The following is a 227,021-nucleotide window of genomic DNA, read 5'->3' on the forward strand; positions in this document are numbered from 1 at the left end:
GAGCGCAGCGTGATGCGCCGGATCTCCTGGCCGTCGGGCAGGGTCGTGACAGCGTCTGCGGTCACAGAAGAACCCTCGGCTCTGGCAGGCCTGGCAGGTCATGGCGCACCAGATAGGTCAGCCCCTGCCCCGCATCCGGATCGGCGATATTTTCCAGCGCGGTGGTGACCAGCATCTGCCCGCGATCCCCGAAGGCCGGGCAAGAACAATGCCTGCCGCCGACCTCGAACCGATGCGTCTGCTGCCCAGCCGCGTCAAAGCGCAGAACCGCGCCCTGCCCCCAGAAGGCACAGCAAAAGCCGCCCTCGGCATCCATCACCGCGCCATCGGCGCCGGAATCCCACGCGCTGACATCCAGAAAAACCTGTCGTTCGCCGGCCGGCCAGCCCTCGGCGTCCAAGGGTTGACGCCAGACAAGGCCCCGCGCCGTGTCGCCGAAATGCGCCCATCTTCCGTCGGGCGAAAAGCAGATCGAGTTCGGGATCGAGACCGCGTCAAACAGCTTGCGCAATTGCCCCCTGTAATAGCGATAGATCGCCCCCGCCCCGTCCTGCGCGGATTTGCCCATCGTGCCGAACCAGAAGCCGCCCTGCCGATCCGCCCTGCCGTCATTTGATCGGGTCGCGTGCTGATCCGCCTCGACCGCGATCAGATCGGTCAGCTTGCCCGTTGTCAGATCCAGCAGCGCCAGCCCGGTTTCCGTCGCGACCATCAGCCGGTCACGATCCACCCATCCCGCGGCCGAGACCATCCTGTCAAAGCGCCATTCCAGCGCCCCCATGCCGTCGCGCGACAACAGGCGGCGGCCCAGAATGTCGAACCAGAAGAATTGCTGCCGTTCAGGATGCCACAGCGCGCCCTCGCCCAGTTCACATGCGCGGTCGTCGAAAACTGTGGCTGACATGGCCTCTTCTCCGCTGCTGCGCCGCCTGCAGGGCGACGTCAGGAATGTCGTTGTCGCGGATAAAGCCCTGCCGCGCGCTGCGCAAAGACGGGCCATGTCCACTTTGCGCCACGGGCGCTGCTTGCCATGACAGACCATTCCCTCTGCCGCAGGTCAAGGCATGGTCCGACCTTGCGTCAACTTTCCTGCGCAGCCCTGTGACTTGCAGCGCGCGCATGGCTTCGCTAGATCACGCTCCCTCTTGCCCCCAACAGCGAAGCCCGCCATGTCACCGACGCTTGCCATTGATTTCGGAACATCGAATTCCGCCGCCGCGATGATCGACAATGGCGAATTGCGGCGGATCCCGATTTCGGCGCATGGCGATACGCTGCCAACGGCGGTGTTCTTTCCCGAGGATCGCGGCCCGATGATGATCGGCGAAGAGGCCGTGGCCGCCCTGATCGCACGGGATGAGGGACGCTTCATGCGGGCGTTGAAAAGCATCCTCGGCACCACGCTGTTTCACGAAAGCCGCTTGATCGCGGGCAAGCGGCGCACGATGGCCCAGATCGTGACCCAGTTTCTGATCTCCGTCAAAACCAATGCTGAACAGACCACCGGATATCGCTTCTCTGCGGTGCTGTCGGGGCGGCCCGTGCATTTCCATTCCGCCGATCCAACCCGCGATCAGAAGGCGCAAGAGGATCTGCGCCACTGCTATCATCAGGCGGGCTTCGACCGGGTCGATTTCCTTTATGAGCCAGAGGCCGCCGCCCTTGCCAGCCATGCGCCGGGCCAGGGTGGCCAGTTGGGGCTGATCGTCGATATCGGCGGCGGCACATCAGATTTCACGCTGTTTCGCAGCCGGGGCGACAGGGTCGATATCCTGTCCAGCCACGGCATCCGGCTGGGTGGGACGGATTTCGATCATGCCATCTCGCTTAGCCATGTCATGCCGCTGCTGGGTCAGGGCGGAGAATTGCGCCGCAGCATGGGTCAGGGCCTGCTGCCGGTGCCGAATGCGCTGTATTCGGAACTGGCGAACTGGGCCAAGATCCCGTTTCTCTATACCCGCGACACCTTGCGCAGGATCGAGGATATGCAGCGCCACGCGGTTGAGCCCGAAAAGATCGGCAGGCTGCATCACGTGATCGAGGAAGAGCTGGGCCATCAGCTGGCCTTCGCCGTCGAAAAGGGCAAGATCGCCGCCAACGGTCCGGCACAAGAGGCCGCGATCCGGCTTGACTTCATCCAGCGCGATCTTGACGCGCCCATCACCGCGCGATCCATGGACGCGGCGCTGGCCGATTTCCGCGCCCGGCTGGGTCAGGCGATCGAGGAGACGCTGACGGCTGCCGACATCCGCCCGGATCAGATCGACGCCGCCGTGCTGGTCGGGGGCTCCAGCCTGATGAACATGGTCGCAGCCGAGGTGCAGGACCGATGCCCCGCCGCGCAGTTGCGATATTCCGACGCCTTTACCGCCGTCGTGGACGGGCTGGCGCTGGCCACGCAAGGGCGGAGCTGAACGGAAAAGGCAACCAATACAGCCACACCGCGTTGGGCAAGGGGCGACACCTTATCATCACGAGACGGAATTCATGACGGATCTGACTTTCCAACCCGGTCGAAACTGCTGGCGCGTTGCACATGCCGACCGGTTTTCTGTCATCGTGGACGGCAAGGATTATTTCCGTACCTTGCGTGAATCGCTGCTGAAGGCGCGGCGCTTCGTCATTCTGGTCGGCTGGGATTTCGACTTCGAGATCGAGATGCTGCCCGGCGAAAGCGATGATGAGGGCAATGCGCCCGATGGCTTTCCCAATGCCATCGGACCATTTTTTGACGCGCTGGTGACGCGGCGCGAGGGGCTGGACATCTATCTGCTGAAATGGAGCGGCGGCGCCCTGATCGCCCCGGCCCGCACCGTGCCCACGATCCAGATCAAGCTGATGTCGCCCGATCAGCTTCATCTGGGATTTGACGGTCGCCACCCCATCGGCGCCTGCCACCATCAGAAAATCGTGGTGATCGACGATTCACTGGCCTTTTGCGGCGGGATCGACGTGACCGAAGGCCGTTGGGACACTCGCGCGCATGGATCCTACAACCCCTTGCGCGTCAAGAAGGATGGCGAGGTTGCCCAGCCCTGGCATGACAGCACGACGCTGATGTCGGGCGATGCGGCCTCGGCCCTCAGCGAGCTGTGCCGAAGCCGCTGGCAGCGCGCCATGGATGAACCGATTGGCGAGGAATTCTCGCCCGGTCACGATATCTGGCCCAAGGGGATCGAGCCCGATTTCACCGATATCGAGGTCGCCATCGCCCGCACCGCACCGCCCGAGCGTCATCACGAGGCGGTCAATGAGATCGAGACGCTTTATCTGGACAGCATCGCCGCTGCGACGGACTGCATCTATCTGGAATCGCAATATTTCGCCGCCGATGGTATCGCGGATGCGATTCGCGCGCGCCTGCAGGAGCCCGATGGGCCAGAGGTGGTCATCATCAATCCCAATGCCGCGCAGGGCATGGTCGAGGATGAGGCCATGCATGTCACCCGCAGCCGCCTGATCGAGGATCTGGAAGCCCATGACCCGCATGGCCGCTTTACCATCCTCTATCCCGTGAATGAGACGGGACAGGATATCTATGTCCATTCCAAGACCAGCATCATCGACGACGCGTTTCTGCGCATCGGGTCCAGCAATATCGACCGCCGCTCGATGGGGTTCGATACGGAAAGCGATGTCGCGCTGATCGCCCGGCGCGATCAGCACAGGCAGCGCATTACCGAGATCCGCAACGGGCTGCTGGCCGAACATCTGGCCGTGTCGCCGGAACAGGTGGTCAGCGCCATCGACAGCCATGGCAGCGTGATCGGCGCCATCAGGGCGCTGAACGACCGGCAAGGCCGGGGTTTGCGCCCGATCACCCCGCGCAAGGAAACCATGCTGGGCAAGTTCCTGTCAGATACACGCCTGTTCGACCCTCGCTATCGCAGCAGCGCGCAGGCAAGGATCGGGATCACCTCTCGTCACGTGGTCTATGGTGCGGTGGCGCTGGCGGCGGGTGTGATGCTGTGGCGGCGCTATCGCCGCAAGCGCGACTGACCGCCGGTCGCATCATCCATAGCTGCGCGCCATGGCCGACAGCGGCAGCGGACGGATCTTGTCGGCGTGGCCTGCGGTGCCAAAAGCCTCAAAGCGGGCCTTGCAGACCTCTGCCATCATCTCCATCGCCGGTTTCAGATATTTGCGCGGATCGAACTCCGCCGGATCGCGGACCAGAGTGCGCCGGATCGCGGCGGTCATGGCCAGCCGGTTGTCGGTGTCGATATTCACCTTGCGCACGCCCGACCTGATGCCGCGCTGGATCTCTTCGACGGGGACGCCCCATGTCGGGCGGATATCGCCGCCATGGCTGTTGATGATCGCCTGCAAATCCTCGGGCACGGAAGAGGATCCATGCATCACCAGATGGGTGTCGGGGATCCGGGCGTGGATCGCCTCGATCACATGCATGGCCAGGATATCGCCATCGGGTTTGCGACTGAATTTATAGGCGCCGTGGCTTGTGCCCATCGCCACCGCCAGCGCATCCACCCCGGTATCGGCGACAAAGCGCGCGGCCTCGTCCGGGTCGGTCAGCAGCTGATGCTCGGCCAGCTTTTCGGTCGCGCCGTGGCCGTCCTCCTGATCGCCCATTCCGGTTTCCAGACTGCCCAGCACGCCCAGTTCCCCCTCGACCGAGACGCCGCAGGCATGGGCCATCCCGACCACCTGCGCGGTGATATCGCGGTTATAGGCATAATCGGCGGGCGTCGTGCCATCGGCTTTCAGGCTGCCATCCATCATCACGCTGGTAAAACCGTTCTGAATGGCGGTGGCGCAGGTCGCCAGCCCGTTGCCATGATCCAGATGCATGCAGACCGGAATATCGGGAAAGGCCCGCGCAAAGCCCGAAATCAGCCCCGCCAGCACCAGATCATTGGCATAGGCGCGCGCGCCCCGGCTGGCTTGCAGGATCACCGGCGAATGCGTCGCCTGCGCGGCTGTCATCACGGCCAGCCCCTGCTCCATATTGTTGATATTGAAGGCGGGCACGGCATAGCTGTTCTCGGCCGCGTGGTCGAGAGGCTGGCGCAGCGTGATCATGGCCATGGGTTAGGATCCTTTGTCAGCAGAGAGATAGCGCAGGATGTTTTCGACCTCGTCCCGCGCACCAAAGATAAGGGGCGACATCTGATGCAGGCCGCCCGGCGCGATATCCAGAACAGGCGTGGAGCCATCGGTGGCGATGCCGCCCGCCTGTTCGATCAGAAAAGCCATCGGCGCGCATTCATACAGCAGGCGCAGGCGGCCATTCTCATATCCCGGCCGACTGTCGGCGGGATACAGGAAAACACCCCCCTGCAGCAGGATCCGGTGCAGATCGCCCACGGCGGCGGCCAGCCAGCGCATGTTCGGATCGCGCTGAAACGGGCCATCCCTGCCCGCCAGAAGATCGTGCAGCCAATCCTGCAGGCCCTGCGCCCAGAACCGCTGGTTCGAGGCGTTATAGGCAAAGACCGATGCCGTCGGCTGCAGCGTCACATCCTCGCGGATCAGCCGAAAATCCCCGGCCTCGGCATCATAGGTGGCAATCGTCACGCCATCACCCAGCGAATAGCCGAAATCCAGCGAGTGCCCGAAAGAGGCATAGCCCGCCGCGACAATCGCCCGACCCGTGCGCATGAAGCCCTCGGGCGCGGCGGGCAGGATGCTGAACAGCATGCCCAGGGGCGCGCCGATCCCGATGCTGCCAGAGCCGTCGATCGGGTCCATCGCCACATCATAGGCGCCATCGGGGTTCAGGTGGACGACCTGCTCCATCTCTTCGGACAGGACCTGCCGCACGCCGGCCTTGCGCAGGGCGGCGACGACGTGGTGATGGGCGGCGACATCCAGCGCCTTTTGCTTATCGCCGCTGTCATTGACGCCGACGATGGCATCGGGGTCGCTGTGCAACCGCCCCGCTGCCAGCCGTTGGGCCAGATCGGGCATCGCACCGGCCATCGCCAGAACAATGGATGCCGGGCCATCGCCGGTCAGCAGATCACGCAGCAGGGCGCCTTTGGCCGGACCATCGGCGGGCAGCTTCAGCATGGCTCAGCCCTTGTTATATTTGGCATCGACCTGATCGATGGCATTCACATTGCCTGCCGACCGGCCTGCGGCGTCGAAATTCATCGTCTCGGCCAGCCAGGCATCGGCGATGGCCTTGGCCAGTTCGGACCCGATGACGCGCGCGCCCATGGTGATGATCTGCGCATTGTTCGACAGCGCCGCGCGTTCCGCCGAATAGGTGTCATGGGTCAGCGCCGCGCGAATGCCCGGCACCTTGTTGGCCGAGATGCAGACCCCGATCCCGGTGCCGCAGACCAGAATGGCACGGTCATAGGTGCCTGCCAGAACCTCGGATGCGACGCGGTCCGACAGATCGGCATAGAACGCATCCGGACCGGCATCGGTGCGGCTGATCTCGGCCACGTCATGCTTGTCCTTCAGATGATCGGCCAGAACCTTGGCCAGACCTTCGCCCGCGCTGTCGCCTGCAATTGCCAGTTTCATATCATTCTCCTTCAGATCTTCGCGGCGCATTTCGCCAGAATGTTAAGATACCCCTCCACCTGCCAGGCCGAGCGGCCGATGAACAACCCGTCGATATGCGGGCATTGGATCAGCTCTTCGCAATTCCCGGGATTGACCGAGCCGCCATAGAGGCAGGGGATCTTGCGGCCCAGAACCTCTTGCGCGACCTGGATGATCTCGCGCTGGCGATCATCGGCGTAATCCGAGGTGGCGGGAATCCCGTTCACGCCAATCGCCCAGACCGGCTCATAGGCCAGCAGGATGGGCGCGGATTTCTGATCCTCGCGCAGCTTGCCAAGCGCGCCGCGCACCTGCGCTGCCAGCACCTCTTGCGCGCGACCGGATTCGCGCTCGGCCAGGGTTTCGCCGATGCAGATCAGCGGGATCAGCCCGTGGCGCACGGCGGCTTCGGTCTTGAGGCCGACCGTCTCATCGGTTTCACCGAAATATTCGCGCCGTTCCGAATGGCCCAGTTCGACGATATCCAAGTGGCAATCCGTCAGCATGGCCGGGCTGATTTCGCCGGTCCAGGCACCGGCATCGTCCCAATGCATGTTCTGCGCCCCGACCTTGACCGAGGTTTCGGCCAATATCTGTTTCACCTGCCGGACAGCGGTAAAGGGCGGGATCACGAAACGCTGGATACGCGGATCGCGTGCCGCATCTGCAGCGGCCAGCGCGGTCGCAAATTCCTGCGCTTCGGCCAGCGTCTTGTTCATCTTCCAACTGGTTCCGATCCAGATATCGGGCATGTTCTTAATCCTTGGCAATGGTCAGCCGCCGCCCTGCCCGCCGCATCGCGGCACTGACATCGGGGCCGGGTTCGGCATCGGTGATCACGGTTTCGAACTGGCTCAGATCGGCCAGCAGGTTCAGGGCAGAGCGGCCGAAACGCTGATGGTTGACCAGCAGAACCGAGCGGTTTGCCGCCGCCATCATCGCCTGCTTGGCCCGCACCACCGCATCATCCATGTGAAAGGCCTGCATGCCCGACACGGCGGGGGTCGAGATGAAGGCCAGATCGGCGCGCAGCCGTGACAGGGCCTGTTCGGTGACGACACCGAAAAAGCCGTTGAATTTCGGACTATAGCTGCCGCCAAGCGCGATCAGCGTGATCCGGGGCGCGTCTTTCAGCCGGTCGACCACCGCAAGATTGTTGGTAATCACCGTCAAGGGCGGCTTCTCCGCCAGCCGCGTACCCAGAAGCGCCGCCATGGACCCGTCATTGACCATCACCGTCATCCCCGGCTCGACCAGGGCCAGCGCGGCGCGGGCCATGCGGGCCTTGGCATCGCCATCCTGCAACTCGCGGATGCGGAAATCGCTTTCGAACTGCGTCCCGGCCTCGATGGTGGCGCCGCCCCGCACCTTCCGCAGCAGGCCGGTCTGTTCCAGATCGTCCAGATCGCGATGGATGGTCATCTTGGAAACCGCAAAACGCTCGGCCAGATCGTCCAGATCGACCGCCCGCGCCTCGACCAGCGCGTCCATGATGGCCTGCCTGCGCTCTTCGCGTTTCACGACTCACTCTCCGGTAAGGAACATCGGCAACTTAACACCAGTTTTCATTATCACAACATATATTTTGTGATTTTGTGATTTTATCTTGTGATCTCTGGTTGTGGTTTTCCGCAGGACGCAGTATCCGGGGGCAAACCCGGAGGACCGCATATGCCCCTAGATTCGCCCAAAGACCCGAAGATCGCCGAAAAGGCAGCCCTCGACCCCGAAAACTTCGCCCTGGCCAATGCCATTCGCGCGCTGTCGATCGACGCGGTGAACGCGGCGAATTCGGGCCATCCGGGCGCGCCGATGGGCATGGCCGACGCGGCTGCCGTGCTGTTTGGCAAGCATCTGAAATTCGACGCCAAGAACCCCGACTGGCCGGATCGCGACCGTTTTGTGCTGTCCAATGGCCACGCCTCGATGCTGCTTTACAGCGTGCTGCACCTGACCGGCTATGAGGACATGACGCTGGAGCAGGTCAGGAATTTCCGGCAATGGGGCTCGATCACGGCGGGTCACCCCGAATATGGCCATGCCAAGGGGATCGAGACCACCACCGGCCCGCTGGGTCAGGGTCTGGCCACGGCGGTCGGCATGGCGCTTGCGGAAAAGCGGCTGGCGCAGGAATTCGGCGATGATGTGGTCGATCACCGCACCTATGTGTTCGTCGGCGACGGCTGCCTGCAGGAAGGCATCGGGCAAGAGGCGGCAAGCCTTGCGGGCCATCTGGGTCTGGGCAAGATGATCGTGCTGTATGACGACAACTCGATCACCATCGACGGCCCCACCTCGGTCAGCTTCTCGGAAGATATTCCGGCTCGCTTCCGCGCGCTTGGCTGGCATGTCCAGTCCTGCGACGGCCATGACGGCAAGGCGCTGGATCAGGCCATTGCAGCCGCCAAGGCGGAAACCGACAAGCCCTCGCTGATCGCGATGAAGACGGTGATCGGCTTCGGCTCGCCCAACAAGGCGGGGACCTATTCGGTGCACGGCTCGCCCCTGGGCAAGGACGAGGCCGCCCTGACGAGAGAGGCGATTGGCTGGACCCACGCCCCCTTCGACATCCCCGAAGAACTGCTGGCGAAATGGCGCGCCATCGGCCAGCGCGGCCAGGAAGAGCGCGAGGCCTGGGAACAGCGTTTCGCCGCAAAGCCCGCCGATGAACGGGCAGAGTTCGAACGCCGTCTGGCCCGCCGTCTGCCGGGCGATTACGATGCGGTCGTCAAGGCCGCGCGCGACAAGCTGTTCGCCGACCCCAAGAAAGCCGCGACCCGCAAGGCCAGCCAGATGGCGCTGGAGCCGCTGACGGCGGCGCTGCCCGAAATGATCGGCGGTTCTGCCGATCTGACCGGCTCGAACCTGACCCGCGTTCCGGCCGTGGACAGCCAGTTCACCCGCGATCAGGCCGGGCGCTATATCGGCTATGGCGTGCGTGAATTCGGCATGGCGGCGGCCATGAACGGGATCAGCCTGCATGGCGGTTTTATCCCCTATGGCGGCACGTTCCTGGTATTCTCGGACTATGCGCGCAACGCCATCCGCCTGTCCGCGCTGATGGGTCTGGGCACGGTCTATGTCATGACCCATGACAGCATCGGCCTGGGCGAAGACGGCCCGACGCACCAGCCCATCGAACATCTGGCCAGCCTGCGCGCGATCCCGAACCTGACCGTGCTGCGCCCCGCAGACACGGTCGAGACGCTGGAAGCGTGGGACATCGCCATCCGTAATCGCGAGGTGCCTTCGCTGCTGGCGCTGTCGCGTCAGGACGTGCCGCAGCTTCGTCTTGAGGCCGGCGACGAGAACCTGACCGCCAAGGGCGCCTATGTGATCCGCCAGTTCGGCGAGGGCCGCGACGTGACCCTGATCGCCACCGGCACCGAAGTTGCGCTGGCCGTCGAAGCCGCCGAGGCGCTGCATGCGGACGGTCTGAACGTCGCCGTCGTCTCGATGCCATCATGGGAGCTGTTCGACGCCCAGCCCGAGGCTTACCGCGCCGAAACGCTGGGCAACGCCCCGCGCATCGCCGTCGAGGCAGCGGGCAAGTTCGGCTGGACCCGCTATGTCGCCAGCGAGGATGACGTGATCGGCATGGACGGCTTCGGCGCCTCGGCCCCGATCGACCGGCTGTATCAGGAATTCGGCATCACCAAGGACGCCATCATGGCCCGCGCCAAGGCCCTGACGGGCAAGTAAGCGTCCCCCCGCGATTACAGAAATGCCCCCTGCGAGGATTTGCGGGGGGCATTTTGCATTTCGGGATCTGCGCGTTGGACGACAGGGGTATAGCTGCGCCTTCAGACCTCCTGAACCTCATCGCCTCTCCGACGCTGCGCCGTACGCAGCATGAAAGGCAGCATCGAGCAGGCAAGCGGCAACCCGATAAAGACGGGATGAATGCCAAAGGGCTGGCCCAATAGCTGCCAGAGACTTGCCGCGCCAAGCCCCAGCCACATCGAAGCCACGGCGAATTTCGGGTCCAGATCGTCAAACAGCAATGCCGCCATGGCAGGCACAAGAAGCCCGCAGACCAGCATGGCGCTGCCAAGGATCCAGATCGCCACCAGATTTGGCGCATAAAGCGCAAGCGCGACAGAGATGATGGACATCAGGATCACGGCATGACGGCTCATTTGCAGCAGCTTGTGGTCATCCGTAATCTTGAACACCGGCTTCAGAATATCGTTCGAGATCGACGAAGCCCCGGCGATAAAGAAGGAATCCGCGCAAGAGACAACTGTTGCAAGCAGCACAAGGATCATCAGCGCCACAAGGGCAAAGGGCAGGGTCTCGTTCAACACGGCATAGTAGATGAGATCGGGGTTTTCGATATCGATGCCAAGCCCAAGCCGCGCCATCGCACCGGTCAGGACCGCCGCGCCACCGATTGCCATCGTGAAGACCACGGCTACGACGTAACCGCTATGGGCTGTGCGCGCACTGTCAGCAGCCCAGAAGCGTTGCCACAGATCCTGACGCACCAGTTGGTAGCCACCGATGGTCATCAGATAGACGAACAGATCCGCCGCACTGATATTGAAGATGCTGAGGAAATCGGGATGTTCCTGCAGGTAAGGGCTTTTCATCAGGCCAGCCACGCCGCCGGACTGGACGAAGACAACGGCCATCAGGAAGAACACACCGACTGTCTGCAACGCCCCAAGGATGGCGTCGGACCAGATGACGGCGACAAGCCCGCCCAGCCACGTTTTTGCTGTCAGCAGCAGCCAAGTGATGATGATGGCGACGAACAGATCAAGGCCGAAGACAAGCTGCAGCACGGTTCCGATGGCGACAAACTGCATCCCGGTGATCGCCGCATAGGCGCACAGGATGCTGATGACCGTGGGCAGACGTGCGGCGGTACCATAGCGGCGTACCATGAAATCGGCGATGGTCACCATATTATACCGCTCTCCCCACGCGCGGATGCGTGACAGGAAGAAGACAAGCAGGATGATCCCGCTGACGGTAATCGCGCCGGGCAGCCAGATCTGCCCAACGCCCGAGGTAAAGCCGCTGGACATGAACCCAAGCAGTGTCGAGCCACCGACCGCCGTGCCCACAAGCGTGCAGATCAGCGGAAAAAGCGAGGTCGAGCGCCCGGCGACGTTGTAATCGTCATAGGTGTGGATCCTGCGATAGAAAAACCACGACAGACCCATCAGCCCGATGGCGGTGGCGATCACGATAAGGGAAAGGATGATTTTCTCTGAGTCGTCGAACATGGCCTCGGCTTTCTTCTGAAATGTGAAGAGAATTCGAATAGGAACGGTGAACGACGATCAGCCTAGGCATCGCCGGATCGGTGTCAAACGAGGGGCCTGGAAAGCTCACAAATATTGGCCGTCAGGGGCGCCGCCGAAGATCTGGGCTCCCGCTGTCGGCTATCTTTGCGGGAAGATGCACAAGACGCCGTTGATCGGCATCGGGCCGACATCGGCGCGGATGGCGGTATCGCGGATCTTGGCGGCGACGCATCCGCCGCAACGCGCCCTACCCCGCCAGAACCCGCGCCGTTACCTCATCCGTGATCAGGCCCGACAACCGGCCGCTTTTCAGCACGGCGCGCAAGCCCTCGATCTTGCCGGGGCCGCCCGCGATGACGACGATGCGGCTTTCGGTGGGGCCGTCCAGCGGGGCAGAGAGCGTGCGGGCCGAGAGGGTGGTTTCCAGCACATTGCCCTCGGCATCGAAGAAATGGCCCATCATCTCACCAACCGCGCCGCCAGCGATGATCTCTTCGATCTCATGCGGCTCGATCATGCCGGATTCGACCAGTTGGGCGCTGGCATCTGCGGCACCAAGCCCGACCAGTTTCAGCGTCGCGCCATAGGACAGGTCCAGAATCTCTCGCACCCCAGGCTGGGCCATCAGCACCGCCAGATCCTGCTCGGAATTGGCAAAGAACGGCACCGGCAGCACGAAGGCCTGCGCGCCGGTCTTTTCGGCCAGCGTATGCATTACGTCATGCGGGTTGGCCGAATAGTTCCGCGTCAGGCCGCCAAGCACCGACACGAAGCGTTGCCCCTTGCCGTCAAAGCGCGGCAGTTGATGCACCGCCGCGGCCAGCGTGCGGCCGTGACCAAGCCCGATCACCTCATGCTCACCCCGCTCGATCTCGCGGCGCAGGAAGTTGGCGCCCGCCAGCCCAAGCGCGCGCAGCGGCACGTCGACCTCACCCAGATCCGGGGCGACCTCGCAATAATCCAGCCCAAAGCGTTGGCAGATGCTGTCCTCAAGTTGGACGCATTCGACGATATCGCCATCGATCGAGACCTTGACCGCGCCTTCGGCCACGGCCCGCGCGATCAGGCGGTGCGCCTTGACCGAGGGCAGGCCCAGCCGCTTGGCCACCGCCGTCTGTGTCAGCCCACCGGCGTAATGCAGCCAGGCCGCACGGATGGCCAGACTGTGATCGGGATCGCCTTTGCCATAACGTGCCATCAGCCTGCAGCCTCCATCAGTTGCATCAGATCCTGCACATCCAAGGCCGCCGGATTTGCCTTCATCGACGAAGAGCTTGCCGCAGCTTCCGCCGCAGCGATCCGGACCGTGCGGTCGATCCCAAGCGCGGTCAGCCCGGGCAGGCCCGCCTGCCGCGACCAGTCGGCCAGCAGATCCGCCGCCTGCGCCAGATCGGCCTGTGGCTGCCCGAAGGCCGCCCCGATCCAGCCGCCGACCTGATCCATCCTGTCGCGCAGCATCGGATCGGTGACCTTGGCGCGGTTCGCCTTCAGCGCATGTGGCAGCAGCGCGCCGCAAATCGCGCCATGCGCCGCGCCGGTCAGTCCACCCAAGGGGCCGGCCAGACCATGCACCGCGCCCAGACCGGCATTGGCCAGTGCCATGCCACCACAAAGGCTGACCCAGGCCATTTCGTCCCGCGCCGCCGCATCCTCGGCCCGCATCAGCACGGGCAGCGCGGCCAGCCCGCGCGGAGTGGCATCGCGGCACAGCGCGTCGGTCAGCGGGTTGGTGCGGGTGCAGATATAGGGCTCGATCACCTGCGTGATGGCGTCCAACCCCGAGGCCAACGTGATCGCGGGCGGGCAGTGATCGGTCAGGGCCGGATCGACGATCGCCAGATCCGGCAACATGCGCGCATCGCGCAGGCTGACCTTGCGGCGATGCTCTGGCACGGCGATCACGGCATTGCGGGTGACCTCTGCCCCCGTACCTGCCGTCGTTGGCAGGGCGACACAGGGCAAGGGCGCCCGATCCAGCGGCAGGCCCTGCCCTACGACCTCAAGATAGGTCATCCCATCGCGGGGTGCGGGCACCAGAGCTGCGATGGCCTTGCCCGCATCGATGACGGCACCGCCGCCGATGGCGACGACCACCTGCGCGCCCATGTCGCGCGCCTGCGCCACACCGGCTTCGATCAGCGCCAGATCGGGCTCGGCGGGCACCGGAAATTCCGTCACCGTGCAGCCCAGATCGACCAGCGCCGCCGTCAGCCATGCGCTGCGCGCCGAACTGCGGCCGTGAAGCAGGAAAACATGCTGACCAAATGCCGAGATCCGCGCCGCCGCATCTTTCGCCTGGCCCCGGCCAAACAGGATCTGGGTGGCGGTGGCAAAGGCGAAGGGTGGCGTCATCGGGTCATCCGATCAAATATTCAGCTTATGTCTACCGGTATCGATATATGGCGCCCAAAATGCAATACTCTCCGCGATATGGGGGATCACCATCCGGTCGTCAGGCTCTCTTTCCTTGAAGCTGAGCTCAAGACAGATCTCGTTATCCACCGCCCCACCCTCGGCCAGCGCCCTGAGCAAGGGGTCGGGCTGGATCCGTCCCCGGGCGTTGTAATCAGCAGTAAAAGGGCGATGGCCGCCCTTATCCAGCAGCGATTGCTTGATATGAATGATCGGAGACAGGCGCGGCACCGCGCCCGCCCAGGCATAGGGATCAAAATCACTGGGGTTGTCCGAGCTGATATCGCCATGGTCGATATCGGCCATCATCCACATCGGCACCGCCAGATCGGCGGCATTCAGCCGATCCTGAAGGGCCAGACAGGCGCTGATCGTCTCACCGAATTCGCGGCCCACGCTCATCGGTTCCCAGAAGACGTAATCCAGACCGGCACCCTTGGCATGTTCGGCCACCTCGGCCCAGCAGTCGATGGCGATGCGGATCAGATCCTCGCGGCGCTGCGGATCGTCGTAATCGCGATAGGTCAGGATGGCGAATTGCGTGCCGACCGACCTGCCGCCCAGATCGGCGATGATATCGGCAAAGGTCTTGAACCAGTCGATGTAATAGCGGCGCACCTCTGCATCGGGATGGCCGAAATGGTTCAGCCGCCCATAAGGGCCGGTCATGCCGCTTGTCACCCGAACGCCGGTGCGCGCCAGCGCCGCGCCCATCTGGCGGGTCAGGCGGCGGATCACATGGGATTGCCAGCTGGGATTGATGAATTCATGGGTCAGTTGCAAATCGCGGATCCGCAGATCGCGGGCGACCGTGTCGATCAGGTCGTCCGGATCGGCAAAGCGATTGACCAGCGGATTGGTGTTCAGCGAAAGCGTCAGCGCCATCCTCAGGCCCCCCGCGTCAGATCGGACGCATTGAACCAATCGGTGAAGTCCTGCTGTTCTTGGCTGGTCAGATGCAGCAGGTGCTTGGTCCGGCGCCACAGGATATCCTCGGGCGTTTGCGCCCATTCCTTCGCCACCAGATAGCGGGCCTCTGCCTCGTAAAGCTGGCCGCCGAAATGGCGCCCCAGATCCGCCACCCCGATGGCGCTGCCGACCAGATCGTTGGTGCGCGCGCCATAAAGCCGCGCGTAATGATGGACCAGCTTGCGCGGCATCCAGGGGTAAAGCTCTCGCATCAATTCGACATAGGATTCGTAATCGGCATTGGCCATTTCGCCGCCGGGCAGGGTCGCGTCTTCGGTCCAGTCGGGGCCCATATCCGGAAAGACCTGCCGCAACCGCTGCATGCCGCGTTCGGCCAGTTCGCGGAAGGTGGTGATCTTGCCGCCAAAGACATTCATCAAGGGCGCGCCATCGCCCATATCCAGATCAAAGACATAATCCCGCGTCACGGCGGACGGATTGCCCTGCCCGTCATCGAACAGCGCCCGCACACCCGAAAAGCTGTGCAGGACATCGTCGCGCCGCAGCTTTTCCTTGAAATACCGGTTCACGACACCCAGCAGATAGTCGATTTCCGACGCATCCGCCGTGACATCGCCGGCAGACCCGTCATAGGCGATATCGGTCGTCCCGATCAGCGCCATGTCGCCCTCATAAGGGTTGATGAAGATCACCCGCTTGTCGTGGTTCTGCACCAGATAGGCGTGATCGCCGGACCAGAATTTCGGCACGATGATATGGCTGCCTTTGACCAGACGGACATTTCGGGCGCTTTGCGCCTCGGCGACATTGTCGATCACATCGCGCACCCATGGCCCGGCGCAATTGGCGATGCAGCGGGCGCGGAAGCTGCGGATCTCTCCGGTCCTGTCGTCCCGCGTCCTGATAGTCCAGGCGCCGCCCTCTCGCCGGGCCGAGATGCAGGGCGTGCGGGTCAAAACCTCGGCCCCGCGCTCGGCCGCATCGACGGCGTTCAGCACGACCAGCCGGGCGTCATCGACCCAGCAATCGGAATATTCGAAGCCCTTGAAATAGCGATCCAGCAGCGGCGCCCCCTGCGGGTCGCGGCGCAGATCCAGCGTGCGCGTGCCCGGCAGGCGCTTTCGCCCGCCCAGATTGTCATAGAGAAACAGCCCCAGCCGGATCAGCCATGCCGGGCGATCCTGCGGCGAATGCGGCAGAACGAAGCGCATCGGCCAGATGATATGCGGCGCGGCGCGCAACAGCACCTCGCGTTCGATCAGCGCCTCGCGCACCAGCCGGAATTCGTAATATTCCAGATAGCGCAGCCCGCCATGGACCAGCTTGCCCGAACGCGACGAGGTGCCCTGCGCCAGATCGTCCTTTTCGCACAGCACCACGCGCAGCCCGCGACCGGCCGCATCCCGCGCCAGCCCGGCGCCATTGATGCCGCCACCGATGACGAAAAGATCGATCATGTCGTTATCGCCTGTCATATCATTCTCCTGTCGGTGCGCGTGTCGATTTCAGGGCAGCCCAGGCCGGGCTCAGCGCCTGTCGCGATGTCTGAAATGCGGGGAAAAGCCTGTCATAGGCGGCCACAAGCTGCGGATCGGGCGGCTCTGCCTCGCCCAGCAGGGGCGTGACCCATTCGGCGATACAGCTTTCCATGTCGGGATAGGCGCCGATGGCCACGGCGGCCATCATCGCGGCACCTGCCGCCCCGGCCTCATCCCGATGCGTGACCCGGCCCGGCGCGTTCAGCGATGCCGACAGGATGCCGCGCAACGCGGATGAGCGTGCGGCCCCCCCGGTCAGGCGCAATTCCGACGGCAGCCGACCCATGGCGGCATAGCAATCGCGCATCGCCATGCCCAGACCTTCGGCCACGGCCCGCATCAGGTCGGGGAACCGGTGATGCTGGGCCAGCCCGACAAAGCCCGCCCGCGCATCGGCATTGACAAAGGGCCCACGCTCGCCCGCCTCGGAAATATAGGGATGATAGACGATCTGTCCCGGCGGGCTTTGCGCCAGCCAGTCGTCGATACGCGCCACCAGATCGCGCGGCGTCGCGGTATGGCCAAGATCCGACATGATCCCGGCGGCAAGGCCAAGCGCCCAGTCGATGTTCAGGGTGGCCGCCATATTCGTCTGAACCTGCGTGACGATGCCGGGAATGGGCAGGCAGATGACATAGCCGGTGCCCGCGCTGTTCAGATGCACGTCCCCGGCGGCCACCGCACGCAGATGCACCCCGGTCGAGCCCACGGTCGAACAGGCCACATCCCCCGCCCCGCCATAGACACCGGCGCCAAGCGCGGTCATCACCATATCGACATAGCCCAGACTGACCGGCGTTCCGGCCAGCAGGCCGGTCTGCTCCGCAGCGCCGACAGTCAAGGGATGGGTGATCTGGCTGCCATCGACAATCGGCGGCAGCAGTTTCCGGCGATGTGTCAGGCCTAGCGCCGCGATCACCCCGTCGTCATAGCTGCGCGTGCGGAAATCACCAAAGGTAAAGCTGGCTTCCGAGGGATCGGTGGCGCGGATGCCGGTCAGGTTCAGATACAGCCAGTCCTTGCAATGCAGCGCGACCTCTGCCCCGTCCAGAAGCTCGGGGCATTGCGCGTCCATATGCGCCATCTGACTGCCCTGCTGGCAGGTATTCAGCCCGGTGCCCGTGGCCTCGAATCGGGCGCGGTCGGCCTGCCGGGCCGTCAGCCGAGCGACGGTGGGGGCCGCGCGGGCATCCAGCCACAGCCAGGCATCGCAGACCGGTCCGTCACGCCCCACCAGCCAGGTGCCATCGCCCTGCGCCGTGACCGAGATCGCCGCCGTCCGCCGTGGCAGATCCGCGACCCTCTGGCCCAGCCCCCGCAGCGCCAGCGCGCAATCGTCCCATGTCTGCTGCAGCGATTGCGTCACCGCCCCGTCCTGCCCGGCGTGATAGCGGTTCGGCACCGAAGAGGCCGCAAGCTGCCGCCCGCCCAGATCGAATGCCACGGCCTTGATGACCGAAGTGCCGGCGTCGATGCCGATCAGGATATCCGCTTCAGTCATGGGCAACCTCTGACCTTGTGGAACGTGGATTCTTGCAGACGACAGATATGCGCAGATACCCCCCGGATGCGATAGCTCGGCAGGCGCGCCCCGCCGATATTCATTTGTGCTTATACCAGAGAAATCCGGAAATGAATGTATTTTTTTACGGACACAGTAATTTTTTTCAGTTAGCATTCTGGAAAGGGATGGCCCACCGGAGAGGACCGGGGGGGGCATTTCAGGGACAGGGGCGCCGCAAGCCACGACTGACTCGCCCCGAGAGGAGGAGTTCCGGATAAATGACTGAGAAGACATATTTTTGCAGCAGTTCCACCGGCGTGAAACCGACCGGGAATCACCCCGCGAATCCGGCACGGGCTAGGCGGTCGAAACTGATTCGGGCTAGGCTTGGTCCAGCGTCCCCGTCGTTTTCAGCCTGATCCATCCTGCGCCGATCCACGTTACACAACCCTATCGGAAGGCCGCCCATGACCCAGAATTCTGCCGCGACCCCGCAACAGCCCCCCGCACCCAAGGCCCCTGCCCCGTCCCGACGCGGGCTTTATGTCGGCCTGGGGCTGGCGGCGCTTGTTCTGGCCGGGATCGCCCTTGATACCACCGTCGTTCGCATCGGATCGGATGCCGATGTTCGTGCGCAGGCCTTTTCCGCAGACAGCTATGGCACCGCCGAATTCCCGCGCATTCAGGCTTTCCTGACGGAAAAGGCCGTCGATGCCGTGACGCTGGCCAGCGAGGTCATGGCCGACAAGAATGCCGCGATCGAGGCTTATGGCACCGCCGCCTCGACCGGGGCGATCATGCCGGTCAGCCTGACCGGGATCGCCGGGGAACCGCGCTCTGGCATCTATCCGCTGACGGTCGAAGGTGTGCCGGAAGAGATCACCATCCGCGTCCAGACCGGCCCCGCGATCAACGGCACCGAGCTGCGCGACGCGCCCGGCGATATCGCCTTTGGGCAGTTCAAGAACCAGATCGAATATCAGGATGCCGGATCCGGCATCAATCGCGCGATGAAAGCGGCGGTTCTGGACGATCTGGACACCGCGAACCTGACCGGCAAAACGGTCGAGATCACCGGCGCCTTTCGCATGATCAACCCCAAGAACTGGCTGATCACCCCGGCCCGCATGGTGGTGAAATGACCATGGCCGCTGATGCACCGCAAAATTCCGAAGTCGTCATGTCGGCGCGCAATGTGGCCAAATCCTATGGCCAGGTCCATGCGCTGAAGGGCGTGAATTTCGACATCCATCGCGGGCAGGTCACCACCCTGTTCGGCGAAAACGGCGCGGGCAAATCCACGCTGATGAAGATCCTGTCAGGCGTTATCCAGCCGACCAGTGGCCAGATGATCCTCGACGGTCAGCCGGTCAGTTTCGCCAATGCCAATGAGGCGCGCGACCGGGGCATCTCGATCATCCACCAGGAGCTGAGCCTGGCACCGAACCTGTCCGTGCGCGACAATATCTTCATGGGCCGCGAGATCATCGGCCCGGCAGGCGTCGATTTCGCCGAGGAAGAGCGTCAGGTCCGCGCCCTGATGGCCGAGCTGGAAGAGGATATCGACCCGCTGACCCCGGTCGAGGATCTGCGCCTTGGTCAGCAGCAGATCGTGGAAATCGCCCGCGCCCTGTCGGTGGACAGCCGCATCCTGATCATGGACGAACCCACCAGCGCGCTTTCGGCCAGCGAGGTCGAGGTGCTGTTCAAGGTGATCCGCGACCTGAATGCCAAGGGCGTCAGCATCGTCTATATCTCGCATCATCTGGAAGAGGCGCTGACCATCACCAATCATGCGGTCGTGCTGCGCGATGGCAATATGACCGCCTATGCCCCCCGGTCCCAGATCGATCTGGAATGGATCGTGCGCAATATGGTCGGCGACAATTACGACCTCGGCTCGCCCCCGGACAGCGACAAGGGCGATGTGGCCCTGTCGATCCGCAATCTTTCGGTGCCCGATCAGACCGGACAGGATCTGGTGCGCGACCTGTCGCTGGACATCCGCGCCGGAGAGATCGTCTGCATATACGGGCTGATGGGCGCGGGACGGACCGAATTGCTGGAAACCTGCGCCGGGCGCCTGCGCCAAAGCAGCGGCCAGATCGTGCTGGAAGGGAAAGAGGTCTCGGACCTGTCGATTGCGCAGCGGATCGCGCGCGGGCTGGCGCTGGTGCCCGAAGATCGCCAGCGCGACGGTCTGGTCCAGACCATGACCGTGGGTCAGAACCTGTCGCTGGCCTCGATCGCCAGCTTTACCCGTGGCATCTTCACGCAGCGCAGCGCCGAACAGAAGCTGATCGACGACACCATCCGCGACGTGACCATCAAGACCGATGGCGGCGGCGCGGCCATCGGATCGCTGTCCGGGGGCAACCAGCAGAAGGTGGTGATCGGCAAGATCCTGGCGACGAAACCGCGCGTGATCATGCTGGACGAGCCGTCCCGGGGCATCGATATCGGCGCCAAGGCCGAGGTGTTCCGACTGCTGGCCGAAGGCGCGCGCGACGGCCTGGCCGTCATCTATTCGACCTCTGAGGTCAGCGAATGCCTGTCCATCGCGCATCGCATCATCGTCATGCACAAGGGCCATATCTCGGCCGAATTCGATTCCAGCGTCTCGAAGGAAAAGATCATGGCCGCCTCGGGCGAATCCGTGGCTGCCTGAGACAAGAGCAAGGAAGAACCATGTCGGATACCGCATCCACCACCGCCGCTGGCAAAAGCCGCAACTTCAGCATCGGTCGCCTGCTGCTGGAAGGCCGCGCCTTCTTCGCGCTGATCGCGATCATTGCCGTTTTCTCGTTCCTGTCGCCGAATTATTTCACCGTCAGCAACTTTCTGATCATGTCCAGCCAGGTCGCGATCTATGGCATCCTGTCCATCGGCATGCTGCTGGTGATCCTGAATGGCGGGATCGACCTGTCGGTCGGGTCGATCCTGGCGCTGTCGGGCGTCTGTGCGGGCGCGATGATGCAGGGGATCACGCTGGATTTCGCGGGGGTCATCCTCTACCCGCCGGTCTGGGCGGTGGTCATCCTGACGCTGCTGGTCGGCGCGGCTGTGGGCGCGCTGAACGGCGTGCTGATCGCCTTTTTCAAGGTGCCGCCCTTCGTGGCCACGCTGGGCGTGATGTATGTCGCGCGCGGGGTCGCGCTGCTGATGACCAACGGTCTGACCTATAACAACCTGCGCGGCAGCGAGGATCTGGGCAATACCGGCTTCGCCTGGCTGGGCTTCAACCGCCTGTGGGGCGTGCCGATTTCGGTCATCGTGCTGGCGGTGATCGCGATCCTGACCGGGCTGATGCTGTCGCGTTCGGCCTTCGGGCGCTGGCTTTACGCCTCGGGCGGGAATGAGCGCGCGGCGGATCTGTCGGGCGTGCCGGTGCGCCGCGTCAAGATCACCGTCTATACGCTGTCGGGGATGCTGTCGGCGGTGGCGGGGCTGGTGCTGGCCTCGCAGCTGACCTCGGCCGGGCCGACGGCGGGCATGACCTACGAACTGACGGCCATCGCCGCCGTGGTCATCGGCGGGGCCGCCCTGACCGGCGGGCGCGGCAATGTGCGCGGCACGATGCTGGGCGCCTTCGTGATCGGCTTTCTGTCAGCGGGCCTCGTCATCATCGGCGTGTCCTCTTACTGGCAGACGGTCTTCACCGGCGCGGTAATCGTGCTGGCCGTGCTGCTGAACTCTTTGCAATATGGCGGCGGCAGCCGCCGGGGATAGCGCGTTACGACATTCCCCGCCGGGCCACAGGCAACGGGGCCCGGCGGATCCTGTGCCACTCACGGCAGATCAACCAACCCAAGGGAGAGAGACTTATGCTGAAAATGACGCGCCGCATGTTACTGGCCGCCGCAGCCTCGGTGCCGCTGCTGGCCAGTGCCGCCTCGGCCGAGGGGCTGATGACGATCATCGTCAACGACCCCGCCAACCCCTATTGGTTCACCGAGGGCGAGGTCGCCAAGGCCACCGCCGAAGAGCTGGGCTATACCGCCAATGTCGCGGCCCATCGCGGTGACACCAATACCGAAAGCACGCTGATCGACACGGCGATCACCAATAAATCCGCCGCCATCATTCTGGATCCCGCCAATGCCGATGGCTCGATCGGGGCGGTACAGAAGGCCGTCGATGCGGGCATCCCGGTGTTTCTGATCAATGCAGAGATCAACCAGGAAGGTCTGGCCAAGGCGCAGCTTGTGTCCAACAACGCGCAGGGCGCGGCCCTTGGCGCGCAGGCCTGGGTCGAGGCCGTGGGCGACAGCGGCAATTACGTGGAACTGTTCGGCGCCCCGCCCGATAACAACGCCCAGACACGCTCGAACGGGTTCGAGACGGTGCTGAGCCAATATCCCGACCTGAACAAGGCCGGGCAAGAGGTCGCCAATTGGGACCGCACGCAGGGCTATCAGAAGATGCAATCGCTGCTGCAGGCCAATCCCGACATCATCGGCGTGATCTCGGGCAATGACGAAATGGCGCTTGGCGCCATCGCGGCGCTGAAGGAATCCGGCAATCTGGAGCAGATCAAGGTCGGCGGCTTCGACGGCTCGCCCGACGCGGTCGAGGCGGTGAAGGCCGGTGAGATGCAATATACCGTGCTGCAGCCCGTCGCAATCTTTTCCGAGGCTGCGGTCCGTCAGGCCGATAATTTCATCAAGACCGGCGAAACCGGCGTCGATCAGGAGAAGCAGCTTTTCGACTGCCTGCTTATCACCGCCGACAATGCCGACAACTACACCTCGGCCTTCGTGCTGGAACAGTAACCACGCAAAAGGGCGCCCACGCGGCGCCCTTTTCAAATATCCTTCTGGCCGATTTGCAATCGGCAGATCAGGCCGCGTCGGCGCGGTCGTCTGCTGCCAGTTGCGCGTCCAGTTCAAGGACCTGGCGGACGGCTTCGGCAGCCTCGGCACCTTTTTTCACGAAATGCTCGCGGAAGAAGCCTGCCACGACCTCTTCTTCGCGATAGTGATGCGGCGTCAGCGAGACCGAGAAGCAGGGCACGCCGGTGTCCAGCCCGACATTCATCAGGCCCGTAACCACGGCACCCGCGACGAAATCGTGGCGGTAGATGCCGCCATCCACGACCAGCGCGGCGGCAACCACGGCGTCATATTTGCCGGTCTGAGCCAGCTTTTTGGCCAGCAAGGGCATTTCGAACGCGCCCGGCACGTCGAAGGCATCGACAGCCGCGCCCGGGATCAGCTTCGGGACTTCTGCCATGAAACCATCATAAGCGCGGTCCACGGTGTCGGAATGCCAGCGCGCTTTGATGAAGGCGATACGAGGGGTTTTATTGGTCATCTTACAGGAACCTTCCGTTAACGTCGTCAGGTCCCAGAGCACGAGCCTTGGCCGCCCCTTGGGATGGATGCGGCCTCGGTTCTCTTTCATCCGGACTATACCGTCGGCCCCGGAGTTCCACCGGATCTGCTGACCCCTTCCGTTGGAAGGGCGCTCGCGGGCTATCACCGCCGGTGGGGAATTTCACCCCGCCCTGAGAACATGACATAGATAGCATTCCCCGGGGCCAAGTCAAAGGGCCTCTTGGCATTTTACCGCAACGGAACACCCGTTACGCCACAACCAAGCTCTGTCGCAGAACAGGCCGAGGCGGTGCCCCGGCCTGTTTGCCGCCCTGATCCTATAGATCGTTGCCGCGCCGGATCATGTTCGATCCGGTCCGGCGGCGGCGCGCCAGGCCAGTGGCAGCACGACCGCCGCCAGCGCGATCTTGAACGCCGCGCCCGGCAGGAAGGGATAGAGGCCGAATTCCAGGATCGGCTTGTCCCAGCCCAGCACCGCGCCCAACCACAGGACGCCGATGCCCAGAATCATGGCCGTGCCCAGAGCCATGGCGGCAAAGGTCGTCGCCAGATTGCGGCCCCATCCTCGCTGCGCCAGCCAGCCGACCAGCGCGGCCGACAGCACGAAGCCCAGCAGATAGCCCCCGGTCGGCCCCACCATATAGGCCAGACCGATGCCCTTTTCGGGCGTCCCGGCAAAGACGGGCAGACCCGCCACGCCCTCGGCCAGATACAGCAGCACGGTCGCCGCCCCAAGCCGCCAGCCATAGGCCATGCCGATCACCAGCACCACGAAGGTCTGCATGGTCATGGGCACGGGATAGAATGGCACCTGCAGCTTGGCCGAGGCCCAAAGCGCAAGGCTGCCCGCAATGGCCAGGATCACCTTGCGCGGCAGGGCCTGATCGCCACGCCACAGCCGGTCGGCCAGCGTCGCAGAATGAGTTGCTCGTATCGTCATGGTCCGTTCCTTCCAGATAGCTGATGACAGTCAGGCCAGCGCGGCGCGCACGCGATCCAGCATGGCGGCGCGATCCTTGCGGGCGTCCAGCGCGGTCTGCATGTCGACCTTGACAAAGCGCGTCGGCGTATTGGGGGGCAGTTGCCCGATCAGATCCATATCGGCCGAAATCACCGTGCCCAGCATGAAATATCCTCCGCCCGACACCGCGTCGCGATGCAGGACGATCGGCTCGGTCCCGCTGGGCACCTGAATAGAGCCGTAGGGATAGCAGGCATCGGTGATATTGGACGGATCCGACCCGGCACCGAAGGGCGGCTCTCGATCCACGAATTCCAGCGGCGATCCGCCCTGGAAACGATAGCCCATGCGATCCGCCTCGGATGCGACCTTCCATGTCTCGTCAAAGAAGGTCCTGCCCGCCGCTTCGGTGATGCGATGCCAATAAAGACCGGGCACCACCCGCAGTTCTGCCGGACTGCCGGGGCTGCGGCGCAGAGCCGCGTGCAGGCTGCGGCCTTCGTCCACTCTACGTCTTGCCGCGCCTATGGGCAGCACATCGCCCGCCTGAACCGCGCGGCCCTCGACACCGCCCAGCGCCCCGATGGCATAGGTCGAGCGACTGCCCAGCGTGGGCGGCGTGTCGATCCCGCCCGAGATGGCGATATAGGCCCGCGCCCCCGATTTCAGATAGTCGAAGGACAGCACCTGACCGGCCTTCACCCTGATCGCGCTCCAGCTTTCCTTCACCTCGCCATCGATCTTGGGCGGCAGGTCGCCGCCGGTCACGGCGATCACCGCATCTTCGCTGAATTCCAGTGTCGGTCCCATGAAGACACATTCCAGACAGGCCGCACCTTCGTCATTGCCGACCAGAAGATTGGCGCTGCGCAGGGCAAAGCGGTCCATCGCGCCACCCATGGGAATGCCAAGATGATAGTAACCGGGGCGTCCCAGATCCTGAACAGTGGTCGCGAAACCCGCTGATACGACATTAACCGGCATAGAGAGCCTCCATCAGCTTGGCATTGGTGCCGTCGATATCCCTGTTGAAATCATCCAGCGAGAATTGCACGTCGCGGATGCGCGGCTGATAGGTATTCGCCTCGACCTCGGACAGGCAGCGGTCATATTCGGCGCGGTCGACGGGTTTCCATTTCACGATATCGCCGGGTTTGAAGAAGACCATGAAATCGCTGAGATAGCTGGTCCTTTGTGTCGGGTCATAGATCGGCATGGGCGTCACCCCGAACATCTGATAGCCGCCTGCCCCGCGCACCGAATAGACGCAGGAAAAGCAGCCACCATAGCCCACCGTCAGCCTGGGCGTATCGGTGCGCGGGCGCAGGTATTTCGGCACCTGAATCTGCCGGTCGCGGTCGACCATCTGATAGAGGAACGGCAGACCCGACACGAAGCCCACCATCGACACGAACCAGGGCGCGCCCGAATGCGCGGCGATGAAATCCTGCACGCTGTCATAGCCGTTGATCCGCGCCGCATATTCGATATCGGTCGCCTCCGGATCCTGATGCCGCTCGCGAAAGCGCATCAGCGTTTCATGCGTCCAGGGGTCCTGATAATAGACCGGGATCTCGATAATCCGGGTGTTCAGAACCGGATCGGCCTGCGCGGCGGTTTCCTCGATCTGTTGCAGCCTTGTCATCAGATCGTCGGGGTGGATCACATCCGGGTCGAACTTGATCTGGAAAGAGGCATTCGCGGGACAGATCTCGGTGATCCCGTCAATGCCCGCCTCGCGGATGGCATTGGTCATCGAAAGGGTCTTGAAGAATGCCTCCAGCGACATTTCCTCGCTGACCTCGACAAAGATATGTTCGTCCGCACCAAAGGTGAATCTCGATGTCATGCGGCATTCCCTTTCTTGTCTGTCAGGGTTGCAGAATGGCTGTCCAGCCAGGGTTCAAGCCATTTGGTGTGCAGCTTGCCTGCCTGAACCTCTGGATCTTCGGCCAGCGCCAGAAACAGCGGCGCGGTCGTCTTCAGCCCGTCAAGGCGAAGCTCGGTCGCGGCGCGTTTCAGCCGGGTGATCGCCGCGTCGCGACTGTCGGCATGGACGATCAGCTTGCCCAGAAGGGAATCGTAGAAAGGCGGGATCTGATAGCCCTGATACAGCATGTGATCGAAGCGGACCCCCGGCCCGCCGGGCAGGCGCATATCGCCGACCACGCCCGGAAAGGGCATGAAGTTATTCGACGGGTCCTCGGCATTGATGCGCACCTCGATCGCGTGACCGGACACTGTGATGTCATCCTGTGACACCGACAGGGCCGCGCCGCCCGCGATGCGGATCATTTCGGCGACCAGATCAATGCCGGTGATCGCCTCGGTCACCGGATGTTCGACCTGAATGCGGGTGTTCATCTCGATGAAATAGAAATCGCCGGTCTGGTCGTCATAGAGATATTCGACCGTGCCCGCGCCGCGATAGCCCACCGATTTCGCCAGTGCCACGGCCGAGGCGCACAGCGCATCCCGCACCGACGCGGAAAGGGCCGAGGACGGCGCCTCTTCCCACACCTTCTGCCGACGACGTTGCAGCGAACATTCGCGTTCAAAGCAATGCACGACATTTCTGCCGTCGCCCAGCATTTGCACCTCGATATGGCGGGCGCGTTCGATCAGCTTTTCCAGATACAGACCGCCATCGCCAAAGGCGGCCTTCGCCTCGGCCGCGGCCTGCGGGGCCAGCTTGGCGAAATCCGCAGCGTTGTCAGCCACGCGGATGCCGCGACCGCCACCGCCTGCCGTGGCCTTGATCATTACCGGAAAGCCGATCTGCGCGGCCAGTTCGGCAGCCGCCTGCAGATCATCAACCACGCCATCGCTGCCGGGCACGGTGGGGACATTCGCCGCCTGCGCCGCCTTGCGGGCCGAGGCCTTGTCGCCCATCGCGCGGATCATGTCGCCGGTCGGCCCGACAAAGGCGATGCCCGCAGCTGCGACCGCATCCGCGAATGCGGCATTCTCGGCCAGGAAGCCATAGCCCGGATGGATGCCATCCGCGCCTGTGTCGCGCGCGGCCTGCAAGACGGCCTCGGCGTTCAGATAGGATTTCGCAGCGGCGGGCGGTCCAATCTCGACCGCCTCATCCGCCATCTCGACGGCCAGCGAATTCGCGTCGGCGGCGCTGTAGACCTGCACCGTGCGGATGCCCAATTCGCGGGCGGCGCGATTGATCCGCACCGCGATCTCGCCGCGATTGGCGATCAGAAGTTTGGTCATAGCCATCGGCCCGCCCACCTAGATCTCAAGCTCGGCCAGCGGCTGGCCGGGCATGATGGCGTCCTCATCCTCGACCAGAAAGGCGGTGATGGTGCCCGCCTGATCCGCCGTCACCTCGGTGAAGCTTTTCATCACCTCGACCAGACCGATTACGTCGCCCGCTGCGACGGTATCGCCGACCTCCTTGTAATTGGGCTGATCCGGGGCTGGCTTTCGGTAAAAGACGCCGGGCAAGGGTGATCGGATTTCTGCTTTAGCCATGGGTCGCTCCTGTGATGTCGGTTTGGGTCGCCGTGGGATCGGCCAGATAATCGGCCAGCGCCGCGCGAACGGATTGCGCGATGGCCAGCACATTCGGCGTGTCGGAATGAATGCAGATCGTTTCGACGCGCACCGGGTTTTCGACGCCTCCGGGGCTTAGCACCGTGCCGTCACGCACGGCGCGCAGGGCCTTTTGGGCCACGGCGTCGGGGTCCAGCTTCGGATGCTGGCGTGTGATCAGCAATCTGCCCTGATCGTCGTAATCCAGATCGGCAAAGAATTCCGGCGTGAACTGCAGCCCACGCGCGGTATAGATTTCCTCGTGCAAGGTGCCGCTGAGACCGAAGATCGGCACCCCAAGATGCTGGGTCGCATCGCAGATCGCATGGGCGATATGGTCCTGACGCGCGGCCATCCCGTATAACGCGCCATGCGGTTTGACATGGCCGAGCCGCAGCCCGGCGATGGACAGGAATTCTTTCAGCGCACCGATCTGATAGATGACGATATTGGCCATCTCGGCGCGGTCGATCTTCATCTCTCGCCGTCCGAAGCCGGGCAGGTCGGGCAGCGAGACATGGGCGCCGATGCTGACCCCGTGGCGCTTGGCCAGTTCGACCGTCTGGCGCATGTGATTGGGGTCGGATCCGTGAAAGCCGCAGGCGATGTTGGCCTGGGTGATATAGGGCATGATCGCCTCGTCATCCCCCATCGTGTAGAGGCTGAAGCTTTCGCCCATGTCGCAGTTGATGTTGACGGCCATTTCGGCATCTCCTTGAACGGTCTCAGTCTTTGAGCGTGGCGACATAGCGAAGGCGGATCTGGTCGGCGATCACGGCAAGGATCAGCAGCGCCCCCAGAACGACCGTCTGCAGATAGGATTCGATCCGCGCCAGGTTCATGCCGTTTTCGACCAGCCCGATGAACAGCGCCCCCAGGATCACGCTTTCCAGCCGCCCCACCCCGCCGCGCAGGCTGACCCCCGCGATGACACAGGCCGCAATCGATTGCAGCGGCATGGAAGAGCCGATATTCGCCTCGCCCGTATCCAGACGCGCGGTCAGCAGCATCCCCGCGACGGCTGCCAGCGCGGCGCACAGCACATAGGTCCAGAACAGGGTGGCGCGGGTATTGATGCCCGACAGCGCGGCGGCCTTGGCATTGCCGCCAACGGCATAGAAATAGCGGCCAAAGGGCGTGCGATACAGGACCACATAAAGCAGCAGCGCGATCAGCCCGGCGACATAGATCGGCGTCGGCACGCCCAGCCAGGTACCAAAGCCGAAGATATCGCCAAAGGCCTGCGGCATGCCATAGACCGGCACGCCTCCGGTCAGGAACAGCGCGATCCCGAAGCCCACCGAGGTCATGCCCAGCGACATCATGAAGGGCGAGACGCCAAAGAACGCCACGCCGATGCCGTTGCAGAGCCCGATCAGCGTGCCTGCGGCGATGCCTGCAAGGCAGCCGATGGCGATGGCCAGACCCGCAGCCTCGGGCATGGCGGCATAGGTCGCGGCCATGGTCAGCGCCCCCACGACCGAGGTGACGGCCAGCGTGGTCCCGACCGACAGATCGAAACCGCCGGTCAGCAAGGCCAGCATCTGCCCCATGGACACGATAGTCAGGTACACCGATTGCCGCAGCACGTTCATCAGGTTCTTCGCCGTCAGGAAATTCTCGGACATCATCGCGAAGACCAGAACGGCAATGGCCAGCAGGAAAGGCAGGATGCCCAGCCTGACGAACAGGCGCTTTGGCAGATCGGTCAGGGCGCGATCCGGGCGCGGGATGGCTTTTGCGGGGCTCGTCATTATGCGGCGTCCCTTTCGAAAAAGTTGGAGAGCAGGTTTTCCTCGGTGATCTGATCGCCGGTCAGCTCTGCCTGAACGCGACCCTGATGAAAGACATAGGCCCGGTTCGACAGGTTCAGGATTTCGGGCAGATCGGACGAGATCAGCAGGATCGCAGCCCCCTTGGCGCATAGTTCGGCGATGAAGTCGTAAATCGCCGCGCGGGTGCCGACATCGACGCCGACCGTGGGTTCATCAAAGACAATCAGGTCGAAATCGCGGGTCAGGCTACGGGCCAGCATCAGCTTTTGCTGGTTGCCGCCGGAAAACTGGCCCGCATCACGCTCGATCCGGCATGGTGACAGGTTCAGCCGTCTGGCCAGATCGCCCGCGATGCGCGCCTCTGCCTTGCGGTCCAGAAAGGCGCCGTTGCGAAAGGGCGAAATATCCAGCGAGGCGAGCGAGATATTTTCCCGCGCAGGCCGCAGCAGCATCAACCCGTCGCCATGCCGGTCAGAGGTCAGATACAAAAAGCCACGCCGCAGCATGTCACGGGTGCGGGGTCTGTCGATCCGCTGACCCTTGAAGCTGATCGACCCGCTGTCGATGCCAAGCGCACCAAAGCAGGCACGGGCGAATTTCGATTTGCCCGATCCGACAAGCCCGGCGAGGCCCACGATCTCGCCCCGGCGCAGGGCGACAGACGCGCCCTTCACCGCCCCGCCTGCCGTGCGAAGATCCTGCACATCCAGAACGATCTCACCGGGTCGGAAGGTCAGCTTGGGAAAGATCTGGCCGACGACCCGTCCGGTCATCAGGCTGACCAGCTCCTCCTCGGAGGTGGTTCGGGCGTCCACCGTATCGATGAACCGGCCATCGCGCAGCACGGTGATGCGATCCGCGATCTGCCGGATTTCCGCCATGCGATGCGTGATATAGATGATGCCGACGCCACGGGCCTTCAGCCGCGCGACCAGACGGAAAAGCTGTTGGGTTTCGTGATGGGTCAGCGAGGCTGTCGGCTCATCCAGGATCAGGACCGAGGGTTCGGTTCTGAAGGCCTTGGCGATCTCGACCATCTGCTGTTCCGCCCGCGTCAGGCGGTCAATGCGCGCCATCGGGTCCAGATGGAACTCCAGCGCGTCAAGAATTTCCTGCGCCTTGCGGCGCTGCGATTTCGGTTGCAAGAGGCCGCGCCTGACCGGCTCGGCCCCCAGAAAGATATTCTCGGCCACGGTCATCTGCGGGATCAGCGAGAATTCCTGAAACACCGCAGAGATGCCCAATTCGCGGGCCTGATGCACGCTGTTCAGCGCGACCGGGCTGCCATCGAACAGGATGCGGCCAGCCGTGGGCGAATTCGCCCCGGCCAGCAACGAAATCATGGTTGATTTCCCGGCCCCGTTTTCGCCGAAGAGCACATGCACCTCGCCAGCGCGCAGATCGAAATTCACATCGTCCAGCGCGCGAATGCCCGGATAATCCCTGGTCAGGCCGACGGTCTGCAACAGCGGATAAGGATGTTTCTGACCCGCGACCGCTGCCGATTTCGGGCGCGGGCCGACCCCGTATTGCCCGGACATCATTCCACCTGAAAGACGGGCTTGAAACCGTCCGGCGCCAGGGTCGAGGTCGGATCGAAACCTTCGACATTTTCGCCGGTGACCACGAACAGCGCCGGGCCGACATGTTTCAGCAGATCCTCTCCTTCCAGGGCACGGACCGCCTGATCGACAGCGATGCGGCCCTGAACGGCGGTGGAGTCCGTCGGCGCGCCAAGGATCTGACCGCGCCTGATCCCCTGATAGACGCCGGGCGTGAAATAATAGGCGGCGACCTTGATCTGGTCGGTCAGCCCCTGCGCGCGCAGGATCGGGACTGCGGCTTCGGCCGTCACGGCGGTGCCGACGATATAATCCAGATCGGGATTTGCGGCGATGGTGTCCTCGACCAGCTTCGCCTGAACCTCTTTGCCGGTATCGCCGTATTTCGTCTCGACCAGTTCGATCGCGCTGCCCTGAATCGCCTCGGCAAAGCCTGCATTTCCGGCCTCGACCCAGCCTGCACCGGCGGGACCGGGGAACCAGGCGACCTTGACGGGATCGCTCCCGGCGGGATGCAGCCCGGCCAGGTAGTCGCCGGTCTTGGCGCCCATTTCGCCAAAGGATACCAGCGATTTGGCCGTCAGCGCGGGCGAGGAAATCCCGTTGATCACATCAATGACCGGGATGTCGCGGGACCGGACCTCTTCGACCACATTGTTCAGCCCATCCAGCGAGATCGCCCCGATGATCACCGCATCCGCGCCGGCGGCCACGCAATCCTCGATCTGCGAAATCTGCTTGTTCAGCTCGGTATATCCGCCGGCCTCGACGACCTGCATCCTGACGCCCAGACGCTTGGCCTCTTCGGTCACGCCGTAATCGACGCCCAGCCAATAGGCATCCTTCATATGCGGAAAGGACACGCAGATATCCCAGGCCTGAGAGGCCTTTTCCAACGGCGTGTAATCGGCGTCGCGGCGCGGGCTGTCCATGTCGAAGGCAGGCTGCCAGACCTGCACCGGATAGGGATACCAGCCTTCTGCGGTGGCGGCGGCGACCGGCAGCGCCGCAAGGGCCGCTGTCATCGTCAGCCGAAACATGGCCTTGTTCATTGTCTTCCTCCCTTGGGTGCCCACGTTCCGGGGCGTGACGCTTGCTGCGCCTTTCAGGCAACGGCGAAGGCCCGCCGCAGCACCTTTGAGAGTGAGAGCGGATGACATTATTGTAAAATTCAAATATTTTCTATGTGATATCGCTTTATAAGATATGATCGCCTGAACGCCGGGCGGGCTTTTCGCCCGAAAACCGGACGAACAGTCAGCGGAGCACGCGAAAGGGCGGAATAACTGCAGACGAGAGCAGCTAAAAACAGATAAGGGATATCCGAAAAACAGATGGAGCCGACATTCCGCCAGATTCGCTATTTCATCGCCGCAGCCAATGCGGGCCAGCTTTCCAAGGCCGCGATGGAGATCAATGTCTCGCAATCGGTGATCACCACGGCGATCAAATCGCTGGAAGAGATGGTCGGCACGCCGCTGTTCGACCGCCATTCCGGCGGCGTCAGGCTGACCTATGAGGGCAATCTGTTCCTGGATCACGCCCGCCATATCGTCGAATCCGTGGAAGAGGCGATCCGCAGTCCGCGCCGGATCAGGGATGATATTCGCGGCACGATCAATCTGGCGATGTCCTATACGGTCGCGGGCTATTTCCTGCCCAGCTATCTGGCCCGCTTCGCCCGGGCCTTCCCACAGGTGCAGATCAACCTGTCCGAAACCGACCGCGCCAATATCGAAGAGGGGTTGGTGACCGGGCGCTTTGATCTGGCCGTGATGCTGACCTCGAACCTCGTGAACCATGAAGAGCTGTCGCATGACGTGCTGATCCGCAATCGTCGGCGCCTGTGGGTGAATGCGCATCACAAATTCCTGACGCGGCCCTCGGTCTCGCTGCAGGATATCGCGACCGAGCCCTATATCATGCTGACCGTGGATGAGGCCAGCAACACTGCCCAGCGATACTGGAACCGCACGCCTTACCGGCCCAATGTCACGTTCAGAACCTCCTCGGTCGAGGCGGTGCGCAGCATGGTCGCGAACGGAATGGGGATCTGTATCCTGTCGGATCTGGTCAGCAGGCCGTGGTCGCTTGAGGGGCGGCGGGTCGAGCGTCTGGACGTGACCGAGACCATTCCCACCATGGATGTCGGGCTGGTCTGGGCACATGCCCGGACGCAATCACCCGCGACAAGGGCCTTTGTCGAATTCATGCAACTGGCCATCAGCGTGAACGACCATCAGGCCTCTGTCCATTCCAGTCTTGACTGACAGGCCCCTGCCCTCTGGCAGCTAAAGTCAAATTCTCATCGCGCGGACACAATTTTCGCGCCCGGTTTCATGTCAGTTTCGCCGCAGTGACCCCGAACGGGGATCGGCGCGACATTCGGCCTTGCACGCCCGTCGCCCGGATTGTGGCAACGGGAGGACGCCATGTTCACAAGCACCATGACACAGGCATCGCCTGCATCCTGCGCAAACTGCGCCGCCTGCCCAGGACCGCGATCGGCGGACGGGCGCGGCGCCGGTCGCAGACCCGGCTGTCACTGACGCGCTGCAACGGGGCCGAAGCCGCAGGGACAGGGCGGCGGACCCACCACATCTATCACCGACATCAGAACAAGCCCCAACCGGGGCGGGAGGAACACATGAACAAACCCTGGCTCGACACCTATGGCGACAGCATTCCGGCGACCATCGACGCGGATATCTACCCCTCGGTTACGGCGCTGTTTCAGCGCGCGGTCAGTGATTACGGCGATTTGCCCGCCTTTGAATGTTTCGGCCAGCGGATGACCTATGCCCAGATCGACCGGCAGGCGACGGCCTTTGCCGCCTGGTTGCAGGGTAAGCTGGGCATTCGTCGCGGCGATCGCGTGGCGCTGATGTGCCCCAATATCTTTGCCTTCCCGATCGTCATGCACGGGATCATCCGGGCCGGTGCCGCGCAGGTAAATGTGAACCCGCTTTATACCCCGCGGGAACTGGCCCATCAGCTGACCGATGCGGGCGCCGAGACCATCGTGATCTTTGGCGGCTCGACCCCGGTTCTGGCCGAGATCATCGACCAGACGCCCGTGCGCAATGTCATCACCGTGGATCTGGGCGACGGGGCCGGGCTGGCGATCCCCTCACCCCAGGTCGATGCGCGGCTGGACGGCGCGGTGGCGTTGGCCGATGCGCTGCGCGAAGGCGCCGATCTGCCCTTCGCCCCCGTCAAACTGAAGGGCGATGACATCTTGTTCTTCCAATATACCGGCGGCACCACCGGCCTGTCCAAAGGCGCGGTGCTGACCCATCGCAACCTTGTCGCCAATACCGAGCAGTTCAAGGCGATGCTGCCCGAGGCGCAGGTCCCTTCCAGCGAGGTCGTGGTACTGGCCCTGCCGCTGTATCACATCTTTGGCCTGATGATGATGGTGGCCTATTCCGCGCTTGGCGCGCGCATGGTGCTGATCCCCAATCCGCGTGACATGGACGCCTTTGTGGATGCGATCAAGGATACGAAATTCTCGGTCCTGCCGGGGGTAAACACGCTGTTTCAGGCGCTGACGGCGCATCCGCGTGCAAGCCAGATCGACCTGTCGAATTACAAGGTCGCCATCGGTGGCGGTGCCGCCGTGATCGAAGCCACCTCGCGGAAATGGCACGCGCTGACCGGCTCGCATATCAAGGAAGGCTATGGCCTGTCCGAAACCTCGCCGGTGCTGTGCCTGAACACGATGGCGATCACCGACTTCACCGGCACATGCGGCCTGCCCGTCCCCTCGACCGAGATCCGCCTGCTGGACGATGACGGCAATCCCGTGCCGATGGGCGAAGCCGGCGAAATCTGCGCACGCGGCCCGCAGGTCATGCGCGGCTATTGGAATAATGATGAGGCCAACAGCGCCGCCTTTACGGCGAACCGCTTCTTTCGCACCGGCGATGTCGGGGTGTTCACGCCGGAAGGCTTCGTCAAGATCGTGGATCGCAAGAAGGATATGGTGATCGTGTCCGGCTTCAACGTCTATCCCAACGAGATCGAGGCCACCGTGACCGCCTGCGACGGCATCGTCGAATGCGCCTGCATCGGTGTACCCGACGACAAGACCGGCGAAGCGCTGCGCGTCTATGCCGTCCGCAGCCAGGACAGCGCGCCCTCGGAGCAGGATGTCATCGCGCATTGCCGCAAACATCTGACCGGATACAAGGTGCCAAAACAGATCGTCTTTATCGAGGCGCTGCCGAAATCGAATGTCGGCAAGATCCTGCGCCGCGAATTGCGCAAGGACGCCTGAACGGCCCTTTCGATACATCCATGTCACGGGCCGCGATACCGCGGCCCGCGCCCCCTATCACGAAACGAGGCAACCCATGTCTGGAAGCAATATCAATCATGTGACCGTGCTTGGCGGCGGCGTTCTTGGCGGGCAGATCGCCTGGCACAGCGCCTTCAAGGGCAAGACCGTCAGCGTCTTCGACCCCTCGCCCGAGGCGCTGCGGAAATGCCGGGACGCCCATCGCAGCTATGCCGAGATCTACACGCGCGATCTGGGCGCCAGCGCGGCCGATATCGCTGCCACACACGACCGCGTGACCTATCGCGGCGATCTGGCCAGCGCCGTCGCCCAGGCCGATCTGGTGATCGAGGCCGTTCCCGAAGTGCCCGGGATCAAGAAGAAAGCCTATACCGATATGGCGCCGCTGCTGCCCGCGCATACGATCATCGCGACGAATTCCTCGACCCTGCTGCCCAGCGATTTCGCCGAGGATACCCGCCGCCCCGACAGATATTGCGCGCTGCATTTCGCCAATCTGATCTGGACCTATAATGTCGCGGAATTCATGGCCCATCCGGGCACCTCGGCCGAGACGCTTAAAAAAATCGCGCTCTTTGCGATCGAGATCGGACAGGTGCCGGTTGCCACGCAGAAAGAGGTGAACGGCTATGTGCTGAACGGCTGGTTCGTGCCGCTGCTGACCTCGGGCCTGTCGCTGGTGGTCAATGGGGTCGCCACGCCCGAGGATGTCGACCGGACCTTCATGATCTACAATCGCGGCTGCGGCGTCGGGCCCTGCGGCTTTATCGACATGGTCGGGATCAAGACCGCCTATGACGTCTCGGCCTATTGGGGCGAGGTCGCGGGCGATCAGCAGATGAAGGACAATGCCGCCTATCTGAAAGAGCGTTTTCTGGACAAGGGGCTGCAGGGGATGATGGGCGGTCAGGGCTTTTACAGCTATCCCAACCCGGCCTATGCCGATCCCGGCTTCCTGGCGGTTCCCGACGCGACCGTGGTGCCGGATCTGGTGCGCCGCGCGCTGCTGACCTGATCGGTCGCGGTATCAGGCAGGCGCGCTGTCGCGCAGCGCCTGCCTGCGATAGGCCAGCGGTCCGGCCCCGTGCCAGCGCTGAAAGGCGCGACTGAAGATGCTTTGATCCGAATAGCCAAGCGCCAGCGAGATTTCGGACAGGGGCAGCCGCGTTTGCGTGACCAGCGCCTTGGCCCGCGCCTTGCGCCAGTCATCCACCAGATCGCGAAAGCTCAGCCCCTCATGTTTCAACCGCCGCTGCAGGCTGCGCGGTTCCAGCCGCAGGCTGTTGGCAACGCTGTCCAGCGTGCAGACATCCAGCTCCATCTGCCGCGCGATCTCGTGGCGCACGTCATCGCTGAACCGGCCCGAAGCCTCTTGCCGCGCGGTCAGCAGATAGCGTTCGATGATCGCATGATAGGCCGCATCGCTGTGTTCCAGCGGCCGGTCCAGCGTGGCGCGGTCGAAATAGATCGCATTGCGTTCCGCCCCGAAGCGGATCGGACAGCCGAAATAACGCTCGGCCGCGGCCTGCACATCGCCCGCATCATGGCGAAAGCTGACCTCGATCAGATCGACCTTCTGCTCTCCTGCCTGCTCCAGCACATTGCGCGCGACGCCGATCGCCAGCAGCATGTATTGACGCGTCCCGGCGGCGGATGGCTGCATCTCGACCCCGATGGATGCGACATCGCCCTGTTCGTCCAGCGTCGCCGACAGCGCATTGCTGTGGATCAGCAGATTGCGGGTGATCGCCTGCATCGCGCTGCGCAGATCGCGCTCCATCTTGGTGACCAGCGCCACCGGACCAAGCACCTCAAGATGCTGGAACGGCGCCAGACGAAGGCCGAAATCCGGCATCTGCCAGCTTGCCGCGCAATGTTCGAACAGCGCGCAGATATCGTCAAAGGCAATCCGCTCATCGGGCTTGTTGAACAGCGCCATCGGCAGGCCCACCGCCTGCATTGCCGCGCTGACATCCTTGCCGGCCTGCGCGGCGACCTCGCGCGTGCCGACCAATGTGCTGGCGCGATTGAAATAGCTAGCCACCTGTTCCCCTCCCCGTGTCGCCTCAAGCCAAATTACCGCAATTTCGGATCAAGAGAAGCATTCATCCTATCGGCATGGTGTCGGCAGGCATTCATTGTCCGGGAGGAGAGGTCATGAAATACCCTTGGAAAAAAGGCGCCCCGAAAGTTGCATTCGTCACCGGAGGCGGCAGCGGACTGGGGCGCGAATTCGCAAAATTGCTGCTTGGGGAAGGCAGCAGCGTCGCCCTGTTCGATCTGCGCGTCAGCGATGAGGTCCTGGCCGAGATGCGCGCCCTGACCAGCGGCGACCAGAAGGTTCAGGCCTTTGCCGTCGATATCACCGATGCGGCCGCGGTGAACGCCGCCGTATCCGACGCGGCCCGGCAATTCGGCGCGCCCGATCTGGCGATCAACTGCGCGGGCATCGCAATCAACCGCCCCTTCGAAAGCCTCACCGGGCCCGAGTTCGAGAAGGTGATCGCCGTCAACCTGTTCGGTTCGCGCAATTTCGCCGCCGCCGTTCTGCCGCAGATGCGCGCGGGCGGGCATCTGGCCTTCGTCGCCTCGCTTGCGGGCAAGACCGGCAGCTTCGGCTATGCCGCGTATAGCGCCTCGAAATTCGCGGTGATCGGACTGGCCGAGACGCTGCGCATCGAAGAGAAACTGCGCGGGGTCGAGATTTCGGTCCTCTGTCCGGGCGAGATCGACACCCCGCTGGTCACCGAAGAGGCCAAGACCATTCACCCGATCGCCCGCGCGATCAAGGATACCGGCGGCACGCTGCAGGTCGGCCCGGCCTGCGACGCGATGATGCGCGATCTGGCCCGTGGCAAGTTCACAATCATTCCGGGGTTCCAGTCGAAGATGACCAATTTCGTGGCAACGCGCTTTCCCGGCCTGCTGCGCGCGGTGATCGATTCCAAGGCCCGCAAGGTTGCCCGCTCGATCGCGCCCGACCGCTATACCCAGCCGCGCGGCGCTGACGGGCAAAGTCAAATTCCGGTCAGCCAGAGCCAAACCTGACACCGGCCCGACTGCTATACCTGAACCCATCACGGCGACCAGGAGGGGACGCCGATTTACAGGAGGAATACGCAAATGTCGCTTGATCTGACATCCACGCAAGACCGTCTGCTGACGCTGAACATCAAGGATGGCGAGGTGCTGAACACCCTGCCCGGCGTTCACGTCACCCCGATGTATCTGGATCGCGAAAAGGGCATCTGGGTGCTCTATGCCCGCTTCGAGCCCGGCACCCGCCTGCCCCGCCACTACCATTCCGGCGTGGTCCATTTCTTCACCACCAAAGGCTCCTGGGCCTATGTCGAACATCCCGAGGATGTCCAGACCGAAGGCAGCTACCTGTTCGAACCCGCAGGTTCCCACCACACCTTCGAATCGAAGGAAGGGACCGAAGGCTTCATGCTGGTCGAGGGCGCGAATGTGAACCTGAACGAGGACGGCTCGCTGATGTTCATCATGGATGCCGGCTGGATCGAGGACGCGGTCAAGCAGGTCGCCCAGGAAACCGGCCAGACCGTGCCGCGCTACATCCGCCCGGGCGCCGTCAATCAGGGCTAAGGTCCGTACTGACCCATAAACCGGCGCGGCAGAACACATCGTTCCGCCGCGCCGTTTTTTACGGTCCGCGCATTCCACTGCCACCCCTGCGACCGCGATCCGGAAATCCGCCATATCGCAATCCGGCCCTGTGAGATATGCGCAGGCATCACATGGATAGACGAACCGGACGAAGGGATTCGAGGCATGTCGCTAACCGCGCGCGCCAGAGCAGATGTATGAGCTGTGTGCCACAAATTGAGTGTAAAGATCCGCGACACCTGCAGCCCGAGGGTCGAGAAACAGACCTGCTCACAGAAGCCTAAGCTTCACCCACGCTAGAGAGCGGGAGTTTCGGGCCTCTTGATCGCGGCAACTCGGCCAGATCCAGGCCCTTGCCGAGCTATCGCTTTCGCCGATGGCAAAGGCTGATCAACGAACGTGATCCGCCTGATTTGCTTCAGGCCGCCGCCGCCCGCGACGTCAGCACTAACTTCACGCCACTTCGGCGCGATATCTTTGGGCAGCAGCATCGCTTCCGTCCTGCGGCTTTCAGATATTACAGCGGGCGGACGCCGGAATGATCATTTAACCACTGTGCAGCCCCGACTTGCGTGCTAGCTTACCCGTGCCTCCTGCAGCGCGATACAGGCCAACCAAAAGGTATTTCAAATGAGTGGACTATGGCAGGTTCTGTTGCTGTCCCTGTTACCCGGGCTTGGGAATTTCATCGGCGGACTTGCAGCGGAATTCGGGCCGAATTCGCCGCGCGCGCTGAATCGGGCGCTGCATGCGGCATCCGGGATCGTGATCGCGATCGTTGCGGTCGAACTGATGCCCGAAGCGGTTGCCGTGCTGGACGGCTGGTGGATCGCAGCGGGATTTGCGGCCGGCGCCATGGCCTATATTCTGATCGACAGATTCGTCGAAAGCCTTCAGGAAAAAGACGAAGGCACGACGTCGTCGCGAATGTGGATGATCTATGTTGCGGTCGCGGTGGATCTGGCCAGCGATGGCTTGATGCTGGGATCGGGCGCGGCGCTATCCTGGGGGTTGGCGCTGACGCTGGCTCTGGGGCAGGTGCTGGCCGATCTGCCCGAAGGCTATGCCGTCATTGCCAATTTCCGGGCCAAGGGCGTCCCACGTGCGCGTCGGATCTGGTTGTCGGCCTCTTTCATCCTGTTTTCGGTGGGCGCGGCGCTGCTGTCTTATCTGCTGCTGCGCGACGCCCCAGAAACAGTCAAGATGCTGGCGCTGACATTCGTCGCGGGACTGCTGACCGTCGCCGCCGTCGAAGAGATGCTGGGCGAGGCGCATGAGGCGGAAGAGGACAGCAAAGTCTCGGTCATTGCCTTCGCCGGTGGCTTTGTCCTCTTCACCCTTGTGTCAGCCGGGATCGAAGCCGTGATCGGCGCGGGTTAGACCCGGACGAAACGGTAGCCCAGTTCCGGGCCGTCCTTGCCGCCATAGGCCAGCAATGAGACGACCAGGCCAAAGGGTTCCATATAGCGCGAGCTCCGCAACTTGCCCAGATCGACCGGGTTGAAGCCGACATCGCGGATCAGCGCGGCAACGCGTTCTTTGGCCGCGCGGTTATCGCCGCAATAGATCAGGTCGGGCGGGGTCTGATCCTTGCCCCTGGCCTCGAAGAGGGGAAACAGGATTTCTCCGGGAATGGTGTTGAAGGCACCCACCACCTGCGCACCCGGTGCCTTTTCCGCCAAGGCTTCAGGGCCGGAACTCGTATGGCCAAGAACCAGATGGCTGTTATCCTCGCTCATCGCCAGCGAACAGGTCAGAACGACCTTGCCGGACAGATCGCCCGCCTGCGCAAGAACATCGTCGATGCGCGACCAATGCACGGCGATCAGCACTACGTCTGCATCCGCCACAGCCTGGGCGGGGGTTCCGCTCCGGGCCGTGGGACCGGCTTCTTGCGCCAGCTTTTCAAGCTTCTCCTGACTGCGGGCATAGCTGAAAGTGACCTCATGGCCGCAGCGGGACCAGATCGTCCCCAGCCTGCCGCCCATTCCGCCCGCGCCCAATATTCCAATACGCATCTTGCAGTCTCCAGAATTTACATGAAGGCGGGCTTGTCGCCCTCGGTGCCCGGTTTGTGCAGGCCGATATTGCCGCCGATATCCCTGGCGGGATCTTCCAGCAGCGTCAGGATGTAGGCGGCGACGCTTTTGCGCGATACCTCTGTACCCTTGAAGGGTTCATTTCGGGTGGTGGTCTCGTATTCCACCTCGTCCCTGTCGGTCAGCCAGGCCGGGCGCAGGATGGTGTAATCCAGATCGGTTGCCTCGATCAGATCGGCCGCGCGGCGGAAGGGCGGAAGATAGGCGCCGATCTCGCGGCGGTTCCAGTCACCGAACTTGCCCGGCACCTCATCATAGATGCCCAGCGAGGTGACGAAGATCAGACGCTTCACGCCCGCCGCGTTCATCGCGTCCAGCACAGCTTGCGCCAGGATGTCCATCTCGCCGGTGAGGTTGGCATAGACGATATCCTGCCCCTGCATCGCCTCGGTCAGGCGGGCAGTGTCGGTCACGTCGCCCTCGACGATCTTCATGCCCGTGGTGTCGAGATCCGAAATCCGCGCGGCATTCCGCAGATAAAGCGTCGTGCGCATGTCATGCCGACCGGCAAGATCCGCGACAACATGGCGGGCGATGGCGCCGCTGGCGCCGATAACAAGAACATTGGTCATGTCGGGAACTCCTGTGACCCCGTGGGGTGAGCACTGGATCACTCAGGTTAGGGGAAAGCCCCCGGCGGCGAGCCTGCCGGGGGACGCCGGATCATTCAGTGGTGAGGTGCTGTTTCAGGAAGGGCAGCATCTGCTCCATGGCGAGGGCGACCGGTTCGTCCTTGTCATAGATATCGTAATGCGACCAATCCTCCAGCTCGACCAGCCGACGGTCCTTCGACGCGGTGGCGCGGCCATAGGCCTCCATCCCGTCGCGATAGGCGCCAAACGCACCGACCTTGCGCCCGACCACCACCATCATGGGTTGGGTCATCAGCATCTCGGTAAAGGCGAAGGCGTCCCAGGCCAGCGTATTCTGCGCATGGCTGAACAGCATCCGGGTTGCGCCGCCGGGTTCCTGGCCGCGCGGGGTCTTGTAGTAATCCGTGGCCTCTGCCACATCGCGGTCGGTCAGGCCGGCCTCGCGGGCGGCTTCGGGGCTGGCGGGCAGAAGTTCGTTGACCTGCAGGTCACCGCCGCGGGCTTCGGCCGTGCGCTGCGCGGCCATCGCGTCCAACGCCCCAAGCGGGTCGTGATTGCTGAAGCCTTCGCGGAACAGGCGGCCGATATTGACCGGCGTGATTCCCACCACCGCCTTGATGCGCTTTTCGGTCAGCGTCGCGTTCAGGATATAGCCGCCACCGCCGCAGATGCCGATGGCCCCGATCCGGTCCGCATCGACATAGGGCAGCGTCACCGCATAGTCGATGACGTGGCTGACATCCTCGACCCGCTGCGTGGGATCTTCGACCCAACGCGGCTCACCACCCGAAGCGCCCTGATAGCTGGCATCAAAGGCGATGACGACGAACCCCTGCTCGGCCAGCGCCTTGCCATATACCGCGCTGGAGGTCTGTTCCTTGCAACTGCCAAAGGGGTGGACGCTGATGATGGTCGGGTATTTCTTTGCCGGATCGAAACCCGGCGGGGTCAGGATCAGGGCGGCGATATCCCAGGCCATGTCCCTGTTACGAAAGCTCACACGTTCCATAGAGTTTTGCCTTTTATGGGAAAGAGGGCTGCCCGGACAGCCATTGGCGGCCGGGCAGATGGGGCGCTCAAGCGCCCAGATTTTTCTGAAAGAAGGGCGCCAACTGACCGATGGCCTCGTTGATCTGAGGCTCGCCATCATACATCTGCATGTGGTTCGCGCCTTCGATGACGTGGAATGTCTTGTCGGTGCTGGCGGCGCGGGCATAAAGGTCATCGCTCATCCACTTGCTGCCGGCTTCCGAACCCGCAATCACCAGCAAGGGCTGCGTCAGATAGGCCTCTGCCTTGTGAAAGGCGTCATAAGGGATGATCTGGTCGAGGCTGCGGGCCGTCATGTAGCCGGGGGCCGTCGGGTATTCCGCGCGGGGCGTATGGTAATATTCCCAGGCCTGACGCAGTTCTTCATTCGGGGCGTCCGCCTCGTTCATCGGCGCAAGGGGGAAGCGTGCGGGATCGCCACCTTGGGCATCTGCGCTGCGGGCATCGGCGCCCATCTGGATGACGGCGCGGGCATCCTCGTCGGCAATATCACCCTCCCAACCGTTGCGGAACATCTGGCCGATATTGACGGCGCTGACCGTACCCACGGCCTTGATACGCGGATCGTTGATCGCCGCATTGGCCGTATAACCGCCGCCCGCGCAAATCCCCATGGCGCCGATCCGGTCCGTATCGACATAGGGCAGCGTGGTCAGGTGATCCAGCACGGCGCTGACATCTTCGGTGCTGACATGCGGGTTTTCCTGCTGCCGCGGCAGGCCACCGGATTCGCCCTGATAAGAGCGGTCGAAGGCGATGGTGACAAAACCGTTCTCTGCCAGTTTCTTCGCATAGGTGCCGGCGGTCTGCTCCTTCACGCCGCCGCCGGGATGGCTGACGATCACCGCCGGATAGGTTTTCGATTCATCGAAACCTTCGGGAAGATTGATCACCGCCGACATGTCGATCGTGGGGTTGTTGCTGTTCTTGAAGCTGATCTTGTTGGACATTTCAGTCTCCTTCTCTCGTTAAACGTGCAATTCAGCCAGCCGATTTGGCCCTGTCGAACCTATATGGAGCATGGCTCAGGAAGTTATAATGCGCTAAAACTGCATGCATCTATTAATGAGGTGATAAATGCAGCGCGAGGACATGGCCGACCTGACCGCCTTCGTGACCGTGGCGCAAGAGCGGAACTTTACCCGTGCCGCCGCCAAGCTTGGCATTTCGCAATCCGCGCTGAGCCAGATCATTCGCCGGCTGGAGGAACGGCTGCAATTGCGCCTGCTGTCGCGCACAACGCGCAGCGTCGCGCCCACCGAAGTAGGTGAGCGGCTTTTTCAAACGCTTGACCCGATGATGCGCGAGATCGAAGAGAGCCTTGGCCTGCTGGGCCAGTTACGCGACCATCCTTCCGGCAAGATCCGGATCACGACGGTCGAGCATGCCGCACGGGCCTTTATCCTTCCTGCCATGCGCAAACTGCTGCACGAGAACCCCGATATCACGGTCGAACTGATCGTGGATTACGGACTGGCCGATATCGTCGGTGATCGCTTCGATGCAGGGGTCCGGCTGGGCGCCGATGTTGCGAAAGACATGATCGCGGTCAGAATTTCGCCCGACATCCCGATGTCGATTGTCGGTGCGCCCGCCTATTTCGCGGATCGTCCTATCCCCATGGTCCCGCAGGATCTGGTTTCGCATCGCGCGGTCAATCTGCACCTGCCGACATCTGACACGGTGAACGCCTGGCGGCTGACCGACGACGGTCAAGAGACCCGCGTCCGGGTTGAAAGCGCGATGATCTTCAACACGATAGACCTGATCCTCGATGCGGTTCTGGATGGGCACGGATTGGGCTATCTGCCAAGCGATCAGGTTGGGCACCATATTGAGAAAGGCCGACTTGTCGCCGCCTTGCCAGAACACCTGCCACCGCTGCCCGGCTACCATCTCTATTACGCCAACCGACGCAACGCCTCACCCGCGTTCAGGCTGTTCGTCGAGGCCCTGCGGTGGCGGGGGTGAAAGCACTCGGGGCTGATCAGCAGCACCCACGTTGCACCAAGCCGATCCCGCCCGACGCCGAAATGCACAAAAGACGGCATTTGATCGAAAACTGCTTTTGCAAGCTCAAAGTGTTCAAGCGCAGCGCCATGGGTGCCCGCCACACCAACCAGAGCTTTGAAGCCATGATCTATATCGCAGCCGCCATTATCATTTCACGATGATGTCCAACAGGCCTTGATCCACGCCCCCCTGGTGATCGCTTCGGCCAGCTAAAATCGGCTCGACATATCCGGTTGGTCATGAACTATGGCAATGCGATTCCAGCAAGCTCTGCGAGATCGGTATCCGGCAGTATCGCGCCGCGCCCCGCTATCACCTTGCCTGCTACCTGATGGCCGCGACGGGCCGCGTTTGCAAGATCAGCGGGCGCGCTGAGCCAGCGGGACAGGAAGCCCGCGTTAAAACTATCGCCCGCCGCCGTCGTATCGATGGGCGAGACCGCGTCGCCGACCGGCACCTCAGACCCGCCCGCGCTGTTGACGATCAGGCAGGGATCTGGGCCCATCTTCATCACCACGGTTCCTGCACCGCTGTCACGATTGCGTTGCGCTGCAGCTTCAGGCGTCTTGTCGCCCCAAAGCAGAACCTCATCCTCATAGGTCATCAGTGCCAGATCGGTCAGTGACATTATATTTGCATGGGCGAGCCGAGCCTCGATCAGATCCTGCTGCCAGAGCCTTGGGCGAAAATTCCCGTCAAAAACGATCCGGCACCCCCGGTCCCGCGCCATGTCAAGAAAGCCGAACAGCTCCGCCAGTGCGGCCCTGAGAACCCAGAGCGTGATCCCGCTCAGATAGATCGTTTGCCCCTGAACAGCCTTCCCCAGACGCGTCAGGTCAAGGCCGCTCAGCATGGAACGCGCGACCGAGCTGTCACGCCAGTAATGGAAGCTCCGCTCTCCTTGCGCATCGGTGCTGATCGAATAGAGCCCGGTCGAACCGGGCATGGTGGCAAGGAAGTCCCGACCAACCCCGTGATGCCGCAACTGGCGCAGGATCAGGGCACCGAACGGGTCATCGCCCACCGCGCTGACAAATTCCGTCGCGACGCCCAGATGCGCCAGATAGACGGCCGTATTGAACACATCGCCGCCCACGGCGACCTGCGGCGCGGCGTCTGCGGGCATCGAGATTTCGCCCATCGCCTCGCCCAGACAGAAGATCCGGTCCGTGCTCATCGTGCCAGCCATCCGCCATCGACATTGAGCACGGCGCCCGTGATGTAGCGCGCGGCAGGCGAGCAGAGAAAGGCCGCCGTGCCGCCGATATCCTCGGGCCGACCCCAGCGGCCGGCCGGGATGCGTTCAAGAATTTGCCGCGACCGTTCGGGATCTTCGCGCAGCGCCTCGGTATTGTTGGTGGCGATATATCCCGGGGCGATGGCGTTGACCGTGATACCGTGTGGCGCCCATTCATTCGCCAACAGCTTGGTGATGCCCGCTATGCCATGCTTGCTGGCGGTATAGCCCGGCACGCGAATGCCGCCCTGAAAGCTGAGGAGCGAGGCGATATTGAGGATCGCGCCCTGGCGGCCCGCGCCGATCAGTTCGCGGCCGAAGGCCTGGCATGTAAAGAACACGGCTTTCAGGTTCACATCGACCACCGCGTCCCAGTCGGCCTCGGAATGGCTGACGGCATCCTCGCGCCGGATGATCCCGGCATTGTTGACCAGCAGCGAATAATCCGCGCCCGCAAAAATATCACGCGCTGCCAGAGGGTCCGCGAAATCGATCTGCAAATCATCGGCCTCGCCGCCCGCGGCCCTGATCATGGAGATGGTGTCATGGCAGGGCCGCCGCCCCGCGCAGGTGACAGAGGCGCCCTGCCCGGCCAGCGCGACGGCGATGGCCTGACCGATCCCGGTATTCGCGCCCGTGACCAAAGCGCGTTGCCCCTGCAGTGAAAACGGTCCGGCCATCAGCGCATGTCCCTGGGCTGGATGAATTCCATGTCGGTATAATCGACATTATCACCCGCCATTGCCCAGATGAAGGTGTATTCGCCGATGCCCGCCCCGGAATGGACCGACCAGGGCGGTGAGATCGCGCCCTCTTCATTGGCAATGAAGAGGTGGCGGGTTTCCTGCGGCTCACCCATCAGGTGCAGAACGCGCGCCTCATCGCTCATCCCCCAGTAAAGATAAGCCTCCATTCGCCGGTCGTGGACATGGCTTGGGATCGTGTTCCAGACCGAACCGTCCTCAAGCGAGGTATAGCCAAGGATCAGTTGGCAGCTTTCCATGACCTGCGGGTGGATGAACTGCTTGATCGTGCGCTTGTTCGAACTCGCGGCGTCGCCCATCTTGACCTCCTTGCACTCCGCAAGGGTCACCAATCGCGAGGGATAGGTCTGATGCGCCGGACAAGAGGTGATGTAGAAGCGGCCATCGCCTGAAAAAGTGACGGCCCCGCTGTCCTTGCCAAGATACAGCACGTCGCCGCGGTTCATGGCATAGCGCTGTCCGTCCGCCTCGACCGTTCCGGCCGCGCCGATATTGACGATGCCCATTTCGCGCCGGTCCAGAAAAGAAGGTGTCTTGGTCTCTTCCACCATATCCAGCACCAGATCCGATCCGGCAGGCACCGCGCCGCCCATGACGAAACGGTCGTAATGCGTATAGATCAGCCGGATCTCACCCGCCGCGAACAGGTCCCGGGCCAGGAAGCTTGCCCGAAGAGAAGCGGTATCCATCGATTTGGCGTGATCGGGGTGGATGGCGTGACGGGTTTCGACGGTCAGCATTTGAACTCCTTGGAAATGACAGCCGGGCATGGACGCACGGCCGGTTCTTGATGGGCTATGGTCAAAGACCGAAATGGCGCGGCAGCGACATGGTCAGCGAAGGGAAATAGGTCACGACCAGCAGCAGGGCGAAAAGAAGCATGTAGAACGGCCCCAGCGCGCGGATACAGGTCTCGACCTTGACGCGGGCCACACCGGCCCCCACGAAAAGCCCGGTGCCGACCGGCGGCGTGATCGTCCCGATTGCCAGGTTGAAGATCATGATCACCCCGAAATGCACCGGGTCATAGCCGACCTTTTGCGCAATCGGCAGCAGGATCGGGGTGAAGATCAGGATTGCCGGCCCCATATCCATGAAGCAGCCGACGAACAGCAGCACCAGGTTGATGATCAGCATGACGATGATCGGGTTTTCCGAAATCGCCAGGATCAGCGACGTGACCGCCGCCGGGATGCCGGTAAAGGCCATTGCAAAGCTTAGCGCGGCAGAGGCCGCCAGCAACAGCATGATGGTGCCGGTGATCAGGACCGTCTCCATCAGGAATTTCGGCAATGCGCTGATCGGCATCGTGCGGTGGATCACAAAGGCCAGCAGCAGCGTGTAGATGACCGCGATGCCCGAGGCCTCGACCGCGGTGACGACGCCCAGCATGATGCCGCCGATGATGAAGACGATCAGCATCAGGCTGGGCAGCGCGCGGCCGATCACGCGCATCGCCTCGGCGGGGCCGACGCGGTCGGCGACCGGCCAGCCCCGGCGGCGGGCGACAATGGCGGTGACGATCATCATGCCCAGCCCCCAGAAGCCGCCCGCGACCGCGCCGGCCAGAAACAGCGCGGCAATCGAGGCACCGCCCGCCACCAGCGAATAGATGATGAAGGCGGTCGACGGCGGGATCAGCATTCCGGTCGGCGCCGAGGCGATATTCACCGCCGCCGCAAAGCCCGGCTCATAGCCTTCGCGCTTTTGCATCGGAACCATCACACCCCCGATCGAGGTCGAAGCCGCGATGGCCGAGCCCGAGATCGAGCCGAAGAGCATGTTTCCCGCGATATTGGTCTGCGCCAGCGATCCGGGCACGCGCCCCGCGATCAGCTTGGCGAAATCGACCAGCCGGATGGCGATGCCGCCGGAATTCATGATCACGCCCGACAGGATGAAAAACGGCACCGCCAGCAGCGAAAAGCTGTCAAGGCTGGCCAGCATCTTCTGGGACGAGGTGAACAGCGCCATATCGAAGGGCACCACCAGCAGCACGGCGGCGATGGCCGCTGCGGTGATCGCCAGTGCCAGCGGGATGCCAAGCAATGTCAGCGTGCCAAAGACCAGCATCAGGATCAGGCTTGCGGGACCGGCCATGGATTACTCTCCCATCATCTCGGGTTGCTCTTCGGGATCGACGTGATGCGTGCGGCCCTGGCTCAGATCCGCCAGGTTCAGCAGGCTGTAGAGGATCATCAGCGCACCGCTGACCGGCAGCGACAGATAGACCCAGCTCATCGGGATCTGCATGACGGCACTGGTCTGGCGCGACGCGATGGTCACGCCCTTCCAGCCGCCCCAGACCAGCACCACACCGGCAAACAGCATGAAGGCCAGCGCAATCACCGCATCCAGCCGCAGCTTGCCGCGATGCGACAGCCGGTCGCGCAGGATATCGACGCTAAGATGGCTGCCCTGCCCGACCGCATAGGCCGCGCCCAGCAGGGACATCCAGATCACGCCATAGCGCAGGATTTCCTCGGTCGAAGAGGATGGCGCGTTCATCGCATAGCGACTGAAGACCTGCCAGACCAGCACCACGACCAGCGCGGCAAGCAGCGTGCAGCAGACCAGCCCCAGAAGCAGGTCCAGTCCACGGCGCACCCGCTGCATCACTGCGCCCCTGCGGCGCGGATCTGCTCGACAACGGCCTTCTTGTCTGCGTCAAGCTCGTCATACATGGGGGCGACCGCCTCGCGGAACGGGGCCGCATCGACCTCGTAGAAATTCACGCCCATCTCGGCTGCGGCGGCCTTTTCACTCTCGATCGAGGCATCCCACAGCGATTTGTGGAATTCGGTCGATTCCTTCGCCGCTTCCAGCACGGCGGCGCGGTTTTCCTCGGACAGCCGGTCCAGCGACATGGTGCCGATCAGCAGGATATCGGGAATGCGGGTATGCGCGTCATAGCTGTAATGCTTGGCCACCTCGCCATGACGGGCGATGGTCAGGGCGCTTTCATTATTCTCGGCCCCGTCCAGGATGCCCTGCTGCAGCGAGGTATAGACCTCGGCCTGGCCCATCGCGACGGGGGTGGCGCCCAGCAGTTCGGTCATGCGGATCGCGGTCGGGCTTTGCAGCACGCGGATTTTCAGGCCCTTCAGATCTTCCAGAGATTTCACCGGAACCTTGGTGGTATAGAAATTGCGCGCGCCCGAATTGTAATAGGCCAGCCCGACAACGCCCTGGTCGCGCGTCGATTCGTAAACCGGCTGCATGATCGAGGCATCGTCCAGCGCCTTGTAGTAATGGTCCTGATCGTTGAACAGATAGGGCATGGCAAAGATGCCATAAACCGGGCCGAAGCTTTCCATCAGCCCGGCCGAGACCTTGGTGATGTCCAGCGCGCCGCCCTGCAGCATCTCGACCATCTCGCGCTCTCCGCCAAGCTGGCTGTCGGGAAAGAACTGGACAGTGACATCGCCACCGGTCTTTTCCTCGACCAGTTCGCCGAATTTATGCATCGCCTCGACCGTGGGGGCCGCATTCTGTGCATAGCCGAAGCGCAGCGTTTCTGCCGAAGCCGCGCCTGCGGACAGGATCAGTGCAAGGGCTGTCAGGGTTTTCATCGGTCGGTTCATCGGTTTTTCCTCCTCCAGAATGAACATACGCGTCAGATGTAGCCGCGCAGGTATTCGGCCAGTGCAAACATCGCCATCGCCTGCCCGTAGGGCATCGAGGTCAGCTTGATCTGACGATAGTAATCCAGGTCCTGGCCCATGGCCGTGCCAAAGGACACGTTCAGCAATTCGCCCTCCGGGCTGATATTTTCGATCACAGCCTTGATGGCGCGCTCGGCCACGGGGGCATAATCGGCGGGCAGGTAGCGCTTGCGCACGCCTTTCAGCAGGCCATAGGCAAATCCGGCGGTGGCAGAGGCCTCAAGATAGCTGTCGGGATCGTCCAGCAGCGTGTGCCACAGCCCGCTTGCATCCTGCGTCTCGCGCAGCGCCGCCGCCTGACGGGACAGAAGCGACAGCAGATGCCGGCGCAGCGGATCCTGCGGGGCAAGATCAAGCAGTTCCACGAATTCGGGGATGGCGATGGTTATCCAGCTGTTGCCGCGCGCCCAAAGCGCATTGGCGAAGTTGTGGTTGCCATCAAAGCTCCAGCCGTGGAACCACAGCCCGGTTGCATCATCGGCCAGATACTGAGCATGTATCAGGAACTGATACTTCGCCTCTTCGACAAAATCCGGGCGGTTCAGCAGCAGCCCGATCTTGGCCAGGGGCAGCACGCTCATCATCAGCGTGTCATCCCACATCTGCTGATCGTTCACGTTGTTATAGACGATGTGCTGCAGGCCGCCTTCACGCGTCCGCGGCATGTCCTGCATCACCCATTCCGCCCAATCCTCAAGATAGGGCCGCCACATCGGGTTGCGATCGCGTTCGTAAAGATGGGCAAGGGTCAGGAAGGGCGCGACCGTGTTGACGTTCTTGGTCGGCACTCCCTCGGCCAGCCGCTCATCGAACCAGTCGCGGATGATGCCAATCGCCTTGTCGCTGCCGGTCAGCTCCCAATATTTCAAAAGCCCGTAAAGGCCGATCCCGTGGGTCCATTCCCAACCGGCCCAGCCCTTGGTGTCGATCACCCGGCCATCATCCAGCCGCAACAGGAATTCACCCGTTTCGTCTTTGATATCGACGAGATTGTCGGCCAGCCGCTCGATCAGCGCGGAAATATCATTGCGCGCGAAGGCCCGGTCTTTTTGCCGAAGTAGCGGGTGCATTCAGTCTCTCCTGATCGATTGAATTTGGAATAGCGTTCCGAAAAATAGGGAACCATACTCCGCTTCATAAATCAACGCAAAACTTGGTCGGCGGTGGCGCGGCTAGAAATCTGATCAAAGCACTGAAATATATAAGTATATCGAGATATCGAAGCTGTTCTTGACTTCTGTGAACAAAATTTTCAGAATGGAGTTCCAAAAATTTAAGAATGAAAAATGACTCAGAAGCCTCAAAAATCGGAAAATGCGGCAGCGGTGCTGAAAGTTTTCGCCGTGCTCGAATCGCTGGTCGAGGACAGGCGCGCCAGCCTGGCCGATATCGCGCAACGCGCCATGACCTCGAAGACGACAGCGCACCGCCTTTTGCAAACCATGGTCGATCTTGGCTATGTCGAGCAAGAGACCGATACCGAAAAATACGGCCTGACGCTGAAACTTTTCGGTCTTGGCGCGCGCATCCTGCGCGGGCAAGAGGATCTGCTGCGCGTCTGCGACCGCGAGATGGGGAAATTGTCGCGCGCGATCGGGGAATCGATCAATCTTGGGGTGATGGATAATTTCGACCAGCGCGTCGCCTATATCCACAAATACGACTCGGCCTATAACCTGTCGATGCAATCCACGCTGGGCGCACGTAATCCGCTGCATTCGACATCGCTGGGCAAGGCCTTGCTGGCCTTTCGCGATGATGAAGAGATCCGAGAGCGCTTTGCGAAGATGGATTTCGTCAAGCTGGCCCCCGCCACGATCACCGAGCCTGAAACGCTGTTCGCACAGCTGATCGAGACGCGCGCGCGCGGCTATGCCGAAGAAGTCGAGGAAAGCGAGGCGGGCGTGCGCTGCATGGCGGTGCCGGTTCTGGACCATACCGGAAAATCGGTTGCGGCAATCAGCATGGCCTTTCCGCTGTTCCGCTTTGATGAAGCACGAAAACCCGAATATGTTCAGCGGCTTACCGATGCCGGAAAGACGGCCTCTCTTGCGCTTGGCTATCCCGGCTGACCCGCCGCGATCACCGCCGCGCGCCATTGCCTGGCATAATCGCGCAGCGCAGCGCCCTGTTCAGAGGGGCTATGCCGCAGCGTCTTGGGCGCCCCTGATCCGGGCAGGCACAGCAAAGCGGCGCCCGCCGATGTCCCCGTCGCCGAGATTGCCGTCTCAACGCCGTCGGGGCGAAGCGCCGCCAGCATATCGATAAAATCGGAATTGCGCGCGAAAGGCCCCTCGATGATGGTCGGGCCGCGCGCGCCGATCAGCCCAAGGCAGGTTTCGGTCATCAGGGCCAGATACCATGACAGCGCCACAAGGCGTTGCCCCTCGGTCTGGGGCCGGGTGGTCCAGCGCATTTCGCGCCCCTGAAACGGGCCAGATCCCGGTTCGATGGCCGGAAGGATCATCATGGCCTTTTTCAGCACCTCGTCGCGATCCCTTTCATCTGGCTGGGCCGTGCTGCCGGCGCGGATCAGTTCGTATTCCCGGCCACCCATGAACCGGGCCGAGGGCACAGGCTGTCCAAGCGCATTCACATTCACCAACACATCGCGCCTGGCATCAAGCTTTTGCGGTGCCGCGCCCACCGCCATGGCCACGACCCAAGTTCCGGTCGAGACCGCCGTAAACGGTGCCTGCCGCCCAAGAACATAGGGGTAAAGCGAAGCGTTGCTGTCATGGATCCCCACAGCCACGGGCGTCGCCGCCGGTAGTCCAGTTTCCGCAGCCAGATCCTGACGCAATGTGCCCAGCACATCATTCGATCGCCGCGCCGCCGGGATCATCCCGCCAAGGCCCATACGATCGACCAGCGAGGATAGCCTGCCATTCCACGGGTCCCAAAGATCGGTGTGACAACCAAGCGAGGTGACATCGCTTGCCAGCTGGCCCGTCAAGCGCCAGCCCCAATATTGCGGGTAGGTCACGATATGCCCAAGCCCACCGGAAAGGTCGGGATGCGTTTCCAGAATCCAGTGCAGTTGCGCCCCCAGATTCAACCCGGCAGGCAGCCGTGGCGATCCGGTCTCTTCGAAAGGTGGGCGCAGCGCGTCATAGCGACGATGCAGCATGTCGGGGCCGTGATGTTCGTAATCAAGCATCGGCACCGCCAGCCTTGCCGATCTGTCAAGCAGAACGGCGGCCGCGCCGTGGGTGGTCACCGAAATCGCGTCAACCCCGTGATCACGGTTGAATTGCGTCAGGTTGGCCAGAAAGAACTGCCAGTGCCCCTCCAGATCGGCATGCGGCCATGGCGGGCCCACAAGCGGACGGTTGGGACGCGTGACCACGGCAATTTCGGTCAGGCTCTCTCCATCGACCAGGGCAAGTTTTGCGTTGGTCTTGCCGATATCTATGACGGCGATATGTGTCATGGCAGGTGAAACATCGGGATCAGGGGCACCGCGACCGGCTCGTTATCCTCATGCGTCACCATGAGATCGGCCATATGCGCCCACCATTTGCGCATCACCGGATGATCCGGCAGCGCATCCAGCCCATGATCGTCGCGACGCCACATCACGCCGAAAAGGGCGTTCGTTTCAGGGTCGAGGTGGATCGAATAATCCTCGACCCCGGCCTGACGCAGCAGCGCCGCCAGTTCGGGCCAGATCGCATCGTGGCGGCGCCGGTATTCATCAGCCGCACCGGGATTAAGCATCATGCGAAACGCGTATTTCTGCATCACCGCCTCCTCAGCATGAACCAAAGGCGCGGCAAGGCGATCACGCCAATCAGCAGCGCGCCCACGATGATCGACATCACGATCCCCGGCACATTCAGAAGGCCCAGTCCGAAGGTGACCAGCCCCATGACAAATGCAGCCAGAACAACGCCCGGAATCGACCCGGCGCCGCCCAGAATGCTGACCCCGCCCAGCACCACGATGGTCACGACCTCAAGTTCGAAACCGGTGGCGATGGATGGCCGGGTCGATCCAAGGCGAGAGGTCAGGCAGATCGCGGCAATGCCGCTGAGAAGACCGGTCAGCAGGAACAGGATGAACTTCACCCGCTCGACCCGGATGCCCGAAAAGCGCGCGGCAGTCGCGTTATTGCCAATCGCATAGACGGCACGCCCGAAATTGGTGCGGTGCAGCAGCACGCCGAAAATCAGCGCGGCAATCGCGAAGATCACCAGTTCAACGGTGATGACCCAGAACACGTAACCCTGACCGAACCAGGCGAAGCTGGGCGGATAGCCGGTAAAGGCACCATCGCCCAGCACGATATAGCTGATCCCGCGAAACAGGCTCATCGTGCCGATGGTGACGACGATTGAAGGCAGGCCAAACCGCGCCACCAGAATGCCGTTGAACGCCCCGCATGCCAGACCCGTGCCAAGCCCAAGAAGCACGATCACGAAGGTCGAAGCCCCCTCGGTCATGGCCACCCCCATCACGGTCGAGGCCAGCGCAATGATGGCACCCACCGACAGGTCGATTTCGCCCGCGATGATCAGCATCGCCATGGCAAAGGCGATCATGGCCTTTTCCGTAAAGTTGAATGTCGCGTCGCTAAGGTTCCACGGATCAAGGAAATAGGGTGAGGCAAGGCTGTTCAGGATGAAGATCGCGACAGCCACGATCAGCAGCAGCGCCTCCCAGCTTTTCAGCAGCCGTGCGCCCGGACGCGTCAGCCGGTCGGGGATCTGCCGTCCCGTCGCCCGCATCGGGGTTTCTTCGGTGGTGCTCATGCCTGCTCCTCCGCTTGTCTCAGGATGATGCGGCCAGACTCTCGTTGGCTGGCGGCATGGACGGCAATCGCGATCAGGATGGCCGCACCCGAAATCGCCATCTGCCAGAAGGGTGAGATCCCGACGACCGGCAGGGCGTTCTTGATGATGCCAAGGAACAGCGCGCCCATCACTGCGCCCGCCACAGTGCCCGAACCACCGGTCAGCGCGATGCCCCCGATCACGCAGGCGGCGACAACGTCAAGTTCGAAGCCAGCCGCGATATCGACATAGGCCACGGCATAGCGCGCAACCCAAAGATAGCCCGTCAATCCTGCCAATGCGCCGGCGATGACAAAGGCCGCAAATTGCGTGCGCCCGACCGAGATCCCGGTATAGACCGCCGCATGCGGGTTCCCACCCACGGCATAAAAGGCGCGGCCAAGGGGGGTGCGGCTCAGCAGGACCGCCACGCCCAGAATGGCCAGAATGGCGATCCAGGCCATCACCGGCAGACCAAGGATCATGGCTCGGGGAAAGGCCTTGAAGGCATCGCTCATCTGATGGGCATTGATCCATGCGCCGCCGGTCAGCAGAAAGATCGTGCCGCGATAGATCGTCATCGTACCCAGCGTGACAACGATCGAGGGGATCGCCAGCTTCCAGACCAGAAGGCCGTTGACTGCGCCAAGGGCAGCGCCCAGCGCAACGACAGTCGGCAGGATCACCGGCAGGGGGATCCCGGCGCCATCCAACAGCGCCGCGACCATTCCGCACAGCGCCAGATTTGCCGCCACCGAAAGGTCGATACATCTGGTCAGGATCACGATCATCTGCCCCAGCGCAAGAAGGATCAGCGGCGAGGTGTCGGTGAACACCTTGGCCAGATTGCGCGGCGTGACGAAGCCCGGAAATCGGGCCGCAATCGCGATCAGCAGGGCCAGTATGGCGAAGGCCAGGATCAGTTCGCGGGATCTGAGCAGGCTCATGCGGCGACCCCTTCGATCCCGACGGCGGCACGCACCAGATGCTCGGGCGTCATCCTGTCCCGGTCGAACTGGCCGACGATACGCCCTTCACGCATCACGATCACGCGGTCGGACATGCCCAGCACCTCGGGGATCTCGCTTGAGACCATGATGACGGCAAGGCCCTGCGCGGCAAGTTCAGACATGAAATCATAGACCGCGGCCTTTGATCCGATGTCGATCCCCTTGGTCGGCTCATCAAGAATGATGATCCGCGGGCGCGTGGCCAGCCATTTGGCGATGACCACTTTCTGCTGATTGCCGCCCGACAATTGGCCGATTTCCTGATCCAGACTCGCGGCGCGCAGATCAAGCCGCTGGGTATAGTCGCGGGCCAGCGCAAATTCCTCTGCCTGTCGCAGGAAACCGGAACGGCTGGTCCGGGCCAGTGATGGCAGCGTCACGTTCTGATAGATGGGCAGCCCCTTGACGGTGCCTTGCCGCCCGCGATCCTCGGGAACATAGACGATACCGGCATCCACGGCCTGCGCGGTCGAGCGGATGACCTTCACATCATCGCCAATCCGTGTCGCGCCCCGTGATGGCTGCGTGATGCCAAACAGCGCCTGCATCAGCTCTGACCGGCCAGCGCCGACCAGCCCGTAGAACCCCAGGATCTCACCTTCGTGCAATGTGAAGTTTATGTCATCGAACTCGGTCGGATGCGCATAGCCTGCCACGGTCAGCACCGGCCCGCCAATCGTCGCCGGGCGCTTGGGATAGATCTGATCGACCGAGCGGCCGACCATCAGCTGAACCAGCTCTGCCTCATTCGTCGCGGCGATCTGACCCTCATCGACGAATTGACCATCGCGGAACACCGTCCAGCGATCGGCAATGCGGAAAATCTCGTCGAATTTATGGCTGATGAACAGGATCGCCTTGCCCTGCGCCTTCAGCTTTTCAACCAGTTCGTAAAGTTCGGCGATTTCCTTATGGGACAGCGCCGCCGTCGGCTCATCCATGATCACGACACGCGCATCGATCGACAGGGCGCGCGCAATCGCGACAAGGTGCTTGCTGGCGATCCCCAGATCGTGAAGCTTTGCGCCCGGATCAAGATCGGCGCCGATGCTTTGCAGGATTTCTGACGCGCGGCGGCGCATCGCGCGACGGTCGATGAGGCCAAAGGACCCGCGCGGCGCATGGCCGATGAAGATATTCTCGGCCACCGTCAACTCGTCGAAAAGAACCGTTTCCTGATGGATCGCGGTTACACCCGCCTGCCCCGCCACCTGCGCGGTTGGCAAGGCGACCTCGATGCCGTCAATCAGGATCTGCCCCTCTTCGGGCTGATAGATCCCGGTCAGAACCTTGACGATAGTGGATTTTCCCGCGCCGTTTTCCCCGATCAGCGCGGTGACCTGACCCGGATAGAGATCCAGCAGCACGCCATCAAGCGCGCGCACACCGGGAAATGTCTTGACGATGCCGCGCAGCGACAGCACGGGGGCTGCGCCATCCTGCGGCACAAGATCGGCCTGCATATGACGTTTCCTTCGACAGATAAAAGATGGTCCGCGCCTGGCGCACGCGGACCGGAACTTGCCGGTTTCAGAAGACCGAGCTGAACTCGTCCACGTTGCTTGCGTCATAGACGAAGGGGTCGGCCATGGCGGCCTCGGTATTGTCGTCCAGAACCACCTCGCCCATGCGGCCGATGGGAATGGTCGCGCCCGGCTCGGCCGTCGCGTCGCCCTTGGCAAGGTGATATGCGATCATCGTGGCGGAATAGCCCAGATCGATCGGGTTCCAGATCGCGAAGGATTGCGAAGCCCCGGATTTGACATGACCCGCCATTTCCGAGGGCAGGCCAAGGCCCGTCACATTCACCTCTCCGATCTTGCCGGCATCGGTGACAGCCTGCGCGGCGGCCACGATCCCGACCGAGGTCGGCGCGATGATGGCCCTGAGATCGGGATAGGTCTGGATAAGGCCCTGCGTCTCACGATAGGATTTGTCGGCAAGATCATCGCCATAGACAGTGCCGACGATCTCGACATCGGGATAATCGCCCGCCACCTTGTTCATCTCTTCGATCCATGTGTTCTGGTTCGTCGATGTGGTCGTCGCCGACAGCACGGCGACCTGGCCGCCCTCGGCTGGCAGGTGGTCGGCGGCAAGCTTGATGATCATATTGCCGATCAGCGGCGCAGAAGACGGGTTCAGTTGCATCTGGCGACCCTCGGCCGCGACGCCCGAATCCCAACTGATCACGGTAATGCCGCGATCCATGGCTTTCTTGAGTGTCGGCACCAGCGCATCGGTATCATTGGCGCTGACCGCGATTGCATCGACACGCTGGGCGATCAGGCTGTTGATAACCTCGATCTGGCCCTCGGCGGTGGTGTCGGTCGGTCCGGTATAGATGATTTCGACATTGCCAAGTTCGGCCGCAGCTTCTTCTGCACCTTTATTGGCGGCCTCGAAAAAGCCGATCCCAAGTGCCTTCACGACCAGCGCGATACGCATGTCGTCCTGGGCCTGCGCGTTCCCCGCCATCATGGCGGATGCCAGTGCAACGCTGGTCAGTATGTTCGTCAGTTTACTCATCTGTTCCTCCCTTTGATCCGCAAAGCGCTACCGCTCTGCGCTTTTCTTTCGGTCGGTCGCGGCCACCTCGGCCACGATCAGCCTGATTTCGGCGGCCTCCAGCATCTGGGCGACATGATCCTCGATCCCGTCATCGGTGATGACGGTGTGAATGCGGCTCAGCGGGCACAGCAGCAGGCTGGATCGCTGACCGAATTTCGAGCTGTCGGCCAGAACCACCAGTTCATCCGCCTGATCTATCAGCTTCTGCTCGGCCTGAATCAGAAGCGGGTCACCTTCCATGAGGCCAAGGGGACCAAGCCCACGACAGCCCATGAACATCCGGCTGGCGCAGAAATGATCGCTGCCATCGGCATCGAAGGGCGACAGGATGATATTCTGTTCGCGATAGATGGCGCCGGCCGGCAGCAGGACCGTATTCTTGGATTGCTTCAGCAGATGCTCGGCAATGGGAAAGCTGTTGGTAAAGACCTGCATCCGCTTGGCCGTCAGCGGGTGGACCATCTGGAAGGTGGTGGTGCCGCCATTGATGATGATGGCATCGCCGTCCTGACACAGATCGACAGCGGCGCGCGCGATTGCGCGCTTCTGCGCGATGTTGATCGTTTCATTAAAGGCAAAGGGTCGTGCGTTGATGCCGACAAATTGAGGCGGTGAAATCGCCTCTGCGCCACCACGAACGCGGCGCAGCTTCTTGGCCATGTGCAAATGAGCGATATCCCGGCGCACTGTGGCCTCGGACGCGCCGGTCAGGTCACATAAATCGCTGACGGTGACCACCGGCCTTTCCTGAACGGCCGACAGAATGATGCGGTGACGCTCGGTTTCCAACATAAGATTCTCTCCCTTGCCTGGCAGCTTCTCAAAGTTAAGACGCATAGTCAATCATAAACAATCAAAATTTGCATTTATTGATCGGTTTAAGATTGCATTTGATCGTTTTTGATTGACTTTAGCCCTGATGATGTCGTATCGGCAGTCTCAGCACAGGCATTCGCCGCGATCCAGGGAGGCATCCATGACTATCAATCACACCGGCAATCGGCTGGAAAACCTTTGGGACGACACCGAAGCCGCATCGATGAGCGAATCGGAAAAGCTGCTCTATCGCTCGAATCTGCTGGGATCGGACAAGCGGGTGACCAATTATGGCGGGGGCAACACCTCTGCGAAGGTCACGGAGACCGACCCGCTGACCGGCGAACCGGTTGAGGTGCTTTGGGTAAAGGGCTCGGGTGGCGATATCGGATCAATCAGGATCGATGGCTTCTCGACGCTTTACATGGACAAGCTGCACGCGTTGAAGGGGAAATATCGCGGCGTCGAACACGAGGATGAGATGGTCGCCTACCTGCCCCATTGCACCTTCGGGCTGAACCCGCGCGCGGCGTCAATCGACACGCCGCTTCATGCCTATGTGCCGCGCAAACATGTCGATCACGTCCATTCGGATGCCATCATCGCGATTGCCGCCTCGGTCAACTCGCGGGAATTGACGCAAGAGATCTTTGGCGATGAAATCGGCTGGCTGCCGTGGAAAAAACCCGGATACGAGCTGGGTCTGTGGCTTGAAAAGCTTGCGCGTGAAAATCCGCAGATGCGCGGGGCCGTTCTGGAAAGCCACGGGCTTTTCACATGGGCCGACGATGCCAGGGATTGCTACCTGACCACGCTTGAAATCATCAACAAGGCGGCCGCATGGCTAGAGCGGAAATCCAGCGGCAAAGCAGCCTTTGGCGGCCAGAAAAGCCCGACGCTGAACCCCGAAGAGCGCCGAAACATCGCGGCCCGGCTGATGCCGGTCATCCGCGGCCTGATTTCGAAAGATCGCCACAAGGTCGGCCATTTCGATGATCAGGATGCGGTGCTGGAATTTGTCGGCTCGGCCATGCTGGACGATCTTGCGCCCCTTGGCACGTCTTGCCCCGATCACTTTCTGCGCACGAAGATCAGGCCCCTTGTCATCGATTTCGACCCGGCCGATCCCGATCTGGATGCGGTGATTGCAGGCCTTCCCGACGCCGTCGCCGCCTATCGCGATGATTACGCGGCCTATTACGAGCGCTGCAAACATGATGACAGCCCGGCCCTTCGCGACCCGAATGCCGTGGTTTATCTGGTGCCGGGCGTCGGCATGATCACATTCGCGCTGGACAAGGCCACGGCCCGAATCTCGGGCGAGTTCTACGTCAACGCCATCAATGTGATGCGCGGCGCCTCGACCGTCAGCACCTATCAGGGCCTGCCCGAGCAGGAAGCCTTCGATATCGAATACTGGCTGTTGGAAGAGGCCAAGTTGCAGCGCATGCCCAAGCCGAAATCGCTTGCGGGGCGCGTCGCGCTGGTGACGGGTGGCGCGGGCGGGATTGGCGCCGCAACCGCCGAACGCTTCCTGCGCGAAGGCGCCTGCGTCATGCTGGCCGATATTGATGCGGATGCGCTGACCTCGGTCAAAACCGGCTTGGACGCGCAATTCGGTGCGGATGTGGTGCGAACGGTGCTGATGAATGTCACCGACGAAGATCAGGTCATCGCCGCCTTTGACGATCTGGCTGTCGAATTCGGCGGCAACGACATTCTGGTCTCGAATGCCGGTATTGCCTCTTCCGCACCGCTGGAAGAGACTACGCTGGCCCTATGGAACAAGAACATGGACATCCTGTCCACCGGCTATTTCCTGGTCAGCCGCGAGGCGTTCAAGACCTTTCGCAAGCAGGATATCGGCGGCGCCGTGATCTTCGTGGCATCGAAGAACGGGCTTGCGGCAAGCCCCAATGCCTCGGCCTACTGCACGGCCAAGGCGGCCGAGATCCATCTGGCCCGCTGCCTTGCGCTGGAGGGCGCCGAGGCAGGTATCCGCGTCAATGTGGTCAATCCCGACGCCGTTCTGCGCGGCTCGCGGATCTGGTCGGGTGACTGGCTTGACCAGCGTGCCTCGACCTACAAGACCGACAAGGACGGGCTGGAAGAGATGTATCGTCAACGATCAATGCTGAAACGCTCGGTACTCCCCGAGGACATCGCCGAAGGCGCCTATTTCTTCGCAAGCGATCTGTCCGCGAAATCGACCGGCAACATTCTTAACGTGGACGCAGGCAACGTCCAGGCCTTCACGAGGTAAGCCATGATCAATGCACAGATTATCGAGGCGGAAAACGCCGCTCGCACGGCCGATCTCAGCGCGGATTACGACGCCCTTGGCAGCCGGCTGGCACGCCGGGGTATCGACATCGAGGCGCTGACAGCGCGCGCGATGGCCTTTGGCGTGGCCGTGCCAAGTTGGGGCACCGGAACGGGCGGCACCCGCTTTGCGCGCTTTCCCGGTGAGGGAGAGCCAAACGGCATCATGGACAAGCTGGACGATTGCGCCGTCATTCACCAACTGACCGATGCCACCCCCAGCGTCAGCCTGCACATCCCCTGGGACAAGGCCGATCCCGCCTTGCTGCGCGAAAAGGCCGAGGAAACCGGACTGGCCTTCGACGCGATGAACTCGAATACGTTTCAGGATCAGCCCGGTCAGGCCCTCAGCTACAAATTCGGATCACTGTCGCATGCTGACAGCGCGACCCGTGAACAGGCCGTCGCGCATAACCTTGAATGTATCGAGATCGGGCGGCAGATCGGATCAAAGGCATTGACAGTCTGGATCGGCGACGGCTCGAACTTTCCCGGCCAGACCTCACTGTCGAAACAATTCGATCGCTATCTGGAGTCCATGCACCGGATCTATGCCGGTCTTCCCGATGACTGGCGGATTTTCAGCGAGCACAAGATCTACGAACCCGCGTTTTACTCCACCGTGGTTCAGGACTGGGGAAGCAGCCTGATGATCGCGCAGGAACTGGGCGAAAAGGCGCAATGTCTTGTCGATCTGGGCCATCACGCGCCCAATGTGAACATCGAGATGATCGTGGCGCGGTTGATCCGCGCGGGCAAACTGGGCGGCTTTCATTTCAATGACAGCAAATATGGTGATGACGATCTGGATAGCGGCACGATAGAGCCCTTCCGCCTGTTCCTTGTCTTCAACGAGCTTGTCGAGCTTGAGGGCACAGCCGGCCTGGATCTGGCGCATATGATCGATCAAAGCCACAATGTCACCGACCCGATAGAAAGCCTGATCATCTCTGCCTGCGAGATCCAGCGCGCCTTTGTTCAGGCCTCGCTGGTGGATCGCATCGCGCTGGAAGGTTATCAGCGTGAAAGCGACGCGCTCATGGCCGCGGCCACCTTGCGGGCGGCATTCCGGACCGATGTCGAACCGATCCTGGCCATGGCGCGCCTTCGCGCGAACGCGGCAATTGACCCGGTGGCGACCTATCGCGCTTCGGCCTATCGTGCCGAGGTCGCGGAAAAGCGCCCGAAATCATCAGGCGCGGGCGGCGGGATCGTCTAGCTGATTAGTCCCATTGTGCAGCGGTTTACTGATCTGCGGCCATCGAAGAATGCACCATGGGACTAAACACCTAATCGTCTAAAACAAAATAAAATTGCTGATAAAGGGATTTTGACTGAAACGGTAAGTTGGCCTATTGTCCGATCAGACGAATGAAGCTTGAGACGATCCGTAGCGGTCTGTGGCTGCAAGTGCGTATCATATCGGCCCACGCTCGCTGATATGTGGTCCCATCAGCACATCTGCCACCGTATTGCTACCACTCGCCTGAACGCTGGTATGAGCAACCCTTTTTGCGGAGTTGGGTGACGAGTTCGGTTTTGTCCTATCGCCTCTGGAAAAGCTGCGCCTGTGTAGAACAGCGCGGCCCCGGGACGACGGTGCTGCTTTGACCTGTCGCACTTCGCCTGAATGACGGACCCAAAGCATGGCGACCTATAACGGCAATGGCGCGAACAACTCTTATACCGGTGGCGCTGATGGCGATACGGTCTCGGGCGGCTTTGGCAATGACACGCTGTCCGGCAATGGCGGCGCGGATACGATCTATGGCGAAGCGAATATCAATCCGCTGATCGCGAGGGGCACGGATAGCGGTGTCAGCGGCACCCAGACCTATGTCAACAATTCGACCGATACGGTCTATATCTACAGCGTCTATGTCGGTGGCAGCATTATCCTGCAGCATGTCCTGCAGCCCGGCGAAACCTGGAGCGAGAGCGTCCCGCTGAATGGCGGTCGGGTGATCGGGAATGTCGACCGCACGGAATATTACTCGGTCGCCAAGCAGCCGGGGACGGCGGCCGGAACCTATACGATCAGTTCCGCGAATGACCGGTTGCTGGGGGGTGCCGGGAATGACTCGCTCTATGGTCAGGTCGGCGACGATTATATCGATGGCGGCGCGGATGATGACCTGATCCAGGGCGGGACCGGCAACGATACCATCCTGGGTGGAAGCGGAAACGACAATCTCAGCGGAGGCGACGGGGCGGATTCGATCGTTGGCGGCACGGGCAATGACGAGATCTCTGGCGGTAACGGCAATGATACCATCTATGGCGATGAAGGCACCGATAATATCCGTGCAGGCTCGGGCGCCGACCTGGTCCGGGGGGGCAGCGAAAACGACGTCATCATCGGCGAAGGCGGCAATGACACCATCTATGGCGACGGTGGCGCCGACACGCTGGACGGAAGCCTTGGCGACGATCTGATCTATGGCGGCGCCGATAACGACTCTATCTCCGGCGGGGCGGGCGCTGATACGCTGATGGGTGAAGCCGGCAATGACACCATTTCCGGCGGCGGCGGCGATGACAGCATTCTGGGCGGCGATAACGACGACAGGCTGATCGGCGATTCCGGCAATGACACGCTTGAGGGCGGCAGCGGAAATGACGTGCTCGAAGGCGGTCTGGGTAACGACAATCTGATCGGCGGCGACGGCGACGACACGATCTATGGCAATAATGATGCCAACACGCCCGGCGACGCGGATATCCAGATCACGGCTGGTAGCGTCAAGACCAACGACACCACCTTCACCAATATCGACAATGGCACCACGCCGATCAATCCGACCTATTGGAATACGGTTACGGTCGACGGGAATCCCTTTGTCATCACGGCTGTGCAGGCCGTTAACGGCTATATGTCGATCTATCGCCTGAATGACGATGGATCGCTGACAAAAACCGACTGGATGACGTTCAAGAACAACAATACCAGCGGCACATTGACCACAGGTTCGGGCGGCAGTTCGACCATCACCGAAAATGTCCGCGCCTATGGCAGCGCGACGAATTTCCAAAATATCGAGGTCATCAACGGCAAGACCACGATCTTTCTGACCTCGCAAAACGGCTCAGGCGTGACCGCTTGGGAACTCGGCTCGGGCGGAACGCTTACCTTGAAAGGTGCGCTGCAATATGGCGGCAGCCAAGAGTATCAGGATGGCGGCCTGACCAATGATCACGAAGTCTATGTCGCCGATAACGGCACCGTCTATCTTTACGCGTCGCGGTTCCAGAACTCGTATATCTCGCGTCAGATCTATGACCCGGTCACCGGCAAGATCACCGAGGATACGACCTTCAATGTCCCGACCGCCAGCGGTCCGGCCGGGATGTCGACGGTCACGATCGATAATGTCGATTACATGGCAGTCGCCTATCGCAACGGCATCCAGCTGTTCGAGATCGACCCGACGACGGGTGCGCTGACCCCAAGGGACACGGTTGTCGCGACGACCGAAACCACATTGCACAGCGACGCCGATGTCTATGTCAAGCCGGATGGAGCGACCTATCTGGCCTATTCGAACTCCAATGCCGAAGAGGTCGCGCTGTACCGGCTTGATCCCGGCGGCAAGCTTGTTCAGACCGACGCGCTTGTCGGGCAAGGGGACTATGCCACCAACCTCAGCGAGGTGAACTATATCAATGGTGAGCCGATCGTCATCGTGACCGATCTCAGCGGCGACAATACCCGGCTGTTTTCGATCAGTGACGACGGCACCTTCACGCTGGAAACCGAAATCCCCGGAATGACGGCAACCACCAACCCGCCGATCATCGTTCAGGCAAAAGATGGCAGCTACCATCTTGTCAATGCCGGTACGGGTCAGACCGTCAAGCTGGACTTCCTGCAAGGCGCCAGCGACGACAATGATGCGATCGATGGCGGCATCGGCAATGACGTCATCTTCGCACAGGATGGCGATGACACCGTCTTTGGCGGCGCGGGAAACGACACGCTCGACGGCGGCTCTGGCGATGATCTGATCGATGGCGGCGCGGGGGCCGACGTCAATACCGGGGGTGAGGGTTTCGATACCTTTGTCGCAGGCGATGGCGATCTGATCACCGATTTCAATACCGGCGCCGGTCAGAATTTTACCAATGGCAACATTCAGGCAAATACCGGTCAGGACGACAACGATTTCGTCGATCTGAGCGGTTATTACAACCAGGCCAATCTGGACGCCTATAATGCGGCCGCTCTTGAAGCGGGGGAAAAGACCTATTTCAACCCGCTGTCCTGGATGCGTGCGGATCAGGATGCCGATGGCGTGCTGAACCAGGCCGGGATCACGATGAAGATCCAGAAGGACGGAGTTGCCGTTGCCGGTTCCGACCTGACCTGGGACAATACAAATGTCGTCTGCTTCGGCGCCGATGCGCTGATCCAGACCCCCGCGGGCGAGGTCGCGGCCGGCGACCTGTCCGTGGGCGATCAGGTCCAGACGCGCGACGCGGGGCCACAGACAATCCGCTGGATCGGCTCTCGCAAGCTTGACGCGGCAATGCTGGAGGCCCATCCGAACCTGCGCCCGATCCGCATCACGGCAGGCGCGCTTGGCAATGGTCTGCCCAGATCCGACCTGATCGTTTCCCCTCAGCACCGGATCCTCGTCCGTTCGAAGATCGCCCAGAAGATGTTCGGCACGCATGAGGTTCTGGTCCCCGCGCGCCAGCTTTGCGAGATCGAGGGTATCGACCTGGCAGAGGATCTGCACGAAGTCACCTATGTCCATTTCCTCTTCGACGCGCATCAGATCGTGTTGTCCAATGGCGCGGAATCAGAATCCCTGTTCACCGGGGCCCAGGCACTGAAATCGGTCGGCCCCGCCGCCCGCAATGAGATCTTCGCAATCTTCCCCGAACTTGCACGACCGGACCACCATCCCCTCGCCGCCCGCGAACTGGTCTCGGGCCGCCTGGCCCGCAAACTGGCCGTGCGACACATGAAGAACCACAGACCTCTGGTTCAGTGAATCGCCATACACATCGACTTGGCCTTGATGATGTGACCGCCCCCTGACGGCGTCTGTGTGTCAAGATGGGTCGATAAAGGCATCGATCTGCTACCTGAGATCAACGGGCAGGTACTAGTTTTCCAGCAAGATGCGGTTCTTCAAGGTCTGGTGCCATCGCTCGATCTTGCCTTGGGTTTGCGGATGATATGGGGAGCCGAGCACATGATCCATCTGCCGGTCTTCGAGACAATCTGAGCTTGGGACACTGACTTATAGCATCCGACGCAAAACCTGAATCTGAATGGATTTCCTTAAGGGCTAATCTGTGATTCAACTTGTCTGGGAGGATGGATCATGTCAGCACCTTTGCCGAATGCGCTTCGGGCGCGGTTTCAGAGATTGATTGAAGAAGGGTTGAGCGGGCGGGCGGCGGCGTTGCGCCTGAAGCTTTCATCTGCCACCGGGGCGCGTTGGGGCCTTGCGATCCGACGAAGGGGACACGCATGCGCTTCCCCGCAAGGTCAGCCTCGGGGCAAGGGGAAGCTTAATCCTCATCGCTCGTTTCTCATCGAACTGATCAATCAGGACGGCGACATGACCATGCCCGAACTGGCCGGTGCGCTGGCGGATGCTACCGGTGTTCAGGCGCACCCGGATGCGATTGGACGGTTCCTGCGCAAGCTCGGCTTCACGTACAAAAAAAGTCGTTGGTCGCAACCGAGCGGCGGCGCGCACAGGTAAGGCAACAACGCCAGGACTGGATCAAGCATCGCCTGCCAGCCGTCGCGGCCCGACCGGATCGCGTTGTCTTTATTGACGAAACCGCCGTCAAAACCAACTTGACCCGCCAGCGAGGCTGGTCTCGGCGGGACGAGCGGCTGGTGATGGAGGCGCCCTTTGGATCATGGGGTACGCAGACATTCATCGCGGGTCTGGGCGCAGGAACGCTGATCGCCGCGTGGGTCCCGGATCAGTGCATGCAAGTCGCTGGTCTCATCCTGCACAAACGCCGTCATACGAGCGAGGTGAGACATGCCGACCGGAAACACATGGCCGTGCTCATAAAGGAGCGCCCGCAACGCATTCACATCTGCGGTCCGCTGATGCACCAGGCGTTCCCGAGCACGGAAAACGGCCGCGCAAGACTGTTGCTCGACTGTCTTGGGCTCCACGAAACGCATCTCAGGCTGGCGTGCCGCAATGACAATCGCCTCAGCATCGGCCGCATCATTTTTTTGCCGCTTCACGAAGGGGTGCACGTATTGCGGTGCGATAAGCTTTACCTCGTGTCCAAGCGCTTCCATCTCGCGGGCCCAAAAATGTGCACTGCCGCACGCCTCGAAAATTACCATGCTGGGCTCTTGCTGCGCCATGAACGCGGGGAATTGCTTCCGCGTCAGCTTCTTGCGGAACTGGACCTCCCCCGTCCGAAGCGCAGCATGAACCTGGAAAACTGCCTGTGCCAGATCGACCCCGATCATCATATTCTTCATATCGCCATCCTCCCCTGCTCGTGGCGTTGAACACCACGGCCTTGGCACATTGCGATGCCATCTAGGGAGGGCGGCAACCACTCCATCTGACCTGACCGGCCGAGATGAATAACCGGATCGGGCGGCCCTCCGCGTCGGTGACGGCGTGCAGCTTGGTGTTCCGTTCTTGGGCGAAACTGTCCACTGGACTGTTTCTTCTTCCCTCGAACCCCTTGGTCCGGCCTATCTGGCGAGCGCGCCCCCCTTTTTGACCGCCAGGCTCGATGACGTGCGGTGGGCTTTCAAATAAGTCGCGTCCATCATGATCGTCTGATGCTCAGTTCCTTCGGCTGCCAATCCCATCAGGATCCGGGCGAAGACACCGTTATCGCTCCAGCGCTTCCAGCGGTTGTAGAGAGTCTTGGCCGGGCCGTATGCCTTGGGCGCATCGCACCATCGCAAACCATTACGATTGATGAAGATTATGCCGCTCAACACAGGCCGGTCGTCAACGCGCGGCTTGCCGTGGGACTTCGGGAAATAGGGCTTCAGATGCTCCATCTGCGCGTATGTCAGCCAGAAAAGCTTGCTCATGGATCAGGTCTCCTTGAAGAGCCTGAATCTCGCAAGCAACCCGAAATCAATGGGTCTGGAGCCTAGGGGTTCATTTCCGCTTTCCCTTGGGATTTCAGAGTTGCACGACCCGATCAGGACAGCTATGCAGTTGCCAAGGCACCCGTAGCTCAGCTGGATAGAGCGCTGCCCTCCGAAGGCAGAGGCCAGAGGTTCGAATCCTCTCGGGTGCACCACTTTACATTTGAGAGCACTCGGCTCGAATATCTTAAATATTTCAGACACTTCTAGCGTTCGAAAGCCGCTTTCGCGATCATAGGCGACCGGGCTGGTAAAGGCGAGTCTGAGCACCATCCTCTTGAGCTCAAGATTGCCATTTCTGTAGACATTATAAGGGCTTGCCAGAAATCACCATGGAGAGTTCGAAAATCTCTTCGAAGCTGCACTTTGGTTTGCTTGATTGAGACTGTTTTTCGGCCAGCAGCAGCTTATCCGTTTCCAGTTTTTCAACCCGGCTTTCGATGGCTTTGGTCACGGTTGCGCTTTGTGAGTCGATCATCTTATCGACCAGTCCGTCAATTTGCTTTTGCGTGGCTTTAAGCTGTCTGGCTATATAGGCTTTCTGGTCCACTTGCTGATCAAGCCGCATTCCCCAAGCGTGTTTCAGCATCGAGGTGGTGATATCGACAAGATTGCGGCTGGGCTGCATCGCACGCAGCATCTCTTCAAACGGCGCTTCGATGGCGTCACGCTTGATCGACTTGCGATACACGGCGCAGTCTTTTGACTGGCACCAGAGTGAACCGCACTAGGTTTGCCGGAGTGACCTGCCCCTGAACTTTCATCCAGCCGCGACCGGAGCCCGGTTAGTGTTTACGCCAATTGGCGCAGGTTGAGCAATCGCCCGACGCGCGGAGCTTTCATCTCGCGCAGCGGGGCGGGCGATTGCGGCGGTCAGGGTCCGCGCGTAGTCAGCCGGGGTCTGGTAGTCCAAGGCCGAGTGCGGGCGTTCGGTGTTGTAGTCGGCAGCCCAGGCGGCGATCACGATACGGGCATGGGCCAGGTTGCGGAACATGGTCTCGTTGAGCAGCTCGTCCCGCATCCGCCCGTTGAAACTTTCCACAAATCCGTTCTGCATCGGCTTGCCCGGGGCGATGTAATGCCACTCAATGTCGCGATCGGCGGCAAAGGTTAAGATCGCGTTACTGGTCAGTTCGGTGCCGTTGTCAGAGACGATCATCCCGGGCTTTCCGCGGCGTTCGATCAGGGCGGCCAGTTCTCGCGCCACGCGCCGCCCCGAGATTGAGGTGTCCGGGATCGCCGCCAAACATTCCCGGGTCACGTCATCGACGATGTTCAGCACCCGGAATCTTCGCCCGCAATCGAACTGGTCATGGACGAAATCCAGCGACCAGCGTGCATTGGGCCGCGCCTCGACCAGGATAGGGGCCCGTGTTCCGACCGCCTTGCGCCGCGCCTTCCGCTTGCGCACCGTCAGCCCTTCTTCGCGGTAGAGCCGATAGATCCGATTGATCCCCGAGGGCTCGCCCTCGCGGCGCAGCAATACGAACAAGCGCCGGTAACCGAACCGCCGGCGCTCGTTGGCCAAGTCCCGCAACCGACCGCGTAACGCCGTATCCGGCGCGCGTCGGGATCGATAGCGGATCATCGTTCGATCCGCGCCGACGATGTGACAGGCCCGCCGTTCCGAGAGGCCATGCTCGGCCCGAAGATACGCAACGGCTTCACGCTTCACGGCGGGCCCTACCACTTTTTTGCAACCAGGTCCTTCATCGCCGCCAGATCCAGCATCTGCTCGGCCAGCAGCTTCTTCAGCTTGGCGTTCTCATCCTCGAGCCCCTTCAGCCGCTTCGCCTCCGACACCGTCATGCCGCCAAACTTGGCCTTCCAGTTGTAGAAGGTGCCTTCCGACATGCCGTGCTTCCGGCACAGGTCAGCGCACTTCGCGCCTGCCTCATGCTCTGCCAGGATGCCGATGATCTGTTCGTCCGTGAATCTCGTTCGCTTCATTGTCCGTCCTCAAGTTGGGCCGGACTCTAATCGCATCTGGAGGAAAAATCCCGGGGCAGGTCAGGAGGCTGATTTCGGTTAGTTACGCGGCCATGTCTTTGGTTTCCGGAGCCGCGTAGAAGCTGGCCTCTGCCTCGACTGGTGGGATGTTCCCGACGGGCTCGAGAAGACGGCGGTTATTGAACCAGTCGACCCATTCCAGCGCGGCGTATTCGACGGCATAGAAGCTACGCCATGGGCCGCGGCGTTGAATGACTTCAGCTTTGAAGAGGCCGTTTATGGTCTCGGCGAGAGCATTGTCATAGCTGTCCCCGACACTGCCGACCGACGGTTCGATGCCTGTGTCAGCGAGGCGCTCGGTGTATCAAATGGACACGTATTGCGAGCCACGATCGCCGTGGTGAACCAGCCCATGGCTTTCGTCGTTCTCCGATCATGGACAGCCTGCTCGAGTGCATCGAGCACAAAGCCGGTCTGGGCCGAGGTGCTGACCCGCCAACCGACGATCCTGCGGGCATAGGCATCGATGACGAAAGCGACATAGACGAAGCCCTTCCAGGTGGCGACATAGGTGAAATCTCTGACCCAGATTCATCTTCTCAGCCATCTCGCTGAGAATGCCTGCGCGCTTGCCGCTATCGACTTCCGCCTTCTGGACCCAGTCGCTCAGCGTGTTCGGCGAGCAGCCGATCTTCGCGGTAATCGACTTGATCGCTCGCCAGCGAGAGCCCTGCTGTCCCGCGCCGTCTAGGAACATCCGAGCGACGCGCTCGCGCACTTCAGGAGAAAACTTGTTCGTGGTCTTGCTCATGATGCTCCATCCTACTCAGGAGTTGGAGCCTCCGGCAAACCCGGTGCGTTTCATGGACCCGACAGGAAGCCATGTTTCAAGGATTTGATCAGGTTTGGAGCATAGGTATCAGAAGTCGAACGAGAAGGTGCGGACGACGCCCAGGCGCAGGGTGGGTTGATATTCGTCCTGGACCACCGGCGAGTCGGCGGAATCGCCGATGAGCTTCGCATATTCGATTTCACCCAGAAGCGAGACCTTCTCGGTCACCGCATAGCGCATTTCGAAGGCGATGGCGGCGGTGTTCAGGCCGCTGCCCGGGGTGTAGGCCGGGCGGCCGGCGCGGGCCTCGTCCGGGGTCACGCCGAAATAGGTGTTGTTGTATTCGCTGTTGCCATAGCCGAGGCCGACGCTGGACCACAGGGACACCCGGTCACTCAGATCGGTGCGATAGCGGGCGCCGACCTCACCCACGGTGCCCTCATGCCCGTCAAAGCCGCGGCGCAATGCGGCGAAGGCGCGGAAAGGGCCCGCGCCATAGCTGACGCCCAGACCCAGCTCATAGGCCCGGTCGATATCCTTCATCCCGGCCAGATCGTCGTAATCTGCGGAATTGCGCTCTCCCACGGTGTTGAAAGAGGGCGAGATTGCAAAGCCGTCGCGGTCAGGGCTGCCGGGTTCGCCGAAACCGGCATTCCGCCAGATCAGCCATGCGCCTGCATCCGCCTCATCCGAGCCTGGGAATTCGGGACCGATGCTGGCGCCGAGGCCCAGATCGACCGAGAAAGTCCGCCCGGTAAAGCCGAAATCCTGCGCGGATGCGGTCGTGGCAGCGGTTGCAGCGATAAGGGCCAGAGCGAGCTTCATGGGGTAAATCCGGTAGGTGGGCAACTTTCCCTGTCCTTAGGGCCGAATCGTGGAGGCAGACAAGCCTTCAGCGCGCGCCCGGACGACAGGAAGGCAGGGCGGCGCATTTGCGCAACAGATCAGCGCTGTTCGGCTGCCTCCAGTGCCTCGACCGCCTCTTCCCACAGCTGTTCTGCGCGGGCCATGGCGCCCGTGGCCTCGGCATGTTTGCGGCCCCATTTCTGCGCTTCGACCGGGTTCTGATAGATCTCGGGATCGGCCAGCTTCCTGTCCAGCTTTTTCAGCATGTCGGCCAGTTTCTCGACCCGCTCTTCGGCCTTGCGCAATTCCGAGCGCATCAGCTGCAATTCATCGCGGCTGGCGCGGCGCGGCGGCTTTGGCGCGGGCGGCGGCTTGGGTTTGACGGGCTCATCCCCGGCCAGAAGAAAGCGGCGGTAATCGTCCAGATCGCCCTCATAGGCCGATACCGCGCCATCCTTGACCAGCCACAGCCGATCCGCCACCAGCCCCAGCAGATGCATGTCATGGCTGACCAGAACCACGGCGCCGGTATAATCGTTCAGCGCCTCGGACAGGGCCTCGCGGCTTTCGATATCCAGGTGGTTTGTCGGCTCGTCCAGCACCAGCAGATGCGGCGCGTCGATGGTGGCGATCAGCAGCGACAGGCGCGCCTTCTGTCCGCCCGACAGTTGCCCGACGCGGGTTTCGGCCTGCGCCTCCATCAGGCCGAAGCCCGCCAGACGCGCGCGCAGACGCGCGGGTGCCTCATCCGGGCGCAGGCGGCGGATATGATCCAGCGGGGTTTCGTTCAGCGACAGTTCATCCACCTGATGCTGGGCGAAGTAACCCACGCGCAGTTTCGAGGACCGGGTGATGCTGCCCTCCATCGCGGGCAGGCGTTCGGCCAGCAGCTTCGACAGCGTCGATTTGCCCTGCCCGTTCCGACCCAGCAGGGCGATCCGGTCATCCTGATCGATCCGCAGGCTTAGCCGGCGCAGGACCGCGCGGTCGTCATAGCCGACGGCCACGCCCTCCATCGCGATGATCGGCGGGGACAGTTCTTCGGGTTGGGGAAAGCTGAAGCGGTGGAACTTTGCCTCTTCGGGCGCGGTGATGGGCTGCATCTTTTCCAGCATCTTGACCCGGGCCTGCGCCTGACGGGCCTTGCTGGCCTTGGCCCGGAACCGGTCCACGAAGCTTTGCAGATGATCGCGGCGCGCCTGCTGCTTCTTGGCTTCGGCGGCTTGCAGGGCACGCTTTTCCGCGCGGATGCGGGTAAAGCCGTCATAGCCGCCGGTATACAGCGTCAGCTGACGGTTCTCGACATGCAGGATGTGGCCGACCGCGCGGTTCAGCAGGCCGCGATCATGGCTGATGATGATGACGGTATGCGGATAGCGCGCCAGATAGGTTTCCAGCCACAGCGCGCCTTCCAGATCCAGATAGTTCGTCGGTTCGTCCAGCAGCAGCAGATCGGGCTGCGCAAAAAGCACCCCGGCCAGCGCCACGCGCATGCGCCATCCGCCGGAAAAATCGCTGGTCGGGCGGCCCTGATCGGCGGTCGAAAAGCCCAGCCCGTCAAGGATCGAGGCCGCGCGGGCCTCGGCCGACCAGGCGTCGATATCGGTCAGCCGGGTCTGGATCTCGGCAATGCGATGGGCGTCGGTGGCGCTGTCGGCCTCGACCAGCAGGGCGGCACGCTCTTTGTCTTCGGCCAGCACCGTGTCCAGAACCGAGATCGCCGTGCCCGGCGCTTCCTGCGCGACGCCGCCGATCCGTGCCCGCGACGGCAGGCCGATCTCGCCCCCGTCAAGGGACAGCTCTCCGCGGATCAGGCGGAAAAGCGTCGTCTTGCCCGCGCCATTGGGGCCGACAAGGCCGACCTTGTGCCCATCGGGAATGGTGGCCGAGGCGCCTTCGAACAGCGGCCGACCCTGAATAGAGTAAGAGATATCGTCAATTCGCAGCATTCCTGCCGCATGGCCCATGGCGCGCGGGCCGTCAATGGGGTGTTGCCGCGCCGCGCCAAATCGGCAAGGCTGGCGCGACCCCGGCAGGCAAGGCGGATCGCGGTGAATTTCCTGAGCAATCAGCAGGCGCGGCGCCTGTTTCTGGACCGGCATCTGCTGTTGCGCCCCGGCACGGGCAACGGAAAAACCGGCGATCTGGCGCGTCTGCTGGACGATCTGGGCTTCGTTCAGGTGGACAGCGTGAACACGCTGGCGCGGGCGCATGATCTGATCCTGTGGGCGCGGCGCGGCCAGTATCGCCCACGTTCGCTGGAATTGGCCGTGGGGCGCGACCGCACCGCCTTCGAACATTGGACACATGATGCCGCCGTCATCCCGATGCAGTTCTATCCCATGTGGCGGCTGAAATTTCAGCGCGACGAGGCGCATATGCGCCAGCGCTGGCCCGTGTGGCGGCGCGAGGGCTGGCAAGCGCAGATCGATCAGGTGATGCAGCATGTGACCGATCACGGCGCCACCTGTTCGCTGGATGTCGGCCCGGATGAAAAGCGCGCCTCGGGCGGATGGTGGGACTGGCACCCGTCCAAAACCGCGCTGGAATTCCTGTGGCGCTCGGGGCAATTGGCGGTCTGTCACCGGCAGGGGTTCCGCAAGTTCTACGACCTCAGCCAGCGGGTGATCCCCGCCGATCATTTCGCGCCGCAGCCGGATCTGGAACAGGTCATCGACTGGGCGATGATGGCCGCAATGCAGCGGCTTGGCTTTGCCACGAACGGAGAGCTTGCCGCATTTTTCGACATCGCCACCCCGGCCGAGGCGAAGGGCTGGTGCACCCGCGCGCTGGCCGAAGGGCGCGTGGTTCCGGTGGATATCGAACTGGCCGATGGCAGTTTGCGGCGCAGCTTGTCAACGCCCGATCTGCTGGAACAGGTGGCGTCCCTGCCCGAGCCGTCAGGCCGGGTTCGGCTGCTTTCGCCCTTTGACCCGGCCCTGCGGGACCGCGGCCGGGCCGAGCGGCTGTTCGGCTTTCGCTATCGGATCGAGATCTTCGTGCCCGCCGCCAAGCGAAGATATGGCTATTACGTCTTTCCGGTGATGCAGGGGGATCGCCTGATCGGCCGCCTCGATGCCCGGCGGCAGGACGACATGCTGGCCATCACCGCCTTCTGGCCCGAGCCGGGCATCCGCATGGGCAAGGCGCGTCTGGCCGGGCTTGAGGCGGAACTGACCCGCCTCCTGCCCTTTGCCGGGCTGCAAGGGATGAGCCATGCGGCAGGCTGGCTGCGCGACGGCCCACCGCCCGGCGGCCCGAGCTGAGCGCTGGTTCAGGCCGTGCAGCAGCTTGGCACGGCGAGTTTCTGAAACAGATGCGGCGATGTGACCGCCGTCGACGGATAGTGGCTCAGCGCGTTCTGGAATTCGGGATTGGCGAATGCGGCGCGGAAATCCGCGATCGAATCCCAGACCGCGTAATTCAGATACATGCTGCTTTCACCGACCGCCTTGTGCAGTTGTGTGCTGATATATCCGGGCTGCTGCTTCATCCACAGCGCGTCGTTGCGCCATGCCTCGACCAGCCCCTCCTGATCTGCGGGATCGACGGTGAACAGGTTCACCAGCACGACGGGACCGGCCTCCTGTCCCAATTGCTGCTGAATCGGAAAATCGGGATCAAGCGGTTTGATGGTTACCATAAATCAGCTTCCTTACTGGTCATGAATATTGGTAATATGATGTCAAAGTGAAAATGTATTGTCAATTGAGGACGACATGCAAATTGATGACCCGACGAAAAACGGGCAAGCTGTCACGGCGCTGATCCTGAAGCTGTTCCGCCTGAATGGTCAGCTTTTGCAGGCCGGTGACAGGCTTGTTGCCGAACTGGGCCTGACCAGCGCCAGATGGCAAATTCTGGGCGAGATTGCCTATGCCCCATATCCTCAGCCGGTGGCATGGCATGCGCGACAGATGGGCGTGAACCGGCAGGGGGTACAGCGCATCGTCAATGAATTGCAGCAAGAGGGGATCCTGGCCTTCGCGCCGAACCCGCATCACAAGCGGGCCCGGCTTGTCGTTCTGACACCCAAAGGTCAGGCGCTGTTCACGGCGGCAATGGCAAAGCAGGTGCCATGGGTCAATCAGCTTGCCGAGGGGCTGTCATCGCAGGATCTGTCCGCGACGCTGAACATGGTCGAGGAACTGACCTCCCGGCTGGAGGCAGCGCGATCGGCCACGTCCGATCCCGCCACCTGATCCGCGTCAGCGCGTGACATCATCGGCAGGGGGGCAAACGAATTACCCCCCGCCGCGCTGCCACGCGGCGGGGGGTGGGTAGTCAGGCTGCGCGCCTCTTGCCGGGCGGCTGGCTGCTGCGATAGGGGCGCGGGCTGAAAAAGGGCGCCCGCGGCCTTCGGCCTGACGAAAACTTGTGCCGCGTCAGCTGCACCCGCTGGTGCCGCCACAGGTATTGCACTTCATGCAAGTCCCGTTGCGGACCAGCGTGTAATTGCCGCATTCACCACAGGGATCGCCTTCGTAGCCCTGCATCTTTGCCTTGGTGCGCGCGTCGATGGCACTGACCATCACCGCCGTTTCCGCGACCGCCGTGGATGCGGAAGCTGTCTGCAGGCCCATCAGATCCTGCGGCAGACGCTTGCGCAGATAGCCCGCGCTGCTGATCTGTTTCAGCATGGTCAGCGACCGCAGCTCCGACTGTTCGGTGACCGGGGTGATATTCTGGCTTTCGGCCTCGCCACCGCCCAGATCGTCAAAGCTGGTGCCCGCAGGCTTCACATGGGCCAGATCGGTGCGGTCCAGATAGCTGACGGCCAGTTCGCGGAAGACGTAATCCAGGATCGAGGTCGCATTCTTGATACTGTCATTGCCCTGCACCATGCCCGCGGGTTCAAAGCGGGTGAAGGTAAAGGCATCCACGAATTCCTCCAGCGGGACGCCATATTGCAGGCCGACGCTGACCGCGATGGCGAAATTGTTCATCATCGCCCGGAAGCCCGCACCTTCCTTGTGCATGTCGATAAAGATCTCGCCCAGCGCGCCATTGTCATATTCGCCGGTGCGCAGATAGACCTTGTGCCCGCCCACGACCGCCTTCTGGGTATAGCCCTTGCGGCGCTGCGGCAGCTTTTCGCGATGGCTGCGCACGGCCTCCTTGACGATGATCTTCTCGACAATCTTTTCGGCAATGACCGTGGCCTTTTCCTGCGCGCTGCCGGTTGCCAGAACCTCTTCGGCCTCGTCATCATCCTCGACCAGCGCGGCGGCAAGAGGCTGCGACAGCTTGGAACCGTCGCGATAAAGCGCATTGGCCTTGATGCCCAGCGACCAGGACAGCTCATAGGCGGCCAGCGCATCCTCGATGGTGGCGCTGTTGGGCATATTGATCGTCTTGCTGATCGCGCCCGAGATAAAGGACTGCGCGGCGGCCATCATGTGGATATGGCTGTCAACCGACAGGTAACGGCGCCCCTTCTTGCCGCAGGGATTGGCGCAGTCGAAGACCGGCAGATCCGCGTCACGCAGATGCGGCGCCCCTTCCAGCGTCATGGTGCCGCAGACATGGTCATTGGCAGCCTCGATCTGGGCGCGGGTAAAGCCCAGATGGCGCAGCAGGTCGAAGGTCGGATCGTTCAGCTTCGCCGCCGGAATGCCCAGCGTGCCCTTGCAGAATTCCTCGCCCAGCGTCCATTGGTTGAAGACGAAGCGAATGTCGAAGGCGCTATCCAGCGCGGCCTCGATCTTCTGGATCTCTTGCGGACCAAAGCCGTGACCCGCCAGCGCCGTGTGGTTGATGCCCGGACAGTTGCCAAGGCTGCCATGACCCACGGCATAGGCCACGATCTCTTCGATCTGGGCGGTGGGATAGCCCAGCGTCCGCAGGGCGGCGGGCACGGATTGGTTGATGATCTTGAAATAGCCGCCACCGGCCAGCTTCTTGAACTTCACCAGCGCGAAATCGGGCTCGATCCCGGTGGTGTCGCAATCCATGACCAGACCGATGGTGCCGGTCGGCGCGATGACGGTGGCCTGCGCATTGCGGAAACCGTGATCCTCGCCCAGCGTCAGGGCGCTGTCCCAGGCCTCGCGAGCGATGGCCACAAGACGCGGATCGGGGCAATTCTCATCATCCAGCTCGACCGGGGCGACATTCACGCCCTTATAGGCTCCGGTGCCATAGGCCGCCGCGCGATGGTTGCGGATCACCCGCAGCATATGGTCGGCGTTCTTCTGATAGCCCGGGAAGGGGCCAAGCTCTGCCGCCATCTCGGCCGAGGTGGCATAGGACACCCCGGTCATGATCGCGGTCAGCGCGCCGCAGAGCGCGCGGCCCTGATCGCTGTCATAACCCAGCCCCATATTCATCAAGAGCCCGCCGATATTGGCATAGCCCAGGCCGAGCGTGCGGAAATCATAGCTGCGCTGCGCGATCTCCTGGCTGGGGAACTGCGCCATCAGCACGCTGATTTCCAGCGTCACCGTCCACAGCCGCGCGGCATGGACATAGGCATCGGCATCGAACTGATCCCCGGTCCAGAAGGTCAGCAGGTTCATCGAGGCCAGGTTGCAGGCGGTATCGTCCAGGAACATGTATTCGCTGCACGGGTTGCTGCCGCGGATCGCGCCATCTTCCGGGCAGGTATGCCAGGCGTTCACCGTGTCGTGGAACTGGATCCCCGGATCGGCGCAGGCCCATGCGGCATGGCCGACCTGCTCCCACAATTCGCGGGCCGAGACCGTCTTGGCCACCGTCCCGTCTGTGCGGCGCAGCAGCTCCCACGGCTGGTCGTTGCGCACGGCATCCAGAAAGGCATCCGTGACCCGGACCGAGTTATTCGAGTTCTGGCCCGAAACGCTGCTATAGGCTTCACTGTCCCAATCCGTGTCATAGGTCGGGAATTCGATGCTGTCGAAACCCTGCCGCGCATATTGCAGCACACGGTTGATATAGGTTTCCGGGATCATCGCGCGCTTGGCGCCCCGGATCGCGGTCTTCAGACCGTCGTTCTTCGCAGGATCGGTCGCATCCCCGATGCTGCCATCCCAGTCTCCGATGGCGGCAAAGATATCGTTCAGCTTCTGCTCATGCGTCTTTGACCCGGCAACGAGGCTGGCAACCTTCTGCTCCTCGATGACCTTCCAGTTGATGAACTGCTCGATATCGGGGTGATCCATGTCGCAGATCACCATCTTGGCGGCGCGGCGCGTGGTGCCGCCGGATTTGATCGCACCCGCCGCGCGGTCGCCGATCTTCAGAAAGCCCATCAGGCCGCTGGATTTGCCGCCGCCCGACAGACGCTCTCCTTCGGCGCGCAGGCTGGAAAAATTGGTGCCGGTGCCGCTGCCATATTTGAACAGCCGGGCCTCGCGCACCCACAGATCCATGATCCCGCCTTCATTGACCAGATCGTCCTTGACCGACTGGATGAAGCAGGCATGGGGCTGCGGATGTTCATAGGCGCTGTCGGATTTGACCAGCTTGCCGGTCTTGTAATCGACGTAGAAATGCCCCTGCCCCGGACCGTCGATGCCATAGGCCCAATGCAGGCCGGTATTGAACCATTGCGGGCTGTTCGGCGCCGCCATCTGCCGGGCCAGCATGTAGCGCATTTCGTCGTAATAGGCGCGGGCGTCGGATTCCTTGGTGAAGTAACCGCCCTTCCAGCCCCAATAGGTCCAGGTCCCGGCCAGACGATCAAAGACCTGCCGCGCGCTGGTTTCACCGCCAAAGCGCTGATCCTTGGGCAGCTTCGCCAGCGCCTCTTCGTCGGGCTGGCTGCGCCACAGGAATTCGGGCACGCCCTTTTCCTTGACCCGCTTCAGCGCAACAGGAATCCCTGCCTTGCGGAAATATTTCTGGGCGATCACGTCGCTGGCGACCTGGCTCCAGCCCTGCGGCACCTCGACCTGCTCGTTACGGAAGACGATGGTGCCGTCAGGATTGCGGATCTCGCTGGTGGTGGTGGTAAAGGCGATATCGCCATAGGCCCCTGATTTCGGGTTGGTAAAGCGCCGTTCGATCTTCATGCCCGCATGCCCCTTTTCGCATTCTGCCATAGCCGCGCCGCGCCACGCCCGGCAGCACCCGGAAGCGGCAGACAGTCGCGCCGTCTGAAGAAATTCATGTTCTTGTCCAAGCCGGGTCGATGTGGTCTCGGTGGCAGCCTCTACCACATCTTGTATTGCCCGTATCTCGGCCTACAAACTGACGGCATTACGCATAGCTTTCAACAGATTTTTTCCGCGTCTCAGCGCCTGTTCAGGATTGACAGCCGCGCGCGCTGCGGCGCCGCAGATTCGTTCACAGACCCCCGCCGCGAAATCTATACAAAAGCGACATAATGGCGCTTTCTGTATATATTTCAGGGCAATGGACGCGGAACCTGAAAACTTGCCCACAGGGTTATCCCAGAGTCGCCCAAAAGCTATCCACAGCTGATGCGAAACCGCCACAGGGGCTGATTTCAATGATTTATGCGGATAAGTTCGTTCTCGGTCACCACCAGATCCAGTGGTTCATCAAAAGGCTCTGCCGGGATGCCCGGCAGCTCTTGTGCTGCGAATGCGAAACCGATGGCCGTGACAAATCCTTGATCGCGCAGCATTTGTAGACTGCGATCGTAAAATCCGCCGCCATAGCCCAGCCGATTCCCCGCGCGGTCGAAACCGGCCAGCGGAACGATCAGGACCGAGGGAATCAGCACCTCGGACGAATCATCGGGATGCAGGGTGCCATAGCCGCCGGCGACCAGATCGCCGCCCGACCAGCGGCGGAAAACCAACGGTCGCGCCTTTCCGATCACCACCGGCAGGCAGAGCGGCCCGTCATGCCCGCGCATGGCCGGGCGCGGATCGGCCTCGCCCCGCATCGGCCAATATCCGGCCAGAACCTGCCCGGGATAATCCGCCAGCACCGCACCAAGATTGCGGGTCAGGGCATCGGCATCGCCCCCCTTCCCGCGCGCGGCCAGCGCCTGCTGACGCAGGGCGGTCTTGCGATCCGCGCTCATATCAGCACGGCCGAGGCCAGCCCCAGAAAGGCAAAGAACCCGACCACATCCGTCACCGTGGTCACGAATGTGCCAGAGGCCAGCGCGGGATCCGCCCCGGCCTTTTCCAGCGCCAGCGGGATCAGGATGCCCGCCAATGCGGCGATCGCCAGGTTCACGACCATCGCAATCCCGATCACCGCTGCCAGCGACACCCCGTCGAACCAGAACCAGGCCACGACCCCCATCACCACGGCAAAGGCCAGACCGTTCAGCAGCCCCACCACGGCCTCTCGTCGGACGACGCGCCAGACATTGCTGCCGGTCAGGCTTTTGGTGGCCAGCGCGCGCACGGCCACGGTCAGGGTCTGCGTGCCGGCATTGCCGCCCATCGAGGCGACAATCGGCATCAGCACGGCCAGCGCCACCACCTGTTGAATGGTATTTTCGAAGACGGCAATCACCAGCGAGGCGACAATCGCCGTCACCAGATTGACCGCCAGCCACGGGATCCGCTGCCGCAGCGTCTCCATCACGGTATCGGTGATCGCGGAATCCTCGCCCACACCGGCCAGACGCAGGATATCCTCTTCATGTTCCTCATCCAGAACCGACATGGCGTCGTCGATGGTGATCACGCCGACCAGACGGTCGTCGCCATCCACCACCGGGGCCGAAATCAGGTGATACTGGTTGAAGATATAGGCCACGTCGCCTTCATCAGCATAGACGCTGACGGTGCGAAAGCTGTCCTCTTCCAGCTCTTTCAGCGGGGTCGAGCGCTTGGCGGCCAGAAGGCGGCCCAGCGTCACATAGCCGATGGGATGGCGACGCGGATCGACCAGCACCACGTGATAGAACTGTTCGGGCAGCCAATCCTCGTTGCGCAGGAAATCCAGCGTTTCGCCCACGGTCCAATGCTCGGGGGCGGTCACGACCTCGGATTGCATCATCCGGCCCGCGGAATATTCCGGATAGGCCAGCGATTGCTGAACCGCGGCGCGGTCGCCCGCATCCAGAGCCGACAGGATCTCTTCCCGCTCTGGCTCGTCCATATCCTCGATCAGATCGACGACATCGTCGCTGTCCATTTCGCGGACAGCGTCTGCCAGAACCTCGCGCGGCAGCATCTCGATGATCTGGTCCCGGATCGCCTCGTCGATCTCGGACAGGATCTCACCGTCGATTTCGCCGCCATAAAGGCCGATAAAAGCGCGACGCTCGGCCGGATCCAGATTTTCGATCACGTCGGCAATATCCGCCGCGTGCATCGGTTCCAGAAGCGTGTTCAGCTCTGCCGCATCCTCGGCCTCGATCGCGGCATCGATCTGCTGCAGCAGTTCAGGGCGCGGAAGATATTCGTCCTCCTCGCGCTCGGCCGACTTTTCTGCGGTCTGATCGTCCGGGATCGGGCTTTGTTCGGTCATGGGCAGATTCCTGATGTTCTTGGTAAAATTACACGCAGAAGGAAAAGATGTCAGGCGGCCAGCAGTTCCATCGCGGCGCGGTGCAGCGCGGGCGTTGCGGCGGCGATGACCTGGCCACCATTGATAGCGCTTTCACCTTGCCAATTCGTGACAATGCCCCCAGCGGACTGCACCACCGCCATCGGTCCGGCGATGTCATAGGGCTGCAGGCCCGCCTCGATCACCAGATCGATCTGCCCAAGCGCCAGCAGCGCATAGGCATAGCAATCCAGCCCGTAGCGCGTCAGCCGGACCTGATCGGCGACCCGGCGAAAGGCCGCGCCCTCGTCGGCGGTGCCGAGTTCGGGAAAGGTGGTCATCAGCGTGGCACGGGACAGATCGCGGGTATCGCGAACGCCAAGAGGTCGCGCACCCGCCGCCGTCAGCAGGTGCGAGCGGCCCAGACCGCCTTCGAAACGCTCGCCGGTATAGGGCTGATCGACGATCCCGTAGAGGATCTTTTCCCCGTCGCTCAGCCCGATCAGCACCCCCCAGCTGGGCGCGCCGCAGATGAAGGCGCGGGTGCCGTCGATGGGGTCAAGGATCCATGTCAGGCCGCTGCTGCCCTGCTGGCGTCCATATTCCTCACCGAAGATTCCGTCCTGCGGGCGGCGGCGGGCCAGAACCTCGCGCATGGCACGTTCGGCCGCGCGATCCGCCTCGGTCACGGGGTCGAAATCGGCAGGGCGCTTGTTATCGGCTGTCAACCCGGAACTGCGAAACAGCGGAAGAATGGCCCGCCCTGCGGCATCGGCCATCTCATGCGCGGTCTCTGTGATGGCTTGCGCATCCTGCATATTCGCCCCCGTTACCTTGCGACATATGCAGGACTAACCCGAAGAAAAAAAGGCCGCCAGTGGCAGCCTTCAGGAACTGTATGAAATCTGCGGCACCGTGCAGATCACGCCTGCCCGTCCCGCGATTGCTGCAGCCATCACGCAAACCCGATCCGAATGCGGATCAGGCGGCGTCCGACAGCACACGTGCCAGTTCGAAAATCTGGCGGCGCTGTGCGGCAGGCATGGCATAGTAAGCCCGCACAAGCTGCAGGGCTTCTTTATCGGCAAGGATGTCCCCTTCGACCGACGCCGCCGCCTCTCCTTCGTGCAGCCCTTCGAAGAAGAAGCTGACCGGAACATCGACGGCCTGGGCAATATCCCAAAGCCGCGACGCCGAGACGCGGTTCATACCTGTTTCATATTTCTGGATTTGCTGGAACTTGATGCCAACCTTGTCAGCCAATTGCTGCTGGGTCATGCCGATCATCCACCGACGATGGCGGATACGTTTACCAACATGGACATCTACACCGTGTTTCATCGTTAAACCTCACTCAATCTATGCTGGCAGTACCTGAAGCCGTATCAATTTTCGAGTGTCAACATTGTGATGCTACCCTTTTTTGACCAAAAAGACAGGTCTTGATATGCGCAATATGCAGATTTTCAGCTGCATCATGGATAAGGACAGCGCTTTGCCGATCATCTCAGCCACTGAACACCCCCAGCAGATCCGAATCGCGCGGATCGAGGCGCTTGGCCAGGATCCCGTGATCCGTCATTTGCCTGCCCCAACTGCAAATACTGAGGAGGTTCTGGTTAGAATCCGCGCCTCTGCATTGAATTTCGCAGATCTTTTGAAGGCTCAGGGCCGCTATCAGGAGGCCGCCGATCCGCCCTATACGCCGGGGCTGGAGGGCGCGGGCGAAGTCGTTCGGGCGCCTGCAGGCACTGGACTGGTAGCGGGCAACAGGGTGGCGGTCTACGCGCCGGCTACCTTTTCGGACATGGTCGCGGTCCCGCCGGATACGTGCCTGCCGATTCCCGACAGCATGAGCTTTGAACAGGCCGCCGGCTTTCAGATCGCCTATGGCACCAGCCATCTCGCCCTCCGGTTGAGGGCCGCGCTGCAACCGGGCGAGACGCTGGTCGTTCTGGGCGCGGCGGGCGGTGTCGGGCTGACGGCCGTGGAAATCGGCCACGCAATGGGCGCGCGGGTGATAGGCGTGGCCCGTGGCCCGGAGCGGCTGGAGGTGGTGCGCGCCGCCGGGGCGCAGGCCGTGATCGACAGCGCCGAATGCGACGATCTGAAGGCGGCATTGCGCGATCTGGGCGGTGTCGATGTGGTCTATGATGCCGTCGGCGACAGCGCCGGAGAGGCCGCCTTTCGCGCCCTGCGCCCCGGCGGCCGCTTTCTGGTGATCGGCTTTGCGGGCGGCAAGCCCCCGGTCCTGCCGCTGAACCATGCGCTGGTCAAGAATATCGCCATTCACGGGCTTTACTGGGGCGGCTATGCCAAGCTTGACCCGCAGGCCCTGCGCGGCAGCCTGCAAGAGCTTTTCGTCATGTTCGACGCAGGCAGGATCTCGCCCGTCAACGGCCAGGTCCTGCCGTTCGAGCAGATCCAGCAGGCGTTCCAGCTGCTCCGCAGCCGAAAATCGGTCGGAAAGATCGTTCTGACCATGTAAATCATGCGCTTTTGATGCGTCACGGCATTGATTCAGCCTGCAATCATGCCAATATCTTGGCTGAAATGGCCGGGTCCGACCCGGCAATCTTTTAGGGAGACTTTAATGGCCGATTACAACACGTACCGTACCGCGCAGAGCGTCGGCACCCGTTCTGCGGCGGTCGATGAAGGTCTGCGGGCCTATATGAACAAGGTCTATGGGCTGATGGCGGTCGGCATGGGTGTAACCGCCGCTGCCGCCTATGGGATCAGCGCCGCTGCCGTCGGCGCGGATGGTCAGCTGACCCAGCTTGGCTATGCCATCTATGCATCGCCGCTGAAATGGGTGATCATGTTTGCCCCGCTGCTGGTCGTCTTTGCCTTTGGCGCCGCGATGAACCGTCTGTCGGTGCAGGGTGCGACCTTCCTGTTCTACGGCTTCGCCGCGCTGATGGGTCTGTCGATCAGCTCGATCTTTCTGGTCTACACGCCCTTCTCGATCATCCAGACCTTCCTGGTGACCGCAATCGCCTTCGCGGGCCTGTCGCTGTGGGGCTATACCACGAAAAAGGACATCTCCGGCTGGGGCAGCTTCCTGATCATGGGCGTGATCGGCCTGATCGTCGCCTCGATCGTGAATATCTTCCTGCAATCCTCGGCGATGCAATTCGCGATCTCGATCCTGGGCGTGCTGATCTTTGCCGGTCTGACTGCCTATGACACGCAGAACATCAAGAACACCTATCTGCGTCTGGCAGGTTCGGATCAGGATTTCCTGGGCAAGACCGCCATCATGGGCGCGCTGCAACTGTATCTGGACTTCCTGAACCTGTTCATGTTCCTGCTGCAGTTCATGGGCAACCGCGAATAATCAGATCGCATATCGACGAAAACAAAGGCCGGGTAATCGCCCGGCCTTTTTGCATAAGGCAAACCGTGACAAACCAGCGAGCCGCGCGGTTTCACTTCCAAGGATCAACGGTCCCGGCCACGCAGCCACCGTTTCCGCCCGCCAGCTTGAAGCCGCGAGATAAATCGCAGGATCGGCAGCATCCACGCTCCGACTGGCCATTGTCACGCCCGGTTCAGCAAGAAGGGAATACGCCCCGCGCAACCAGGGAATTCCAAAGCGCAGAGGACAACACCCCCGATACTGACAAGACGCCAGCGGTCAGGTGGCCGCTTCAATATTCCGTGGCACCCTTGCCTGCGATGATCTTGTCGCGAAATTTCTCGATACGCTTGATACGCGTTTCCGATTTCTTCGCGCCGTTCAGATGGATGACATAGCTTCGTTGACGACCCGGCGTCAGAGAATAAAACGCCTCTGCAAGCTCAACATCAGCATCCAGCGCTTCGGCAAGTTCGTCGGGCAGGTCAAGCGCCTTCGTGTTCTTGGGTGGTGTTTTACCCGCTTCGGCATAAGCTTTCGCCTCATTCAGATAGGCGCGGATGGTGTCCTTCATCGCCGCCACTTGCCGGATGTCGGTGAAACTAATGGTATTTGCGTGTTGCGTATTCGGCCCCGGCCTTTCCAACACCCCGTCCGGATCCTTCATCAATGCGGCGTTGAAGAAGCCGAAGACGAATTTGTTTTGATACGCACCCATGATGGCGATGTTGCGGCCCGCATGCATGTAGCAGGGTTGCCCCCATTTCACAGTTTCTTCTAAACCTGCCGACAAACAGATCTCGCGCAGTTTCCCGAGCCCGTCCGACCAGAGCATTACGGCGCAGTCAGACGTGTCAAAGCGGTCGCACCGTCCGCACCCTTTCACAAAAAAGTCCTCAATGTCGGTGATCATGTGATGCCCTTCCAAACGTCGCTTGGGGCGGCGAAAAGAAGACCGCTGAGCGGCACCAAAGCCACCGTTGAAAGCGATTCTGAGAAAAGCCAACCCGGCGGCCCAAGGTAGGCGCAGGCCGCAAAGGTGGAGAACACCAGAACAGTACAGATGATCGAAATCCGACGATGACATTGCCGGATCGAACGATTGATTTCCACAGTAACTCCCCCCTCATTCTCGATCGGTCGCGCGCTGAAGCCCGCCGAAAAGGCCCCCACCAACCGCCCTTCGCGCCACATAGGAAATTGCTAATAGGCGTTGGCGCTGCTTTCCTAGATTCTAAACCTCGTTCCGCGTGCATTAGGCCCCAGCACGACTGTAAAAGATGGTCCGGGGAATCTGAACAGGTTGGATAAACGGATTTTCCGCATAGTGGCGGCGTGAGGCCGTGCGCGGGAAGAAGGCGACCATGGCAGGACGACCAATCCGATACCCCGGCCCGGCTTTCGACGCGGAATTTGCGTTGGCCGCAATCGCGGGCAAAAATACCGTGCTTGAGCTGCCGCCGGGTTTCGATGTCTGCATGGCCGTTCGCCGCACATCACGTGAAAGCCCTGTCCGTTCGTGCTGCCACGGTTGACGGCGCCACAGCCGTAATAGTTCGATATTTGGTGGTGTGACCAAATGGCGATCCCGGAAGGAATCGAACCCTCAACCTGCCGATTAGAAGTCGGCTGCTCTATCCAGTTGAGCTACGGGACCGCGCTGCCTGCCTTTTGCGTGATCGCGCGGCGCAGTGCAAGGGAATGATGCCGCGCTACAGTTCCAGCGTCATGAAGACGCTGTTCGGATCGGCCCGGTAATCGCCAAAAGGCGGGCATTCCGCGAAGCCGAAGCTGGCATAGAGCGCGCGGGCGGCCACGAAGGTCGGCTGCACCCCGGTTTCCAGCGAAAGCTGACGCAGGCCCTGTTCCTCGGCATGGGCGATCAGACCCGTCAGCAGGCGGCGTGACAGGCCACGACCCCGTGCCTCTGACAGGACATGCATGGATTTCAGCTCTCCATGCGCGGGCGACAGCCGCTTGATGGCCCCCATGCCGACCGGCTTGCCGTCGGCGCGCATGACGAAGAAATCGATATCCTCTGACACCAGCGCTTCACGTGGCAGCATATGGATCGACTCGGGCGGGGTATCGGCATGCATATCGGCCGTGTGGCGCAGAAAAATCTGTTCCAGATCCTCGCCCAGCGGGGTTTCCACCGCAAGCACGATGTCGGCGCTGCCCTTGGTGCCCGTGTTCAGGCTGGTGCTGTTTTCTGCACTCTTATCGATCATCCGTCACCGATCCTTTTCGAGTTCCGCCGCGCGGCTATTGGCAGCCAGCCACAGAAAGCTCAACATGTTTTCTTGTGCAAGGGGGCTCACATGCCGCGCAGGTCCGGGGGCAGCAGCGCCTCTGGGATGTTCTGATAGCTGACCGGGCGCAGGAAACGCCGGATCGCCATCGTCCCCACGCTGGTCGCGCCGAAATTGGTGCTGGCAGGATAAGGACCGCCATGGACCATGGCATCGGCGACCTCGACCCCGGTGGGCCAGCCATTGGCCAGCACCCGGCCCGCCTTGCGTTCCAGCACCGGCATCAGCCGGGCGGCCAGTTCGGTATCGCCGTCGTCCATCTGCAGGGTGGCGGTCAGCTGACCCTCCAGCCCGCGGGCAAGCTGGATCATCTGATCCGCGTCGCGGGTGGTGACGATCAGGCCCATGGGACCGAAGACCTCTTCGCCAAGCGTATGGTCGCGCAGGAAATCCTCGGCGCCGGTGCGATAGACATTGGGGCGGGCATTGCGACCGTGACTGTCGGCCTGCGCCACCGGGCTGGCCAGCTTGCCGACCCGGCCCGCGCCGTCGCGATAGGATTGCGCCATGCCATCGGTCAGCATGACCTGTTCGGCCACAGCCTCCAGCGCCCTTGCAGCTGCCTCGGCAAAGGCGTCCGCGCCCTCTTCCGGCAGGACCAGCAGGCCCGGATTGGTGCAGAACTGGCCCGCGAACAGGGTCAGGCTGCCAACCCAGCCTTCTGCGATCGCTGCGCTGCGGGCCTGCATCGCGGCGGGCAGGACGAAACAGGGGTTGATGCTGCCAAGTTCGCCGAAGAAGGGGATCGGCTCTGGCCGTGCGGCGCAGAGGTCGAACAGCGCGCGCCCACCGCGCAGGCTGCCGGTAAAGCCCACGGCCTTGATCAGCGGATGTTCCACCAGCGCCTTGCCGACCTCATGCGTATCGCCGTGGATAAAGGAAAACACGCCCGCCGGCATGCCGGTTTTCTGGATGGCGGCATGGATCGCCTCGGCAATGATTTCGCCGGTGCCGGGATGGGCGGGATGGCCCTTGACGATCACGGGACAGCCCGCCGCCAGGGCCGAGGCCGTGTCGCCGCCCGCCGTCGAAAAGGCCAGCGGGAAGTTCGAGGCGCCAAAGACCGCGACTGGCCCGATGGGCCGCTGGATCAGGCGCAGATCGGGGCGCGGCGGCTGGCGGTCGGGCAATGCGCCGTCATGGCGACGGTCCAGATAGGCGCCGTCGCGGATATGCTGCGCGAACAGGCGCAACTGGCCGGTGGTGCGGCCCCGTTCGCCCTGCAACCGGCCTTCCGGCAAGGCAGTTTCCTGCGTGCCGATTTCGGTCACCTGATCGCCGCGCGCGTCGATTTCGTCAGCGATTGCCTCCAGAAAGGCGGCGCGTTCTTCGCGGGTGGTATGGGCGTAGATCTCGAATGCCTGCTCGGCCGCATCGGCGGCACGGTTCACCAGATCCACCTGACCCGAGGCGAAGTCATGCACCGGGCCATGCGCAGGGGCCGAGCGGAAGGTCCTGTCGCCGCCGATCCATTCGCCCGCGATCAGATGTTTTCCCTTCGGAATATAGGTCATGCGTCTTCCCTAGAATTGAAACTCTTCGACTGTGTTCCTGCGGCCCAGCGTAAAGGCATCCGCAATCAGCACCATGGGCAACAGATCGACGTCCGAGCGCCCCTGCGGGACCAGTTGCGCCATCCGGGCATAAAGCGCGGGATATTCCGCGCCCATGATCCTGTCGCCACCCTCCACCGCCTTGCCGTCAATCTCAAGCTTGTTGCCACCATTGCGCAGGGCCAAATGGCCGCCATCTGTGGCGAATTCCATATCCCAGGTCTGCGGCCCCTCCTCGCGGAAATCGAAATCGGCGTGGATATTGCCGCTGAACTCCAGCCGCGCGGCAATCGGGGCCTGACGGTTGGCGGGAAAGTCCATCTCGGCGCTGCGCAGATGGATCGGCGCGGGCAGGATCTCGGTCAGGATCGAGGTCGCGTTGATGCCGGGGTCAAAGACGCCCATGCCGCCCGCCTCGAAGATCCAGTCCTGGCCGGGATGCCATTTGCGCACATCCTCGCGCCAGATCACCCGGCCTTCCCGGATCACCTTGTCGGCCAGCCAGGCCTTGGCGCTGGCCACGCCATGCGCATGGCGCGAATGCCAGGTCGCGAACAGCGACAGGCCCTGCTGTCGCGCCAGATCATGCAGGATATGTACCTCGGCCAGGGTGGCGCCGGGCGGCTTTTCCAGCATCACATGGCGCCCGGCCAACAGCGCCGCCCGCGCCGCCTGAAAGCGCGGCACCGGGGGCAGGCACAGGCTGACCGTGCCGATATCGGGCCGCGCCGCCAGCATCTTTTCCATGCTGTCAAAGGCTTCGACCCCATCGACGGTGCCGCTGCGCGACACGGTGGCGGCCAGGTCCCAGTCCGGGCTTTCGGCAAGGGCCGGGACATGCTGATCCACGGCGATCTTTCCGATGCCGACAAGTGCGAGTTTCATCAGTGGCTGTCCTTTCCAACCTCATTGCCCCGACACCCGGTCAGGAAGTCCAGATCGGCCCCGGTATCGGCCCCCATCACATGCGCCTGATGCAGCCAGGCATAACCGCTGGCAGGCTGATCGGGCAAAGGCCGCCAACCGGCCAGACGCGCGGCCAGTTCGGCATCGCTGACATCCAGATGCAGGCGGCGATTGGGCACGTCCAGCTCGATCATGTCGCCATCGCGCACCACGGCCAGCGGGCCACCCGCCGCAGCCTCGGGGCTGGTATGCAGCACGACCGTGCCATAGGCGGTGCCCGACATGCGCGCATCGCTGATCCGCACCATATCGGTGATCCCCTTGCGCAGCACCTTGGGCGGCAGGCCCATATTTCCAACCTCGGCCATGCCCGGATAGCCCTTCGGCCCGCAATTCTTCATCACCATGACGCAGGTTTCGTCGATATCCAGCGCCTCGTCATTGATGCGGGCCTTGTAATCGTCGATATCCTCGAACACGACCGCGCGGCCGCGATGCGTCAGCAGATGCGGGCTGGCCGCCGACGGTTTCAGCACCGCCCCCTTGGGCGCCAGATTGCCGCGCAGCACCGCGATGCCCCCCTGTTGCGTCAGGGCGCGGTCGGCGGGCAGGATGACATCCTCGTTCCAATTGACGACATCGCCGACCTCATCCCAGATGGTCTGGCCGCTGACGGTCAGCGCATCCTTGTGCAGCAGACCCGCCTGCCCCAGATGCTTCAGCACCACGGGCAGACCGCCGGCATAGAAGAACTCTTCCATCAGATATTCGCCCGAGGGCATCAGGTTCACGATGGTGGCCACATCCCGCCCGCAGCGGTCCCAGTCATCCAGCGTCACATCCACGCCCACGCGCCCCGCCAGCGCCAGCAGATGCACCACCGCATTGGTCGATCCGCCAATCGCGCCATTCGTGCGGATCGCATTCTCGAAGGCGTTTTTCGTCATGATGTCCGAGGGTTTCAGATCATCCTTGACCATCTGCACGATGCGCCGGCCCGAGATCTGCGCCATGACCCGGCGGCGGCTGTCCACCGCCGGGATCGCGGCATTGCCCGACAGCGCCATGCCCAGGGCCTCGGCCATGCTGGCCATGGTGCTGGCCGTACCCATGGTGTTGCAGGTCCCGGTCGAGCGGCTCATCGACTGTTCCGCCTCCAGGAATTCCTCCTGCGTCATCTCTCCGGCCTTCACGGCCTCGCTGAATTTCCACAGATGCGTGCCCGAGCCGACACGCTCGCCCCGAAAATAGCCGTTCAGCATCGGCCCGCCGGTCACCACGATCGAGGGGATATCGCAGGATGCCGCCGCCATCAGCAGGCTGGGCGTGGTCTTGTCGCAGCCCACCATCAGCACCGCGCCATCAATGGGCTGTCCGCGAATGGTTTCCTCAATGGCCAGCGCGGCCAGATTGCGAAACATCATGGCGGTGGGCCGGAAGGTGTTTTCCGAAGCCGAAAAGACCGGCACCTCGACCGGAAAGCCGCCCGCCTCCCAGATCCCGGCCTTCACCTTTTCGGACAGCTCACGCAGATGGCCGTTGCAGGGCGTCAGATCGGACCAGGTGTTCAGAATGCCGATGACCGGGCGACCGTCGAACAGGTCATGCGGGTAGCCCTGATTTTTCAACCAGCCACGGTGATAGATCGTGTCGCGGGAATTGCCGCCATACCAATGCTGAGAACGGAGCTTGCGGGGCCAGGGCGCGGGTGTGAAGGTCATATGGATTTCTCAAAGGGCTGAGACAGCGACCGGCGTCGTGTCATGTGGAAATTGACTCAGGCGGTTCTGCAGGGGCAGGCCAAAGGCATCGCTGGAAATCTGGAATTCGTCGCCGGGCTGAACGCTGATGCCATCGGCAAAGGACAGCGTGGCCGTGCCGAAGAAATGCACATGCACATCGCCCGGATGGCGGAAAAGATCATATTTGAAATGGTGATGTTCAAGATTGGCCAGGCTGTGGGACATGTTCGCCTCGCCCGACAGGAATGGCTTTTCCCAGATCACGGCGCCATCGCGGATCACGCGGCTGGTGCCCTCGATATGCTGGGGCAGATCGCCGATCAGCATTTCGGGACCATAGCTGGCCGGACGCAGTTTCGAATGGGCCAGCCACAGGTAATTGCCGCGCTCGGTGACATGGTCGGAAAATTCGTTCGCAAGCGCGAAGCCCAGCCGGAAGGGCGTGCCGTCAGGGCCGATCAGGTAAAGGCCCGCGATCTCGGGCTCTTCGCCCGAATCCAGCGCGAAACCGGGCGAGGTCAGATCGGTCCCCGGGGCAATGGCCGCATGACCGTTGCCCTTCCAGAACCATTCCGGCTGCACGCCGATCTTTTCCGGACCGGGCTTGCCCCCCTCCAGCCCCATGCGGAACATCTTCATGCTGTCGGTCAGGTCTTCGGGGTCGGTCTTCTGATGCATCGAATTGCGGGTGGCGGCCGAGCCCAGATGGGTCAACCCGGTCCCGGTCAGGTGCAGATGCGCCGGATCGGGATGATCGACCGGCAGCAGCATCCGCCCCTCGGCCAGCGCGGCGGCCAGATCGACGGGTTCGCCCTGACCGCGGGTCGAGATTTCGGCCAGCAGGCCGTGGCCCGCCGCAATCGCGGCATGTGCCAGATCAAGCGTGGTCGATGCGCCCGGCACCAGATGCGCGGCCCCGTCGTGCCGGGCTGCGACCGCGCGGGTTCCGTCGGGCAGGGTCAGTTGCGACAGAAACATGGCTCAGCCCTCTTTGTTCTTGTTGTAGACGTCGAAGAACACTGCGGCCAACAGCACCAGCCCCTTGATCACCTGCTGGTAATCGATGCCGATGCCGAGGATCGACATGCCGTTATTCATCACCCCCATGATGAAGGCGCCGACCACCGCGCCCACGATCTTGCCCGAGCCGCCGGCCATCGAGGCGCCGCCGATAAAGACCGCCGCGATCACGTCCAGTTCGACCGCGAAGCCCGCCTTGGGTGTCGCGGTATTCAGCCGCGCGGCATAGATCAGGCCCGCCAGCGCGGCCAGCACGCCCATATTCACGAAGGTCAGAAAGGTCAGACGCTCGGTCCGGATCCCCGACAGCTTGGCCGCCTTGGCATTGCCGCCCACCGCATAGACGCGGCGGCCCAAGGTGGTCCGTTCGGTGATGAAGACATAAACGATGGTCAGGATCACCATGGACAGCAGCACATTGGGCAGGCCCCGGAACCAGGCCAGCTTCCAGGTCACGAACAGCAGCGCAGCAGCGACAATCGCATTGCGCAGCACGAAGAGGCCCATCGGCTCATCCTCGATGCCATAGCGGGCGTTGCGGGCGCGGGTGCGCAGACCCAGCCAGACCAGCACCAGAACCGCCGCGACTCCGATCGCCATGGCCAGCACATTGGGGCGTCCGACGCCGAAGATATCAGGGATGAACCCGTTCGACAGCGCCTGAAAGCTTTTCGGAAAGGGGCCGATGGATTGCCCCGCCAGCAGCCACAGCGACAGCCCGCGAAAGACCAGCATCCCGGCCAGCGTGACGATGAACGAGGGGATGCGCCAATAGGCCACGAAATAGCCCTGCGCCGCGCCGATGATCCCGCCTGCGATCAGGCAGATGATCATCGCGATCCCCACCGGCATGTCCCAACTGACGATCATCACCGCCGCCAGCGCGCCGATAAAGCCCATGACCGAGCCGACCGACAGATCGATATTGCCGCCCACGATCACCAGCAACATGCCAAGCGCCATGATGATGATATAGCTGTTTTGCAGGAACAGGTTGGTGATATTGACCGGGCGCAGCAAGGTGCCCTCGGTCACGATCTGGAAGAATACCATGATCGCGATCAATGCGAATAGCAGGCCATATTCGCGAATATGACGTGCGATATAGGCGCCGATGCCGGTGCCCGTGTCCGAGGCGCTTTCGGTTTGTGCCATGGCCCCCTCCCCTCTTATTCCCTGACGATCAGCGACATGATGGCTTCCTGACTGGCCTCGGCCTGCGTCAGTTCCCCCACGAAGCTGCCTTCGTTCATGACATAGATCCGGTCGCACATGCCCAGCAGTTCCGGCATCTCGGACGAGATCATGATGACGGCTTTGCCCGCCGCGCTCAATTCGTTGATGATATTGTAGATTTCATATTTCGCGCCGACATCGATCCCGCGTGTCGGCTCGTCCAGGATCAGCAGTTCGGGATCGGTGAACAGCCATTTGCCCAGCACCACCTTCTGCTGATTGCCGCCCGAGAGGTTCATCACCTTCTGAAAGACCGAGGGCGTGCGGATGCGCAGCGACTGGCGGTATCTTTCGGCGACCTCGGTTTCCAGCCCCTCATCCACCACGCCGCGATGCGAGACGCCGGGAAGATTGGCAAGGCTGGTATTGCGGCGGATGGTTTCTTCCAGGATCAGGCCCAAGGTCTTGCGATCCTCGGTCACATAGGCCAGCCCGGCACTGATGGCGCGATCCACGGTGCTGACATCGACCGGCTGGCCATGCATCAGCGCCTGTCCGGTGATATTGCGCCCATAGCTGCGGCCGAAAACGCTCATCGCCAGTTCGGTGCGCCCGGACCCCATCAGCCCGGCAATGCCGACGACCTCTCCGGCGCGGACATTCATCGACAGGTCCGTGATCACCTGCCGCTCTCGGTGTTCGGGATGCCAGACGTTCCAGTCGCGCAGTTCGAACACCATCTCGCCCGCACGTGGATCTCGTTCGGGATAGCGATGGGCCATGTCGCGGCCAACCATGTCGCGCACGATGCGATCCTCGGTCAGGTCGCCGCCCCGCGCGTCGATGGTCGAGATCGTGGCCCCGTCGCGGATCACCGTCACGCTGTCGGCCACGCGGCGAACCTCGTTCAGCTTGTGGCTGATGATGATCGAGGTAACGCCCTGCGATTTCAGTTCCAGCAGCAGATCCAGAAGCGCCTGACTGTCCGATTCCGACAGCGCCGCCGTCGGCTCGTCCAAAATCAGCAGGCGCACGTTCTTGGACAGCGCCTTGGCGATCTCGACCAGTTGCTGCTTGCCGACGCCCAGGCTGTCGACCTGCGTACCCGGCGTTTCGCGCAGACCGACCTTGGCCAGCAGGGCTTCGGTCTCGTGGAATGTCTCGGGCCAGTTGATGACGCCGTGGCTGGCGCGCTCATTGCCCAGAAAGATATTCTCGGCAATCGTCAGCAGCGGGATCAGCGCCAGTTCCTGATGGATGATGATGATGCCGCGCTCTTCACTGTCGCGGATGCTGGCAAAGGCGGCGGGCTGGTTGTCATAGACGATCTGGCCCTCGTAGCTGCCATGGGGATAGACGCCCGACAGCACCTTCATCAGCGTCGATTTGCCAGCGCCGTTTTCGCCGCAGATGGCATGGATTTCGCCCTCTCGGACGACGATGCTGACATCGTCCAAGGCCTTCACACCGGGAAAGGTCTTGGTGATGTTGCGCATTTCCAGAAGTGTGGACATGGCGGACTCCGTGGGTAAAGGCCGCCCCGGACAGGGCGGCCCTGCCGATCAGTTCAGCTGATCTTCGGTGTAATAGCCCGACTCGATCAGCACGGATTCGATGTCGCCCTTGGTCACCGGAACCGGCTGCAGCAGATAGGACGGCACGACCTTGACGCCATTGTCATAGGTTTCCGTGTCGTTGATTTCCGGCTCGCCACCTTTCAGCATCGCATCGACCATGCCGACGGTGACTTTCGCCAGTTCGCGCGTGTCCTTGAAGATCGTCGCATATTGTTCGTCGGCGCGGATCGACTTGACCGACTGCACCTCGGCATCCTGACCCGAGACGATGGGCATCGGCATATCGCCCGAGCCATAGCCCACACCCTTCAACGAGGACAGGATCCCGATGGACAGCCCGTCATAGGGCGACAGCACGCCCTGGATCTGCTTGTCGGTGTAATTGGCCGAGAGGATGTTATCCATCCGCGCCTGCGCCGTCGCCGGATCCCACCGCAGCGTGCCGACCGTATCCATGCCCATCTGGCCCGATACGATCTGGACCGAGCCATCGTCGATCATCGGCTGCAGCACCGACATGGCACCGTCATAGAAGAAATAGGCATTGTTGTCGTCGGGGCTGCCGCCGAACAGTTCGACATTCCACGGCTTGGTGTCGGGGAAACGCTCTTTCAGGCCCGCGACCAGCGTATTGGCCTGTTCCACACCCACCTTGAAATTGTCGAAGGTGGCATAATAATCGACATCCGGCGTGTCGCGGATCAGGCGGTCATAGGCGATCACCTTCACATCGGCGGCCTTGGCATTGGCCAGCGCATTGGACAGGGTGGTGCCGTCGATGGCGGCGATGACCAGCACGTCAACGCCCTTGGTGATCATGTTCTCGACCTGGGCCAGCTGGTTCGGAATATCATCCTCGGCATATTGCAGATCGGTGTCATAGCCAGCTTCCTGGAACTGTTTCACCATATTGTTGCCATCGTCGATCCAGCGCGCCGAAGATTTGGTCGGCATCGAGATTCCGACGGTTTCGGCGGCTGCGCCAAAGGCAGCCCACGACACACCGATCGCCAGCGCGATCGCGACGGATTTCAGTTTCATCAGTCTAATCCTCCCTGCAGGGCGTGTGTTACGCCTGCGTTCCCATGTTAGGTCCGAAAAGACTAGCAAGCGGACTTCATATCAGTAAAATGATTTTTTAATCCATCTGCATATCAGAATTGCCATGTCGCACCTGCAGCTTGCCCTGAAACCCGCCCAGCTTCGGCTGATCAACCAGATCGACCGCCACGGTCAGCTGCAGATCGCGGCCGAGGCGCTGGCCATGACACAGCCCGCCGCCTCTCGCATGCTGGCCGAGGTTGAGCGGCAGGTGGGCGCCGCCCTGTTCACGCGCGGCCCCAAGGGGATGGAGCCGACGGAGACCGGGTTGCTGTTTCTGCGCCGCGCCCGCGTCATCCTGCGGGAAATGGACAGCATCGCCACGGATATCCGCGATCTGCGTCAGGGCTATGCCGGGTCGATCCGCGTGGGCGCGGTGACCGGGCCCGCGATCAGCTATCTGGTCGCGGCGGTGCGGCAGGTGAAACAGGAAACGCCCGAGGCGCAGATCAGCATCGACGTCATGCCCTCGCGCGATCTGCTGAACCACCTGATCGCCGGCGAGATGGATTTCGTGCTGGGTCGCATCCTGCCCGAATATGACAGCAAATCCTTCAACATCCTGCCCATGCATGATGAGAAGGTGACCCTGATCGCGCGGGCCGGGCATCCGCTGGCCCGTGCCTCGGTGGTGACGCTGACGGAGATGGTCGCCTATGAATGGGTGCTGCAACAGCGCGGCTCGCCCATCCGCGAGGCGACGCTGGCCGCCTTTGCGGGCGTCGGGCTGGCCGAGCCGAGGAATATCATCAACAGCCCCTCGATGCTGCTGACCATCGCCTATCTGTCGCAAAGCGATGCCATCGCCGCTGTGTCGAACGAGGTCGCGCAGCTGCTGATCCGGCCACCGATTTCAGCCAGCTTCACGGTGCTGAAAACCGCGCAGCACATGCGCGTGCCGCCCTATTACCTGCTGAGCCTCGTGCGGCATCCCCTGTCGCCGCTGGCGCAACGGCTGCGCGAGGAACTGGCCCATATGTCGCGCAGCCCGGATCTGGATCTGATGCCGCGCTGATCTCAGGCAGCCTTGCTGCGCCCCTCGATCAGCGTCTTGATCAGCATGGTCGCCAGCGCGATCAGCGTCAGGGTCGAGGCGGCCGCAAACGCGCCGACGATATTGAGATCGTTGAACAGCAATTCGATCTGCAGCGGCAGCGTATTCGTCTGCCCCCGGATCGAGCCGGACACAACCGACACCGCGCCGAATTCCCCCACCGCACGGGCCGAAGCCAGCACCGCGCCATAAAGCAACGCCCAGCGGATATTGGGCAGGGTCACCAGCCGGAAGATCTGAAACCCCGAGGCGCCCAGCGTCAGCGCGGCCTGTTCCTGCTCGGACCCCTGCGCTTGCATCAGCGGCAGCACCTCTCGGGTGACAAAGGGCGCGGTGACGAACAGCGTCACCAGCACGATCCCGGGCAGCGCAAAGAGGATCTGGATATCGGCATCGGCCAGCATCGGCCCCAGAAGGCCCTGACGACCGTAAAGCAGCAGATAGCAGACCCCGGCGATGATCGGGGAAATCGAAAAGGGCAGCTCGATCACCATCAGCAGCAGCTTGCGCCCCGGAAAGGTAAAGCGCGCGATCAGCCAGGCGGCGGACAGTCCGATCACGATATTCACCGGCACGGTGATCAGCGCAACCAGCGTCGTCAGCCAGATCGCATGCAGCGTATTCGGGTCAAGGATGTTCTGCGCAAAGACCGCCACGCCCTCGGACAGCGCCCGCCAGAAGATATAGGCCAGCGGGACGACGATGATCAGCACCGTCAGCACGACCGCCACCGCGATCAGCAGCCGCGCCGCACCACGCGATTCACGCGGCGCCAAGGCTCCGGGGAGGATCGCGGTCTTCATGCCCGTCCCCCCTTGCGCTGCATCCGCCCCTGCAGCCAGTTCGACAGCCCCAGCAGGATCAGCGCAATCACCATCAGCGTCAGGGCGATGGCCGCAGCACCGTTGTAGTCGTATTCCTCAAGCCGGATCATCGCCAGAAGCGAGGCGATCTCGGTCTTCATCGGCAGGTTCCCCGCGATAAAGATCACCGCCCCGAATTCGCCCAGCGACCGGGCAAAGGCGATGGTCGCGCCGACCAGAAAGGCGGGCTGGATGGCCGGAAAGATCACCCGGCGAAAGATGGTCAGCGGCGATGCGCCAAGGCTGCGGGCGGCCTCTTCCACGGCGGGATCAAGATCCTCCAGAATCGGCTGAACCGTGCGCACGACAAAGGGGACCGAGGTAAAGCTCATCGCGACGGCCACGCCAAGGATCGTATAGACGACCGTGATGCCCGCAGGCTCCAGCACCTGCCCGTACCAGCCATTGGCCGAAAACAGCGCGGTCAGCGACAGCCCCGCCACCGCCGTCGGCAGGGCAAAGGGGATATCCATCATCGCATCCAGCAGCCTGCGCCCCGGAAAGCTGTATCTGGTCAGCACCCAGGCCATCAGCAGGCCATAGATGGCGTTGAACAGCGTGGCCATGGCTGCAGCCAGAACCGTCAGCCGCAGCGCCGCCAGCGTGCGCGGCGCGGTCACGATCTCCCAATAGCGCTGCGGACCGATCTCGGCCCCTTTCAGCACCAGCGCCATCACCGGCAGCAGAACGATGATGCCGACATAGCTGAGCGTCAGCCCCATCGTCAGGCCAAAGCCCGGCAGCACCCGCCGCGACCGCGCGCGACGGGGCATGGTGATGGCCGCCCCGGTCATTGGTTCACAAAGACCTTGTCCAGAATGCCGCCCTCATCGAAATGCTCGGCCCGGGCCTGATCCCAGCCACCAAAGACATCATCCACCGTGACCAGTTCGACCTCGGGGAAATCGGCGGCGAATTCGGCCGCGATCTCGGGGTTGTTCAGGCGATAGAAATGCCGGCCCAGAATGCGCTGCGCCTCGGGCGTATAGAGGTAATCCAGATAGGCCTTGGACACCTCTTCGCTGCCCTTGCGCTTGGCGTTTTCGGTGACGATGGCAACCGGGAATTCGGCCAGGACCGACAGCGAGGGCGTGACGCGCTGGAAATTCTCATCCGCATATTGCTGGGCGATGCCGCCGGTTTCGGCCTCGAAGGTGATCAGCACATCGCCCAGGCCACGCTCGGCAAAGGTCGCGGTGGCGGCGCGTCCGCCGGTGTCGAAGACCGGCACATTGGCAAAGATCTTGCGCACGAAATCCTGCGCCTGTTCCGCATCGCCGCCATTCTGCTTCAGCGCAAAGGCATAGGCCGCCAGATAGGTATAGCGCGCATTGCCGCTGGTTTTCGGGTTGGGAAAGATCACCTGAACGCCATCGCGGGTCAGATCGTCCCAATCCTCGATCCCCTTCGGATTGCCCTCGCGCACCAGAAAGGCGGGCAGCGAGTAATAGGGCGAGGCATCGTTGGGAAAGGCATCGCGCCAGTTTTCATCCACCATGCCGCCCTCGGCCAGCACATCGATATCGGTGACCTGATTGAAGGTCACCACATCGGCGGGCAGCCCTTCCAGAATGGCGCGGGCCTGTTTCGAAGAGCCGGCGTGGGATTGTTCAATCGCCACGCTGCGGCCCGATGTCTCTTGCCACTGGGCGGCGAAGGCGGGATTGATCTCGGCGAAAAGCTCGCGGGCGATGTCATAAGAGACATTCAGGATTGAATCGTCCTGCGCGGCAGCAGGGCCTGCAAGGCCAAGGATCAGCGCAAGGGCAGTCGTCAAACGGGTTTTCACAGCCGGTTCTCCTTGAGGGCGTGCGGTATATGGTCATCTGCGGCAAAGGGCGCGGTCGCGCCGGGCGATGCCGTTCGGGAAAAGATCTGTCCGGCCAGCGCCGACAGGCTGACCGGCATGCCGGTTTCCAGCCCCTGACAGTCACGGCGGGCCAGTTCGGATTCGATGCGGCAGCCGCTGTCATTTTCGGCGACCATGCGCCGCAGGGCCCCGGTCGAGGCGATCTCGGTCAGGCGGAACGGCGCGGCGGGATCGGCCACGGGCCGGATATCGGCAGGGCGCAGGAACAGCGTCGCGGGACCGTCCGGAAGGGCGCGCCGGGCCAGTGCCGTCAGATCAAAGCCCGGCGCCTGCGCCCGGCCCGCCTGCATCGTCACCGGCAATTCGACGGTCAGCCCCAGAAAGCGCGCGACGAAGGGCGTGGCGGGGTGGTCATAGATCTGATCGGGGCGGCCCGTCTGTTCGATCACGCCGCCATTCATCACCACGACGCGGTCGGCCAGCTCAAAAGCCTCTTCCTGATCATGGGTGACGAAAATCGTGGTGGTGCCGGCGCTGTCATGGACATTGCGCAACCAGCGGCGCAGATCGCGACGCACCTGTGCATCCAGCGCGCCAAAGGGTTCATCCAGCAACAGCACGCGCGGCTCGATCGCCATGGCGCGGCCAAGGGCCACGCGCTGCCGCTGCCCGCCCGAAAGTTCGGACGGATAGCGGTCGGCCAGTTGCGCGATCTGCAAGAAGGACAGCAGGCGCTGCACCGTCTCCGCGATCTGCGCCTTGCCGGGCCGCTGCCCGCGCGGCAGCACGGTCAGGCCGAAGGCGATATTGTCCTGCACCGTCATATGCGGGAACAGGGCATAATGCTGAAACACCATGCCAATCCGGCGCTGCGCGGCCGAGCGCGCCAGCCAGTCGTCACCGTCAAAGGCCAGGCTTCCCGCATCCGGCCAGTCCAGCCCGGCGATGATGCGCAGCAATGTCGTCTTGCCCGACCCCGAAGGCCCCAGAAGCGCGACCAGTTCGCCCTTGTCGACGGTCAGATCGATCCCGCGCAGAACCTCTGTCTGGCCGAAACGGCGGGTGATATTCGACATGGCAAGCGACATGGGGCGTCCTCTGATGGCATCGGGGGACAGGTAGCAATGGCCCCTGACATTGCCAAGGAACGGCAACTGGCAAGATTTCATCCAAAAAGAGAATATTATTCTACCGGCCCGCGCGCCCTGTGCTTATGCCACCGGACCTCAGGCGCGCAGGGTCTGAAGCCAGCCCAGCGATGCCTCGGTCGCACCCTCAGGACGGTATTCCGCGCCAAGTGGGCGATCCCAGCCAAGATCGCGCAGCAAGCGGATCACGTGGCGGTAATCCAGCTCTCCCTGATCAGGGGGGCCACGGTCGGGGACCGCGGCGATCTGGATATGCCCGATCAGCGGCAACAGCGTTTCCAGCCTGCACGAGATATCCCCTTCCATGATCTGCAGATGATAGCAATCGAACATCAGCCGCAGATTAGGCAGCCCGGCGCGCGTGATCAGATCGCGGGCCTGATCGCTGCCGGTCAGGAAATAGCCCGGCGCGTCGCGGTGGTTCAGCGGCTCGATCAGAAAGGTCAGATCGGGCGCGGCGCGGCAGGCATGGGTCAGGTTGCGGATGAATGTCGCCTCGGCCTCGGCCCCGCTGGCGAAACCCGCCATGACGTGGATCGCGCCGCAGTCGATTTCGCGGGCATAGGCGATGGCGCGGTCGATCTCGGCCCGGGCCGCGACCTCTTGTCCCGGCAGCGCCGCAAGGCCGTTCTGACCGGGCTGGCCGCGATTGGTGTTCAGCCCAAGCATGACCAGCCCGGTCTGGTCCAGCGCAGCCCTGACCTCTGCCGGATCAAAGGCATAGGGCCAGTGGCATTCGACCGCGTCGAAACCTGCCCGCGCGGCGGCGCGGATCGCCTCAGGCAGCGGAAGATCGGACCAGAGAAAGCCCAGATTGGCGGAAAAGGCCGTCACGCGTCGCCCCAGGCGATCTCGTGCAGCCTGACCAGATCGTCCACCTGCGCGGGCGACAGCATATCGGGCGTTGTGCCGCGCAGCAGCAGCGCCAGCCGCGAGGTCGCCTCCAGCTCTTCGATGGCGTTGCAGGCGCCGTCCAGATCCAGACCGGCGACGACCGGGCCGTGATTGGCCAGCATCACGGCAGAGCGTCGGCCCGCCAGACCGCGCACCGCATCGCCGATTGCCGGATCGCCGGGCCGGAAATAGGGCAGCAGCTTGACCCGGCCCAGTTGCATGAAGGCATAGGGCGTGATCGGCGGCAGGAAATCATCGGCATTCGCACCCGGCAGGGCCGACAGCGCGACCGCGTGGCAGGAATGCAGATGCACCACCGCCGCCGTCCGCCCGCGCGTCTCGTAAAAGGCCAGATGCAGCGGCATTTCCTTGGTCGGGCGGTCGCCGTCGACATGGTTCCCACGGGCGTCAAAGCGCGACAGTCGCGCCGGATCCAGCCGGCCGAAACTGGTGCCGGTGGGCGAGACCAGCAGCCCGCCATCCGCCGTTCTGGCCGAGATATTGCCCGTCGATCCCGCCGTCAGCCCCCGATCGAACATCGAGCGCGCCAGATCGCAGATCTTTTCGCGCAGGCGGGATTCGTCGCTCATCCCTCATCCCCCAGCATCCGGGCAGCGCGGTCAAAGAAATCCTCGGCACCGAAATTGCCGGATTTCAGCGCCAGAACCAGATCTTCACCGGCGCGGATCGCGGGCACGCCCGGCGCGATCTCTGGCCCGATGTCAAGCTGGCCAAGTTCCAGCCCCTCGACCACGGCACCAGAGGTTTCGCCCCCTGCCGTGATCAGCCGCGTCACGCCGCCATCGACCAGATAGCGGGCCAGATCGGCAAAGAATTCCTCAAGCGCATGGGCGACCTCTTCGGTGCCATATTCCGCCTGAACGGCGCGGACCGTGCGCGGATCGGCCGAGGAAAAGACCAGCGGCGCCCCATCCTGACCCAGAACCCATTCGGCGGCATCCATCGCGCCAAAGGTGCCGGCCAGAACCTCGCGCGGGTCAATCTCCAGCGCCGCTTCGCCCAGACCGATATGATGCGCCACCTGACCGCGCGTGGCGCGCGAACATGACCCTGACAGCACCGCGACCCGGCCAACCTGCCCCTCCCAGACCGGCGGCTCTGGCGACAAAAGGCCCTGACGGCGAAAATTCTCCGGCAGCCCAAGCGCGATGCCCGACCCGCCCGTGATCAGCGGCGCGCCATCGGCGGCAGCACCAAGGGTCAGCAGATCCTCGTCCCGGATCGCATCGCAGATCACGAAGGGCTTGCCCGCATCCGATTCAGCCGCGATCCGGTCGCGCACGGCATCGGCCCCCTGCCACACGGTCGCGGCGGGGACATGTCCCACGCCCACCGTGCTTTGCAAGGCCAGCCAGCGGCGCAGATCCGGGTCGGTCATCGGCGTCAGCGGGTGGTTTTCCATGCCGCTGTCGTTCAGCAGCCGGTCACCCACGAACAGGCAGCCCTGATAGACCGTTCGGCCCGCAGCCGGAAAGGCCGGGCAGAAGATCACCTGATCGGCCTCCAACTCGCGGGCCAAAGCCTCGGCCACGGGTCCGATATTCCCCTCGGGCGTGGAATCGAAGGTCGAGCAATATTTGAACAGGATCTGCTGACAGCCCTGTTCCTGCAGCCATTCCAGCGCCTCAAGCGACAGGCGCACGGCCTCTTCCACAGGCAGCGACCGCGATTTCAACGCGACGATCCCGGCCTCGACATCAGGATCCGCAGGGCCAGTCGGGACGCCGCTATATTGCACCACGCGCATCCCGGCCTTGGCCAGCGTATTGCCCAGATCGGAAGAGCCGGTGAAATCATCGCCGATACAGCCAAGCAGCATTTTGCGTCCCTTATGTTCCGTCAGTCGTCACAGCCAGATGGCGCCACCCTGTGCCAGCCCGGCGATCAAGTCCAGCCTTCGGCGGCGATGACATCCTGCATCCGTCGCAGCCGCAACAGATCCGAGCCCTCATCCAGCGCGACATCGCCGCAGAGGATCGGTTGACCGGCGCGGATATCGCGCAGCAGGGGCCGGTTCGCGGCCAGATAATAGGGGATCGGCGCATCCGCCGCGATCGCGCGGGCGGGCGTCATGCGCGACGCGACATTCGCGATGCTGTGGTGATGCCCCTCGGCCCGCAAGAGGGTGCCCGCAGGCAGATCGGCCTCGGCAAAGGCGGTCAGGTCGATCACCGGGCGCGGCGTATCCGCACCCGAGGAGACGCCCAGCAGCGCGGCTTCAAAGACGCTGGTCGCCGCCTCAAGCCCCAGCAGGTGACGCGGCAGGCCAATCATCGCGGTCCGGCCATTTCGGGCCACGACATGCCCTTTCTCGCGCAGCATCTGCCAGGTTTCCTGATCCTCGCAATTCACGGTGACAAAGACACCGCCCGCAAAGCTGGGCTCGTCCGGCAGGCGCAGACAGTGGAACACATCCAGCCGCCCCGCCCCCGCAAGCAGGCCGCCATCGACTGCGGCGCACATCATATCCGCGACCTCGGTGATCCGGGCGATGGGCGCATGCAGATCGGCGCGATCCGGGCGCAGGCCAAGGGCATTGGCGACGACCGTCATCTCGCACAGATCGGGCACCGCGCGTTGCGGCAACGCGGCGGCAAGCCGGGCCCGCGCTGCGGCAACGGCGGGCCAGTCACACCCCCTGCCCTCGATCCAGTCGCCGAAGCCCGGCACCTGCACCCGCTGGCCATTGCTGGTGATGCTGTCGGTCGCCGGATCGAAGACCATGTCATATTCGCTGGCCTTGCCGACCGCGACCAGGTTCAGCCCGATGGTGTCCGCCCATGTCGCCAGCCCGATCAGCAGGCTGGGCTGATCGCCATCGACCGGCGAACAGACACGCCCCCGCTGGGCCGCCATACGCGACAGGATCGGCCCGATAACGCTGTCGGTTTCCTTGGTGACCATGATCACATGCTTGTCGGCCTCGATCGCCAGAACGGCATGCCGCGCCCCGGCATCGGGATGCCCCGTCGCCTCCAGCACGACATCGAAGGGCAGATCCGCCACCACCGCCAGATCGTCGGCTGCGATGAATTTGCCTTCGTCCCAGGCGCTGCGGGCCGAGGCGGCGTCACCGCATACGGCAATCATCTCCGGGGCGACCCCGACCGATTGCAAGGCATCGGCGGCGATCTCGACCCGGCGGTCCACCGCGATGCGGCAGGCAAGGCCGCGCACATGGCGCGCCTGCGCCAGAAAGCTGCGCCCGAACCCGCCGGTGCCGATCATGGCGCAATCGACCTGTCGGCTGTCACGCCCGCTGAAGTAACGCAGATGGTTCATCTTGCAGCGCCTATTCGACGGCAGGCTTGCGGCGCAGGCGGCCGCGCAACTGCAGCAGCTTCGGCAGGATCAGCAGCGCCAGCGCCAGACCCATGATCCCGCCCACCAGCGGGTTCGAGAAGAAGATCGCCAGCGACCCGTCCGACAGCACCATGGACTGATGGAAGGCATTTTCCGCCTTGTGGCCCAGCACCATGGCCAGCACCAGCGGCGCCAGCGGATAATCCAGCCGGTTGAACATATAGCCCACCAGCCCGAAGACCAGCACCAGCCACAGATCGAAGGTCGAGTTCGACACCGTATAGGCCCCGACAAAGCAGATCGCGACGATGATCGGGCCGATAATGGCAAAGGGGATGCGCAGCAGCGCCGCGAACATCGGCACCGTGGCCAGCACAAGGATGACCCCGACGATATTCGAGATATACATGCTGGCGATCAGGCCCCAGACGAAATCGGGCTTGGTCGCGAACAGCATCGGACCGGGGGTCAGCCCCCAGATCATCAGCCCGCCCATCATCACCGCCGCCGTGGCCGAGGACGGCACCCCAAGCGCCAGCATCGGCAGCATCGCGCAGGTGCCTGCGCTGTGATCGGCGGTTTCGGGGGCGACGATGCCTTCGGGGCGCCCCGTGCCGAAGGGCTCTCCCTTGCGCGAGGCCTGGCGCGCGATGCCATAGCTCATGAAAGAGGCGGCGGTGGGCCCGCCCGGCGTGATGCCCATCCAGATACCGATCAGCCCCGACCGCAGCGATGTCGCCCAGTAGCGCGGCAGTTCCGCCATGGTGCGCAGCACATCGCGCAAATCAATGCGCGACGAGACACCGCGGAACCGCAGCCCCTCTTGCACCGTGGACAGCAATTCGCCGATCCCGAACAGCCCGATCACCACAACCAGAAAGCTGACCCCGCTCAGCAGGTTGTCATAGCCGAAGGTCAGCCGGATCTCTCCGGTGATCGTGTCCATGCCGACGGTGGACAGGATCAGCCCCGTGCTCAGCGACACCAGCGTCTTGGCGGGCGAGGCGCTGCCCATGCCGATAAAGGCCGCGAAGGCCAGGAAATAGACCGCGAAATATTCCGGCGCGCCGAATTTCAGCGCGAAATTCGAGGCCCATCCTGCCAGCAGGGTGATCACGATGATGCCCAGCAGCGCGCCGATCCCCGCCGACATGAAGGCCAGCGTCAGCGCCCGCGTCGATTGCCCCTTTTGCGCCATCGGATAGCCGTCGAATGTCGTCGCGACCGAGCTTGGCTCACCCGGGATATTGAACAGGATCGAGGTGGTCGAGCCGCCAAACAGCGCGCCCCAATACATCGAGGACAGCAGGATGATCGCGGATGTGGGATCCAGCGCGAAGGTCAGCGGGATCAGCAGCGACACCCCATTGGGCGCGCCCAGTCCCGGCAGCACGCCGACAACCAGCCCCATCAGCACGCCCGCCACCATCAGCATCAGATGCATCGGCGTGATGGCGATGCTGAAACCATGCATCAACAGGTCGAAATTGCTCATCTTTCCGCGCCCCCGTTCAGTAGATGCCCAGCATGGGTTCGATCGGCCCCTTCAACAGCGGGATTTTGAAGATCACCTCGAAAATCACGTAGAGAGAGACAGAGAAGCCAAAGCCGATGGCCAGCGACAGCAGCAGCGGATAGCCGCCCTTTCGCCAGGCGCTATAGGTGATGTACCCGGCCGATCCGATATAGATGCCCAGCCACATCGTCGCGACGACAAAGGCCAGCATCGCCCCCAGGAACCCGCCAAGCCGCTTGACCTTGTCGCGATCCAGAAACGGTTCCTCGACAGCAGCGCCCTCAAGGCCCTCTGCCAGCGCCCGGCGATGCCTGACGAAAGCCGAGCCCATGTTCCACAGGCTGGCGCCCAGCAGGATCAATCCGACATAGAAAGGAAAATAACCCGGTTGCGGACCGCGTTCGGACCAGCGCCACCCCAGTTCTGTCGCCCCGATGACCGCCGCGATGCCCAGGGCACCTGTCAGACATGCGGTCACAATCTCGGCGTGAAATCTTTTGACGGTCATTTCCCCTCCTTCGCGCCCGCGATGCAGGGCGCCCTCTCCGCCAGTCAAGACAAGGCCCCGGACGATGCCCGGGGCCGATCTGATCTTATTCGCCGGTCCAGCCTTCCGCCTTGAAGACGGCCACGGTGCTGCTTTCATTCTCATCGATGAAGGATTGCAACTCATCCCCGGTCAGGAAGGCCCCCGATTGCGAGGTCTTGGTCAGGTAATCCTGCCAGGCTTCGGATTCCGAGACCTTCTGCAGCGCGTCGCGGTAATAGGCGACGGCCTCTTCGGGCAGATCGGCGGGCACCCAGACGGTGCGCGGCATGCGGTAGCTGTCGATCTCCAGCCCCGATTCCTTGCAGGTCGGGATATCGTGCCAGCCCATATCGCCGCTGACCGGCTCGCTTTCGGCCATCCGCTCGGGCGCGAAGACGCAAAGCGGACGCACCGCCCCGGCCTGCCATTGTCCCAGATTTTCATTGGGATTGTTCACATTCGCGGCGACATGGCCGCCGGCCAGTTGCACACCGACCTCACCACCGCCATTGAAGGGCACATATTTGAAATCGGCGCCGGTCTTCTGTTCGATCAGCGCGACAAGCGTTTCGTCGGTATCCTTGGACTGGCTGCCGCCGAAGACGACCTGGCCCGGATCGGCCTTGGCGGCCTCGATCAGATCACCCACGGTCTGATAGGGCGAATCCGACTTGACCCAGACCAGAAACTCATCCAGCGCCAGCGCGGCGACCGGCTGCATGTCATCGGTCGTATAGGCCAGCTTGGCCACATGCGGCAGCAGATAGACATTATTGGTGCCGAAGATCATCTTGTTGGCATCGCCGCGATTCTGCTTGGCATAGAGGAATGCCTCGGCCCCCGATCCACCGCCCTTGTTCAGCACGACGATGGACTGGTCGATAATGCCGTCGCGGCTCAGCACCGACTGGATGGTGCGGGCAAAGTTGTCGGTGCCGCCACCGGCGCCCGAGGCCACCACGAATTCGATGGGACGGTTGTTCGGCTCCCATTGCGCGATGGCGGGGGCTGCGGCCATGACGGCGGTTGCGGCGATCAGCGCGGTTTTCAGTTTGGTCATCTCTCTCCTCCACAAAATTCCGGCGCGGCCGGAAACTCCCTTGGATCGGCGGCTTATTCTGCCGCCATGCCCGGTTCTGCGACCGGTGCAATCGCCCAATCCTCGGCCAGGCTCTGTGCCCTGGCCTTGGCCGGGTTCAGTTTGGCCAGATCAAATCCCAAACGGGCAGCGGCCAGTGTCGCGCCCAGATCCGCCTTGCCCTGCCCGGCAATGTCAAAGGCGGTACCATGGGCCGGGGTGACGATGGGAAAGCCATAGCCCGCGATCAGCGTGACGCCGCGATCAAAGCCCATCAGCTTCATCGCGATCTGGCCCTGATCGTGATACATGGTCAGCACCGCGTCGAATTCCCCGCGTGTCGCGCGCACAAAGACCGTATCCGAGGGGATCGGCCCCTTTGCCTGCAGCCCCTCGGCCACGGCGGCGGCGACAGCTGGGGCGATGATATCCTCATCCTCATCCCCGAAATTGCGCCCGTCGCCCGCATGCGGGTTCAGCGCCGCGACACCGATCCGCGGGGCTTTCTTGCCCGCGCCCTCCATCACCTCGGTGGTCAGGCGGATGCTGTCCAGAATCCGCGCGACGCTAAGCCGTCCGGCCACCTCGCGCAGCGGGATGTGGGATGTCACACGGGCGTTCCAGACCTCTTCCAGCACGTTGAATTCCCGCCCGCTGCGGCTGGCATCGATGGTGGCGTCGATAAAGCCGATCTCATCGACATAGCTGGGGCGCGACAGGCGCATGGAATGCTTGTTGAAAGGCGTGAACATGGCCGCATCGGCGATCCCTGCCCGCGCCAGCCGCAAGACGGCGGCGAAATTCTGCAGCGATGCGCCGCCATTTCCGGCATCGGAATCGCCCAGCACCACACCGTCCGCCGGGCTATTGGCAAGATCCAGCAGCACCGGGCCAGAGGGCAGGTCGCCATTGACCTGATCCGGCCCGATGACGGGCAGGTCAAGGGTCACACCGGCATGATCCGCGCCCATGGCCAGGACGCTGCGATCCCCGACCACGATGATATCGCGATCCCGCATATCCGGGTGGCTCAACAGCTTGGCAGCCAGTTCGGGGCCAACGCCCCCGGCATCTCCGATGGCAAGTGCAAGGCGCATGGTGCGAATCCCTCCATTCCCTATTTGGCATTCTGTATACAATATTTCGCACTCAGTCTAGGATTTTTGCCGATAGCCGGGACAGATCCGTGCTGAGATGCGGCGGCAAGAGGATGCCCGCCGCGATCTGCGCGACAGGCGATGGCAGGGCGCGGTCTATCCGCGCGAAAGCTCGGCGCCGACAACCCGCGCGCATAGCGCCAGCGACACGGCACCGGCGTCCGGATGTCCCAGGCTCCGCTCGGCCAGCGGACGGGCGCGACCCAGCTTTGGCAACAGCTCGGCGGTCGCCTGCGCCGCCTCGGTCGCGCTTTGCGCGGCGGCGGTCCAGGCGGTGGGAAGATCGGCACCTGCGGAAACCCCTTCCCGCAACCGCGCCACGAAGGGCGCGAAGGCGTCAATCAATGTCTTGTCGCCGGGTGCCGCACCGCCCAGAGCCACGACCGCGTCGTATGCCGCCTGCGCGCCTGTCGCGACCATATCGGCATCGGGGGCCGTCTGATCGGTCAGATGCTGGCCCCAGGCCCGCAGCGCGACGCCCCACAGCGCGCCCGAGGTTCCCCCGGCCCGATCCGCCCATGCGTCACCCGCCATGGACAGAACCGTGCCCGCCCCTGCCCCGGCCTGTGCAAGACGCCGGGCTTCGGCGGCAGCGGCGGATGAGCCGCGCGCCATGCCCTGTCCATGATCACCATCCCCGGCCTGTGCGTCGATCCGGCCCAATTCCTCTTCCGCATCGGCCAGGGCCTCGGCCACGCGATCCAGAATCAGGGACAGGCAGGCCGCGCTTTGCTGCGAGGCGGCAGAGCCCTTGGCGATCTGCGCCTGCGGCGCCTCGGCCGTGACCCGCCTGACCGGCGCGCCGGCGGGGGCTGGCGTCAGGACGCCCTTGCGGAAGGCAGGACTGTCAGCCGGGGCGCGCCACAGCGCCTCCAGCTCGTCATCCAGCCACATCACCGACAGCGAACAGCCCGCCATATCAAGGCTGGTCACGAATTCGCCGACCTCGGGCTGGATCAGCTGCAGCCCGGCCTGCTGACACAACCCAGTCAGGTGATGCCACAGCACGAAAAGTTCTTCATATTTGGTGCAGCCCAGACCGTTCAGCACCACGGCCACACGGCCATCATGCCCCTCCGGACGCTCGGCCATAAGCGGCTCGAACAGCATCCGGGCCAGATCGGCAGCGGGAACCATCTTTTCGCTGCGGATCCCCGGCTCACCATGGATGCCCAGACCGACGCCGATATGGCCGGGATCGACGGTGAACAGCGGCGCGCCCTGCCCCGGCAAGGTACAGCCGTCAAAGGCCACGCCGAAGGACCGCGTGTTCGCATTGGCACGGCGGGCGACGGCCTCGACCGCGTCCAGATCCATGCCCGCCTCGGCCGCGGCACCCGCGATCTTGAAGACCAGCAGATCGCCCGCGACACCACGGCGCTTTTCGGTTTCGGACCTGTCGGCGCTGGCGACATCATCGGTCACGGCCAATATGCGCGTGTCGATCCCCTCGGCCCGCAGCCGCTGGGCCGCCGCGCCGAAATTCAGCACATCGCCCGCATAATTCCCGAAGCCAAGGATCACCCCGCCACCGCAATCGGCGGCCCGCGCCACCGAGGCCACCGCGCTGGTGGATGGCGAGGCAAAGACATCCCCTGCCACCGCCGCATCGGCAAGACCCGCACCGACATAGCCCAGAAAGGCCGGGTAATGTCCCGAACCGCCGCCGACAACCAGCGCCACCTTGCCAGCGGCGCCCGGAACGGCGCGCAAGGCCCCGTGCGGCACCGGCGCGACGCGATCCGCATATGCCGCGCAAAAGCCCGCCAATGCCGTGGCCGCGAAATCTTCCGGCTGATCGAAAACCCTAGTCATTCAGAACCGTCCTTCCCGCAAGGATACCTCGGATATAGTCGCGGTTGCGGGCGCAGACGCCCAGCCCGTCGCCGCCATAATGTTCGACCAGAAACGGGCTGTCGAAGCCCAGTTCCAGCACCCGGCGGATCGCCGCGCGATAGTTGATCGTCCCGCCCAGCAGCGGGGCCGGATGGGTCAGGATCTGACCGCTGGAAGGATCTTCCATCCGGTAGTAATTCTTGACATGCCAATAGCCCGCATAGGGGGCGCAAAGCTCGATCATCTCGGCCCAGGGCTCGACCGGGCGGTGCAGGCGGATCAGGTTGCCGATATCCATGTTCAGCCGCAGCGCCGGATGGTCCAGATCCTGCATGAAGCGCACCGCATCCCGGGCCGTGCCGATATAGGTATCCTCATACATCTCAAGCGAGATGCGGATGCCCAGCCGCTCTGCATGGTCGCCCAGTTCGCGCGTCCGCGCGATGGCCAGCCGGTAGGTGTCAGGGTCCGAGGGGTTCTTGACGCCCTCGGTGGTCCAGAACCACAGCCGCGCCATCTGTTCCGGCGTCAGCGGACCGAAGAAGCCGAAGCTGACATGGCCCACGCCCATCTCTGCGGCGACATCCAGAACGCGGTGCCCATAGGCCAGATATTCGGCGCCATGTTGCGGGTCGATCACGCTGCGGCGCGATGTCGAGATCGCCGGGACCGACAGGCCCAGATCACCGCAGATCGCAATGAAATCGGCCCGTTGCGCCGGATCCAGATCTGCGACACGCAGCCAGGAATCGGTCGGATCGACGGCGTCGAAACCCGCATCGGCCACATCGGTCAGATCGCGCGCCCAGACCTCGGGCCCCGCATCCTGCACCAGACGGCCATCTGGCAGCCTGCCCGGAAACGGGATCATCGCGGCCGCAATCGGCCAGGTTTCGGCATTCCATCGGCGTGTCACGCGATCCTCCCCCATCAAGCGCAGCGGCCTTTTCGCAACATTCGAAGCTGGCTCGAATCCCGCTCTCGATCTTTCCCTAGCATGATGCTATTACTGTATCAAGAATTCTGCATACAGAATTTCACGCACGTGAGGCTTGAACTTCCGCCGCGCCTGACGCGTATATGAAGAAAGTTAAGGAGGCACCGGTGGTCGACCCCAAATCCGAACTTGCCGATACGCCCGGGATGGCGGTCAAGATCGAACGACAGTCTTTGCATGATGCGATTCTGAACCGTTTGCGCGATATGATCATCGAGGGCCACCTGCCGCCAGGATCCCGGATCAATGAAGGACAGGTTGGCGCGCAGCTTGGCGTGTCCCGCACGCCCTTGCGCGAAGCGATCAAGTTTCTGGCCAGCGAGGGGCTGGTCGAACTGGTCCCGGCCCGTGGCGCGCTGGTCAAGAAATTCAGCGCCAAGGAAACCTCGGACATGCTGGATGTGATCAGCACGCTGGAACAGCATGCCGCCCGGCGCGCCTGCGAGGTGGCGACGACGCATGAAATCTCGGAAATCCGCGAATTGCATGACGAAATGATCGAATGCTACCGGCGCGCCGACCGCCTGGCCTATTACAAGCTGAATCAGGCGATCCATTCCGGGATAGTCGCGCTGGCCGACAATGCCGCCCTGTCCGATGTGCATACGCTGCTGCAGACGCGGGTGAAGCGCATCCGCTTCATCGGCCATGAAGGCCCCGAGAAATGGGCGGGCGCCGTGGCCGAACATGAGGAAATGATCGCCGCCCTGGAGGCACGCGATGCCGACCGGCTGGCCGCGATCCTTGCCCAGCACCTGCAACTGGCGTGGGAGCGTGTCAAACCCGAACTGGACGACAGCTGACCCCGGATCCGCAGTCAGAGCGAATGGCGCCCCACCTGTCCACAGGACTGATTCAATGGGCACTTCCCTCTGGCCTCCAGTGCCGGTAAAGTAATATGTACACTCAACTCGGATTTCTAGGCTGTCGGAATGAGACAGGAAAGTTTCAAGACTGATCAAGCGGCCATTACGGTCTTCCTCGATGGACCGTTATGGAATGGCCAGCCAACGGCCACGCTTGGCGGTTTTCGCAGTCGCAATGCCAGATCGGGACAGGAAGTCCTGTCCAAGGCCATCGGCTTTGCGCGGCAGCAGGGTGTCGAGCAACTGATCGGCCCGATGGAGGGCGACAGCTGGCACAGCTATCGCTTCATCACCGATACGGATGGCAGCCCGCCCTTTCTGATGGAGCCGAACAATCAGGCCCATGAGCTTGAGGTCTTCATGAAGGCCGGGTTTCGCCAGATCGGCAGCTATTTTTCCGCCCGCGTGCCATTGACGCCGGAAAGCACGCAAAGGCCGATGCCAAGCAGCGAATTCAAGGTCGAGGTCTGGGACGGCAAGGATCCCGAGGGGATGTTCGGTCAGGTTTACGACCTGTCGGTGAACGCCTTTGCCGAAAATCCGTTCTACAAGACGATCTCGCGCAATGCCTTCATGTCGATGTATATGCCCCTGGTGCCGCTGATCCGGAAAGAGCTGGTGCTGTTTGCCCGCAAGCCCGACGGCGAGTTGACGGGTTTCCTGTTCGGCATCCCGAATTATTCCGAAGCCCAGACCCCGAAATCGGTGATCCTGAAAACCTATGCCAGCATGACCAAGGGCGCGGGCCGCTATCTATGGCGTGAATTTCATGTGATCGCCGCCAGAAACGGGTTTCAGACCGCGATCCACGCCCTGATCCATGACGACAATCTGTCAGCCCTGCGCAGCATTGCGGAAGGCGCAAGGGTGTTTCGCCGCTATGGCCTGTTCGGCCTGCGGATCGCCCAATAGCCGACCCGCAAGAACCCGCCGTCACTGACGCGGGCATCGCGCCTCAGGCAGAGCCGTCGGTCCCACCGCCATCCCCGTCCAGCGCGTGATCGCGAAACAGCGATGCATTGCCAAGCAGGAACACGATCAGCAGCAGCGGCAGCCCGAATGTCTTGAAATAAACCCAGGTGGTTTCCGACATGCTGCGCCAAACCACCTCATTGGCCAGCGCCAGCGCCAGAAACATCAGCGTCATGCGCAAGGTCAGCTTGCGCCAGCCGGCCTCATCCATGGACACGGCCTCGGACAGGGCAAGACGCAGCCAGTGCTTGCCCGCCAGAAGGCTGTATCCCAGGATCCCCGCGAAGAGCAGATAGATGACTGTCGGCTTCATCTTGAAAAAGCGCGGATCGTTCAGCCAGACGGACATGCCGCCAAAGACCACGACCAGTACCAGCGTGACGACCTGCATCGCCGACAGCTTGCCTGTCAGGCGCCATTGCAGAAGGGTCGCCAGCGCCAGAACCGGAATGAACAGCAATGTGGCAAAGACAAGCGCCTCGTATTCCTGCCCCCAAAGCTGGACCGTCTCACCGCGTTTCAACAGGAAGACGGCAAAGAAAAACAAGAGCGGACCGTATTCCAGCGCGGGCCTGACCCAGGGTTTCGGTTCTTTCATTGCCTTGTCCCATCCTTGTGAGGTCAGACCGCTATGTGATGCCTAATGGCCCATTTTGCAAGAAAACACGCGACCGGGGGGGGGAAAGACTTAGTCCAGACGGATGGCTGCCAGGATCGGTCCGGGATTATGCGCGCCGCCATTTTCTTTCTGCACCAGAAGCGCATGCTTGGTATCGACAGGCACGGATTCATCCGCCGAGCCATCGGGCCGCACCGTCATCCGCAAGGGCGCCTTGCCGTCCCATTCGGCAAGCTGGTCCAGATCGATGACGATATTGGTATAAGTCACCACCTTGCCACGATTTTCGCCGGCCTTCACCTCGACCTGCCGTTCGGGCAGGTAGCGCACCAGCAGGATATTGATACCGCCGCCCAGCTCGGACAGCGGCAACAGCTCGATCACCTCGCCATCGGCGGTGCTTTCGCGCTGGACGCTGACGCGGGTGGGGGAATAGCGGCTGGATTCGATCAGCCCCATCAATTGCGTCGGCCCCGGGGCGATGGCTGTTTCCTGCCCGTCCACGATCAGTTGCGGGGTATAAAGCGACCGCTCTCCGGCGGCGCGGGCATAGAGTTCCTGCCGTCTGGTGAATTCAGGCCGGGCAAAGCTGTCGGCCCAGCCCAGATAATCCCAATAATCAACATGAAAAGACAGCGGCAGGATATTGGGATCGTTCGACAAATTCGACAGCATCACATCGGCTGGCGGGCAGGATGAACAGCCCTGAGAGGTGAACAACTCGACCACCACGGGCAGCGAAGGCACGTCCAGACCATATTCCTCCATCGGCGGGGTGACGCTGTCGATGGGGGCGAAGCTGTTATAGGTTGCCGTTTCCGGTGGCGCGAAATCTGCCCCGGCACCCGGCTGCAGGCGGCCCATATCATCCGGCGCGGCAATCACCGGCGCCCCGTCCGGCAGCCCGGCCGCCACATCCTGCGCCAGCGCCGCACCAAGAAGCTGCCACAGCATCAGCACGAAGGCTGCGCCCAAGATCGCGATACGCCGCATGTTCAGGATATGGCGTTCCACAGGGCCTGTCTCCAATACCATCAGGATCGGTTCTTCCGCATTGATAATAGCAGCCTTTGGCATAGCGCCTCAGTGCCGAATGGGACAAATCACCGCTTTGTTAATTTGGCCGTGAAGTAACACACCGTGCCTCTTGAGCAACATCTGGACATTTGGTATGCGATTGCATACAAAGCTGGGGTAACGCCTTGCGCCGCCCTATCACATGGGGCAAAGCAGTGGCACGCATGCCCGACCCATCCATTTCGCAGACAGGGAGGCTCTGATGCCCATTCAGACCGGAACAGACACCGCCAAGACACGCCGCACATTGAAAGTCGGCGATCAGTCGGTTGATTATTACTCGATCGCCGCCGCCACCGAAGCAGGCCTTGGCGATTTTTCAAAGCTGCCAGCCGCGCTGAAAGTGGTGCTGGAAAACATGCTTCGCTTTGAGGATAACGGCCGCACCGTCAGCACAGAGGACATTAAGGCTTTTGCCGAGTGGGCTGAAAAGGATGGGAAAAACCCGCGCGAGATCGCCTATCGCCCGGCCCGCGTGCTGATGCAGGACTTTACCGGCGTTCCCGCCGTGGTCGATCTGGCCGCCATGCGCGACGGCATCGTGGCCCTGGGTGGCGATGCGCAGAAGATCAACCCGCTAAACCCGGTCGATCTGGTCATCGACCATTCGGTCATGATCGACGAATTCGGCACCCCGCGCGCGTTTCAGTTCAATGTCGAGCGCGAATATGAGCGCAATATCGAGCGTTACCAGTTCCTGAAATGGGGCCAGAAGGCGTTCCAGAACTTCCGTGTCGTGCCGCCGGGCACCGGCATCTGCCATCAGGTGAACCTTGAATACCTGGCGCAGACGGTCTGGACCGACACCGATCAAAATGGCGCGACTGTCGCCTATCCCGACACGCTGGTGGGCACCGATTCGCACACGACCATGGTAAACGGCCTTGCCGTTCTGGGCTGGGGCGTCGGCGGCATCGAGGCCGAGGCCGCGATGCTGGGTCAGCCGATCTCGATGCTGATCCCGGAAGTCGTAGGCTTCAAGATCACCGGCGCGCTGAAAGAGGGCGTGACGGCCACCGACCTGGTTCTGAAGGTCGTGGCCATGCTGCGTGCGCATGGCGTGGTCAGCAAATTCGTCGAATTCTATGGCGACGGGCTGGATAACATGCCGCTGGCCGACCGCGCGACCATCGCCAATATGGCACCGGAATATGGCGCGACCTGCGGCTTCTTCCCCATCGATCAGGAAACGCTGCGCTATATGGAGCAGACCGGCCGCGACAAGGATCGCATCGCGCTGGTCGAGGCCTATGCCAAGGAAAACGGCTTCTGGCGCGACGCCGATTACGCGCCGGTCTATTCCTCGACGCTGGAACTGGATCTGGGCGATGTCGTGCCCGCCATTTCCGGCCCCAAGCGCCCGCAGGATCACACCCCGCTGGACGAATCTGCCAAGGCCTTCTGGGAACTGGTCATGGGCCAGCGCTTCAAGGACGAATCCGAACGCGCCGAGATCCGCTGGGACGCCGATGGCGGCACGCGCGAGCCGGGCTATGTGCCGGGCGGTCGTCACAAGGGCTTTTCGACCGGTGAGGTCGAGGGTCAGGATTACGAATTGCATGACGGCAGCATCGTGATCGCCTCGATCACCTCCTGCACGAATACCTCTAACCCCTATGTGCTGATCGGTGCCGGTCTGCTGGCCCGCAAGGCGCGTGAACTGGGTCTGAACCGCAAGCCGTGGGTGAAAACCTCGCTGGCGCCCGGATCGCAGGTCGTCAGTGAATATCTGGAGGCCGCCGGCCTGCAGGAAGATCTGGACGCCCTTGGCTTCAACCTGGTCGGCTATGGCTGCACCACCTGCATCGGCAATTCGGGTCCGCTGGAGCCGGAAATCTCGAAATCGATCAACGACAACGATCTGATCGCGGTCTCGGTCCTGTCGGGCAACCGCAACTTCGAGGGCCGGATCAGCCCCGATGTTCGCGCCAACTACCTGGCCAGCCCGCCGCTGGTCGTGGCCTATGCCATCGCCGGTGACATGAATATCGACCTGACCCGCGATCCTCTGGGGCAGGACAAGGATGGCAATGACGTCTATCTGAAGGATATCTGGCCCGACTCGAAGGAAATCGCCGATCTGGTGCACAGCGTCGTCACGCGCGAGATGTTCCAGGAAAAATATGCCGATGTCTTCAAGGGCGACGAACGCTGGCGCGGGGTCGAGGTCACGGATAGCGAGACCTATGACTGGCCGGCAAGCTCGACCTATATCCAGAACCCGCCCTATTTCCAGGGCATGTCCAAGGATGCGGGCGAAATCCACGACATCAAGAATGCCCGGGTTCTGGCGATGCTGGGGGACATGATCACGACCGACCACATCAGCCCGGCCGGTTCTTTCAAGCCGGGCACCCCTGCCGGCAAATACCTGACCGAGCGTCAGGTGTCTCCGCGTGACTTCAACAGCTACGGGTCGCGCCGCGGCAACCACGAGGTCATGATGCGCGGCACTTTCGCCAATATCCGCATCAAGAACGAGATGCTGGACGGTGTCGAAGGCGGCTACAGCAAGGGGCCGGATGGCAAGGAAACCTCGATCTATGACGCGTCGATGGCCTATCAGGAACAGGGCACGCCGCTGGTCGTGATCGGGGGCGTCGAATATGGCGCGGGTTCCTCGCGTGACTGGGCCGCCAAGGGGACGAACCTGCTGGGCATCAAGGCCGTGATCGCGGAAAGCTTTGAACGGATCCACCGTTCGAACCTGATCGGCATGGGGGTCATTCCCTTCGAATTCACGGATGGCGACAACCGCAAGAGCCTGAAGCTGACCGGCGAAGAGGAAGTCACCATCGAAGGTCTGGGCGACGTGAAACCGCTGCAGATCGTCGATGCGACGATCAAATATGCCGATGGCACCGAAAAGGTCATCAAGCTGAAGGCCCGCATCGATACCGAGGTCGAGATCGAATACCTCAAGAACGGCGGCGTGCTGCATTACGTGCTGCGGAACCTGGCGGCAAGCTGATCGCGCTCCTGTCTGTGACATTCAGGGCCCCCGGACATGTGCCGGGGGCCCTTTTCATATCTCGACGCCGCGTGCCACCGCTTTGCGCAAAGATTTCGGCACAGTTGCACCCTGCCCCTGCCTGATCGCAGCCCTGCCTGACCCGCCGCCTTAAACCACGCACAAATCCTGTGGCAGGATCGCCGCATACCTGACAAAAATACTTTTAATAACTGAGCGATTTAGTTGAGTACTCCGGGCAGGCTGGCTAAGCAGCGCTGGAAATCAACAACAGGTGATCGCTATGCCGCTGAGTTATAAGGTCCTGCTTGCCGGGGTCTCTTCTGTCGCGCTGGTATCCGCTGCGATGGCGCAGGATACTTTGGGAAGTGCTGAAAACCCCATCATGCTGGATCCCATCACGCTGGTCTCTGATGGTCAGGAAAATGTCGAAGCCACTGGCGGCATCGCGATCACGCAAGAGGATATCGAGGAACTGGCCCCGGCGGATGTGTCGGAACTGTTCGCCCGCGATTCGGCTGTGTCGGTGTCCGGCGGCGCTGGCCCGTCGAAGCGTATCCATGTCTTTGGCATGGAACAATCGAACCTTGCCGTCTCGGTCGATGGTGTGCCGCAGGGCATCACCAGCTGGCACCATACCGGCTCGAACGTGATCGACCCGGCCTTCCTGCGCTCGGTCGAGGTCGAGGCCGGTGCCGCCGCCGCCGATGCCGGTTTCGGCGCCGCAGCCGGTGCCGTGCGCTATGAAACGCTGGGCGCCAAGGATCTGCTGCGTGATGGCCAGGCGCAGGGCGGTCGTCTGAACCTGTCCTATGGCGATAATGGTCGCGGCTGGTCGGGCAGTCTTGCGGGCTATGGCGTCTATGAGAACTTCGACTGGTTCGCGATGGTCCACGGCTCGGATGGCAGCAATTATGACGATGGCGATGGCAATGAGGTTCCCGGCACCGAACCGGCGACCCAGGGCCTGCTGACCAAGCTGGGCTATGAATTCGAAGGCCACCGGGTCGAACTGGCCTATGAGCGCAGCGAGGACGAGGCTGACCGCGTCATCAAGATGAACCTTGATCTGGCCAACAGCACGGATGTCTATCCGCTGAAGATCACGCGCAACACGCTGAGCCTGCGCTATACATCGGTTGCGCCCACTGCCAGCTGGGATCCCGAGGCGCTGGTCTATGTCAGCCGCGACGAATATTGGCGGCCGAACTATGCCACGGGCGAACGTCCGGTGAATGGCGATATGGATCTGGAAACCGAAACCATCGGCGGGATCCTGAAAAACACCTTCACGCTGGATCAGGGCTCGGTCACGACGGGTCTGGACTGGGCCTATAACGATTACCGCGTCGACAATTACGGCGATTTCGGGCGCGGCGTCTGGACGGCCGAGACCATGCAGATCGGCGCCTTTGCGCAGGCACGTCTGGAATTCGACAATGGCATCGACCTGTCCACGGGCGTGCGCGTCGATCACCAGCGTTACACCGACTGGGACAACAAGCGTCTCAGCGATACCGGCGTCAGCGCCAACGCGACCCTCTCCTATGAATTCGCGGAAGGGTACGAGGTCTTTGCCGGCGCGTCGCAGACCTGGCTTGGCTATGATATCGGCGAATTCGGGCTGCTGCATGCGCGCGATGAATCGTTCAGGACCGCCGATGATTTCGAACCCTCGGAAGCCACCAATTTCAAGTTCGGCTTCAACGCCAATCAGGGCAACTGGAACGGCAACATCACCTATTTCGACACCCGCCTGAAGGGTCTGGGCTATTACAACACCGATGGTCAGTATGACACGGATCCGGCGACCGTGGCCTATCTGGGCAATGCCGACGATTACCGCAGCCGCGGCGTCACCATGCAGGGGAATTACAGCTGGGGCACGGGGCGCGTCGGCGCAAGCTATACCAAAGCCAAGCTGACCCAGGATGGCGACAAGGTTCTGCCCATCGGTGACACGGTCATGCCGATCGGCGATATGGCCACGCTGTTCATCGATCAGGACATCCCGGACTATAACCTGCGGGTCGGCGGCACGCTGGAATGGGCCGGCAGGCTGGACGGAGACTGGCTGCGCGCGGGCTCTCTGCAATTCGAGGATCAGCCCTCTTACACGGTCGTGAACCTTTATGGCGAGTGGCGCCCGCAATCCTATGAGAATGTGGCGGTTCGTCTGGGCATCGATAATATCTTCGACCGCCAGTATTTCGAACGCAGCAGCTATGCGCAGCGCGCGGATGGTGCCCCGGTCTATCCGCTTTACGCACCGGGCCGCACGATCACCCTGGGCCTGACCACGAATTTCTGAACGCAAACGCCCCCGGTCCTGCCGGGGGCGTTTTCCTTTGCTCAGCGACAGCGATCAGCCGCCAATCGCAATGCCTTCGCGGCGGGGATCGGCACCACCGGCCAGCCCTTCGGGCGTGATCGCGATCCCGTGCAGACCGGAATTCAGATCGCGCGGATTGACCTCGAATCCCAGATCGCTCAGGGCCTGCCCCATCTCGGCGGCCGAGGTTCCCTCTTCCAGATCCATCGGGCCGAAGCGGTTCACGATATTGGGCAGCGCGATGGCCTGCTGCACATCCAGCCCCCAGTCCAGTTGCCCGATGATCGCCTTGGCGACATAGCCGATGATGCGGCTGCCACCGGGCGAACCGATCACCAGAACCGGCTTGTCATCCTTCAGCACGATGGTCGGCGACATCGAGGACCGCGGACGCTTGCCCGGCGCGATGGCATTGGCAATCGGATAGCCCGCATCGTCATGAGTCTCGAACGAGAAGTCCGTCAATTCGTTGTTCAGCAGAAAGCCTTCGGCCATCACCCGCGAGCCGAAGCCGTTTTCGATGGTGGTCGTCATCGACAGCGCATTGCCATCCGCATCGACAATCGAGATATGCGAGGTCGAGGGGAATTCCAGCGCATTGTCCTGTCCCCACAGCGCCGCATGGTCCCAGCCGGGCGAACCGGCGCTGACTTCGGGCAGGCTGTCATCCCCCGACAGCAGCTTGCCGCGCTCTGCCAGATAGGCGGGGTCGATCAGCCCCTGCGTGGGCATCGGCACGAAATCGGAATCCGCCATGTAGCGGCCACGGTCCGCAAAGGCCAGACGAGAGGCATCGCCGATCAGGCGCCAGCTATCCGTGCTGTCCGCCCCAAGCGCGGCCAGATCATAGCCGCCCAGCATGCCCAGAATCTGCCCCACCGTCAGCCCGCCTGACGAGGGCGGACCCATCCCGCAAACGTCGTGATCGCGATATTCGACGCAGACGGCGGGCCGTTCTACGACGCGATAGGCGGCCAGATCGGCAATGGACAGCAGGCCCGGGTTCCATTCCGCACCCTGCACCGCCCGAACGATCCCCGCCGCCACGGGGCCGCTGTAATAGCCGTCAGCCCCGTCCTGCGCCAGCGCCCGCAATGTCCGCGCATAGGCCGGGTTCTTCAGCATGGAACCGGCAGCGATGGCATTGCCCTCGGGAAAGAAATAGGCGGCGGTGGCGGGATCCTTCTGCAGGTTCTCGGCCTCTCCGGAAACCAGTTCCGCAAGGCGGGGCGAGACGGTGAAACCATCCTCGGCCAGCCGGATCGCATCCTCAAACAGGCTGGCCCAGTTGGCCTTGCCCCATTTGCGCTGCGCGGCCTCCAGCAAGGCGGGCGTGCCCGGGGTGCCGACCGAGCGGCCTCCGATCACGGCATCCATGAATTCCATCGGCTCGCCATCGTCATTCTGAAACAGCGTCGGCCCGGCCAGCGATGGCGCGGTTTCGCGCGCATCAAGCGTGGTCATCTGGCCGCTGGCCGCGTCGTACCAGACCAGAAAGGCACCGCCCCCCAGACCCGAACTTTGCGGCTCGACCAGACCCAGCACGGTCTGAACCGCCACCATGGCATCGGCGGCGCTGCCCCCGGCTTCCAGCACGCGGGCGCCCGCCTGCACGGCCAGCGGATGGGCCGCCGTCACCATCCAGTCCTGCCCCATGACGGGCTTCCCCTCGGCCTTGGTGGCCAGCGCGGCGCGGGCGGCATCGGTCAGATCACCAAAGGCCCCCTGTGAACCGGCCTCGGTCGCGGCCTCTGGTGCGACGGCATCCGCAGCCTCTTGCGCCAAGCCAGGCCATGCCGCGACCCCGCCCAGCAACACTGCGGTCAGCAAGCTTTTCCGTGTCATTCAAACCCCCCTCTCATTCCCTGACAGATGAATGAGATCACTGTGACCTGCGCAACCGGCAGGTGCAAGCCGGGCTTAGTCTTCGGCCGCCAGCGCCTTTTCCAACTGCGGCAGGAAGCGGTTGGTGTAATCCTCGCGCACCAGCGGCCCGGCAAAGCGGAACAGGACCTTGCCGTCGCCGTCGATGATGAAGGTTTCAGGCGGCGCGGTCACACCCCAGTCGATTGCCCCGCGCCCCTGCGGATCGGCCGAGATGGCCGCATAGGGGTCGCCATCCTTGGCCAGAAAGGCCAGCGCATTCGCCTGCGGGTCTTTCAGATTGACGCCATAGACCGGCAGGCGTTTGGACAGATCCATCAAGGTCGGATGTTCGGCGCGGCAGGGCGGGCACCAGCTTGCCCAGAAATTGACCAGCTTGACGCCCGGCTGGCGCAGCATCTCGTCGCTCAGCTGCGTCTTGTCTGGCAGGGTTCCCTGCGGCACGGCGGGCGCCTCGCGGCCAATCATCGTCGAGGGCAGATCATTGGGATTGTCGCGCCCCATGCCCCACAGGAACACCGCGGCAAGACCGGCGAAAATGACCGGCGGCAGCGCCACCAGCGGGGAGATCCTAGCCATTCCTGCGGCCTTCCTGTTGTTCCAGATCGCGGCGCGCACGGGCATTGGCGGCCAGCGTCTGCCAGATCAGCGCCGCCAGCAGCACCAGCGACACGCCATATGCCGCCAGCACCGTATGCGCATATTTGCCAAGGTCGATCATGCCCGGACCTCTTTCGCTTGCAGCGCCGCAAGGCGGCGGCGCCGGATCTCGGTGCGGGTGCGGATCAGCACCAACGCCAGAAACAGAAGGAAAAAGCCCAGCATCGTCAGATATAGCGGATAGCGATAGACTGCGCTCATCCGTTCGCCCGGCGCCACCGACAGGCTGGCGCCCTGATGCAGGCCCTGATTCCAGAACAGCACCGCATAGCGCGACAGCAGCGCAAAGACGGAGCCGACCAGACATAACACCCCGGTCAGATCGGCGGCGCTGTCAGGATCCTCGACCGAGGCCCACAGCGCCATATAGCCGATATAGAACAGCAGCAGGATCAGAAAGCTGGTCAGGCGCGGATCCCATTCCCACCAGCTGCCCCACATGGGCTGGCCCCAGATTGCCCCGGTGGCCAGCGCGATCAGCGTCATCACCGCGCCGACCGGCGCTGCCGCCTTGGCGGCAAGCGCGCTGACATGGTGGCGCCGGATCAGCCAGATCAGGCTGGCGACCAGCATCATCACCCAGATATTGATGGCCATCATCGCGGCGGGCACATGCAGGAAGACGATCTTGACCGTCGATCCCTGCTTGTAATCCTCGGGCGTCAGAAAGCCCCAGATCAGCCCGATCACTGTGCATAAGGCCGCCGCCCCCGCCGCCCAGGGCAGGACTGCGGCGGACGCGCGCATGAATTTGACCGGATTGGCATATTCCCAGATCGACATAACCGTTCCCTAGCCTTGGCACCGGGCAGGCTCAAGACCGCTCATCGAAGATTGATCCGCAACGCGGCGGCAGCGGCGAAAGGGATCAGCGCGACGACGCCCGCAGTGATCCCGGCCAGAAACAGCAGTGGGGTCGCGGGATCGCCCCCGGCCTGCCCGCGGCGAATGATCTCGGTCCCGAAGATCAGCGTCGGGATATACAGCGGCAGCACCAGAAGCGACAGCAGCAACCCGCCCCGCCGCAGCCCCACGGTGATCGCGGCACCGAAGGCGCCCAGCATCGACAGCGCCGGCGTGCCCAGCAGAAGCGAGGCGATCAGCCAGGGCATCGCCGGTCCCGGCAGGTGCAGCAACAGCCCGAACAGCGGCGCGGCAGCGATCAGCGGCAGCGCGGTGGTGATCCAATGGGCAAGGGCCTTGATCGCGACCACCGCCTCCAGCGGCAACGGCGATGTGGCCAGAAGGTCCAGGCTGCCATCCTCGGCATCCAGCGCAAAGATGCGATCCAGCGACAGCAGGCAGGCCAGGAGCGCGCCAAGCCACAGGATGCCCGGCGCGATCGGTCGCAGGGCGCTGCTGTCGGGGCCGACACCGAATGGCACCAGCGTGCAGAGGATCAGGAAAAAGGCGACGCCCAGACCAAAGCCTCCGCCCGCCCGCGTCGCCAGACGCAGATCGCGGATCAGCAGGGCGATCATGCGAAAGCCTCGTTGAAGCCGGCGGGGCGATGTTTTTGCCCCGGCCGGGCGCGATAGGGCGTCAGGTCCAACACCTCTGCCCCCGTCAGCCCCAGATCGATATGGGTCGCCATCAGCGCCGCCCCGCCCTGCGCCAGATGATCCCCGATCACTTGCGCGAAACGCTCCACCGACGCGCCGTCCAGCGAGACCGTCGGCTCATCCAGCACCCAAAGAGGCCGCCCCGTCACCAGAAGCCGCGCCAGCCCCAGCCGACGTTTTTGCCCCGCCGACAGCGTGCCCGCCGGGCGATCCGCCAGTGCCGTCAGATCCATCGCGGCAAGCGCGGCGCGACTGTCGCCACCGCCAAAGACCGCCGCCCAGAATTGCAGGTTTTCCGCCGCCGTCAGCGTCGATTTCAGCCCATCGGCATGGGCGGCATAGGCAACGGCGTCCTCGGCCATGTCGATGCGCCCTGCGATGGCGGGCTGCAAGCCCGCGATGCAGCGCAGCAGGGTTGTCTTGCCGATGCCATTCGGCCCGCGCAGGATCAGCGCCTGACCCGGATCAAGGGTAAAGGAAACGCCTTCGACCGTTCGCAGACCGCCGCGCGCCACGGCAAGGTCGTGAACCGCCAGCAGGCTCACAGGGGCAGCAGCGCGCAGGCGACGCGGCGCCCTTCGGAAAGGGTGACGTTATAGATGCGCGCAGCCGTGGGTGAGGCCATGGCCTCGACCATGATCCCGACCTCTTTCAGCGCCGCGACCAGATCGGCGGGCGCATGGGCGATATCGGCGCCCATGCCCAGGAACAGCACATCGACCTGACCGCCAAGCGCCAGCAGCGCGTCGCGATCCTGCAACCCGCCCCAGGCACGGCCGCCGCTGTACTGCACGATGACCGCGCCTTCGATCACCTTGCCGCCGACCCGGAAGAAGCCCGGCCCATAACCATCGACGGGAACCGCGCCGGCGAAATCGGTGGGCTTCATCGCCATCAGGGCTGCTCGGCCTTGGAGAAGGGCGAGGGATCGGCCTTAGGCCCGTTCTTCGACCAGTCACGCTTCACGCCCAGCCACAGCACGATGTTCTTGGCGACATAGACCGAGGAATAACAGCCCACGATCACGCCCCACAACATGGCGATGATGAAATCACGCAGCACATCACCGCCAAAAATCAGCATCGAGGTCAGCGCGATGGCGGTGGTCAAGGCGGTCATCACCGTGCGCGACAGCGTCTCGTTCACCGTCAGGTTCATGACGTCGATCAGCGGCATGGTCTTGTATTTGATCAGGTTTTCGCGAAGCCTGTCGAAAACGACCACCGTATCGTTGACCGAATAGCCCAGCGTGGTCAGCAGTGCCACGACCGTCAGCAGGTCAAAGCGCAGCTGCAACAGCGCGAACAGGCCGACGGTCAGCAGGATGTCATGGACCAGCGCCACCACCGCGCCGACCGAAAACTGCCATTCGAAACGCAGCCAGATATAGGCCATGATGCCCAGCGTCGCCGCACCAACCGCGTAAAGCGCGGTCTTGATCAGTTCAGAAGACACTTTCGGACCGACCGAATCGACGGCGGTAAAGCGGATCTCGGGATCGACCTGCTTCAGCGCCGCCTCGACATTGTTCAGCTGTTCCTGAGAGACAGAGCCGACGCCTTCGGTCGTGCCAATGCGGATCATCGCCACATGTTCGTCACCACCCGAGGTCGGATCAAACACCTCGGTGATCGAGACATCGCCCAGTTCCAGCGCGTTCAGCGCCTCGCGATACTCGGCGACATTGAAGTCATTCGTGCTTTCGGTGCGGATCGTCGTGCCGCCCTTGAAGTCGATGCCGAAATTCAGCCCCATGGTCAGGATCAGCACGACCGAGGCCACCATCGCAAAGGCCGACAGGCCAAAGGTCAGCCATTGCACACGGAAGAAATCGATCTTCGTGTTATCGGGGACGATTTTAAGACGGAATGCCATGTGTCGTTCCCCTCCTTAAAGGATCAGTTCTTTGGGTTTGCGCCGTTCCAGCCACCAGATGATCATCAGGCGTGTCAGGAAAATGGCGGTAAAGACCGAGGTGATCAGGCCGATCGTCATGGTGACGGCAAAGCCCTTGACCGGGCCAGAGCCCAGAAAGAACATCACGGCCGCCGCAATGAAGGTGGTCACATTGGCGTCGATGATGGCGCTCATCGCCTCGCTGAAGCCATCGTCGATGGCGCGGACCACCTTTTTCTTGGCGCGTAATTCTTCCCGGATGCGCTCGAAGATGATGACGTTGGCGTCAACTGCGGTGCCGACGGTCAGCACGATCCCGGCGATGCCCGGCAGGGTCATGGTCGCACCCAGAACCGACATGGCGGCCAGAATCAGGATCACGTTGACGATCACCGAGACCGAGGCGAAGACGCCGAACAGCCCATAGCTGGCGATCATATAGGCCACCACGGCAACGGTCGCGATGATCGCCGACAGGCGCCCCGCATCGATGCTGTCCTGACCCAGTTCGGGGCCGATCGTGCGCTCTTCCAGAAAATCCATCTTGGCGGGCAATGCGCCCGCACGCAGCAGGACGGCAAGGCGGTTGGCCTCGTCATATCCCATCGAGCCTGAAATCTGGCCCGAACCGCCCCGGATCGCATCGCGGATCGTGGGGGCCGAGATCACCTCATTATCCAGCACGATGGCAAAGGGCTGACCCACATTGGCAGCAGTGAAATCGCCGAATTTCCGCGCGCCCGAGGGGTTGAAGCGGAAATCGACCGAGGGCTGGCCGTTCTGGTCCGTCCCGGGCAGGGCATCAACCAGTTCCTCGCCGCTGACGACGGGGCTTTCCTCCAGCACGTAATACAGGCCCTCACGCTCTTGCGAGGGCAGGACGACCTGTCCCGGCTCGATACGCGCGGCAGCGTCAGAGCCGATGGCCACGACGGGGTTGAAGGTCAGCTTCGCGGTCGTGCCGATCAGCGCCTTCAACTCATCCGCCGAACCGATGCCCGGCACCTGGATCAGGATGCGATCCTGACCCTGCTGCATGATGGTCGGCTCTCGCGTGCCGACTTCGTCGACGCGGCGGCGGATGATCTCAAGGCTTTGCTGCACGGTGCGCTGATCGGTCGCCGCTTTTTCGGCATCTGACAATTGCACGGTGATCGTCTTGCCATCCGCAAGAATCGCCAGCGACTGCTGACCCGCGCCGCTAAGCGTGGTGATCGGATCGGAAAAGCCGCGCACGATTTCGACCGCGCGCGCCATCTGATCCGCATTGCCGATTTCCAGCTTCAGCACACCGTCCTCGGCAGGCAGGCGGCGGATCGATCCGATGGTCTGACGCTCGGCCGCCAGCGCGTTGCGCACTTCGGGCCACAAAGCATCCATCCGCGCCTTATAGACATCGGCCACGCGGACCTCGCCCAGAAGATGCGCGCCGCCGCGCAGATCCAGACCCAGATTGACCAGCCCGCTGGGCATCCAGCTGGGCCAGCCCGCACGATCCGCGATCAGTTCGGGCGTCTCGACGCCGGTGGCCTCGATCGCCTTGACGGCATCGTTATGCAGCTCGACGCGCTTGTAGAACAGGTTGGGCGCAGCCAGGGCCAGACCCAGCAGGGTCAAGCCGACGATCAGGATGCGTTTCCATCGGTCAATCTGAAGCATCTTGGCTTACGCCCTTCGTCTGTGTCGTCTTATCGTTCCGGTCGGATCACGAATTGGCAGCCGCCGGCGCGGGCGCGGCGTTGATCACCTGCGAGACCGAGCTGCGCACGACGCGCACGCGCACGCCCTGGCTGATTTCGACCTCAAGCTGGTCGTCATGGACCGCGACAACCTTGCCGACGATCCCGCCCTGGGTGATAACCTGGTCGCCCTTTTTCAGCGCGGCGACCATCTCTCGATGCTGCTTCATGCGCTTTTGCTGCGGGCGGATCATCAGGAAATACATGATCGCGAAGATCAGGATCAGCGGGATGAACTTCGCAAAGTCGGCGCCACCGGAACCGGCGGCCTGTGCGTAGGCGGGGGTCGCAAACATGCAATATCCTTTCGGCTGTCGGAACGGACCGACGCGATGTCGACCCGGTTTGAATTGGCGCGCAACCTATCTGCGGCATCGGCCCTTGGCAAGAAAAGCCCGGCCCATTGTTTTGGCAAGGGCCAAACGGGATCGTGATCGCCGGTCAGCCCGCCGCGATCGCCACCGGCGCGGGCTGCGCGGTTTCGACCAGCCGCGCAAAGAAGCTGGCCCCGACAGGCAGGATTTCGTCGTTGAAATCATAGGCAGGGTGATGCACGCCCGGCCCGTCGCCCTGACCGATGAACAGATAGCATCCGGGACGCGCCTCCAGCATATAGCTGAAATCCTCGGCCCCCATTTCGCGGCCGGAATCGGCGATCACCCGATGGGCGCCGACCACCTCACCGGCCACGCGGACCGCAAAGGCGGTTTCTTCGGGATGGTTGATCGTGGCGGGATAGCCGGTCTGATAATCCAGCCGCACCGAGACGTCATAAGAGGCCGCCTGCCCGTCGCAGATCTGCGTCATCCGGCGGCGCACCATATCCTGTACATGCGGCTCGAACGTCCGCACGGTGCCGCAGATATAGGCGCTGTCGGGAACGATATTATCCGCGCTGCCGGTGTGGATCTGCGTCACGGACAGCACCAGTTCGTCCATCGCATAGTGATTGCGGCTGGAAATGGTCTGAATGGCATTGACGATCCCGACCGCCGCGACGACCGGATCGGCTGTCAGATGCGGCATCGCACCGTGACCGCCACGCCCCTGAATATGGATCTCGAACGTGTCGACCGCCGCCATGATCGGGCCGGGCGCGGTCTGGAACACGCCCTCATCCTGGCCGGGGCTGTTATGCAGCGCAAAGACATGCCGGATGTCAAAGCGATCCATGATCCCGTCCTGCACCATCGCCTCGCCACCACCGCCGTCTTCCTCGGCCGGCTGAAAGATCAGCGCCACACGGCCGCTGAAATTCCGTGTCTCGGCCAGATATTTCGCCGCCCCCAGCAGCATCGAGGTATGGCCGTCATGGCCGCAGGCATGCATCCGCCCCGGAACGTTCGAGGCATAGTCGAGCCCGGTTTCCTCGTGGATCGGCAGCGCATCCATATCCGCGCGCAGCCCGATGGTCGGTCCGGCGCCCTGCCCCTCGATAATGGCGACAAGCCCGGTCTGGCCGATCCCCTCGTGCAATTCGTCCACCCCGAATTCCCGCAACCTCTCGGCCACGAATGCCGCGGTCTGGTGACAGTCGAAGCCAAGCTCGGGATTTTCGTGCAGATGGCGACGCCATGCGGTCATGTCATCGACATAATCGGCAATACGGTTCAGGACAGGCATGTGGACTTGGCTTTCAGGCTGTGGCAGTCGAAGGGGCATCAGACCCGAGTTTGCGGAAAATGCAATGACTATGACCCGGCCAGAAGCCAAATCTCGCGACCCACAGGCGGAAATCGCGCGTCTGATCCAGATCATGGCGCAACTGCGTGACCCGAAAACCGGCTGTCCCTGGGATATCGAACAGGATTTCGCCTCGATCGCGCCCTATACGATCGAAGAGGCGCATGAGGTCGCGGATGCCATCGACCGCAAGGCCTGGGATGAATTGCCCGCCGAACTGGGCGATCTGCTGCTGCAGGTGGTGTTCCACGCCCAGATGGCCGATGAGGCCGGGATGTTCGATTTCGCCGATTGCGCGGCAGCGATTTCCGACAAGCTGGTCTTCCGCCATCCGCATGTGTTCGGCGATGAAAGCCGCGACAAATCCGCCGCCCAGCAGGTCAAGGACTGGGAGGCGATCAAGGCGGCCGAGCGTGCGGGCAAGGCCGAGCGCGGCACGCTGGACGGCGTGGCGCAGGGCCTGCCCGCCCTGACCCGCGCGATCAAGCTGCAAAACCGCGCCGCGCGCGTCGGCTTTGACTGGCCCGGCGCGGGCGATGTGCTGGACAAGATCACCGAGGAAACCGCCGAACTGGTCGAGGCGCGCGATCATCTGGGCGCGGAAGCGCTGGAAGAGGAATTCGGCGATCTTCTGTTCGTGATGGCCAATCTGGCGCGGCATCTTGAGATCGACCCCGAACAGGCGCTGCGCCGTGCCAATGCCAAATTCACCCGCCGCTTCGAAGCCATCGAAACCGCACTGGCCGCCGAGGGCCGCCGCCCCGAAGACAGTGATCTGGCCGAGATGGATCGTCTGTGGGATCAGGCGAAGGCGATGGAAAAATCCGCGACGGGCTGATCACGCCGTCATTCTCATCAGATCGTGAAAAGGCGCAGCAAAAACTGCGCCTTTTTTAGATTTGCCTGCGCCTGCTGTCGTAAACCCGTTTTGCGGCGGCCTGCGGTCGATGCCGTGAACGCCCGCACGCGCAGGATCTGCCGCACGGCCTCAAGATGCGCAGTCCCGTCCTGCGAGGGCGATCTTGGTAAATGCAGATAATTATCTATTATTTTTTCATTTTTCTTGCCCCGACTCATCGGCATAGGTCAGATGCTGCAAAACCAGCACGATATTATCTATAATAATGGAGACACAGATGGAGACAGGCCCGCTGGATCGCAGCATCCCCCATCCAACAAGCACGTCAGCTGATTACACCCGGAAACTGGGCATTCTGATCGGCGGCGTCGTTCTGATGACCATCGCAGCCAAGACCCAGATCCCGTTCTGGCCCGTGCCGATGACCCTGCATACGCTGGCCGTGATGGCGTTTGCGGTCGCGCTTGGGCCGGTCATGGCAAGCGCGATTTTCGTGGCCTATCTTTGCGCGGGCGCTGCGGGCCTGCCGGTCTTTTCGGGCACGCCCGAACGCGGCATCGGCCTTGCCTATATGGTCGGGCCGACGGGCGGCTATCTTCTGGGCTTCCTGATCGCCTCCGCGCTGACCGGATGGATGGCGCGTGGGCGCGGCATTCTGGGGCGCGGCATCGCGATGCTGGCCGGGCTGGCCGTGGTCTATGCATGCGGTCTGGCCTGGCTTGCCCAGTTCGCGCCGGCCGACAAGCTGATCGCGGCGGGTCTTGCCCCCTTCCTGCTGGGCGATCTGGTCAAGATCGCAATTGTCGCCATCGCGGGCAGCGTCGCCCCCGGCCTCTGGCGCCGCCTGCGGAATCGCGACTGATGGCCGATAAGATTCGCCACGACTGGAGCGTGGACCAGATCGTCGCCCTGCATGACCTGCCGCTGCTGGATCTGGTCGGGCGCGCCAATGCCACGCATCGCGCGCATCACGATCCGGACCGCGTGCAAAAGGCCAGCCTGCTGTCGATCAAGACCGGCGGCTGCCCGGAAAACTGCGCCTATTGCCCGCAATCCGCCCATCATCGCGAGGTCGATCTGACTCGCGACAGGCTGATGGACCCGAACAAGGTGATCGCCATGGCCGGGCGTGCCCGATTGGCCGGGGCCGACCGCTTTTGCATGGGCGCGGCATGGCGACAGGTTCGCGACGGGGCCGAATTCGACGCCGTGATCCGCATGGTGCGCGGCGTGCGGGATCTGGGGATGGAGGCCTGTGTCACGCTGGGCATGCTGAAACCTCATCAGGCCCAGCGGCTGGCCGAGGCCGGCCTGACCGCCTATAACCACAATCTGGATACCAGCCCCGAATTCTACGACAAGATCATCACCACCCGCACCTATCAGGACCGGCTGGATACGCTGGCCACGGTGCGCGCCTATGGGATCGAGCTGTGCTGCGGCGGCATTATCGGCATGGGCGAAAGCACCCGTGACCGCGCCTCGATGCTGCAGGTGCTGGCACATATGCAGCCCCATCCCGAAAGCGTGCCGATCAATGCGCTGGTGCCGGTTGCGGGCACGCCGTTGGAGCATCAGCCGCGCATCGATCCGCTGGAACTGGTCCGGATGGTGGCGACGGCACGCATCGTCATGCCGACATCCACCGTGCGCCTGTCTGCCGGCCGCGCCAGCCTGAACCGCGAGGCGCAGATCCTGTGTCTGGTCGCCGGGGCAAATTCGATCTTCTATGGCGACACGCTGCTGACCACCCCCAATGCCGGGATTGGCGAGGACGCCGATCTGCTGGCGGCGCTGGCCGCGCGCCCGGCCGAAAGGATCTGCGAACCGGCCTAGGCCGCAAGCTGCGTGACCTGTTCAAGGGCGGCGTCATAGACCTCGATCCCGCCCTTGGACGCGCCTTCGGACAGGGTGCGCTTCCATCCGCGCGCGCCCGGCATGCCGTGAAACAGACCAAGCATATGCCGGGTGAACTGATGCAGGCGTCCGCCCGCATCCAGATGCGCCAGGATCAGCGGCCGCATGGCAAGGGCGACATCGGCGGGCGTCTGATGCGGCGGCGTCGCACCCCAGATCCGGTCCGCCTGTCCCAGCATCTGCCAGGGCTGGTGATAGGCCGCGCGACCGATCATCACGCCATCCATGACCCGCAAGTGATCCTGCACCGCATCCGGACTGTCGATCCCGCCATTGATGGACAGATGCAGGTCCGGGAAACGCGCCTTCATCTGATGGACCAGCGGGTAATCCAGTGGAGGCACTTCCCGGTTCTCGCGCGGGCTCAGCCCCTGCAGCCAAGCCTTGCGAGCGTGGATCGTCAGGCGACGCACCCCCGCCGCCTGCATCTTCTGAAGAAATTCCGGCAAGACCTGCGACGGCTCCTGATCGTCTACGCCGATGCGGCATTTCACCGTCACCTCGACCGGGCTGACCTGCTGCATGGCCAGCACGCATTCGGCCACCAGATCCGGCGTCTTCATCAGCACGGCGCCAAAACACCCCGATTGCACGCGATCGCTGGGGCAGCCGACATTCAGATTGATCTCATCATAGCCCCAATCGGCGGCGACGCGCGTCGCCTCTTGCAGCTCTGCCGGGTCCGAGCCGCCGATCTGCAGCGCCACGGGATGCTCGGCCGGGTCGTAATCCAGCAGCCGGGCGCGGTCGCCATGGATGATCGCCGGCGCCGTGACCATTTCGGTGTAAAGCAGCGTGTGCCGCGACATCATGCGGTGAAAGATGCGGCAATTCCGGTCGGTCCAGTCCATCATCGGCGCACAGGACAGCTTGGCGCTCTGCTGGATTGTCATCTGGGGCATGGTGAAACTCTTGGCGACAGGCGGGCGCTGGCCATCGCGGCCAGAACGATGCGGATTTGCTGGCTGACATAGGATATCGGCACCCGCAACGCAAATCCGGGCCGCGGATCAGACCACCGAAACGCGCAACTCTCCGACGCCGTCGATGCTGGCCAGCAGTTCGTCGCCGCGATCAACAGGGCCAACGCCGGACGGCGTGCCCGCCAGGATCACGTCGCCCGCAGCCAGGGTAAAATAGCCCGACAGGTAAGAGATCATTTCGGGCACTTTCCAGATCATCTGGTTCAGATCACCCTGCTGGCGCAGCGTCCCATTCACGCGCAGCGCAATCTGCCCGCGATCGGGATGCCCCACCTGCGACACCGGTTGCAGCGCGCCAACCGGGGCGGAATGTTCGAAGGCTTTGCCGATCTCCCACGGGCGGCCCATCTTTTTCATCTGCCCCTGCAGATCCCGCCGCGTCATGTCCAGGGCCACACCATAGCCCCAGACGTGATCCAGCGCATCTTCCACCGCGATATCGCGCCCGCCCGATGTCAGCGCGACCAGCAATTCGACCTCGTGATGCACATCATCGCTGCGCGGCGGATAGGGAAACCGACCAGAGCTGTCCAGATTGTCGGGGTTCTTCTGAAAGAAGAAGGGCGGCTCGCGATCCGGATCATGCCCCATCTCGACCGCATGGGCGGCGAAATTCCGGCCGATGCAATAGACGCGGCGCACGGGGAACAGGCCGCCATCAACGGTGGGAATTGCAGGTTGCGGCGGCAAGGGGATGACATGATCGGACATGGCGATCCTCGGAAGACGTCAGAACGGGTCACGTCAAAGGCTGTGATTTGGTGCGGCCGAGAAGACTCGAACTTCCACTCCGGTTAAGGAACAGCGACCTCAACGCTGCGCGTCTACCAATTCCGCCACGGCCGCATCCGGGCAGTGCGCGGGTCTTAGCCGAGGCGTGCCCGATTGAAAAGGGGGATTTTCCGCATTCGCAATCTTTGTCCGCGCTTGACGCGCAGGGCGGAAAGGATCACATCGCCCCTATGGTGGAATGGATCATCGCAGAGGGCCTGACAGGCTATGACGAGGCGGTCGCCTTCATGGAGGCGCGTGTCGCCGCGATTCACGCTGGTGAGGCCGATGAGCTGATCTGGCTGGTCGAACATCCGCCGCTTTACACCGCGGGGACGAGCGCCAAAGAGGCCGACCTGCTGGAGGCGCGCTTTCCGGTCCACGCAACGGGGCGCGGCGGGCAATATACCTATCACGGACCCGGACAGCGGGTCGCCTATGTCATGCTGGATCTGAACCGGCGCGGGCGCGATGTGCGCGCCTTTGTGCAGCGGCTGGAACATTGGGTCATCGCCGCACTGGCCGAATTCGGCGTCACCGGAGAGATTCGCGAAGGCCGCGTCGGGGTCTGGGTCGCGCGACCGGAAAAGGCGCCGCTGTTTGACGGGTCCATGCGCGAGGACAAGATCGCGGCCATCGGGGTCAAGCTGCGCAAATGGGTCAGCTTCCACGGCATCGCCGTCAATGTCGAACCGGATCTGTCCCATTACGGCGGCATCGTGCCCTGCGGCATTTCAGGCCATGGCGTCACCAGCCTTGTCGATCTGGGCCTGCCGGTCTCGATGAGCGATCTGGACGTCGCGCTGCGCGACAGTTTCGACCGCGCCTTTGCCTGATCGGGCTGCCTGTGACATTCTGCCGGGGGTGTCAAAGCAACGTCATATGCTTATAGTTTAGGTTGTAGAATATACCGTGGTCGCAATTCGACCCGGGTTAGCAAGGAATGGTTATGAAACATCTGATCCTCGGCACCCTTCTGGGCGCTACCCTAGCAATACCCGCAAGCGCACAATCGGCAGGCGATGCAAGCGTCGGCGAGGCCGATTTCCGCAAATGCAAGGCCTGCCACATGATCGAGACGCCCGATGGCGAACAGATCGTGCGCGGTGGCCGGACAGGCCCGAATCTGTGGGGCATTGTCGGCCGCAAGATCGGATCCTACGAGGGCTTCAAATACGGCGCAGGCATCAAGGAACTGGCCGAGATGAAGCCCGACATGGTCTGGACCGAAGAGGATCTGATCGGCTACGTCACCAATCCGACCGCCTGGCTGGAAGAGCAGACGGGCGATTCCGGCGCGCGCAGCAAGATGACCTTCCGCTTGACCAGCAATCAGGCCGATATGGCGGCCTATCTGGCAAGCGTCTCGCCCGACGCGGCGGAATAAACCCGTCAAACACCCGTGACAGCCGCCCGCGAGACCCTCGCGGGCGGTTTTATATACAGGATATAACATGCTGAAAAAATTTCTCTTTATGACGGCTCCGCTGGCGATTCTTGTGCCATTGGCGGGTCAGGCAACCGTCACCGTCCAGCTTGATCCGGGCACGGAGACCAGCGTCACCCTGGCCAGCTATCGCTGCGATCAGGGCGACGCGTTCACGGTCCAATATATCAACAGCGCGCAAAACGCCCTTGCCGTGATCCCCATCGACGGGGCCGAGCGGATTTTCGTCAATGTCGTCTCGGGTTCGGGGGCCCGCTATGTCTCGGGTGAATACGAATGGTGGAGCAAGGGCGAAGAGGCGACGCTGACAAATGTGATCGCGGGGACGCAGCCGCAACAGTGCGGTCCGGATGACAAGCAGGATGATTAAGGATATTCTGCCCCAACGCGTTATGTATGCCCGAACGGGCACAATCGGCCAAATTGCCGCGGCCAAAAGCGCAGTGATGCATTGCCGGGTCGCGGCGGCTGGTCTAAAGAAAGCGTGATGATGCCGGTCCGCCCGACCGGTTTGACAAGAATTTTGAGGGAGTTCGGGTATGGCAGACGCAGCCACTCATGGCCACGACGACCATCACGACCAGCGCGGGTTCTTTACCCGGTGGTTCATGTCCACCAACCACAAGGACATTGGTATCCTTTACCTTTTCACCGCCGGTATCGTTGGCCTGATCTCGGTCTGCTTCACCGTCTACATGCGGATGGAACTGCAGTATCCGGGTGTCCAGTACATGTGCGAGGAAGGCGCGCGCTTTATCGCGAATGCCGCCGAGCCCTGTACGCCAAACGGGCATCTTTGGAACGTGATGATCACCTATCACGGCGTTTTGATGATGTTCTTCGTCGTGATTCCCGCCCTGTTCGGCGGCTTCGGCAACTACTTCATGCCGCTGCAGATCGGCGCGCCGGACATGAGCTTTCCGCGCCTGAACAACCTCTCTTACTGGCTGTATGTCTGCGGTGTCGCCCTGGGTGTCGCCTCGCTGCTGGCGCCGGGCGGAAGCGGTCAGGCCGGGTCTGGCGTCGGCTGGGTTCTCTATCCGCCGCTGTCCACGATCGAGGGCGGCTATTCGATGGATCTGGCGATCTTCGCCGTCCACGTTTCGGGTGCATCCTCGATCCTTGGCGCGATCAATATCATCACCACCTTCCTGAACATGCGCGCCCCCGGCATGACGCTGTTCAAGGTGCCGCTTTTCGCATGGTCGGTCTTTATCACCGCCTGGATGATCCTGCTGGCGCTGCCGGTTCTGGCCGGTGCCATCACGATGCTGCTGATGGACCGCAACTTCGGCACCAACTTCTTCAACCCCGCCGGTGGCGGTGATCCGATCCTGTACCAGCACATCCTGTGGTTCTTCGGTCACCCCGAGGTCTATATCATCATCGTGCCGGGCTTTGGCATCATCAGCCACGTCATCGCGACCTTTGCGAAAAAGCCGATCTTCGGCTATCTGCCGATGGTTCTGGCCATGGCCGCAATCGGCTTCCTGGGCTTCATCGTCTGGGCGCACCACATGTATACCGTCGGCATGTCGCTGACCCAGCAAAGCTACTTCATGCTGGCAACCATGACGATCGCCATCCCGACCGGCATCAAGGTCTTTTCGTGGATCGCGACGATGTGGGGCGGCTCGATCGAGTTCAAGACGCCGATGCTCTGGGCCTTTGGCTTCCTGTTCCTGTTCACCGTCGGCGGCGTCACGGGCGTTGTCCTGTCTCAGGCACCGCTGGACCGCGTTTACCACGACACCTATTACGTGGTCGCGCATTTCCACTATGTGATGTCGCTGGGCGCCGTCTTTGCGATCTTCGCGGGCATCTATTACTGGATCGGCAAGATGTCCGGCCGCCAATATCCCGAATGGGCCGGCAAGGCGCATTTCTGGATGATGTTCATCGGTGCGAACCTGACCTTCTTCCCGCAGCACTTCCTGGGCCGTCAGGGCATGCCGCGCCGCTACATCGACTACCCGGTCGAGTTCGCCTATTGGAACTATGTCAGCTCGCTGGGCGCCTATCTGTCCTTCGTCTCGTTCCTGTTCTTCATCGGAGTCGTCTTCTACACCCTGTTCGCAGGCAAGCGCGTGACCGAGAACAACTACTGGAACGAATATGCGGACACGCTGGAATGGACCCTGCCCTCGCCGCCGCCCGAGCACACGTTCGAGCAGCTTCCAAAGCGCGAGGACTGGGATCACAGCCGCGCGCACTGATGCCCTATGAATGGAAAGACACGGCCCCGGAGGATTCCGGGGCCGTTTCATATGAACTGCGGCTGTGGCCCTATCGGTCGTTGTCGCTGCGGGGCTTCGTCTGGTTCATCGGCATCACCGCCGCCATGATCCTGTTGCCGGTCGTGGCGGTGGTCGGAACGGCGGTGCTGTGGGGTTTGCTGCCCTTTGCCCTGCTGGCGCTTTGGGGATTGTGGTTCGCCTTTCAGCGGACCTATCGCAGCGGTGAGACCTATGAGTTGCTTCACCTGACCCGCGACAGCGCGCATCTGCGCCGCCATGACGCCGGTCGGCCAGATCGCGAATGGCAGACCAACCCCTATTGGGTCCGCGCCAGTTTGCGCGACGGCCCGGTCGAGGATTACCTGACCCTCAGCGATGGCAAACGAGAGGTAGAGCTGGGCGCGTTCCTGACACCCGAGGAACGCCGCAATCTGCGCGACGAGGTTCAGGACAGGCTGTCGCGGCTGCGTTAGGCAGCGCGGCGTCATCGCTGCGCGCTGTTGCAATGCGGGGTTCGGCAGCAGGTGGGGGGAAGCCCCGCTGGCCGCTGCCGAACCGCTTTTCTGATCCCGTCAGTTCAGCAGGCGCGATTTGACCATCGGCCCGACAGCACCAAAGTCCATTTGACCGGCAAAGCGCTCGCGCAGGGCGGCCATCACGCGGCCCATGTCGCGGATGCTGTCTGCGCCCAATTCGCCGATCACCTCGTCGATGGCCGTCGCGGTTTCCGCTTCGTCCAGCTGACGCGGCAGGAATTCCTGAATGATCTCGATTTCATCGACCTCATTCTGCGCCAGTTCCAGCCGACCGCCCTCTTCATAGGCCTTGGCCGATTCCTGACGCTGTTTCACCATCCGCGACAGAATCGCCATCAGATCGGCATCGGTCAGCTCACCCGTGCTGTCGCCACCGCGCTGCGCGATCTCGCGGTCCTTGACGGCAGCCGCGATCAGGCGCAGCGTCGACAGCCGCGTGCTGTCCTTGGCCTTCATGGCTTCCTTGATCGAAGCTTGCAATTTGGCTCGCAAATCCATTGTCGTTTCTCCGACAGAGTTCACACGCATATCCCGCAGGATATACGAAAGAGGCGCATGTAGGCGTATCTTGCGGATTATTCAAGCGGCGATGCCCCCCGGGGCACCTTGACCTTGGCCCCCGCACCCCCTATTCACCGGCTGATTTCAGACAGAGGTGCCGAGATGGCCACAAAACCGACCGCCTGCCTGGCGCTTGCCGACGGAACCATATTCTATGGCCAGGGCTTCGGAGCACCCGGCGAGGTCGTGGCCGAACTGGTCTTCAACACGGCGATGACCGGCTATCAGGAGATCATGACCGATCCCTCTTATGCCGGGCAGATCGTCACCTTCACCTTCCCCCATATCGGCAATACCGGGATCACGCCCGAAGATGACGAGGCGCCCGATCCGGTGGCCAGCGGCATCGTCGTGCATTGGAACCCGACAGAGCCCTCGAACTGGCGCGCCATGGGCAATCTGGCCGAGTGGATGGAGCGCCGTGGCCGCATCGGCATCGGCGGCATCGACACCCGTCGCCTGACCCGCGCGATCCGCCAGCAGGGTGCGCCGCATGTGGTGCTGTCCTACAATCCCGACGGGGTTTTCGATATCGAGGCGATGATCGCCCGCGCCCGCGACTGGTCGGGTCTGGTCGGGCTGGATCTGGCCAAGGATGTCAGCTGCACCCAAAGCTATCATTGGAGCGAGGGCGCATGGAGCTGGGGTCAGGGCTTTGGCACCAGTCCGGAAGCCAAGCCCTTCAAGGTGGTGGCGCTGGATTACGGCGCCAAGCGCAATATCCTGCGATCGCTGGTGTCGAATGGGGCCGATGTCACCGTGCTGCCCGCCACCGCCACCGCCGAAGAGGTTCTGGCGCATGAGCCAGAGGGCGTTTTCCTGTCCAACGGCCCGGGCGATCCGGCCGCCACCGGCGAATATGCCGTGCCGATGATTCAGGAATTGCTGGCCCGCGACATGCCGATTTTCGGTATCTGCCTTGGCCATCAGATGCTGGCGCTGGCGCTTGGCGCCAAGACCATTAAGATGAATCACGGTCATCACGGCGCCAACCACCCGGTAAAGGATACCGAGACCGGCAAGGTCGAGATCACCTCGATGAATCACGGTTTCGCGGTCGATAGCCAGACCCTGCCTGCGGGCGTGGTCGAAACCCATATCAGCCTGTTCGACGGCAGCAATTGCGGCATCCGTGTGCAGGACAAGCCGGTCTTTTCGGTGCAATACCACCCCGAGGCCGCGCCGGGCCCGCAAGACAGCCTGTACCTGTTCCAGCGCTTCACCGATTCGATGCGCGCGCGCCGCGACTGAACGCCGGATCATGTGGATTTACGGGCTGCTGCATCCCTGCACGCAGCCCGTTTGCACCTTTAACCTGCTGTTAAGAACGCCCGTGCAAAAACGGTTCGACCGAAGAGGGATGCTCTCATGGCCGAACGCGCGATCTTTCTGCAGAAAAAGCCGGTTGCCGGGACCGACCGGAACGCCACCGATTCCCGGCTGACAACCACGCTTGCCACCCATAATCAGCGAAAACTTGGCCAGATCCTGCTGGAAGATGGCGCCATCGATTCGGGCGACCTGCTGAAGGCCGTCGTCATGCGTCAGCGGCAGAACGTGCCGCTGGGACAGATCCTTCTGGCGCAAGGCTGGGTCACACCGCAGGCGCTGCTGTCTGCGCTGTCGCGGCAGTGGCGCACCGGCGTCGTCGACGCCGAAAAGACCCCCGCAGATCCCCGGCTGATCGACGAGGCCGGGGCCGAATTCTGTCTGAACCACGGCATTCTGCCCTGGCGCCGGATCGGCGGCGTCACCTGGGTGGCGACCTCCCGGCCCGATGCATTTGAGGCGATCCGCCGCGAATTGCCCCGCCAGTTCGGGCAGGTGCGGATGCTTCTGTGCAGCGAGGATCAGGCCCATGCCGCCATCCTCGCCTCGCGCCGCACAACGCTGATCCGCCGCGCCGAAATGCGGGTCCCGGCCGATGAAAGCTGCCGGACCCGCAATGAGTCCCGCATGGGGCGGCTGGCGCTGACGGCGATCGCGGTGCTGGCATTGGGACTGTGGCTCGCGCCGGTTCTGGTCCTGTCGCTGCTTGTGGGCTGGACGGTGCTGACGCTGGTGACGCAATCGGCTCTGAAAGTCGCGGCCTTCATCGCCTCTCTGAAGCAGGCCGCGGATGAGCGTGCCAGAATCGCCGCGCTGGCACAGGGCCGCAAACCGTCCGAGGAGATGAGCGGGCCATTGCCCGTCATCTCGGTCATGGTGCCGCTGTTCAAGGAACAGGACATCGCCGAAAATCTGGTCAAACGTCTGTCGCGGCTGGATTACCCGCGCGAATTGACCGACATCATTCTGGTCACCGAAGCCACGGATCAGGTGACGCGCGAAACGCTGGCCGCCACCGAATTGCCGCGCTGGATCCGCACGGTCGAGGTGCCGCCCGGCCCGATCCAGACGAAACCGCGGGCCCTGAATTATGCGCTGAATTTCTGCCGGGGAGAGATCGTGGGCATCTGGGATGCCGAGGATCGGCCAGACCCCGATCAGTTGCACAAGGTCGCCCGGCGCTTCCGCCTTGCCCCGCCAGAGGTCGCCTGCCTTCAGGGCGCGCTGGATTACTATAATCCGCACACCAACTGGCTGGCGCGCTGCTTCACCATCGAATATGCGGCCTGGTTTCGCGTCCTTCTGCCCGGCGTCGCGCGGCTTGGGCTGGTGGTGCCTCTGGGCGGCACGACGCTGTTCTTTCGCCGCGATGCGCTGAATGAGGTCGACGCCTGGGACGCCTGGAACGTGACCGAGGATGCCGATCTTGGCGTGCGTCTGGTCCGGCGTGGCTACCGGACCGAGATTCTGGATACGACGACCGACGAAGAGGCGAATTGCCGCGCCCTGCCCTGGGTCAAGCAACGCTCGCGCTGGCTCAAGGGTTATGCGATGACATGGGGCGTGCATATGCGCGATCCGGTGGCGCTGTGGCGCGATCTGGGCCCGTGGCGGTTCCTTGGCTTTCAGGTCCAGTTCTTCGGCAGCCTGTCGCAATATCTGCTGTCGCCGCTGCTGTGGAGCTTCTGGCTGCTGGCCTTTGGACTGCCGCATCCGTTGCAGGCGCCGCTGACCGATCTGCTTGGCGGCACCGCGCTGACGGTCCTTTTCGCGATTTTCGTGGGATCGGAACTGCTGAGCATCGCGGTCGGCATGTGGGCCGTCAGGGGCAAGAAGCACCGACATCTGCTGGCCTGGGTGCCGACGCTGCACCTGTATTTCCCGCTGGGCTGTCTGGCTGGCTGGAAGGCGATCTACGAAGTCGTCGTAAAGCCCTTCTATTGGGACAAGACGCAGCACGGCGTCTATGCGGCCAGCGATCTGCCCGAAGCGCAATCCCACGACAACGGCGATGCGGCGCAGGTCGAACTGATCGGCCAGATCGGCGATGAGCGGCCACGTGCAGGCGCAGAGCTGCAGACGATACCGGCGGCGGCGCAGCTCATCATGTCAGAGGACCTGACGAACACGGTCCCGGAACCCTGCCCCATGGCAAAGCGGGCCTAACCGCCCGCTTGCAGCGCGGCCCCGATATGATCGTCGATCAGGCTGGCAGCGCCTGCGACGCGTGTGTTCAGGCTGTCCTGCAGTGCCTCCAGCGAGGGCTGCGCGGTTTCGCGCAGCAGGAACTCCTGCCCGCCCAGGCCCAGCTCTTCCATGTCCAGCGGCTTTGAGGTCAGCAAGCGTCCCGAACATTGCAGCCGCCACAGAAAGCGCCAGGCCGAGGACAGTTCATCGGCAGCTGTCGCCTCCATAAGCCCGGCCCGCTTTCCAGCCCGCAACTGCGCCAAGGTCGTGCGGGCCGGATCGCCCGCGCGCAGGGCCAGCGATTGTGCCAGCAATTCGATATCCTGCAGCCGTCCCGGGCCGACCTTGGCCTCCCATTGGCCATCCGTGGCCTTTGCCGCAAAGATCCGCGCCCGCATCTCGTTCAGATCGGGCATGACGCGGGCATCCTGCCCCCGCTGCGCCAGGACCGAGACGCGCAGATCCTCGACATCGCGGGCCAGATCCTCGGCCCGGGCGCCCGCAAAGGCAACGACACGGGCGCGGGTCAGGGCCAGATGTTCCCACGTCCAGGCCTCGGTCAGCTGATAATTCTCGAAACTCTGGATCGAGGTGGCCACCGGCCCCTGCCGCCCCGACGGGCGCAGGCGCATATCGACCTCGTAAAGCCGCCCCTCGGCGGTGGGTGCGGAAATCGCGGTGATCATCGCCTGCGTCAGACGGGAGTAATAGGCGCGCGTGGCCAGCGGGCGCTTGCCGTCCGAGCTGTCTTCGCCGTCGGCGTCATAGATGACGATCAGATCCAGATCCGAGCCCGCATTCAGATTGCGCGCCCCAAGCGATCCCATGCCCATCACCACCGCACCGCGCCCCGGCGGCGGGCCGTGGCGGCGGGCGAAATCCTCGGCCGTGACGGGGAACAGGGCGGCGATACAGGCATCGGCCAGATCGGCATATTGCACGGCGGCCTCATCCGCATCGATCAGGCCGCGCAGATGATGCACGCCGATGCGGAACAGCCATTCATGCGCCCATCGGCGCGCCGCATCCAGCGCCCGCTCGTAACCGCCATCGGGGGCGGAAATTGCGCGTTGCAGGCTTTTCGACAGGTCGTCTTGTAGCCCCGCCACGGCTGGCCAGGGCGCAAAGAAGCTGCCGCCCAGAACCGCGTCCAGCACGGCCGGGTGACGCGACAGATAGGCTGCCAGCCCGGGCGCTGTGCCGCAGATATCGGCGATCAGTTCGATCAATTGCGGGTTCGCCTCGAACAGCGAAAACAGCTGCACCCCGGCAGGCAGCCCGGACAGGAAGCTGTCGAACCGGGCCAGTGCGTCCTGCGGATGGCCGGTCCGGGCCATGCGCGACAGCAATTCCGGCTGCACGCGCTTGAAGATCTGACGCGCACGAGAGGACCGCAGCGCCGGGTAGGTGTTCCAGCGTTCGATGATCTGGCGCGTTTCCTCCGAGATGTCGGGCGTGTCAGAGCTTTCGCCCGGCGCAAAGAAGGATTCGGTCAGTTCATGCACCCGCTCCAGCCGGGTCTTGAGCCGATCCGCAAAGGCCGCCGGATCCCCCTCGCCCATCATCGCGGCGATGGTTTGCAGGCCGTGATCATCCTTGGGCAGGCTATGCGTCTGCGCGTCATTCACCATCTGGATGCGATGTTCGATATCGCGATGCTCGCGGTAATGCATGATCAGCTCATCCGCGACCTCTGGCGGGATCCAGCCCTTTCCAGACAGCGCCCGCAGACCGCCCACCGTGTCGCGCAGCCGCAGGTCCGGGTCGCGTCCGCCGGCGATCAGCTGCCGCGTCTGGGTGAAGAACTCGATCTCGCGGATCCCGCCGCGACCCAGCTTCATGTTATGGCCGGGAATCTCCAACTTGCCGCCCAGACCCTTGTGATCACGAATGCGCAGGCGCATGTCATGGGCGTCCTGAATCGCCACGAAATCCAGATGCTTGCGCCAGACGAAGGGGCGCAATTCGCGCAGGAAACGTTCTCCGGCGGCGATATCGCCGGCCGCCGCCCGCGCCTTGATGAAGGCGGCGCGTTCCCATGTGCGGCCCTCGGCCTCGTAATAGGTCAGCGCGGCGGCGGTCGAGATGCAGACGGGCGTCACCGAGGCATCGGGGCGCAGGCGCAGATCGGTGCGAAACACATAGCCGTGGTCGGTGACATCCGACAATGTGGCCGCCATCTTGCGCGTGGCCCGGATCAACGCGGCCCGCGCCTCTTGCTGGTCATCGGGGTCATAGGCGGTTTCGTCAAACAGCACGATCAGATCGATATCAGAGCTGTAATTCAGCTCTTTCGCGCCGCCCTTGCCCATGGCCAGCGCAAAGATGCCGCCGACATCGGCGCGGGTATCGGGCAGCTTGCCGCGCCGGGCCTCATGCGCGACATGCACGCGCAGCGCCAGATCGACGGCCCGGTCGGCCAGATCGGACAGCGCCGTCGTCACCTGTTCCAATGGCCAGACGCCGCCCAGATCGGCCAGCGCGCTGAACAGCGCCACCCGCCGTTTTGCCCGGCGAAGCGCGATGGAGAGGTCATCGGCATCCAGATCCTCGAATCCGGCGGTTTCCCGCGCCACCACATCGTCATGGTCCAATGCCTCCGGCAGCCAGTCGGCCTCTTTTTCCAGCAAGGAGGCCAGATAGGGACTGCTGCCCGCCGTCGCCGCGATCAGATCGACAACCGGCTGCGGCAGCGCGGAAAAATGCGCGGCAACATCGTCGGCGCGGGCCTGATCGACGGCAATCGGATAGCGGGTGATACGGTCTGCAAAGCTCATATCCGGCAGAGTATCCATTGCCCCCGCCCCGTCAACGGCACGTCACAAACGAAATCCGCTAAGGTTTGAGACTTTCCAAGCTTTCCCAATGGTGATTTCATTGTTACGCTTTGACCTAGTAATCTCATCGGTTAACCGGAGCCTGATTTGCGCATGCTCAGACACGCATCGATTCAGCCACACCTGGTGCAGGACTGATGCGCCATACGCTGCCCCATGCGCCGCAATTCTATGTGACGGCCCCGCAGCCCTGCCCCTATCTGCACGGCCGCGCCGAACGCAAGCTGTTCACCGCGCTGCATGGCGAAAATGCGAATGAGCTGAACAATGCCCTGTCGCGGCAGGGCTTTCGCCGCTCGCAAAATGTGCTGTACCGGCCCAGCTGCGAAAGCTGCGTCGCCTGTATGTCGGCGCGGATCCGCGTGGCGGATTTCAAGCCCTCACGCACGCAACGCCGCCTGATCCGGCAGAATTCGGGCTTGCGGCGCCTGCCAACCAGCGCCTGGGCCACGGAAGAGCAGTTCGATCTGTTCCGTCATTATCTGGACAGCCGCCACGCGGATGGCGGCATGGCCGATATGGATATCTTCGAATTCGCCGCAATGATCGAGGAAACCCCGGTCAAGACGCGCATCGTGGAATATCGCTGCGACGGTCGGGACAAATCGAAAATGGCCGAAGGCGACGATCATCTGGCGGCGGTCTGCCTGACCGATGTGCTGGATGACGGGCTGAGCCTGGTCTACAGCTTCTATGACCCGGATCTGCGCAGCGCCAGTCTGGGCACCTATATCATCCTTGACCATATCGCGATCGCCCGCGCCGCGAAGCTGCCCTATATCTATCTGGGATATTGGGTGCCGGGCAGCCGCAAGATGGATTACAAGGCCCGATTCTCGGCGTTGGAGATCTATAAGGGCGGGGTCTGGCAGGATATCGGCGATCCGCTGGATCACACGAATGAGGCGCATCCCCTGTCGGTCGATCCGATCATAGAACAGGTCGCGCGCATCGCGCTGCCGCAGCTTGATCGGTAGGATATCGCCAATTTGCGTAATAATATTTCAAATTTACTTCACTCAGCGATATTTTCTCCGCTGACCCATTGACCCTGCCAGACCGCCTACATAGTTTGCGCCGACGCTGCGTCTGCATTATGTCCGCAGTGGGGTTATACTTGATGGAGTAAAAGACATGTCCCGAGAAATGACGGGTGCAAGAATGGTTGTCGAAGCGCTGCGCGATCAGGGCGTCGATACCGTATTCGGCTATCCGGGCGGGGCGGTACTACCCATCTATGATGAGATTTTTCAGCAAAACGACATCACCCATGTTCTGGTCCGCCACGAACAGGGCGCCGTGCATATGGCCGAGGGCTATGCCCGCGCGACCGGCAAGCCGGGGGTCGTTCTTGTGACCTCGGGGCCCGGGGCGACCAATGCGGTTACCGGGCTGACCGATGCGCTGCTGGATTCGATTCCGCTGGTGGTCCTGTCGGGGCAGGTTCCGACCTTCATGATCGGCACCGATGGTTTTCAAGAGGCCGATACCGTCGGCATCACCCGCCCCTGCACCAAGCATAACTGGCTGGTCAAGGATACCGACAAGCTGGCCGAAACGATCCACAAGGGCTTTCACGTGGCGACCTCGGGTCGCCCCGGTCCGGTCCTGATCGACATTCCCAAGGACGTTCAATTCGCCACCGGCACCTATATCGGCCCGTCCGAGCGGGAGGCCGACCGCTATCAGCCCGAAACCAAGGGCGATATGGCCGCGATCACCCGGCTGGTGGAACTGATCGAACAGGCCGAGCGTCCGGTTCTCTATACCGGCGGCGGCGTCATCAATTCCGGCCCCGAGGCCAGCACCCTGCTGCGCGAACTGGCCGATACGGCGGGTTTTCCGGTCACCTCGACCCTGATGGGTCTGGGCGCCTATCCGGCATCTGGTCCGAACTGGATCGGCATGCTGGGGATGCACGGCCTCTATGAGGCCAATCTGGCCATGCATGGCTGCGATCTGATGATCAATATCGGCGCGCGCTTCGATGACCGCATCACCGGCCGCGTGGCCGATTTCAGCCCCGGCTCGGTCAAGGCGCATATCGATATCGACCAGTCCTCGATCAACAAGGTCATTCAGGTCGACGTCCCGATTCTGGGCGATGTGGCCGAGGTTCTGAAAGACCTCCTGAAGGTCTGGAAGTCGCGCGGCAGCAAGACGAACAAACCGGCGCTTGGCAAATGGTGGGAACAGATCGAGGGCTGGAAGGCCAAGAACTGCCTGTTCTATCGCAACAGCGACACCATCATCAAACCGCAATATGCGATCCAGCGGCTTGAGGCCCTGACCAAGGGGCATGACCGCTATATCACGACCGAGGTCGGCCAGCATCAGATGTGGGCGGCGCAATATCTGCATTTCGATGAGCCGAATCGCTGGATGACCTCTGGCGGCCTGGGCACGATGGGCTATGGCCTGCCTGCCAGCGTCGGCGTGCAGATGGCCCATCCCGATGCGCTGGTCATCAACGTCGCGGGCGATGCAAGCTGGCTGATGAACATGCAGGAAATGGGCACTGCCGTGCAGTTTCGCCTGCCGGTCAAGCAGTTCATCCTGAACAATGAACGTCTGGGCATGGTCCGTCAGTGGCAGCAATTGCTGCACGGCGAACGCTACAGCCAGTCCTGGTCCGACAGCCTGCCCGATTTCATCAAACTGGCCGAGGCTTTCGGCTGCAAGGGCGCACAGGTGCGCGACCCCAAGGAACTGGACGCCGCGATTCAGGAGATGCTGGACTTCGACGGCCCCTATATCCTGGATGTGCTGGTCGAAAAGCACGAGAACTGCTTCCCGATGATCCCATCGGGCAAGCCGCATAACGAGATGCTTCTGGGCGAGGCCGAAACGCAGGGCGCCATCAAGGCGGATGGCGCCGTTCTGGTCTGATCCATCGGGCGGGGCGCGCTTTGCCCCGCCGCAACGAAATCTTCTGCTGAAACACAGGGGCAGATCATGAATGCACTGAATCTTCAAAAAGGCGCGTCCAGCCATTCGGCCTATGACCTGCGCGATCCCCATGCGAATCGCGAAGAAACCCACACGCTGGCGGTGATGGTCGAAAATGAACCGGGGGTTCTGGCCCGCGTCATCGGGCTGTTTTCGGGTCGCGGCTATAATATCGACAGCCTGACCGTGGCCGAGGTGGACCATACCGGCCACCGCTCTCGGATCACGGTCGTGACTCGCGGCACGCCCGAGGTGATCGTGCAGATCAAGGCGCAACTGGGCCGCATCGTGCCGGTGCATGAGGTCCATGACCTGACCGCCGAAGGCCCCGCCGTCGAGCGTGAACTGGGTCTGTTCAAGGTGCGTGGAAACGGCGACAAGCGCGTCGAGGCACTGCGCATTGCCGAGATCTTTCGCGCCAATGTGGTCGATTCGACGCTGGAGAGCTTTGTCTTCGAAGTGGTCGGCACTCCATCCAAGCTGGATGCCTTTGCCGATCTGATGCGTCCGCTGGGCCTGATGGATCTGGCGCGCACGGGCGTCGCCGCGCTGGCACGCGGCACCTGATTCGGGTAAATCAGTATTAACGAGCGGCGCCGATCTTTAGCTTCGGCGCCGTCTGTTTTTTGTCGCCGTCGCTGTTTTCGGGATTGCCGACCGCGACCAGCCGCAAATGAGGCTCTTGCGCGGCAGCCATGACGCTGGATTTCAACATCGCGGGCAATTGCATGCAGCCGCCTTCTGACACCAGTGACACGTGACGCGCATGACGCAGATTATTGATAATCTCGCTTTCAAGCTCGACCAGATCGCCGGTTACCGGCCATGATTCACGATCCAGCAGGTTATCGCGCCCCTGCAGATAAGCTAATGAGGCCTGATCTTCGCACCAGATCACAGCCTTTTCGCGATTTTCATTGCTCCAAACAATGACCCCGAGCATAGCGCCTCACTGTCTTTCCTTCCGCCTTCGGGCATCAGGTTCTTTTCAATCTATCTGTAATTTTATGTATGTATTAAACCTGACAAAAGCAAAAAACCGCTCACGGCACAGCTTTTCTCGGCAGAAAAGCTAGCCAAAAAGCTAGGTTCGGGCCATAACAAGATACTTACGCTGCGTAAGTATCTGACTTAACTTAGATTTATTGATCTGCGCAAAATTTGAAGGCTCTACGGCAACGCGCAAAAAATTGCAGCTTGTGTAACCCTGTTGCATTTTTGCACAGCCCCAAATGCAGAGTCTTAAAATTACCCTAACGTCACGTAACATGACCAGAAGGGTCATATTTCTGTCCTATTCTTGGGCAGAAATCCGCTGACGGTTCTTATTCAGGAAGATTAATCAGCGCGTCCGGCCACTGCGCAGATCGGATACTGCGCGCTTCACCTGCGCACTGCGCGCGGCGCGTGACGGGTGGGTGCCCAGAATATGATCGCCGGGATCGGGAAGCCGGTCAAAGAAACGCGCACCATTCACCGGATCGAAGCCCGCATTCACGGTCATGATCGCGCCCAGATAATCCGCCTGCAATTCCCAATCCTTGGAATAATAGCGCGACCCGACCGAGGCCCCGATTCTCTGCGCGGTTTCAATGGCGCTTTGATCGCCGCCGTAAACCGAGGCGATGCTGCCCAGAATAACCGCCCCCGCTGTCGCAGCCCCGGTCTTGCGGTCAAGGTGATTCAGAACGTGATGCGCCGCCTCATGCCCGACGACAAAGGCCACCTCATCACCGTTGCGGGCCTGCCCGATCAGGGACAGCGTAAAGCCGATGATCGGACGGCCTGTCGAATCGACGGTCTGGAAGGCATTCGGCTCCTGCCCCGGCGTGTCATCCACCACGAACTGGAAATCGCAATTGATCGGCTGCGTGCGACGCTGAAGGCATTCGCGTTCGACCGCTGGCTCCATCCGCCGCATGACCTGCACGAACATCCGCGCAGCGGATTGTGGCGTGCCATCATTGTTCAGCGTCGGCGCAGGCGCGACCGAAACGGCGCGGCCGGGCTGTGCGGGGGCCTGTTGCTGTGGCAGGGGCGCGCAGGCAGAGAGCGCAATCATCCCCGAGCCTATGAAAGCTGCGATCCGTCTCATGCCTTGTGCCTCTGCTCTGACCTGCCGGCATTGCTGCTTTTGTCAGCTTGGCCGAATCTTGCCTAACTTATCGGGCTGACCCGCCATGCGCAAACCCACCCCACCGCGTTTCCCGGCCCTTTTGCCGGGATTTCCCCCACGCGGCGGATCGGTCTATGCTGCGGGGGAAGACAGAAGGAGAAGCCGATGTTCACCATCGAGCATGATTTCGACGCCACCGTCATCACCCTGATCGATGAGGCAGAGCCGAATACCCGCCCGCTGAATGAAGATATCGTGATCCAAAGCTTTGACGACCGCGTCATTCTGGAACAGATGCACCCGGATGGCGAGAAGGTGATGAAGGTCGTTTTCACCATCCATCAACTGACCGAGCTGCGCCTGGCCCTGAACCTGCCCGAAGGAAATTACCGCATCGAGCGTCAGGAGTGATCGACCCGGAACAGCTTGTCGCGTGAGGTTGCGCCCCTGACCAGAACCAGACGGGATTTGGCGATCCCGATGGATTTGGCCAGCAGCTTGGCGACGGCGGCATTGGCCTTGCCATCCTCGGGCGCTGCGGTGACATGGACCCGCAGCCCGCCATGTTCGTCCACGGAGACCTCATTCCGGCGCGCTTTTGGCGTTACGCGGACCGCGATTTCCACATCGGGGCGGTTCAGATGGCTCAGATCGATCATCCGCGCAGCATCCGCCCCCTGAAAGCGGCGCGCAACCCCGTCCATCGCACTTTGCTTTCCCCGCGCCGGTGCTTATCTGACGCTCAAGAAGGAGATCGCCCATGGATTACCGCAACGAGGCCGCACTGGAATTTCTGGCCACGCGCCGCTCTCATCCGCCGAAGCTGCTGCAGCAGCCCGCGCCGGACGCCGAAGAAATCACCCGGCTGCTGACACTGGCGTCCCGCGTTCCCGATCATGGCAAGCTGGAGCCCTGGCGCTTTATCGTCCTGCAGCGCGAAAAGCTGGACGAACTGGCGCCGGTCCTGCGGCAAGAGGTTCTGGCGGCAGGTCAGGACGAGGCCGCCGCCGACAAAGCTGCTGCCGCCTTCGGCTCTCCGCTGATCGTCGCGGTGGTGTTTTCGCCGGTGGACAGCCCGAAAGTGCCGGAATGGGAACAGTTCCTGTCAGCAGGTGCTCTCTGTCTGGGGCTGGTGAATGCGGCGCTGGCCTCTGGCTGGGGGGCGGCATGGCTGACCGGCTTTGCGGCGCTGAACCCGGAATTCGGGCGCACCCATCTGGGCCTGTCCGCGCAGGAACGTATCGCCGGGTTGATCCATATCGGCACGCGCGGCGACACCCCGCCGGAACGCCCCCGCCCCGATGTCGCAGAACGGACCACATGGCTATGAGCGCGCCTTTCCGGGCCCTTGCCCTTGGCTGGGGCGATCTGCTGCGCCCGCGGATCTTCAAGCTGGCTTTGGCCGGCATCGCGCTGACGATCCTTCTGTTCGTGGCGCTTCAGGCGGGCATGTTCTGGCTGATCCGCACCTTTCTGCCGGGAGGCGTCTCGCTGCCATGGATCGGCACCATAGATTTCGGCGATACCCTGTCATGGGGTTCGCTGGCGCTGTTTCCACTGATGGGGTTCTTCCTGATGGCGCCCGTCGCGGCGGGCTTTGCCGGGCTTTTTGCCGAAAACGTGGCCGAGGCGGTCGAAGAGATCCATTATCCCACCCGTCGCGGACGCTCGCTCAGCATCATGGACGGGCTGGGCGAATCCGTCGCCCTGATGGCGGCGGTGATTCTGGTGGCGGTTTTGTCGCTGGTCATGACGCCGCTGCTGGGGCCGCTGGCGCCGGTGCTGTTCTATGTCGCGAATGGCTGGCTTCTGGGACGAGAGTTCTTTCAGATGGCCGCCCGCAGGCACCTGTCGAAAGAAGCCGCAACTGCCATGCGACAGACGAATCGCGGGCAGATCATCCTGTCGGGCATTCTGGTTGCGATCGCACTGACCATTCCGGTGCTGAATATCGGGGTGCCGCTATTGGCGGCTGCGGCCTTTACCCACCTGTTTCATCTGATCAGCGCAAGAAGCGGTCGAAATTCGCCACATCCGCCCGCGTCACCATCCCGCTGAGGATCACCCAGGCGATCACAGCCCAGATGGCGCCCGAGATCAGCGTCGTCCAGATCACGATCCGTTTCACCTTCAGATCGGCCGGCGCGCCCGCATGCGTGCCCGGCACGATATAGCCTGCGTCCTGCTGGCTGCGCTGGCCGATCAGCACGACGATGAACAGGGTCAGGAACCACAGAACGACGAACAGAACGGCGCCACCGGTAAGATTCATCAGACCTGCTCCAGTTCGATCAGCGTGCCATTGAAATCCTTGGGGTGCAGGAACAGCACGGGTTTGCCATGGGCGCCGATCTTCGGCTCTCCGCTGCCCAGAACGCGCGCGCCTTCGGATTTCAGCTTGTCGCGTGCGGCGATGATATCCTCGACCTCGAAACACATGTGGTGAATCCCGCCCGAAGGGTTCTTGTCCAGAAAGCCCTTGATCGGGCTGTCATCGCCAAGCGGATAAAGAAGCTCGATCTTGGTGTTGGGCAATTCGATGAAAACGACGGTGACGCCGTGATCGGGCTCATCCTGCGGCGCACCGACCTTGGCGCCCAGCGTATTGGCATATTGGGCCGAGGCAGCGGCAAGATCCGGCACGGCAATGGCCACATGATTCAGACGTCCGATCATCATTCTCTCCCGTATTTGCGGCGGTTTTATCCCCTTCCGCGCCCAAGCGAAAGGAAATCCGGGCGTGATTAACCTGTTCTTAGAGAATCGGTCGTTAGGTAAACCTATCGGGGACATAATGAACGGGGGGTTCAGAGATGCAGACGGAAATGACAACCACACCGGGCGAAACATTGCCCTTATGGCAGGCCTCACTGCCGGGGCGGCCGCTGGCCGGGCTGACGGTGCTGGTGGTCGAAGATTCGCGATTTGCCAGCGAAGCGGTGCGGCTTTTGTGCCTGCGATCGGGCGCGCGCATCCGCCGCGCCGATTGTCTGCGCTCTGCCGCGCGGCATTTGCAGACATACCGGCCTTCGGTGGTGATCGTGGATATGGGCCTGCCCGATGGCGATGGCGCGGATCTGATCCGCCAGATCGCAACTGCCGAACCGCGTGTTCCGGTGCTGCTGGGCATTTCGGGCGATCCCTTGCTGCATGATGCGGCACTCGAAGCCGGGGCGGATGGCTTCCTGTCAAAGCCCATTGAAAGCCTGGCGGTGTTCCAACAGATGATCCTGTCTGCCCTGCCCGCGCAGTCGAAGCGCGGCGGCCTGCGCGCCCTGCCCGATGATGTGATCCAGCCCGATGCCTCCAGCCTGCGGGACGATCTGATCCATGTGGCCGAAATCCTGTCGGATTCGCAGGATACCTCGGCGGTGGATTATATCGCGCGCTTTCTGGCCGGCGTCGCGCGTTCCGCGCATGATCCCGCGCTGGAGGAAGCGGCCAGCGCCCTGGCGCGCGACCATCAGGCCGGACATGCTCTGGCGGGCGATCTGGTGCGGATCAGCGGCATGGTGCAGGATCGGCTGGCGCGCGTCGCCGAAATCTAGGGGGCGCAGCGCCCCGGCAGGGCTGCTGCCGTCAGATCCGACAGGCTCAGCCGCTGCTGACCTTCAGCATCGAAATTCGCGGATGAAAGCCAGCGATCATAGGCGGGCCGCAGCACATCCCAATCCTCGGAGGTGATCGAAAACCAATCCGTATCCCTGTTCCGGCCCTTGGAGATCATATGGTTCCGGAACCTGCCTTCATAGGTGAAGCCAAATCGTATCGCCGCCCGCTGCGACGGCAGGTTCAATGCGTTGCATTTCCATTCCACCCGGCGATATCCGGCATCGAAGCACCAACGGATCATCGCCATCAGCGCAGCACTGGCCTCGCGGCGACGTTGCAGAACAGGCGTCAGCAGGATGAAACCGATCTCGATCACGCCCATCGCAGCATCGATACGCAGGAAAGAGGCCATCCCACAGGCGCTGTCCGTCGCCGGATCGACGATCGCGTAAAAGCAGGGGTCGAGGCTTTGCTGGGCTTTCAAAATCCAATCGCTAAAGTCATCCACATCGCTGTAAGGACCGACGGACATATAGTCCCACAGCCAGTCATGTCCCAGCTGCGCCTTGAATAGATCATCCGCATGACGCGCGGCATCAATCCGCTGCAGCCGGATCCAGGGGGCCTCGATGACTGGCTGCCCGGGCAAGACGGGGGCATCGAATGCGACCGGATGGCCAAGCTGTCGCGTCTTGTCAGCATGGGATGTCGTCGACACAATAACCGGACCTGTCAAATTCTCAGGCCAGAATGCCGGGATTATCGCCCATGTCCAGATCGGGAAAGACGGACCCGCTCAGCACATCGCGGTGGATGTCGAACAGATCGCGCATCGCCCAGGCCGCATAGGCCCGGATATCGCGCATCGGCATCAGATCGCGCCCGGCGTAAAGATCGCCCTCGGCCAGCCCCGGCCACGCGCCAATCGCCCGGCCGCCCCGGATCGCGCCGCCCGCCAGCAGCAAGGCCCCGCCGGTGCCGTGATCCGTCCCGCCGGTGCCATTTTCGCGCGCCGTCCGCCCGAATTCCGTCATCGCCAGCACCGTCGTTCGCCCCCAATTTTCGGCCAATGTCTCTTTCAGCGTCAGGATCGCCGCCGACAGCCGCGCCAGAGGCTTCTTCATCACCCTCGGTTGCCGGGCATGGCTGTCCCAGCCAGAGATCGAAAAGGTCGCGATCCGCGTCTCATCATTCAGCCGATCCGCCGCAAAGCGGGCCAACAGGCGGGCATCGCGCGTCGGGCCGCCCTCTTCCTCGACCGGGCCGATCTCGCTGCGGATGATCTCGATCGCCTGCCCGCCTGCCTGCTGAAACAGCGGATCGTCATGCCAGACATGTTCCAGCAATCGCTGCCCTTGCGCACTCAGCCGCAATCGCGTTTCCGGCGCCCAGCTGCTGGCCGCCGCCGGTCCGTCCAGGATCCGCATATCGTCCAGACCGACGGAATAGGCCGTCTGCGATCGTGCATCGGGCATATGCTGCAGCAGGCGGTTCAGCCAGCCATCACGCTGCTGGCGCAGATCCAGATCGGTGCCGGTCCCGGCCTCCAGCATATCCTGACCGTCGAAATGACTGCGCTTGTCGCGATAAGGGGTCGACACGGCGGGCGCGAAGGCCAGTTCCCCCGCGCGCCACAGCGGCATCAGATCGGCCAGCGCAGGATGCAGCGCGAAATAGCCGTCCAGATCAAGGGCGCCCTGATCCGGCCCCAGCGACAGCGCGCGGCGCAATTGCCGCAGCGCCGGATCGCCATAGGGCTGAAACACGTCCAGCCCGTCCATCGCGCCGCGCAGGATGATCACGACCAGCCGATTCTCGCCCGGGGCCGAGGCAAAGGCGATGCTGTTCAGCAGCGGATGCGCCGCAGCCGAACAGCCGATCAGCGCGGTGGATTTCAGAAACAGGCGTCGTGACAGCATCGCGTCACCTCCGGTTGAAATCGGCAGAACCCAGCACGACGGCCAGCCCTTCACGCTGGCTTTCGGCCTTGGGGACGGCCCAGGCCAGCGGCTCGGTCGCAGTCGAGCCAAGCGCTTGGGTCAGCACATCGCGCGGATCGGGCAGTTCGGGGTGCAGCTTTGGCAATTGCCGCGTCACCCAGTCGATGCGTGCAGCGATGCCCTGCGGCGTGGCCCAGGCCCCGGCCGCCTCGGGCCAGCCATCGGGGCCGCGCGGCAGGGCCCAGGGCTGGCCCATGGCCGACAGGCCCGACATTACCTGATTGCGCATATGCGACAGCGTAAAGCCCATGACACGCTTGCGGCCAAAGCCGGTCGCACGGAAAGAGGATACCATGAAATCAAAGGGTTGCCTGACCTTCTTGCGAAAATGGCTCTCCAATTCGGGGGACTGGGCCAGCGCCAGATACAGCGCGGGCAGGTCGCCATCCCTATCCAGAAACACCTGCGCCAGCCGGTCCACTGCGGGCTGCGGCGGATCGTCGTCGATGAAATGGACCACCAGCTTGCGCGCGATGTGGCGGGCCGTCGCCTCATGCCGCGCCAGATCGCGCATGACGTCGCGGATATCGGCAATCGCCGCGCGCCCCTTTCCGCCATAGCTTTTGCCAAGCACGGTTTCCGCCCCCGGTTCGGCCCGCACCGGACGGAACATGCGGTCGCTGCGCGGATCGTAGCTGAGACCGGTCAGCAGTTCCGCCAGTTGCCGCACATCCTGCTGCGTATAGGCGGCGCCGACGCCCAGCGTGTGCAACTCGATCATTTCGCGCGCAAGGTTTTCGTTGATGCCGACCTGACGGCCAGCCCGCTGCCGCGCGGCACGCGAGTTTTCGCCAATCGAGCGCTGCTGATCCAGATAGCTCAGCATGCGCGGATGCGTGTCCGCCGCGAATAGCAGATCGGCAAAGCTTCCGGTCAGGTTGCGCCGAATCGCGTCCGTGACAAAGGCCTCGGCCATCAGGGATTGCACGACCATGCCGCCCGAGACGGTGAAATGATCGACCCAGAACTGCACCAGCCTTTCACCAAAGCCGCCCGGATCGCCGACCGCGCGGGCCAGACGGCGCTTGACGTTCTGCAACCTGCGCCTTTGCCCGCTGCGGCGATGCGCGCGTGATTTCTGCGCCTTGTCAGGGGCATCGCTGCGATTGATGGCCTGCAGGTCCAGTTGAAACCGGCGGACCTCATCCGTGCTCAGATCGCCCGGTTCCGGCGCAGAGGCGGCAATCGAGGCGACCAGCTCTTCGGCTGTGCCGGGCGATGGCGCGCGCGGTGACAGGCCATAGCCCAGCCGGATCGCCGCCAGTTCGGAATAATCGACCATCTGCCCAACCGTCCCGTTTCGCCGGGGATCATGCCCCCGGCGGGCTTATGGCACAAGCGGGACGGGCCGTCAGATCACTCTTTCGGCAGGGCGCGCAGGCGCAATTCGCGCATCTGTTCGTTGGTCGGCTCGGACGGGGCGCCCATCATCAGATCCTCGGCGCGCTGGTTCATCGGGAACATGATGACTTCGCGGATGTTCTGTTCGTCCGCCAGCAGCATCACGATCCGGTCGATCCCCGCCGCGCAACCGCCGTGGGGCGGGGCGCCATAGCGGAAGGCCTTGACCATGCCGCCGAAGCGCTTTTCGACCTCGGAGGCAGGGTAGCCGGCCAGTTCGAACGCCTTGAACATGATCTCGGGCTTGTGGTTCCGGATCGCGCCCGAAATCAGCTCATAGCCGTTGCAGGCCAGATCATATTGATAGCCCTTCACGGCCAGAGGATCGCCCGACAGCGCATCCAGCCCGCCCTGCGGCATGGAGAACGGGTTGTGGCTGAAGTCGATCTTGCCCTCATCCGTCTTCTCATACATCGGGAAATCGACGATCCAGGCGAATTTGAACTGGTTTTCGTCGGCCAGGCCAAGCTCGCGCCCGATCTCGTTGCGGGCGCGGCCCGCGACAGCCTCGAACTGCTCGGGCTTGCCGCCCAGGAAGAAGGCCGCGTCGCCCTCGCCCAGTCCTAGTTGCTGACGGATCGCCTCGGTCCGCTCGGGGCCGATATTCTTGGCGATGGGACCGGCGGCCTCGGTCGTGCCATCGTCGCCCTTGCGCCAGAAGATATAGCCCATGCCCGGCAGGCCCTCGCGCTGCGCGAAGGCGTTCATGCGGTCGGCGAATTTGCGGCTGCCGCCGGTCGGGGCGGGGATGGCGCGGACCTCGGTGCCGTCCTGTTCCAAGAGCTTGGCAAAGATCGCGAAGCCCGAGCCGCGGAAATGGTCGCTGACCACCTGCATCTCGATCGGGTTGCGCAGGTCGGGCTTGTCGCTGCCATATTTCAGCATCGCCTCGGCATAGGGGATGCGCGGCCAGTCGGCATCGACCGGGCGGCCGTTGCCGAATTCCTCAAACACGCCCTGAATGACGGGCTGGATGGCGTTAAAGACGTCCTCTTGCTCGACAAAGGACATTTCGACGTCAAGCTGGTAGAAATCGGTGGGGCTGCGGTCTGCGCGCGGGTCTTCGTCGCGGAAGCAGGGCGCGATCTGGAAATAGCGGTCGAAACCGGCCACCATGATCAGCTGCTTGAACTGCTGGGGCGCCTGCGGCAGGGCGTAGAACTTGCCCGGGTGCAGGCGCGAGGGGACCAGAAAGTCGCGCGCGCCCTCGGGGCTGCTGGCGGTGATGATCGGCGTTTGAAACTCGGTGAAGCCGGTATCCCACATGCGGTTGCGCAAGGACCGGATCACCTGGCTGCGCAGCATGATGTTCTGGTGCAGCGACTCGCGGCGCAGGTCGATGAAGCGATAGGCCAGACGCGTTTCCTCGGGGTAGTCCTGATCGCCAAAGACCGGCAGGGGCAGCTCGTCCGCCGGGCCAAGCACTTCCAGATCGGTGGCATAGACCTCGATCTCGCCGGTGGGCAGCTTGGGATTGACCAGCGATGCATCGCGCAGCTTCACCCGGCCGTCGATGCGGATCACGGTTTCGGCCCGCAGCTTTTCCATGGCGGCAAAGGCCGGGCTGTCGCTGTCGGCCAGCACCTGCGTCATGCCGTAATGATCGCGCAGATCGACGAACAGCACGCCCCCGTGGTCACGGACCCGGTGCACCCAGCCTGACAGGCGGACGGTGTCACCGGCATTGGCGGCGGTCAGATCGGCGCAGGTATGGCTGCGATAGGCGTGCATGGCGGACCTCTTTCGTTCAGCCACCGCATGAACAGCTATGGCGCGGTGAAGTCAACCGCTCAGAAGGGTCTGACCACGTTCCCGCTGTAGAAATAATAGCCCATGCCGACCGCGAAGAGCACATTCCCCGCCACCGCATGCAACAGCCAGGCCGATGGAAAGCCCTGACGCTGATAGGCGCGGGCAAAGATCCATCCGCCGACAAGGGTAAAGATGCACACGATCCAGGACCAGTACATCAGATGGGCAAAGGAAAACAGCGCCGCATTCAGCGCATGGCCCGCATTGCCCTGCGGCAGCAGGCTGCGGTAGCGGTGAAAGAACAGCACGCGAAAGATCAGCTCTTGCGGCAGCGCCGACAGCAACGGGTAGAATACCCAGATCAGCAGCAGCAGTTCAGGCCGGTAACGCGGGATGGCGAACAGCGCCTCGGGCTGGTTCAGCGACAGGATGACATAGCCCGAGATCAGCGTGGCCAGCGTGATCCCCAGCACCTGCAGCCACGGGATCCGCCCCCATCCCACCACCAGCGACCGCCAGCGAAACCCGCCGCTGAGCCACAACAGCAGCAGGCCGGCCACGGAAAAGATCGCGAGCGCCTCGAACAGCAGATAGGCGGGCATGAACAGCGCGATCAGCAGCGGCGCCCCGATATAGAGCGCCGCGAATTCAGCCTTCAGCCAGAAGCCTGGCTTCAGCGTGTCAGGCGCGTATTCAACCATCTTACCCAATCCGAACGGGAACCCGCGAAGGCGTTCAGATCGACATCGCCCTGAATTCCCGGAACGATCCCCGTGCCGGTATATTGCCAGAATGCCCAACGCTGGCCCGGATAGCGAACGCGGGGATGGTCGGCTACCGAACGCAGCCAGAATTCGGCGCGCATGTCGCCAAGCCGGTTGTCGCGGTAGAAATCGACCGTCGTATAGATGATGGGCCGCTGGCCGTAATGGCGGCCGACGATATCCATGAAGACCGACGCCTCGCGCTTGACCTCGGCGGGCGAGGGACGGCGCGGACAGGTCTTGGAATTGGTCCATTCCAGATCGATCACCGGGGGCATCGACCCGACTTCACGCGGCACACTGCGGATGAACCATTGCGCCTGTTCAAAGCCTGAACGGCAGAAATAGTAATAGTGATAGGCGCCGCGCGGAATGCGGGCCTGCGCGGCCTCGTACCAGTAGCGGCGGAAATTCGGGTCAACGTGATCGCCGCCCTCGGTCGATTTGATGAAGGCAAAGCTGATGCCCGACCCGCGCACCCGGTTCCAGTCGATATTGCCCTGCCAGCGCGAGATGTCGATGCCATGCACGGCCTGACCATAGGGGCTGCCCGAGGTCCAGCTGTGGGGACGGCTGTCGCCCAGTTGCGGATTGGCCCCCGGCCCCGCAGATGGCGCGCGCGTCGGTGTCCGCGAACAGGCCACAGCCAGGACCAGCATCAGCCCCAGCATGAATTTCGTTAAGATGCGCATGACTGCCCTCATAAATGTTCTGGCGCTTGGCACGCCTTGACCGGGTTATCGCAAAGGCGTGAACAAAAGTCACCGGGCTGTCTTGCTCACGAATATGTCAGATGCGCTGCGTATTTCGCGTGCAGGACATGGCCTGCATGCGGGACGGCATGCAGGCCGGGAAATCCGGGTGACCCGGCCTTAATTGCTGCCGCCGTCGGCCATCCCGCCCTCGGCCTCGGTCGAGGTCACGCCCTCGGGCGGCGCGGTGGTGGCGATGCCTTCATCATCCTCATCCACGCCGGGCATGAAAATCAGGAAGGCCAGAAGCGCCACGACCAGGGCCAGCCCGATGCCCACAATGGCCGGGACATGGCGCTTGGCCGCGCGTTCTGGATTGCTATCGTTGCTGGACATGGCTCCCCCATTTGTCTGAAAACTTACAGGGTCAACCGCTTAGTCCGGTATCAGTTCCGGTCGGGCAGCATCTTGCCCGGATTCAGGATATCCTGCGGATCCAGCGCCTGCTTGATCGCGCCCATCACCTGCCAGCCATCGCCATGCTGTGCCGCCATCAGATCGCGTTTCCCGACCCCGATCCCATGTTCGCCGGTGATGGTGCCGCCGACGGAAAGGGCACGCTCGGCCATCTTGCGGGCTACCTCTTTGGCTGCGGCGATCTCGGCCTTGTCATCGGGATCGACCAGCAGCAGCGAATGGAAATTGCCGTCACCGACATGCCCGACGATCGGCCCCAGCAGACCAGCGGCGGCGATATCCTCGGCGGCGGCGTGAACCGCGGCGGGCAGTTCCGACATCGGCACGCAGACATCCGTGACCACCCCCTTTGCCCCGGATCGCAGCGCCAGACAGGCGTGATAGGCGCCATGCCGCATCCGCCACAGCCGGGCGCGATCCTCGGGCGTGGTGGCCCAGTCAAAGCCGGTCGCGCCGAAATCCTCTGCGATCTCTCCGAACCGGGTGGCATCTTCGCGCACGCTGCCAGGAGAGCCGTGGAATTCCACCATCAGATGCGGCATTTCCGGCAGGCTGGCCCCTGAATGCAGGTTAAAGGCCCGCGCCGTCGCCGCATCGACAAATTCGATGCGCGCCATCGGAATGCCCGACTGGATCGTGGCGCTGACACATTCGACCGCATGATCCAGCGTCTCGAAGGCACAGACGGCGCTGGCGACCTCTTCCGGCTGGCCATGCAGCTTCAGCGTCAGTTCGGTGATGATACCCAGCGTGCCCTCGGCCCCCACGAAAAGCCCGGTCAGATCATAGCCCGCGCTGGATTTCGCCGCCCGCGTGCCGGTGCGGATCACGCGGCCATCCGCCATCACCACCTGCAAGGCCAGCACATTGTCGCGCATCGTGCCATAACGCACCGCCGTCGTGCCGCTGGCCCGGGTCGAGGCCATGCCGCCCAGCGACGCATTCGCCCCCGGATCGACGGGAAAGAACAGACCCGTCGCGCGCAATTCGGTGTTCAGCGCCTCTCGCGTGACGCCGGGCTGCACGGTGACCTGCATATCCGGCGCGCGAATTTCGATCACCCTGTCCATCTGGCTCAGATCCAGCGTGACCCCGCCGCGATAGGCAAGCGCGTGCCCCTCAAGCGAGGTTCCGGCACCCCAGGCGACCAGCGGCACCCCGGCATCCGCGCAGGCCGCAACGATCCGGGCGACCTCTTCGGTCGTGCGGGGCCAGACCACGGCATCCGGCGGCGGGGCGCTGTGAAAGCTTTCGGATTGCGCGTGATGGCCGCGATCCGCCTGCGTCACGGAAAAGCGCGTTCCCAGCAGCGCCTGCAGGCTGTGGCTTAGGTCATCAGGAAGTGGCATCGGCGATCCTTTGCTTGATTTCCGCAGGTTAGAGGGAACCGCAGCCGTGGCAAAGCCCTTCTGTCTTTGTCATCAACCGGTCACGAAAACGCCATAGTGACATGGTCAAACATATTGCAAAAGGCCGACCGAAGGCAGGAGCTTTCATGGACGACAACCGCATTTCGCCGCTGCATCCCATAACACGGCACCGTGCCGAAACGCTGCCCGAGGGATTGCTGGCCCAGACCCCTCCCCGATCCGATCATGCCTTCGTGACGCTGGTCAGCAACCCCGCCTATCTGCCGGGGGCCGAGGCGCTGTTGCGGTCGCTGAGGCTGACCGGGACCGAGGCGGATCTGGTGGTGATGCATCGCGGGCTGGAACAGGCGCATCTGGCGCGGTTGGCCGCGCTTGGCGCAAGGCTGGTGGCGGCGGATCTGCTGCCGACCTCTGCCGGTTTCGACCAGACCCACGCCCGCGACGCCCTGCATGCCCGCGCGGCCTATACACGCGGCGGCAAGCCCGCCTTTCACACGCCGCTGGACAATTTCATCAAGCTGCGGCTGTGGCAGCTGGATTATCAGCGCTGCGTCTTCATCGATGCCGATGCGGTGGTGCTGCGACCGGTGGACAAGCTGTTTCAATTGCCCGAATTCTGCGCCGCGCCCAATGTCTATGACGGGCTGGACGGCTTTCACCGGATGAATTCCGGCGTCTTCACCGCCCGCCCCGATATCGCCACCTATCGCGATATGCTGCAGCGTCTGGACAAGCCCGGCATCTTCTGGCGGCGCACCGATCAGACCTTCCTGCAGGATTATTTCCCCGACTGGCACGGGCTGTCGATCCATCATAACATGCTGCAATATGTCTGGTTCAGGATGCCCGAATTGTGGAGCTGGGACGACATCCGCATCCTGCATTTCCAATATGAAAAGCCCTGGTCGAACCATGAAAAGGTGCATCTGCTGCGTCCGCTGATCGACCTGTGGAAAGCCATCGCCTCGGGCCAGCCCGTGCCCGACCTTGCGGCGCAAAGACGCCCCGCCGCCTGATGCGGATCGCGCTGACAGGCGCGTCGGGCCTTGTCGGGCGTCATGTGATGCGCGCGGCGGAAGCTGCCGGGCATCAGATCACCCTGCTGGGTCGCGACAGCGGTTATCGGTTGGGCGATGCGCCCGATCTGGCCGGGCATGACGCGCTGATCCATTGCGCCTTCGCCCATACCCCCGGTCGCTATCGCGGCGGCGAGGGCGACGATCCCGCAGGCTTCCGCCGCCTCAATCTGGACGGCTCGATCCGCCTGTTCGACAGCGCCGCGCGATCAGGCGTCGGGCGGATCCTGTTCCTGTCCTCTCGTGCGGTCCATGACGGGCACCGGCCCGGCACGATCCTGACCGACGATCTGCCAGCCCGCCCAACGACCCTGTATGGCGAGGTGAAGGCACTGGCCGAGGATCATCTGCAAGGCCTTGCGGATCAGGGCTTTCACACCACAGCCTTGCGCGCCACGGGGGTTTATGGCGCGGAACCGGACCACAAATGGCGCGGGCTTTTCGCGGATTACCTGGCGGACAGGCCCGTTGCGCCGCGTGTCGCGACAGAGGTTCATGGCGACGATCTGGCCGCCGCCATCCTGCTGCTGCTGCGACAGCCGGCCCCGCCGCGATGCGCCAATGTCAGCGATCTTGTGCTGGACCGTCACGATCTGCTGTCACGTGTCGCATCGCTGACCGGTTGCCCTCACCCCCCGCCGCCACGCGCCGAGGCCTCGGCGCTTTCCGTGCTGCGTTGCGATGCCCTGCGCGGCATGGGCTGGCGACCGGGCGGATTGGACCTGCTGACCCGCAGCCTGCCCTTGATGCTGGACCAGGGACAGGTTTTGTGATTCGCTGCCCGCAGGGGCAGGACACAGATGGGCAGCAGCAAGACATCGCGACAAAAGGCCGCCAGCGGGCCGCAATCCTCTTTGATCGGCCGGGGCTGGCGCTATTGCTATGGTCGCGGGCGCACGGCGCTGCGCATTATGCGCGATCAGGGGCCAAGCCAGCTCCAGTTCTGGCTGATGGCATTGCTGATCGGGATTGGCGCGGGGCTGGCGGCACTTGGCTTTCGGCTGGGCATTTCGGCGCTGCAGCGGATGATCTATGGTGCGGATGACCTGACGCTGGCCACCACGGCCGAACGTCTTCCCTGGTACTGGATCATGCTGGTGCCTGTCATCGGCGGGTTGATCGTCGGGCTGATTCTTGACCGCTTTACCCCGGATGGCCGCGTCCGCGCCGTTGCCGACGTGATCGAGGGCGCCGCGCTGGAGGGTGGCCGCGTCGAAACCCGCGAGGGGCTGGCCTCGGCAGCCGCGTCCCTGATCACGCTGGGCGCGGGCGGCAGTTCGGGACGCGAAGGTCCGGTGGTGCATCTGGCCGGGGTGATCTCGACCGCTGTTGCGACACGGATCAAGGCCAGCCCGATGACCGGGCGCGACCTGCTGGGTTGCGCGGTGGCAGGCGCGGTTGCGGCCAGCTTCAACGCCCCGATCGCAGGCGCGCTGTTCGCGCATGAGGTGATCCTGCGCCATTTCGCGATCCATTCCTTTGCGCCCATCGCCATTTCCGCCGTGGCGGGCACGGTCATCAACCGGCTGGAATTTGGCGGGCTGACCGAATTCACCCTGCCCCAGCAAATGAACCTGGCCTTCTATATCGAATTGCCCGCCTTCATGCTGCTTGGCCTGATCTCGGCGCTGGTGGCGGCGGCGATGATGTCCGCGATCTTTCGCGCCGACCGGGTGGGGACATGGGCGATGGGGAAACTCGGCTGGCCGCGCTGGTCGCGACCGGCCATTGCCGGGCTGCTTCTGGGCATGATTGCGATCCCCTTTCCGCATATTATCGGCGTGGGCTATGAAACCACGGCCGCCGCGCTGTCGGGGCGGATCGACCTTCTGGCGGCGATTACATTCGCGCTGGTCAAGGCCGTCGCGGTGGCGATCACGCTGGGCGGGCGCATGGGCGGCGGCGTCTTTTCGCCCGCGCTGGTCATGGGATCGCTGACCGGGCTGGCCTTTGGCATCATCGCCACATGGATCATGCCAGAGGTCTCTGGCAGCGTGAACCTCTATGCCTTCGCGGGGATGGGTGCGGTCGGCGCCGCGATTCTGGGGGCGCCGATTTCGACTGCCATGATCGTCTTCGAACTGACCGGGGACTGGCAGACCGGGATCGCGGTGATGACGGCGGTGTCTCTCAGCTCGGCGCTGGCATCACGGCTGGTACGGCGGTCCTTCTTCCTGACGCAGCTTGAAAATCGCGGCGTCCGCATTGCCGAGGGGCCGCAGGTCTGGCTGCCGCAAAAGATGCGCATCACCGCGATCCTGCGCCCGCTGGATGCCGATAACGCCCCTGCCCCGGATCTGGTGCGAAATCTGGCCGCCGATGGCCACGCCCTGATGGAGGGCACACCGCTGGATGAGGCTCTGCGCGAATTCGACCGCTCGCTGGCGGCCTTCCTGCCGGTGATCCGTCCGCCCGAACCGTCAGACGACCCTGATGCCGCGCCGCCAGAGCCCGAAATCATCGGCGTCGTCTATCACATCGACGCCCTGCGTGCGCTGAACCAGGCGCTGGCAGAGACCGCCGCGGAAGAGCACGGCTGATCCCTCAGGCGCGGCGCAGCGTCGACATGCCCAAAACCCGCGCGCGTTTGCGCGGATCGCTGTCAAACAGCGCCGCAAGCTGTTCGGTAATCGCGCCGGCAAGCTGTTCGGCATCGGTGATCGTCACCGCGCGTTCGTAATAGCGGGTGACGTCATGGCCGATGCCGATGGCCAGCAATTCCACGGCCTTCTTGCGCTCGACCATGGCGATCACGTCGCGCAGATGCTTTTCCAGATAGTTGGCCGGATTGACCGACAGGGTCGAATCGTCCACCGGCGCCCCATCCGAGATCACCATCAGGATCTTGCGGGCCTCGCTGCGCTTGACCAGCCGCCGATGCGCCCATTCCAGCGCCTCGCCGTCGATATTCTCTTTCAGCAGCCCTTCCTTCATCATCAGGCCCAGATTGGGGCGCACCCGACGCCAGGGGGCATCGGCTGATTTATAGATGATGTGGCGCAGATCGTTCAGCCGCCCGGGCTGGGCCGGACGCCCGGCCTTCAGCCACGCCTCGCGCGCCTGACCGCCCTTCCAGGCGCGGGTGGTAAAGCCCAGGATCTCGACCTTGACCGAGCTGCGTTCCAGCGTGCGGGCCAGAACATCGGCGCAAATCGCCGCGATCGAGATCGGGCGACCGCGCATAGAACCGGAATTGTCGATCAGCAGCGTGACGACGGTGTCGCGGAATTCGGTATCCTTCTCGACCTTGAAGCTCAGCGGGGTGGTGGGGTTCGCCACGACGCGCGCCAGACGGCCCGCATCCAGCACGCCCTCTTCCTTGTCGAATTCCCAGCTGCGGTTCTGCTGCGCCAACAGACGCCGCTGCAATTTATTGGCCAGACGACTGACAGCGCCACGCAAGGGTTCAAGCTGCTTGTCCAGATAGGCGCGCAGACGTTCAAGCTCGGCCGGGTCGGCAAGATCCTCGGCGCTGATTTCTTCGTCCCATTCCTGGGTAAAGACCTTGTAATCGGCCGAGGCGTCGCTGACGGGCGGCGGCAGATCCGGGGGCGTTTCCGCCTCGGGCATCTCGGCCTCGTCGGTCAGCTCGTCATCGGACTGATCGTCCATGCTGACCTGAGCCTGACGCTCATCCTGAGTCTGCTCCTGACTGCGTTCGGGCGAGGCCTCGGCTTCCTCGCCGTCATCCTCGTCGCGCGACTGGTTGTCGCCCGCCTCTTCCTCCTGCTCGGCATCATCCTCGGCCTCGTCATCCTGAGGATCTTCCGGGTCGTCGCCCAGCTGATCGGCATAGCCCAGATCGCTGATCACCTTGCGCGACAGGCGGGCGAAGGCGGCCTGATCGGCCAGCACCTCATTAACACTGGCCAGCGCATCGCCGGTCTGCTGCTCGACAAAGGGACGCCACAATTCTGCCACATGCTGCGCGGCAGAAGGCAAATCCCTGCCCGTCGCGGCCTCGCGCAGCAGATAACCCGCCGCCACGGAAAGCGGCGCATCCGCCGGGGCCTTGATCTGGCCATAGCCCTTCTTTTCGGCCTCGGCCCCGATCTTGGCGTCGATATTCGACAGCGCACCGGGCATGTCGCGCGCGCCCAGAGCCTCGACCCGCGCGGTTTCCAGCGCCTCGTAAAGCTCCCGCGCCATCGGCCCGGTGGGCGCGAATTTCGCATGGGTGTCGGCATCGTGGTGCCGCATCCGCATCGCCAGCGCATCCGCCGTCCCGCGCGCCAGCAGGATCTCATCCCGCGTCATGCGGCGGCTGACCTGCGGCAGGCGCATGGTGTCGCCCGACACGCCCGAGGGATCGGCGCTGAAAGTCACGTTCAACTCGTGATCATCCGCCAGCGCACGGGTCGCTTCGGACAAGGCTTTCTTGAAGGGATCGGCGGGATTGTCAGAGTTCTTCATAGCCTACATAGACCACCGCCGCGACGACGGGGCAAGGGGCTGCGTCACCCGACGACGCGCGCGCGGGCCGTGGTCCGGGTACAAAGGCATATCGCGGCACAGAAATGCATCAGCCAGATTGCGCTGGCTGATGCATCGCCTGTTCAGAGAGAGAGAAACAGGATGCGGGTCAGAGACGTTCCAGATGCTGGTCGATCACCGACGCGACCTCACGGCGGATCACCGCGCGCAGATTGCTGGAGAAGCGCTGGCCCATTTCGCCCTGCAATTCTTCCTGGATCAGTTCGCGCAGAAGATCGCGCAGCGCGGCGTCATCATCGCCCAGCGCGGAGGCATTCTCGACCAGCGCGCCGTCCGAGGCTGCGACGGTTTCAGCCTCGGGCTCAGGTGGCGCCGTTTCAGCCTCGGCCTGCTGATCTTCGGCAACCATGGCTTCCGGCGCCTCGACGGGCGCGGCCACGACCTCTTTCAGGTCGGGGCGCATGCGGGATTTCCAGTCGAAGGCTTCGGCAAAGGCCGAATCGTCGTCAACCACGTCCTGAAAGCTCTGCACTTCGGGCGTTGGTGTGACCTCGATTGCCAGCTTCGCCGCGTTGTCCAGCGATTTGCGGGGTTCGGGGCGCAGCCAGGACCGCCAACCGGCCTGCTTGGGCGCGGCGGAAGCCGCCTCGTCAGGCTGCGGCACCCGCTGTTCCAGTTTCAGCGGTGCCGTGTCATTGGCCACGGCAACGGGGCCTTTCACGGCAGGCAGGCTGCCTGGCTCTGCCCGCATCTCGCCATGCCGCTTGACGCGGATCGGGCGGGCCGCATCTGCACCATTGGCGCTGCGGCCCAGCGGCCAGCCCTCTTCCACGGCGCTTGCGGCGCTTTTATCCGTCGCGCCCGCCAGTTTCCGGGCCAGCGCCGAATCGCCACCATAGCGTCGGGCCAGAAAATCGCCGGCATCTTCCTGGATCGCGTTGGACTGGATCAGCGTATCCAGCGCATCGCGTTCCGCCTGCAGCCGGTCGCGGGTCGAACTGAGCGCGTCATCTTCGGCGATCATGCGTCGGATGGCTGACAGCACATCGCCGATATCTTCCGAAAGGCGCGATGCGGAATGTGACAAGCGGGGTTCAGCCATGGTGCCCCCGCTTGTTCAGAGGCTTATTCGCGGCCGATGGCGCGCAGAACGCGATCAAGGTCGCGGCCTTGTTTGCTGGTATGCGGCGCATCACGCACGGCATTGTAGTATTGCGATGGGTCATATGTCGGAATCCCCAATTTTAGGTGTTCTACCGTCAGTAAACCCATAGAGGACAATAGTTGATAATGTGCTAACTGCAGATTGGCTTCTGCCGTAATCTTGTCGGCACGGGCCGACAGCAGCGCCTGTTCGGCATCCAGCACGTCCAGCGTCGTCCGCGCGCCCAGCATGGCTTCCTCGCGCACACCGTCATAGGCCTGCTGCGCGGCCGAGATCTGTTCGTCGATCGCGCCGATCTGGGCCCGGGCCACCTGAATATTCGCCCAAGCCTCGCCCACGGCCTGATTGACCTGGCGCGAGGCGTTCAGCAGAACCGCCCGCGCACGGTCGCGATTGGCCATGGCCTGACGGTGCACGGCAGGCAGGCGACCGCCCGAATAGATCGTCTGGCTCAGCTGCAGACCGACCGAGGCGCTGTTTCCGTTTTCATAATCCTGCGTCAGGTTGTCGAAGCTGCGCGTCACCCCGATCCCGGCATTCGCGCTGAGCGTCGGGTTGCGTTCCGCAGCCGCCGCGGCGACGGCGATTTCAGAGGCCGCCGCCTGACGCTGATATTGCTTGATCAGCGGGTGGTTTTTCTGGGCCAGCTGCCGTGCCGCCTCGATCGAGGCGGGCAGTTTCGGCAGCGCGGGCGGCGCGCTGAGATTGGTGCCGGGACGGCCGGTCGCCGCCAGATAGCCCTCGCGCGCGATCTGCAGATCGCCCTGGGCGGACACAAGCGTCGCCTGAGTCGCCGCCAATTGCGCATCGGCCTGCGCCACATCCGTCACGGTGATTTCGCCGACGTCAAAGCGGTCCTGCGCCGCCTGACGTTCACGCGACAGAACCTGAACCGAGTTTTCCTGCAGTTCCACCTGTTCCATCGCCGAGCGCACCTGGAAGAATGCCGAGGTGGCGGCCAGAATCACGTCCTGTTCGACCGCGACCAGCGCCTGACGCGTGGCCAGAACCTGTTCCTTCGCGCCATCGATGGCCAGTTGCGAACGGCCCCAGTCATACAGCGTCATTTCCGCCGCAAGCTGGATCGAGGTGCTTCGACGGGTGAAATAATCCTTGTCGATGCCTGTCAGCGTCTGAAACGTGCCTTCGCTTTTCGACACGGTATGGCTGGCAACCCACTGCAGCACCGGGCGCAGCCCCGAAATCGCGGTGGCCACATCCTCATCCGCGGCGCGCAGGACGGCGCGGTTCTGATCCATCAGCGCCGAGTGGCGATAGGCCGCGACCATGGCATCGGCCAGCGTATCGGCCTGGGCCGGTATTGCCACCGTCACGCCAAGCACGGCGGTCACGGCAAATTTACGAAAAAAAGACATCATAGGTTAAATCCCCGCTCACGTGCGAAGCCGGGCAGCAGCGGCGCATTCGCGTTGAATGCGTAGCGCCAGTTGATCCGGTCATTAAGTTTATATCCAAGGCGCACGACGCCCAGCTTCCCCTCAAGGAACAGCGCGGCGATCCGACCGCCCTCTTTCAACTGGCCCACAATGGCCTCGGGGATGTCCTCGACCGCGCCTTCGATCAGCACGACGTCATAAGGCCCCTGCGCGGGCGCCCCTTCGGACAGACGCGCCGACAGCACGGCGACATTGAAGATTCCGGCTTCGGCCAACCGGGTTTCCGCCTCGGAGACCAGTTCCTCATCATCCTCGATGGCCACCACCGCCTCGGCCATCCGGGCGATCACCGCCGCCGAATAACCATAGCCGCAGCCCAGATCCAGAACCATTTCCGTCGGCTGGATATCCAGCGCATCCACCATCTTGGCCAGGGTGCGCGGCTCCAGCAGCACGCGCCCCTTGCCGATATCCAGGTTTTCGCCCGAATAGGCGACCGCGCGACGAGAGGCCGGCACGAAATCTTCACGCGGAATTGTCAGCATCGCCTCGATAACGGGAAACTTGGTCACGTCATTGGGTCGAACCTGTGTGTCCACCATCATGGTGCGCCGGGCGGCGAAATCGGGCATGTCGGGAACCTCTGCGGTTTGCTTTTGCCGTTTTATTGCCACGATTCACCGACATGGGCAACGGCAGTCGTTCTCGGCTTGCAAGGCTGGCGCCGATCCATTATGCGATGTTCACCTTCGACGGCGGCGGGTTGGCGGAGAGGTTACGCACCGGATTGCAAATCCGTGAAGACCGGTTCGATTCCGGTACCCGCCTCCAACCGATCCCCCTGAAAATCGGCTGCATTCGGCAAATTCGTGCCGTCACGCCCCCGTTTGCATTGCGGGCCCGCGCGGATATAGCTGCGCCATCCGATGCATAAGGCAAAAGGGGCAAGCATGATCTATGCCGGGTTGACCCGACTGGCCGAGCCGCTGCTGCGGCTGCGGGCGGGTCTGGGTGGCAGCGATGCGCTGCGGCAGCGGCTGGTGATGGATGCGCACCCCCTTGCCGCCGATATCTGGATCCACGGTGCATCGGTGGGGGAACTGACCTCGGCCCGCGCGATCATCGAAGATCTGGCGCAGGATTTCGAACTTGTGATCACCACAAATACCGAAACCGCCCGGCAGATGGTGACCGATTGGGGCTTTCGCGCGCGGCTTGCGCCGATGGATCTGCCCGGCGCGTTGCGGCGTTTTCTGGACGCCGTGCGGCCCCGGCTGCAAATCACCATCGAGGGCGAATTCTGGCCCTTGCGCGCCGCCGAACTGGCGCGGCGCAAGATACCTCAGGCCATGATCGGGGCGCGGATCTCGGCCGGTTCGGCGCGAAACTGGGGCCGGTTTCCGGGGCTGATCAGGCCGATCCTGCAGAATATCGCCGCCCTGTCGGCGCAGGATCCCGCCAGTGAGGCGCGCTTGCTGGATCTGGGCCTGCCCAGACAGGCGCTGATGGCACGGGTGGACCTGAAACTGCTGGGGCCCGCGCAGATCACGCCCCCCGCCCCCGAGGATACCCGCAATTCACATTTCCTGGCAGCCTCGACCCATGACGGCGAAGAAGGCGCGATACTGGATGCCTATGTCGCCGCAAGCGCCCGACATCCCGCGCTGCGATTGATTCTGGCCATCCGCCATCCGCAGCGCGGCGATGAGGTGGCCGCCCTGATCGCCGAACGCGGCCTGCCGGTGGCGCGCCGGTCGAAGGGCGATGAGGATGGGCCGGTCCTGCTGGTCGATACGCTGGGCGAGATGGGGCGCTGGTATGCCGCCGCCGCGCTTTGTCTTGTGGGCGGTTCGCTGACGGATCGCGGCGGCCATACGCCGTGGGAACCGGCAGCCTATCGCTGTGCCATCCTGCACGGACCGCATGTCAGCAACTTCGCCGAAGGATATGCGGCACTGGATCAGGCCGAAGCCGCAAGGTACGTGACGCCAGAGGATCTGGCAGGAACGCTGGACGATCTGATTGGCCAGCCGGAACTGCTTGACCGGATGGGCATGGCGGCGCGGCACGTGCTGGATCGGCGCGCAGGCTCGGCGGGGCCGCTGATCGCGACATTACGCGATCTTGCGAAGCGCGGCGCCTGACATGATATAGTGGGTATAGAAGACAGGATAACACCATGATCCGCTATTCATTGCGCTGCGACAAAGGACATGATTTCGACGGCTGGTTTCGTTCCTCCGACGCGTTCGAAGGGTTGCGGAAGGCCGGTCAGGTCGCCTGCGCGCAATGCGGCTCGACCGAGGTGCAGAAATCGCTGATGTCGCCCTCGGTCCCGGCCAAGTCGGCGGCCAAGGACGCCCCGCTCAGCCAGCCGCAAAATCCGATGGAAGCGGCGCTGGACAAGCTGCGCAAACATGTCGAGGCGAATTCCGATTATGTCGGCCTGAAATTCGCGGATGAGGCGCGCGCCATGCATGAAGGTCGCAGCCCCAACCGTGCCATCCACGGCGAGGCCCGTCCGGAAGAGGCCAGAAAGCTGATCGAGGATGGCGTGCCTGTCGCCCCCCTGCCCTTCGCGCCCCGGCAAAAGGCGAATTGAGGCGTCAGCGCGGCGGCGAGTTCCCCCCGGACCTGACCGCAGCCGCGATCCGGGCGAAAATTCCGGGCAAGCGATCCGGATCTATCCCGCCAAAGGCCAGCCGCAGGGCCTGCGGAACCGCCGTTGTCGTGGCAAAGGGTTCCGCCCCAGAGATCGCGATCCCCTCTTGTTTCAGCTGCGCGATGATCGGGGCCGCGCGTTGGCCCGCAGGCAATGGCAGCCATGCGAAACCGGCATTGGGATGGCCCTGCACCGCATCGCCCAGAACGTCGCGGCAGAGGCGCTGACGCATCGCGCCATCCTGACGGCGGTGGCGTTCCTTTTCCGCCAGCGTGCCGTCTTCGATCCAGCCCGTCACCAGGGCCGAGACCAGCGCGGGCACGTTCCATGTGCTGGCCCGGATCGCCGCGATCAGGGGATCGGTAAATCCTTCTGTTCCAGCGACATAGCCGATACGCAGCCCGGTCGCCAGGTTCTTCGAAAAGCTGCCGATATAGACCGTGCGTTCGGGCGCCAGTTGCGACAGGGCGGGCGGTGCCGAAGGATGAAGAAAGCCATAGGCGCCATCTTCGATCAGGATCAGATCATGGCGCCGCGCGATTGTCACGATACGCTGACGGGCGGCCTCATCCATCACACTGCCCAGCGGATTATGCACCGTCGGCATCAGATAGGCGGCGCGCAATCGGCGGGTTTGGCAACGACGCTCTAACTGGTCCGGGTCCATGACGCCCTGCTGGGTCGCGATCGGGACCAGTTCCAGCCCGCGCAATTCCGCGACCGCACGAAAACCGGGATAGGTCAGCGCATCGACCGCCACCGCATCGCCGGGCTTCAGCAGCGCCATGGCGACAATCGACAAGCCATGCTGCCCGCCCGATGTCATCAGCAGATCCTCGGCGCGCACCGGCCCGATTGCCTTGGTGTGATAGCCCGCAAGAATGCGCCGCTCGTGCCAGCGCCCGCCATGCGGCTGATAGCGCAGCATCGCCTCAAGGTCGCCGCTGCTGGCAAGCTTGCGCAAGGACTGGCGCAGCAGATCGGCATCGCCCGCATTGCCCGGCATGTTGAACATCAGATCGACACTGTCGGCGCCCTCATCCTGCCGCAGCCCGGTCGTCAGGGGCATGTCCGGGTCGCGCACGAATGTGCCGCGACCGGCCTCGCCCACCACCAGACCGCGCCGCTCCAACTCGCGATAGACGCGGGTGGCGGTGGCAAGCGCCACGCCGAACTCTTCCGCGAAGGCGCGATGCGTGGGCAGCCTGCTGCCGGGCGGCAACCTGCCGGTTCGAATCGCCTTGGCGAAGGTCTGGGCAAGCTGGCGATAGCGGGGTTCAGACATGGCGGGATTCAGGCAGGGCGCGGTTGTATCTATGACAATTAAAAAATTGTCATAGCATCGCACAGATGACAAGCCGAAGGGGTCTTTTCGAAAGGTTCCGTCATGCCCCGCAATCTTGCCGCCCTTGGCCTTGCCCTGTGCCTGTTTCTGGTCACCTTCGCCGTCAATCTGCAGGCGCCGCTTTACGGCGCCTATGCCGCGCAAAGCGATGTTGGCGCAACCGCGGTCACCATCGCCTTTGCCGCCTATGTGGCAGGGCTGATGCCGACGCTTCTGTGCCTGGGCGGGATCTCGGACCGGGTCGGGCGGCGCGGGCCGATCATCGTGGCGCTGTCGCTGGCCGCCGCCGCCACGGCGCTGCTGACGATCTGGCCGCATTGGTCAAGCCTGATCATCGCGCGGGTGATGCTGGGCGTTGGTACGGGGCTGGCGACCACGACCGGCGCCGCCTTCATGCCGCAGATCATGGGCGCAGGGCGCACCAGAAGCGCGGCGCTGGCCGTGACATCGGCCACATCGCTGGGCTTTGGCGGGGGCGCGCTGGCAACAGGGATCAGCCTTGGCCTGCAGGGTCCGACGCTGTTTCCCGCCAGCTTTCTGATCCTGTTCATCCTGACGCCCTGTCTGATGGTAACGGCGCTTTGCCTGCCCCGCACGTCACGGGACGCAAGCGCGCCCGTCCTGCGCCCGCCGATCTTTCCCCAAGGCAGCTGGATTTTTGGCGTCGCGCTGGCGCTGGCATGGTCGGCAACCGGCATGACCATCGCGGTGGTGCCGCTGGAACTGGGCCGCAGGGGGCTGGGCGGATGGGCCGGGCTGGTTGTGTTTCTGGCGATCTTTACCGGCTTTCTGTGTCAGCCGCTGGCACGCAGACTGTCAAACCGCGATGCGATGCTGCTGGGCTGTCTTCTGGTGCCGGGCGGATTTGGGGTCCTGCTGCTGGGGATGCGCCTTGATAGCCTGATCGCCGTGCTGGCGGGCACCTGCATCACCAGCGCGGCCAGCTATGGCTTTACCTATCTGGCCGCATTGGCCGAGGTCTGCGCCCGTGCACCATCCGATCGCGCCCGCGCGACTGCCGGGCTGTTCCTCTATGCCTATTGCGGATTTTCCCTGCCGGTGATTGCCAGCGGCGTTCTGGCGGATGCCTGGGGGCTGCTGCCCGCCATGACCGCCTTTTGCGTCGCAATCATCGCGCTGACCGGCGCCGCATTGACATGGTGGAGATACCGCACCGCACAGCCGCGCATCGAAACCCCGACCGGGCGCAAAGCCGCGCGGCCCTGAATCCGGCGCAAGTCTTTGCAGTCAATCGCTCTATGCCCCTTGCGGTTTTGGCACCCCGCCCATAAAAGCCCGCCGATAACAACACTACGGCTGGGGGCCCGAAATGCCGCTTCTGGTGATGAAATTCGGCGGCACATCCGTCGCCGATCTGGACCGTATCCGCAACGCCGCACAGAAAGTGCAGCGCGAGGTCGAACGCGGCTATGATGTCATTGTCATTGTCAGCGCGATGTCGGGCAAGACCAATGAACTGGTCGGCTGGGTCGAACAGACCTCACCTCTGTTCGACGCCCGCGAATATGACGCGGTTGTCAGCTCGGGCGAGAATATCACCGCCGGGCTGATGGCCCTGACGCTGCAGGAAATGGGCGTGCCCGCGCGCAGCTGGCAGGGTTGGCAGGTGCCGATCAACACCACCGCGCAGCATTCCTCGGCCCGGTTCGAAAGCATCCCGCGCGACAATCTGGACCAGAAATTCGCCGAAGGCTTCAAGGTCGCCGTGGTCGCGGGCTTTCAGGGCATCGGCCCCGACGGGCGCATCACAACGCTGGGCCGGGGCGGTTCGGACACCACCGCCGTGGCCTTTGCCGCCGCCTTCGACGCCGAACGCTGCGATATCTATACCGATGTGGACGGGATCTATACGACCGATCCGCGGATCACCTCGAAAGCGCGCAAATTGCAGCGCATCGCCTTCGAGGAGATGCTGGAACTGGCCAGTCTGGGCGCCAAGGTCCTTCAGACCCGTTCGGTCGAACTGGCCATGCGCTACAAGGTCCGCCTGCGCGTGCTGTCATCCTTCGAGGATACGGACGAGAATTCGGGCACGCTGGTTTGCGATGAGGATGAAATCATGGAATCGAAAGTCGTCAATGGCATCGCCTATTCCCGCGACGAAGCCAAAATCACCCTGGTGACGGTGGAAGACCGCCCGGGCATTTCCGCGGCAATCTTCGCGCCGCTGGCCGATGCCGGCGTCAATGTCGATATGATCGTCCAGAATATCTCGGAAAAGGATTACGAGGATCACCCCGGCTCGGTGACAGACATGACCTTTTCCGTGCCGATCAATCAGGTCGAACGGGCAAAGCGCGCCATGGAAGAAGCCAAGGCCAATGGCACCATCGCCTATGACGAGCTGATCGTGGATACCGAGGTGGCGAAGGTCAGCGTGGTCGGCATCGGCATGCGCAGCCATACCGGCGTCGCGGCGCATATGTTCAAGGCACTGGCTGATGAAAATATCAACATCAAGGTCATCGCCACCAGCGAGATCAAGATTTCCGTGCTGATCGACCGCAAATATATGGAACTGGCCGTGCAGGCATTGCACGATGCCTTTGACCTCGACGCGGCCTGATCCGGCACAAGGAACGGATCAGACCCTGCGGGGTTATCGCGACAGCAAAGGCAGGCACACGCGATGCAAGACCGCAACGATCACGATTCACGCTCGCTTCTGAGGCGGCTGAAGGAAATTCTGGCCGCCCCCGGCGGCGGTCAGGACCGGCTTGATCAGATCACGCATAATATCGCGGATTCGATGCGCACGCAGGTCTGCTCGATCTATCTGTTCCGCGATGCCGAGACGCTTGAACTCAGCGCGACCGAGGGCCTGCGCGCCGCCGCCGTTCATCAGACCCGCCTGCGTCTGGGCGAAGGGCTGGTCGGCCGCGTGGCCCGCACCGGGCGCCATGTGAACACCGCCAATGCCCCCGCCGAGCCTGGCTTCCGCTTCATGCCCGAAACCGGCGAAGAGGTGTTCCCCAGCTTTCTGGGCGTGCCGATCCAGCGGGTCGGCGAAAAGCTGGGCGTGCTGGTAGTGCAATCGCGCGAGTCCCGCCAGTTCAGCGAGGATGAGCTTTACGGGCTGGAAGTCGTGGCCATGGTTCTGGCCGAAATGACCGAGCTTGGCGCCTTCAAGGGCAGTCAGGCCGACAGCCTGCCGCTGGCCCATCGCTTTCCGCAGATGTTTCGCGGCGCGACGGGTCAGGAAGGCGTGGCCGAGGGCAATGTCTGGCTGCACGAGCCGCGCGTGGTCGTGGCCAATCCGGTCGGCGACGATCCCGAAAAGGAACTGGCCCGCCTGCATGCGGGCGTCGAGCGGCTGAAGGAAAACGTGGACACCATGTTCGCCGGGGCCGAGATCGTCGGCGATGGCGAACATATGGAGGTTCTGGAAACCTACAAGATGTTCGCCCATTCGCGCAGTTGGCTGAAGCGAATGGAAGAGGATATCCTGCTGGGCCTGTCGGCCGAAGCGGCGGTCGAGAAAGAACAATCCACCGCCCGGTCGCGTCTGGAACTGGCGGCCGATCCCTATCTGCGCGACCGTCTGCACGATCTGGACGATCTGGCCAACCGCCTGCTGCGCATCCTGACCGGACAGGGCGTCGATACTGGCGCCGAGATGCCCGAGAACCCCATCCTTGTCGCACGCAATATCGGTCCCGCCGAATTGCTGGAATATGGGCGCAAGCTGAAAGGCGTGGTGCTGGAAGAGGGCTCGGTCGGGTCGCATGCCGCGATTGTCGCCCGGGCGCTGGCGATTCCGCTGGTCATCCACGCCGCCCGCATCACCAGCGAGGCGCTGAATGGCGATCCGGTTCTGGTCGATGGCGATCAGGGCATCGTCCATCTGCGTCCCGAAGACACCGTCGCCGCCGCCTTTCGCGACAAGATCGCCATGCAGGCCGAGGCGCAGTCGCGCTATGCCAGCCTGCGCGATCTGCCCGCCACCGGCACCTGCGGCGAAACGATCCAGCTATATATGAATGCCGGTCTGATGGCGGATCTGCCCTCGTTGCAGGGATCCGGGGCCGAGGGCGTGGGCCTGTTCCGGACCGAATTGCAATTCCTGATCCGCAACCACGTCCCCCGCCGGTCCGAACTGGCGGCCCTCTATCGCCGTGTGATGGACAATGCCTTTGACAAGCCGGTGATGTTCCGCACGCTGGATATCGGCTCGGATAAGGTTCTGCCCTATATGAAGCCGCAGGATGAACCGAACCCGGCGATGGGCTGGCGCGCGATCCGGGTGGGTCTGGACAAGCGCGGCGTGCTGCGCATGCAGTTGCAGGCGCTGATCCGCGCCTCTGCCGGGCGTCCGCTGCATGTGATGTTCCCCTTTGTCGCCGAGATCACCGAATATCACGACGCCTATCGCATCCTGATGCAAGAGGTCGCGCGCGAGCAGCGTCTGGGCCATGAGATGCCCAGCGACATCCGCGTGGGCACCATGCTGGAAACCCCCTCGCTGGCCTTCGCGCCGCAGCGCTTTTTCGAGATGTGCGATTTCGTCTCGATCGGCGGCAATGACCTGAAACAGTTCTTCTTCGCCGCAGATCGCGAGAATGAGCGCGTGCGCCGCCGCTATGACACGCTGAATTCATCCTTCCTGATGCTGCTGAAACAGATCGTGCAGCGGTGCGAGGATGCGCGCGTGCCGCTGTCCTTCTGCGGCGAGGATGCCGGCCGCCCGATCGAGGCGCTGACATTCGCCGCCCTGGGCATCCGGCGCCTGTCGATGCGCCCGGCCTCGATCGGTCCGGTCAAGCACCTGATCCGCCATGTCTCGATCACAGAGCTTCGCGGCGTGGTGAATGAGGCGCTGGACTCGGGCATGCCGAATATCCGTCGGCCGGTCACGGAATGGCTGGCGCGGCAATAGGCAGTCGAACCGGCGGTATTCAGCCAGTTTTTCGTGATGTCAAAGGCAATTAGTCCCCGCCGCATCGGCTTTGTGGCTTGTTGCTGAATGATGTGCCGCTTATGATGAAACGGTTTTTTTGGACCAGCATTCCCTGATATGAAGCGTCGTCAGTTTCTCAACGCAGCCACCGCCATTGCCGCAGGTGGCACCTTTGCCGCCACCAAGGTTCAGGCACAAGGCGAACCGCAGCCAGAGCCCAGTGCCCGGGCCGGGGATAACACCCCCGTATCGCCCAGCGTCTTCGGCTTCGAAGAGGTCGCGGCACTGGCGGCCGAACGGTCGCAGCGGGTCTATAAACAGCCCGTGGCCAAGCAGGTCGGCAGCTTTGCCAACCTGAATTATGACCAGTATCGCGGCATCCGTTTCCGCCGCGATGCCGATCCTCTGGCCGGGTCGGGGCTGTTCAGCATGGATCTGCTGCCGCCGGGCGCGATCTTCTATGAGCCGGTGAATATCAGCGTGGTGCGCGATGGCGTACCGCAGCGCATGGCCTTTGACCCGGAACTGCTGGAATTCGATCCGTCGCAATTCCCGGGCGGGGCGGATACCGAAACCGTGGGTGAGATGGGCTGGTCCGGGTTCCGCCTGCGCACGGTGCTGAACCGGCCCGGCGTCATGGACGAATTTCTGGTCTTTCAGGGCGCGACCTATTTCCGCGCCGTGGCACGCGGCACGATCTATGGACTGTCGGCGCGCGGCATGGCGATCAAGACCGGCAGCCCGGATGGCGAGGAATTTCCGCTGTTCACGGATTTCTGGATTCAGGAACCCGATCCAACGGCGGAATCGGTGCGCATCTATGCGCTGCTGGACAGCAAATCGGTGGCCGCTGCCTTTCAATTCGACGTGAACCCCGGTGCCGTCACCATGGTGCGCACCCGCGTGGCGATTTTCCCGCGGGTCGAGCTGCAAAATACCGGCATCGCGCCGCTGACATCCATGTTCTGGTTCAGCCCTGCCAGCCGCCGTACCGTCGACGACTATCGCCCCGCTGTCCATGACAGCGACGGGTTGCAGATGCATACCGGCGCGGGACAGGCGCTGTGGCGGACGCTGGCCGCGCATAAGAACCTGCAGATCTCGTCCTTTGTCGATAACAACCCGCGCGGCTTCGGCCTGATCCAGCGCAACCGCGACTTCATCGCTTATCAGGATGCCGAGGCGATGTATGACCAGCGCCCCTCGGCCTGGATCCAGCCCGAAGGTGACTGGGGCGAAGGCGAGGTCCGGCTGATCGAAATCCCGGTCGAGAACGAATTCAACGACAATATCGTCAGCTACTGGCTGCCCAAGAAGCCGATGGCGCGCGGAGAGCGGCACGAGTTCCGCTATCGCCTGTCCTTCGCGCCGCTGCCGCCCAATGATGTGCCCTTGGCCAAGGTGCGGCAGGTCCGCTCGGGCCGGTCGATCAATGTCGAAACCACGCGCAGCTTCATCGTCGATTTCGACCTTTCGCTGTTCACCCATGACATGCCGCAATCCAAGGTCACGGCCTCGGCCGGCAATATCGTGCATGCCTATCTGAAACCTTTACCCGATCAGGGCGTTCTGCGTCTGGCTTTTGAATATGAACCGGGCGATGCGACATTGGCGGATTTACAGGCAGTTCTGACCGATAGCAAAGGTGTCGCCCTCAGCGAGACCTGGCTGACGCGTTGGACCGTATGACGGAGCTTCGCCCAGAACCTGCTGCGATCGATGAAGATTTCATGGACGCGGTCCCGCCCGAGGCGCCACTGGCCATGCCGGTGCAGGATTTCCGGCACAAGCCCACGATCCGTCAGCGGGTCCGGTTCGATGGCGTCAAGGTCTGGCTGGCCCGGCTGATCGCCTTTGGCGGCGCGGCGGCGATTGCGGCCATTGGCTTTTCGCAGATGTTGCAGACCTTCGGCGACCGTCCGACGCCGATGCAATGGGCGCTGCTGATCCTGTTCGTGCCGACCTTTGGCTGGGTCGGGTTTTCCTTCTGCTCGGTCCTGGCGGGGCTGTTCGCGCCCCGGCTCAGCACGCCCGATGGCCCCAACGACGCCCGCGTCGTCGTCGTCATGCCGGTCTATCACGAAGATACCGCCGAAAGCATCGGCCTGCTCTCTGCCCTTGCGCAGGAATTGCAGCGCGAGGGCATGGCCCAGCGGACCGAGATCTTCGTGCTGTCCGACAGCCGCGATCCGGTCATGGCCGTGAATGAGACGCTGGCCATTGCCACGGCGCGCGAAACCTCTCCGGTGCCGATCTGGTATCGCCGACGGATGACGAATGAGGATCGCAAATCGGGCAATCTGGCCGAATTCGTCCGCCGTTGGGGCGGGCGTTACGATCAGATGGTGGTGCTGGATGCCGACAGTATCCTGGCAGGCAAGACGGTGCGCGAACTGTCTGCGCGGATGAATGCCGACCCGCAGATGGGCCTGATCCAGACCATGCCGATCCTTGTGGGGGGTGAGACGATCTTTGCCCGCCAGATCCAGTTCGCGGGCCGCGTCTATGGCCCGATGATCGCGCGGGCCGTATCGGCGTGGTCGGGAAATTCGGGCAATTACTGGGGCCATAACGCCATCATCCGGATGAGCGCCTTTGCCGAGGCCTGCGGCCTGCCCCGCCTGCCCGGCAAGCCGCCCTTCGGCGGCACCATCCTGAGCCATGATTTCGTCGAGGCCGCCGCCCTGTGCCGCGCGGGCTGGAAGGTGCGGCTGGATCACGACCTGCGCGGCAGCTATGAGGGCTCTCCGCCGACGCTGCTGGATATGGCGGCGCGCGAACGCCGCTGGGCGCAGGGCAACCTGCAACATGCCCGCCTGCTGCGCATGCGCGGGATGCGTCCCGTCAGCTTTGCCCATTTCATCATCGGCATGCTGGGCTTCGTGATGAGCCCGATCTGGCTGACGCTGCTGATGGTGGGTCTGACCCTGTCCTTCACCGTGCTGCTGTCCACGCCGGAATATTTCCCGAACGCCTATCAGATGTTCCCGAACTGGCCGGTCTTTGACGCGCAGCGCATGTTCTGGCTGTTCGTGGCGGCAATGTCCTTTCTGCTGCTGCCCAAGATGATCGCCACGTTCCGCGCCTGGCTGCGACCGCTGGCACGGGAATCGGGCGGGCCGGTGCGGATCTTTGCCAGCGCGATCTTTGAAAATCTGCTTTCGGCCCTGATCGCGCCAGTGCAGATGCTGATCCAGACCCGCCAGATCTACGAGATCCTGCGCGGTCGCGACAGCGGCTGGCAGGCCCAGGTGCGGGCAGGCTCGATGCCCGATTGGGGCGTCGTCATTCGCAGGCACTGGATTCACGTGCTGGTCGGCGTGGTGACGGTCGCGGTGCTGGCGCGCTTTTCACCCTGGCAGCTGGTCTGGCTGTCGCCGATCCTGGCCGGGCTGATCCTGTCGCCGCTGACCTCACGCTATTCGGCCAGCCCGGTCTTTGGCCGCTGGGCGCGGATGCGCGGCCTGCTGGTCACCCCGGAAGAACGCGATCCCCCCGCCATCCTGACCGCCGCCCATGCCGCCGCACGCAATTTGCCGCGACCGGCCAGCGACAAATCCATCCTGCTGGATCTGGGCCGCGATCCCGATCTGATGGCGCGCCATATCTCGATGCTGCCCCCCGCGCGGCCTCTGCCCGCCGCGCAGCGCCTGCCGCAGATCACCGCCGAGGCCAAGATTGCCAATGCCGCCACCCAGTCCGAGGCGCTGTCCTTCCTGACAAAAGAGGAAACCGACGCGCTGGTCAGCCATGCCGCCCTGCTGGAACAGTGGAGCGCGTTACCGCAATGAAGCGCCTGATCGCCCTGGATATGCTGCGCGGCTACGCGCTGGTCTGCATCATGATCGACCACATGCCGGCCTCGCCCCTGCGCAAATTCACGCTGGCCAATTTCTCGGTCTTCGACGCGGCAGAGCTTTTCGTCCTGCTGTCGGGCTTTCTGGTCGGCATGGTCTGGCTGAGCGTCGAGCAGAAACAGGGCACCCGCCCGGCCCAATGGCGCTTTGCCCGCCGCGCCTTCGAGGTCTGGCGCGCCCTGATCATTGGCGGCCTGATCATGGCGCTGCTGTCGGCCTGGCTGAAATATATCGGGCTGGAGCATACGGCGGTCTGGGGACAATACGCCATCTGGGTGATGGAAAACCCGCTGGGCTATCTGGGCGTGCTGGCGACGATGTGGCTGCAGCCGAACCTGCTGGACGTGTTGGCGGTCTATGTGATCCTGATCGCCTCGGCCCCGCTGCTGGTGCCGATCCTGAAACGCTATCCTTTCAGCTTCGCGGCCGGGTCGCTGGTGCTGTGGTGGTTTGCGCCGCTGCTGAATGCGCTGATCCCGAACCATCGCGATGGCGGCCTGCTGTTCAACCCCTTTGGCTGGCAGATGCTGTTCTATTCCGGCGTGGCGATGGGCCTGTTCCGCCACAAGTTCATGCCGGTGCTGATGCCGCATAAGCGGCTGCTGACGATCCTGTCCACCGGCATGTTCCTGTTCGGTGCGGCCATCCTGATTGCGCTGGATTTCGGCGATGCGGCCCTGCCGGTGCGCAATGCGCTGAAGATGGTCTATGGCATGATCGACAAATGGAACCTGGACGGCACCCGCTATCTGGCGATCATGGCTGCGGCCTGGCTGGTCGCGGTGCCGCTGGCACGCCCGATGGAGTGGCTGGCCGCCACCACGCCCGGCGTAGCCCTGCAACAGATCGGCAAGGGCGGGCTGTGGTCATTCGTGATCTGCGTTCTGCTGTCGGTCATCGGCGATGCCTTCCAGATCAACCCCGCCGATCAGCCGGTCTGGCGGCGCCTTCTGGTGGACGCCTGGGCGATCCTGACGCTGTGGTGGCTGTCGGTGATCTGGCTGCAATATGGCGCGCCCTGGCAAAAGGGCCGCGGCAAGGCCAAGGCCGGTTCCAAGACCTCGTGATCCCCCCTTCGGTCCGGCGAATATCCGTGCCATCATGCGCGGATCAGTTCCGTCTCAGAGGTCCGCATGTCCGACACCCCCATCAGCCAGTTCCCCCTTCCCTCGCTGAAGGATTTTCCTTCCGATATCGCCGAACGCATCAATGCCGTGCATGAAAAATCCGGTTTCGTGCCGAATGTCTTTCTGGTGCTGGCCCAACGCCCGGACGAATTCCGCGCCTTTTTCGCCTATCACGATGCGCTGATGGAAAAGCCCGGTAATCTGACCAAGGCCGAGCGTGAGATGATCGTGGTTGCCACCAGTGCCGCCAACGAATGTCAGTATTGCGTCATTGCCCATGGCGCGATCCTGCGCATCCGGGCCAAGAATGCGCTGATCGCGGATCAGGTCGCGGTGAATTACCGCAAGGCCGATATCACCCCGCGCCAGCGCGCCATGCTGGATTTCGCCATGAAGGTGTCGCAGGATTCCGGCGCTGTTGGCGACGGCGACTTCGCCACACTGCGCGAGCATGGGTTTACCCAGGACGATATCTGGGACATTGCCGCCATTTCGGCCTTTTTCGGCATGTCTAACCGGATTGCCAATGTCACCGGGATGCAGCCGAATGAGGAATTCTACAGCATGGGCCGCTGAGGCGCGCCGTCAGCCGCGAAACCTTTGCAGGCGTTCGGCATAGGCATCGGTCAGGCGGGGATCCGGCAGGATCTCGGCCGCGATGCGGGGGGCAGTGCAGATCTGGCTGACCGGAGCGCCGGTTGCCGCCATCAGGCCCAGACGCGCCGCACCAAAGGCCGCGCCGTAATCGCCGCTGTCGGGGATCAGGATGGGCAAGCCCAAGGCCGTGGCGATGGCGTGAACCCAATATTCCGACCGCGCCCCGCCGCCAAGCGCGACCAGCGCCTGCGGATCCGAGCCCGCCTGCCGCAGCACTGCAAGGTTATCGGCAAAGGCAAAGGCCACACCCTCCAGCACCGCCTGCGTCAGCGCCGCGCGATCGGTCCGGGCCGACAGACCGCTGAACCCCGCCCGCAGGGTCACATCGTTATGCGGCGTCCGCTCGCCCGAGAGATAGGGCAGAAAGGTCACCTCACCCGGCGCTTTCAGATCCGTACCAAGTTCCGCCGTCAGATCCGCCGGGCGTTGTCCCGTGATCCCAGACAGCCATTCCAGCGCGGCCGAGGCCGACAGGATCACCCCCATCTGATGCCACATCCCCGGCAAGGCATGGCAAAAGGCATGGACCGCGCTTTCGGGCAGCGGCAGATAGCGTTCGGTCGCCGCAAACAGCACGCCCGAGGTGCCCAGCGACACAAAGCCCTGCCCCTCGGCCACAGTGCCCGCGCCGACGGCGGTGGCAGCATTGTCGCCTGCCCCGCCTGCCACCACAATTCCCGGCTGCATCCCCCAGGCATGGGCCAGTTTCGCCCGCAGACCGCCCGAAGGTGCATTGCCCTCGATCAGGTCGGGCATCTGGTCGGGCCGCATGCCCGACGCTTGCAGAAGTTCGGCAGACCACAGCCGCGCGCCGGTATCCAGCCAGCTAGTCCCCGCCGCGTCCGACATGTCGGCCACATATTCGCCCGTCAGCCACAGGCGCAGATAATCCTTGGGCAGCAGGACCTTGGCGATATTATCGAAATTGTTGGGCTCGTGCTGGGCCATCCAGACCAGCTTGGGCGCGGTGAAGCCCGGAAAGACGATATTGCCCGAAATCTCGCGAAAGCGCGGATCGCGGTCCAGCGCCGCCGCCTGTTCCTGCGAGCGACCGTCATTCCACAGGATCGCCGGGCGGATCACCCGACCCGCAGCATCCAGCGCCACCGCGCCATGCATCTGCCCCGACAGTCCGATGCCCCTGACCCCGGCCAGATCATGATCGGCCCGCAACTGCGCCAGCGCGGCTTCGGTTGCCCTGATCCACTGATCGGGATCCTGCTCGGCCCAGCCCGAATGCGGGCGCGACACCGTAAGCCCCGAACTGGCCGAGGCCAGAACGCGCTGATCCCCGTCCATCAGCAGAACCTTGACCCCGGAAGTGCCCAGATCAATGCCAAGATACATCTTGCAGCCTCTTTATCCTGTCAGCGCGGCGCCGATATGCGCCTGCACGATACCGGGCAGTTCATCCGCATGGGTGGCAATCGCATCGGCCCCAAGCTGCGGCAGCTTATGCGCCAGCCCCGACGCCTGCGCATGCGATCCGCCCAGCAGCCCGATGGCATACATCCCCGCCGCCCGCGCAGCCTGAATCCCCGCACCGCTATCTTCGATGACGATGCAGTTTTCGGGCGGAACCGCAAGATGGCGTGCCGCCAGCAGGAACAGATCCGGGGCCGGCTTGCCATTCTGCACCTGCACCGCGGAATAGACATGGCCGCCAAAAAACCCGCTCAGCCCGGTCAGTTCCAGCGATTGCGCGATCCGCCCCGGGGTCGAGGATGACGCCACCGCCATCGGCATGCCCTGCAGCGCGGTCAGCGCGGCGGCGATGCCGGGGATCGGCTGCAACTCCTGCCGAAAGCGTTCCGCCAGACGGCGGCGATAATCGGGCAACAGGGGCGAGACATCCACGCCATGTTCCTGCTGCACCATCTGGGTGATCGAAGCGACCGAGCGTCCGATCATTCGCTGAAACATCTCGGCATCCGAGATATCCGCCCCCGCCATCCGCAGCGTATCGCCAAGCTCGGCGATGGACAGCGGCTCGCTATCCACCAGCACGCCGTCGCAATCGAAGATCAGCGCAAAGCTCATGCCGCCAGATAGCTGCGCAAGGTGGCTTCGGCGCCCTTGTCCCACAGCATCTCCAGCCAGCGGGCAAAGGCCCGCGCGAAGTCGGGATTCTTGCCGGTCTCACCATAGATATCGGCCATGGCCAGCCAGTCCGACGGGTTGTCCCGCGCCGCCTTGGCGACCGTGGTCAGGCGATCCCAGTTCGGGTCATTCGGCGCGATCTCGGCCCCGGAATCGGTCGTGCCCGCGCAGTAGCGACACCACAGCGCGCTTTCCAGCGCCAGCCCCTCGATCCCCTGCCCGGCCTTGAGACGGTCGGCAATGGTCGGCACGATGAATTTCGGCTGACGGTTGGATCCGTCCAGGCACAGGCGCCGGACCGTATCCCCGATCTTGGGATTGGCGCAGCGTTCCTCTACCTTGCGGAAATAGGCCTGCAGATCGGTGTTCGGGACCGGCGGGACGGCGGGAATGATCTCTTCCGTCTCGAGTTTTTCCAGAAAGGCGCGGACCAGTTCATTCTCCATCGCCTCATGCACGAAATGGATATCCATCAGACCGGCGGGATAGGCGATCACGGCATGGCCGCCGTTCAGAATGCGCAGCTTCATCAGTTCCCAAGGCGCGACATCCTCGACAAATTCGACGCCGACCTCTTCCAGCGCGGGCCGACCGGCAGGGAAGTTGTCTTCCAGCACCCATTGAATGAAATCCTCGCAAAAGACGGGGCAATCGTCATCGATACCGAAATCGTCCCGGATCATCGCGCGCTCGCGGTCGCTGGTGGCCGGGGTGATGCGGTCGACCATGCCATTCGGGAAGGCAACATTGGCGTCGATCCAGTCGGCCAGTTCGGGGTCAGAGAGCCGTGCGGTTCCGACCACCGCTTCGCGGGTCACATCGCCATTATGGGGGATATTGTCGCAGCACATGACCGTGAAGGGCTGCTGCCCGGCCTCGCGCCGCGCACGCAGCCCGGCGACCAGCATGCCAAAGACCGTCTTCGGCTGATCTGGCGCGGCGCCATCCGCCGCAATGGCCGGATGTTGCGGGTTGAAATGACCGGTCGAGGCATCGATGAAATAGCCACCCTCGGTGATCGTCAGGCTGGCGATGCGGATCTCGGGATCGCTGAGCTTCGCAATGATCGCCGCCGCATCGGCAGGCGGCAGGTAATCCACCGTCGCGCCCAGAATGCGCGGGTCCGAAGCCTCGGCCGATTGCTCGACCACGGAATAGAGGAAATCCTGCGCCGCCAATGCGTCGCGGATCCGGGCATCCGAAGGCATGACCCCCGCGCCCACGATCGCAAAATCCAGCCCCTTGCCGGTATTCATCAGCCGGTCCAGGTAGACCGCCTGATGGGCGCGGTGGAAATTGCCCAGACCGAAATGGACGATCCCGCCCTTCAACTGGCCGCGATCATAGCCCGGCGCCGGAACGCCAAGCGAGGACAGGTTTTCATTGTTCAGCTTGATTGCCATTGGTCAACTCATCCAGTTGCCGCCGTCCACATTGAAACATTGGGCGACGATGTAATCGGCTTCGGGCGTGGCAAGGAAAATCGCCATGCCGGTCAAATCTTCTGCGGTGCCCATGCGGCCAAAGGGGACGGCGGCGCCGACCTCTGCCTTTTTCTGGCCGCGCGGCTTGTTTTCATATTCGGCGAATTTCGCATCGACGCCGTCCCAGTGATCGCCATCGACCACGCCGGGCGCGATGGCATTGACGTTGATGCCATGCGAGATCAGGTTCAGCCCCGCCGACTGGGTCAGGCTGATGACGGCGGCCTTGGTGGCGCAATAGACGGCGACCAGGGCCTCGCCCCGCCTGCCCGCCTGCGAGGCCATGTTGATGATCTTGCCCTTGCGGCCCGTCTGGATCATGTGCCGCGCAACGGCTTGCATGGTAAACAGCGTGCCGCCCACATTGATGGCGAAAAGCCTGTCATAGCTGTCGCGCGTGATCTGGGCGATGGGCGCAAGATCGAACAGGGCGGCATTGTTGATCAGGATGTCGATGCCACCCAGTTCCGCCACGGCGCTGGCCACGCCCGCATCAATGCTGGCCTGATCGGTCACATCCATCACGATCGGGACCGCGCCGATCTGGCTGGCGGTGGCGCGGACGCCATCGCCATTGATATCGGCAATCGCCACCGTCGCGCCTTCGCGGATATAGGCCTCGGCGAAGGCACGACCGATGCCGCGGGCGGCACCGGTGATCAGCGCGGTCTTGCCCTGCAACCTCACAGCGCAAGCCCGTCTTCGGCGAATTTGTAGATCCGGTTTTCCTCGGGCGTCAGGAAGATGCGGTCGCCGTGATGGACGGGAAATTCGCCTGCCGCGCGGGCAATGATCGGGGTGCCATCATCCAGATCGATATGCAGGAAGGTATCCGAGCCCAGATGTTCGGCCACACCGACCGTGCCGGGGAATTCGCCCTCGCTTTGGGACAGCGACCAGTGCTCCGGGCGCACGCCGATGGTATGGGCACCGTGCTTTGCCGCGCCTTCGCCCTCGATGAAGTTCATGTTCGGGCTGCCGATGAAGCCGCCGACAAACTTGTTGGCCGGATTGTTGTACAGTTCCAGGGGAGAGCCCACCTGCTCGACCCGGCCTGCACGCAGGACCACGATCTTGTCGGCCATGGTCATCGCCTCGACCTGATCGTGGGTGACATAGATCATCGTCGTCTTCAGGCTGTTATGCAGTTCCGAGATTTCGACCCGCATGTTCACCCGCAGCGCCGCATCGAGGTTCGACAGCGGCTCGTCGAACAGGAACGCCTCGGGCTCGCGGACGATGGCGCGGCCGATGGCGACGCGCTGACGCTGACCGCCCGACAACTGCCCCGGCTTGCGGTCCAGATAGCTGTCGAGGTTCAGGATCTTCGCCGCATGGGCGACGCGCTTTTGCTGCTCGGCCTCGGGCATCTTGGCCATCTTCAGCGGAAAGGCGATATTCTTGCGCACCGACATATGCGGATAAAGCGCATAGGACTGAAACACCATGGCCAGACCGCGCCGGGCCGGACCGGCATCGGTCACGTCCTGCCCGTCGATATGGATCGCGCCGGAACTGACATCCTCCAGCCCCGCGATCAGCCGCAGCAGCGTCGATTTTCCGCAGCCCGAGGGGCCGACGAAGACGACGAATTCACCGTCCTCGATGGTCAGATCCACACCGGGAATAACCTCGACCTCGCCAAAGGCCTTGCGGACGTTTTTCAGCGTAATGGAACCCATTGCATGTCCCCCCTATTTCACCGCGCCGAAGGTCAGGCCGCGGACAAGTTGTTTCTGGCTGAACCAGCCCATGATCAGAATCGGCGCGATGGCCATGACGGATGCCGCCGACAGCTTGGCCCAGAACAGGCCCTGCGGGCTGCTGAACGAGGCGATGAAGGCCGAAAGCGGCGCCGCATTCGTGGTTGTCAGCTGGATCGTCCAGAAGGCTTCGTTCCAGGCCAGAATGACATTCAGCAGCAGGGTCGAGGCGATGCCCGGCACCGCCATCGGCGTCAGCACATGGACGATTTCCTGCCCCAGGGTGGCACCATCCATCCGCGCGGCCTCCAGGATCTCGCCCGGGATCTCGCGGAAATAGGTGTAAAGCATCCAGACCACGATCGGCAGGTTCATCAGCATCAGGATGATCACCAGACCGATGCGCGTATCCATCAGACCCGTTTTCAGAAAGATCAGATAGATCGGCACCAGAACGGCGACCGCCGGCATCATCTTGGTGGACAGCATCCACATCAGGATGTCCTTCGTGCGCTTGGTCGGCGAAAAGGCCATTGCCCAGGCCGCCGGGACCGCCACGATCAGCGCCAGCACGGTCGAACCGACGGCGATGATCACCGAATTCATGAAGGGCCGGAAATAGTTATACTGGGACTGCACCTCGCGATAGCTGTCCATCGACAAGCTGGGGATCAGATCGAACCCCGCAATCGCCTCTTGTTCCGTCTTCAGGCTGGTGATGATTGCATAAAGGATCGGAAAGAAGATCAGCAGGGCCACCAGCCAGGCTGCGATCGTGTAGCCGATCTTGGTGTTGCGGGAAACAGCGCGTGCCATCAGTCCCTCCTCAATCCAGGTTCTTGCCGACGGCGCGCATCAGGAAGATGGCGACGAAATTGGCCAATACGACCGCGATGATGCCCCCTGCCGCCGCACCGCCGATGTCGAAATTCAGACGCGCCGCGCGATAGATCAGGTAGGTCAGGTTGGTCGAGGCATTGCCCGGACCGCCATTCGTGGTCACAAGAATTTCCGCATAGATGCCCAGCAGGAAGATCGTCTGGATCAGCACCACCACGGTGATTGCGCGGGCCATATGCGGCAGGGTCAGGTAAAAGAACCGGTTCAGCGCGGATGCGCCGTCCATCTCGGCCGCCTGCATCTGCTCGCCATCCAGCGATTGCAGCGAAGTCAGCAGGATCAGCGTCGCAAAGGGCAGCCATTGCCAGGCCACGATCAGAATGATCGAGAACAGCGGGAATTGCGCGAACCAGTCCACCGGCTGCAACCCGAAGAACTTGGCAATATCCGCCAGCACGCCATAGCTGGGATGCATGATCATGTTCTTCCAGATCAGCGCCGCGACCGGCGGCATGACGAAGAAGGGGCTGATCACCAGAATGCGCACGATCCCCTGGCCGAAGATCGGTTTGTCGATCAGCAGCGCGATCAGGATCCCGCCGATGACAGTGATGCACAGAACGCCCAGCACCAGAACCAGCGTGTTCCAGATCGCATCCATGAAGGCCGGGTCGGTATAGAAGTACTGATAGTTGAACCATCCGGCCCAGCTGGTGCTGGCGGGGTTCAGAAGGTTGTAATTCAGAAATGAATAGTAAAGCGTCATTGCCAGCGGCACGACCATCCAGACCAGAAGCAGAATGATCGCGGGCGCACGCATCAGCCGGGCAAGGCTTTGTGTCTGACGTGTAGCCACAGCGAGGTCCTCCGAAGGGCGCGCGATTGCGCGGATGTCGGGTCGATCCGCCGCCCGGCAGGTCACCGGGCGGCATTGTCACGCGTTGCGCTTATTTGGGATAACCCGCACGCGCCATTTCGCGGGTCGTGATGGCCTGTGCCGAGGCCAGCGCATCTTCCGCCGACATCTGACCGGCCAGCGCGGCCGAGAATTGCTGACCCACAGCCGTGCCGATACCCTGGAATTCCGGGATCGCGACGAATTGCCCACCCGTATAGGGGATATCCTGAACCGAGGCTTTCTGCGTATCCGCCCCCTCGATCGCCGTCAGCGTCATCGCGGCAAAGGGGGCCGCCTCTTGATAGGCGGGGTTCGCGTAAAGCGAGGCACGCGTGCCCGGAGGTGCGGCGCGCCAGCCCTCGGTCTCGGCGACCAGATTGGTGTAATCCTTGCTGGTGGCCCAGGCGACGAATTTCCTGGCCGCATCAGGCGCGTCCGAGGATGCCGGGATGGCCAGGCTCCAGGCCCAAAGCCAGTTGCCGTGATTGTCCACGCCATCCTTGTTCGGGAACCGGGCAAAGCCCACGCTTTCGGCCACGGTCGAATTCTCGGGGTCGGTCACGAAGCTGGCCGCCACGGTGGCGTCGATCCAGATGCCGCATTTGCCCTGCTGGAACAGCGACAGGTTTTCGTTGAAGCCGTTGGACGAGGCACCAGGAGGGCCGTAATTCGTCATCAAGTCCAGATAATCGGTCAGCGTCGCATTCCATTCGGCGCTGTCGAATTGCGCCTTCCATTCCGGATCGAACCAGCGCCCGCCATAGCTGTTGCTCATGGCGGTCAGGAAGGCCATGTTCTCGCCCCAGCCGGGCTTGCCGCGCAGGCAGATGCCATATTGTTCGGCATCCTTGTCGGTCATCGCCTCGGCGGCAGCCTTGATCTCGGCCCAGGTGGGGCTTTCGGAAATGGTCACACCGGCAGCTTCGGCCAGATCGGTGCGATACATGACCATCGCGGATTCGGCATAGAAGGGCACGGCGTAAAGCGTATCTTCGACCGACAGCGCCTGGCGCACGGCGGGCAGCAGGTCGTCAACGTCATATTCCGCAGGCAGATCGCTTAGCGGCAGCAGCCAGTCCTGATTGGCCCAGATCGGAACCTCATAGGTGCCGATGGTCAGGACGTCATATTGTCCGCCGCGCGTCGCGATATCGGTGGTGACACGCTCGCGCAGGATGTTCTCCTCAAGCGTGACCCATTCCAGCTGAATGTCCGGATTTGCCTCGGCGAAGGGTGCGGTCATCTTCTGCATGCGGATCATGTCGCCGTTGTTCACGGTGGCGATGGTCAGCGTCTCGGCCATGGCGGGCATCGTCACAGCGGTCAGCGCACATGCCCCAAGCAGGCCGCGCATCGTCGTCGTCATATCAATATTCCTCCTCAAGATCCCATTGGTGTATTATTTGCCCACGAGATTGGCAAATGCTCACCTGTTGTTATAAATTTGTCAAATGCTATTTTTTTCTTGCTTTCCCGGCCCGGCCCCGGTTTCGCGAAGGCAGATAAACGAAAGGCGACAAAGATGACGGATGAGCGCAAGCTGGATCAGGCTGCCCGAGCTGCCTGGCTGTCCTATGTGGCCGGTCGCAAACAGGATGAAATTGCGCAGGAAATGGGTGTGTCGCGGCAGACGGCACAACGTCTGGTGGCGCAGGCCATGGCCGCCGGGCTGGTCAAGGTGCGCATAGACCACCCCCTGTCGGGCTGTTTCGAGCTGGAGAAAGCCCTGCAGCAGAAATTTGCGCTGAAAAAGGTCGTGGTGACACCGGGTGAGGCAGGAAAGGCCGGTGTCGCCATCGCTGTGGCCGAATTCATCGAATCGCAATTGCAGCAAAGCGATCCGATCACGCTGGCAATCGGCACGGGCCGCACGCTGAGCGCAGGCGTCGCGCAGATGTCGCGACGGGATTGCCCCCAGCATCGCATTGTCTCACTGACCGGGAACATCTCTCCGGATGGATCAACTGCCTTTTATAACGTGCTGTTTTCGCTGTCGGATGTTGTCACGGCGCGAACCTTTCCGCTGATGGTTCCGGTGATCAGCACCACCAAGGAAGAGCGTGACGCCCTTCACCGCCAGCCCGGAAATACCCGCGTGATCGAAATGGCCCGCAACGCCGATACGGCCCTGATCGGTCTGGGGTCGATGGGACCAGAGGCACCGCTGGCCCAGGACGGCTTCATGACCCCGGCCGAGGTTCGCGCCCTGCGCGATCAGGGCGCCGCGGGCGAGATGCTGGGCCGCAGCTATGATATCGACGGCAACTTCTTGCCGATGGATGGGCGTGTGGCATCCTGTCAGTTGCCGGATCCGGATCGCGCGCTGGTGATCGCGGCGGCAGGCGGCCCGGAAAAGGTCGATCCGATTCGCGGGGCGTTGCGCAGCGGTGTGATCAACGGGCTGATCACCGATGAAACCACCGCCAAAAGCCTGCTGGAATAGGCCCCGGCCGCGCGCATCTTGCAGCGGCACGGGGCGGATACCTACATCCTTGCCAACCGCTGGCATCGCTGATCGCGTTTCAGGCCGGCTTTGATACAGGAACTGGTTCCATGAAAAATATTGGCTTCTTGTCCTTCGGCCATTGGTCGGGGGATCGCGGGTCGCAGGTGAAAAGCGCCTCGGACGTGCTGCATCAATCCATTGAACTTGCTGTCGCAGCCGAAGAGATCGGCGTCGACGGCGCCTATTTCCGCGTGCACCACTTTGCGCAGCAACTGGCCTCGCCCTTTCCGCTGCTGGCCGCCATCGGCGCACGCACCAGCAAGATCGAGATCGGCACCGGCGTCATCGACATGCGCTATGAAAACCCGCTTTACATGGTCGAGGATGCGGGCGCTGCCGACCTGATCTCGAACGGGCGGTTGCAGCTTGGGATCAGCCGCGGCTCTCCCGAACAGGTGATCGATGGCTGGCGCTATTTCGGCTATCAGCCGGGCGAGGATGAAAGCCATGCCGACATGGCCCGCCGCCATGCCGAGGTCTTCCTGCAGCAACTGGATGGCAAGGGGTTCGCCAAGCCCAATCCGCGCCCGATGTTTCCGAACCCGCCCGGCCTCTTGCGGCTTGAACCGCATTCGCCGGGGCTGAAGGATCGCATCTGGTGGGGGGCCGCGACCAATGCCACCGCCGAATGGGCGGCGCAGATGGGCATGAACCTGCAAAGCTCGACCCTGAAGGCCGATGAGACCGGAGAGCCGTTCCATGTGCAGCAGGCACAGCAGATCCGCCTTTATCGCGATGCGTGGAAGGCCGCGGGGCACGAACGCACGCCGCGCGTCTCGGTCAGCCGCTCGATCTTTGCGCTGATCAATGATGAGGACCGGCGCTATTTCGGGCGCGGCGGCAAGGACAGCGATCAGGTCGGCGCGATCGAGCAGACGCGCCACATCTTTGGCCGCAGCTATGCCGATGAGCCCGACAGGCTGATCGACCAGCTGCGCGAGGATGAGGCGATTGCCGAGGCTGATACCCTTCTGCTGACCATCCCCAACATGCTGGGCGTGGACTATAATATCCATGTGCTGGACAGCATTCTGACCCATGTGGCGCCCGCGCTGAACTGGCGCTGATCCAAGCGCGGAAAGGATCCCCGGCCTTACAGCCGGGGATTTTTTCATTCCGGCGCGAGGCGCCAGAAATCGCCCTGTTCCGGGATCAGAAAGCTGACGCCCAGATCGTTGCCCTCTTGCAGTTCACGCTGGATCATCTGCTGCGGCGTCTCTCCGGTTTTCAGCGAATATTTGATATGGCTGACGATCACGGGCAGATCCTGCAAGCTGCCGTCACCGGCAATGGCCTCCAGCTCGGCCAGCGATTTCAGAAGCCAGTTCGGGGTCAGGTGCCCGTAAAGCCGGTCATCGGGCTGCGCGTTGGGGTAAGACACCTCGGCAATGATGGCGCGCAATTTCCCCTCGCGGACCAGATCGCCGATCGCCGCCCAGATATCAGCGATATTCGTGCCGCCTTCGACCTGATCTGGGCCGGTATCGCCAAAGCACAGCAGCGCATCATCACCCGATTCGATCAGGAAGGCCGTCGATTCGGCCCCGCCATGGGCCAGCGGAAAGGCCGTCACGCTCATGCCGGTCCCGTCCAGCGGGCGCGACTGGGCCGCAGGCAGATCGGTCAGCCTGTATTTGCCCAGCGTCGGCGCAGTGCCTGTGGTCGCGAAATTTGGCCAGACCGACCAGTTGAAATAGCCGTCCCCGACCCGTTGCAGCACCGATGACAGGCCATAGATCGGCTTGGCGCTGTCATCGGGCGAGGCCGCGATCAGGCCCGCGATGTGATCCATATGCGCGTGGCTGATCAGATAGCCTTTGATCTGCTGCGTCAGGACATAGCCTATGCGCGAATACTCGGTCTCTTCGGGCATCTGCAGATCATCGAAGACGCCCCCCTCATCCGCCGCGCGCAAGCCGCTGACCAGAGCCCCCGCATCGCAAGTCACGGCGCGCGGATCATCGGCGGGTGAGATCATGAAAGCACTGAGATTGCCGTCCTCGATCCCGCCACGGGCGCCCAGCACGGTGACGTCAAATCCCTGAGCCAGCCCGGCAAAGGGCAGGCAGGCGGTAAGCACGGCGCAGATGGCCGAACGATATCCGGTGGGCACGATGATCTTCCTCTCTCTTGCAATCCCGGCAACATCATAGGACATCTGCGATCAATTCCCATGACCAAGAGGCACGCGATGACGGATCCCACCAATCTGCTGGCCTTCGCGGCCCTGTCACTGGGCATGGTACTGACGCCCGGTCCGAACATGATCTATCTGATCTCTCGCTCGATCAGCCAGGGGCGCATGGCAGGTCTGATTTCGCTGGGCGGGGTGGCGCTTGGTTTCGTCTTCTACATGCTCTGCGCGGCCTTGGGCATTACCGCCATCGTCATGGCCGTGCCCCTCGCCTATGACACGCTGCGGATCGCGGGGGCGGTCTACCTGCTTTATCTGGCCTGGCAGGCGGTCAGGCCGGGCGGACGGTCACCCTTCCATGTCAGGGATCTGCCAAAGGACGGCCCGCGCAAGCTGTTTCTGATGGGATTTCTGACCAATCTTCTGAACCCCAAGATTGCGGTCATGTATCTGTCGCTTCTGCCGCAATTCATCCAGCCGGATCACGGCAGCGTCCTGCTGCAATCGCTGGCACTTGGCGGGGTCCAGATCATCATCAGCGTCGGTGTCAACGCCCTGATCGCGCTCAGCGCGGGCAGCATCTCGATCTTTCTGCTGCGCCGCCCCGGTTTCGCGGTTCTGCAACGCTGGCTGATGGGCACGGTTCTGGCAGGCATGGCCCTGCGGATGCTGACCGAGGCGCGGCGCTGACGCGGCCCAAGACGCGAAGAAAACCCCGAACGCAGAACAGCCCGAAATGCAAGAAGGCCGATCACAAGGACCGGCCTTCTTCGCTTGACAACCTGGTGCCGGTGAAGGGACTCGAACCCCCGACCCCATCATTACGAATGACGTGCTCTACCAGCTGAGCTACACCGGCATCTGGTTGTGCCGCGCCGGATAGCAGGTTCTGACGAAGGGGGGAAGAGGGGCGCTGATTTTTTTCGCCCCCCTTTTCGGGTCAACGTTTCTGCTTGCTGTTGTTCCAGTCGGCCTCATCGGGCGGCATGATGTCTGGACGCACCATCTCGCGCGGCTCCTCTGGCTTCTGCTTGGCCTCGGCAGCAGGCGTTTCGGCATCGGCGCCGCTGGCCTTTTCCGCGTCATTCACAGGTTTTTCTGCGGAGTTCTCTGCGGGCTTTTCGGCCGCGTGATCTGCCTGTTGGTCCTTGGCGGCGCTGGCCTTGGGCTTTTCCTCGGCTTTTGGCGTGTAATCCGGTTCGGGCTGAACATAGCCGGGCTTGCCCAGATAGTCCGGCTCGACCACCTCTGCCTCTTCGGCCTGCTTCTTGTCGGCCTTGGGCTTTTGATCCGCTTCAGCAGCCTTGGGATCGCTATCCTCGACCAGTTCGGCGGTCTCACCCTCTGCGGGTTTGGGCGCACCGACCAGCAGCGGCAGCATTTCCGCGCCTGTCGTCGCCGCGGGCATATGCGGGCTGCGCTTTTCGACCGGCTCACGCCAGGTCAGCGTGTCAAAGCCATGGCAATTGTCGCAAACAGGCGCCCAGTCGGACATCACGTTCTGGCATTTGTCGCAGCACCATTGCGGACCGCGCGAAGCGGTCAGCGCCCGCGCCAGCCAGCCACGCACGACGCTGTCATCGGCACCCTCGCCACGTTCCACAGCCGCCATGATCGACAGCGTGCGCACCGTCGGATGCGTCTCTGCCAGATCGCCAAGCGCACGGCGGGCCCCCGGGAAATCCTCGGCTGCCAGCAGCAGTTCGGCCTTCAGCAGGCGCGATTCCTCATTATCGGCGTTCCGCTCGATCAGGCGCTTGAACCGCGACAGGCGTTCGGTCGGCGTCTCATTCGGCGCAATCTCGGCATAGCAGGCGGCCAGATCGGGATGCGGATTGACCGACCAGGTCTTTTCCAGCAGCCGCGCCGCGTTGCGGCCATCATTCTGCGCCAGATAGCTGCGGGCGGCCAGCACCGCCGCCGGGATCAGATCAGGCGAGGCCTTGGCGGCAGAAATCGCGGCCTCCCGCGCGCTGATCGAACTGCCCTGCGCCAGCACATCGCTGGCCTCTTGCAGGGCCAGAACGGCGTCGCGGCGGATCCGCACGTCTTTGGAGATCTCTCCCTGACGCTGCTTTTCCCTCAGCATGCGGCGGGCGCCCTTCCAGTCGCCCTCCTGCATCTCCAGTTCCATCAGCGTGTTCTGGATCTCTTTGTGGCGCGGCTTGATGGCATAGGCTTTCTGCGCCAGCAGCAGCGCCGTCGCCGTGTCGCCCTTGTTCAGTTCCTGCCGCATCAACCCGCGAATGCCGACAAAGCGGGTGCGATCATCATCCAGAAGGCGGCGATAGATCTGGTTGGCGCGGCTGTCATCGCCCGCCACCTCGGCCGCCTGTGCGGAAAGCAGGTTGGTGATATGCCGGTCGGGCAGGTATTTCGCGGCCCGCGCGGCCTTGTCCTGCGCCAGCTTCCCCTCGCCCGAGGCAATGGCCAGCACCGCATCGCCCAAGGCATCATAGCCCTTTTTGCGGCGCGAACGGTCGAAATAGCGGCTGATCGCCGTCTCATCGCCCGCCAGAAAGTGGAAGAAGGCCAGCAGCAGCCCCAGCAGCTTGACCACCAGCCAGGCGACGACCAGCAGCAGCAGCAGCGCAATGACCGCCTTGACCGGTGTCAGCACAATCTCGGTCCCGCCATATTGCAGCAGCAGGTTCTGACCATTTTCGGCCAGATGGATCGCGCCAAGTGTCAGCGCCACGACAACGGCGAAGAAGATCACGATTTTCAACAATGAAATCAACATGGCATGAGTCTCAGTTCGAGCTGGCTGAAAGATCGGACAGCGCCGATTGCGCGTCGCGATAGGCGGTGGCTTTGCCGATCCATTCGGCCATCGACGGGGCGGATTTCGCGCTGTCCGGAAGCGCCTCGACCTCGGTCAGGGCCTCGCCGATCTGGCCTGCTTCGACCTTGGCATCGGCGCGCGACAGGATCGCGTCGGGGTCGTCGCCCTCTCGGGGTTCGACCGAACGCGCGCCGGTCTGGGCGCGCAGGAAGTTGGTGAAGACATTGCCCGTGCCCGAGGCGCTTTCATCGCGCAGCGAGGCGCGCAGAGCGGCCCGCGCGGCATCGGGGAATTCGCCTTGCAACGTGTCCAGGCTGGCCACTTCGCGATCCAGCGCCGCAGGCGTTTCGATGCCTGCGCTTTCCATGGTCTGCCGGGCCTCATCCGGTTGCAGCCCGCGATCCAGCGCCGTTTGCAGCGCGGCGATGGCGGCCACGGCCTCGGCGCGACGGGTGCTATCCTCGGCCGCTTCCTGCAGCTTTTGCGCCTCGGCCTGCGCGGTGTCGATCTGGGATTGCGCCTGCTGGGCGGCCTTTTCGATCTGACCTTCCAGATCCTGCGCCTTGGCGGTCAGATCCTGCAGACGCTGCGCCAGTTGGGGATCAAAGGCAGGGCGGTCCGACAATTGCTGGATCTGCTGCGCCTGTTCGTCCAGACGCTGTTGCAGCGACGAAAGCGCCTCGGCGGACGCCCCGTCGGACGGTGCGCCCTGCTGTTGATTGGCCTGAATCTGCGACATCATGTCGTCATGCCGGGCATCCAGTTCCGCGCGCAGCGTGTCGATCTGGCTGGTGGCTGCCGCTTCTGCGGCCTGCGTGGCCTGGGACCGGATCGCCTCGACATCCACCTGCGGGGCCTCTTGTTCCGGCAGCCAGGATGCGGGCAGATGGGGCAGCGCATAGATCGTGCCGATGCTGCCGATCCCTGCCGCCACGACACCGCCGAACACCAGAGGCCAGAAGCCGACCTTCTGCACCTTTCCCTGCTGCGGTGCAGGGCTGGCGGGTTCGGGCTTTCTGGCGGCAGGCTGTTCAGGCGCGGATTTGGCCGGTTCGGTCTTGGCCGCCTCTGGCTTGGCTGTTTCGGTTTTCGTGGGCGTCGCCGCCAGTGTCGCGCTGTCCGAAGCGGGCGATTTCTCGAACGGGGTCGAGGCCGGTTTCGCCACGGTCTTCTTGGCCGATTCGAGGTTCAGCGGCTTTTCCGGGGTCTTTGCCTTGGCTGGCTCGCTCGCGGGTTTCGCATCGGGCTTTGCGGATTTCGGGGCGGCAGCGGGCGCGCCCTGGGCCTTGTCGCCGACAAGACTGGACGGCGTCGGCTTGATCTCGGCGCCGCTGGCTGCAGCCGAGCTGCCATCGCCTGAACCGACATCACGCGACTTGATGGCACCCGAGGCCGCCGCCTGCTTCTTCTCTGCCTCGGCGCCCCCTGCGGCACTCGTCTCTGGCTTGGTCCGCTTCGGCTTGTTCGTGGGTTTGGATTCTTCTGGCTTTTTCACGACAGTCCTCGTCATCACGCGCCATCCACACCGAGTGGCGGCAATCCGTTCAACAGCAGCCTAATAAGGCATTGCCCAGTGCTCAACCCGCTGTGATAATTAATGTTCCGTCAGGTGAAGCCGCCCGATCGCGGCAATCATCGCCCCGGATGAGGGTTCCGAGGCGATATTGCGGCCCCGCGCGGGCGCATTCCAACCCTCCATCGCGGCCTTGCTAATCGCCACCGGCCATAACGGCGCGCGCGAATTTTCGACCTGCGCGCTGAGCAGGCGGGCCGATCGCGGAGAGAAGATCGGCAGGATCACCGGGCGGTCACCGCCCAGCAAATGCTGGGCCTGATCGCTCAGATCCAGTGCCTGCTGATCATAGACCACGACCCCCTCGACCGGCAATTGCCGCGCCAGATGCCGCCCCTGCGGATGGATCAGCGGCACCGGCGCCGCCGCGATCAGGGGTGGCAGGCTTTCGGCAAAGCCATTCCCCTCGACCACGTGGAACCCCGCCTGCCGGGCCAGATCGCCCGTGCGGCTGCCGACGCAGATGGCGAAACGCCCCCGCCCCGGCCCCGCTGCGGGAATCGCATGGGCCGAGGTGAAGACCAGACCTTCCGCATCGCGCAGACGCCGGGCATCATGGGGCACCGGCACGATCCGCATGATCGGAGAGATCACCACGGGCCAGTGCGGCAGCATGGCGGCAAAACGCTGCGAATCCGCCTGCGGCCGCGTCAACAGAATCGTGGCCCCTGCCACCCTTGCCATTGGCTTCCCCCCTGCCCGGTGCTAGGCCACAGGGGTAAGCACCAAACCTCGGCCGGGCAAGGGCATGGACAAGATCATCTTCCTTGGCATCGAAAGCAGTTGCGATGACACTGCCGCCGCGATTGTGACGGATGATGGCCGCGTGCTGTCCTCGGTCGTCAGCAGCCAGACAGATCTGCATGCCGATTTCGGCGGCGTGGTGCCGGAAATCGCGGCCCGCGCCCATGCCGAACGGCTGGATATCGCGGTGGAAGAGGCGCTGAAACAGGCCGGTGTCGGCTTGCGCGATCTGTCGGGCGTTGCGGTGACGGCGGGGCCGGGGCTGATCGGCGGGGTGATGGCCGGGGTCATGTCGGCCAAGGGCATCGCTGCGGGCGCGGGACTGCCGCTGGTCGGCGTGAACCATCTGGCGGGTCACGCGCTGACCCCGCGACTGACCGATGCCGTGGACTATCCCTATCTGATGCTTCTAGTCTCGGGCGGCCATTGCCAGTTCCTGCGCGTGGATGGCCCCGAAGATTTCACCCGTCTGGGCGGCACCATCGACGACGCCCCCGGCGAGGCTTTCGACAAGCTGGCCAAGCTGCTGGCATTGCCGCAGCCCGGCGGCCCCTCGGTCGAGGCCGAGGCCGCGCTTGGCGATCCCGACCGCTTTGCCCTGCCCCGGCCGCTGCTGGATCGTCCCGGTTTCGACATGTCATTCTCGGGTCTGAAAACGGCGGCATTGCGGCTGCGCGATCAGCTGATCGCCGAGCAGGGCGGCCTGCGACAGGCCGACCGCCGCGACCTTTGCGCCGCGTTTCAGGCCGCCGTGGCCGAGGTGCTGGCCGAAAAGTCGCGCCGCGCCTTGGCGGCCCACCCTGTGCCGGTGCTGGCCGTGGCGGGCGGCGTCGCGGCCAATGGCACGATCCGCGCCGCGCTGGAACAGGTGGCCGCGCAGGCCGGTGCGGAATTTCTGGCCCCGCCGCTGCGGCTCTGCACCGATAATGGCGCGATGATCGCCTGGGCGGGGATCGAGCGGTTCCGTCAGGGCCATCGTGACGGCATGGATCTGGCGGCGCGGCCCCGCTGGCCGCTGGATCGCAAGGCTGCCCCGATGCTGGGCAGCGGCAAGAAGGGGGCCAAGGCATGAGCGTGGCAATTCTGGGCGCGGGCGCCTTTGGCACCGCATTGGCCATCGCGATCTCTGCCAATGGTCCGGTAACCTTATGGGGCCGGGACATCAGTTGGGGCCGCGAAAACCCGCGCCTGCCGGGGATCACCCTGCCCGATCAGGTCACCGTCACTGCCGATCTGCAAGCCGCGACGCAGGCGGGAACGCTGCTTCTGGCGCTGCCCGCGCAGGCGCTTGGCGCCTTTCTGTCCGAACATGCCGATCTGCTGCAGGATAAATGGCTGGTCAGCACGGCCAAGGGCATCGACCTGACGCGATTGACCGGCCCCTCGACCCTGATTGCCGAGGTCTGCCCGAAAGCCACGATCGCGGTGCTGACCGGCCCCTCTTTCGCGGCGGATATCGCACGCGGTCTGCCCACCGCGCTGACCCTGGCCTGTGCCGAGGATCGGGCCGCGCAGGCGCTGCAACAGATGCTGTCCACGCCGGTCCTGCGCCTTTATCGCACACCGGACGTGACCGGCGCGGAACTGGGCGGTGCGTTGAAAAATGTCATCGCCATTGCGGCGGGCGTGGTGATCGGCGCAGGCTTTGGCGACAGCGCGCGTGCCGCGATCATCACCCGTGGCTTTGCCGAGATGACGCGCCTGGCCACGCATCTGGGCGCAAGGCCGGAGACGCTGGCCGGGCTGTCGGGTCTGGGCGATCTGACCCTGACCTGCACCTCGGTCCAGTCGCGGAATTTCCGCTTCGGGCAGGCCCTGGGCAAAGGCGAAGATTTCGATCCCGCAACCACGGTCGAAGGCGCCGCCACCGCGCGCGCCGTCACCGCGCTTGCCGAAAAACTGGGCCTCGACATGCCCATCGCGGCCATGGTCGCGAAACTGTCGCAAGGCGGCGCCTCGGTCGAACATGCCGCCGAATATCTGATGACCCGCCCCCTGAAGGAGGAATGAATGCCGCTTTTCGCCGTAATCTGCCGGGACAAGCCCGGTGTGCTGCAAACCCGGATCAACACCCGCGACGCCCATCTGGCCTATATCAAGGACAGCGGCATCGTCACCATGGCCGGCCCGCTGATCGAAGAGGGCGAGATGCGCGGCTCTTTGGTGGTGCTGGAGGCCCCGGATCTGGCTGCGGCGCAGAATTGGGCGGCGGGCGATCCCTATAAAGCCGCCGGTCTGTTCCAGCAGGTCGATGTGATCGAGTGGAAAAAGGTGATCGGCTGATGAAATACTGGCTGTTCAAATCGGAACCCGATGTCTTCGGCTGGGACGATCTGGTTGCCAAGGGCGATCAGGGCGAGGAATGGGACGGCGTGCGGAACTATCAGGCGCGCAATATGATGCGGGCGATGAAGATCGGCGATCGCGGGCTGTTCTATCACTCGAATATCGGCAAGGAAGCGGTCGGGATCGTCGAGGTGATCGCCGAGGCACACCCCGATTCAACCGCCGAGGATCCGAAATGGGAATGCGTCGACATCAAGGCCATCGAGCCGCTGCCCGCCGCCGTCTCGCTGGATCAGGCCAAGGCCGAGCCGCGCCTGAAGGATATGGTGCTGGTCAACAATACCCGCCTGTCGGTCCAGCCCGTGACCGAGGAGGAATGGCAGGTCGTTCTGGAAATGGCAGGGCGCTGAACGCAACAAACGGTGCAGCCGATCACACCCCAGACCGGTTGCACCGTTTGTAATGCGGCGGCATTTCTGCGTTGCCAAAGGGGGTTTGGTCAACATAAGGCGCCACGACCCCAAGTATAGCTCAGCCGGGCTGTGGCGACAAACCTAAACTGATTTGTTTTTTATTTATCCCGGCTTTTTCTTGCGCGGCTGGCAGGCTAGGTTCCGGCGGACACTCAATCTTACGGAGCCTGACATGAGCCAACGTCTTCATCTGGTTTTCGGCGGCGAACTGACCGACACGCAATCGACCCAGTTCCGCGACGCGGAAAATATCCACATTGTCGGCATTTTCCCGAATTACGAGACCGCCTATAATGCCTGGAAGGCCGAGGCGCAGCGTACCGTGGACAGCGCCCATACCCGCTATTTCATCGCCCATCTGCATCGTCTGCGCGACGAAGAGACCGAGGCCAGCCCGACCGAGGAACTGGACGTTCAGGGGTAATCCGCCCGGGCTGAGCGCAGCATCATGACAACGGCACGCTGGAGCATCGGGCGCTTTGCGCTATGGCTGAAGCTGCGTCAACCGGGCGCGGCGGACCAGCCGTTTTCGCTGCCCAAGGGCGATGGTCCGTTGCTGCTGGTCCATTCCACGCCGCAGGCCGCCGTCGCCCTGACCCAAGTCAGCAGGCAATTGCTGCAGGCGCGGCCCAATCTGCGGCTGATGCAGATCGGGCATGAGAACCTGCCCCAACCCGGCCGCAACCTGGCCGCCGCGCAGGCACTGATCGCGGCGGCCCGCCCCGCCGCCCTGCTGTTGCTTGGGCCCAGGCTTCCTGCTGCCCTCATTACCGCCGCCAGCGACAGCGGCATCCCAATCGTCCTGGCAGAGGCCCGGCTTGACGCAAGTTTCACCGGCTGGTCGCTGCGCGGTGCGCTGCGGCGGGAATTGCTGCGCAAGATGGATACGGTGCTGGCGACGGATCAGGGCAGCTATCACATCGCGCGCAGCATCGGCATAAGCCGCGACCGGCTGTCGATGACCGGCCCGGTCGCCGAAATCCGCGAACCGCTGTCCTGCGTCGAGGATGAGCGCAGCTATTTTGCGGGACTTTTGCGCGGGCGGCATGCCTGGCTGGCGGCCTCGGTCCCGCCCGAGGAAGAGGCCGCCGTGCTGCGGGCCCATCGCGCCGCCCTGCATCAGTCGCACCGGGCGCTGCTGTTCATGGCGCCCCGCGATCCGGCGCGGATCGACGCGCTGACCGAAGAGATAGAGGCCTCTGGCCTGATCGTCGCGCGCCGGACCGAGGATGAGGAGCCCACCGATGAGGTGCAGGTCATGCTGACCGATGGCCCGACCGAAATGGGCCTGTGGTATCGGCTGGCGCCGGTCACCTATATGGGCGGCACCTTGCTGGGGCCGGACGGGGAATCGCATCATCCGTTCGAACCCGCCGCCCTTGGATCGGCCATCGTGCACGGACCATTGCCGGGGGCCCATGCAACCGAATGGCAGCAATTGCAGGGCGCGAAAGCCTCGCGTCAGGTTTCGGATGCGAATGATCTGTCCACGGCCATCGCCGAACTGACCCTGCCAGAACATATCGCGACGCTGGCCAGCAATGCCTGGCTTGTCAGCACCGGCGGCGCGGATGTGACCATGCGCATCTGCGCACCGATCCTGAAGATCCTCGGCAAGGAGCCGACATGAGACGCGCGCCCGCCTTCTGGTATCGCACCCCGCCCGTGCTTCGCGCACGGCTGCTGTCGCCGCTTGGCGCGATCTATGCCCGCGCGACCGCGCGCAGGCTTGCCTCGGGCGCGCGGGCGCGGGTGGGCGTGCCGGTGATCTGCGTCGGCAACCTGAATGCCGGGGGCACGGGCAAGACGCCGACAGTGATCCACCTGCAACAGACCCTGCAGGCGCGGGGCATTAAAGCGCATGTCGTCTCTCGCGGTTATGGCGGCAGCGCGACCGGCCCGCTTCAGGTGCAAGAGGCCAGGCATGAGGCCGCGCTGGTCGGGGACGAGCCGCTGCTGATGGCCGCATTCGGCCCGGTCTGGGTCAGCGATGACCGGCTGGCCGGGGCGCGGGCGGCGGTCGCGGCCGGGGCGCAGGCGATCATTCTGGACGATGGCTTTCAGGATCCGGCGCTGGCCCATGACCTGTCCATCGTGGTGGTGGATGCGGCGCGCGGATTTGGCAACGGGCTGTGCCTGCCTGCCGGACCCTTGCGCGAACCGGTGGCGACGGGCCTTGCGCGGGCCGATCTGCTGCTGTCCATCGGCGGGCCGGATGCGCAGGCCCGCTTTGCCGCGCCGCCGACCTCGCCGCCACATCTGCGCGGGCATCTTGCCCCGTTGCAGATGGGCTTTGACTGGACGGGGCACAGGGTTCTGGCCTTCGCCGGGATCGGCCATCCAGAGAAGTTCTTTGCCACGCTGACCGCGCTTGGCGCCGATGTGGTCCGGGCCGAGGCGCTGGACGATCACCAGCCTTTCACGCCCGCCCTGCTGACCCGGCTGGAGACAGAGGCCCGCCTGCAGGGCGCGCAGATGGTGACGACAGAAAAGGACGCCGCCCGGCTGCCCCGCGCCTTCCGGCGCCATGTCATGGCCCTGCCCGTGCGGCTGGAACTGGATGACAGCGGCCCGCTGAACGACGCCCTTGACCGGATATTTGACGCCTGATCGCTGCGCCAATCGGCCGGCTGCTCTTTGCAATTGGCGCGGCCATACCGATATAGAGGGGGAAAGGGTCATGCCGACCCAAGGGAAAGGATACGAATGTCGCGCCGCGCCAAGCAAAGGCTCAGCTTTTATCTTCTGGTTCTGTTGACGCTTTACGCGTCACTGCTGGGCGCAGGATAAGAGGGACAGCATGGCCAATCGCTTTGGCGGACGATATTCGCCCGACGGGTTTCAACGCGACCACCGCGATCAGGCGACGGAGCCGATGCCACCCGCGCCGATCCGGCACCGGCTGGAATCGCGTCCGAAATGGATCACCATCGCGGCGACCCCTTTTCTTCTGGGCGCGTTCTTTCAGCAACCCGTGGGAATGGTGTCGGATCTGGGGGCCTTCGGTCTGATCGCATCCGGCATGTGGATGACGCGAGAGGGTCTGGTGGCCGAGGCCGCCTATCAGGTGCGTCGCGTCGCCCGCCGCCCCGCCATTCCGCGCAAGCTGTTCGGCGGCCTGCTGACGGCGCTTGGGCTGGGTGTCGGCGTGGCGACGCCGGAAACGGCGGCCAGCGGGGTGCTGGTGGGCGTGGCGGGCATGGCGCTGCATTTCCTGTCCTTCGGGGCGGATCCGATGCGCGACAAGGGCGCAACCGGCGTGGACAGCTTTCAACAGGATCGCGCGCAGCGCATGATCGACGAGGGCGAGGATCTTCTGAACCAGATGCGCGACGCCATCCTGCGCGCGGGCGACCGGCGGCTGGAGCAGCGCGTCGGCATGTTCGCCGCAACGGTGGAAGAGCTGTTCGACCGTGTCCGCGACAATCCGGGCGATCTGTCGGCGGCGCGGCGCTATATGGGCATCTATCTGCTGGGGGCACGGGACGCGACGGTCAAATTCGCCAACCTCTATTCGCGCACCCGCGATAAGGCGGTGCGGGCGTCCTATGAAACATTTCTGGACGATCTGGAAAAAGATTTCAAAGCCAAGTCGCGCAAGCTGCTGGCCAGCGACCGCGACGATCTGGATATCGAAATCTCGGTCCTGCGCGACCGGCTGGAACGCGAAGGCGTGCGGGCCGCGAAACCCGCCGCAATCACCAGCCAGGAGGCGCAGACGCTGGACGATCTGCTGTCCTATGATGTCACCAAAGACAAAGAAAAGACGCGCTGATCCCCCAATGCCGCGCTTTGCCCTGAAGATCGAATATGACGGACGCCCATTCGCCGGCTGGCAGGCGCAGGCGGATCAACCCTCGGTCCAGCAAGCCGTGGAAGAGGCGCTGGCGCGGCTGGATCCCGGCTTTGCCAACGGCGCCCGGATCGCGGCGGCGGGACGCACCGATGCCGGGGTTCACGCGACAGGACAGGTCGCCCATGCGGATCTGCAGCGGGACTGGGACGGCTTTCGCCTGTCCGAGGCGCTGAATTTCCACCTGAAACCCGCCCCTGTCGCGATCTTGCAGGCCGCCCCGGTGGCGGATGATTTCCATGCCCGCTTCTCGGCACTGGAACGGCGCTATCTGTTTCGCCTTGTGGCGCGGCGCGCACCGCTGACGCATGGCCGGGGCCGCGTCTGGCAGGTGCAGAACCCGCTGGATGCCCGGAAGATGCGGGCAGCAGCGGCTTTTCTGATCGGGCAGCATGATTTCACCACCTTCCGATCCTCGATCTGTCAGGCGAAAAGCCCGGTCAAGACGCTGGATGAGATCACCATCGAAGAGATCGCCATCCCGCATGGCCGGGAATATCGCTTCTCGCTGCGCGCGCGGTCATTCCTGCATAATCAGGTCCGCTCGATCGTCGGCACGTTAGAGCGTGTCGGCGCGGGCGGATGGCAGCCCGAGCGGGTTCGCGAGGCCTTGCAGGCATGTGACCGCGCAGCCTGCGGGCCGGTCTGTCCACCGCAGGGGCTGTATCTGACCGGAGTTGGTTATCCGGAAGATCCGTTTACGGAATAGGGTCTAACGACGGCCGCGACGGCGCGGACGCTCATCCTTGCGGACGAAAACGATCTTCAGCGTGTTCCACAGGATCCACAGATCCAGACGCAGATCGCGGTGACGCTGATAGATCAGGTCAATTTTCAGCTTCGCAGGCAGGCAGCGGCGGTAATAGGCAAGCTCGGTCGCCTCGGCGCTTTTACATCCCGCCATGATGCGGTCTTCGTGACGGTGATAGATCAGCGTTGCCAGCCCCGTCACGCCGGGACGGCTTTTCAGAACCTGCGTATAGACGCTTGGGAAGCGCTCGACATATTCGCGCAGCGGCGGGCGCGGGCCGACAAAGCTCATATCGCCGCGCAGGATATTGAACAGTTGCGGCAATTCGTCGATGCGGGTCTTGCGCAGGAAATGCCCCACCGGCGTGATCCGCCAATGCTTATGCGCACCGGTCGCGCCGAAATCGCCGTCTTCCTGCAACATGGTGCGGAATTTCAGCTGGGTGAAGGATTCCGAGGGCGAACGCATGCGATGCGCCGTGTAAAAGATCGGCCTGCCCTGTACCAGCAGCAAGACCAGCGCGACCAGCCCCATTACCACCGACAGTGGAATCAGCAGAAGCAGCGCGAATGAGAAATCGAACACCCGCTTGTAAGTGGGGGTCGGGTTCGCGTCAGTCGAACCTGCTTCGCCAAGGAACCACGCCATCTTCGGCGCAGTCAGCCCCTTCAGCCTTGCAGCTTCAGCCTTATCCCAATCGTGGTGAATGGTCACGACGCGGTCCGCTCGCCTTGGTTCATGTTCCTAAAAGCGCGTAGCATATCGTTATGATTAAGAAAACTGGGGGTTGCGGAAATCAGCCGAATGACTTGCGCGACCATGACATATAAGCCACTCTTTCCGCGATACCGTTACAGCGAAAGCGCCGTCCATGCGGAAATTCCTTGTTTTACTTGATGATAGCCAAGAAAGTCTGAATGCCATGCGTTTCGCGGCGATGCGTGCTGCAAATTCGGACGGTAAGGTCTTGATCCTTTCGGTGATTCCGACATCCGACATTCAGCACGGCTTTGGCGTCGCGGATGTCATGCGCGCCGAAGCGCATGAACGAATCGAAGCGCATTACGAAGTTTACGCCAAATGGATGCGCGCCCGCCCCAAGGTAGAGCCGGAACTGATCATCCGCGAAGGCGATCCGGGCGAGGAGCTGATCCGGCTGCTGCATGAGGATCCCGAAATCGGGATTCTGGCAATCGGGCTGAACTCCTCTGACAAATCGGCGCAGAACCCGATCCTGACTCGCCTGATGCGAGAAACGAACCTGCCCTGCCCGATCACCATCGTGCCCAGCGATCTGTCCAAGGAACGGCTGGAAACCATCACCTGACCGGCCCGCGCCGGACCAGCCGGGGGGCGACGCCCGTGACCACCGCATTCGAGGATCCGCAGGTCCAGCGCATCTTTGCCGGTTTTCCCGACCATGCCCGCCCCGGCCTGCTTCAGCTGCGCGAGATGATCTTTCAGGTCGCGGCGCGGACAGAGGGCGTCGGGAAACTGCGCGAGACGCTGAAATGGGGTCAACCCGCCTATCTGACCGTTGAACCGAAATCCGGCTCGACCATCCGGCTTGGGTTGCCAAAGCAGGGCGGCTTTGCGCTGTACACCCATTGCCAGACAACGATTCTGTCAGATTTTCAGGCGCTTTTCCCCGATGATTTCACCTATGAGGGCAATCGCGCCATCCATTTCAGACCGGGCGACAGGCTCGCGTTGGACCGTCTGGCGCTGCTGGTGAAAAGCGCGCTGACATATCACCTGCGATAGCGCCGTCATCCCCCGGACCGCGACGGGCCGGGCCCCCGCGCCCAAACATGCATTTGTTATCCATCTTTCCGTTTCTTATCTGGCCGCGAAAACTTGACCCATGCGCCAAGCATCGCCATATCTGGCGCAAAGGAGCGTTCGCATGTTCATCCAGACCGAAACCACGCCGAATCCCGCAACCCTGAAGTTTCTTCCGGGCGATGTGGTGCTTGCCAGCGGCACCGCCGATTTCCCCGAGGCTGAAAGCGCCGCGAAATCGCCGCTGGCGCGCCGGATCTTTGCCGTCGAGGGCGTCACCGGCGTCTTTCTGGGCCGTGATTTCGTCACGGTCACGAAAAGCGACGAAACACCCTGGGATCACCTGAAACCCTCGGTCCTGGGCGCGATCATGGAGCATTTCCAATCGGGCGCACAGGCGGTCGAAGGCGATGCAGTCGCCGCTGGCGGCCATGCCAGCCATGATGGCGAAGATGCCGAAATCGTGGGCCAGATCAAGGAACTGCTGGATACCCGTGTGCGCCCCGCCGTGGCGCAGGACGGGGGCGACATCACCTTTCACGGCTTTGACCGCGGCATTGTCTATCTGCATATGCAGGGCGCCTGCGCGGGCTGCCCGTCCTCGACGCTGACGCTGAAAATGGGGATCGAGAACCTGCTGCGCCACTATATCCCCGAGGTGATCGAGGTGCGCCCGGTTGCGTAACCCCGTCGGCCTTGGCTTTGACACATCGGCCGCGCATTGCGCGGCCGCTTTGATATGCGGCGATCAGGTGCTGGCCAGCCGCCATGAAGACATGGCCAAGGGTCAGGCCGAACGCCTGTTTCCGTTGCTGGAAGAATTGCTGTCGCAGGCCGGTCTGGACTGGCCGGATCTGGCGGTGATCGGGGTGGGCACCGGCCCCGGCAACTTCACCGGCATCCGCATTGCGGTGGCGGCGGCGCGCGGTCTGGCGCTGTCGCTGGGCATCCCCGCCATCGGCATCAGCGCGACCGAGGCCGCAGCCCACGGCCTGCCCCGGCCCTGCCGGATCGTGCTGCCGCTGCGCAAGGATCAGCTTCTCTGGCAGGATTTCGGCGCGGGCGCGCCCGGCCTGCCGCAGCAGGCAACGACGGAAACCCTGCCCCCCGGCCTGCCGCCCGTCCTCCCCGCCATGCCCGTGGCCGAGGCCATTGCCCGGCTGGCCCTGCAGCGCCGCGACCAGCCGCATCCCCGCCCCGCGCCGATCTATCTGCGCCCGGCCGATGCCGCCCCCTCGCGCGAACCGGCGCCGGTGATCCTGCCGTGACGCCCGCAGCGCTTGCCAGATTGCATGCCCGCTGCTTTTCCACCCCGCGCCCGTGGAACGAGGCGGAATTCACCGACATCCTTTCGACCACCGGCACCTTTCTGACCCATCGCCCGGACGGCTTTCTGCTGGGCAGGGTGATCGCGGATGAGGCCGAGTTGCTGACCATCGCCGTCGATCCCGATGCCCGCCGGTCAGGCACGGGCCGGGCGCTGGTCGGTGATTTTCTGGCCGAGGCCAGGACAAGGGGCGCTGCGACCGCCTTTCTGGAAGTCGCCTCCGAAAATACGGCGGCGCTGGCGCTTTACCGCGCGACCGGCTGGCAACAAGAGGGGTGCAGGCGGAATTATTACGGTCCTGATCTTGATGCGATCCTGATGCGGCTGGCGCTGAAACCCGCCGAATAAGCCGGTTGACCAGTTGCGAACTATCGTCCCAAATTGGCGCATCAAAAGGGCGATCTGAATCGCCCGCAACAACAGGATGAGGTTCCTTATGTCCCTGATGAAAACGCTTCTGGCGGGTGCGGCCGTGACGGCTTTGTCGTCGGGTCTGGCTTCGGCCGATCCCGCGCTGATCTATGACCTGGGCGGAAAATTCGACAAATCCTTCAACGAGGCCGCCTTCAACGGCGCGACACGTTGGGTCGAGGAAACCGGGGGCAGCTATAAAGAGTTGGAGATGCAGTCCGAGGCGCAGCGCGAACAGGCCCTGCGTCGGCTGGCGGAAACCGGCGCCAACCCGATCGTGATGACCGGCTTTGCCTTTGGCGATGTGCTGACCAAGATCGCCCCGGATTATCCCGACACGAAATTCGCCATCATCGACATGGTGGTGGAACAGCCCAATGTGCAATCGGTGGTCTTTGCGGAAGAACAGGGCAGCTATCTGGCCGGGATCATGGCGGCGATGGCCTCGGAAACCAAGACTGCGGGCTTTATCGGCGGCATGGATATCCCGCTGATCCACAAATTCGAATGCGGCTTTGCGCAGGGCTTCATGGCGACCGCGCCCGATGGCAAGGTGCTGATCAACTATACCGGCACCACACCCGCCGCCTGGAACGACCCGGTCAAGGGCGGCGAATTGGCCAAGGCGCAGAAATCACAGGGTGCGGATGTGATCTATGCCGCAGCGGGCGGCACCGGGATCGGCGTTCTGCAGGCCGCCGCGGATGAGGGCATCCTGTCCATCGGCGTCGACAGCAACCAGAACCATCTGCATCCGGGCAAGGTGCTGACCTCGATGGTCAAGCGCGTGGACAATGCCGTCTTTGACGCCTTCACCGCAGGCATGGATCTGGAACCGGGCGTGAAGGTCATGGATCTGGCGGCGGGCGGCGTGGATGTGGCCATCGACGATTCAAACCAGCCGCTGGTCAATGCCGAGATGCTGGCCGCCGTGGAAGAGGCCAAGGCCAAGATCGCATCCGGCGAAATCCAGGTGCATGACTACATGGCCGATAACAGCTGCCCGGCCAGCTGATGAGCAGCGATGCCATTGACCGGAAGGGGCAGCCGGACACGGCCGCCCCCGCCGCCATCGAGTTGCGCGGGATCTCGAAATCATTCGGGCCGGTGCAGGCGAACAGGAACATCTCGCTCAGGGTGCCCAAGGGCACGATCCACGGGATCATCGGCGAAAACGGCGCGGGGAAATCCACGCTGATGTCGATCCTCTATGGCTTCTACAAGCCCGATAGCGGCGAGATCCGGGTCAATGGCACGCCCATCACCATCACCGACAGCCAGACCGCCATTCGCAGCGGCATCGGCATGGTGTTCCAGCATTTCAAGCTGGTTCAGAACTTCACGGTGCTGGAAAACATCATTCTGGGGGCCGAGGATGGCCCCCTTCTGCGCCCCTCGCTGGCCAAGGCGCGCGGCGTGCTGAAACAGCTGGCCGAGGAATATCAGCTGAATGTCGATCCCGATGAGATGATCGAAGAGCTTTCGGTCGGCCACCAGCAGCGGGTCGAGATCCTCAAGGCGCTGTACCGTCAGGCCGATATCCTGATCCTGGACGAACCCACCGGCGTGCTGACCCCGGCCGAGGCCGATCACCTGTTCCGCATCCTCGAAGGGCTGCGGGCCGAGGGCAAGACGATCATCCTGATCACCCACAAGCTGCGCGAGATCATGGAGATCACCGATAATGTCAGCGTGATGCGCCGTGGCGAGATGGTCGCCTCGGTCAAGACCGCCGAAACCAGCCCCGCCGAACTGGCCGAACTGATGGTCGGCCGCAAGGTGCTGCTGAACGTGGACAAGGCCCCCGCGACACCGGGCGACCCGATCCTTGAGGTCCGCGACCTGAAACTGGTCGATGATGAAGGCGTCGAACGGCTGCGCAAGATCAGCTTTGACATCCGCGCGGGCGAAATTCTGGGCATTGCGGGTGTGTCGGGCAATGGCCAGACGCAATTGCTGGAACTGCTGGGCGGCTATCCCGAAAAGGGCAGCAAGGTCAGCGGCTCGGTCCGCATGAACGGGCAGGAACTGGACCTCACCGGCACGAAATCGGACGCCGCGACACGCCGGGCGCGGGGCATCGGCCATATCCCCGAGGATCGGCAGGTCGAGGGGCTGATCATGGATTTCACCGCCTGGGAAAACACCGCCTTCGGCTATCACCGGGCGCCGGAATACAACAAGGGCCTGCTGATGGACAACGCCGCCATCCTGGCCGATGCCGAAGAGAAGATGGAACATTTCGACGTCCGCCCCCGCAATGCCCAGCTTGCGGCGCGGAACTTTTCCGGCGGCAACCAGCAGAAGATCGTCGTGGCCCGCGAAATCGAGCGTGACCCCGATCTGCTGCTGATCGGCCAGCCGACGCGCGGCGTCGATATCGGCGCCATCGAATTCATCCACAAGCGGATCGTGGAACTGCGCGATGCGGGCAAGGCGGTGCTGCTGGTCAGCGTCGAACTGGACGAGATTCTGGCCCTGTCGGATCGGATCGCGGTGATGTTCGACGGCCGGATCATGGGCGAACGCATACCCGACCAGACGACGACCGGGGAACTGGGCCTGCTGATGGCGGGTGTCACCGATACCGAACACACCCCCGCCAGCGCGGGCATTCCCCCCGATCACCGCCATGTCGAGACATTGCCAGAGGAGCCGGCCTGATGGACAAGATGCCGAAATGGGCCGATGTGATCCTGACGCCGCTGATTTCCCTGATCCTGGCCATGGGCATTTCCGCGCTGGTCATTCTGGCCATCGGGGAAAGCCCCTCGGAAGCGATGAAAACCATGGTCGAGGGGGCGCTTGGCTCCAGCTATGGTTGGGGTTTCACACTGTATTACACGACGAATTTCGTCTTCACCGGGCTGGCGGTGATGGTCGCCTATCACGCCGCCCTGTTCAATATCGGCGGCGAGGGTCAGGCGATGATGGGCGGGCTTGGCGTGGCGCTGGTCTGTCTGGCGCTGCCCTGGCCGCATTGGGGCATTGCACTGCCTGCCGCCATGATCGGCGCGGCGCTGTTCGGCGCGGCCTGGGCGCTGATCCCGGCCTGGCTGCAGGCCAAGCGCGGCAGCCATATCGTTATCACCACCATCATGTTCAACTTCATCGCCGCCGCGCTTCTGAACTATGTGCTGGTCAATATCCTGCGGCCGGTGGGCAGCATGGACCCGGCCTCGGCCCGCTTCCCCGAGGGCACGCATCTGCCCAAGCTGAGCGATATGGCCGCCGGTCTGGGCATCGAATGGGGCAAGCACACGCCGGTCAATATCACCTTCCTGATTGCGATCATCGCCTGTTTTCTGGTCTGGCTGCTGATCTGGCGCACGCGTCTGGGCTATGAGATCCGCGCCTTCGGCAAATCAGAGCCGGGCGCGCTTTATGCCGGGATCTCGCCGGTGCGGATCACCGTTATCGCCATGCTGATCTCGGGCGCGCTGGCCGGTCTGATGGCCATCAACAATGTCATGGGCGAGGCAGAGCGTCTGGTCCTGAACTCGGTCGAGGGGGCGGGCTTCATCGGCATCGCCGTGGCGCTGATGGGGCGCAACCATCCTTTCGGCGTGTTTCTGGCCGCGCTGCTGTTCGGGTTTCTGTATCAGGGCGGTGGAGAGCTGGCGCTGTGGACCACGATCCCGCGCGAGCTGATCATCGTCATACAGGCGCTTGTCATCCTGTTTACCGGCGCATTGGACAATATGGTGCGCATGCCGCTTGAACGGATCTTCATGGCGCTGCGCAGGAAGGAAGGCGCGTGATGGACTGGCTGATCCCCTGGCTGCCGGGCTTCGGCGCGGCTTATGCGATCCAGGCCGTCTCGGTCGCCTCGCCGGGACCGGGTGTCGCGCTGCTTCTGGGTATTGCGCTGTCGCAGGGCCGCGCCCGCGCGCTGGCCGCCTCGGTCGGCATTGCCTTCGGCGCAGCCTGTCTGGCGCTGGCCACCACGCAGGGTCTGGGCCTGCTGATGGAGCGGGTCGCCTGGCTCTCGACCCTGATCCGCATGGCCGGGGCGGCTTATCTGCTGTGGCTGGCCATCAAGGCCTTTCGCCGCGCGGCCGAACCGCCAGTAGTCGCCGTGCAACGCCGCGCCCATGCGCCGAACCCGTGGCGGGCCTTTCTGATGGGCTATCTGATGCAGATCACCAATCCCAAGGCGATTGTTTTCTGGCTGGCCATCGCCTCGGTCGGGGCCACGCAATCGGCCCCCGCCCCGGTGGTCGCCACCTTCATCACCGGCGCCTTCCTGTTGTCCCTTGCGGGGCATGCCGCCTATGCGGTGCTGTTGTCCTCGTCGCCGTTCCGGTTGGCCTATGATCACGCCCGCCGCTGGATCGAGGCGTCGATCGGCGTCTTTCTTACCTATGTCGCCATCCGGCTGGCAACAGATCGGAGTTGAGCCATGGATTTTCCCACAATCATCCAGATCCTCGATTCCGCCATCCGGCTGATGACCCCCTTGCTGCTGGCCTGTCTTGCCGGGCTTTATTCGGAACGCGCGGGCGTTTTTGACATCGGTCTGGAAGGCAAGATGCTGATGGCGGCCTTTACCGCCGCCTCGGTCGCCTATCTGACGGGCAGCGCCTGGCTGGGCCTTCTGGCCGGGATCGGGGGGTCGCTGGCGCTGTCGATGATCCACGGGCTGGCCTCGATCACCTTCATGGGGAACCAGCTGATTTCGGGGGTGGCGATCAATTTTCTGGCCTCGGGGCTGACGGTGCTGCTGGGGCAGAAGATCTTTGGCCTTGGCGGGCGCACGCCCTCGCTTCAGGGCAATGCGCGCTTCAATGAAATCACCCTGCCCTTCGCCGACAGTATCCGCGACGTGCCGTTTATCGGGCCGGTCTATGCCGATCTGATCTCGGGTCATTCGATCCTTGTCTATGTGGCCTTTATCTGTGTGCCGCTGACATGGTGGGTGCTGTTTCGCACCCGTTTCGGCCTTCGCCTGCGGGCGGTGGGCGAAAACCCGGCTTCGGTCGATACGGCCGGCGTTTCGGTGACGCGGCTGCGCTATGCGGCGGTGATCATCTGCGGCGTGCTGTGCGGCATTGCCGGGGCCTATCTGGCGACCGGCCTGTCAGCGGGCTTCGTGAAGGAAATGACCGCCGGGCGCGGCTTTATCGCGCTGGCGGCGCTGATCTTTGCAAAATGGCGACCGTGGAACGCGCTATTTGCCACGTTCCTTTTTGGCCTGCTTGAGGCCATTGCCAACCGTTACCCCAATCTGGAACTGGGGCCGATTACGATACCGTCGATGTTCATGAATGCCTTGCCCTATATCCTGACCGTGATCATCCTTGCCGGTTTTGTCGGTCGCGCAATTCCGCCGCGCGCAGGAGGAGAACCCTATGTCAAAGAGCGCTGAACTTGCCGCAGTCATTCGCGCAAGGGCCGGGGCAGAGCCGCCCGAATTCGGCCTGATCCTTGGATCCGGTCTGGGCCATCTGTCCGGCACGGTGGACGGCGTCGCCATCCCCTATTCCGACCTGCCGGGCTTTCCGCATGCGGGTGTGTCGGGCCATGTACCGCAACTGGTCATCGGCGAGCTGGAGGGCCACCGCGTCGCCATTTTCGGCGGCCGCGCGCATTACTATGAAAGCGGCAAGCCCGACGCCATGCGCCTGCCGCTGGAGGTGCTGCGCGATCTGGGCTGCGAGAAGCTGATCCTGACCAACGCGGCCGGTTCCGTGCGCGAAGATATCCAGCCGGGCGGGCTGATGCTGCTGCGGGATCACATCGCATTCGCCGGAAACAATCCGCTGATCGGGGAACAGACCGATGCGCGGTTCGTACCGCTGACCGATGCGCATGACGCCAGGATGCGCGCCGCATTGCAACGCGCGGCGGTCAAAGAAGGTGTCGATCTGTCCGAAGGCGTCTATTGCTGGTTTTCCGGCCCCAGCTTTGAAACCCCGGCCGAAATCCGCGCCGTGCAGATCCTTGGCGCCGATGCGGTCGGCATGTCCACCGTGCCAGAGATCATTCTGGGCCGTTTTCTGGGCCTGCGCTGTGCCGCGGTGTCGGTCATCACCAATATGGGCGCCGGGCTGAGCGATGAATCGATCAGCCATGACCACACCAAGGCCATGGCGCCGCTGGGTGCGGCCAAGCTGGAACGGGTGCTGCGCCGGTTCCTGCGCGATGGCTGAGGGGGCTTTCTAGCCCCGCCCCGCCGGGTGCAGATGCGCCAGCGCTGCCTCGACCCGCGCGGCGGCCAGATCGAGATCCGTCAGGTCTGACAGCGCGACCACGTGGCCGCGCCCGTCATCATGGCGCGCGCGGTGGCGGTGATAGCGCGGATCGTAGTGATCGTTCAGCAGCCCATGCGCCAGTCGGGTCCATTGGCCCTCTGCCGCCTGCTGCTGCCATGTCAGGATCCGCTCGGAAGGATGCAGCCCCGACATGGCGGACAGAATTGCCGCAATCTGGTCAGGATCGGCCGACATGTCGCGATAGCTGTCAGCGGTAAAGCGGGCGCGCGCCTCGACCGGGATATCCAGCCGGATCCGGGGCGCGGCGCAGATCGACTGCCAGACCGATTTCGGGATGTTGAGATTGCCGATCCGGCTGCTTTCCGCCTCGACCACCACCGGACGGGACGGGTCCAGCGCCTCGATCGCCAAAGCCAGACGGCTTTCGAACATCTTCTGGCCGGGCTGACCGCCGGGCATGGCGCCGAACAGGCTGCCGCGATGATTTGCCAGCCCCTCCAGATCGATGATCTGCACGCCCCGCGCCGCCAGACGGCCCAGAATCGCGGTCTTGCCGCTGCCGGTATTGCCGTCCAGCACCACCACGGGCGCGGGCATGGGATGATCCTGCACCCGCGCGACCACCAGCTTGCGCCAGCTTTTATAGCCGCCCTCGACCCGGTCAACGCGCCAGCCGATCTGGGCCAGGATCGTCTCAAAGCTGCCCGAACGCTGGCCACCCCGCCAGCAATAGATCAGCGCCCGCCACGATCCATCGCGATCCGCCAATGGCCCGGCGATATGGCGCGCGGCATTGGCCGCCACCATCGCACCGCCGATCTTGCGGGCGTCGAAGGGGGAGACCTGCTTGTAGATCGTGCCGACCTGTGCGCGTTCGTCATCGCTCAGCACCGGCAGGTTGATCGCGCCGGGCAGATGATCTTCGGCATATTCGGCGGGCGCACGCACGTCGATAATATTATCGAACCCCGCAAAGGCGGGGTCCAGAACGCGTGTCAGTGTCAGGGCCAAGGGTCAGAAAACGTAGACGGGCGTGCCCAGCGGAACCTGATCGAACAGCGACATCACTGCCTCGTTGCGCATGCGCAGGCAGCCGTTGGAAACAGCGCTGCCGATCGATCCGGGCTGCGTGGTGCCGTGGATGCGGATGGCGGTATCATTGCCCCTGGCATCGTAAAGATACAGCGCCCGCGCGCCCAGCGGGTTGGTCGGGCCACCCGGCATGCCATCGGCCCATTTCGCATATTGGCCGGGGTTGCGCTTGATCATGTCCTGCGTGGGGCGCCAGCTTGGCCATTCGACCTTGCGGCCGATGGTGGCCTTGCCCTTCCAGACCAGCTCGTCCCGGCCCACGGCCACGCCATAACGGATCGCGCGACCCGGCGCGACGACGTGGTAGAGGAAGAAATCCTTGCTGACCACCACGATGCTGCCAACCTCGAAATCCTCGCGAATGGCGACCTCGGTCGGGGCATAGGGGTCAGCGCCTGCCTGCTGGGCCTGTACCAGCGCAGGGCCAAAAACAACCGTCGCGACCAGCGGCACGGCCAGCGACATGACTTCACGACGTTTCATGGATGCTCGTCCTGTGTTCTGCGTTTATTTTGCGTCTTGGCCTTTATTTACTGCGAATTATGGCACAAAGGCAATTCACGTCGGTGTTGTGATGGCCGAGGCTCTTGAAGGCGCGCCCGATTGGTCACATCTTTGCCTCATGGCACATGAAACCGCATCCTGTTGCCGCGCGGCGAAAGCCCCGCGCAGGCCAGCCCCCCGCCCCCGGCATCTGTGCCGCGGTCGCGGGGATCGTGCGTGCCGGTGCCACCAAACCAGCCGCAACCGTCTGGCGGAACTGCCTGCCGGTCTGCGGATGTTGCGCGATGCGCGTGACACGGCACGCCCGCAACTGCTGATCCACGATCCGGCACGGCCGCAAGCGCCCCCTCGTTTCCCGAACATGCCCGCTTTCAAACGCATGATTTCTGGAAACAACCATGACCACATCTGAACTGAATCTTTCGATCCCGGGGATTACCTGCTCGGCCTGCGCGGGCCGGGTAGAGCGTGCGCTGACGGCCTTGCCGGGTGTGCGCGACATCTCGGTCAATCCTGTCACCAAGCGCGCGCATCTTTCGGTCGCGGGCGCAAGCCTGCCCGATATCGACGCCGCGCTGCGCGATGCGGGCTATCCCGCCGAATGGGTCACCACCAAGATCCAGATCGAGGGGATGAGCTGCGCCTCTTGCGCGGGCCGGATCGAGCGCGGCCTGACCGCCCGGCCCGAGGTGACCGATGTGAAGGTCAATCTGGTGTCGAACAGCGCCACCATCCGCCACCCGCCCGACCTGTCGCCGCAGGCGCTGGCCGATGCGGTGACGGCACTGGGCTATCCGGCCCGGCCCGCCGCCGATACGCCAGCCCGCGACCGTTCCGATCCGCACCGGGATGAGGCGCAGGCCCTGAAGCGGCGCTTTCTGATCGCGCTGGCGCTGACCCTGCCCGTCTTCCTGACCGAGATGGGCGGCCATCTGTTCCCGGTCCTGCATCACTGGCTTTACGGCACCATCGGGCAACAGCCGCTGTGGCTGATGCAGATGGTCCTGACGGCGCTGGTGATGGCCGGTCCGGGGCGGCAGTTCTTTACCACCGGCATTCCCGCCCTGCTGCGCGGCGCGCCCGAGATGAACAGCCTGGTCGCCCTGGGGGCAGGCGCCGCCTTTCTGTATTCGGCCACGGTCACGCTGATGCCATCACTGGTGCCCGCAAGCTCTCGTTTCGTCTATTTCGAGGCGGCGGCGGTGATCGTCACGCTGATCCTGATGGGCCGCTGGCTGGAGGCCCGGGCAAAGGGTCAGGCCGGTCAGGCCATTCGCGCGCTGATCGAACTGGCCCCCGACAGCGCCACATTGCTGCGCGACGGCGAGGCTGTCACCGTGCCTGTGGCCGATCTGCGCCCCGGCGATCTTTTGCGTCTGGCACCCGGCGAACGGGTGGCGGTGGACGGGATCATCACCGAAGGCAGCGGCAGCGTGGATGAGGCCATGCTGACCGGAGAGCCGATCCCGGCCAGCAAAACCGTGGGCGATGCGGTGACGGGGGGCACGGTCAATGGCAGTTCTGCCCTGACATATCGCGTGACGGCAACCGGCGCGGATACGACCCTGTCGCGGATCGTGCAGATGGTCGAAGAGGCGCAGGCCGGCAAGCTGCCCGTGCAGGCGCTGGTCGATCGGGTCACGCGGGTCTTTGTGCCCGTGGTTATCGGCCTTGCGCTGCTGACCTTTGCGCTGTGGATGATCTTTGGTCCCGATCTGGCCCATGCCGTCGTCGCGGCGGTGGCGGTGCTGATCATCGCCTGCCCCTGTGCGATGGGCCTGGCGGTGCCGGTCTCGATCATGGTGGGCACCGGTCGCGGCGCGCAGCTGGGGATCCTGTTCCGGCGCGGCGACGGGTTGCAACGTCTGGCCGAGGCGCAGCGGATCGCGTTCGACAAGACCGGGACGCTGACATTGGGACGGCCGGAACTGACCAGCCTCTGGACCGATGGCATGGCCGAGGATCAGATCCTGCGCCTGACCGCCGCGGCAGAGGCGCAGTCGGAACATCCGCTGGCGAATGCCATCCTGACGGCAGCGGCGGATCGCGGGCTGGACCTGCCCCCGGCCAGCCAGGTTGAGGCAAAGCCGGGACGTGGCTTGTCGGCGGTTGTCGAGGGGCATGACCTGCTGATCGGAAATGCCGCAGCGCTGTCCGAGGCCGGGATCACCCTTGCCCCGGATCTGCCTGACGCGCAGGGCGTCACACCCGTTCATGTCGCGCTGGATGGCCAGCACCGCGCCACGCTGGCGCTCAGCGATCCGATCCGTCCCGAAGCTGCCGCGACTGTCGCCGCGCTGCATGATCTGGGCCTGCAGGTGGTGATGCTGTCGGGCGATGTTCAGGCCACGGCCGAAAGCGTCGGCCAGCAGATCGGCATCGATCAGGTGCAGGGCGGCCTGCTGCCCGATGACAAGCTGAAGGCCGTGCAAGAGATGGGCGAAGGCTCTGTCTTCGTTGGCGATGGCATCAATGACGCGCCCGCCTTGGCGGCCGCAGATACCGGCATCGCCATCGGCACGGGCACGGATATCGCCATCGAATCGGCGGATGTCGTGCTGATGTCGGGCGATCCGTCCGCAGTTCCGCAGGCAATACGCCTGTCACGCGCGGTGATGCGTAATATTCGCCAGAACCTGTTCTGGGCCTTTGCCTATAATACCGCGCTGATCCCCGTGGCGATGGGCGTGCTGGTGCCCTTTGGCGGGCCGCAACTGTCGCCGATGCTGGCGGCGGGGGCGATGGCGCTGTCCTCGGTCTTCGTGGTCGGCAATGCCCTGCGGCTCAGGCGGGCGGCATGACCGGGCGTCGGCGCTTTCTGTCGCTGACGGCGGCGGCACTGGCCCTGCCCTGCATCGTGGCGGCTGAGGAGCCGACAAGGCGGCTGCTGATCTTCGGCGACAGCCTGACGGCAGGCTATGGCCTGCCACGCGGACGCGGCCTTGTGCCGCGCCTGCAAAGCTACCTGAACCGTCGCAACATCGCGGCAAGGGTGCTGAATGGCGGTCTGTCCGGCGACACCACCTATGGCGGGCGGGTGCGGATCGGATGGTCGCTGGCCCGCCATCGCCCTGATGCCGTGGTGGTGGAACTGGGGGGCAATGACATGCTGGCTGGGTGGAGCGTCCGCAAGGCCGAGGCGAATATGGACGCGATCCTGCGGTCCGCGCGGGCGGGGGGACGCCCGGTGCTGCTGGTCGGCGTCCACCCGACACGGGGCGAACCGGCATGGCGGCAGGGCTGGATCGACCTATGGCCCCGGTTGGCGGCGCGCCATGGCGTCCCGCTGCTGCCGGATCTTTACGCCCCGCTGGCAGCACGGCCCAGAGAGGCACGGCGCGATCTGGTACTGGCCGACGGGCTACATCCCTCGGCCAAGGGGGTGGAACTGATGGTTCAGGCGCTTGGGCCTGCGGTCGTCGCGCTGCTGCAACAGCGGTGACGGGGCGGCCCGGCGGACCGCCCCGCGCATGGTTCAGTGACCGCTATGGTCGGCATCGTCCTTTTCAACCGGCATCGCGGCCTCTTCCGGGCTGCGCTGGTTATCGACCGGGGCCTCGACCTCGATCGTGCCGCAATCGCCGAAATCCAGCGTCAGATTGACCACATCGCCATCGCTGAGAGGCTGGGTCACCCCCATCATCATCACATGATCGCCA

At 63.1% G+C, this 227,021-nt stretch carries 212 protein-coding genes, 5 tRNA genes, 2 pseudogenes and 1 riboswitch (2 of these 220 running past the window's edge); of the genes and pseudogenes, 85 read left to right on the plus strand and 134 right to left on the minus strand.

Annotation, left to right across the window (positions count from 1 at the left end; translation table 11 throughout):
• Together JHX87_RS06715 and JHX87_RS06720 are read right to left on the minus strand one after the other, a co-directional pair.
• Nucleotides 1–65, minus strand: the 5' portion of a protein-coding gene (locus JHX87_RS06715; protein ID WP_271883386.1) for an aldose epimerase family protein. The gene continues 916 nt to the left of window position 1, outside the view; the window shows 65 of its 981 coding nt (coding positions 1–65); it begins with the start codon at nucleotides 63–65; its stop codon lies beyond the left edge, outside the window.
• Complete coding sequence (locus tag JHX87_RS06720; RefSeq protein WP_271883387.1) at nucleotides 62–904, minus strand: SMP-30/gluconolactonase/LRE family protein; 843 nt, start codon at nucleotides 902–904, stop codon at nucleotides 62–64. Before JHX87_RS06720 ends, JHX87_RS06715 begins: the two co-directional genes overlap by 4 nt.
• A gap of 265 nt (nucleotides 905–1,169) precedes the next feature.
• Between JHX87_RS06720 and JHX87_RS06725 the strand changes: the two genes are divergently transcribed.
• Nucleotides 1,170–2,414, plus strand: coding sequence for an Hsp70 family protein (locus tag JHX87_RS06725; RefSeq protein WP_271883388.1), 1,245 nt, complete (start codon nucleotides 1,170–1,172; stop codon nucleotides 2,412–2,414).
• A 73-nt stretch (nucleotides 2,415–2,487) separates the two neighbouring features.
• A complete protein-coding gene (locus JHX87_RS06730; RefSeq protein WP_271883389.1) occupies nucleotides 2,488–3,999 on the plus strand; it encodes a phospholipase D-like domain-containing protein in 1,512 nt (503 codons plus the stop codon).
• 12 nt (nucleotides 4,000–4,011) lie between these two features.
• Here JHX87_RS06730 and fba read toward each other — a convergent pair whose 3' ends face one another.
• Genes fba through JHX87_RS06755 form a run of 5 tightly spaced genes read right to left on the minus strand, consistent with a single transcriptional unit; the run spans nucleotide 4,012 to nucleotide 8,040 of the window.
• Nucleotides 4,012–5,049, minus strand: a complete 1,038-nt coding sequence (gene fba / locus JHX87_RS06735) for a class II fructose-bisphosphate aldolase (RefSeq protein ID WP_271883390.1) — start codon at nucleotides 5,047–5,049, stop codon at nucleotides 4,012–4,014.
• Between the two features lie 3 nt (nucleotides 5,050–5,052).
• The gene (locus JHX87_RS06740; RefSeq protein ID WP_271883391.1) at nucleotides 5,053–6,033 is read right to left on the minus strand and encodes a class 1 fructose-bisphosphatase; all 981 of its coding nucleotides are present in this window, start codon (nucleotides 6,031–6,033) and stop codon (nucleotides 5,053–5,055) included.
• Between the two features lie 3 nt (nucleotides 6,034–6,036).
• Nucleotides 6,037–6,498 (minus strand): D-erythrulose-4-phosphate isomerase, encoded by a 462-nt coding sequence (gene derI / locus JHX87_RS06745; protein WP_271883392.1) that lies wholly within the window; start codon nucleotides 6,496–6,498, stop codon nucleotides 6,037–6,039.
• Between the two features lie 11 nt (nucleotides 6,499–6,509).
• Nucleotides 6,510–7,271, minus strand: coding sequence for a triose-phosphate isomerase (locus tag JHX87_RS06750; protein WP_271883393.1), 762 nt, complete (start codon nucleotides 7,269–7,271; stop codon nucleotides 6,510–6,512).
• Between the two features lie 4 nt (nucleotides 7,272–7,275).
• Nucleotides 7,276–8,040: a DeoR/GlpR family DNA-binding transcription regulator gene (locus JHX87_RS06755; protein ID WP_271883394.1), complete on the minus strand. Its 765-nt coding sequence runs from the start codon at nucleotides 8,038–8,040 to the stop codon at nucleotides 7,276–7,278.
• Between the two features lie 150 nt (nucleotides 8,041–8,190).
• On the opposite strand from JHX87_RS06755, the gene tkt reads away from it, so the two are divergent.
• Nucleotides 8,191–10,221: a transketolase gene (tkt, locus tag JHX87_RS06760; RefSeq protein WP_271883395.1), complete on the plus strand. Its 2,031-nt coding sequence runs from the start codon at nucleotides 8,191–8,193 to the stop codon at nucleotides 10,219–10,221.
• Nucleotides 10,222–10,322: 101 nt separating this feature from the next.
• Here tkt and JHX87_RS06765 read toward each other — a convergent pair whose 3' ends face one another.
• The 6 genes from JHX87_RS06765 to JHX87_RS06790 form a co-directional block, all read right to left on the minus strand.
• Nucleotides 10,323–11,753 (minus strand): sodium:solute symporter family protein, encoded by a 1,431-nt coding sequence (locus JHX87_RS06765; RefSeq protein ID WP_271883396.1) that lies wholly within the window; start codon nucleotides 11,751–11,753, stop codon nucleotides 10,323–10,325.
• Between the two features lie 268 nt (nucleotides 11,754–12,021).
• The gene (locus JHX87_RS06770) at nucleotides 12,022–12,972 is read right to left on the minus strand and encodes a sugar-binding transcriptional regulator (protein WP_271883397.1); all 951 of its coding nucleotides are present in this window, start codon (nucleotides 12,970–12,972) and stop codon (nucleotides 12,022–12,024) included.
• Entirely contained in the window at nucleotides 12,972–14,126 is a 1,155-nt protein-coding gene (locus tag JHX87_RS06775; RefSeq protein ID WP_271883398.1) for an iron-containing alcohol dehydrogenase, read from the minus strand. The genes JHX87_RS06770 and JHX87_RS06775 overlap by 1 nt, the downstream gene beginning before the upstream one ends.
• A 12-nt stretch (nucleotides 14,127–14,138) precedes the next feature.
• Nucleotides 14,139–15,071 (minus strand): sugar phosphate isomerase/epimerase family protein, encoded by a 933-nt coding sequence (locus JHX87_RS06780; RefSeq protein ID WP_271883399.1) that lies wholly within the window; start codon nucleotides 15,069–15,071, stop codon nucleotides 14,139–14,141.
• Nucleotides 15,072–15,073: 2 nt separating this feature from the next.
• Entirely contained in the window at nucleotides 15,074–16,591 is a 1,518-nt protein-coding gene (locus tag JHX87_RS06785; protein ID WP_271883400.1) for a glycerol-3-phosphate dehydrogenase, read from the minus strand.
• A gap of 1 nt (nucleotide 16,592) precedes the next feature.
• Nucleotides 16,593–18,155 (minus strand): FGGY-family carbohydrate kinase, encoded by a 1,563-nt coding sequence (locus JHX87_RS06790; RefSeq protein ID WP_271883401.1) that lies wholly within the window; start codon nucleotides 18,153–18,155, stop codon nucleotides 16,593–16,595.
• Between the two features lie 470 nt (nucleotides 18,156–18,625).
• On the opposite strand from JHX87_RS06790, the gene JHX87_RS06795 reads away from it, so the two are divergent.
• The 4 genes from JHX87_RS06795 to JHX87_RS06810 all read left to right on the plus strand — a co-directional run bounded on the left by JHX87_RS06795 (nucleotide 18,626) and on the right by JHX87_RS06810 (nucleotide 22,930).
• Nucleotides 18,626–19,300 carry a DUF2291 family protein gene (locus JHX87_RS06795; protein WP_271883402.1) on the plus strand — a complete coding sequence of 225 codons (675 nt, stop codon included), beginning with the start codon at nucleotides 18,626–18,628 and terminating at the stop codon, nucleotides 19,298–19,300.
• A gap of 2 nt (nucleotides 19,301–19,302) precedes the next feature.
• Nucleotides 19,303–20,826, plus strand: coding sequence for a sugar ABC transporter ATP-binding protein (locus JHX87_RS06800; RefSeq protein WP_272833884.1), 1,524 nt, complete (start codon nucleotides 19,303–19,305; stop codon nucleotides 20,824–20,826).
• A 20-nt stretch (nucleotides 20,827–20,846) separates the two neighbouring features.
• On the plus strand, nucleotides 20,847–21,887 hold the full coding sequence (locus JHX87_RS06805) for an ABC transporter permease (protein WP_271883404.1): 1,041 nt from the start codon (nucleotides 20,847–20,849) through the stop codon (nucleotides 21,885–21,887).
• Between the two features lie 95 nt (nucleotides 21,888–21,982).
• Nucleotides 21,983–22,930 carry a D-ribose ABC transporter substrate-binding protein gene (locus tag JHX87_RS06810; RefSeq protein WP_271883405.1) on the plus strand — a complete coding sequence of 316 codons (948 nt, stop codon included), beginning with the start codon at nucleotides 21,983–21,985 and terminating at the stop codon, nucleotides 22,928–22,930.
• A gap of 67 nt (nucleotides 22,931–22,997) precedes the next feature.
• Here the strand turns inward: JHX87_RS06810 and JHX87_RS06815 are convergent, their stop codons facing one another.
• The 10 genes from JHX87_RS06815 to torT all read right to left on the minus strand — a co-directional run bounded on the left by JHX87_RS06815 (nucleotide 22,998) and on the right by torT (nucleotide 32,390).
• Nucleotides 22,998–23,471, minus strand: a complete 474-nt coding sequence (locus JHX87_RS06815) for a 6,7-dimethyl-8-ribityllumazine synthase (RefSeq protein ID WP_271883406.1) — start codon at nucleotides 23,469–23,471, stop codon at nucleotides 22,998–23,000.
• A gap of 74 nt (nucleotides 23,472–23,545) precedes the next feature.
• A riboswitch (FMN riboswitch) is annotated at nucleotides 23,546–23,676 on the minus strand.
• Nucleotides 23,677–23,834: 158 nt separating this feature from the next.
• A complete protein-coding gene (locus JHX87_RS06820) occupies nucleotides 23,835–24,434 on the minus strand; it encodes a biotin transporter BioY (RefSeq protein WP_271883407.1) in 600 nt (199 codons plus the stop codon).
• Between the two features lie 30 nt (nucleotides 24,435–24,464).
• The gene (locus tag JHX87_RS06825; protein WP_271883408.1) at nucleotides 24,465–25,439 is read right to left on the minus strand and encodes a 5-oxoprolinase subunit C family protein; all 975 of its coding nucleotides are present in this window, start codon (nucleotides 25,437–25,439) and stop codon (nucleotides 24,465–24,467) included.
• The gene (locus tag JHX87_RS06830) at nucleotides 25,429–26,304 is read right to left on the minus strand and encodes a 5-oxoprolinase subunit B family protein (RefSeq protein WP_271883409.1); all 876 of its coding nucleotides are present in this window, start codon (nucleotides 26,302–26,304) and stop codon (nucleotides 25,429–25,431) included. The genes JHX87_RS06825 and JHX87_RS06830 overlap by 11 nt, the downstream gene beginning before the upstream one ends.
• On the minus strand, nucleotides 26,301–27,686 hold the full coding sequence (locus tag JHX87_RS06835; RefSeq protein WP_271883410.1) for an acetyl-CoA carboxylase biotin carboxylase subunit: 1,386 nt from the start codon (nucleotides 27,684–27,686) through the stop codon (nucleotides 26,301–26,303). The genes JHX87_RS06830 and JHX87_RS06835 overlap by 4 nt, the downstream gene beginning before the upstream one ends.
• 12 nt (nucleotides 27,687–27,698) lie before the next feature.
• The gene (locus JHX87_RS06840; protein WP_271883411.1) at nucleotides 27,699–27,941 is read right to left on the minus strand and encodes an acetyl-CoA carboxylase; all 243 of its coding nucleotides are present in this window, start codon (nucleotides 27,939–27,941) and stop codon (nucleotides 27,699–27,701) included.
• Nucleotides 27,934–28,704 carry a LamB/YcsF family protein gene (locus tag JHX87_RS06845; protein ID WP_271883412.1) on the minus strand — a complete coding sequence of 257 codons (771 nt, stop codon included), beginning with the start codon at nucleotides 28,702–28,704 and terminating at the stop codon, nucleotides 27,934–27,936. Before JHX87_RS06845 ends, JHX87_RS06840 begins: the two co-directional genes overlap by 8 nt.
• A 22-nt stretch (nucleotides 28,705–28,726) precedes the next feature.
• Nucleotides 28,727–29,755: an ABC transporter permease gene (locus JHX87_RS06850; RefSeq protein WP_271883413.1), complete on the minus strand. Its 1,029-nt coding sequence runs from the start codon at nucleotides 29,753–29,755 to the stop codon at nucleotides 28,727–28,729.
• The gene (locus JHX87_RS06855; protein WP_271883414.1) at nucleotides 29,755–31,317 is read right to left on the minus strand and encodes a sugar ABC transporter ATP-binding protein; all 1,563 of its coding nucleotides are present in this window, start codon (nucleotides 31,315–31,317) and stop codon (nucleotides 29,755–29,757) included. Before JHX87_RS06855 ends, JHX87_RS06850 begins: the two co-directional genes overlap by 1 nt.
• On the minus strand, nucleotides 31,317–32,390 hold the full coding sequence (gene torT, locus JHX87_RS06860) for a TMAO reductase system periplasmic protein TorT (protein ID WP_271883415.1): 1,074 nt from the start codon (nucleotides 32,388–32,390) through the stop codon (nucleotides 31,317–31,319). The genes JHX87_RS06855 and torT overlap by 1 nt, the downstream gene beginning before the upstream one ends.
• Nucleotides 32,391–32,672: 282 nt before the next feature.
• On the opposite strand from torT, the gene JHX87_RS06865 reads away from it, so the two are divergent.
• The 3 genes from JHX87_RS06865 (at nucleotide 32,673) to JHX87_RS06875 (ending at nucleotide 36,653) form a co-directional block, all read left to right on the plus strand.
• Complete coding sequence (locus JHX87_RS06865; RefSeq protein WP_271883416.1) at nucleotides 32,673–33,608, plus strand: LysR family transcriptional regulator; 936 nt, start codon at nucleotides 32,673–32,675, stop codon at nucleotides 33,606–33,608.
• 377 nt (nucleotides 33,609–33,985) lie between these two features.
• Nucleotides 33,986–35,617, plus strand: a complete 1,632-nt coding sequence (locus JHX87_RS06870) for an AMP-binding protein (RefSeq protein WP_271883417.1) — start codon at nucleotides 33,986–33,988, stop codon at nucleotides 35,615–35,617.
• Nucleotides 35,618–35,693: 76 nt separating this feature from the next.
• A complete protein-coding gene (locus JHX87_RS06875) occupies nucleotides 35,694–36,653 on the plus strand; it encodes a 3-hydroxyacyl-CoA dehydrogenase (protein WP_271883418.1) in 960 nt (319 codons plus the stop codon).
• 12 nt (nucleotides 36,654–36,665) lie between these two features.
• On the opposite strand, the gene JHX87_RS06880 is transcribed toward JHX87_RS06875, so the two are convergent.
• Complete coding sequence (locus JHX87_RS06880; protein WP_271883419.1) at nucleotides 36,666–37,682, minus strand: AraC family transcriptional regulator; 1,017 nt, start codon at nucleotides 37,680–37,682, stop codon at nucleotides 36,666–36,668.
• Between the two features lie 113 nt (nucleotides 37,683–37,795).
• On the opposite strand from JHX87_RS06880, the gene JHX87_RS06885 reads away from it, so the two are divergent.
• From JHX87_RS06885 to JHX87_RS06895, 3 genes are all read left to right on the plus strand, one after another.
• Nucleotides 37,796–38,686 carry an SDR family NAD(P)-dependent oxidoreductase gene (locus tag JHX87_RS06885; protein ID WP_271883420.1) on the plus strand — a complete coding sequence of 297 codons (891 nt, stop codon included), beginning with the start codon at nucleotides 37,796–37,798 and terminating at the stop codon, nucleotides 38,684–38,686.
• 75 nt (nucleotides 38,687–38,761) lie between these two features.
• Complete coding sequence (locus tag JHX87_RS06890) at nucleotides 38,762–39,244, plus strand: 2,4'-dihydroxyacetophenone dioxygenase family protein (protein ID WP_271883421.1); 483 nt, start codon at nucleotides 38,762–38,764, stop codon at nucleotides 39,242–39,244.
• A 651-nt stretch (nucleotides 39,245–39,895) separates the two neighbouring features.
• The gene (locus JHX87_RS06895) at nucleotides 39,896–40,645 is read left to right on the plus strand and encodes a ZIP family metal transporter (RefSeq protein ID WP_271883422.1); all 750 of its coding nucleotides are present in this window, start codon (nucleotides 39,896–39,898) and stop codon (nucleotides 40,643–40,645) included.
• Here JHX87_RS06895 and JHX87_RS06900 read toward each other — a convergent pair.
• The 4 genes from JHX87_RS06900 to JHX87_RS06915 form a co-directional block, all read right to left on the minus strand.
• Nucleotides 40,642–41,283: an NADPH-dependent F420 reductase gene (locus tag JHX87_RS06900; protein ID WP_271883423.1), complete on the minus strand. Its 642-nt coding sequence runs from the start codon at nucleotides 41,281–41,283 to the stop codon at nucleotides 40,642–40,644. The genes JHX87_RS06895 and JHX87_RS06900 overlap by 4 nt on opposite strands.
• A 17-nt stretch (nucleotides 41,284–41,300) precedes the next feature.
• On the minus strand, nucleotides 41,301–41,936 hold the full coding sequence (locus JHX87_RS06905; protein WP_271883424.1) for an SDR family oxidoreductase: 636 nt from the start codon (nucleotides 41,934–41,936) through the stop codon (nucleotides 41,301–41,303).
• 91 nt (nucleotides 41,937–42,027) lie between these two features.
• Nucleotides 42,028–42,966 carry an alpha/beta hydrolase gene (locus JHX87_RS06910; RefSeq protein ID WP_271883425.1) on the minus strand — a complete coding sequence of 313 codons (939 nt, stop codon included), beginning with the start codon at nucleotides 42,964–42,966 and terminating at the stop codon, nucleotides 42,028–42,030.
• Nucleotides 42,967–43,033: 67 nt separating this feature from the next.
• Entirely contained in the window at nucleotides 43,034–43,957 is a 924-nt protein-coding gene (locus tag JHX87_RS06915; protein ID WP_271883426.1) for an alpha/beta hydrolase, read from the minus strand.
• 127 nt (nucleotides 43,958–44,084) lie between these two features.
• Between JHX87_RS06915 and JHX87_RS06920 the strand changes: the two genes are divergently transcribed.
• On the plus strand, nucleotides 44,085–44,978 hold the full coding sequence (locus tag JHX87_RS06920) for a LysR substrate-binding domain-containing protein (protein ID WP_271883427.1): 894 nt from the start codon (nucleotides 44,085–44,087) through the stop codon (nucleotides 44,976–44,978).
• A complete protein-coding gene (locus JHX87_RS06925) occupies nucleotides 44,975–45,181 on the plus strand; it encodes a hypothetical protein (protein ID WP_271883428.1) in 207 nt (68 codons plus the stop codon). The genes JHX87_RS06920 and JHX87_RS06925 overlap by 4 nt, the downstream gene beginning before the upstream one ends.
• Before the next feature lie 83 nt (nucleotides 45,182–45,264).
• Here the strand turns inward: JHX87_RS06925 and JHX87_RS06930 are convergent, their stop codons facing one another.
• The 7 genes from JHX87_RS06930 to bglB form a co-directional block, all read right to left on the minus strand.
• A complete protein-coding gene (locus JHX87_RS06930; RefSeq protein ID WP_271883429.1) occupies nucleotides 45,265–46,197 on the minus strand; it encodes a sugar kinase in 933 nt (310 codons plus the stop codon).
• The gene (gene kduD, locus JHX87_RS06935; protein WP_271883430.1) at nucleotides 46,194–46,937 is read right to left on the minus strand and encodes a 2-dehydro-3-deoxy-D-gluconate 5-dehydrogenase KduD; all 744 of its coding nucleotides are present in this window, start codon (nucleotides 46,935–46,937) and stop codon (nucleotides 46,194–46,196) included. Before kduD ends, JHX87_RS06930 begins: the two co-directional genes overlap by 4 nt.
• A complete protein-coding gene (gene kduI, locus JHX87_RS06940) occupies nucleotides 46,937–47,761 on the minus strand; it encodes a 5-dehydro-4-deoxy-D-glucuronate isomerase (RefSeq protein ID WP_271883431.1) in 825 nt (274 codons plus the stop codon). The genes kduD and kduI overlap by 1 nt, the downstream gene beginning before the upstream one ends.
• Before the next feature lie 61 nt (nucleotides 47,762–47,822).
• Nucleotides 47,823–49,121 (minus strand): TRAP transporter large permease, encoded by a 1,299-nt coding sequence (locus JHX87_RS06945; protein WP_271883432.1) that lies wholly within the window; start codon nucleotides 49,119–49,121, stop codon nucleotides 47,823–47,825.
• Between the two features lie 3 nt (nucleotides 49,122–49,124).
• Nucleotides 49,125–49,637, minus strand: coding sequence for a TRAP transporter small permease (locus JHX87_RS06950; protein WP_271883433.1), 513 nt, complete (start codon nucleotides 49,635–49,637; stop codon nucleotides 49,125–49,127).
• On the minus strand, nucleotides 49,637–50,605 hold the full coding sequence (locus JHX87_RS06955) for a TRAP transporter substrate-binding protein (RefSeq protein ID WP_272833887.1): 969 nt from the start codon (nucleotides 50,603–50,605) through the stop codon (nucleotides 49,637–49,639). Before JHX87_RS06955 ends, JHX87_RS06950 begins: the two co-directional genes overlap by 1 nt.
• Nucleotides 50,606–50,637: 32 nt before the next feature.
• Nucleotides 50,638–51,756 carry a beta-galactosidase BglB gene (gene bglB / locus JHX87_RS06960; protein WP_271883435.1) on the minus strand — a complete coding sequence of 373 codons (1,119 nt, stop codon included), beginning with the start codon at nucleotides 51,754–51,756 and terminating at the stop codon, nucleotides 50,638–50,640.
• Nucleotides 51,757–51,972: 216 nt separating this feature from the next.
• On the opposite strand from bglB, the gene JHX87_RS06965 reads away from it, so the two are divergent.
• Nucleotides 51,973–52,758: an IclR family transcriptional regulator domain-containing protein gene (locus tag JHX87_RS06965; RefSeq protein WP_271883436.1), complete on the plus strand. Its 786-nt coding sequence runs from the start codon at nucleotides 51,973–51,975 to the stop codon at nucleotides 52,756–52,758.
• On the opposite strand, the gene JHX87_RS06970 is transcribed toward JHX87_RS06965, so the two are convergent.
• From JHX87_RS06970 to JHX87_RS07000, 7 genes are all read right to left on the minus strand, one after another.
• Complete coding sequence (locus JHX87_RS06970) at nucleotides 52,746–54,119, minus strand: FGGY-family carbohydrate kinase (protein WP_271883437.1); 1,374 nt, start codon at nucleotides 54,117–54,119, stop codon at nucleotides 52,746–52,748. The two genes, JHX87_RS06965 and JHX87_RS06970, sit on opposite strands and share 13 nt — an antisense overlap.
• The gene (gene rhaM / locus JHX87_RS06975) at nucleotides 54,116–54,430 is read right to left on the minus strand and encodes an L-rhamnose mutarotase (RefSeq protein WP_271883438.1); all 315 of its coding nucleotides are present in this window, start codon (nucleotides 54,428–54,430) and stop codon (nucleotides 54,116–54,118) included. Before rhaM ends, JHX87_RS06970 begins: the two co-directional genes overlap by 4 nt.
• The gene (locus JHX87_RS06980; RefSeq protein ID WP_377776017.1) at nucleotides 54,430–55,440 is read right to left on the minus strand and encodes an ABC transporter permease; all 1,011 of its coding nucleotides are present in this window, start codon (nucleotides 55,438–55,440) and stop codon (nucleotides 54,430–54,432) included. The genes rhaM and JHX87_RS06980 overlap by 1 nt, the downstream gene beginning before the upstream one ends.
• Nucleotides 55,437–56,408, minus strand: coding sequence for an ABC transporter permease (locus JHX87_RS06985; RefSeq protein WP_271883439.1), 972 nt, complete (start codon nucleotides 56,406–56,408; stop codon nucleotides 55,437–55,439). The genes JHX87_RS06980 and JHX87_RS06985 overlap by 4 nt, the downstream gene beginning before the upstream one ends.
• Nucleotides 56,405–57,934: a sugar ABC transporter ATP-binding protein gene (locus JHX87_RS06990; protein ID WP_271883440.1), complete on the minus strand. Its 1,530-nt coding sequence runs from the start codon at nucleotides 57,932–57,934 to the stop codon at nucleotides 56,405–56,407. Before JHX87_RS06990 ends, JHX87_RS06985 begins: the two co-directional genes overlap by 4 nt.
• 67 nt (nucleotides 57,935–58,001) lie before the next feature.
• The gene (rhaS, locus tag JHX87_RS06995) at nucleotides 58,002–59,000 is read right to left on the minus strand and encodes a rhamnose ABC transporter substrate-binding protein (protein WP_271883441.1); all 999 of its coding nucleotides are present in this window, start codon (nucleotides 58,998–59,000) and stop codon (nucleotides 58,002–58,004) included.
• A gap of 27 nt (nucleotides 59,001–59,027) precedes the next feature.
• Nucleotides 59,028–59,834 carry a DeoR/GlpR family DNA-binding transcription regulator gene (locus JHX87_RS07000; RefSeq protein WP_271883442.1) on the minus strand — a complete coding sequence of 269 codons (807 nt, stop codon included), beginning with the start codon at nucleotides 59,832–59,834 and terminating at the stop codon, nucleotides 59,028–59,030.
• 184 nt (nucleotides 59,835–60,018) lie between these two features.
• Here JHX87_RS07000 and JHX87_RS07005 point away from each other — a divergent pair, with 184 nt between their 5' ends.
• From JHX87_RS07005 to JHX87_RS07020, 4 genes are all read left to right on the plus strand, one after another.
• Entirely contained in the window at nucleotides 60,019–62,121 is a 2,103-nt protein-coding gene (locus JHX87_RS07005; RefSeq protein ID WP_271883443.1) for a bifunctional rhamnulose-1-phosphate aldolase/short-chain dehydrogenase, read from the plus strand.
• Between the two features lie 3 nt (nucleotides 62,122–62,124).
• A complete protein-coding gene (gene rhaI, locus JHX87_RS07010) occupies nucleotides 62,125–63,399 on the plus strand; it encodes an L-rhamnose catabolism isomerase (RefSeq protein WP_271883444.1) in 1,275 nt (424 codons plus the stop codon).
• 427 nt (nucleotides 63,400–63,826) lie between these two features.
• The gene (locus tag JHX87_RS07015; protein ID WP_271883445.1) at nucleotides 63,827–67,177 is read left to right on the plus strand and encodes a Hint domain-containing protein; all 3,351 of its coding nucleotides are present in this window, start codon (nucleotides 63,827–63,829) and stop codon (nucleotides 67,175–67,177) included.
• A gap of 336 nt (nucleotides 67,178–67,513) precedes the next feature.
• On the plus strand, nucleotides 67,514–67,900 hold the full coding sequence (locus JHX87_RS07020; RefSeq protein WP_271883446.1) for a helix-turn-helix domain-containing protein: 387 nt from the start codon (nucleotides 67,514–67,516) through the stop codon (nucleotides 67,898–67,900).
• 161 nt (nucleotides 67,901–68,061) lie between these two features.
• Here the strand turns inward: JHX87_RS07020 and JHX87_RS07025 are convergent, their stop codons facing one another.
• Both JHX87_RS07025 and JHX87_RS07030 read right to left on the minus strand, forming a co-directional pair.
• Nucleotides 68,062–68,652, minus strand: coding sequence for an IS110 family RNA-guided transposase (locus JHX87_RS07025; RefSeq protein ID WP_271883447.1), 591 nt, complete (start codon nucleotides 68,650–68,652; stop codon nucleotides 68,062–68,064).
• 88 nt (nucleotides 68,653–68,740) lie between these two features.
• Nucleotides 68,741–69,225: pseudogene (locus tag JHX87_RS07030) on the minus strand (IS5 family transposase); the annotation flags it as partial.
• A gap of 138 nt (nucleotides 69,226–69,363) precedes the next feature.
• On the opposite strand from JHX87_RS07030, the gene JHX87_RS07035 reads away from it, so the two are divergent.
• Nucleotides 69,364–69,440, plus strand: a tRNA-Arg gene (locus tag JHX87_RS07035).
• Nucleotides 69,441–69,592: 152 nt separating this feature from the next.
• Here the strand turns inward: JHX87_RS07035 and JHX87_RS07040 are convergent.
• The 5 genes and pseudogenes from JHX87_RS07040 to JHX87_RS07060 all read right to left on the minus strand — a co-directional run bounded on the left by JHX87_RS07040 (nucleotide 69,593) and on the right by JHX87_RS07060 (nucleotide 74,862).
• Nucleotides 69,593–69,976: a hypothetical protein gene (locus tag JHX87_RS07040; RefSeq protein WP_271883448.1), complete on the minus strand. Its 384-nt coding sequence runs from the start codon at nucleotides 69,974–69,976 to the stop codon at nucleotides 69,593–69,595.
• Nucleotides 69,977–70,045: 69 nt separating this feature from the next.
• Nucleotides 70,046–71,235, minus strand: a protein-coding gene (locus tag JHX87_RS07045) for an IS3 family transposase (protein WP_140849566.1) whose coding sequence is annotated in 2 segments (ribosomal slippage) — nucleotides 70,046–70,983 and nucleotides 70,983–71,235 — 1,191 coding nt in all. Because the reading frame shifts where the segments join, the coding sequence is not laid out codon by codon here.
• 82 nt (nucleotides 71,236–71,317) lie between these two features.
• A pseudogene (locus tag JHX87_RS07050) lies at nucleotides 71,318–71,826 on the minus strand (IS3 family transposase); the annotation flags it as partial.
• A gap of 328 nt (nucleotides 71,827–72,154) precedes the next feature.
• Nucleotides 72,155–72,892 (minus strand): MipA/OmpV family protein, encoded by a 738-nt coding sequence (locus tag JHX87_RS07055; RefSeq protein WP_271886159.1) that lies wholly within the window; start codon nucleotides 72,890–72,892, stop codon nucleotides 72,155–72,157.
• Nucleotides 72,893–73,011: 119 nt separating this feature from the next.
• Entirely contained in the window at nucleotides 73,012–74,862 is a 1,851-nt protein-coding gene (locus tag JHX87_RS07060; RefSeq protein ID WP_271886156.1) for an ABC-F family ATP-binding cassette domain-containing protein, read from the minus strand.
• 96 nt (nucleotides 74,863–74,958) lie between these two features.
• Between JHX87_RS07060 and JHX87_RS07065 the strand changes: the two genes are divergently transcribed.
• Entirely contained in the window at nucleotides 74,959–76,179 is a 1,221-nt protein-coding gene (locus tag JHX87_RS07065; RefSeq protein WP_271886160.1) for a winged helix-turn-helix domain-containing protein, read from the plus strand.
• Nucleotides 76,180–76,187: 8 nt separating this feature from the next.
• Here the strand turns inward: JHX87_RS07065 and JHX87_RS07070 are convergent, their stop codons facing one another.
• The gene (locus JHX87_RS07070) at nucleotides 76,188–76,556 is read right to left on the minus strand and encodes an antibiotic biosynthesis monooxygenase family protein (RefSeq protein WP_271886154.1); all 369 of its coding nucleotides are present in this window, start codon (nucleotides 76,554–76,556) and stop codon (nucleotides 76,188–76,190) included.
• A 76-nt stretch (nucleotides 76,557–76,632) separates the two neighbouring features.
• On the opposite strand from JHX87_RS07070, the gene JHX87_RS07075 reads away from it, so the two are divergent.
• On the plus strand, nucleotides 76,633–77,115 hold the full coding sequence (locus JHX87_RS07075) for a MarR family winged helix-turn-helix transcriptional regulator (RefSeq protein WP_271886152.1): 483 nt from the start codon (nucleotides 76,633–76,635) through the stop codon (nucleotides 77,113–77,115).
• Nucleotides 77,116–77,298: 183 nt separating this feature from the next.
• On the opposite strand, the gene JHX87_RS07080 is transcribed toward JHX87_RS07075, so the two are convergent.
• The 5 genes from JHX87_RS07080 to JHX87_RS07100 form a co-directional block, all read right to left on the minus strand.
• Nucleotides 77,299–80,904 (minus strand): vitamin B12-dependent ribonucleotide reductase, encoded by a 3,606-nt coding sequence (locus tag JHX87_RS07080; RefSeq protein WP_271886150.1) that lies wholly within the window; start codon nucleotides 80,902–80,904, stop codon nucleotides 77,299–77,301.
• A gap of 437 nt (nucleotides 80,905–81,341) precedes the next feature.
• Nucleotides 81,342–81,887, minus strand: coding sequence for a 5-formyltetrahydrofolate cyclo-ligase (locus tag JHX87_RS07085; RefSeq protein ID WP_271886149.1), 546 nt, complete (start codon nucleotides 81,885–81,887; stop codon nucleotides 81,342–81,344).
• On the minus strand, nucleotides 81,884–83,293 hold the full coding sequence (gene mgtE / locus JHX87_RS07090; protein ID WP_271886147.1) for a magnesium transporter: 1,410 nt from the start codon (nucleotides 83,291–83,293) through the stop codon (nucleotides 81,884–81,886). The genes JHX87_RS07085 and mgtE overlap by 4 nt, the downstream gene beginning before the upstream one ends.
• 50 nt (nucleotides 83,294–83,343) lie before the next feature.
• Nucleotides 83,344–84,129 (minus strand): histidinol-phosphatase, encoded by a 786-nt coding sequence (gene hisN, locus JHX87_RS07095; RefSeq protein WP_271886145.1) that lies wholly within the window; start codon nucleotides 84,127–84,129, stop codon nucleotides 83,344–83,346.
• Between the two features lie 163 nt (nucleotides 84,130–84,292).
• The gene (locus JHX87_RS07100; protein ID WP_271886143.1) at nucleotides 84,293–84,652 is read right to left on the minus strand and encodes a helix-turn-helix domain-containing protein; all 360 of its coding nucleotides are present in this window, start codon (nucleotides 84,650–84,652) and stop codon (nucleotides 84,293–84,295) included.
• A 115-nt stretch (nucleotides 84,653–84,767) separates the two neighbouring features.
• Between JHX87_RS07100 and JHX87_RS07105 the strand changes: the two genes are divergently transcribed.
• Both JHX87_RS07105 and JHX87_RS07110 read left to right on the plus strand, forming a co-directional pair.
• Nucleotides 84,768–85,799 (plus strand): NADPH:quinone oxidoreductase family protein, encoded by a 1,032-nt coding sequence (locus tag JHX87_RS07105; RefSeq protein ID WP_272833890.1) that lies wholly within the window; start codon nucleotides 84,768–84,770, stop codon nucleotides 85,797–85,799.
• Nucleotides 85,800–85,904: 105 nt separating this feature from the next.
• On the plus strand, nucleotides 85,905–86,651 hold the full coding sequence (locus tag JHX87_RS07110) for a Bax inhibitor-1/YccA family protein (RefSeq protein ID WP_271886139.1): 747 nt from the start codon (nucleotides 85,905–85,907) through the stop codon (nucleotides 86,649–86,651).
• Nucleotides 86,652–86,964: 313 nt separating this feature from the next.
• Here JHX87_RS07110 and JHX87_RS07115 read toward each other — a convergent pair whose 3' ends face one another.
• From JHX87_RS07115 to chvE, 11 genes are all read right to left on the minus strand, one after another.
• The gene (locus tag JHX87_RS07115; protein WP_271886137.1) at nucleotides 86,965–87,585 is read right to left on the minus strand and encodes a YdeI/OmpD-associated family protein; all 621 of its coding nucleotides are present in this window, start codon (nucleotides 87,583–87,585) and stop codon (nucleotides 86,965–86,967) included.
• Nucleotides 87,582–87,785, minus strand: coding sequence for a hypothetical protein (locus tag JHX87_RS07120; protein WP_271886136.1), 204 nt, complete (start codon nucleotides 87,783–87,785; stop codon nucleotides 87,582–87,584). Before JHX87_RS07120 ends, JHX87_RS07115 begins: the two co-directional genes overlap by 4 nt.
• A 467-nt stretch (nucleotides 87,786–88,252) precedes the next feature.
• Nucleotides 88,253–88,329 (minus strand) — tRNA-Arg (locus JHX87_RS07125).
• 55 nt (nucleotides 88,330–88,384) lie between these two features.
• Complete coding sequence (locus tag JHX87_RS07130; RefSeq protein ID WP_271886134.1) at nucleotides 88,385–88,903, minus strand: GNAT family N-acetyltransferase; 519 nt, start codon at nucleotides 88,901–88,903, stop codon at nucleotides 88,385–88,387.
• A gap of 86 nt (nucleotides 88,904–88,989) precedes the next feature.
• The gene (locus JHX87_RS07135; RefSeq protein ID WP_271886132.1) at nucleotides 88,990–90,498 is read right to left on the minus strand and encodes an aldehyde dehydrogenase (NADP(+)); all 1,509 of its coding nucleotides are present in this window, start codon (nucleotides 90,496–90,498) and stop codon (nucleotides 88,990–88,992) included.
• A 9-nt stretch (nucleotides 90,499–90,507) separates the two neighbouring features.
• On the minus strand, nucleotides 90,508–91,422 hold the full coding sequence (locus JHX87_RS07140; protein WP_271886130.1) for a Gfo/Idh/MocA family protein: 915 nt from the start codon (nucleotides 91,420–91,422) through the stop codon (nucleotides 90,508–90,510).
• Nucleotides 91,422–93,164, minus strand: coding sequence for an L-arabinonate dehydratase (araD, locus tag JHX87_RS07145; protein WP_271886128.1), 1,743 nt, complete (start codon nucleotides 93,162–93,164; stop codon nucleotides 91,422–91,424). Before araD ends, JHX87_RS07140 begins: the two co-directional genes overlap by 1 nt.
• Before the next feature lie 9 nt (nucleotides 93,165–93,173).
• A complete protein-coding gene (gene araD1, locus JHX87_RS07150) occupies nucleotides 93,174–94,163 on the minus strand; it encodes an AraD1 family protein (RefSeq protein WP_271886126.1) in 990 nt (329 codons plus the stop codon).
• 3 nt (nucleotides 94,164–94,166) lie between these two features.
• Nucleotides 94,167–95,360: a multiple monosaccharide ABC transporter permease gene (gene mmsB / locus JHX87_RS07155; protein ID WP_271886124.1), complete on the minus strand. Its 1,194-nt coding sequence runs from the start codon at nucleotides 95,358–95,360 to the stop codon at nucleotides 94,167–94,169.
• A gap of 14 nt (nucleotides 95,361–95,374) precedes the next feature.
• Entirely contained in the window at nucleotides 95,375–96,895 is a 1,521-nt protein-coding gene (gene mmsA / locus JHX87_RS07160) for a multiple monosaccharide ABC transporter ATP-binding protein (RefSeq protein ID WP_271886122.1), read from the minus strand.
• A gap of 48 nt (nucleotides 96,896–96,943) precedes the next feature.
• Nucleotides 96,944–97,999, minus strand: a complete 1,056-nt coding sequence (gene chvE, locus JHX87_RS07165; protein ID WP_271886119.1) for a multiple monosaccharide ABC transporter substrate-binding protein — start codon at nucleotides 97,997–97,999, stop codon at nucleotides 96,944–96,946.
• Nucleotides 98,000–98,123: 124 nt separating this feature from the next.
• On the opposite strand from chvE, the gene JHX87_RS07170 reads away from it, so the two are divergent.
• Entirely contained in the window at nucleotides 98,124–99,074 is a 951-nt protein-coding gene (locus JHX87_RS07170) for a LysR family transcriptional regulator (protein WP_271886117.1), read from the plus strand.
• Nucleotides 99,075–99,076: 2 nt separating this feature from the next.
• On the opposite strand, the gene cysW is transcribed toward JHX87_RS07170, so the two are convergent.
• The 14 genes from cysW to JHX87_RS07240 form a co-directional block, all read right to left on the minus strand.
• The gene (cysW, locus tag JHX87_RS07175; protein WP_271886115.1) at nucleotides 99,077–99,916 is read right to left on the minus strand and encodes a sulfate ABC transporter permease subunit CysW; all 840 of its coding nucleotides are present in this window, start codon (nucleotides 99,914–99,916) and stop codon (nucleotides 99,077–99,079) included.
• On the minus strand, nucleotides 99,913–100,770 hold the full coding sequence (cysT, locus tag JHX87_RS07180; protein ID WP_271886113.1) for a sulfate ABC transporter permease subunit CysT: 858 nt from the start codon (nucleotides 100,768–100,770) through the stop codon (nucleotides 99,913–99,915). The genes cysW and cysT overlap by 4 nt, the downstream gene beginning before the upstream one ends.
• Entirely contained in the window at nucleotides 100,767–101,765 is a 999-nt protein-coding gene (locus tag JHX87_RS07185) for a sulfate ABC transporter substrate-binding protein (protein ID WP_271886111.1), read from the minus strand. The genes cysT and JHX87_RS07185 overlap by 4 nt, the downstream gene beginning before the upstream one ends.
• Nucleotides 101,762–102,874, minus strand: a complete 1,113-nt coding sequence (locus JHX87_RS07190; RefSeq protein WP_271886109.1) for a sulfate/molybdate ABC transporter ATP-binding protein — start codon at nucleotides 102,872–102,874, stop codon at nucleotides 101,762–101,764. Before JHX87_RS07190 ends, JHX87_RS07185 begins: the two co-directional genes overlap by 4 nt.
• Nucleotides 102,875–103,012: 138 nt before the next feature.
• Nucleotides 103,013–103,768: a hydroxypyruvate isomerase family protein gene (locus JHX87_RS07195; protein ID WP_271886107.1), complete on the minus strand. Its 756-nt coding sequence runs from the start codon at nucleotides 103,766–103,768 to the stop codon at nucleotides 103,013–103,015.
• Nucleotides 103,765–104,418 (minus strand): 3-oxo-tetronate 4-phosphate decarboxylase, encoded by a 654-nt coding sequence (gene otnC, locus JHX87_RS07200; RefSeq protein ID WP_271886105.1) that lies wholly within the window; start codon nucleotides 104,416–104,418, stop codon nucleotides 103,765–103,767. The genes JHX87_RS07195 and otnC overlap by 4 nt, the downstream gene beginning before the upstream one ends.
• On the minus strand, nucleotides 104,415–105,668 hold the full coding sequence (gene otnK, locus JHX87_RS07205) for a 3-oxo-tetronate kinase (protein WP_271886103.1): 1,254 nt from the start codon (nucleotides 105,666–105,668) through the stop codon (nucleotides 104,415–104,417). Before otnK ends, otnC begins: the two co-directional genes overlap by 4 nt.
• A 65-nt stretch (nucleotides 105,669–105,733) precedes the next feature.
• A complete protein-coding gene (locus JHX87_RS07210) occupies nucleotides 105,734–107,131 on the minus strand; it encodes an NAD(P)H-dependent oxidoreductase (protein WP_271886101.1) in 1,398 nt (465 codons plus the stop codon).
• A gap of 10 nt (nucleotides 107,132–107,141) precedes the next feature.
• Nucleotides 107,142–108,647: a tripartite tricarboxylate transporter permease gene (locus JHX87_RS07215; protein WP_271886099.1), complete on the minus strand. Its 1,506-nt coding sequence runs from the start codon at nucleotides 108,645–108,647 to the stop codon at nucleotides 107,142–107,144.
• 16 nt (nucleotides 108,648–108,663) lie between these two features.
• Nucleotides 108,664–109,176, minus strand: coding sequence for a tripartite tricarboxylate transporter TctB family protein (locus tag JHX87_RS07220; RefSeq protein WP_271886097.1), 513 nt, complete (start codon nucleotides 109,174–109,176; stop codon nucleotides 108,664–108,666).
• 85 nt (nucleotides 109,177–109,261) lie between these two features.
• Nucleotides 109,262–110,257, minus strand: coding sequence for a tripartite tricarboxylate transporter substrate binding protein (locus JHX87_RS07225; RefSeq protein ID WP_271886095.1), 996 nt, complete (start codon nucleotides 110,255–110,257; stop codon nucleotides 109,262–109,264).
• Nucleotides 110,258–110,310: 53 nt separating this feature from the next.
• Entirely contained in the window at nucleotides 110,311–111,372 is a 1,062-nt protein-coding gene (locus JHX87_RS07230; protein ID WP_271886093.1) for a 4-hydroxythreonine-4-phosphate dehydrogenase PdxA, read from the minus strand.
• A 156-nt stretch (nucleotides 111,373–111,528) separates the two neighbouring features.
• Nucleotides 111,529–113,247 carry a dihydroxyacetone kinase family protein gene (locus JHX87_RS07235; protein WP_271886071.1) on the minus strand — a complete coding sequence of 573 codons (1,719 nt, stop codon included), beginning with the start codon at nucleotides 113,245–113,247 and terminating at the stop codon, nucleotides 111,529–111,531.
• A complete protein-coding gene (locus JHX87_RS07240) occupies nucleotides 113,240–114,184 on the minus strand; it encodes a sugar phosphate isomerase/epimerase family protein (RefSeq protein WP_271886069.1) in 945 nt (314 codons plus the stop codon). Before JHX87_RS07240 ends, JHX87_RS07235 begins: the two co-directional genes overlap by 8 nt.
• A 164-nt stretch (nucleotides 114,185–114,348) precedes the next feature.
• Here JHX87_RS07240 and JHX87_RS07245 point away from each other — a divergent pair, with 164 nt between their 5' ends.
• Both JHX87_RS07245 and JHX87_RS07250 read left to right on the plus strand, forming a co-directional pair.
• Nucleotides 114,349–115,068, plus strand: coding sequence for a GntR family transcriptional regulator (locus JHX87_RS07245; RefSeq protein ID WP_272833894.1), 720 nt, complete (start codon nucleotides 114,349–114,351; stop codon nucleotides 115,066–115,068).
• Nucleotides 115,069–115,197: 129 nt separating this feature from the next.
• The gene (locus JHX87_RS07250) at nucleotides 115,198–116,043 is read left to right on the plus strand and encodes a hypothetical protein (protein WP_271886065.1); all 846 of its coding nucleotides are present in this window, start codon (nucleotides 115,198–115,200) and stop codon (nucleotides 116,041–116,043) included.
• A 43-nt stretch (nucleotides 116,044–116,086) separates the two neighbouring features.
• Here the strand turns inward: JHX87_RS07250 and JHX87_RS07255 are convergent, their stop codons facing one another.
• Together JHX87_RS07255 and JHX87_RS07260 are read right to left on the minus strand one after the other, a co-directional pair.
• Entirely contained in the window at nucleotides 116,087–116,701 is a 615-nt protein-coding gene (locus tag JHX87_RS07255; RefSeq protein WP_271886063.1) for an inner membrane-spanning protein YciB, read from the minus strand.
• Nucleotides 116,702–116,791: 90 nt separating this feature from the next.
• On the minus strand, nucleotides 116,792–117,757 hold the full coding sequence (locus JHX87_RS07260) for a DUF1223 domain-containing protein (RefSeq protein ID WP_271886061.1): 966 nt from the start codon (nucleotides 117,755–117,757) through the stop codon (nucleotides 116,792–116,794).
• Between the two features lie 244 nt (nucleotides 117,758–118,001).
• On the opposite strand from JHX87_RS07260, the gene acnA reads away from it, so the two are divergent.
• Both acnA and JHX87_RS07270 read left to right on the plus strand, forming a co-directional pair.
• Nucleotides 118,002–120,770 carry an aconitate hydratase AcnA gene (acnA, locus tag JHX87_RS07265; RefSeq protein WP_271886059.1) on the plus strand — a complete coding sequence of 923 codons (2,769 nt, stop codon included), beginning with the start codon at nucleotides 118,002–118,004 and terminating at the stop codon, nucleotides 120,768–120,770.
• Nucleotides 120,771–121,053: 283 nt separating this feature from the next.
• Nucleotides 121,054–123,081 carry a TonB-dependent receptor domain-containing protein gene (locus tag JHX87_RS07270; protein WP_271886057.1) on the plus strand — a complete coding sequence of 676 codons (2,028 nt, stop codon included), beginning with the start codon at nucleotides 121,054–121,056 and terminating at the stop codon, nucleotides 123,079–123,081.
• Nucleotides 123,082–123,135: 54 nt separating this feature from the next.
• On the opposite strand, the gene ggt is transcribed toward JHX87_RS07270, so the two are convergent.
• From ggt to JHX87_RS07325, 11 genes are all read right to left on the minus strand, one after another.
• Nucleotides 123,136–124,947, minus strand: a complete 1,812-nt coding sequence (ggt, locus tag JHX87_RS07275) for a gamma-glutamyltransferase (protein ID WP_271886055.1) — start codon at nucleotides 124,945–124,947, stop codon at nucleotides 123,136–123,138.
• 75 nt (nucleotides 124,948–125,022) lie between these two features.
• Nucleotides 125,023–125,565 (minus strand): DsbE family thiol:disulfide interchange protein, encoded by a 543-nt coding sequence (locus tag JHX87_RS07280; protein WP_271886053.1) that lies wholly within the window; start codon nucleotides 125,563–125,565, stop codon nucleotides 125,023–125,025.
• Complete coding sequence (gene ccmD, locus JHX87_RS07285) at nucleotides 125,558–125,707, minus strand: heme exporter protein CcmD (protein WP_271886051.1); 150 nt, start codon at nucleotides 125,705–125,707, stop codon at nucleotides 125,558–125,560. Before ccmD ends, JHX87_RS07280 begins: the two co-directional genes overlap by 8 nt.
• Nucleotides 125,704–126,429, minus strand: a complete 726-nt coding sequence (gene ccmC / locus JHX87_RS07290) for a heme ABC transporter permease CcmC (RefSeq protein WP_271886050.1) — start codon at nucleotides 126,427–126,429, stop codon at nucleotides 125,704–125,706. Before ccmC ends, ccmD begins: the two co-directional genes overlap by 4 nt.
• 41 nt (nucleotides 126,430–126,470) lie before the next feature.
• The gene (ccmB, locus tag JHX87_RS07295; RefSeq protein ID WP_271886048.1) at nucleotides 126,471–127,127 is read right to left on the minus strand and encodes a heme exporter protein CcmB; all 657 of its coding nucleotides are present in this window, start codon (nucleotides 127,125–127,127) and stop codon (nucleotides 126,471–126,473) included.
• A complete protein-coding gene (ccmA, locus tag JHX87_RS07300) occupies nucleotides 127,124–127,753 on the minus strand; it encodes a heme ABC exporter ATP-binding protein CcmA (protein WP_271886046.1) in 630 nt (209 codons plus the stop codon). The genes ccmB and ccmA overlap by 4 nt, the downstream gene beginning before the upstream one ends.
• Entirely contained in the window at nucleotides 127,750–128,103 is a 354-nt protein-coding gene (locus JHX87_RS07305) for an Mth938-like domain-containing protein (RefSeq protein ID WP_271886044.1), read from the minus strand. The genes ccmA and JHX87_RS07305 overlap by 4 nt, the downstream gene beginning before the upstream one ends.
• A complete protein-coding gene (gene secF / locus JHX87_RS07310) occupies nucleotides 128,103–129,083 on the minus strand; it encodes a protein translocase subunit SecF (protein ID WP_271886042.1) in 981 nt (326 codons plus the stop codon). Before secF ends, JHX87_RS07305 begins: the two co-directional genes overlap by 1 nt.
• A 15-nt stretch (nucleotides 129,084–129,098) precedes the next feature.
• Nucleotides 129,099–130,763, minus strand: coding sequence for a protein translocase subunit SecD (gene secD / locus JHX87_RS07315; RefSeq protein ID WP_271886040.1), 1,665 nt, complete (start codon nucleotides 130,761–130,763; stop codon nucleotides 129,099–129,101).
• Nucleotides 130,764–130,809: 46 nt separating this feature from the next.
• The gene (gene yajC / locus JHX87_RS07320; protein WP_271886038.1) at nucleotides 130,810–131,139 is read right to left on the minus strand and encodes a preprotein translocase subunit YajC; all 330 of its coding nucleotides are present in this window, start codon (nucleotides 131,137–131,139) and stop codon (nucleotides 130,810–130,812) included.
• A 145-nt stretch (nucleotides 131,140–131,284) separates the two neighbouring features.
• On the minus strand, nucleotides 131,285–132,466 hold the full coding sequence (locus JHX87_RS07325; protein WP_271886036.1) for a M20 aminoacylase family protein: 1,182 nt from the start codon (nucleotides 132,464–132,466) through the stop codon (nucleotides 131,285–131,287).
• Between the two features lie 64 nt (nucleotides 132,467–132,530).
• On the opposite strand from JHX87_RS07325, the gene mazG reads away from it, so the two are divergent.
• On the plus strand, nucleotides 132,531–133,364 hold the full coding sequence (mazG, locus tag JHX87_RS07330) for a nucleoside triphosphate pyrophosphohydrolase (protein ID WP_271886034.1): 834 nt from the start codon (nucleotides 132,531–132,533) through the stop codon (nucleotides 133,362–133,364).
• A gap of 17 nt (nucleotides 133,365–133,381) precedes the next feature.
• Here mazG and JHX87_RS07335 read toward each other — a convergent pair whose 3' ends face one another.
• Nucleotides 133,382–133,603 carry a hypothetical protein gene (locus tag JHX87_RS07335; protein WP_272833897.1) on the minus strand — a complete coding sequence of 74 codons (222 nt, stop codon included), beginning with the start codon at nucleotides 133,601–133,603 and terminating at the stop codon, nucleotides 133,382–133,384.
• 59 nt (nucleotides 133,604–133,662) lie between these two features.
• Between JHX87_RS07335 and JHX87_RS07340 the strand changes: the two genes are divergently transcribed.
• Nucleotides 133,663–134,247, plus strand: a complete 585-nt coding sequence (locus JHX87_RS07340; protein ID WP_271886030.1) for a biotin transporter BioY — start codon at nucleotides 133,663–133,665, stop codon at nucleotides 134,245–134,247.
• Nucleotides 134,247–135,221 (plus strand): biotin synthase BioB, encoded by a 975-nt coding sequence (bioB, locus tag JHX87_RS07345; RefSeq protein ID WP_271886029.1) that lies wholly within the window; start codon nucleotides 134,247–134,249, stop codon nucleotides 135,219–135,221. The genes JHX87_RS07340 and bioB overlap by 1 nt, the downstream gene beginning before the upstream one ends.
• Here bioB and dusA read toward each other — a convergent pair.
• The 3 genes from dusA to JHX87_RS07360 form a co-directional block, all read right to left on the minus strand.
• On the minus strand, nucleotides 135,218–136,195 hold the full coding sequence (gene dusA / locus JHX87_RS07350) for a tRNA dihydrouridine(20/20a) synthase DusA (protein WP_271886089.1): 978 nt from the start codon (nucleotides 136,193–136,195) through the stop codon (nucleotides 135,218–135,220). The genes bioB and dusA overlap by 4 nt on opposite strands.
• Before the next feature lie 117 nt (nucleotides 136,196–136,312).
• A complete protein-coding gene (locus JHX87_RS07355; protein WP_271886027.1) occupies nucleotides 136,313–136,996 on the minus strand; it encodes a fumarylacetoacetate hydrolase family protein in 684 nt (227 codons plus the stop codon).
• Nucleotides 136,997–137,044: 48 nt separating this feature from the next.
• A tRNA-Leu gene (locus JHX87_RS07360) sits at nucleotides 137,045–137,131 on the minus strand.
• Between the two features lie 116 nt (nucleotides 137,132–137,247).
• Between JHX87_RS07360 and lipB the strand changes: the two genes are divergently transcribed.
• The 5 genes from lipB (at nucleotide 137,248) to JHX87_RS07385 (ending at nucleotide 141,213) form a co-directional block, all read left to right on the plus strand.
• The gene (gene lipB, locus JHX87_RS07365) at nucleotides 137,248–137,892 is read left to right on the plus strand and encodes a lipoyl(octanoyl) transferase LipB (RefSeq protein ID WP_271886025.1); all 645 of its coding nucleotides are present in this window, start codon (nucleotides 137,248–137,250) and stop codon (nucleotides 137,890–137,892) included.
• A 113-nt stretch (nucleotides 137,893–138,005) separates the two neighbouring features.
• Nucleotides 138,006–138,443: a c-type cytochrome gene (locus JHX87_RS07370; protein WP_271886024.1), complete on the plus strand. Its 438-nt coding sequence runs from the start codon at nucleotides 138,006–138,008 to the stop codon at nucleotides 138,441–138,443.
• 67 nt (nucleotides 138,444–138,510) lie between these two features.
• Complete coding sequence (locus JHX87_RS07375) at nucleotides 138,511–138,873, plus strand: MliC family protein (protein WP_271886022.1); 363 nt, start codon at nucleotides 138,511–138,513, stop codon at nucleotides 138,871–138,873.
• Between the two features lie 169 nt (nucleotides 138,874–139,042).
• The gene (gene ctaD / locus JHX87_RS07380) at nucleotides 139,043–140,719 is read left to right on the plus strand and encodes a cytochrome c oxidase subunit I (protein ID WP_271886021.1); all 1,677 of its coding nucleotides are present in this window, start codon (nucleotides 139,043–139,045) and stop codon (nucleotides 140,717–140,719) included.
• Entirely contained in the window at nucleotides 140,719–141,213 is a 495-nt protein-coding gene (locus JHX87_RS07385) for a DUF2244 domain-containing protein (RefSeq protein WP_271886019.1), read from the plus strand. Before ctaD ends, JHX87_RS07385 begins: the two co-directional genes overlap by 1 nt.
• A 99-nt stretch (nucleotides 141,214–141,312) precedes the next feature.
• Here the strand turns inward: JHX87_RS07385 and JHX87_RS07390 are convergent, their stop codons facing one another.
• Nucleotides 141,313–141,774: a GatB/YqeY domain-containing protein gene (locus tag JHX87_RS07390; protein WP_271886017.1), complete on the minus strand. Its 462-nt coding sequence runs from the start codon at nucleotides 141,772–141,774 to the stop codon at nucleotides 141,313–141,315.
• Nucleotides 141,775–141,939: 165 nt separating this feature from the next.
• Here JHX87_RS07390 and carA point away from each other — a divergent pair, with 165 nt between their 5' ends.
• Complete coding sequence (gene carA / locus JHX87_RS07395; RefSeq protein ID WP_271886015.1) at nucleotides 141,940–143,088, plus strand: glutamine-hydrolyzing carbamoyl-phosphate synthase small subunit; 1,149 nt, start codon at nucleotides 141,940–141,942, stop codon at nucleotides 143,086–143,088.
• Between the two features lie 117 nt (nucleotides 143,089–143,205).
• Nucleotides 143,206–145,332 carry a glycosyltransferase gene (locus JHX87_RS07400; RefSeq protein WP_271886013.1) on the plus strand — a complete coding sequence of 709 codons (2,127 nt, stop codon included), beginning with the start codon at nucleotides 143,206–143,208 and terminating at the stop codon, nucleotides 145,330–145,332.
• On the opposite strand, the gene JHX87_RS07405 is transcribed toward JHX87_RS07400, so the two are convergent.
• Nucleotides 145,329–148,130 carry a [protein-PII] uridylyltransferase family protein gene (locus JHX87_RS07405; protein ID WP_271886087.1) on the minus strand — a complete coding sequence of 934 codons (2,802 nt, stop codon included), beginning with the start codon at nucleotides 148,128–148,130 and terminating at the stop codon, nucleotides 145,329–145,331. The two genes, JHX87_RS07400 and JHX87_RS07405, sit on opposite strands and share 4 nt — an antisense overlap.
• Nucleotides 148,131–148,327: 197 nt before the next feature.
• Between JHX87_RS07405 and JHX87_RS07410 the strand changes: the two genes are divergently transcribed.
• The 3 genes from JHX87_RS07410 (at nucleotide 148,328) to ilvN (ending at nucleotide 151,706) form a co-directional block, all read left to right on the plus strand.
• Nucleotides 148,328–149,167, plus strand: coding sequence for an arginyltransferase (locus JHX87_RS07410; RefSeq protein ID WP_271886011.1), 840 nt, complete (start codon nucleotides 148,328–148,330; stop codon nucleotides 149,165–149,167).
• Nucleotides 149,168–149,324: 157 nt separating this feature from the next.
• Nucleotides 149,325–151,079 (plus strand): acetolactate synthase 3 large subunit, encoded by a 1,755-nt coding sequence (locus JHX87_RS07415; RefSeq protein ID WP_271886010.1) that lies wholly within the window; start codon nucleotides 149,325–149,327, stop codon nucleotides 151,077–151,079.
• 66 nt (nucleotides 151,080–151,145) lie between these two features.
• A complete protein-coding gene (gene ilvN, locus JHX87_RS07420) occupies nucleotides 151,146–151,706 on the plus strand; it encodes an acetolactate synthase small subunit (RefSeq protein WP_271886007.1) in 561 nt (186 codons plus the stop codon).
• A gap of 16 nt (nucleotides 151,707–151,722) precedes the next feature.
• Here the strand turns inward: ilvN and JHX87_RS07425 are convergent, their stop codons facing one another.
• Nucleotides 151,723–152,082, minus strand: a complete 360-nt coding sequence (locus tag JHX87_RS07425; RefSeq protein WP_271886005.1) for a hypothetical protein — start codon at nucleotides 152,080–152,082, stop codon at nucleotides 151,723–151,725.
• 399 nt (nucleotides 152,083–152,481) lie between these two features.
• Complete coding sequence (locus tag JHX87_RS07430; protein WP_271886003.1) at nucleotides 152,482–153,234, minus strand: M48 family metalloprotease; 753 nt, start codon at nucleotides 153,232–153,234, stop codon at nucleotides 152,482–152,484.
• Nucleotides 153,235–153,420: 186 nt separating this feature from the next.
• On the opposite strand from JHX87_RS07430, the gene JHX87_RS07435 reads away from it, so the two are divergent.
• The gene (locus JHX87_RS07435; RefSeq protein WP_271886001.1) at nucleotides 153,421–153,666 is read left to right on the plus strand and encodes a hypothetical protein; all 246 of its coding nucleotides are present in this window, start codon (nucleotides 153,421–153,423) and stop codon (nucleotides 153,664–153,666) included.
• Here the strand turns inward: JHX87_RS07435 and JHX87_RS07440 are convergent.
• Nucleotides 153,657–153,914: a DUF167 domain-containing protein gene (locus JHX87_RS07440; protein ID WP_271886085.1), complete on the minus strand. Its 258-nt coding sequence runs from the start codon at nucleotides 153,912–153,914 to the stop codon at nucleotides 153,657–153,659. The genes JHX87_RS07435 and JHX87_RS07440 overlap by 10 nt on opposite strands.
• Nucleotides 153,915–154,015: 101 nt before the next feature.
• On the opposite strand from JHX87_RS07440, the gene JHX87_RS07445 reads away from it, so the two are divergent.
• Entirely contained in the window at nucleotides 154,016–154,585 is a 570-nt protein-coding gene (locus tag JHX87_RS07445) for a nitroreductase family protein (protein WP_271885998.1), read from the plus strand.
• Nucleotides 154,582–155,313, plus strand: a complete 732-nt coding sequence (locus tag JHX87_RS07450) for an EI24 domain-containing protein (protein WP_271885996.1) — start codon at nucleotides 154,582–154,584, stop codon at nucleotides 155,311–155,313. Before JHX87_RS07445 ends, JHX87_RS07450 begins: the two co-directional genes overlap by 4 nt.
• On the opposite strand, the gene JHX87_RS07455 is transcribed toward JHX87_RS07450, so the two are convergent.
• Both JHX87_RS07455 and mce read right to left on the minus strand, forming a co-directional pair.
• Nucleotides 155,258–155,527 carry a DUF1467 family protein gene (locus JHX87_RS07455; RefSeq protein ID WP_271885994.1) on the minus strand — a complete coding sequence of 90 codons (270 nt, stop codon included), beginning with the start codon at nucleotides 155,525–155,527 and terminating at the stop codon, nucleotides 155,258–155,260. The genes JHX87_RS07450 and JHX87_RS07455 overlap by 56 nt on opposite strands.
• The gene (mce, locus tag JHX87_RS07460) at nucleotides 155,527–155,931 is read right to left on the minus strand and encodes a methylmalonyl-CoA epimerase (protein WP_271885992.1); all 405 of its coding nucleotides are present in this window, start codon (nucleotides 155,929–155,931) and stop codon (nucleotides 155,527–155,529) included. The genes JHX87_RS07455 and mce overlap by 1 nt, the downstream gene beginning before the upstream one ends.
• Nucleotides 155,932–156,080: 149 nt before the next feature.
• Here mce and JHX87_RS07465 point away from each other — a divergent pair, with 149 nt between their 5' ends.
• Nucleotides 156,081–156,803, plus strand: coding sequence for a response regulator (locus tag JHX87_RS07465; protein ID WP_271885990.1), 723 nt, complete (start codon nucleotides 156,081–156,083; stop codon nucleotides 156,801–156,803).
• Here the strand turns inward: JHX87_RS07465 and JHX87_RS07470 are convergent.
• The 8 genes from JHX87_RS07470 to JHX87_RS07505 form a co-directional block, all read right to left on the minus strand.
• Nucleotides 156,800–157,525, minus strand: a complete 726-nt coding sequence (locus tag JHX87_RS07470; protein ID WP_271885988.1) for a GNAT family N-acetyltransferase — start codon at nucleotides 157,523–157,525, stop codon at nucleotides 156,800–156,802. The genes JHX87_RS07465 and JHX87_RS07470 overlap by 4 nt on opposite strands.
• A gap of 22 nt (nucleotides 157,526–157,547) precedes the next feature.
• A complete protein-coding gene (locus tag JHX87_RS07475) occupies nucleotides 157,548–158,726 on the minus strand; it encodes a DUF1501 domain-containing protein (protein ID WP_271885985.1) in 1,179 nt (392 codons plus the stop codon).
• A 4-nt stretch (nucleotides 158,727–158,730) separates the two neighbouring features.
• A complete protein-coding gene (locus JHX87_RS07480; RefSeq protein ID WP_271885983.1) occupies nucleotides 158,731–160,089 on the minus strand; it encodes a DUF1800 domain-containing protein in 1,359 nt (452 codons plus the stop codon).
• A gap of 74 nt (nucleotides 160,090–160,163) precedes the next feature.
• On the minus strand, nucleotides 160,164–161,939 hold the full coding sequence (gene aspS, locus JHX87_RS07485; protein WP_271885981.1) for an aspartate--tRNA ligase: 1,776 nt from the start codon (nucleotides 161,937–161,939) through the stop codon (nucleotides 160,164–160,166).
• A 59-nt stretch (nucleotides 161,940–161,998) separates the two neighbouring features.
• On the minus strand, nucleotides 161,999–162,661 hold the full coding sequence (locus JHX87_RS07490; RefSeq protein ID WP_271885979.1) for a CPBP family glutamic-type intramembrane protease: 663 nt from the start codon (nucleotides 162,659–162,661) through the stop codon (nucleotides 161,999–162,001).
• Nucleotides 162,634–163,416, minus strand: coding sequence for a glycoside hydrolase family 25 protein (locus tag JHX87_RS07495; RefSeq protein ID WP_271885977.1), 783 nt, complete (start codon nucleotides 163,414–163,416; stop codon nucleotides 162,634–162,636). The genes JHX87_RS07490 and JHX87_RS07495 overlap by 28 nt, the downstream gene beginning before the upstream one ends.
• Before the next feature lie 180 nt (nucleotides 163,417–163,596).
• Complete coding sequence (locus JHX87_RS07500) at nucleotides 163,597–163,812, minus strand: hypothetical protein (RefSeq protein WP_271885975.1); 216 nt, start codon at nucleotides 163,810–163,812, stop codon at nucleotides 163,597–163,599.
• A gap of 50 nt (nucleotides 163,813–163,862) precedes the next feature.
• Entirely contained in the window at nucleotides 163,863–165,242 is a 1,380-nt protein-coding gene (locus JHX87_RS07505) for an FAD-binding oxidoreductase (RefSeq protein WP_271885973.1), read from the minus strand.
• Between the two features lie 146 nt (nucleotides 165,243–165,388).
• Between JHX87_RS07505 and JHX87_RS07510 the strand changes: the two genes are divergently transcribed.
• From JHX87_RS07510 to JHX87_RS07520, 3 genes are read left to right on the plus strand one after another with little or no spacing between them, the layout of a single operon-like run.
• On the plus strand, nucleotides 165,389–166,279 hold the full coding sequence (locus JHX87_RS07510) for a glycosyltransferase (protein WP_271885970.1): 891 nt from the start codon (nucleotides 165,389–165,391) through the stop codon (nucleotides 166,277–166,279).
• Entirely contained in the window at nucleotides 166,279–167,112 is an 834-nt protein-coding gene (locus JHX87_RS07515) for an NAD-dependent epimerase/dehydratase family protein (RefSeq protein WP_271885968.1), read from the plus strand. Before JHX87_RS07510 ends, JHX87_RS07515 begins: the two co-directional genes overlap by 1 nt.
• A gap of 27 nt (nucleotides 167,113–167,139) precedes the next feature.
• Nucleotides 167,140–168,879 carry a chloride channel protein gene (locus JHX87_RS07520; protein WP_271885966.1) on the plus strand — a complete coding sequence of 580 codons (1,740 nt, stop codon included), beginning with the start codon at nucleotides 167,140–167,142 and terminating at the stop codon, nucleotides 168,877–168,879.
• A 4-nt stretch (nucleotides 168,880–168,883) separates the two neighbouring features.
• Here JHX87_RS07520 and cobT read toward each other — a convergent pair whose 3' ends face one another.
• The 4 genes from cobT to JHX87_RS07540 form a co-directional block, all read right to left on the minus strand.
• Nucleotides 168,884–170,752, minus strand: coding sequence for a cobaltochelatase subunit CobT (cobT, locus tag JHX87_RS07525; RefSeq protein ID WP_271885964.1), 1,869 nt, complete (start codon nucleotides 170,750–170,752; stop codon nucleotides 168,884–168,886).
• Between the two features lie 169 nt (nucleotides 170,753–170,921).
• Complete coding sequence (locus JHX87_RS07530) at nucleotides 170,922–171,875, minus strand: hypothetical protein (RefSeq protein WP_271885962.1); 954 nt, start codon at nucleotides 171,873–171,875, stop codon at nucleotides 170,922–170,924.
• 23 nt (nucleotides 171,876–171,898) lie between these two features.
• Nucleotides 171,899–173,314, minus strand: a complete 1,416-nt coding sequence (locus JHX87_RS07535; RefSeq protein ID WP_271886083.1) for a TolC family outer membrane protein — start codon at nucleotides 173,312–173,314, stop codon at nucleotides 171,899–171,901.
• A complete protein-coding gene (locus JHX87_RS07540) occupies nucleotides 173,314–173,967 on the minus strand; it encodes a protein-L-isoaspartate O-methyltransferase family protein (protein WP_271885961.1) in 654 nt (217 codons plus the stop codon). The genes JHX87_RS07535 and JHX87_RS07540 overlap by 1 nt, the downstream gene beginning before the upstream one ends.
• Nucleotides 173,968–174,092: 125 nt before the next feature.
• Between JHX87_RS07540 and JHX87_RS07545 the strand changes: the two genes are divergently transcribed.
• The 3 genes from JHX87_RS07545 to JHX87_RS07555 all read left to right on the plus strand — a co-directional run bounded on the left by JHX87_RS07545 (nucleotide 174,093) and on the right by JHX87_RS07555 (nucleotide 175,937).
• A tRNA-Cys gene (locus JHX87_RS07545) sits at nucleotides 174,093–174,166 on the plus strand.
• Between the two features lie 119 nt (nucleotides 174,167–174,285).
• Nucleotides 174,286–175,479 carry a 3-deoxy-D-manno-octulosonic acid transferase gene (locus JHX87_RS07550; protein ID WP_271885958.1) on the plus strand — a complete coding sequence of 398 codons (1,194 nt, stop codon included), beginning with the start codon at nucleotides 174,286–174,288 and terminating at the stop codon, nucleotides 175,477–175,479.
• Nucleotides 175,480–175,514: 35 nt separating this feature from the next.
• On the plus strand, nucleotides 175,515–175,937 hold the full coding sequence (locus tag JHX87_RS07555; RefSeq protein WP_271885956.1) for a DUF1178 family protein: 423 nt from the start codon (nucleotides 175,515–175,517) through the stop codon (nucleotides 175,935–175,937).
• 4 nt (nucleotides 175,938–175,941) lie between these two features.
• On the opposite strand, the gene JHX87_RS07560 is transcribed toward JHX87_RS07555, so the two are convergent.
• A complete protein-coding gene (locus JHX87_RS07560) occupies nucleotides 175,942–177,282 on the minus strand; it encodes an aminotransferase-like domain-containing protein (RefSeq protein ID WP_271885955.1) in 1,341 nt (446 codons plus the stop codon).
• 102 nt (nucleotides 177,283–177,384) lie between these two features.
• Between JHX87_RS07560 and JHX87_RS07565 the strand changes: the two genes are divergently transcribed.
• From JHX87_RS07565 to JHX87_RS07595, 7 genes are all read left to right on the plus strand, one after another.
• The gene (locus JHX87_RS07565; RefSeq protein ID WP_271885953.1) at nucleotides 177,385–178,569 is read left to right on the plus strand and encodes an MFS transporter; all 1,185 of its coding nucleotides are present in this window, start codon (nucleotides 177,385–177,387) and stop codon (nucleotides 178,567–178,569) included.
• Between the two features lie 103 nt (nucleotides 178,570–178,672).
• Nucleotides 178,673–179,929 (plus strand): aspartate kinase, encoded by a 1,257-nt coding sequence (locus JHX87_RS07570; RefSeq protein ID WP_271885951.1) that lies wholly within the window; start codon nucleotides 178,673–178,675, stop codon nucleotides 179,927–179,929.
• Nucleotides 179,930–179,992: 63 nt separating this feature from the next.
• Nucleotides 179,993–182,239 carry a phosphoenolpyruvate--protein phosphotransferase gene (gene ptsP, locus JHX87_RS07575; protein ID WP_271885949.1) on the plus strand — a complete coding sequence of 749 codons (2,247 nt, stop codon included), beginning with the start codon at nucleotides 179,993–179,995 and terminating at the stop codon, nucleotides 182,237–182,239.
• Between the two features lie 138 nt (nucleotides 182,240–182,377).
• Nucleotides 182,378–183,949 carry an OpgD/OpgG family glucan biosynthesis protein gene (locus tag JHX87_RS07580; RefSeq protein ID WP_271885947.1) on the plus strand — a complete coding sequence of 524 codons (1,572 nt, stop codon included), beginning with the start codon at nucleotides 182,378–182,380 and terminating at the stop codon, nucleotides 183,947–183,949.
• 41 nt (nucleotides 183,950–183,990) lie between these two features.
• Nucleotides 183,991–186,051 carry a glucans biosynthesis glucosyltransferase MdoH gene (gene mdoH, locus JHX87_RS07585; RefSeq protein ID WP_271885945.1) on the plus strand — a complete coding sequence of 687 codons (2,061 nt, stop codon included), beginning with the start codon at nucleotides 183,991–183,993 and terminating at the stop codon, nucleotides 186,049–186,051.
• Nucleotides 186,048–187,184 carry an OpgC domain-containing protein gene (gene opgC / locus JHX87_RS07590; protein ID WP_271885943.1) on the plus strand — a complete coding sequence of 379 codons (1,137 nt, stop codon included), beginning with the start codon at nucleotides 186,048–186,050 and terminating at the stop codon, nucleotides 187,182–187,184. Before mdoH ends, opgC begins: the two co-directional genes overlap by 4 nt.
• Nucleotides 187,185–187,250: 66 nt before the next feature.
• Nucleotides 187,251–187,820: a peroxidase-related enzyme gene (locus JHX87_RS07595; protein ID WP_271885941.1), complete on the plus strand. Its 570-nt coding sequence runs from the start codon at nucleotides 187,251–187,253 to the stop codon at nucleotides 187,818–187,820.
• A gap of 9 nt (nucleotides 187,821–187,829) precedes the next feature.
• On the opposite strand, the gene xylB is transcribed toward JHX87_RS07595, so the two are convergent.
• The 8 genes from xylB to JHX87_RS07635 form a co-directional block, all read right to left on the minus strand.
• The gene (xylB, locus tag JHX87_RS07600) at nucleotides 187,830–189,248 is read right to left on the minus strand and encodes a xylulokinase (RefSeq protein ID WP_271885939.1); all 1,419 of its coding nucleotides are present in this window, start codon (nucleotides 189,246–189,248) and stop codon (nucleotides 187,830–187,832) included.
• Between the two features lie 12 nt (nucleotides 189,249–189,260).
• Nucleotides 189,261–189,941 (minus strand): HAD family hydrolase, encoded by a 681-nt coding sequence (locus tag JHX87_RS07605; protein ID WP_271885937.1) that lies wholly within the window; start codon nucleotides 189,939–189,941, stop codon nucleotides 189,261–189,263.
• Nucleotides 189,938–191,404 (minus strand): mannitol dehydrogenase family protein, encoded by a 1,467-nt coding sequence (locus JHX87_RS07610; protein WP_271885935.1) that lies wholly within the window; start codon nucleotides 191,402–191,404, stop codon nucleotides 189,938–189,940. Before JHX87_RS07610 ends, JHX87_RS07605 begins: the two co-directional genes overlap by 4 nt.
• A 3-nt stretch (nucleotides 191,405–191,407) precedes the next feature.
• Nucleotides 191,408–192,172: an L-iditol 2-dehydrogenase gene (locus JHX87_RS07615; RefSeq protein ID WP_271885933.1), complete on the minus strand. Its 765-nt coding sequence runs from the start codon at nucleotides 192,170–192,172 to the stop codon at nucleotides 191,408–191,410.
• A complete protein-coding gene (locus JHX87_RS07620) occupies nucleotides 192,169–193,167 on the minus strand; it encodes an ABC transporter ATP-binding protein (RefSeq protein ID WP_271885931.1) in 999 nt (332 codons plus the stop codon). The genes JHX87_RS07615 and JHX87_RS07620 overlap by 4 nt, the downstream gene beginning before the upstream one ends.
• Nucleotides 193,168–193,179: 12 nt before the next feature.
• Entirely contained in the window at nucleotides 193,180–194,004 is an 825-nt protein-coding gene (locus JHX87_RS07625; protein ID WP_271885929.1) for a carbohydrate ABC transporter permease, read from the minus strand.
• Between the two features lie 10 nt (nucleotides 194,005–194,014).
• Nucleotides 194,015–194,884: a carbohydrate ABC transporter permease gene (locus tag JHX87_RS07630; RefSeq protein WP_271885928.1), complete on the minus strand. Its 870-nt coding sequence runs from the start codon at nucleotides 194,882–194,884 to the stop codon at nucleotides 194,015–194,017.
• A gap of 91 nt (nucleotides 194,885–194,975) precedes the next feature.
• A complete protein-coding gene (locus JHX87_RS07635) occupies nucleotides 194,976–196,292 on the minus strand; it encodes an ABC transporter substrate-binding protein (RefSeq protein WP_271885927.1) in 1,317 nt (438 codons plus the stop codon).
• Nucleotides 196,293–196,448: 156 nt separating this feature from the next.
• Here JHX87_RS07635 and JHX87_RS07640 point away from each other — a divergent pair, with 156 nt between their 5' ends.
• Both JHX87_RS07640 and JHX87_RS07645 read left to right on the plus strand, forming a co-directional pair.
• A complete protein-coding gene (locus JHX87_RS07640) occupies nucleotides 196,449–197,369 on the plus strand; it encodes a sugar-binding transcriptional regulator (protein ID WP_271885925.1) in 921 nt (306 codons plus the stop codon).
• Between the two features lie 110 nt (nucleotides 197,370–197,479).
• On the plus strand, nucleotides 197,480–198,499 hold the full coding sequence (locus JHX87_RS07645) for an LLM class flavin-dependent oxidoreductase (RefSeq protein WP_271885923.1): 1,020 nt from the start codon (nucleotides 197,480–197,482) through the stop codon (nucleotides 198,497–198,499).
• Between the two features lie 44 nt (nucleotides 198,500–198,543).
• Here JHX87_RS07645 and JHX87_RS07650 read toward each other — a convergent pair whose 3' ends face one another.
• Nucleotides 198,544–199,590 (minus strand): MBL fold metallo-hydrolase, encoded by a 1,047-nt coding sequence (locus JHX87_RS07650; RefSeq protein ID WP_271885921.1) that lies wholly within the window; start codon nucleotides 199,588–199,590, stop codon nucleotides 198,544–198,546.
• A 33-nt stretch (nucleotides 199,591–199,623) separates the two neighbouring features.
• On the opposite strand from JHX87_RS07650, the gene JHX87_RS07655 reads away from it, so the two are divergent.
• Nucleotides 199,624–200,256: a LysE family translocator gene (locus JHX87_RS07655; protein WP_271885919.1), complete on the plus strand. Its 633-nt coding sequence runs from the start codon at nucleotides 199,624–199,626 to the stop codon at nucleotides 200,254–200,256.
• 93 nt (nucleotides 200,257–200,349) lie between these two features.
• Here the strand turns inward: JHX87_RS07655 and JHX87_RS07660 are convergent.
• The 4 genes from JHX87_RS07660 to JHX87_RS07675 form a co-directional block, all read right to left on the minus strand.
• A tRNA-Thr gene (locus JHX87_RS07660) sits at nucleotides 200,350–200,425 on the minus strand.
• An 81-nt stretch (nucleotides 200,426–200,506) separates the two neighbouring features.
• Nucleotides 200,507–202,309, minus strand: a complete 1,803-nt coding sequence (locus JHX87_RS07665) for a heme biosynthesis protein HemY (protein WP_271885917.1) — start codon at nucleotides 202,307–202,309, stop codon at nucleotides 200,507–200,509.
• A gap of 10 nt (nucleotides 202,310–202,319) precedes the next feature.
• Entirely contained in the window at nucleotides 202,320–203,861 is a 1,542-nt protein-coding gene (locus JHX87_RS07670; protein ID WP_271885916.1) for a COG4223 family protein, read from the minus strand.
• 84 nt (nucleotides 203,862–203,945) lie between these two features.
• The gene (locus JHX87_RS07675) at nucleotides 203,946–204,608 is read right to left on the minus strand and encodes a uroporphyrinogen-III synthase (protein WP_271885914.1); all 663 of its coding nucleotides are present in this window, start codon (nucleotides 204,606–204,608) and stop codon (nucleotides 203,946–203,948) included.
• A 64-nt stretch (nucleotides 204,609–204,672) separates the two neighbouring features.
• Here JHX87_RS07675 and tsaD point away from each other — a divergent pair, with 64 nt between their 5' ends.
• The 9 genes from tsaD (at nucleotide 204,673) to truA (ending at nucleotide 211,989) form a co-directional block, all read left to right on the plus strand.
• The gene (gene tsaD, locus JHX87_RS07680; RefSeq protein ID WP_271885912.1) at nucleotides 204,673–205,740 is read left to right on the plus strand and encodes a tRNA (adenosine(37)-N6)-threonylcarbamoyltransferase complex transferase subunit TsaD; all 1,068 of its coding nucleotides are present in this window, start codon (nucleotides 204,673–204,675) and stop codon (nucleotides 205,738–205,740) included.
• Nucleotides 205,737–206,678, plus strand: coding sequence for an NAD(P)H-dependent glycerol-3-phosphate dehydrogenase (locus JHX87_RS07685; protein ID WP_271885910.1), 942 nt, complete (start codon nucleotides 205,737–205,739; stop codon nucleotides 206,676–206,678). Before tsaD ends, JHX87_RS07685 begins: the two co-directional genes overlap by 4 nt.
• Nucleotides 206,679–206,951, plus strand: coding sequence for a YciI family protein (locus JHX87_RS07690; protein ID WP_271885908.1), 273 nt, complete (start codon nucleotides 206,679–206,681; stop codon nucleotides 206,949–206,951). It abuts the gene before it with no gap.
• Nucleotides 206,951–207,364: an EVE domain-containing protein gene (locus JHX87_RS07695; RefSeq protein WP_271885906.1), complete on the plus strand. Its 414-nt coding sequence runs from the start codon at nucleotides 206,951–206,953 to the stop codon at nucleotides 207,362–207,364. The genes JHX87_RS07690 and JHX87_RS07695 overlap by 1 nt, the downstream gene beginning before the upstream one ends.
• A 235-nt stretch (nucleotides 207,365–207,599) precedes the next feature.
• Nucleotides 207,600–207,851 carry a DUF4170 domain-containing protein gene (locus JHX87_RS07700; RefSeq protein WP_271885904.1) on the plus strand — a complete coding sequence of 84 codons (252 nt, stop codon included), beginning with the start codon at nucleotides 207,600–207,602 and terminating at the stop codon, nucleotides 207,849–207,851.
• 24 nt (nucleotides 207,852–207,875) lie between these two features.
• Complete coding sequence (locus JHX87_RS07705; protein ID WP_271885902.1) at nucleotides 207,876–209,057, plus strand: 3-deoxy-D-manno-octulosonic acid transferase; 1,182 nt, start codon at nucleotides 207,876–207,878, stop codon at nucleotides 209,055–209,057.
• A complete protein-coding gene (lpxK, locus tag JHX87_RS07710) occupies nucleotides 209,054–210,037 on the plus strand; it encodes a tetraacyldisaccharide 4'-kinase (protein WP_271885901.1) in 984 nt (327 codons plus the stop codon). Before JHX87_RS07705 ends, lpxK begins: the two co-directional genes overlap by 4 nt.
• Nucleotides 210,038–210,227: 190 nt before the next feature.
• Entirely contained in the window at nucleotides 210,228–211,202 is a 975-nt protein-coding gene (locus JHX87_RS07715; protein ID WP_271885899.1) for a 5-bromo-4-chloroindolyl phosphate hydrolysis family protein, read from the plus strand.
• A gap of 7 nt (nucleotides 211,203–211,209) precedes the next feature.
• Nucleotides 211,210–211,989, plus strand: a complete 780-nt coding sequence (gene truA, locus JHX87_RS07720) for a tRNA pseudouridine(38-40) synthase TruA (protein WP_271885893.1) — start codon at nucleotides 211,210–211,212, stop codon at nucleotides 211,987–211,989.
• A gap of 3 nt (nucleotides 211,990–211,992) precedes the next feature.
• Here truA and JHX87_RS07725 read toward each other — a convergent pair whose 3' ends face one another.
• Nucleotides 211,993–212,745, minus strand: coding sequence for a sugar transferase (locus JHX87_RS07725; RefSeq protein ID WP_271885891.1), 753 nt, complete (start codon nucleotides 212,743–212,745; stop codon nucleotides 211,993–211,995).
• Nucleotides 212,746–212,902: 157 nt separating this feature from the next.
• Between JHX87_RS07725 and JHX87_RS07730 the strand changes: the two genes are divergently transcribed.
• The 11 genes from JHX87_RS07730 to JHX87_RS07780 all read left to right on the plus strand — a co-directional run bounded on the left by JHX87_RS07730 (nucleotide 212,903) and on the right by JHX87_RS07780 (nucleotide 221,703).
• Complete coding sequence (locus JHX87_RS07730) at nucleotides 212,903–213,358, plus strand: universal stress protein (RefSeq protein WP_271885889.1); 456 nt, start codon at nucleotides 212,903–212,905, stop codon at nucleotides 213,356–213,358.
• Nucleotides 213,359–213,393: 35 nt separating this feature from the next.
• Nucleotides 213,394–213,795, plus strand: coding sequence for a DUF1801 domain-containing protein (locus tag JHX87_RS07735; protein ID WP_271885887.1), 402 nt, complete (start codon nucleotides 213,394–213,396; stop codon nucleotides 213,793–213,795).
• A gap of 142 nt (nucleotides 213,796–213,937) precedes the next feature.
• The gene (locus JHX87_RS07740; RefSeq protein ID WP_271885885.1) at nucleotides 213,938–214,498 is read left to right on the plus strand and encodes a NifU family protein; all 561 of its coding nucleotides are present in this window, start codon (nucleotides 213,938–213,940) and stop codon (nucleotides 214,496–214,498) included.
• Entirely contained in the window at nucleotides 214,491–215,081 is a 591-nt protein-coding gene (tsaB, locus tag JHX87_RS07745) for a tRNA (adenosine(37)-N6)-threonylcarbamoyltransferase complex dimerization subunit type 1 TsaB (protein WP_271885883.1), read from the plus strand. The genes JHX87_RS07740 and tsaB overlap by 8 nt, the downstream gene beginning before the upstream one ends.
• Nucleotides 215,078–215,488 (plus strand): ribosomal protein S18-alanine N-acetyltransferase, encoded by a 411-nt coding sequence (gene rimI, locus JHX87_RS07750; protein ID WP_271885881.1) that lies wholly within the window; start codon nucleotides 215,078–215,080, stop codon nucleotides 215,486–215,488. The genes tsaB and rimI overlap by 4 nt, the downstream gene beginning before the upstream one ends.
• Nucleotides 215,489–215,576: 88 nt before the next feature.
• Nucleotides 215,577–216,566, plus strand: coding sequence for a BMP family lipoprotein (locus JHX87_RS07755; RefSeq protein ID WP_271885879.1), 990 nt, complete (start codon nucleotides 215,577–215,579; stop codon nucleotides 216,564–216,566).
• Complete coding sequence (locus JHX87_RS07760) at nucleotides 216,566–218,215, plus strand: ABC transporter ATP-binding protein (protein WP_271885877.1); 1,650 nt, start codon at nucleotides 216,566–216,568, stop codon at nucleotides 218,213–218,215. Before JHX87_RS07755 ends, JHX87_RS07760 begins: the two co-directional genes overlap by 1 nt.
• Nucleotides 218,215–219,312, plus strand: a complete 1,098-nt coding sequence (locus tag JHX87_RS07765; RefSeq protein ID WP_271885875.1) for an ABC transporter permease — start codon at nucleotides 218,215–218,217, stop codon at nucleotides 219,310–219,312. The genes JHX87_RS07760 and JHX87_RS07765 overlap by 1 nt, the downstream gene beginning before the upstream one ends.
• A complete protein-coding gene (locus JHX87_RS07770; protein ID WP_271885872.1) occupies nucleotides 219,312–219,950 on the plus strand; it encodes a LysE family translocator in 639 nt (212 codons plus the stop codon). Before JHX87_RS07765 ends, JHX87_RS07770 begins: the two co-directional genes overlap by 1 nt.
• Nucleotides 219,951–219,953: 3 nt before the next feature.
• Nucleotides 219,954–220,919 carry an ABC transporter permease gene (locus JHX87_RS07775; RefSeq protein WP_271885870.1) on the plus strand — a complete coding sequence of 322 codons (966 nt, stop codon included), beginning with the start codon at nucleotides 219,954–219,956 and terminating at the stop codon, nucleotides 220,917–220,919.
• Nucleotides 220,903–221,703, plus strand: coding sequence for a purine-nucleoside phosphorylase (locus JHX87_RS07780; RefSeq protein WP_271885868.1), 801 nt, complete (start codon nucleotides 220,903–220,905; stop codon nucleotides 221,701–221,703). Before JHX87_RS07775 ends, JHX87_RS07780 begins: the two co-directional genes overlap by 17 nt.
• Nucleotides 221,704–221,712: 9 nt before the next feature.
• Here JHX87_RS07780 and mnmH read toward each other — a convergent pair whose 3' ends face one another.
• Both mnmH and JHX87_RS07790 read right to left on the minus strand, forming a co-directional pair.
• A complete protein-coding gene (mnmH, locus tag JHX87_RS07785; RefSeq protein WP_271885866.1) occupies nucleotides 221,713–222,777 on the minus strand; it encodes a tRNA 2-selenouridine(34) synthase MnmH in 1,065 nt (354 codons plus the stop codon).
• A 3-nt stretch (nucleotides 222,778–222,780) separates the two neighbouring features.
• Nucleotides 222,781–223,341, minus strand: a complete 561-nt coding sequence (locus JHX87_RS07790; protein WP_271885864.1) for a L,D-transpeptidase — start codon at nucleotides 223,339–223,341, stop codon at nucleotides 222,781–222,783.
• A 419-nt stretch (nucleotides 223,342–223,760) separates the two neighbouring features.
• On the opposite strand from JHX87_RS07790, the gene JHX87_RS07795 reads away from it, so the two are divergent.
• On the plus strand, nucleotides 223,761–226,163 hold the full coding sequence (locus tag JHX87_RS07795) for a heavy metal translocating P-type ATPase (RefSeq protein WP_271885862.1): 2,403 nt from the start codon (nucleotides 223,761–223,763) through the stop codon (nucleotides 226,161–226,163).
• A complete protein-coding gene (locus JHX87_RS07800) occupies nucleotides 226,160–226,804 on the plus strand; it encodes an arylesterase (protein ID WP_271885860.1) in 645 nt (214 codons plus the stop codon). The genes JHX87_RS07795 and JHX87_RS07800 overlap by 4 nt, the downstream gene beginning before the upstream one ends.
• A gap of 33 nt (nucleotides 226,805–226,837) precedes the next feature.
• Here JHX87_RS07800 and JHX87_RS07805 read toward each other — a convergent pair whose 3' ends face one another.
• Nucleotides 226,838–227,021, minus strand: partial view of a copper chaperone PCu(A)C gene (locus JHX87_RS07805; RefSeq protein ID WP_271885858.1) — the 3' end only. Its footprint extends 296 nt past the window's final position; 184 of the gene's 480 nt are visible here — the last part of the coding sequence; its start codon lies beyond the right edge, outside the window; it ends in the stop codon at nucleotides 226,838–226,840.

It is taken from the genome of Paracoccus fistulariae, from assembly GCF_028553785.1.
In the GTDB taxonomy this organism is placed as follows: domain Bacteria; phylum Pseudomonadota; class Alphaproteobacteria; order Rhodobacterales; family Rhodobacteraceae; genus Paracoccus; species Paracoccus fistulariae.

Coding starts and splice junctions, on each gene's coding strand:
- JHX87_RS07650 (WP_271885921.1), bottom strand. CDS start 199,590: ATGTCCTATGATGTTGCCGGGATTGCAAGAGAGAGGAAGATCATCGTG.
- JHX87_RS07220 (WP_271886097.1), bottom strand. CDS start 109,176: ATGACCGTCAAAAGATTTCACGCCGAGATTGTGACCGCATGTCTGACA.
- ptsP (WP_271885949.1), top strand. CDS start 179,993: ATGCAAGACCGCAACGATCACGATTCACGCTCGCTTCTGAGGCGGCTG.
- hisN (WP_271886145.1), bottom strand. CDS start 84,129: ATGCAGGATGCGCAAGCCATCACAGAGACCGCGCATGAGATGGCCGAT.
- JHX87_RS06970 (WP_271883437.1), bottom strand. CDS start 54,119: ATGACACATATCGCCGTCATAGATATCGGCAAGACCAACGCAAAACTT.
- JHX87_RS07225 (WP_271886095.1), bottom strand. CDS start 110,257: ATGACCAAACTGAAAACCGCGCTGATCGCCGCAACCGCCGTCATGGCC.
- JHX87_RS06740 (WP_271883391.1), bottom strand. CDS start 6,033: ATGCTGAAGCTGCCCGCCGATGGTCCGGCCAAAGGCGCCCTGCTGCGT.
- JHX87_RS07080 (WP_271886150.1), bottom strand. CDS start 80,904: ATGAAGATCGAACGGCGCTTTACCAACCCGAAATCAGGGGCCTATGGC.
- JHX87_RS07230 (WP_271886093.1), bottom strand. CDS start 111,372: ATGCGCCTTGCACTTGCCATCGGAGATGCCGGGGGCGTTGGCCCCGAA.
- JHX87_RS07520 (WP_271885966.1), top strand. CDS start 167,140: ATGGGCAGCAGCAAGACATCGCGACAAAAGGCCGCCAGCGGGCCGCAA.
- JHX87_RS06820 (WP_271883407.1), bottom strand. CDS start 24,434: ATGACGATACGAGCAACTCATTCTGCGACGCTGGCCGACCGGCTGTGG.
- opgC (WP_271885943.1), top strand. CDS start 186,048: ATGAAGCGCCTGATCGCCCTGGATATGCTGCGCGGCTACGCGCTGGTC.
- JHX87_RS07385 (WP_271886019.1), top strand. CDS start 140,719: ATGCCCTATGAATGGAAAGACACGGCCCCGGAGGATTCCGGGGCCGTT.
- otnC (WP_271886105.1), bottom strand. CDS start 104,418: ATGAGCGACGAATCCCGCCTGCGCGAAAAGATCTGCGATCTGGCGCGC.
- secD (WP_271886040.1), bottom strand. CDS start 130,763: ATGCTTCAGATTGACCGATGGAAACGCATCCTGATCGTCGGCTTGACC.
- JHX87_RS07025 (WP_271883447.1), bottom strand. CDS start 68,652: ATGAAGAATATGATGATCGGGGTCGATCTGGCACAGGCAGTTTTCCAG.
- JHX87_RS06885 (WP_271883420.1), top strand. CDS start 37,796: ATGAAATACCCTTGGAAAAAAGGCGCCCCGAAAGTTGCATTCGTCACC.
- torT (WP_271883415.1), bottom strand. CDS start 32,390: ATGAACAAGGCCATGTTTCGGCTGACGATGACAGCGGCCCTTGCGGCG.
- JHX87_RS06825 (WP_271883408.1), bottom strand. CDS start 25,439: ATGCCGGTTAATGTCGTATCAGCGGGTTTCGCGACCACTGTTCAGGAT.
- JHX87_RS07475 (WP_271885985.1), bottom strand. CDS start 158,726: ATGCTGTCACGACGCCTGTTTCTGAAATCCACCGCGCTGATCGGCTGT.
- xylB (WP_271885939.1), bottom strand. CDS start 189,248: ATGTATCTTGGCATTGATCTGGGCACTTCCGGGGTCAAGGTTCTGCTG.
- JHX87_RS07245 (WP_272833894.1), top strand. CDS start 114,349: ATGAAGAAAGTTAAGGAGGCACCGGTGGTCGACCCCAAATCCGAACTT.
- JHX87_RS07530 (WP_271885962.1), bottom strand. CDS start 171,875: ATGGCTGAACCCCGCTTGTCACATTCCGCATCGCGCCTTTCGGAAGAT.
- JHX87_RS07085 (WP_271886149.1), bottom strand. CDS start 81,887: ATGAGCGCGGATCGCAAGACCGCCCTGCGTCAGCAGGCGCTGGCCGCG.
- JHX87_RS07695 (WP_271885906.1), top strand. CDS start 206,951: ATGAAATACTGGCTGTTCAAATCGGAACCCGATGTCTTCGGCTGGGAC.
- cysT (WP_271886113.1), bottom strand. CDS start 100,770: ATGACCGGGGCGGCCATCACCATGCCCCGTCGCGCGCGGTCGCGGCGG.
- JHX87_RS07740 (WP_271885885.1), top strand. CDS start 213,938: ATGTTCATCCAGACCGAAACCACGCCGAATCCCGCAACCCTGAAGTTT.
- JHX87_RS06810 (WP_271883405.1), top strand. CDS start 21,983: ATGCTGAAAATGACGCGCCGCATGTTACTGGCCGCCGCAGCCTCGGTG.
- JHX87_RS07685 (WP_271885910.1), top strand. CDS start 205,737: ATGAGCGTGGCAATTCTGGGCGCGGGCGCCTTTGGCACCGCATTGGCC.
- JHX87_RS07755 (WP_271885879.1), top strand. CDS start 215,577: ATGTCCCTGATGAAAACGCTTCTGGCGGGTGCGGCCGTGACGGCTTTG.
- JHX87_RS07430 (WP_271886003.1), bottom strand. CDS start 153,234: ATGAGACGGATCGCAGCTTTCATAGGCTCGGGGATGATTGCGCTCTCT.
- lipB (WP_271886025.1), top strand. CDS start 137,248: ATGGTGGAATGGATCATCGCAGAGGGCCTGACAGGCTATGACGAGGCG.
- araD1 (WP_271886126.1), bottom strand. CDS start 94,163: ATGTTTCTGTCGCAACTGACCCTGCCCGACGGAACCCGCGCGGTCGCA.
- JHX87_RS07655 (WP_271885919.1), top strand. CDS start 199,624: ATGACGGATCCCACCAATCTGCTGGCCTTCGCGGCCCTGTCACTGGGC.
- JHX87_RS06770 (WP_271883397.1), bottom strand. CDS start 12,972: ATGGCACGTTATGGCAAAGGCGATCCCGATCACAGTCTGGCCATCCGT.
- JHX87_RS07705 (WP_271885902.1), top strand. CDS start 207,876: ATGACAACGGCACGCTGGAGCATCGGGCGCTTTGCGCTATGGCTGAAG.
- JHX87_RS07400 (WP_271886013.1), top strand. CDS start 143,206: ATGGCCGAACGCGCGATCTTTCTGCAGAAAAAGCCGGTTGCCGGGACC.
- JHX87_RS07560 (WP_271885955.1), bottom strand. CDS start 177,282: ATGTCTGAACCCCGCTATCGCCAGCTTGCCCAGACCTTCGCCAAGGCG.
- kduI (WP_271883431.1), bottom strand. CDS start 47,761: ATGCTGACCGTCGAAACCCGTCACGCCATCCACCCCGATCACGCCAAA.
- JHX87_RS06835 (WP_271883410.1), bottom strand. CDS start 27,686: ATGGCTATGACCAAACTTCTGATCGCCAATCGCGGCGAGATCGCGGTG.
- JHX87_RS06890 (WP_271883421.1), top strand. CDS start 38,762: ATGTCGCTTGATCTGACATCCACGCAAGACCGTCTGCTGACGCTGAAC.
- JHX87_RS07105 (WP_272833890.1), top strand. CDS start 84,768: ATGCAGATTTTCAGCTGCATCATGGATAAGGACAGCGCTTTGCCGATC.
- JHX87_RS07515 (WP_271885968.1), top strand. CDS start 166,279: ATGCGGATCGCGCTGACAGGCGCGTCGGGCCTTGTCGGGCGTCATGTG.
- cobT (WP_271885964.1), bottom strand. CDS start 170,752: ATGAAGAACTCTGACAATCCCGCCGATCCCTTCAAGAAAGCCTTGTCC.
- JHX87_RS07690 (WP_271885908.1), top strand. CDS start 206,679: ATGCCGCTTTTCGCCGTAATCTGCCGGGACAAGCCCGGTGTGCTGCAA.
- JHX87_RS07635 (WP_271885927.1), bottom strand. CDS start 196,292: ATGACGACGACGATGCGCGGCCTGCTTGGGGCATGTGCGCTGACCGCT.
- JHX87_RS07355 (WP_271886027.1), bottom strand. CDS start 136,996: ATGTCCGATCATGTCATCCCCTTGCCGCCGCAACCTGCAATTCCCACC.
- JHX87_RS07005 (WP_271883443.1), top strand. CDS start 60,019: ATGACTATCAATCACACCGGCAATCGGCTGGAAAACCTTTGGGACGAC.
- JHX87_RS07730 (WP_271885889.1), top strand. CDS start 212,903: ATGCGGAAATTCCTTGTTTTACTTGATGATAGCCAAGAAAGTCTGAAT.
- JHX87_RS07255 (WP_271886063.1), bottom strand. CDS start 116,701: ATGAAAGAACCGAAACCCTGGGTCAGGCCCGCGCTGGAATACGGTCCG.
- rhaI (WP_271883444.1), top strand. CDS start 62,125: ATGATCAATGCACAGATTATCGAGGCGGAAAACGCCGCTCGCACGGCC.
- JHX87_RS07535 (WP_271886083.1), bottom strand. CDS start 173,314: ATGTCTTTTTTTCGTAAATTTGCCGTGACCGCCGTGCTTGGCGTGACG.
- JHX87_RS07670 (WP_271885916.1), bottom strand. CDS start 203,861: ATGACGAGGACTGTCGTGAAAAAGCCAGAAGAATCCAAACCCACGAAC.
- JHX87_RS07580 (WP_271885947.1), top strand. CDS start 182,378: ATGAAGCGTCGTCAGTTTCTCAACGCAGCCACCGCCATTGCCGCAGGT.
- JHX87_RS07055 (WP_271886159.1), bottom strand. CDS start 72,892: ATGAAGCTCGCTCTGGCCCTTATCGCTGCAACCGCTGCCACGACCGCA.
- kduD (WP_271883430.1), bottom strand. CDS start 46,937: ATGGCCGGACCGTTTTCACTGCAGGGGCAACGCGCTTTGGTCACGGGC.
- JHX87_RS07405 (WP_271886087.1), bottom strand. CDS start 148,130: ATGAGCTTTGCAGACCGTATCACCCGCTATCCGATTGCCGTCGATCAG.
- JHX87_RS07100 (WP_271886143.1), bottom strand. CDS start 84,652: ATGAAACACGGTGTAGATGTCCATGTTGGTAAACGTATCCGCCATCGT.
- JHX87_RS07665 (WP_271885917.1), bottom strand. CDS start 202,309: ATGTTGATTTCATTGTTGAAAATCGTGATCTTCTTCGCCGTTGTCGTG.
- otnK (WP_271886103.1), bottom strand. CDS start 105,668: ATGCTGCTTGGCTGTATCGGCGATGATTTCACCGGCTCTTCCGATCTG.
- JHX87_RS07495 (WP_271885977.1), bottom strand. CDS start 163,416: ATGCGCATCTTAACGAAATTCATGCTGGGGCTGATGCTGGTCCTGGCT.
- ccmB (WP_271886048.1), bottom strand. CDS start 127,127: ATGATCGCCCTGCTGATCCGCGATCTGCGTCTGGCGACGCGGGCGGGC.
- mdoH (WP_271885945.1), top strand. CDS start 183,991: ATGGACGCGGTCCCGCCCGAGGCGCCACTGGCCATGCCGGTGCAGGAT.
- JHX87_RS06730 (WP_271883389.1), top strand. CDS start 2,488: ATGACGGATCTGACTTTCCAACCCGGTCGAAACTGCTGGCGCGTTGCA.
- JHX87_RS07235 (WP_271886071.1), bottom strand. CDS start 113,247: ATGACTAGGGTTTTCGATCAGCCGGAAGATTTCGCGGCCACGGCATTG.
- JHX87_RS07215 (WP_271886099.1), bottom strand. CDS start 108,647: ATGAGCAATTTCGACCTGTTGATGCATGGTTTCAGCATCGCCATCACG.
- JHX87_RS06930 (WP_271883429.1), bottom strand. CDS start 46,197: ATGAGCACGGACCGGATCTTCTGTCTGGGCGAGGCGATGGGCGAAATC.
- JHX87_RS07425 (WP_271886005.1), bottom strand. CDS start 152,082: ATGCTCGGGGTCATTGTTTGGAGCAATGAAAATCGCGAAAAGGCTGTG.
- JHX87_RS07640 (WP_271885925.1), top strand. CDS start 196,449: ATGACGGATGAGCGCAAGCTGGATCAGGCTGCCCGAGCTGCCTGGCTG.
- JHX87_RS06790 (WP_271883401.1), bottom strand. CDS start 18,155: ATGACTGAAGCGGATATCCTGATCGGCATCGACGCCGGCACTTCGGTC.
- JHX87_RS07555 (WP_271885956.1), top strand. CDS start 175,515: ATGATCCGCTATTCATTGCGCTGCGACAAAGGACATGATTTCGACGGC.
- JHX87_RS06725 (WP_271883388.1), top strand. CDS start 1,170: ATGTCACCGACGCTTGCCATTGATTTCGGAACATCGAATTCCGCCGCC.
- JHX87_RS07605 (WP_271885937.1), bottom strand. CDS start 189,941: ATGAGCTTTGCGCTGATCTTCGATTGCGACGGCGTGCTGGTGGATAGC.
- JHX87_RS07675 (WP_271885914.1), bottom strand. CDS start 204,608: ATGGCAAGGGTGGCAGGGGCCACGATTCTGTTGACGCGGCCGCAGGCG.
- JHX87_RS06945 (WP_271883432.1), bottom strand. CDS start 49,121: ATGGCCGGTCCCGCAAGCCTGATCCTGATGCTGGTCTTTGGCACGCTG.
- JHX87_RS07340 (WP_271886030.1), top strand. CDS start 133,663: ATGGAGACAGGCCCGCTGGATCGCAGCATCCCCCATCCAACAAGCACG.
- JHX87_RS07390 (WP_271886017.1), bottom strand. CDS start 141,774: ATGGATTTGCGAGCCAAATTGCAAGCTTCGATCAAGGAAGCCATGAAG.
- mgtE (WP_271886147.1), bottom strand. CDS start 83,293: ATGACCGAACAAAGCCCGATCCCGGACGATCAGACCGCAGAAAAGTCG.
- truA (WP_271885893.1), top strand. CDS start 211,210: ATGCCGCGCTTTGCCCTGAAGATCGAATATGACGGACGCCCATTCGCC.
- JHX87_RS07140 (WP_271886130.1), bottom strand. CDS start 91,422: ATGAAACTCGCACTTGTCGGCATCGGAAAGATCGCCGTGGATCAGCAT.
- JHX87_RS07070 (WP_271886154.1), bottom strand. CDS start 76,556: ATGGTAACCATCAAACCGCTTGATCCCGATTTTCCGATTCAGCAGCAA.
- JHX87_RS07715 (WP_271885899.1), top strand. CDS start 210,228: ATGGCCAATCGCTTTGGCGGACGATATTCGCCCGACGGGTTTCAACGC.
- JHX87_RS06985 (WP_271883439.1), bottom strand. CDS start 56,408: ATGAGCCTGCTCAGATCCCGCGAACTGATCCTGGCCTTCGCCATACTG.
- JHX87_RS06830 (WP_271883409.1), bottom strand. CDS start 26,304: ATGACATCGAGATTCACCTTTGGTGCGGACGAACATATCTTTGTCGAG.
- acnA (WP_271886059.1), top strand. CDS start 118,002: ATGCCCATTCAGACCGGAACAGACACCGCCAAGACACGCCGCACATTG.
- JHX87_RS06840 (WP_271883411.1), bottom strand. CDS start 27,941: ATGGCTAAAGCAGAAATCCGATCACCCTTGCCCGGCGTCTTTTACCGA.
- JHX87_RS07505 (WP_271885973.1), bottom strand. CDS start 165,242: ATGCCACTTCCTGATGACCTAAGCCACAGCCTGCAGGCGCTGCTGGGA.
- tkt (WP_271883395.1), top strand. CDS start 8,191: ATGCCCCTAGATTCGCCCAAAGACCCGAAGATCGCCGAAAAGGCAGCC.
- JHX87_RS06815 (WP_271883406.1), bottom strand. CDS start 23,471: ATGACCAATAAAACCCCTCGTATCGCCTTCATCAAAGCGCGCTGGCAT.
- JHX87_RS07305 (WP_271886044.1), bottom strand. CDS start 128,103: ATGGCGATGAAGCCCACCGATTTCGCCGGCGCGGTTCCCGTCGATGGT.
- JHX87_RS07795 (WP_271885862.1), top strand. CDS start 223,761: ATGACCACATCTGAACTGAATCTTTCGATCCCGGGGATTACCTGCTCG.
- JHX87_RS07780 (WP_271885868.1), top strand. CDS start 220,903: ATGTCAAAGAGCGCTGAACTTGCCGCAGTCATTCGCGCAAGGGCCGGG.
- mce (WP_271885992.1), bottom strand. CDS start 155,931: ATGATCGGACGTCTGAATCATGTGGCCATTGCCGTGCCGGATCTTGCC.
- JHX87_RS06720 (WP_271883387.1), bottom strand. CDS start 904: ATGTCAGCCACAGTTTTCGACGACCGCGCATGTGAACTGGGCGAGGGC.
- JHX87_RS07760 (WP_271885877.1), top strand. CDS start 216,566: ATGAGCAGCGATGCCATTGACCGGAAGGGGCAGCCGGACACGGCCGCC.
- JHX87_RS06845 (WP_271883412.1), bottom strand. CDS start 28,704: ATGGCCGTCAACATCAACTGCGACATGGGCGAAAGCTTCAGCCTCTAC.
- JHX87_RS07270 (WP_271886057.1), top strand. CDS start 121,054: ATGCCGCTGAGTTATAAGGTCCTGCTTGCCGGGGTCTCTTCTGTCGCG.
- JHX87_RS07700 (WP_271885904.1), top strand. CDS start 207,600: ATGAGCCAACGTCTTCATCTGGTTTTCGGCGGCGAACTGACCGACACG.
- yajC (WP_271886038.1), bottom strand. CDS start 131,139: ATGTTTGCGACCCCCGCCTACGCACAGGCCGCCGGTTCCGGTGGCGCC.
- JHX87_RS07020 (WP_271883446.1), top strand. CDS start 67,514: ATGTCAGCACCTTTGCCGAATGCGCTTCGGGCGCGGTTTCAGAGATTG.
- JHX87_RS06850 (WP_271883413.1), bottom strand. CDS start 29,755: ATGACGAGCCCCGCAAAAGCCATCCCGCGCCCGGATCGCGCCCTGACC.
- JHX87_RS07375 (WP_271886022.1), top strand. CDS start 138,511: ATGCTGAAAAAATTTCTCTTTATGACGGCTCCGCTGGCGATTCTTGTG.
- JHX87_RS07775 (WP_271885870.1), top strand. CDS start 219,954: ATGGATTTTCCCACAATCATCCAGATCCTCGATTCCGCCATCCGGCTG.
- JHX87_RS06965 (WP_271883436.1), top strand. CDS start 51,973: ATGACTCAGAAGCCTCAAAAATCGGAAAATGCGGCAGCGGTGCTGAAA.
- JHX87_RS06905 (WP_271883424.1), bottom strand. CDS start 41,936: ATGACCAATGTTCTTGTTATCGGCGCCAGCGGCGCCATCGCCCGCCAT.
- JHX87_RS07410 (WP_271886011.1), top strand. CDS start 148,328: ATGCGCCATACGCTGCCCCATGCGCCGCAATTCTATGTGACGGCCCCG.
- bioB (WP_271886029.1), top strand. CDS start 134,247: ATGGCCGATAAGATTCGCCACGACTGGAGCGTGGACCAGATCGTCGCC.
- JHX87_RS06865 (WP_271883416.1), top strand. CDS start 32,673: ATGGAGCCGACATTCCGCCAGATTCGCTATTTCATCGCCGCAGCCAAT.
- ccmC (WP_271886050.1), bottom strand. CDS start 126,429: ATGTCGATCTGGGAATATGCCAATCCGGTCAAATTCATGCGCGCGTCC.
- JHX87_RS06870 (WP_271883417.1), top strand. CDS start 33,986: ATGAACAAACCCTGGCTCGACACCTATGGCGACAGCATTCCGGCGACC.
- JHX87_RS07000 (WP_271883442.1), bottom strand. CDS start 59,834: ATGTTGGAAACCGAGCGTCACCGCATCATTCTGTCGGCCGTTCAGGAA.
- JHX87_RS07800 (WP_271885860.1), top strand. CDS start 226,160: ATGACCGGGCGTCGGCGCTTTCTGTCGCTGACGGCGGCGGCACTGGCC.
- JHX87_RS07565 (WP_271885953.1), top strand. CDS start 177,385: ATGCCCCGCAATCTTGCCGCCCTTGGCCTTGCCCTGTGCCTGTTTCTG.
- JHX87_RS06910 (WP_271883425.1), bottom strand. CDS start 42,966: ATGGAACGTGTGAGCTTTCGTAACAGGGACATGGCCTGGGATATCGCC.
- JHX87_RS06990 (WP_271883440.1), bottom strand. CDS start 57,934: ATGCAGGCCGATCTTGTGCCGCAGGATGGCGCAGCCCCCGTGCTGTCG.
- chvE (WP_271886119.1), bottom strand. CDS start 97,999: ATGAAACTGAAATCCGTCGCGATCGCGCTGGCGATCGGTGTGTCGTGG.
- JHX87_RS07135 (WP_271886132.1), bottom strand. CDS start 90,498: ATGACCTATATTCCGAAGGGAAAACATCTGATCGCGGGCGAATGGATC.
- JHX87_RS07625 (WP_271885929.1), bottom strand. CDS start 194,004: ATGGCACGCGCTGTTTCCCGCAACACCAAGATCGGCTACACGATCGCA.
- JHX87_RS07015 (WP_271883445.1), top strand. CDS start 63,827: ATGGCGACCTATAACGGCAATGGCGCGAACAACTCTTATACCGGTGGC.
- mazG (WP_271886034.1), top strand. CDS start 132,531: ATGACTATGACCCGGCCAGAAGCCAAATCTCGCGACCCACAGGCGGAA.
- JHX87_RS07480 (WP_271885983.1), bottom strand. CDS start 160,089: ATGGTCGATTATTCCGAACTGGCGGCGATCCGGCTGGGCTATGGCCTG.
- JHX87_RS06900 (WP_271883423.1), bottom strand. CDS start 41,283: ATGCGTATTGGAATATTGGGCGCGGGCGGAATGGGCGGCAGGCTGGGG.
- JHX87_RS06775 (WP_271883398.1), bottom strand. CDS start 14,126: ATGACGCCACCCTTCGCCTTTGCCACCGCCACCCAGATCCTGTTTGGC.
- JHX87_RS07440 (WP_271886085.1), bottom strand. CDS start 153,914: ATGATCGATCTGAGCCATCTGAACCGCCCCGATGTGGAAATCGCGGTC.
- JHX87_RS06950 (WP_271883433.1), bottom strand. CDS start 49,637: ATGCAGCGGGTGCGCCGTGGACTGGACCTGCTTCTGGGGCTGGTCTGC.
- JHX87_RS06795 (WP_271883402.1), top strand. CDS start 18,626: ATGACCCAGAATTCTGCCGCGACCCCGCAACAGCCCCCCGCACCCAAG.
- JHX87_RS07645 (WP_271885923.1), top strand. CDS start 197,480: ATGAAAAATATTGGCTTCTTGTCCTTCGGCCATTGGTCGGGGGATCGC.
- mmsB (WP_271886124.1), bottom strand. CDS start 95,360: ATGGCACAAACCGAAAGCGCCTCGGACACGGGCACCGGCATCGGCGCC.
- JHX87_RS07500 (WP_271885975.1), bottom strand. CDS start 163,812: ATGTCCAGCAACGATAGCAATCCAGAACGCGCGGCCAAGCGCCATGTC.
- mmsA (WP_271886122.1), bottom strand. CDS start 96,895: ATGTCCACACTTCTGGAAATGCGCAACATCACCAAGACCTTTCCCGGT.
- JHX87_RS07280 (WP_271886053.1), bottom strand. CDS start 125,565: ATGGCTAGGATCTCCCCGCTGGTGGCGCTGCCGCCGGTCATTTTCGCC.
- JHX87_RS07335 (WP_272833897.1), bottom strand. CDS start 133,603: ATGAGTCGGGGCAAGAAAAATGAAAAAATAATAGATAATTATCTGCAT.
- bglB (WP_271883435.1), bottom strand. CDS start 51,756: ATGCACCCGCTACTTCGGCAAAAAGACCGGGCCTTCGCGCGCAATGAT.
- JHX87_RS07490 (WP_271885979.1), bottom strand. CDS start 162,661: ATGGTTGAATACGCGCCTGACACGCTGAAGCCAGGCTTCTGGCTGAAG.
- JHX87_RS07445 (WP_271885998.1), top strand. CDS start 154,016: ATGGATTACCGCAACGAGGCCGCACTGGAATTTCTGGCCACGCGCCGC.
- JHX87_RS06915 (WP_271883426.1), bottom strand. CDS start 43,957: ATGTCCAACAAGATCAGCTTCAAGAACAGCAACAACCCCACGATCGAC.
- ccmD (WP_271886051.1), bottom strand. CDS start 125,707: ATGATCGACCTTGGCAAATATGCGCATACGGTGCTGGCGGCATATGGC.
- JHX87_RS07595 (WP_271885941.1), top strand. CDS start 187,251: ATGTCCGACACCCCCATCAGCCAGTTCCCCCTTCCCTCGCTGAAGGAT.
- aspS (WP_271885981.1), bottom strand. CDS start 161,939: ATGCACGCCTATCGCAGCCATACCTGCGCCGATCTGACCGCCGCCAAT.
- JHX87_RS07510 (WP_271885970.1), top strand. CDS start 165,389: ATGGACGACAACCGCATTTCGCCGCTGCATCCCATAACACGGCACCGT.
- JHX87_RS07610 (WP_271885935.1), bottom strand. CDS start 191,404: ATGGCAATCAAGCTGAACAATGAAAACCTGTCCTCGCTTGGCGTTCCG.
- JHX87_RS07570 (WP_271885951.1), top strand. CDS start 178,673: ATGCCGCTTCTGGTGATGAAATTCGGCGGCACATCCGTCGCCGATCTG.
- JHX87_RS07790 (WP_271885864.1), bottom strand. CDS start 223,341: ATGAAACGTCGTGAAGTCATGTCGCTGGCCGTGCCGCTGGTCGCGACG.
- tsaD (WP_271885912.1), top strand. CDS start 204,673: ATGGACAAGATCATCTTCCTTGGCATCGAAAGCAGTTGCGATGACACT.
- cysW (WP_271886115.1), bottom strand. CDS start 99,916: ATGAAGACCGCGATCCTCCCCGGAGCCTTGGCGCCGCGTGAATCGCGT.
- JHX87_RS06955 (WP_272833887.1), bottom strand. CDS start 50,605: ATGAACCGACCGATGAAAACCCTGACAGCCCTTGCACTGATCCTGTCC.
- carA (WP_271886015.1), top strand. CDS start 141,940: ATGGCCACAAAACCGACCGCCTGCCTGGCGCTTGCCGACGGAACCATA.
- JHX87_RS07550 (WP_271885958.1), top strand. CDS start 174,286: ATGATCTATGCCGGGTTGACCCGACTGGCCGAGCCGCTGCTGCGGCTG.
- JHX87_RS06805 (WP_271883404.1), top strand. CDS start 20,847: ATGTCGGATACCGCATCCACCACCGCCGCTGGCAAAAGCCGCAACTTC.
- araD (WP_271886128.1), bottom strand. CDS start 93,164: ATGACCTTCACACCCGCGCCCTGGCCCCGCAAGCTCCGTTCTCAGCAT.
- JHX87_RS07415 (WP_271886010.1), top strand. CDS start 149,325: ATGTCCCGAGAAATGACGGGTGCAAGAATGGTTGTCGAAGCGCTGCGC.
- JHX87_RS07260 (WP_271886061.1), bottom strand. CDS start 117,757: ATGGTATTGGAGACAGGCCCTGTGGAACGCCATATCCTGAACATGCGG.
- JHX87_RS07540 (WP_271885961.1), bottom strand. CDS start 173,967: ATGCCCGATTTCGCCGCCCGGCGCACCATGATGGTGGACACACAGGTT.
- rhaS (WP_271883441.1), bottom strand. CDS start 59,000: ATGAGTAAACTGACGAACATACTGACCAGCGTTGCACTGGCATCCGCC.
- JHX87_RS07325 (WP_271886036.1), bottom strand. CDS start 132,466: ATGCCTGTCCTGAACCGTATTGCCGATTATGTCGATGACATGACCGCA.
- JHX87_RS07770 (WP_271885872.1), top strand. CDS start 219,312: ATGGACTGGCTGATCCCCTGGCTGCCGGGCTTCGGCGCGGCTTATGCG.
- JHX87_RS06980 (WP_377776017.1), bottom strand. CDS start 55,440: ATGAGCACCACCGAAGAAACCCCGATGCGGGCGACGGGACGGCAGATC.
- JHX87_RS07210 (WP_271886101.1), bottom strand. CDS start 107,131: ATGAACCATCTGCGTTACTTCAGCGGGCGTGACAGCCGACAGGTCGAT.
- JHX87_RS07110 (WP_271886139.1), top strand. CDS start 85,905: ATGGCCGATTACAACACGTACCGTACCGCGCAGAGCGTCGGCACCCGT.
- JHX87_RS07170 (WP_271886117.1), top strand. CDS start 98,124: ATGTCGCACCTGCAGCTTGCCCTGAAACCCGCCCAGCTTCGGCTGATC.
- rhaM (WP_271883438.1), bottom strand. CDS start 54,430: ATGCAGAAATACGCGTTTCGCATGATGCTTAATCCCGGTGCGGCTGAT.
- JHX87_RS07450 (WP_271885996.1), top strand. CDS start 154,582: ATGAGCGCGCCTTTCCGGGCCCTTGCCCTTGGCTGGGGCGATCTGCTG.
- JHX87_RS06895 (WP_271883422.1), top strand. CDS start 39,896: ATGAGTGGACTATGGCAGGTTCTGTTGCTGTCCCTGTTACCCGGGCTT.
- ggt (WP_271886055.1), bottom strand. CDS start 124,947: ATGACACGGAAAAGCTTGCTGACCGCAGTGTTGCTGGGCGGGGTCGCG.
- JHX87_RS07190 (WP_271886109.1), bottom strand. CDS start 102,874: ATGTCGCTTGCCATGTCGAATATCACCCGCCGTTTCGGCCAGACAGAG.
- JHX87_RS07115 (WP_271886137.1), bottom strand. CDS start 87,585: ATGATCACCGACATTGAGGACTTTTTTGTGAAAGGGTGCGGACGGTGC.
- JHX87_RS06855 (WP_271883414.1), bottom strand. CDS start 31,317: ATGTCCGGGCAATACGGGGTCGGCCCGCGCCCGAAATCGGCAGCGGTC.
- ilvN (WP_271886007.1), top strand. CDS start 151,146: ATGAATGCACTGAATCTTCAAAAAGGCGCGTCCAGCCATTCGGCCTAT.
- JHX87_RS07060 (WP_271886156.1), bottom strand. CDS start 74,862: ATGCTGCGAATTGACGATATCTCTTACTCTATTCAGGGTCGGCCGCTG.
- JHX87_RS07075 (WP_271886152.1), top strand. CDS start 76,633: ATGCAAATTGATGACCCGACGAAAAACGGGCAAGCTGTCACGGCGCTG.
- dusA (WP_271886089.1), bottom strand. CDS start 136,195: ATGACAATCCAGCAGAGCGCCAAGCTGTCCTGTGCGCCGATGATGGAC.
- ctaD (WP_271886021.1), top strand. CDS start 139,043: ATGGCAGACGCAGCCACTCATGGCCACGACGACCATCACGACCAGCGC.
- JHX87_RS06785 (WP_271883400.1), bottom strand. CDS start 16,591: ATGACAGGCGATAACGACATGATCGATCTTTTCGTCATCGGTGGCGGC.
- JHX87_RS06750 (WP_271883393.1), bottom strand. CDS start 7,271: ATGCCCGATATCTGGATCGGAACCAGTTGGAAGATGAACAAGACGCTG.
- lpxK (WP_271885901.1), top strand. CDS start 209,054: ATGAGACGCGCGCCCGCCTTCTGGTATCGCACCCCGCCCGTGCTTCGC.
- JHX87_RS07435 (WP_271886001.1), top strand. CDS start 153,421: ATGTTCACCATCGAGCATGATTTCGACGCCACCGTCATCACCCTGATC.
- JHX87_RS07370 (WP_271886024.1), top strand. CDS start 138,006: ATGAAACATCTGATCCTCGGCACCCTTCTGGGCGCTACCCTAGCAATA.
- JHX87_RS07465 (WP_271885990.1), top strand. CDS start 156,081: ATGACAACCACACCGGGCGAAACATTGCCCTTATGGCAGGCCTCACTG.
- derI (WP_271883392.1), bottom strand. CDS start 6,498: ATGAAACTGGCAATTGCAGGCGACAGCGCGGGCGAAGGTCTGGCCAAG.
- JHX87_RS06875 (WP_271883418.1), top strand. CDS start 35,694: ATGTCTGGAAGCAATATCAATCATGTGACCGTGCTTGGCGGCGGCGTT.
- JHX87_RS07250 (WP_271886065.1), top strand. CDS start 115,198: ATGAGACAGGAAAGTTTCAAGACTGATCAAGCGGCCATTACGGTCTTC.
- JHX87_RS07455 (WP_271885994.1), bottom strand. CDS start 155,527: ATGAATCTTACCGGTGGCGCCGTTCTGTTCGTCGTTCTGTGGTTCCTG.
- JHX87_RS07130 (WP_271886134.1), bottom strand. CDS start 88,903: ATGATCGATAAGAGTGCAGAAAACAGCACCAGCCTGAACACGGGCACC.
- JHX87_RS07620 (WP_271885931.1), bottom strand. CDS start 193,167: ATGGGTTCCATTACGCTGAAAAACGTCCGCAAGGCCTTTGGCGAGGTC.
- JHX87_RS06765 (WP_271883396.1), bottom strand. CDS start 11,753: ATGTTCGACGACTCAGAGAAAATCATCCTTTCCCTTATCGTGATCGCC.
- fba (WP_271883390.1), bottom strand. CDS start 5,049: ATGGCCATGATCACGCTGCGCCAGCCTCTCGACCACGCGGCCGAGAAC.
- JHX87_RS06920 (WP_271883427.1), top strand. CDS start 44,085: ATGCAGCGCGAGGACATGGCCGACCTGACCGCCTTCGTGACCGTGGCG.
- JHX87_RS07765 (WP_271885875.1), top strand. CDS start 218,215: ATGGACAAGATGCCGAAATGGGCCGATGTGATCCTGACGCCGCTGATT.
- JHX87_RS06800 (WP_272833884.1), top strand. CDS start 19,303: ATGGCCGCTGATGCACCGCAAAATTCCGAAGTCGTCATGTCGGCGCGC.
- secF (WP_271886042.1), bottom strand. CDS start 129,083: ATGGCATTCCGTCTTAAAATCGTCCCCGATAACACGAAGATCGATTTC.
- JHX87_RS06780 (WP_271883399.1), bottom strand. CDS start 15,071: ATGGCGCTGACGCTTTCGCTGAACACCAATCCGCTGGTCAATCGCTTT.